The sequence below is a fragment of the Bradyrhizobium sp. CCBAU 25360 genome (genome assembly GCF_028128695.1).
Lineage (GTDB): Bacteria > Pseudomonadota > Alphaproteobacteria > Rhizobiales > Xanthobacteraceae > Bradyrhizobium > Bradyrhizobium ottawaense.
Map to the genome: position 1 here is coordinate 720282 of NZ_LBJA01000001.1, position 230686 is coordinate 950967.

A 230686-nucleotide genomic window follows, 5' to 3' on the forward strand; every position below is an offset into this window, starting at 1 on the left:
GAGCACTGGTTCATGATAGCATCTCTTTGTTTAGCCGCGTGATCTTAAGAAAAGGCGAGGCGCTTTACTGCGGCGCGGGCATCTACAGCGGGCTCTCACCTTCCCGACAATGTTTTCTGCTCCCAACCCGCGCTTGGCGTGGGGGACAGCCGATCCAGACTGAGGAGTGGCAGGACTTCATCATCTTTGGCCCAACTTGCGACAGCATGGACAGGCTTGGATTCTCGTATTCACTGCCACGCGATTTGAGCGAAGGCGATTGGATTGAATTCCAGAATGTGGGCGCCTATACGGATATGGCGCGATTCAACGGGTTTTCGGTTGATAAGATCGTGGCTGTAGGGAACGATGAACTTACCATGTTGCCCGCCGCCATTCAGTAGTTGTTCATAAACGTGCTCGGGTCTGTACCTGATCAGCATCACGTGATTCTTTGACCTGTGTGGTTGATCCGGGGCGAGAAAATGCGTGAGGGTCTGTTTTGGCTGAACAACAAGCAATGGGCGCGCATCGAACCTCATCTGCCGACGATGCTGTCGGGGCCGGAGCGGGACGACGATCGGCGCATCATCAGCGGCATCGTTCACATGCGGCAATCGGGTGCGCGACGGTGCGATTGTCCGCGTGAATATCGCCCTTACGCGAGCGTCTACAATCGCTTGGGGCTGAACCAGGAGGATAGCGCATCGGGGCGAAGCCCATCGAAAACGGTCGAAGGGCAAGTTAAGTTGCTGCGAAGCCAGCGGTCAGACCTTCAAAGCGGTGCCGGGTGCGCCAATTCCGTAGTTTGTACAATGCGACATCGCGCCCGTACCGAAACTTCAGCTTCGCCATGTTCGAGCGAGTAAGCAATTTGGAGAAACTCGCACTCATGTCGGCACTGCGCTTGCACAACTGTCTGCGCAGACTTAGATCATTTCTCTTAGACTGCGGCCGACAAAATGGACCGAAAAAGAATGAGGGCCGAGGGCCCTCGCAGTTTGGGAGAAACAGAAACATGCAGCTTCGAGACGCCGTCATGACATGGTTGGCATGACAAATTCAGCACCTGCTCGCATTCCAGTCGGCCAGCGGCTGGTCACGGTCTTCATTCGCGTGTTGAAGCGGACGCCTTCAGGGCCGTGCATGTGGTGGTCGCCGAAAATCGATGCTTTCCATCCACCGAAGGAGTGAAAGGCCATCGGCACCGGAATCGGAACGTTGATGCCGACCATTCCGACCTTGATCTGATGGGCGAATTCACGCGCGGCATCGCCATCACGCGTGAAGATGGCGGTACCATTGCCAAATTCGTGTTCATTGATCATGCGAGCGGCTGTCGCGTAGTCCGGCGCTCGAACGACTGACAGCACCGGTCCGAAGATCTCTTCCGTATAGATCTTCATGTTCGGCTTGACGTGGTCGAACAGGCTTCCGCCCACGAAGAAACCATTCTCGTAGCCCTGCATCCTGAACTTGCGTCCGTCGACCAGCAACTTTGCGCCCTCGGCGACACCGGCATCGATATAGCTCCGGACCTTCTCCAGGTGCTGCCTCGTGACGAGAGGCCCCATCTCCGCTTCGCGGTCGGTACCCGGCCCGACCTTCAGGCCTCGGACCTTGGGTTCGAGTGCGGAGATCAGCCTGTCTGCGGTCCCCTCGCCGACCGGCACGGCAACCGAGATTGCCATGCAGCGTTCGCCGGCGGAGCCGTAGGCCGCTCCCATCAACGCATCGACCGCCTGATCCATGTCGGCATCGGGCATCACGATCATGTGGTTCTTGGCGCCACCGAGTGCCTGGCAGCGCTTCCCGGTATTTGCGGCCGTCGAATAGATGTACTGCGCGATGGGTGTGGAGCCCACGAAGCTGATCGCCGAAATATCGGGGTGATGCAGCAGCGCATCGACGGCTTCCTTGTCGCCTTGCACGACGTTGAACACACCGTCCGGCAGACCGGCTTCCTTCAACCACTCAGCCATGACGAGCGACGCCGACGGGTCGCGCTCAGATGGCTTCAGAATGAACGCATTTCCGCAGGCGAGAGCGACCGGGAACATCCACATCGGAACCATGACCGGGAAATTGAAGGGCGTTATCCCGGCGACAACACCGAGCGGTTGGCGGGTAGAATAGCTGTCGACGCGGGTTCCGACATTCTCCGTGAGCTCGCCCTTGAGGAGCTGTGGAGCGGCCGTGGCAAACTCGACAACCTCCATTCCGCGCTGAACTTCCCCGAGAGCGTCGGAGTGAACCTTGCCATGCTCGGAGACGATCACGTCGGCGAGCTGACTTGCGCGATCCTCGAGAATCCGCAGAAATCGATTGAGGACGCGCGCACGACGTAGAGGGGTCGTGCCGGCCCAAGCCTGGGCCGCCCTGTTCGCGGCGGATACCGCGTCCGCCACCACAGCCGCGTTGGCGGCGACAACACGGCCCGTCTGCTCGCCCGTTGCCGGATTGAAGACCGGCGAGCTGCGTTCGCTGCCACCCGTGACTTGCTTGCCATCGATGAAATGATTGATCTGCGTGACCACGAACGTCTCCTTCTAGATTTTGATCAGACGCGCACCTAAAGTCAGGCCGCTTTCATTCCCGCCATGTATTTGCCGATCACGCGCTTGTCGGCGCCCTCGGCTGACACTTCATGGACGATGCGACCCGCGCTCATGACGAGGACCCTGTCGACCAAACCAAGCAACTCGTCGAGATCCTCCGAGATGAGCAGCACGGCGGTTCCGCGATTTCGTGCCTCGACGATCCGGCGGTACGTTTCTTCGCACGCAACGAAATCAAGCCCGAACGTTGGATTGGACGCGACCAGCAAGCGAACGTCCTGCGTGAGCTCCCGCGCCAGTACGGCCCGTTGCACGTTGCCACCGGACAGCGCGCTCATGCTTGCGTTCAGGCCAGGGGCCTTGACACGAAATTGTGCGACCAGCCTCTCGGCCTGCTGGGCGAGCGCGCCGTAGTTCATTGCGATACCACGGCAGAGCGGCACCCGATCGAAATTACGCAGGGCAAGGTTCTCGGCCAGCGACATGCGATCGATGCAGGCGTTCTTCAGGGGCTCTTGCGGCAGTCCATAGACGCCGAGGCGAGCAATTTCCTGTCGCGTACCGTTGAACGGCGAGCCGGACACGGTCATCGTACCGCTGCGATCCCGCTGCCCCATCAGGGCCTCGACCAACTCCAACTGTCCATTTCCGGATACCCCGGCAATCCCGACGATCTCGCCTGCTCGCACCTCGAGCGAGAGACCCTTCACGGCCGGAAGACCATTGTCCCCGTTCGCGCAGAGGTCCCTGATGGAGAGGACAACCTTGGGCTTTGGAGGTAATTTCAGCGCGTGCTGCACCATCTTGCTGACGGGCTCTCCGATCATAGCTTCTGCCAGAGCGTCATCAGTCAAATCGGCGACGGCCCCCGTTCGCACTGACGCGCCGCGCCGCAGCACTGTCACGTCGTCGGCGAACCGGCGGACCTCGTGAAACTTGTGGCTGATCAGGATTGCGCTGAGTTCGCCCGTCCGTGTCAGACTGCGAACGTGGCCAAGCACTTCATCGGCCTCGGCAGGCGTCAGCACCGACGTCGGCTCGTCGAGGACGAGTAGCTTTCGCCCCAGATAGAGCTGCTTGACGATCTCAGCCTTCTGCTTCTCGCCCGCAGAGAGCTGGGAGACGCGCACGTCGAGCGGCACGTGAAACGGAAGTTTCCTCGTGACTTCGCCCAGCCGCCTCAGCTCGCTTTGCCAGTTGATATAGGCCGGCAATCTCGTACCGCTGACGACCAGATTCTGCGCCACGGTCATCGACGGCACGAGAGTGAAATGCTGATACACCATGCCGATGCCGAGCGCATCGGCATCCTTCGGCGAGTTTAGCCGGTGCTCGCGCCCATCCACCTGGATGTGACCCTCGTCCGGATGATAAAAGCCCACGAGGCATTTGACCAACGTGCTCTTCCCAGCGCCATTCTCCCCGAGCAGCGCATGGACGGTGCCGGAGCGGATCAGTAGCGACACGTTGTTCAAAGCGAGATTCGCTCCGAAACGCTTCGTCATGTTCTTGAGCTCGACTTGCGGAGCTGTCATCGGACGTTCCTCCGAGGATGAATTCTCATCACGGCGCTTCTCACCGGTGCAGCTTGAGCTCGCCCGGCGCATCGGCGAACGGAGCGGCGCGCGAGGTCGACGCCACCATGATCGCCAGCGTCAGGATGTAGGGCGCCGCGTTGAACAGGTAATAATAGCCGGTCACGCCGATGCCCTGGAGCGCAGGACCGAGAGCGCCCGCCCCGCCGAACAGCAGCGATGCGCCCAACGCGTTGACCGAACGCCAGCGCGCAAAGATGACGAGCGCGACCGCCATGATGCCTTGGCCACTCGACAGGCCTTCGCTCCAGCTCCCCGGATACGAAAGCGATGGGAAGCTGCCGCCGATGCCCGCGAGAAAGCCGCCCGCCATGGTCGCTATGATGCGCACCCGCAATACGGGAAACCCAAGCGCGCGTGCCGCATCCTCGCTGTCTCCCACCGTGCGCAGCATCAGCCCCCAGCCGGTCCTGTTCAGGAAGACGTAGACCGCAAAAGCCAATGCAATTCCGACGAAGAACAGTGCGTTGACGTCCAGCGCAGCTCGCACCTGCGGTACGCTCGACCAGAATCCGAGTGCGATCGAGGGAAGCGGCGGCGCTTTGGGCTCGATCAAGGGTTTGCCCAGGAAGAACGCGAGGCCCGTTCCCAGCACGATCAGGCTGATGCCGATCGCGGTGTCATTGACGCGTTTCACACTGCACAAAAGGCCATGCAGCAGCCCGAATGCCATTCCGGCAAGTCCGGCCGAAAGCACGCCGAGCCAGGGCGAGCCGGAGAGGTAGGAGATCGCGTATCCCGCCATTGCACCGAGCATCAGAGTGCCTTCGAGGCCCAGATTGATACGGCCCGATTTCTCGGTGATCAGTTCACCGATGCTCACGAAAATGAAGGGTGTCGACACACGGATCGCACCACCCAGGATCGCGAGCGGCAGCGCAAGCCAGCCGATTGATGTACCGTCCATGCCTCTACCTCCGCGTCGTTTCTCGGAGTTGTTGCGCAATTGCGTCCGCGACGAGGACGCAGACGAAAATCAGGCCCTGAAACACCAGCATTGTCGCATCGGGAAGTCCGAGGCGCCGTTGCAGCAGACTGGCGCTCGCCTGCATGCCCCCGATCAGCAGCGCGACGGTGACAATCGCAAGCGGCTGGTGTCGCGCCAGGAACGCGACGAGGATTCCGCTATAGCCATAGCCGACGATGAGTGAGGAGTTGGCCGTCCCTTGCACGGCCGCCACTTCAATCGCGCCGGCAACTCCCGCCATACCGCCTGCCACGACCGAGGCACCGATGATCCAGCGATTGACGGCAAGGCCCATCATCTTCGCCACCCGGGCACTTCCGCCGACCACCCGCAGCGCAAAGCCCCACCGGGTGTAGCGGAGCACGACATGCGCGGCGATCGCCAGCGATAGGCTGATGGCAAGCCCCGCGTGAACGCCGACACCGGGCATCACCGGCAGCATGTGGGACGTATCGATCGGGTGGGTCGATGGCTTGTCGAGGCTTGCCGGATCGCGGAGCAGACCTTCCGTCAGATGATGAAAGATTGCGATCCCGATATAGGACAGCAGCAGACTCGAGATCGTTTCGTTGAGGCCGCGGTACTGGCGGAGCACGCCCGCCAGACCGAACCAGAGTCCTCCGATCAAGGCGCCGGCCAGCAACATGAGGAGTTGCATGGGAAGCGCGTGCGCCCCCGCGAACGGCAACGTCACAACGGCACCTGCGAGCCCGCCCAGCACCAAGGCCCCCTCGCCGCCGATAATCACCAGCCCCGCTTGCGCGGGGATCGCGACGGCGAGCCCCACGAGGACAAGAGGAGCGGCGCGCGACAAGGTATCCTGCCAGGCGAAGCTGCTGCCGAAGCCGCCCTGGACGATCAGACCGAACACGGTAATGGGGTTCTGTCCGTACAAGGCGACGAATGCCGCGAAGATGGCCGACGCAAGCAGCACCGCCAGCACAGGCAAGGCCAAACCGAGGTGGGCTGCGGTTACTGGCTGACTCGATGGCACGGGTTCGATTCCGGAGATCGAAGACAAGGGCACCTCCTAGACTTGGCCAATGATGCCTTCGACGAGATAATTGATGCCGTCCAGCACACGGTCGCTGCTGCTCTGCGTGGTTCCTGCAGGGATGACGACGTTGCCCTTGTTGTCCTTGAGCGGGCCGCTGTAGATCACGCGCGTGCCGCCGATGAGGTCTGCCCGCGCCGTCTCGGCCGCCGCGCGCGCCTCGGGCGTAACGAGTTTCCCGAACGGACTGTTCTTGACGAAATGATCGCCAAGCCCGGCACGGAGATAATGCTCCGGCTTCTTGCCGCCACGCACGCTGCCGGCATAGACGAGGTAAGGCGTGATCCAGTTCCACTCGGCCCCCGTGAGATAGCCGTTGGGAGCCACATCGGCCTGGCTCGAGTGGTAGCCGCACGACATGACGCCGCGCTTCTCCGCCGTCTCGATCACGACCTTGGGGCTATCGACCTGGGCGGCGATGACGTCGGCCCCCTGGTCGACCAACGTGTTCGTCGCTTCCGCCTCGCGCACAGGAAGCACCCAGTCGCCAGTGAAGATGACCTGCACCTGAATCGCCGGATCGACCGAGCGCGCGCCAATCGCGAACGCGTTGATGCTGCGCAGAAGATTGGGTGTCGGCTTCGCAGCAACGAGGCCGAGCTTCTTGCTCTTCGTCATGTGACCAGCGACGATTCCGGAAATGTACTGCGCCTCGAAGATGTAGGCGTAGAACGTGCCGATGTTCTCGGGCATGCCCGCTGTCCACACGCCGCCGGTGTGAGCGAAGGTGACGTCCGGGTACTTGGCCGCCATCTCCAGAACGTGCGGCTTGAAATAACCAAAGGACGTCGCCAGGATGAGTTGAGCGCCGTCCTGACGGATCATGCCTTCCATGCTGCGCTGGGCCGCGATCGTTTCCGGAACGCGCTCCTCCTCGATCACCTTGATGCCGGGCAGCTTCTTCAGCGCCGCGGCCGCCTGCGCGTGGGACTGGTTAAAGCCGTAATCCTGCTTGGAGCCGGAGTAGAGAACTCCAACGGTGAGCGGCGTCTCCGCATGGGCAACGGTACTCTTGAGGACGAATGGTGCGGAGCTGGCAGCGGCCAGCATCTGGAGCACCGAGCGACGGTCGACAGGCCTCAAAGTCATGTTCCTCTCCGTTGAAGATTGCAATCAGCACGTCACGACGAAATTCGTTCGCCGGCGGACAACAGGCCGGGCGCACCACATGCGATGAGATCGGCTTCCAGCTCCCGCTTTTCAGCAGCGGACAGCGGTGTGACCGGCGAGCGCACGGCGCCGCCGGCAAGGCCGATTAAATCGCACCAGTGCTTGACCGCCGCGTTCGGCATGTGACCGCGCTTCAGCGGGTCCATAATCCACTTGTTGAAGATGATCCGTTGTGGCGCGAGTGAAGCACAGATGCGTACTGCTTCTTCCGTCCGTCCAGCCGCCAACAGAGCCACGTATTCCGCGATCGGGCGAAACTCGCCGCGTTGATAGAGGTAGGGCTCGGGGTCGGCATAAAGGATCGACTGACCCTCGGCCTGCATGTTGGCGAAGAAGTTCTCTTCCAGCGGGTCTGACACCAGCACGCCGTTTCGCGCAGCCTGGCGAAGCGCCGCGTTCTCGGCTGCATTGCCTGTCGTCTTCAGGAGCTTGAGATTGGGCAGCGAACAGAGCTGGGTGAAAACTCCGGCATCCAATGGGCTGCCTGCGGCGGTTCGCGCGTTGAAGATGACGATCGGCATCTCCAAGCGGACGCAGACGTGGTGCAGATACGCGAACTGCTGCGCAGGCGATCGCGGCCCCGAGGTTGGGACCATCAGCACGGCGTGGCTGACGCCAAGCCGACGCGCGTGCTCGCCGAGATCGATGGTTTCCTCCACCGAGGGACCGGAGATCACCACGGAAATCCCAAGGCGCCCCCACGCCTCGTCCGCAATGACCTCGATGACACGCTTTCTCTCCTGCAGCGTGAGCGACCAGACTTCGCCGATCAGCCCATTGCAGAACACGCCCGCCAATCCGGTCGCGATGTAGTGGCGGAGGTTCCGGCGGACTCCGGCCTCGTCGATGGCACCGGAGGCATCGAAGGGCGTGTGAATGGCCGCCCAAATTTCCGGGATGTTCTGCCCGATTGCCATGCTCGCTCCCTTCTTATTTGACCGGTCTATTCTATTTATCATGATAAACCGGATTTGCATGAATATGCCTATCATGGGAGAAGTGTCAATCGACGAGTCGGTTCTTTCCCTGGGCCCGCGACTGGTTCGCCCGGACCTGACCCTGGAACCCGTTGGTAACTTTGGAGAATTCGGGGGAATGACGATCGAATTGGAAAAATTGCCGCGGCCGCGGGGCCGGCTGAAAATTCAAAAGCGAGCCGATCTCGTTACCGAAGAGATCAAGCAGCTGATCACCCAGAAGAACCTTCGTCCGGGCGACAAACTTCCCATGGAGAAGGAGCTTCAGCGGCTGTTTTCGGTCAGCAAGAGCACGATCCGCGAGGCGCTTAAGTCCCTCGAGGTGCAGGGACTGATCACGATCAGCACCGGCCCGACCGGCGGGGCGACGATCATGGAGGTCCCGCTCGAGCGCACCTTTCAGCTGTTGCAGAACTACCTGTTCTTCAAAGAAGTCAGCATGGAGGACATCTATGCGGCGCGACGCTTGCTGGAGCCCGAACTGGCTGCCGGCTCGGTGCCATTTCTGTCGAATGAGCAGCTCGACGCGCTAGAGCAGAACATTCAGACGTGTCAGCCGGCCTCGCAGGAGCCGTCTCTTCTGGTTCGTCAACGCCAGGCCGATCTCGACTTTCACGACATTTTGGCCGCTGCAAACCCCAATCCCTTCCTGCGCTTTGCATGCGAGCTGATCAACGAGATGCTCCGTCGGCTGGTTGTCTTCAGCACCCAGACGCCTCCCGAAGAGCACACGCGATTTGGATGCGCCAACGTCAAGATTCACACGGAGATCGCCAAGGCCGCCCGCGCGCGCGACAGCGAGCGCGTGCGCGCGCTCATGAAAGCGCATATGGAGGAAGCTTCAGAATACGTGAAGCGATTGGATGGTCGACTCGACGGTCGACTAATCCTCGACTCGGAAATGGCGCCGCTGCCGCGACCACTGTCCTGATGGACGTTCTATCTGCAGAAGATGGTCAATTCAGCTCCGCTCGGCGGATGAACGTCGTCGGCCGAGTTGGTATAGGCCAAGTTGAGCCGGGCCGATCGCCGAAGCAGCCCAACCGAGGTAAGTGTCTCGTCCGAGATCGTGCAGCAGGTACACATCACATGGTCCCCTTGATCTCGCGATATTGCGTTAGGGTGCGCTCGTTCGTCGACGGTCCCGACGAGCGCGTCGCCAGCTCGCCCGCTGAGGTCCGCTCCGGTGGCTACGCTTCCGAAGCACCGGCAGCTCATGGGTTGAGTAGGCCTAATGACCGAAAAGCAGGAAGCTGCGATCGGCGCTTCGGCGATCTTTCGTGTCGCTGGTCCATCCGACAGCCCGACGATAGGTGCCCATCCCGTTCGCCTGCTTCAGCGCGGCGACATCGACCGGCTGGGTACCATCCGCGAAAGGCGAGACGTAGAGCGCATCCTCAGGACAATAGAGCTCGCAGAGAAAGCACGTCTGGCAGTCGCTCTGTCGTGCAACAACGGGGATTCCGCTAGTCTTGTCGAACACGTTGGTCGGGCACACATTTACGCATATGTCGCAGGACGTGCAACGCTCGGCGTCGATGATTTCGATCATTCTGCTGCCTCCGCATAAGCAGTCTCCGCGTGTGGCCTGGTCGAGGTCCAGACCTCGTCAAGGCCGCCCGTCGTCACGTAGTGGCGCTGCCGGTGATCCTGATCGGGGAAATCGTCGCGGCGATGCATGCCGCGGCTTTCCTGACGCGCCAGCGCGCTGCGATACATCCACCTTGCGGTCGCCAGCATCGCCGCGCTTTCCCGTGCGCGCAATAGCTCGGACGTGTCGGCCGCATCTGCTTCGGAGGCGTTACGCCATCCGGCGTCAAGGCGCGCCAGCGCGCCATCCAGCCGGGACGCCTCGCGGAAATAGTTCAGCTCATACGGAAACACCCCGTCCTGGACAATCTTCTTCAGCGCAGCAGGTTCGAACGCGTGCTGCCCGCGGCGGCGAAAGCCGACCGTTCCCGCCGACGACAGCTTTTGCCGGCCGGTCGTACCGGCTTGTCTTGCGTAATCAGCGGCGCCCCTCCCCGCCAGCGTCCCCGACGACATCGCCCAGGCTGCGTTGTGGCTACCGCCGCCAGTGAAGCCGCCGCAGATCAGTTCACGAGTGGCGGCATCGCCCGCCGCATAGAGACCCGCCACACTGGTGGCGCAGGTGTCGTCAACGATGCGAAGACCGCCGGTGCCGCGGACGGTGCCTTCCAACCGCAGGGTCACCGGAAAGCGATCGGTGAACGGGTCGATGCCGGTGCGATCGAAGGGCAGGAAAAAGTTCGGCTGCGAGACGCGCATGTGCCGCTGCACGTCTGCGTCGGCCTTGTCGAGTCTGGCATATACCGGGCCCTCGAGAAGCGCGCGCGCGATCGCCGATCCTTGGATGCCGCACCCGGCACCACGCTGCCGTCATCATAGGTGAACGTCGCCCAGCCATAGAACAGCGTCTTGGTTACCGAGCCGAACGCCGGCGAGATCGCATAGGGGTTAGAAAATTCCATGCTGCTGAACTCGGCGCCTGCTTCCGCAGCCATCAGGTAGCCATCGCCGGTCAATACGTTCGAGCCCAGCGTCTTGCTCAGGAATGCGCAGCCCCCCGTTGCGATCACGACTGCCTTGGCGCGCACCGTCCAGCCGTCGCCTTTCTGGCGCCGCAAGCCGCTCGCGCCGGCAACCGCGCGGCCGTCCAGCAACAATTCGAGCGCCGGACTGTGATCGAGAATGGTGACGCCGGCCTGCTTAGTCCGCTTGCGCATCAGGCGCATATATTCCGGGCCCTGCAGCGAGTTGCGCTGCGACCTGCCGTGGTCATCGATCGGATAGGGATAGCCCCAGTCCGCCAGGCGATTGCTCTGCTGATAGGTGAGATCGAGTGTGCGGGCCATCCAGCGGCGGTCCTGCAGATAACCGCCGAGCTTTTCGCGGCCGGCCATCGCCGCCTCGCGCTGCGCCGGGTCCGGATCGACATACCAGACGCCGGTCCCGGCCGCCGCCGTCGAACCGGATGTGCCACAAAATCCCTTGTCGGCGAGTACGACGCGCGCACCGCGCCCAGCCGCGCTCACCGCCGCCCAGGTGCCCGCGGGGCCGCCTCCGAGCACCAGCACGTCGGCATCATATTCAACGGATCCGGGTGGCGCAGACCTGCGTTCGGCGCGCCGGAATGGGCTGGTCATGATTGGTTCCCCTTGTTCGAACGATTGCAGTCGGTCGCGGGCTTCACGCCGCGACCGGAGCCTTCCAGCGCATGAAGCGGCGCTCCAACGCCTCGAGCATGGCATTGAACGCCAGCCCGATCACCGTGATGCCGAGAATCCCGAAATACATCTGGGGAATCAGGAAGCTGTACTGGCTGTTGATGATGAGATAGCCGAGACCGGCTTTGGCGCCGACCATTTCAGAGGCGACCAGCACGAGCATTGCGGAGGCGCTGGCAAGACGAATGCCGACGAAAATGGTTGGAAGCGCCGCGGGAAGGATCACCTTCCGAAACAACTGTTGCGGCGTCGCACCCATCGTCCGCGCCGACTTGATCAGCAGCGGATCGACCTGCTTCACCGCGGCGATGGTATTGAGCAGCAGCGGCCAGGCGCAGCTATAGATCACCATGGTAATCTTCGACATCTCGCCGATGCCGAGCAGCAGGATGAATACCGGCAACAGCGCCAGCGGCGCGGTGTTGCGGCAAATCTCGATGAATTGGTTCAGAAGATTGCCGAGCCGAGCATACCAGCCGACGGCGAGCCCAAGCGGGACAATCAAGGCGACCGAGATCAGGAAACCGCTCAGGGCGCGCAGCAAGCTCGCCGAGACATCGTCATAAAGCTCGCCGGTTTGCGCCAGCTGCCAGCCGGCGGCGATCACCTCTGAAAACGGCGGTAGGAATACGGGATCGATCAGCTCGAGCCTTGGGGCCGCCTCCCACACCGACAGCAACAGAATGAGTAGCAGGGACCGGTGTCCTAATGCGGCAAGCCCGCGAATAGGGTTATGAAGCCCGTTGCGGATCCGGGACGGTCCATGTTGTACGCCCGCTACCGACGTCGAACGCCCATGCGCGAGCTCCAGCAATGTCAGCGTTTCCAGGCTAGACATGGGCAACCTCCTTTACCTCGGAATTGACACGAAGCGCACCAGCTCCGCCGCTCAATTGCCCCTGCTGTGCTTTCTGCACCTCGTCGCGGAGTTGACTCCAGATTTCATGCCGCACCTGGCCGAACTCCGGCAGCGAGCGCACGTCGTCTGCCTCGTTGCGCAGCGAGGCGGGAATCTCGATGAGCTGCTTGATGCGGCCCGGGCGCGACGTCATCACCGCCACGCGTTGGCCGAGCACGACCGCCTCGTCGATGCCATGGGTGATGAAGACGATGGTCTTGCCGGTGGCGCGCCAGATCCGCAGCAACTCGCCTTGCAGCGTCTCCCGGGTCTGGGCATCGAGCGCGGCGAACGGTTCGTCCATCAGCAGCACTTCCGGGTCATAGGCGAGGCTGCGCGCGATCGCGACGCGCTGCTTCATGCCGCCGGAGAGTTCGTGCGGATAACGATTGGCAAAGCCGGACAGGCCGACGAGATCAAGGAAATGGTGTGCGATCTCGCGCCGCCGACGAGCGTGGAGCCCGCCGATGTCGAGCCCGAACTCGACATTCTCCGCGGCCGTGCGCCAGGGAAATAGCGCGTATTGCTGGAACACGATGCCGCGGTCGCGACCAGGACCCGTGATCGGCCGCCCGTCCAGCAGGATGCGGCCACTGGTCGGGGTCGTGAGCCCCCCGAGCAAATCGAGCAGTGTCGATTTCCCACAGCCACTCGGGCCGACCAGAGCCAGGAACTCGCCTGCACGAACATCCAGGGTAATGTTCTCCAGCGCAGTGAATCGGTCCGGCGGGCGGCCTGCTTCACCTCGCGCGACGAAGTCCTTTCGGACCCGCTCGAAGCTGATCTTGACAAAACTCATTGCGCATCCGCCGTCTTGCCGGGACGGAAATAGTTGAACGCGTTGGTGTAGGTATTGGAGGCCTTGATCTGGCCGGGTTTGAACAGCCCGTCCTTCTCCAGCCAGTCGATCCACACCTGGATCTCCGCATCAGAGATCACGCCGCCCTTGCTCGCAACGCCGGTGCTCTTCCAGTATTTGATCGAGGAGCCATCCTCGTTGCGCTTGCGGTCGGCGATGATCCTGTCGAAGCGTGCACGCACCTCCTCCGGCGGCGCCGTCTGCGCCCATGCGATCGCCCGCGAGATGCCCTCGACCAATCTGCGGGAGGCCTCGGGATTGTCCTTGATGAACTTGTCCCGCAGCACATAGGAACCGCCGGTGAACTGACCGAACAGGTCGGTGTCATTAAATAGCGAGTGGATGCCGCCGCGATCGAGCGCCTTGTCGCGCAGCACGCCGCTGAGCGCGCTGACCTCGACCTGGCCCTGGCGCAGCGCTTGCTCGCCGCTCACGGGCGGGATGGCCACCAGGGTCACCTGCTTGGCCTCGCTCGCCGAGAGGCCGTTACGGGCGAGATACTCACGCAGCACGAACTCCAGATGCGCGCCGAGCGTGTTGACTGCGACCTTCTTGCCGATCAGGTCGCGCGCTGTCTTGATTGGACTGTCGTCCTTCACGTAGTAGCCGTAGTAGGTGTTGGCATCGGAGCCGTAATAGCCAACCACCGCCTTGATCGGTGCGCGCGCCGCGATAAGCTTGAGGATCGCGCCGTAGAAAGCGCCGCCGATGTCGATATCGCCGGTCACGACGGTCTGGATGTCCTGCGGGCCGCTGATGGTGTTGCCGACCCATTTCAGCTTCAACGGCGCGAGATAGCCAAGATCGTCGGCGAGCTCGATAAACGTCACCTGTCCGGCCCAGCCCTGGTAGCGGATCTCGGACTTCTCGAGCGGCGGCTCCGCGAAGGCCGGAGTTACGAGGCCGACTGCCAAGGCGCCCGCCAGCAGCACCCGCAAGGCGCGACGCCGCGCGCCAGGGAATCGAAACTGAGAGTTCATTGTGCAAATCCTATGCTAAGGCGGAAATCAGGCGGCCTTGACCGTCTGGGGTTTCGGTGTCTTGACACGCGTCACGCTGCGGCGGCCATCGACGCTGAGCGGAACATCGCCATCGATGGTGGCGCGGCGAACGATGCGGTGCTGATCGCCATAGTCGTTGACAGCGTAGTGCTGGGTGGCACGATTGTCCCAGATCGCGACGTCGCCGGCCTGCCAGCTCCAGCGCACGGTGTTTTCGGGCGCGGTGATATGGGACTGGAACAGCTCGAACAGCTTCTGACCGTCGTATTTCGGCAAGCCGACGAAGCGCTGAACGAAATTGCCGAGCACAAGCGAGCGCTCGCCGGTCTCGGGATGAACCCTTACTACCGGATGTTCGGTTTCGTAGATGGTGCCGGTGAACACCTCATCGAAGTGTTTTCTGTCCGCTTCCGTCGCGCGCGTCTTCACGGCGTAGTCGTAGGCGTTGCTGTGAACCGCCCAGAGCTCGTCGGCGAGCTTGCGCAGCGGCGCCGGGAGGTCGAGGTAGGCCGCGGCCGTGTTCGACCACACAGTGTCGCCGCCATAGGGTGGGATCACCACGCCGCGCAGCAGGGAGATCTTCGGGTAGGCGTCCACGAAGGTGACATCCGTGTGCCACTGGTCTGCTCTGCCGCCGCCGCGATCGGAGTCCAGTTCGAGGATCGACGATGTGCCCTTGATCGCTCCGACCGTGGGGTGCGGCACGAGCGTTCCGAGGCGGACGGCAAAGCACTCCTGCTCGGCATCGTCGAGATGGCCCTGGTCGCGCAAGAAGATCACTTTGTGCTCGAGCAGCACCTGGTTGATGGCGGAAATGACATCATCGGACAGATCGCCGGACAGCTTGACGTTCCGGATCTCGGCACCAAGTCTCGCCGCGCGTTTGACGATATCGGCGCGCGGAATGACGTTGTCGATGGTATTTCGATTGCTCATGATCATGGTTTCCTATGATTGTCTGGGCAAGGCTCCGCCGTGCGCCGATCGCGCCGGCGGCTGGAAGTGATGGATTTTCATGGGTTGGTCGTCGGGGACCCGTGTGCCCCTGCGGGTGCTAGGCTTTCAGCCGTGCACGGATCCCGGCGGTACAGCTTTCCGCCATAGCGGTGGCACCGCACGCGCTCCGAGCCGAGCTCAACCGGGCAGCGTCACAAAAGACGAGTAGATCGGATTGCCGCATAGTAAACGACCTCGCTTGTACCTCGCGGATCGTAAAAGCGATCGCGATCCAGTCAATGAAACGAAACCAGCTTTGTTTTCCGTAGCGCGCGACGATCGCTTCGTCGGTCAATCGGCCACGGAAATATTTGCAATGGTCACGGATTATCTGATGGCCTTGCGCGCCAGAAGGCAGGTCAAATCGAGTCAATCGGCGCTCGAAGCGGCCTGAAACACCGCGATCGTTGCTGACAACAAACGCACTCGTCTCTGTTAGATGATGCGCTCACGAGTTTCATGTTCGCATCCCCTGCAACAACGCAAATTCATTTCATCGACAGCTTCGCGATGCCCGACATACAGTCGAGCCACGTCTCGATCGCCAACCGACCCCCCCCACAATGACCAAACATTTGCGAGTCACGCAATGCGCCAGCGGCAACTTTCCCTGAACTTCTTCATCTACCCGGACGGCCATCACGAGGCGGCCTGGCGCCACAAGCTCTCGACAACGGACCGTATCCTCGACGTCACCTACTATCAGGAGCTGGCGCAACGCGCCGAAGCACACAAATTCGACGCCGTGTTCTTCGCCGATGGTCCCGTGCTAGCTGACAATGTCCGCTACGCACAGCGCTTCCGCCTTGAGCCGATCACGCTGCTCACCGCAATCGCGTCCGCGACAAAGTGCATCGGCCTGATCGCGACCGCGTCGACGACCTACACGGAACCATACAATCTCGCTCGGCTGTTCGCCTCGCTCGATCATATTAGCAGCGGCCGCGCAGGCTGGAACATCGTGACGACGAGTTCGCCCCAGGCGGCGCAGAATTTCGGGCTGCCCGAGCATCCTCCGCATCACGAGCGCTACGAGCGGGCGCGGGAATATCTCGATGTCATCACGAGGCTATGGGACAGTTGGGAAGACGACGCGCTGGTCAACGATCCCGTGTCGGGCATCTTCGCCGACACGAACAAGATCCACACCATCGACCACATTGGAAAGCACTTTCGTGTGCGCGGTCCGCTCAACGTGTCGCGGACACCGCAGGGCCGCCCGGTCTATGTCCAGGCCGGCTCGTCCGAGGATGGGCGTGCCTTTGCCGCCCGCTTTGCCGAAGCCATCTTCACCGCGCATCAGACCTTGGCAAGCGCGCAGGAGTTCTATGCCGACATCAAGCGCCAGGCGCTTGCTTTCGACCGTAGCTCCGACCAAATCAAGATTTTGCCCGGCATTTCCCCGTTCATCGCGAGCACGCAAGTTGAAGCGGACCGGCTCCAGGAGGAGTTCAACGCCCTGATCCAGCCGGAGTTCTCACTGACCCAGCTCCGCCAGATGACCGGGCTCGACCTCACCGGCTTCGATCTTGACGGTCCCTTCCCGCGCCATCTAATCGACACCGACGGCGCGCATGGCGTTGCCAGCCGGTTCAAGCTCGTGGTCGACATTGTCGATCGCGAGAAACCGACGATCCGTCAACTCGTACAGCGGCTCGCCGGCGCGCGCGGCCATTGCGTGATCGCCGGCCCACCGGAAAAGATCGCCGATCACATCCAGACCTGGTTTGAGAATGGTGCTGCCGACGGCTTCAACGTCATGCCGCCATGGCTGCCAGGTGGCTTCGACCTGTTCGCCGAGCAGGTCGTGCCGGTCCTGCGCAAGCGCGGCCTGTTCCGCCACGATTACGCCGGCACCACCCTGCGCGAACATTACGGTTTGGATCGTCCAGCAAGCTTGTTCTCCAGCCCGATCCGGGCAACTGCATAATCGACCGTTGTACTTCTTGGAGCCGCCAGCAGATAGGTGACTGCGGTTCACCGATGCTTGCAAAGTTCTCATTTGTCGGCCAGTTCCGCCTCGACGCAGACTAGCCCCAAAGTCAACGCTCTCGAGCGTTTTGGGGAGGATGCGTGCTTCTACAACGCCAACTGGCGTCCATTCAGGTTGCGGGCGACAAGCCCGGACCTGCGATGCGCCTGCGCTGCAAATCCTCGACATAGATGAATTTGTTTCTTTCGGCCAGGTCGCCGCCGACAGGGTCCGTTCACGCCTGCGGCTGGCTAACCAGGCGGGGATCACGTGAGAAGCGCTCCGAAGCCGGCTCTCCCGGACTCCGGACGCCCAGGAGGAGGAGGAGGAAGGGATGAAGTTCAGGACGTTTTTCGCCGCGGCCGCAGTGCTAGCGCTGGCTGCAGGTCCAGCGCCGGCTGCCGACAAGGATGCCGCCGACACAGCGGTGGAAGCAGCGAAGAAGTATGCTGGCACGACCATCAGTATCGTCTGGGAGGCCGGCCTGCAGTCGCTCGACCCGCTGAACTATTCGGGCCCGCAATGGGAGAAGCTCACCGGCATCAAGGTGAAGGTGGTCGAAGTGCCGACCGATCAGATGTTCACCAAGATCATGCAGGATTTCAAATCAGGCGCCGGAGCCTATGACGCGCTGAACGTCATTCCGTCCTGGATGCCCGACCTTGCGCGTGCAGGCGCGCTCGAGCCTCTCGACAAGTATGTCGACAAGTTTGGCTACCGCGACGAGTTGCAGGACATCGCGGCCGCCTATCGCGACAACCAGATGCAGTATGACGGGAAGATCTACGGCTTCCCGGACGATGGCGACGTGATGCTGCTCTACTACCGGAAGGACATCTTCGACGATCCGAAGATGAAGGACGCGTTCAAGGCCAAGTTCGGCTACGAGCTGGCCCCGCCAAAGGACTGGAAACAGTTCGACGAGATCGGCCAGTTCATCACCGACAAGATGGCGCCGAAGGTCTACGGCGCCGGATTCTTCCGCACCGCGCCCTATCCGCAATACATGTTCCAGGAACGCTTCCGCATGGAGGGCGGCAAGTTCTTCAATGCCGACACCATGAAGGCGACGGTGAATGGCGAGGTCGGTCTCAAGGTGTTCAAGCAGATGCTGGCGGAGAACAAGTTTATGCCGCCGGGCGTGGAGCAGTGGAATTTCGTGGACAACCTCGCCGCGTTCCTTCAGGGCACGACCGCGATGACGATCTCCTGGCCGCCCTACGGCCGCTGGGCCGCGGGCTATGGCTCGGGCGAGGAAGCACTGAAGTGGGTACCGAAATCGCAGGTCGCCGGCAAGGTCGGCTACGCGCTCACGCCTCTCGGCCGTCCCGAGCTCGGGGTCGGCTTCGACCTGTCGGTCTCGGCCACCAGCAAGAACAAGGAGGCCGCGTATCTCTTCATTCAGTGGCTGAACAGCAAGAAGACGAGCCTCGAGCGGGTCCAGCTCCCCTATACGCTGCGCGATCCGTTCCGCCTATCGCACTACGCCAGCGAGAAATACCGTGCGCTGTGGCCCGATGCTCCAGCCTATCTCGATACGATCAAGTCATCCGGTGAGAAGGGCCTCCTCGATCTCTCGCTACTGCAACAGGACAAGTACGACGAGGCGATGACCAAGGCGATCTCGAGCCTCTGGGCCGGCGAAGATCCCAAGGCCATTCTCGGTCGCATGGCGCAACAATTCGACGCGATCACCGAGAAGGTCGGCATCGAGAACCAGAAAGCCGTCTACAAGGTCTGGGCCGCAAAGCCCGGCGCCTACCCGCAATAATTGGCTGGATATCGCACGGGCGGCGTCGCCCTCCCGTGCGGTGCCGTTTTCCGGACTAATGATGACAGTTTCTGTGAGCCTCAATGGCGCCGAGCAGCGCCGCCCCAGCCGCTTCGGGCGCATGCTCGAGGACCGCCTGCCCTATCTCATCGTCGCCCCGGCCATTCTGATTCTCCTCCTGGTCGGCCTGTTCCCTCTGATCTACTCGCTGATCGTGAGCTTTCAGCGCATCACGATGACCGAGAACGACACCTCCTTTGTTGGCTTTTTGAACTATGCGGAGCTGTTCAGGGATGCCCGCCTCTGGGCTTCGCTCGGCCACACCGCCATCATCACCGCGATCGCCCTCCCCCTGGAGCTGCTGATCGGGTTCCTGATGGCGCAGCTCTTCATCGATCGCATGCCGGGTCGACAGATCTTCGTCGCACTGCTGGTGCTTCCGACGGTTATCTCTCCTATAGTCGCGGGCGCGACGTGGCGTCTGATGTTCGACGTACGCTTCGGCCCGATTGGCCAGATTCTGAGTTTCTTCGCCGGCGAGCCAGTGCGGATCCTATGGACCGTCAATCCCGCCTACGTCTATCCAGCGATCATCATCTGCGAAGTTTGGCAGTGGTCGCCATTCATGTTCCTGCTGCTGCTTGCTGCGCTGTCGAATGTTGACCAGTCGCAGCTCGAAGCCGCGGAGATCGATGGAGCGTCGTATCTGCGCGTGCTTGGCGCAATCGTTCTGCCGGCGATCGCGCCCGTGATCGCCGTGGCCTGCCTTATCCGCGGCCTCGATCTCGTTCGCATGTTCGACATCATTTGGGCCCTAACCGAAGGCGGGCCGGGCTCGATGACCGAGACCATCTCGCTCTACACCTATGTGCAGGGTTTCTCGCAATTCGAGACCAGTTACACAGCCGCGATCTCCTTCTTGGTGATTGCGCTACTGACGCTGATCACGACCCTGGTCCTCAAGCGCATGGAGCTTGCGCGATGAGGATCGGCAGGCTTCCGGCCAGAAAAGCCCGCATTCTCGCTGTCCGCTATCTCGGCGCCGGCATCGTGACCCTGCTGTTCCTGTTTCCGGTCTACTGGCTGTTCATGATTTCGTTCAAGACCCCGGACGAGATCTATCATGTTCCGCCCTTGTGGATTCCCGGGCAGATCCAGTTCTCGAACTATTACGTCCTGTTTAGAGATGGCGACGTCCTGGCGATCCTGAACAGCCTGATCGTCGCCGGCGTCAGCTCCGGCATCGCAATCGTTCTCGGGACGCTCTGCGCCTACAGCCTCGCCCGGTTCGGCACCGGCGGCGAGAACCTCGCGATGTGGATTATCTCCCAGCGCATGATCCCGCCGATCGCGGTCGTCTTCCCGATCTTCCTGATCTACGTGTATTTTGGCCTCGTCGACGGTTATTTCGGGCTGATCCTCCTCTACACCGCATTCAATCTCCCCTACGTGATCTGGATGATGCGCGGCTACATCGTCGACGTTCCGCTGGAGCTCGAGGAGAGCGCGCTGGTCGATGGACTCAATCGATGGGAGGTAATCTGGAAGGTCGTTTTCCCGATGGTTCGCCCCGGCCTCATGGCGACGTCGGTCTTCACCTTCGTCTTCGCCTGGAACGACTTTCTGTTCGCACTCGTGCTCACGCGCACCGAGGTCATCACCTTTCCGGTCATGCTGACGCACTATTTCGGCGGCCAATCGAATTTCTGGGCAAAGATCGCGGCGATGTCGGTCCTGGGGACGTTGCCGATCTTCGTCGCGGTCTCGGTGATGCAGCGCTATCTCGTGCGCGGCATCTCGCTGGGCGCAGTCAAGGGTTAGGGAGAGCGGAGTGGCTGACGTCAAGCTGTCCGGAGTACACAAATATTACGGCAACGTGCATGCGGTCCGGGGAGTTGATCTCACCATCGCCGATGGCGAATTCGCGGTTCTCGTGGGGCCGTCCGGCTGCGGCAAGAGCACTCTATTGCGGACCATCGCCGGTCTCGAGGATCCGGATGGGGGAACGATCACCATCGGGGGCGCGGTGGTCAACGATCTGCGCCCGCGCGAGCGCAATATCGCGATGGTGTTTCAGAACTATGCGCTCTACCCCTATCTGACCGTCAGCGAGAACATCGCCTTCGGTCTGCGCGCCCGCAAGACTCCCGAGATCGAGATCAGGAAGCGGGTCAGTGAAGCCGCCGAGTTGCTCGGCATCGGCAATTTCCTGCAGCGCTATCCGAGGCAGCTGTCCGGAGGACAGCGTCAGCGCGTCGCCATCGGCCGCGCCATCGTCCGCAAGGCCGACCTGTTCCTGTTCGACGAGCCGCTCTCGAATCTCGACGCTCAGTTGCGTGACGAGATGCGCACCGAGATCAAGCGCCTGCATCACGAGATCACGACGACCATGATCTACGTCACCCATGATCAGGTCGAGGCGATGACACTGGCCGACCGCATCGTGCTGCTGCGTGACGGAAACATCGAGCAACAGGGTGCTCCGCTGGAACTATTCGAGCGGCCCCGTACGGGGTTCGTCGCCGGCTTTCTCGGCTCCCCGTCGATCAACCTCATCCCGGCAACCCTTAGGACAAACGGTCCCGACGCAGCAGTGGTGTTTCAATCCGGCGGTGGACTGACGCTTCCGAGCGCGAAGACGAGGCCGCTGGCCAGTATGGATGGACGAGAGATTCTCGTCGGCATTCGGCCCCAGCACTTCAGTCGGGCCAGCGGGCCGTTGCGCGACGGCGTGGTCTCCTATTCGGCCACTGCCGATCTCATTCAGCCGACGGGGACACGCACCTTCACCACCATCAAGATCGGTGGCGTCGATGCCGTTGCCGAACTGCAGGCCCATGACGTCAGCAGCTATGGCGAGCTAATCGATCTCGCCATCGACCTCAATCGCGTGGTGCTGATTGATCCGGCCAGCGGCCTGGTCATCGCATAAGCGAGAGCAACATTCGAAAACGGGAGGGATGAATGGCGTCGAGACTGTTTTCAAGCGGAATTGGCGCGCCGGAGGGTCCGGTGTGCCTGCCCGACGGCTCGATGTATGTCACGGAGATGTCCGCGTCGACCCTTTGCGTGACGCGGCTCGATCCTCGCGGCAATCGCCGCGTGATCCGGACGACGGGTGGCCGTCCGAATGGACTGACGACCGATGGCCACGGCCGGATCTGGATCGCGGAAGCTGGTTTGCAGGCGCTGATCTGCATCGACGAGCGCGGAAACGAGATCCGGCGCATGCAGGGCGAAGGCGCGGAGCGCTTTCTGTTTCCGAACGACCTCTGCTTCGGTCCGAACGGATTGCTCTACATGACCGATTCCGGAATGGCCGCCGAGGATTTCATCAACGGCCAGGCTTTCGTCGACGGCTATATGGATCTCGACTGGGACGGCCGTGTGTATGAGATCGATCCGTCAGCCATGAAGGTGCTCCGCGTGCTCGATCGCAAGATTCGCTTCACCAACGGCATTGCCTTCGGTCCCGACAACCACCTCTACGCCAACGCGTCCTTCACTGGCGAGATCTATCGATATGACGTGCTTGGCCAGGCGTCGCCTAAACGTGTAATCTTTGGCAACGTGCTGCAGCCGGATGCCAATCCGGACTTCAAAGGACCGGACGGGATGGCCTTCGGAACAGACGGCCGGCTCTATTGCACGGTCTACAACCAGATGAACGTTACGGTGCTAGACCGGCGGGGTGAGGTCGCCGATCGTCTGGTCCTGGACGGACCCCAGCCGACGAACTGTGCCTTTGCGCTCGAAGGCAGGAAGCTACGGGTGACCGAGGTCGGCAAGGGCCAGGTCGAAGAGATCGATATGCCTTGTGAGGGCCTGCCGCTGCACCTGCCGAAATTCGCCTGAGGGGATGCCAGCGCGATGTTTCCCGCGAGGGCGCCTCGCCCTTTATCAAAGGAAGCCGATCGCGAGCCAGGGCACGGCGGCAACGATCAGCGTGCCGATCAGGAGCGCGATCATATAGCCCACGATCGGCTTCATGCCTTCGTCAGGATTGATGCGGCTGATGGCGCAGGCCGCGTAGTAGCCGACGCCGAACGGCGGCGCGAACAGGCCGATGCCCATGGCGAGAACGACGACCATCGCGTAGTGGACGTCGTGCACCCCGACCTGCCGCGCGATCGGGAACAGCAGCGGCCCGAACAGGACGATGGCCGGGATTCCCTCCAGCACGCTGCCGAGGATAACGAAAGTCACGATCGTCACGGCCAGGAAGACGGGGACCCCGCCCGGAAGGCCGGTCATGAATTTGGCCAGAGAGGCCGAAAATCCCGATTGGGTCAGCGCCCAGGCCATGCCTGTGGCCGCGCCGATAATGAGCAGAATTGCCCCCGATAACGAAGCTGTCTCGACGAGCATCGGATATATACGACGCCAGTCGAACTGCCGATAGATGAACAGACCCGCGCCGACCGAGTACAGGATGCCGATCGTCGAGACTTCCGTCGCCGTCGCAACCCCTTCGACCACGGCGGTTCGGATCACAAATGGTAGCGCGATGGCGGGTATCGCGATCACGAAGGCGCGGCCGATCTGCCGGCCGGTAGCCCGTTTGACGTGAGACAGGTCTTCGCGGCGGTACCGCCACCAGACGACGGCAGCGAGCATGACCGCGAGCACCAAGCCCGGAAGCAGCCCGCCGGTGAACAGCGCCGAGATTGACACGCCCGTCACCGAGCCGATGGTGATCAGGACCAGTGAAGGAGGAATGGTCTCGGTTTGCGCTCCGGTTGCCGCCAGGAGTGCAACGAGATCGCCGGGCTTGGCGCCACGCTGCCGCATCTCGGGAAATAGGACGGGTGCCACCGCAGCCATGTCCGCCGCTTTGGAGCCGGAAATGCCCGAGACCAGATACATCGCTCCGACCAGCACGTAGTGCAGACCGCCGCGCACGTGGCCCAGCAGGCTCGCCAGGAAGCTGACCATGGCGCGTGCCATGCCTGTCATCTCGATCAGGAGGCCGAGAAAGACGAAGAGCGGCACGGCGAGCAGGATCAGGTGGCTCATGCCCTCGTCCATCCGTCCTATCATCACCACGTCGGGCGTGCTGGTCGTCAAGGCGAGATAGCCGACCGTCGCTAGACCAAATGCGAACGCGATCGGCACAGCCGCAAAGACCATCGCCCCCACAACGAACACGAAGAAGATCAGGAGGTTCAAATTGCCGAGCGGCTTCAAGACGGGAGCGAGCAGAACGAAGGTCGCAATGATGCCTGCGACGAGCGCTAAGGAAGCCAACAAGCTGCGCGGGCTCGCGATGCGCATGAGGCGGAGCACCGCTGCGATCAGCATCAAGCTGATGCCGATCGGTAGCGCCGCCGCGCGCCAGCTGTTGACGATCTCGAGCGCCGGCGTCGTGACAAAGGCCTCGTCGGCCGCAAATTCATAGGCCGGCCAGACAACGAGCGCAAGAAATGCCAGCGATGCTGCGGCCGCTACGACATCCAGGAACGCGCGATGCTCCGCACTGAGAACGCCAACAATAGCCGTCATCCGCATGTGTTCGCCGCGCTGGAATGCGATCACGGAACCGAACATGGCCAGCCAGAGGAAGAGAATGCCGGCAAGCTCGTCGGACCAGATGATCGGCGAGTGGAACACGTATCGCCCCACGATGCCGGCAGACAGCACAGCGATCTCCGCCAGCACGAGCAGTGCTGCCGGGACCGCCACGACATGACCAAGCACCGTGTTCGCCGTTATCACCCAACTGCGCCGGCCTGCATGCGGGGCGCTGGCCGCCACACCGGCATTGACGTGGGGCGGATGGCTCACGCCGGTCATGATAGCTGGCCCGCGGCTTTTTCGAGCTGCGACCATGCCTCCTCGCCAAACTTGGCTTTCCAGTCGGCGTAGAAGCTGGTTTTGGACAAGGCCTGGCGGAAAGCGGCGCGATCGACGTCGATGAATTTGAGGCCCTTGGCCGAGAGATCGTTGCGCAGCGACTGGCTGAGCTTTGCGATGTCGGCACGCTGATCGACCGCGGAGCGGTCGAGCTCGCGCGTCACGATCTCCTGCACGTCCTTGGGCAGGCGCTCGAAGGCACGCTTGTTGCCGAGGATCCAGTAGCCGTCCCAGACGTGCCCCGTCAGGCTGCACGTGCTCTGCACCTCATAGAGGCGCGCGGTCGCGATGATGGGCAATGGATTCTCCTGGCCGTCGACAACTTTGGTCTGCAACGCGGAATAGACCTCGTTGAAGTTGATCGGCGTCGGCCCGGCGCCGAGCGCCTTGAACAGCGAGGTCAGCAGCGGCGCGGGCGGAACCCGGATCTGGAAATTCTTCAGATCATCCGGGGTGCGGATCTCGCGGCCGGACGAGGTCACCTGGCGGAAGCCGTTGTCCCAGGCCTTCGACACCGCCATGATCGGCGTCTTGGCGATCTGCGCCCGGATGTAGCTGCCGAGGTCGCCATCCATCGCCTTCCATACGCTGTCGTAGTCGGTGAATGCGAAACCCGTGTTCACGATGCCGGAGCTCGGCACCAGCGTGGCAAGGATCGAAGACGATTGGTTGAAGAACTCAACGCCGCCGCTGCGCACCTGGCTCAGGAGCTCGGTGTCGGAGCCGAGCTGATTGGCCGGGAACAGCCTGATCTCCAGCCGTCCGCTGGTCGCTTCGCGGATGCGGTCGATCGCCTCCTGCGCGCGGATGTTCACCGGATGGGTCGGGTCCTGTCCGGTTGCGAACTTGTAGACGAACTCGGCGGCAGACGCCGGACGGGTCAGAATCCCGCAGAGAGGTACCGCGCTCGCCGCGATTAATAGCGAACGGCGGCTGATGCGTCCGGGTTTCGAGACAGTCATGTTTTCCTCCTGGTCCTGTATTGACGTTGTGCCGGCTGCATGAGCCTGCGCTGTTTTCAGCTCTCCGGGCTCTTCGCCGGCCCCATTCGGGCAACAGCCATCGCTCGCCCGCCGCAATATGCAGCGGGCGGAACACTTCACTCGTATTTGGCCTGGCTGGCGCTTAGTGCCGGTGCGCTAAAGCCACTGCTTGATCTGCCTTGCGACCTCGGCGGTGGAAATGCCGTAGCGGTCGTGCAGCGTCGGAAGTGCGCCGGCGTCAAGAAATTCGTCAGGCAACGCAATCTGGCGGAACGGCGGATGAACGCCGGAACGCATCAGGAGTGCGGCAATCGCCTCGCCAAGCCCGCCGATCGTCGTGTGGTTTTCGGCAACGACGACCAGGCGGCCTGATTTGCCGGCTTCACGCAGGATCGTCTCGGCGTCGAGCGGCTTGATGGTCGGAACGTGGAGCACCGCGGCATCGACGCGGTCGTTCGTCAGAGTTTGCACCGCCTCGAGCGCACGCATGGTCATGATGCCCGATGAGATGATCAGGACGTCCTTTCCGTCACGGATCAGCTTGGCCTTGCCGAGCTCGAACTTGTAGTCGTATTCGTCCAGCACGACCGGCACCTGGCCCCGCAGCAGGCGCATGTAGACCGGTCCGTGATGCGCCGCAACGGCGGGCACCACCTGCTCGATTTCATGGGCATCGCAGGGGTCGATGACCGTCATGTTCGGCATGGCGCGAAACAGGGCGATATCCTCTGCGGCCTGATGGCTCGGGCCATAGCCCGAGGTCAGACCGGGCAATGCGCAGACGATCTTCACGTTGCGGTCTTCCTCCGCGATCGTCTGATGGATGAAGTCGTAGGCACGGCGCGAAGCGAACACAGCGTAGGTGGTTGCGAATGGCATGAAGCCTTCGGCGGCAAGGCCTGAGGCCGCGCCGAACAGAAGCTGCTCGGCCATGCCCATCTGGTAATAGCGGTCCGGGAATTCCTTCGCAAAGATGTGCAGGTCGGTGTATTTGCCGAGATCGGCCGTCATGCCGACCACATCGGGACGGCTGCGCGCGAGATCGACGAGCGCGTGTCCAAACGGCGCCGGTTTCGTCTTTTGCCCTTCAGCCGCGATCGAGGCGATCATGGCCGAGGTGGTCAGGCGCGGTTTGCCCGGCGGGGGTGCTGATCTGACGGTCTTCATGCCTGCCTCCCGGCTTCCAGCGCTGCCAGCGCAAGCTGCCATTCGTGCTGCTCGACGCGGATGAAATGGTTCTTCTCGCGCTGCTCCAGGAAGGGAACGCCCTTGCCCATCAGCGTATCGGCGACGATCATCCGGGGTTTTGGCTCGGGATGAGACTTGGCGACATCGAACGCGGCAACCACGACGTCGAGATCGTTGCCGTCGATGCGCTGCACAAACCAGCCAAAGGCCTGAAGCTTCTCGACCAGCGGTTCGAACGCCATGACCTGCGTCGAAGGACCGTCCGCCTGCTGATTGTTAACGTCGACGATGCCGATCAGATTGTCGAGCTTGTAATGGCCCGCCGACTGGATGGCCTCCCAGACCGAGCCCTCGTCGAGCTCGCCATCCGAGAACAACGTGTACACCCGCGCGTCGGATTTCTTGCGCTTGAGCCCGAGGCCCATGCCGACGGCGATGCTGAGCCCAAGCCCGAGCGAGCCGCCCGACATTTCCATTCCCGGCGTATAGGAGGCCATCCCCGACATCGGTAAGCGGCTCTCGTCGCTGCCATAGGTTTCGAGTTCTTCCTCGGGGACGATCCCGGCCTCGATCAAAGCCGCATAGAGCGCGATGGCGTAGTGCCCGTTCGAGAGAAGGAAGCGATCGCGCTCCTCCCAGGACGGATCGTCCGGCCGGTAGCGCATCGCGTGAAAGTAAGCCACGGCGAGAACGTCGGAGATATCAAGCGCCTGGGCGATATAGCCTTGGCCCTGGACCTCGCCCATGCGCAGCGCATTGCGGCGAATATTGTAGGCGCGGTCCGCCAGCTTGGGCGTGTTGGTCAGCGTTTCCATCGATCTTGACCTTGTCTTGCGCTCAGTGGATGAGCATGCCGCCGTTGACGTCGATCACGGCACCGGTCACGTAGGCGGAGAGATCCGAGGCCAGGAAAGTGTAAATGCCGGCGACGTCATCTGCCGTGCCGAGGCGATTGAGCGGAATGCCTTCCAGGATCTTCGTCGTCATCTCGTCGGTCAGCTTGCCGGCCGTGATATCGGTGCCGATCAGACCGGGCGTGACGCAATTGACGCGGATGCCGTCCGGGCCGAACTCACGGGCCATCGCCTTGGCGAGACCGAGCACGCCAGCCTTCGCGGCCGAATAGTGCGGACCGCCAAAAATTCCGCCGCCGCGCTGGGCCGAAACCGAGGACATGCAGGCGATCGATCCGGACTTGCGCGCGCGCATGTGCGGGATCACGGCCTGGGAGAGGAACAGAATGCCCTTCAGATTGACGTCCTGAATGCGATCCCAATCAGCCGGCGAGATATCGAGGAACCTGACCGGTTGGGTGATGCCGGCGTTGTTGATGAGAATGTCGATGCTTGCGAAGGATTCGATCACGCGAGCGACGGCCTGCTCGCAGGATGATTTGTTGGCGACGTCGCATTGCAGGCCAATGTGGGACTTGCCAAGCGATGCCGCGGCATCCGCCGCCGCGCTCGCGTCAATGTCGAGAATGGCGACCCGAGCGCCCTCGGCGGCGAACCGCCGTGCGGTGGCCAGCCCGATGCCGCGCGGCGAGGCCGCGCCCGAAATGATGGCCGTCTTAGCGCTGAGCAGCATCAGTTCCTCCCGCAGATTGTTTTTCCTTGGCAAGGCTAGGAATGGCCCGCGGACGCGCAATAGACAAACGCACAGTTGTCACGGATCGATGAATCTGGTTCACTTATGGAATGCTGTCGAATGTCCCGATATCGGCAATTCGCGCCTTTGAAGCCGCCGCTCGCACGGGATCATTCCGCGATGCGGCGAATGAGCTTCACCTGACGCCGAGTGCCGTCAGTCATGCCATCCGCAAGCTGGAGGACACGCTTCGGACCGTTCTCTTCGAGCGCAGTGCGCGATCGGTGCGGCTCACGCCGGCCGGCGAAAACCTGATGCGCCACACGGGAGCGGCCTTCGACCAGCTCCGCCGTGGTCTGGAGGAAGTCGCGGCGCGCGGACCACAATTGGTGCGCGTCCATTCGGCACCCAGTTTTGCCGCGCAGTGGCTTGCGCCACGGCTTGCACAGTTTCTCGCCGCTTATCCGAAGCTCGAGGTTCGACTGGCTGCAAACACGGAGTACGCGCGCTTCAGCAATGATGATTTTGATATCGACATTGTTTACGGTCCGCCGCGCGCGGAGGGGGTAGAGGTTCTTCCTCTCCCGGAGGAGACGGTCACCCCGCTCTGCTCGCCTGCCCTCGCAAAATCGATCAGGAAGCCTGCCGATCTCCTCGATCAGACGCTGATCCGCTCTGACGTGAAGCAGATTCAGTGGCACCAATGGTTCACCGCCAACGGATTGGAGGCCCCTGCGCTCCACGGCATGAGATTCGATCGCAGCTTTCTCGCGATCGCGACAGCCGCGGAGGGCCTGGGAGTAGCGCTAGAATCAACGCTTCTGGCCGAACGCGAACTGGCGAGCGGGCGATTGGTTGCGCCACTGGCAGGACGCGCCAACGATATCCGCTACGTCGGCCATCGCCTGATCTACCCGCGGGCCAGCCGACAGAGATCGGCGGTACGAGCCTTTGCAGATTGGCTCATGGCGCAACTCGATGGCGAAAATGCCATTTCCCCCCGCTGAAGTTCTTCGCACCACGTTCGATAGTACACACACGCGCGGCGAAAGAGCAGCCAGCGGGCGGCTAAGCATAAAGCTTGCTCCAATGGATGTGAATGGCGCCAACTTAGGTCATGGGAGCGGCGTGAACTTCAACTGGCTGAGCGGCGCGACCTTATCGGTGCGTGTTCTTAAACTCGGTGCTCGAACCGAGCCACTTGTCCCAGAGTTGGTTGATCTCGCCGGCCTGGTCCATCGCGAGCAGGGTCTCGTTGATCTTCGCGAGCAGCGCCGGCTCGTCCTTCTTCATGCCAACGCCGATCGGCTGCAGCACCATGGGCTCCTCGATCATCTTTCTGCCCGGCCTCCTTGGACTGGTTCACGAGCTTGGTAATGGTCATGCTATTCCGACGGCCTCGTTCTGTTGAACCGCCATGAAGGCCGAACCAGTATCGACGAAAGTCAGCGGGTCGGATTCGTTCATCTTGATCGCAAGTTCCGCATCGATTGCTCAAGATCACGAATTGCAGGGTTGGCTCGGGGAGAGGTGCGTACCGGCGCGCGAGTCGTGGCACGATTTCCGGCAGGAGGCAGGATATGGTCCGAACCGTTACCCAAGTGGAGCAACGAGTCTGAGGCTCGTTGAAATTCGCGCGCTATAAGGGATTGTGAAACGGTCTAGCGCGGAACGTCGGCCACCTTCTCCAGCTTCTGCAGGCAACGCGAAGTGCGGACCACGGCCGGCATCTTCTCGTCAGGGAAGTTCGTCTTCCAGTCGGTGACGCCGACCTCGCCAACGTACATGTCGCCTCTGGAGTCTAGCGCGATCCCATGCGGCGCGAGGAACTTGCCGCTCGCAAGACCGGGGCCATCCTCGCCGCCGAGCCGCGCGATGCGCTTGCCCTTGGCGTCCACGATCGACAGCCGCGGGCCGAGATTGGGCACTTTGCGGTTGACCGGCATGGCGGGACCGAGTTCGCCGATGACGAAGGTCGGGTTCTTAGCCCCGCCGCAGCGGCACAGCGCGCACGGCCGGTGGAGGTTATTCCACTGCGCCTCGTATTTGCCGTTGCCGTCGAACACCTGCACGCGATGGTTCTCGCGGTCGGCGACATAGACCCAGCCATCGGTATCAGCGACGATATTGTGCACGATGTTGAACTGGCCGGGATCGGTGCCGGGCGCGCCCCAGCTCTTGATCAGCTTGCCGTCAGGCGTGAATTTGTGGATGCGGGCGTTGCCGTAGCCGTCGGAGACGTAGATCTCGCCCTTCGGCGACAGCGCGGTGTGGGTGCAGCGATGGAAGGGCTCGCCACTCATGAACGGCGCCGGCTTTGCTGGGATGCCGATCGTCAGCAACACCTTGCCATCGGTGGTGCATTTGCGCACGGTGTGGTCGCCGTCGTCGGTGCAATAGAGGTTGTCGTCGGCATCGATATGCAGGCCGTGGGCGCGGGAGAAAAGCCCCTCGCCCCAGCCGCGCAGGAAATTGCCGTCGCGGTCGAACACCACCATCGGATGGGCACCACGGTTGAAGACGTAGATGCGATCCTTGCTGTCAACCGCGACAGAGGCGACATCGGTGAGCTGCCAGCCGTCTGGCAGCTTCGCCCAATTGTCGATGACGCGATAGCGATGCTCGCCCGAGCCGAGAATGGCTGACACCTGATTTCCCATAACTGCGTGCTGCGGCGCTTGCGCGCTCAGGCGAAGGTGCAGCCCTTGGATTCGAGCACCTTTCCGATGCCAGAGAGCTCGAGGATATCGCCACCGGCCTTGAGGGCCTTCATCACGCCGGCTTCCTTGTCCTCGCGCGCCGCCGACTTGACGCAGACATCGGCGATGTTCTCCTTCGGCACGATCACGACGCCATCGTCATCGGCGTTGACGATGTCGCCGGGACGGACGGCGATGCCGCCGATGACGATCGGCTGATTGATGGTGCCGAGGGTCTCCTTGACGGTGCCCTTCATGCAGAGGCCGTAGGAGAAGACGTTGAAGCCGGTGTCACGTACCGCAAGGCCGTCGCGAACGCCGGCATCCGTGACCAGGCCGACGATGCCCTTGGCGACGCAGGCCGTCGCCAGCACCTCGCCGAAGCCACCCTGCTCGGGATGATCGCCCGCGCTGACCACGAGCACGTCGCCTGGCTTGGCCAGCGAGATCGCTGTGATCAGCATCATGTTGTCGCCGGGGTGGCAGCTCACGGTCAGCGCCGGTCCGCAGGCGCGCATGCCGGAATAGATCGGCTTGATGCGGGAGGTCAGCGCGCCCGATCGCCCCTGAGCCTCGTGCAGGGTCGACGGAGGAAACTTCTTGATGCGCTCGACAAGCTCGGCGGCGGGCCGATTGAATGTCCTGATCACATGCACCATGAAAACCTCCTTACGAGCGCGATCTCCGTTACACCTCCATAACCAACGGCCTTGAGGCGGCAAATTCAGAATTTGGGATTGCCGCATCGTGTTTCGTTATGGCTCGTGCTTCGGCCCGTCCAGAGGCGACGTCGGGCCACCCGTGGCAATCGCAGCCGAGCCGGGCTGGGCATCGAACGGCCCCCAGGTCTTGACGATGATCTCGAGCAGGATCTTGTAGACGGCGAATGCGGCGTCGGAGAGCGGGGCGCTGTCGGAGATGCAGAGCGACATCTGCTGCGAAGCCGACGGCGTGTTGATCCGCCGGATGCAGAGTTCGTCGAGGTTCGGCAACTCCTGTGCGATCGACATGGGCAGCACAGCCGCCCCCACTCCAGCGGCAATCGCGGAAGAAAGGGTCGATTGGGAATGGATCTCGGCGACGATGCGCGGGCGGAGCCCGACCTCGGCGCAGACCCGTTCCACCGTCTGCCGCAGGAAGGATTCCCGATATGGCAGAAGCAGGTCGAATTGCGCGACCTCCGCCGCCGAAACGTCCTCCGAAGGCATCTTCTCCGGATACATGCTGCGGGGCGCGACGAAATAGAAGTACTCGCGCATCAGCGGCTTGTAATCGAGACCGGTCACCGGGCGTTCGCCGTAGAGGACGGCCATATCCATGCTCCCCTTTAGCATCATCTCGCTGAGCATGACCCCGGAGCTGTCGTAGATGTGCGGCACGATGCCGGGGTAGCGTTCGCGTATCTGCGTGAGCAGCGGGGTCGCCAGCAATGCCGCTGAGCTGAGCGGGGCCAGACCGATCGTGACGTTGCCGGTCAGCTCCGGCTTGTTGTCCAGAATGGTGCGCCTGGCTTCTTCGATTTGCCGCTGGATCGATTTGGCGTAGCGGTAGAGGATTCGTCCGGCCTCGGTGGGCTTGACCCCGCGGGCGCTGCGGTCGAGCAGCTTGCACTTGAAATCCGCCTCCAGGCTCGCAATGTGCTGACTCAGGGCCGGCTGTGCGACATTCAGCACCTTCGCCGCGCTCGTCATGCTGCCGAGATCCACAACCTTGATGAAGGCCTCCAAACGTTTCGTATCCAATACGGCGTCTCCGGATATCCACTCAGGGAGCAATGCAGCAGCAATAGGCTGAAGCTATGGGATCAGAAGGAATTGTTCTTACCACTGGGAACCTGACGGGCCTATAGCTAGTGCTGAACTCGTCCGCCGCTCGCGTTGCAGCCGACACCACCAGCGGGTCGGGACGGTAGCAGAGGAGCCCTCGCGGATGGGATTTTCGGACTATCGGACGGCCCTGGTGACGGGCGCATCCTCCGGAATAGGGGCTGCGACGGTTCGCCGCCTGAGTGCGGAAGGGCTCCAAGTCTACGCCGTGGCCCGAGACGCCACGCGCCTGAGCGCCCTGTCGGCAGAGACCGGATGCCGCCCCTGCGCCGTCGATATCAGCGACCTCGATGCACTTGCGGCCTTGGCGAAGTCGGCCGAGTTCGACGTCCTGGTCAACAATGCCGGCCAATCCCGGCGCGGAAATATCCTGGACACCACGCCAGAGGATGTCGACGCCCTGATCGACGTCAATCTGCGTGCGGTCCTGCATCTGACGCGGCTGATCGTGCCCGGCATGGTGCGCCGCGACCGCGGCCACGTCGTCAACATCTCCTCGATCGCCGGCCATTACGCATTCGGCGGCGGCAACACCGTGTATCACGCCACGAAGGCCGGCATTCACTCGCTGTCGCAGCAACTGCGTGTCGATCTTTATGGAACCCGGGTCCGCGTCACCGAGATATCGCCCGCGCGGGTCGAAACCGAGGTTTTCGGCCGGCTGCTGGGTGACCTCGCCGAAGCCAAGCGTCGCTTCTTCGACGACTATGATTCACTTCAGCCCGAGGACATCGCCAATTCGATCGCATTCGCGGTTGGATCGCCGGCCCGCATGAATGTCGCCTTCATGGAAGTCCTGCCGACCCAGCAGGTCGTCGGCGGCCTCAATTTTGCACAGAAGAGCCGCCCCCCTGCGGAGTGACGCATGAACGCCCCGAACTCGACAGGCCCTCAACGCGGAACGTGACTGTGGACCTCGCCAAAATCGAACAACTCGTCGATCTCGTTACGCGCTCCTCCATCGCGGAGCTGGACCTTACTGAGGACGGCACCCGCATCCGCATCCTCAAGCGAGCGTCTGCAGGAGCTCCTGCGGCCCCGGCGCAGCCTGCAAACGGGGTCGAGGTTGAGGCCCCTGCTCTCCATCACAGGGAAAGCCCAGCTCCCGAGGCCAACGCCGACATCGTCGTGCCAGCACCGATGCATGGCATCTTCTTCCGGGCTGCGGCGCCGGACGAGCCGCCGCTGGTCGAGGTCGGCGCGCGGATCGAGGCTGGGCAGAAGATCTGCATCATCGAAGCGATGAAGACCTTCATCGATATCGCCGCCGAGGCGCCCGGCGTCGTGCTTGCGGTCCTCGCGGAGAACGGTGAGGAGATCGCAGCGGGGCAAGCCCTGTTCCGGATCGGTCCTGCGGGTTCATCCTGATGTTCGACAAGGTCCTGATCGCCAATCGCGGCGAGATCGCGTTTCGCATCCAACGCGCCTGTCGGGCGATGGGTCTCAAGACGGTCGTCATTCACTCCGAAGGTGACCGCGACGCGCGCTATGTCGCGCTCGCCGATGAGGCACTTTGCATCGGGCCCGCACCGGCGAGCAACACCTATCTCAACGTTGCGGCGATCCTGCTCGCAGCCGAGGCCAGCGGCGCCGAGGCGATTCACCCCGGCTACGGATTCCTCTCGGAGAGTGCAGAGTTCGCCGATCGGGTCGCGCGCGCCGGCCTCACCTTCATCGGTCCGCCGGCCGATTGTATCCGGATCATGGGCGACAAGGTCGCGGCCAAGCGCGCGATGCGGCTGGCGGGCGTGCCTTGCGTGCCCGGGCCGGACAGCGCCCTACCGGATGATCCGGCCGAGGTGCGCGCGATCGCGCGCGACATCGGATACCCCGTCATCATCAAGGCCGCCGGCGGCGGCGGCGGACGCGGCATGCGGATCGTGCGCAGCGAGGCCGCGCTGGACGAGGCGTTGGCGCTGACCCGCGCGGAAGCCAGCAAGGCCTTCAAAAACGCTGCGGTCTATATCGAGAAATTCCTTGAAAAGCCGCGCCATATCGAGATCCAGGTGCTGTGCGATCAACACGACAACCATCTCTGGCTCGGCGACCGCGACTGCTCGCTCCAGCGGAGGAACCAAAAAGTAGTCGAGGAAGCTCCCGCGACAGGTATCGACCGCGCGCTGATCGAGCAGGTAGGCGCGAGCTGCGTCGAGGCCTGCCGGGGGATCGGCTATCGCGGTGCCGGCACCTTCGAATTCCTTTACGAGGACGGACAGTTCTTCTTCATCGAGATGAACACGCGCGTCCAGGTGGAGCATCCCGTCACCGAGATGACGACGGGCATCGACATCGTCAAGGCGCAGATCCAGATCGCGCAAGGCGAGCCGTTGGGCATCGTGCAAGGCGACATCGCACGTATCGGCCATGCCATTGAATTCCGCATCAATGCCGAAGACCCCATGACCTTCGCGCCCTCGCCGGGCACGATAACGCGCTGGGATGTTCCCGGCGGCATCGGCATCCGCGTCGATTCGCATATCACCGCCGGCGCCACCGTTCCCCGGCACTACGACTCACTGATCGGCAAGCTGATTGCCCACGGCGGCACCCGCGACGAAGCTATGGCGCGTGCGCGCGTCGCCTTGTCCGAGCTGCGCGCCGAAGGCATCCGAACCAATGTGCCGCTCCACCAGGCGATCCTCACCGATCCGACCTTCTGCCGGGGCGGCTACGACATCCACCATCTCGAGCACTGGATGAATGAGAAGGTGGCCGCGCAATGACGGCGTCCGACCGGCCGCGGATCAGCCTGCTCGGGACATCGGCGCTCCTATTCGAGGCACCCGGCGCGTTCGACCTGCCGCACCAGCGGCGCATCTGGGCGCTGGCGGCCACTGCATCGAAATGGCCCGGAATCCGCGAGGCCATTCCTGGCATCACCAACATGATGCTGACTTTCGAGACGCCTCCGCGCGAGCTCGACACCCTGGTCGCCGCGCTCAACGACGGCTGGGACGCGGCGGAAGGCCTCGCGATCGGCGGCCGCGAGATCAGGCTACCTGTCACCTATGGCGGCGAGATCGGATCGCAGCTTCAGTCCGTCGCCGATAATTGCGGCCTGTCTGTCGACGACGTGGTCTCGATCCATGCCGCCCCGCTCTACACGGTGTTCGCGCTCGGCAGCCATCCCGGCTATTGCTATCTCGGCGGCATGGACCCGCGCATCACCATGCCGCGGCGGCAGACGCCGCTGCAACGCTCCGCGGGCGGCTCGGTGTCGATCGGCGGATCGCAGACCGGTGTCTCCGCATCGCCCGGCCCCAGCGGCTGGCACGCCATCGGGCATACGAGCTGGACCTTCTTCGATCCGTCCTGGCCGACGCCGGCTGCGCTCGCGCCGGGTGATACGATCCGGTTCGAGATCGAACGGGTGATCCGGTGATCGAGATCCTGTCAGTCACAGGGCCAGCCAGCGTCCAGGATCTTGGCCGCTTCGACCAGTATCGCTTCGGGGTCGGCACGTCGGGTGCGATGGACGATGTCGCCCTGCGTGCCGGCAACATCCTTCTCGACAACGACGAGAACGCCGCCGGCATCGAAATTCCGATGCTGCCGTTCAAGCTTCGTTTCGGCCGGGACATGGCCTTTGCTCTCACGGGCGCCGGTGTCGAGGCCGAGATCGCAGGACGCGTGATCCCGCCATGGTGGCGGTCGCACGCCCGTGCCGGAGATATTCTGACAATCAAGGCGATGCCCCGCGGCGCACGGCTCTATCTGACCATCGGCGGCGGCATCGACGTGCCCATGGTGCTGGGCTCGCGCAGCACCCAGTTTCGCGGCGAGTTCGGCGGTTGGCACGGACGGCCGCTCCAGGTGGGCGACATCCTGCCCTCTGCGGCATCCACCGCTACCATCGACGAGCTCGGGGTCGAGCCGGCCGAGATCACGCTGGCGCGGCCGAACACCGCCGCGGACGAGACCATCGTCAGGGTCGTGATTGCCGGCGAGTATGACGGGTTCGACGCCGCCACGCAGGCGCTGTTCTGGTCCAGCAGCTGGAAGATCACGCCGCAGAGCAACCGTTACGGCTACCGCCTGCAAGGCCCCGCCGTGAAGCCGAAGGCACCGATCGAGAAGCGCTCGCACGGAATCGTCCCCGGCGTCATCCAGATTCCGCCGAACGGACAGCCGATCATCCAGATGCGCGACGCGCAGACGTCCGGCGGCTACCCGAAGATCGCAACCGTGATCGGCGCCGATCTGTGGCGCGTCGGGCAGGCCCGGCTCGGCAGCAGTATGCGGTTCGAGCAAGCTGCTTACGCCGATGCGCTGGCAGCCGAAGCCGAGATGTCGACCTATCTCGATCGGCTCAGGACCAATGTGCGCCTTGTCGAGGAGACCCGAACATGCGGATCGAGCTGACCGACATCGCGCGTCTGGCGCAGATCCTCGAAAGGTCCGGGGTCGACACGATCGAGATCGAGGAGCCCGGCCAGTCCCTGAAGCTCGTCGTCGACACGGGACCGCGAATGGCCGTATCGCCGACGCTTGCCGCCTCCGCCGCCGACCATTCCGTCATCGCCAAAGCCGACGTCGCAGGGCATTTCCTTGCGGCTCATCCCTGGCGGGACAAGCCGTTCGTCGCACAGGGCCAGCGCATCGAGGCCGGCGCGATCGTCGGCCTCGTCAAGATCGGGCTCTTGTATGCGCCTATCGTGGCGCCGGCCGCCGGCACCGTCGATGCCGTGATCGCGCAGACCGGTGCAACGGTCGGCTACGGCACACCGATTGTGCGCATCCGCCCGCTCAGTTGAGCAGGACGGTTGCCGGCGTGACTTCGCCGCCGCCCTGCTCGATCACGCGGCGCACCGTGCCGGCAAGGTTGACCGATCCGGGCGTGTCGCTGTGGATCAGGATCGAGCGCGCCTCGACCTTGATCGACTTGCCCTCTATGGTCCCCACGGTGCCGCTGTCGAGGAAGCGCTTGACCCGCTCGGCCACCGCCTCGGTCGAGGTGATGACCGAGTTCGGAAGCTTGCGGGACACCAGGTGGCCGTGCTCGTCATAGGCGCGATCAGCCAGGAACAGAGTGAGGATGCGCAGGCCCACCTTGCGCGCGGCGCGCACGATCTCGGCGTCAGGCTGCGAGAACACGATGAAATCGCGATTGATGGTCGCAATCGCACGGGCAACGACATCGGCCATGTCAGGGTCGGCATTGACCATGTTGCCCATCGCGGCGTGGAAGCTGACATGGGTCACGCGATGGCCCGCATTGGCCGCGATCGCCTGCAAGGCGCCGATCTGATAGACCATGTGCTTCTCGAGCTCGGCGGCATCCATCTGGATCACGCGGCGGCCAAATCCGAGCAAGTCAGGCAGGCCGGGATGGGCGCCGACCTCGACCCCCTTCTGCTTTGCCAGGCGAACCATGCGATCCATGATGATGGGATCGCCGGCGTGGAAACCGCACGCGACGTTGGCCGACGAGATGATACCCATCAGCGCCTCGTCGTCGCAGATGCGATAGTTGCCAAAACCTTCGCCCATGTCCGAATTGATGCCGATTTTCATGCTCGTACCCTGCTCTTGTTATTGTTGACGTCCACTCAAAGCGCTCGATAGAGATCCGCGGTCGCGCGTAGCTTCGCGAGATAGTCGTTGACGGGAGCCATGGCCGCGACCGCGTCCTGATAGCTCACCTCACTGAAGGCGATGACCGATCCCGGTGCCGCCTGGCCGAGGCGCCAGAGGTCGGCCTGGATCACGGCCGCCATCTTAGGATAGCCACCGGCCGTATTGGCATCGCTCATCTGGATGATCGGCTCGCCGGCCGGCGGCACCTGCACGACGCCGGCCACCACACCGTGTGAGCGCATCTCGACCGGCGCGTCCAATGTCAGCTTGCCGCCGGCGAGCCGGTAGCCGCCTCGATCGCTCTGAGCGCTGATCTTCCATCGCGTCGACCAGAACGTCGCCTGCATCGCCTCGGAAAACAGGTCGTACTCGCCTGCCCGCATCACGCGTATCCGCAGCACGCGATCATCCGCTGGAGCGGCGCCTTCGATCGCGACATCCGGCGGCGCGACGCCGAAGTCGAAGCGGCCCTCGCCGCTGTGCGACGAACTCCCGATCGGCACGACGTCGCCCGCCTGCAAGGTACGGCCCTCGAGCCCGCCGAAGCCGCCGCGTACATGCGTACTGCGCGAACCCAGCACGCGCGGAACATCGACACCGCCGCCGAACGTCGTGTAGACCCGCGCACCACGCCGCGGCGCGGTGATCGCGAGAACGTCGCCCGCCTTCGCGCGCGTGCACCACCACGGCCGAACGGGCAATCCCGCCAGTGTCGCGTCGTGATCCGCGCCGGTGAGCGCAAATGCCGTCTCGGCCGAAAAGCGCAGGCGGAACGGAAAGGTCTGGATCTCGATGCCGGCCGCATTGTCGTCGTTGCCGAGCAGCGCATTGCCGGCGGCGAGCGCGACGGGATCCATGGCGCCCGAGGTGCTCACGCCGAAACGGCGCGCGCCGTGACGGCCCAGGTCCTGGATCGTGTTGAAGGCGGGGCTGGCCAGGATCTCGATCACAGCTCGATCCGATCGATCCTGAATTTGACACGGTCGCCCGGAAGCATGAGCGAGGGCTGCTCGGAATTCGGATCGAACATCACGATCGAGGCCCAACCGATGGCATTCCATCCATTCGGACTTGTCAGCACCGCGACGCCCGTCTGCATCCCACCGATGGTCACCGAGCCTGCGCGCATGTTGAGCGACGGCACGGATTTGCGCGGCATGGTGATGCGCGGATCGAGGCCGTGAAGATAGCCGAACCCCGGCGAGCTCGCGACCGCACAGACGGTGTATTCGCCTTCGCTGTGAATCCTGATGACGTCGCGCTCCGGCAGTCCGGCGCGGCTTGCGACTGCCGGCAAATCGAAGCCGAGCTCGCCGCCATAGACCACGGGAATCTCGATGAGCTTCCCGTCGGCCTTGCGGCCGGGCACACGATGCCACAGCTCGACGATCGAAGCACTGAGCATGCCGATATCCGCCGGCGGCTGCTCGAATACGAGCATCACATTGGTGACGCCAATGACAGCCTCCTGGACGTTGGGCCAGGTGGAAACCGCATCCGCAAGGGCCCAGATGCGGCCCTGCTGCACCAGGTCGAAATCACCCGGTGCCTCGACCAGCATCGCAAGCGTGCCGATCAGGCTGATCTTCGGGCTTTTCTCGATCGTGCCGACAAAAGGAGCGTTGGGCTGATTAATCGACAAAAGGGCCTCGCTGGTCGAACGCCCGTGGCGCTGCCACCCCTAAAGCGCGATGAGATTTGGATGAATCGCCATCGCGCTCCAGGTTGTTGTTACGCATGATCTTTTCGGAAAACCGCTTCGCACTTTTCCGGATCATGCTTTAGATCTAGCCAAGCAGCGCAAGCCGATCCAAGACGATGTTCGTCTGCGGGTATAAGGGATGTCGATTGCCCGCAAGACGCTGCACTCGCCTCCGGTTTCAGTGACGCGCAATGACGTGATTGCTCGGCGACTCCCACCGCGCCACGACTTCCTCGCCCACCGCGTATCGGAGCCCGGCCTGCTGCGACTGGTTCTGCTCGAACACAATGATCTGGCCGCCACTCGGTGTCTTGAGATAGTAATGACTGACGAATCCCCGATAGATGGCCTGGTCGACGCGCGCCGTCACGCTGTTGGCACTCTGCGCTGCCGGGCTCTGGCCAACACGCTCGACCACGATCGCCTCGGGCCTGATCGAAACCATCACGTCGCTGGCCGACGACGGGATCTGATCAACCTGAAGGCTGAGTTCGGGCGAGACACGAATGACCGCTCCGCTTCCGTTGCGCTGCTCGACGGGCCCCTGAAACAGATTTGACGCGCCGATGAACTGCGCGACGAATTTCGAGGCCGGACGCTGGTAGATTTCCGTCGCCGAACCGACCTGCTCGAGCTTGCCGTCGCGCATGACCACGATCTTGTCGGCCATCGTCAGGGCCTCGTCCTGGTCGTGGGTCACCATGATTGTGGTCAGGCCGAGCCTGCGCTGAAGCGCGCGCAGCTCGACCTGCATGCTCTCGCGAAGCCCCTTGTCGAGCGCCCCGAGCGGCTCGTCGAGCAGCAGCATGGCCGGCTCGATCACGAGGGCCCGCCCCAATGCGACGCGCTGCTGCTGGCCGCCGGAGAGCTGCGCCGGATAGCGCTTGCCGAAGCTGGAGAGCTGCACGAGGCTGAGCGCCTCGCCCACCTTCCTTGCGGCATCGGCCTTGGATATGCCGCGCATCTCGAGGCCGAAGGCGATGTTCTCCTCGACGGTCAGATGAGGAAACAGCGCGTAGTTCTGGAACAGCATCCCGACGTTGCGTCGATGCACGGGAACATCCGTCATCCTCTTGTCATTCACGAAGACGTCGCCGGATGTCGGGCGGATCAGCCCCGCGATCATGCGGAGGCAGGTCGTCTTGCCGCACCCGCTCGGACCGAGCAGCGCGACCATATGGCCGGGCTCGATCATGAGCGAGACGTCGTCGACCGCAACGGTGCGGTTATATTCCTTGCTGAGGCGGTCAAGCCTGACTTCGGAAGACCTCATGGCACCTGTCCTAGCTCGTAAACACCTGATTATAGCGCTCCAGCCACGGGCCGCGGCGGGGAACGATGAACTTCCAATCCGGCGTGAACAGTCCGAGATCGGTCGCCTTGGTGTCGGGATAGGCCAGGAACTTGGCCGTCTCCGGCTTGAAGTCGATGCCGCCGACGGAAGGGGCGCTGAGCGTCTGCTCGGACAGCATCTTGGCGACCGAGGGCTCCAGAATGCGGTTGATCAGGGCACAGGCGAGCTCGGGCTCAGGCGCATTCTTGACCAGAGTCATGCTGTTGATGCCGGTGAAGGCGCCTTCCTTCGGGAAGGTCATGTCGATCGGCATGCCCTTCGCCGTGTGCGGATAGATCGCCTTCGAGTATTCGATGCCGCCGATCGTCGCCTGGCCCTGGGCCACCTGGAGCACCTGTGCCTCGCTGTCGTAGATCGTCAGGACATTGGGCTTGAGAGCGGCGAGCTTGTCCCAGCCGCTATCGACCAGATATTGCGCCTCCTGCAGCGGCTTGCCGGTCGTGAGCGCCGTGGCCACGATGAGCATCAAGACGCTCTGGGTGTTCTTGGGCGTGTTCAAGAGGATCTGCTTGCGGTATTTCGCGTCGAAGATCTGCTCATAGCTCTCGAGCGGCTTCGTCACCTGCGGATTGATGAACATGGCCGCGCTCGAGATCGAGAATCCGACGCCGTAGCCATCCTCGAACAGGTACCGCTTATAAACCTTCTCGAGGTTGGGAATTTTCCCGGCGTCGAGCTTGTCGATCAACCCTTCCTGCTTGGCCTGGGGGATGCCGACATCGTCCATCATCATCATGCTGAAGCGCGGCGTGTCGCGGGTCGCGCGCAGAGCGGCGATGTTGGAGAGCGTCGCGCCTTCGATCGTGAAGACGCGGCACTTGAACTCGGCCTCGAACTTGGGAATGACCTCCTTCTGGATAAGCTTGCCCAGCGCGGAGTTGTAGACGCCGACGTGCAGTTGCTTGGCGTCCTGCGCCCACGACCGGCTGATGATCGTCGGGAAAGCAACCGCGGATGCACCGGCCTTAATGAGAGTCCTACGTGTCAGCTTCATGGGTCCAATCTCCATCTAACCAATGCACATCAGGCAGCCAGCGCGCGGCGAAGGCCGACCAGTTTCTCCAGTAGCAGCACGCCGACGATCGCCATCAGGATGATGATCGTCGACATCGCCGGCACGGAAGGGTCAAAGACGTTGACCAGTTGCCGCATCAGGACGAGCGGCACGGGCGAGTATTCGGAGTTCGCCAGCCACATCGTGACCGGGTAATTGTCGAAGGACACCATGAAGGCGAACAGCCCGCCGGCGGCGACGCCCGAGGCGATCTGCGGCAGCGTCACGCGCCAGAAGGTGGTCAGCCGGTTCGCGCCGAGGGTGCGCGCGGCGTCCTCCAGGTTCTCATCCACGAGCTGGAGGCTGGTGACCACGGTACGGATGACATAGGGCGACGTCACGACCACATGGCCGATCAGGAGGTTGAGGCGCGCATCCTGCGAGCCGAGCCTGGTGAGGACCTGAAGCAGCGCCAGGCCGGTGACCAAGGCCGGGAAGATCAGCGGCGACAGCAAGAACCCCTTGATCGCGGCCAGACCAAAGAACTTGCCGCGCACCAGCGCGAAGGACGCCGGCACGCCCAGCAGCAGCGAGCCCGCGGTCGTGCCGAGCGCAAGGAGGATGCTCAGCCTCATCGCCTCGAGGAAGTCGCGGTCCTGGAGAACCTTGGCATACCATTTCAGCGTGAAGCCCTGCGGCGGGAACGTCACGAAATAGGAATCAGAGACTGACACCGCCATGACGAGGAGCAGCGGCGCCAGGATGAACAGCATCATGCCGGCGGTGATGGTGTAGAGAATAAAGGCGCCGAAGCCGGAAAACCGCTCGTCCATCACTCGGCCCTCCTGAGACGCCGGCCTTCCAGAAGCCACATCGAGACGCCGTTCACCGCGAGGACCAGGCCGACGAGAACGACGGCGATCGCAGCCCCGAACGGCCAGTCGTAAACGACGAAGATCTGCTGCTCGATCAGATTGCCGAGCATGACCGCCGAGGCGCCGCCCAGGATCGCCGGAATGACGAAGGAGCCGGCGGTGAGTGAAAAGACCAGGGTAAAGCCCGCGACGAAACCGGGCATGCTCAGCGGCAGCGTCACGCGGAGGAACACCTTCCACCATGGCGCGCCCAGCATCCGGGCAGCATCTTCGAGGTTGGGATCGATCTTGCCGAGCGCCGAGGCCAGCGGCAGAACCATCATCGGGAAGAACACGTGCAGGGATCCGATGACGACGGCGGCCTCGGTGTAGAGGACCGATATCGGTGCGTCGACGACGTGCAGCGTCATCAGGATCCAGTTCAACATGCCCTTCGGACCGTTCTGAAGCACCAATTGCCAGCCGTATCCGCGAACGACGACGCTGACGATCAGGGGCGCGATGACGATCAGGGTGATGATGCGGGTGACCATCGGACGGCTCTTGACCATCACGAGGGCGACGGGATAGGCGAGCACCGTCGCAAGCAACGAGGTGATGATGCTGATACGCAGCGTCGTCCAGAGGACGCGCGCGTAGAGCTCGACGTTGACCAGACGGGCGTAGTGCGCGAGCGTGAACGGACGGCCGATGATACCGCGGCTGTCCTGGGTCTGAATGCTTGAGAGCAGCAGCCCTAGCGCCGGATAGAAGAAGAAGTACGTGAGGAACGCCAGCATCGGGATGGCGAGAAGCCCGACCGGGAGAGCGAGACGCCACCGCGATGCCCGCCGGGTTGCCGGTGGAGCTTGAACACCTAAGACTGCCACCGCATCGTTGCTGGTGGTCATCGCTGGCCGTCCTCGACTGCGCGATACCAAGGCATACCCCTCTGCTGCACAAAGCTTATGCGTCGGCATCCTACAGGACCAAGAACATCTTCGTTTAGGGGCATCAGGATGGATTATGACAATTGGTTCGGCATACTGCTCCGATCTTGGCCGATGAATGCCGCGTGATGCATCTTTCGCACTGCACCAGGCGAGCCGCCATCCCGATGCGCGGTCAGCGCAGGCCTTCGCAAAAACTGGCGATGCGTCGGCAGCCCTCCTTGAGTGATTCGGTATCGGTCGCGTACGAAATCCGGAAGTACGGGCTCATGCCATAGGCGCTGCCCGGGACAGCCGCGACATGATGTTCTTCCAGCAGAGCCGCAATGAAGTCGGCATCGGTATCCAGCCGTCGGCCGGCCTTCGTGGTCTTGCCGATGCAGCCCGCGATGTTCGGAAACACGTAGAAGGCGCCTTGCGGCTTGTGGCAGGTGATACCCGAAATCTGATTGAGCAGCTTGACCACCAGATCGCGCCGGTCGCGATAGATGTCAGCGCGCTCCTTCAGGTAGTCCTGCGGTCCGTCCAGGACCGCGACGGCCGCCGCCTGGCTCACCGTGCAGATTCCACCGGTCGCCTGACCGTGGACGTTGTTCATCGCCTCAATCAGGTCCTTGGGACCGCCACAATAGCCGACCCGCCAGCCGGTCATGGCGTAGGCCTTGGACGCGCCGTTCACTGTCACGACGCGATTCTTCAGCTTCGGCTCGACCTCTGCGATGGTGCAGAACTCGAAACCATCATAGGTGAGATGCTCATAGATGTCGTCGGTGAGAATCCAGACATCGGGGTGCTTCAGCATGACGTCGGCGATCGCGCGCATCTCTTGGCGCGTGCAGGCAGCCCCGGTCGGGTTGTTGGGAAAATTCAGGATCAACCACTTCGTTTTAGGCGTGATGGCCGTCTCCAGATCCGCGGGGCGGAGCTTGAACTGGTTGTTCTCCGGGCAAGGCACCGCGATGGGCGTCCCCTCCGCAAGGAGAACGATGTCGGCATAGGTGATCCAGCCCGGTGCGGGAATGACGACCTCGTCGCCGGGATTGCAGGTCGCAAACAGCGCGTTGAAGATGATCTGCTTGCCGCCATTGGCGATCAGGATCTCGTCGAGGCCGTAGTCGAGATTGTTCTCGCGTTTGAACTTGCGCTGGACCGCGGTACGCAGCGCGACGGTTCCCGGCTGCGCCGGATACTTGGTATCGCCTGCGAGGGCGGCCCGATGTGCGGCCTCGATCGCGTGCGGCGGCGTCGGAAAATCGGGCTCGCCGGATGACAGACCAACGATCTTGACGCCGGCGTCCCGGAGCTCGCGCGCCTTGTCCGTCATCGCCGCCGAGGCCGACACCTTCACAGTCTTGAGGCGGGTTGCGAGTTCAGGCATTGTCTGCTCCACTTCTCATCTCTTTCAAACGTGCGGCCTCGGATCGGCTCGCAAATCGCAATTCGCCGACGACCTGGAACGTGGGTACGACCTCGATCGTCGCGACGTTCATCCGCGCCGGCGATCCGACCGCGAACGCAATGGCATCGGCGATGTCTTCGGATTGAAGTGTTTCGAACGCCCCGACGAAGCGGGCATCCGGATTGTCGGCAGCGTTCTGGTTCTGGAAGATGCTCGTCGCCACACGCCCGGGTGAGACTTCGGTGACACGAACGCTGGTGCCGTAGAGATCGACGCGCAATTGCTGCGACAGCGAATGAACGCCGGCCTTCGTCGCGTGATAGGCCACGGATGAGTTGAATGTCGTGGCGTTCTCGCCGAATGCATAGTGGCCGGCGATCGACGAGACATTGACAACGTGGCCGCGGTTGCGCCGCGCCATACTGGGTGCGATCAGCTGCGTCAGGTGCAGGACCGCCCGCAGATTGACGTCGACCAGCGTGTCGATATCGTCAGGCGCGGTATCCAGGATGGTGCCGCGCCGCGACTGGCCGGCATTGTTCACGAGAACATCGAATTCAGCCGAACTCGCAAGGCGCTTCAAAGCGTCGAGATGGTTCACGTCAACCGCGCATGCGTGACATCCGGTCTCAGCTGATAGGCTGGCCAGCCTGCGAACGTCGCGCGCCAGTGCGTGAACCTCAAGCCCCTCGGCGCGGAGGCGACGAACCGTTGCAGCCCCGATACCGGAGGACGCGCCCGTCACCAACGCCGTTCGGTAGTCCGAAAATCCCATTCGCAAGGCTCGCTTGCCGTCAGCCAGAGCGGCGGAAAGCTACGTGCAGGGATTGGCACCCGCATACAGCGGATTTGTTCTGCCCTCATAAGGACATCCAATATCCCCCAGCCGAAAGTCGTCCGGCGTGCGAGCCATAAGCACAACCGATGCAGGCAGAGTGAATTTCTCTTACTCGTCGCCGCGCGCATCCGCCTACATTTTGCGATGCGCTTCGCTCACCCATGGGAGACGGACTAGTGTTGGAAGTCGGCAATCGGATCGTCATGGTCTCCGGGGCTTCGCGCGGCATCGGACGCGCCGTCGTCGACCGGCTGCTAGAGTCGGGCTTTCGCGTATCGGCGGGGCTTCGCGATCCGAGCCGCCTCGTCGAGAGCGAGAGGCTCATGACGCACTACTATGACGCCGAAGACGTCAAGAGCCCGATCTCCTGGGTCAACGCAACGGTCGCGCGGTGGGGCGGCGTCGATGCTATGGTCAACGCGGCCGGCATCAATCCGAAGGTCCGTGTCTCTGATGAGGGCGAGAACGAGCTGGATGAGATGTGGCGCGTGAACGTCAAGGGTCCCTTGCGCCTCGTGAGAGCCACCCTCCCCCATCTGGCCGTGTGCGGTCATGGCCGGGTCGTCAATCTGGGATCGCTAGCTGGCAAGCGCGTCGGAAGCAACGTTGGTTACGCGATGACCAAGTTCGCCGTCGTTGCACTCACCCACGGCATTCGCCGCGAAGGACGCGCGGCGGGAATTCGGGCGACGGTCGTCTGCCCGGGTTACGTTGCGACGGACATGACGCTGAACGACGACGAGATCCCGCGCCACGAGATGAGCCAGCCGGGCGACATCGCACGGTTGGTGGAAACTGCGCTCATGATGCCGAACAATGCGTCGGTCTCCGAGATGCTCGTGCACTGCCAGTTCGAACCGATGCTATAGGCCCGGCCGGAACGGTTATCATATGGCAGAGGTTGACCCGAACGGCAACCCAAGAACTGCCGCGCTGCATTTCGTCTTCGTTTAACTTTCCGCCACCTCAACGCAGCGGATGCGCAGATCTATCTTGTGCCCGCACCGGCCGGTCCCACGTGCTTGAAGCTCGCTCGTACGTTCGCAGATCGGATGCGGCCCACTTCCGGGGCCTGCCCACCAAAAATCTGCCGGCATCATCATCACGGGCATGCAATGAGCAGCAGCATGCATGAGCATCATGGTGCTGCTGATGATGGGCGGGATATACCGGTACCATTGCTGCCGAACTGGCTGCTAGGCTCGCGCAAAATTATCTTTCTTGGCGAACAGAGGCGCCGCGCTGTCGAGCACCTCTTTCGGAAGCATCCTCAATTGCTCTGCGTCGAACGGGAGGTGAGTGAGATAGTTCGCCACCAGAGCGCCTACGGCTCCAGCCTGCGCTGCATCTCGTTGGCGTTTTAGCGCCTCCCTGTCCGGCCGACGGGACAGCCATAGTTTACGGGCGGCCCAAACCCGCGGGTCGGGAGCCACGATACGCACCGGTTCGCCTTTTTCGTCGATGGCCACCGCCTCGAACGCGGGGGCATTCTGCAGCCAATCGAGGCCTTCGATCTGCACAGCGGCTAGATCTTCCGGGTCTAGGCCGATCTTGTCTGGAGCCTTCTTCCAAGGTGGGCTCCGCATTGGCTTGATCACATCGACGAGATAGCCATCCCGGTTTACGGCACGGAACGTCTGCTTGGCACGTTCGAAGCTGGTATCCACTCGCTTGAGTATCTTCATGAGCGATGATTCAGAGACGTCGTCGTCCGCGACGAACGTAAGGCCGCCGCGTGCGTCGAACAGCAGATCGAGGTCTTCCGTCGTAGCCAAGCCTGGATCGAGTCTGACGCCGGAAGAGGCCTCGTAACCGTAGATCGCGTTCGTCCCAAGAATCCGAATGCCGGAACCCAGAATTCCGAAGCCGTCGAGCGCGCGCATGATCCGCGCTCCCAGCAACGGCACGCGGCCCAAGCCGAGCGCACGATTGACCGCGGCTTGCCGTTCCAGGGTATCGCGCAAATTCTTCACCCTGTCTTCTGCAGCAGCACGTTTCGCTTCGAAGTCCGCCTTCATCTTTTCAGTTTCGGGGGAACGCGCGCCCAGCGAGGCCTGCTTCCGGACGCCTGCGTTGTTGTAGTAGCTGCGGACGAGGTACTGGCGGCCTTTCGACTCCGCCCAAGTCAGGGAACCCCGATGAGCATTGTAGGCCTCCTTTGCGTCCCGTAGGGCCTGGAACCGTTGCTGACTATTGATCACCTCTCGGCGCTGGTCATTGTTAAGCTCTTGAAAATCCATGGTTTCGACGACCCTAACTGATTTTTGACCCCACTGTTGAAACTGTATTTATCCTTAAATATCAATAGTTTCAACAGTTCAATCGAAAGTTCAGGCCAGGTGTTGAAACAGCAACCCGTCGGCCCCCTTGGGAGACAGATATTTCTTTCGTTTATGCGCTTATTGCGTCTGGTTCGAATGGTGCTTTCATACCGCCCATCGAGAATCACACCGTGCCAGCCTATGCCCAGGAGCTAGGGGTTGACCGGCTGCCTCCGCCAGCGAGAAGGTGGCCGCCAACCAGCTTCGTCAGATGCTGGGGTCCCATGCTCATGGCGGCGTAAAGCTGCGTTTGCTCCAGGACGAGCACAAGAAGCCTACTGAGATCACCCTGCCCCCCGAGCCTATCGTGCCTGCTGATGGAATTGTTGCGGCAAATCGTGCGTGGCGATGCGGTGTCGCTTGTGCCCGTGCATGAGATGCTGACGACGCAGCAGGCAGCGGATAACCTGAATGTTTCGCGTCCGTTCCTGATCTCACTTCTGGAACGAGGTGACATGAATTACAGAATGGTGGGCCGTCATCGCAGGATCAGGGCAGAAGACCTGTTTGCCTATAAACGCGTGCGGGACAAGAAACGCAGCAAGGCTCTTTCCGACCTCGCCGAACTGGACGCCGAGAACATGTAGAGCTTGTTTGCAAATCGATTTACTGCACTTGGCCGCCTGCACTTGCGAGCACAGGAAGCCGCGGAGCTGCAGGAGACAGTTGACCTGCTGAGCCCGTACGTCGAAGCTCTCCAGGGCTAGTGCGAGTATCGGCACTACGGCCAGACCCGGTAGCAGCAGCGCATCATGCTGCCGGGCATCGGCATTTCCGAGTGGACGACCTGAAGGCAGATATGGTGCGAGCAAGCAAGAAAGTCGAACCATGTTGCTTCTCAATCAGCACAATGAACACGGCACCTCCCTGGCTTCATCGGATGCAGAAATATTGAGCGTCGAAGCCGCTCGCGAAGTGGAGCGGTTTCTACGCCATCGCGCTGGCCACAAAGAGACTCCACTCGTCTCTCTGCCGGGCCTTGCTCGTGAGATCGGCGTGGCCTCGATCCACATAAAAGACGAGGGCCATCGGCTCGGGCTTGGCAGTTTCAAAGCCTTGGGTGGATCCTATGCCGTGATCCGGCTGGTCTTGGAGGAAGCAACTCGGCGGCTCGGCCGAGCTGTTGACGTCTCTGAGCTTCAGACACCTGACGTGATGGCCGTGGCTCGGGAGATGACGGTATCCTGCGCCACCGATGGAAATCATGGCAGGTCCGTCGCGCAAGGCGCCCGACTCGTTGGCGCGAAATGTGCCATATTCGTTCACTCCGGGGTCAGCGATGAACGTATCGACGCAATCGCCCGTTTTGGTGCGCAGATGATCCGGGTCAACGGCAACTATGACGACTCGGTCGTAGAAGCATCCCGAGTTGGCGCAGAAAAGGGTTGGATCACGGTCTCTGATACGTCCTGGCAGGGCTATGAGCGTATCCCCGGATTTGTAATGCAGGGATATACCGCACTCTTGAGTGAAGCACTGCGACAGCTCGCCAAAATCCCGACCCATGTCTTGGTCCAGGCCGGGGTTGGCGGAATCGCCGCAGCGGTAGCGGGACATCTTTCGGTTCTATTCGGCAACAACCGTCCGTTCTTTACGGTTGTCGATCCCTCGCGTGCAGCGTGCCTCTTCGAGAGCGCTCGAGCTGGCCGTCTGGTCAAGGTGCCTCATGAGCGGCCGACGGTGATGGCGATGCTCGAGTGCTATGAACCTTCGCTCGTCGCTTGGCGCATCCTGTCGCGTGCAGCGGACGCCTTCATGACTGTCGACGAGGAGGACGCAATAAATGTTATGAAGCGCCTTGCAAACCCCAGAGATGGAGACCCCGCTATTGTTGCAGGAGAAAGTGGCGGTGTTGGTCTTGCAGGGTTGCTGAGGGTTGCTTCTGACCGCACATTGCGTGGCAGGATTGGCCTTGGACAAGATGCACGGGTATTCTTAGTTAATACCGAGGGCGCGACCGATCCCAGCCTCTACGAGGAGCTGGTTGGTGCGCCCCCAGCGCAAGTGGCGGCCGAAACTGACCGGACCAAATACAGGTCAACAGACCTTATGTCTTAAGCAATCTGACAAGCTCACCGCGCGCTTAGAGTTCGTCGCGAACGCCGTCCAGATATGCTTGCCGTCCGGCGCTCAGCCTCTCCCACCTCAGGCGCTGCAATTGCGCTAAAACCCGCTTTGTCTCTCAAGTCCCGGTCTTCGCCCAAGCGTTTTCGATCATGTTGGCGGCACGTTGCCGGCATTGTGAAATAGCTCAAGTAGCGCCTCCGACCTGAATCACCCTGAAGGCCTGAAACGCCCATCAGTTCCGCGAAAGGACATGCGGGTGCACAAGCTTATTTTGAGATCTTTGCTGGCGACCGACTGCGGCGGCGGCGTGAACTGCGCGGGACACCCAAGCCGAACTCGCGGACGCTCTTGGAATTTCGGCTGGCGATCTGAGCCAAATGGAAGGAGATCAAAGGCCGATCACGCGCAAGCTACTAATGCGACTCAGCCGTCTGCTCGGTATTGGATCGAATTATATCGCGGCTGACGATGACTTGCGTCTCGCGAGCGAATTGCGCGAAACCGCCAGCGACCCGCTGGTCGGATTTGCCATCTCGGCCGACGAGGCGAGCGCAGAAGTCCGAGTCGCTCCAGAGATTGCGCCGCGCTTGCGCTCGAGTAGAGCATCGTTCGCTGCAAACGCGCGTGGCACAGAATGATACGGGTGCCGCGAGCCGCTTCCCTATGATGAGGTCCGGAATTGGGTTGGATGGAAGCGAATTATTTCGATGCGCTTGATCATGCCGCCCAAAGACTCGCTGAGAGACGAAACTTCCATCCCGAGAACCATAGTGGAGACTTCATCAAGTTTCTGCGCGACGCGTATGGGATCCGCAAGGCGCAAGCTCCAGAGGATCTTGACAAGGGCATGATCTGGCGCCTTGATAACAACGCTAAGACTCTTTTTTCTATCCGGAGATGCCCGCGTAGAAACCGACTGTTCTGGATCGCTCACGTCATCGGCCTCCTGGAACGGCGAGAGAGCATCGGAGCGGCAGACCAGACAGGTACGATTAAGCAATGAGGAAGCCGCACCGCTAGTACGTTCGCTCTCGCCAACTGCTATGCCGGCGCACTGGTCATGCCGTACGAAGCCTTCCTCAGCACCGCGCGCCGGGCGCGGTACGACTCGAACGACTTCAACGACGCTTCGGAACGAGCCTCGAACAGCTCTTCCACCGCTTGAGCACACTTCAACGTCGGAACTCTCCGGGAATTCCGAGTATTTTTTTGAAGACCGACATCGCCGGAATGTGCTGAAGCGTAGCAGCGCCACGCGCTTTCGGTTCGCCGTTTTCGGAGGCCCCTGCCCCGTCTGGAACGTGCACCGATCGTTTTCGCATCATGGCCGCATCCTGGTCCAGTTGGCCGCCACGCCGGAGAGCCTGCGAACGCAAATATTTGTCATCACTCGGCGCTACCAGCGATCGGACACCCGCTTGACGTCAGTACAATCGAAAGAGGTCGTCCCGTATCAAATCAACACCAAATTCCGCGGACCAGCGGCAGCAGATGACGACGCAAGAGCAACAACGGCGGCTTCGGCAATCGGTTGCGCGTGGACGTGGACGAGTGTATCTGTAGTCAAGTTGAGGGCTAGCGTACGACAGGCTAACCGCATCCAAGAGCCCGCCGGCCTTGCAGGAGCAAGGAGGCCCAGGAATCTAGACGTGGGCCTTCTTTGTCCCACCCAGGCCTGAGCCGGGGTGCTCCGGACCGCAACAAGAGACAGCCATGTTCGGATACCAGACTTTCCTCCTATTCTTGGCAGCGGCGCTGCTTGTGGCGATCACGCCAGGACCGGGTATTTTCTATATCGTCGCGCGAACACTTGCCGGCGGCAGGGGCGAAGGTTTGGCGTCGAGCGTTGGTCTGGGTCTCGGTGGGCTTGTGCACGTACTGGCTGGCGCGGTCGGTCTCTCCGCTCTCGTCATGGCGAGCGCGGAGGCTTTCACTTTGCTGAAGATCACGGGAGGCCTGTATCTCGTCTGGCTGGGAATCAAAACATGGCGCGAAGCGCGTATCGTCGAACCGACCGACGTGCAGACAACCGGAGCGCGTCGAGCCTTCCGTGAGGGCATCGTCGTTGAGGCGCTCAACCCCAAGACAGCCGCTTTCTTTCTCGCATTCATCCCGCAGTTCGTCGATCCATCGGCGAACGTTGCCACTCAATTCATCACTTTGGGCCTCATCTCCGTCGCACTTAATACGGGCGTAGATCTAATTGTTACCTATTGGGCCGCGAAAGCGAGAGCTGGATTTGCAAAGCGACCGTCGTTCATTGTCAAAACGCGACAGGCGTCGGGTGCTGTCATGTGCGGCCTGGGAGCGACGTTGCTGTTGGCTCGTCGCACAAGTTAGCCTTCCAGGCTCGCAAATCGCCGCCGCGTTTCAGCATCGGGACGCTCCGTGCTCCGCTCACCAATAGGGAGACCGTGGGAAACGTGCCGGTGTTCGAATCATAACGGTCTTCTGGAGCAAGCTCCGAAAGCAGCCTTGTTGTGTCCGTGAGTTGGGACAATAGATCTTGTACCCCGCTCCAGTTAAGGCGGATCTCCTCTTTCACCAAATGGCCCAGCCTTGCGTACAGGGCGAGGGGCAAGCCATCAAGATCAAAACGAGTTGCCGGGCCTCGGCAGCGTGTGCGTTTAGGAACGTGGGCGCGACGTACTTCAGCAATTCGAGGCGACACTATCAGGCCTCGAAATCCCGGGAATTTGCGTTCTGTCGTATTGAGACTTGCACCCCGTTGCTGGTCCCCGCGCCATTCTCGTCCGGTCCGTCATCCGATCGCTTCGTGCCACGAGGTCGCTGGAGAGGCGGCACAGCGCCTAAAGAGCAGGAGAGGAGCCGGCGCGATATCGCCGGCCGAGATCCGTCACCGAAACCATGGTGCAATGTCCGGTTTCCCGTCGACAGCCGATATCGCGACGCCTCGTTTCTGCTCAGCTTGGGGCCAAAACTAGCCTCACGCGCTGGCGCGGCTTCCGCTTGAAGCAGAACGAGCTTTGGTATCTAGGGACCGCATCAATCCGGTGTGGTCGCGCGCAGGATGGCTAAATGACCTTTGCCCGCATCGGCTGCGGTACCCCATACATGCAAGAGCGCCAGAGCCACTCGATAGGACCGAACCGATAGCGGCCCAGCCACCACGCGCTGAACACCACCTGCGCGACATACACGAAAATGCCGATCGCCAGTGTCGCGGCCACGTCGAGCCGGCCAAATTGGCCTAGACCATAGCCGTAGAAGATCCAGCCGCAGATCACAGATTGCGCGAGATAGTTGGTGAGCGCCATGCGGCCAAGCGGCGCGGCCCAGCCCAGCATCCTCCACCCGCCCGAGAGGTTCACAGCGGCGATGACTGCGGCCGCATAACCCAGGGCCAACACGACCGCTCCCAGCTGTTCGACCGAAAAATGCGCGCGCCCGAGCGACGGCCAATCGAAGAGCTCCTGTCCTGCTGCCGCGAGACTCAATCCGGCGCCGAGAAGAATGCCAAAGGTTGCGACGACGAACAGCAGTCGCCGGCTCGCCGAAGCCCAACGCAAAACCCCGCTGCGCCACGCGAAGGCGCCGACCAGGAACAGCGCGACAGTGGGCGGCAAGGCCATGACCTGCAGCGGAAGAATCACCGTCACCTCGCGAATCCGGAACGCGAGCACATCGAAAAATCCGCCCGTGCCGTAGGCACGCGTCGCGTCCGCGGCAAGAGCGGCCATCCCGGCCGCATCCGGCAGCGGCACGATCGGCGGTAGCACCGGCATGGTCACGTAGAGCCCCAGGAGCAGCAGGGCTGCACCCGCCATGAGCCACCGCGCGCCGCCGAGGAAGGGCAGCACCACGAAGCCCGCCAGCGCATAATGGACGAGAATGTCGCCGCTCCAGATCAGATGGAGATGCACCAAGCCAATCCCCAGCAACACCACCAGCCTGCGCAAGAGCAAGATCATGCGCCGTGGATTGCCGGCAAGCCGCTCGAATTGGATGGCGAGGCCGACGCCGAACAGCAGCGACAACAGCGCAATCGCCTTGGAGTCGACGGCGACCGTCAGCACGGCCGCCACCGCCCGGTCCAGCGGCCCCGCCGGCTCCGCGTTCGGCAAGTACGACGCGAAGATGGAGACCCGAAATATGGTCACGATGTTCATGGCCAGCACGCCGAGCAGGGCCAAGCCCCGCAGGGCGTCAATCGCGTCGAGTCGCTCCGACGGGCTCACAGGCTTTGCAAGCGTGTCACTCGCCGGCGCGGTTCGCGAGGCGATGCTTCCGCCGGTCATTGCAGGACTCTCCCATTTCCGATGGAGAGATTTAGAATGACGCCTCGTGCCGCATCAAACTACCTGAATTGGGGGCTGACTCGAACCGCGACAAATTGATTACTGCCAATGCGCGACGCAAGATTTTCTCTCACAAAAACTCCAGTTGGCATACGAGCGCGAATGGCGGTTGTTGGGTCCGCGCGACCGTCTTGAAATAGCCGGCGAAAGACTTGTGTCCGAATTATATCTGGGTTCTCGCATTGCACGACCTCATAAGAGGAGGATTTGGCGGCACTTGCACCTATCGGTGTCCCCATATTCGAAATGAATATTACTGACTATTTGCATGAATGGGTCGAGGCACGCATCTAAAGGAGTAGCCTGGACTCCCAACGTAGAGAACGCGTGTCGTCTCAATGCAAGTCAGAAGCAAAGCAACGACCGCTTCGGGTCAAAGCGGCCCCTATCTGCACCATGAAATGCAGGCGCGACACCCATTGCAGAGCCCGCGCAGACACCACGGCGAGATGCGGGTCACAAGCAGCGGTCGAAGTGAGCACGGCTTCGCGTCCGGCTCCCGCCGATAGTACGATGGTCTCAGCCTTGTTCGGCTAATCGCCGGGTTTACTCGCCTTCACTCCTCTCAGGGCAGTGATCTGCTGTCGATCAGGACGATGGTCTCAAAGATCGACCCGCCGTTATCTCGGACCCTGACTGAAAGTCGACCTTTCCGGCGCCGAGCGAGGAACTCTCGCGCAGCCTCGCCGAGCGATAGGCAAGCTTCGTGTTCGGCTTGGGGATATCCCGGAGCTCGGTCCCTTCACCGTCTTCGTGAATGGAGCAGCTTTCGTGATGATCGAAGTAGAACTTTTCATGATCGGCATCAAAGACCGCAATCGACGTTCCTAACGCTCCTATTGAATACCGCGGCTTTAACCTGGATCGGATTTGTTCCGCGGCGTCCGTCCACTTCTCTTAAGGGTGCCAACGGATGTGCGCGGCATTGATCAGCATTGCGGCCGCGACCAAAAGAGCCGCCGAGCCCGCGAAGAAATGCAGAATAGCCACCTCGGCAGATTCTCCACAGGAGTTCCCGCGCTCCCGCGGAACCAGGAGCGTTGCCAACAGCAGCAGCACGGTGGGTAAAAGGAGGGTACCGGAACTGATTTCGATGGGTCTGCGGCTTATGATTCATCGTAGCCGATAAGTCCGACGGACGCATTCAACGATAACTTATCCGCTTTCCTCAGGGACTGCATCGACGAGATTGGCGGATGTCGGCAACGGGTGTTGGCCGTGTGAGAACGCGAAGACGCTTGAGCGCGATAGAAGAAGTTATTCGTCCGAGCCCGTTCTGGGCTCAAGCTCGCAGCGCCTTCAACTTTGACGACGAACTGAAGAATGTAATTTTAGTCGTGTTTCGATCCTTCGCGGATTCACACAGCCAGCGTCAAAAGGCGAAGAACTCAGGTTGAGCAAATCTGGTCCGCTCTGGCTCAACAAGACTTCCGACCCCGAGGCGCGACTTCGCAGATCGGCCAAGAGCTGCTCTCCGTCCTCCACCCGCGATCTACCAGTTTAGCGAACCGACGGAACTTTCCCGATCGACTGCGTCGCCGCTGACTTCCGGTCGCGCTGGATGCCGATCGCGTTCAGTAACCGCGCGACGCCGATCATCATCAGCACTCCGGCAACACTAACCACGATCTGCATCGCAAGCCCCTCCGAGAGGTCGAACAGTGCATGCTGGCTGGCGAGCGCCAGAAGGACACCGAGACAATAGATCGGCAGCGAATTCTCGCCACAGCACTTCGCGCAGCGCAGCACCGGCGTCGATAGCCCCTCCCAATCGCGCGAAATGAACCGTAACGCCACAATTGCAAAAGCCACAAAGTGCAGCAGCCGCATCGGACTGAGATTCGATTTATCCAGTGGAAATGACAGGTCCGTCAAACTTTGCGAGACCAGCGGCTCGATGCTCCAACTCCGCGCAAGCACCAGGCCGAACACTAGATAGAGAACGGCCAGAACAAGCGCCAAGCGCGACATCATCCAGGGCCGGAATTTCTCTCCCTCAATGACGCACCATGCGCCCAGCACGATCAGAAGCTGCCAAGCCAGCGGATTGAAGAACCAGACGCCGTTGGGCCAGGCGGACACTCTCCAACCAAAGATGTGCACGAGCGCGTAGAGCAACAAGGACATCCCAAGGGTGAGGTTCGGCGCTCGCAGCAGCAACCACAGCAGCGGCGCGAACAGCACGTGGAAAATCATGAAAACCGGTAGGACGTCAGTGTTGACAGGCCGGTATTGCAGGATTGCGGCGTGCGCAAGCGTCGCGCCCGGACGTTCGAGCAGAATTCGCGTATTGCTCCCGTCGGCGAGGTCATCGCTGCCCGCAAGGTAGACCAGGATGGCGCAGGCGAGTGTAAGCAGTAGAAACGCCGAATAGATGTCCCATCCCCGGCGCAGCGAGCGGCCGATCATGCCGCTCCAGCCCTCGCGCTCACGCGCCCTGCCGTAGGCCAGCGCACAGGTCACGCCCGAGAGGAACATGAAGATCTCGGCGGCATCGCAGAAACCGTAGTTGCGCGGTGTCAGCCAGCTTCCAATGTTATTAGGAACATGATCGAGAAAGATCCACCATAACGCGATCCCGCGGCAGACATCGATACGCAGATCACGGCCGTCCGCTCTGAACTCCGGCGGAGTTTCGCCGAACAATCGCGTCGAGGTTTGACTTCGATCGTCCATCTGTTGGCCCGCGCTCGCGCCTCATAGGGTCGATAACGCGCTCCAGCTATCCGATGAATGATGGAGGCTCCTTCGTCGCCCAGCTACTCCTCCGAGCGCCAGGGTCGGGAGGATCATCGTCCTCCCAAGGCGCTTCCAGGATTTTGTCGCCAATGCCCCGTATCAAAAGTTGTTTTCGCATTTCGGTGAGGCGGGCCCGGCAGTACTCGCGATAAAGCATGTTGAGTATGGTGGACATGATCGAACCTCTTCCTGATCACCACGATTGACGTCCCATGTGACAGATTTCGACCATTTCATCCGGCAGCTAAAAAGAAACAGTGCCGGGAAGTGATTTGGGTCCGACGAACCTTAAAGGTAATGCGGCGATCAAGGCTCGATAGGAGACCGGATCAGAGGACAGTGTTGTTCTGCAGAACTTCCGCTCGCGGGCCGATGAGGCCGATTAGTCGCGAGCAGTCCGATAAAGTTGAATCCGGTCTTGCAGCCAGGGATGTTCAAACTGGATCCGATGGCAGCAATTTGAAATAGAGTAGTTACAATCATCTCCTCTTAAAGGAGATATTTGCACGTGGCATTTGCAATCAATAATTGTCGTAATTTTCTGGCCGCCACGTGAGCCAGTTCACATCAGCATCAATCACAGGTGAATGAGACTAGCAGACAAATGAACTAGCTTCTTGGAATCCTGCGTACCTGAGGGGACGGTCGGTGCGCGAATTGCAAAATACGGATACCGGTAGCTGGCCTGCCGCAGCATTTTCGCCCAGTGACTTATCAAGGCTGGAGGTCCCCATGTCTACGGACGCAGCCAATTTCGTGTCGCATCGATTCTCGTCGCGTGAGCATCCGAAGCGAACGCGACTTCCACTATGGCGCGAGAGGTTTGTGCGGGGAATAGTTCACGTCGATATCGAACCTCTAACGAATGTTCCGTTTCAAGCCGACGCAACATTGCAAGCGCTCCGGGGTCTACGCACGCTCGCACTGAAAGGCTCTCCCATGTGCTTCAAGCGCTTGCGGGCGAGCGTTGCTGACGGCGACGACTCAATCGGCCTCATTGTCTGCTTACCCGGCAAAACTCGCTTGTCGCAGCGCGGCCGGGACATCGAGCTTTGCGCCGGCGACGCAACCTCGATTCTGCATTCGGAACCCGCTACCGTCACCTATATCGACGGAATGCTATTTGGTCTGGCGGTGCCCCGTGAGGCCCTTGCGCAGCGCGTGGCAGATATCGAGAGCCTCGCCATGCGGCCGATTCTGCAGAGAAATGAACCACTCCGCCTCCTCATGGCCTATCTGAAGTCAGCATTTAAGGAGGGGGCGCTGGCCGCCCCCAAGCTGCGTGATGCGATCGTAGCCCACACCTGTGATCTTGTTGCGCTCGCGGTCAGCAAGTGCGCTCCCTTGGGCGAGAGTGATGCGAGTGCGGTCGTGGCCGCGCGCCACAGCGCCGTACTCGACTACATCGCGGCACACTTTCAGAAGCCCGGGCTTAGCGTCGAGGAGGTCGCTCATCGCCAAGGCATTTCACCTCGCTATCTGCAGCGCCTGATGGCATTATCAGGATCATCGTTCACCGGGCACGTGAATGAGCTACGTCTCCAACTTGCGTTCAAACTGTTAACCGAGGCGCGCGCCAGCGCGCAGCTGATTTCCGACATCGCGCTGGAGGTAGGCTTTTCGGATGTTTCGCATTTCAATCGCCTGTTCCGAGCTCGCTTCGGCGATTCGCCGCGTGGGATTCGCAGGGATACCGGCTAGAGCCACGTGCCCCTGATCGGCGCGTCCGCGAGATCCTGTTAGCGAATGCCCGCATTGAGTCAAAGGCAGCGGTGGACGCCAAGTTAGATCGGCGTCCGGTTTGCCCCTGACAGCCGACATGACACGAATTCGCTTTAGGAACGACCAACCCGGCGGCCCATTGAAGATGAGGAACGTCAGTTCCGCGACGCGCTGGCGTGCCAGCACGTTAGTGCCGCAAGGGTACAGCCATGTACGACATGCAAACCCACCTAGAGAAACTCCTCGCGGAGGCGGAGGAGTGCGCGCTTATCAGCAGACGCCACGCAGCCGACCAATCGAAGAGGGAGTTGTTTGCTGATCTCTCCTCGCACCTATTGGGGCTCGCTACCAAGGTGGAACTCGCCACCGAAGAGCGCCAGGGGTCTAACAGGTAGTGTGCATGGGCGAACCTTGCCTGCGTCTTGCACTGACGCTCGGAGAGTATGTCTAATCGCGACAGGCGATCGGCAGTCAATGATCAGGTTCTTCGCTTAAATCCGGCCATGATCGCGCAAGCTTCCCTGCCACACCTTTCAACAGCGGTAACTACAGGGTCGCACCATCAAGATAGCCGATCCCGGCGAGTCGGCCCCTCTGCCCACGAACGCGCGGCGAGACAAGCAGTGCCGCGCTAGTTGCCGCAGTTCCTAACGGGCTACTCTGCTACGTCTCGGAGGGTGCGGACCTGCTCTGCGCGGCGGGCGAGCTCCTCATAGGTCTTAGCGACATTACGCAAGCTTTTCCTTGTCTCAGGATGCTCGCAGTTGTCTGCCTTCGCCCGAAACTCCTCCGCTCGCATCTCCCAGTAGTGAGGCGAGTGCATACGCTCGATACCCATGACGCCAAATTTCCTGAATTGGTCGTTCATGCTGATTAATGTACATTCAGTCCAAGTGTTCCGCGCTCCTACCCAGGGAACGGTTAGGTCGCTTCCTAAGCCTAGCGAGCAAAAGCGGTAGGAGCAGGATCGCGCCGGAGAGCCGGCCTGCGTCCGCTCCGGGTCTTGATTGTATCGCAACCTGTCGGAAGCAGATTGTTCCGAAAGGCAGGCGGCATGCCACCAGCGATGTTAGATCTTCGGGCAAGCCTCTCTCCGGGGCGCCACCTTTCATTGCCTGAACGTGAGGAAATCGCCCTTCTAAAGGTGCAAGGCCATTCTATACGGAAATCGGGCGCCGCTTGGGGCGGGATGCTTCGACGGTCTCCCGTGAACTGCGGCGGAACGTGGCAATCCGCGGCGGCGAGTTGGAGTATCGGGCAACAACTGCCCAATGGCGTGCAGACCGATCTGCCCGCCGGCCCAAGCCCGACCAAGCTTGCGATCAACGAGCCTTGCGCACTTATGTGGAGTGGAGACTTGCCGGCGGCGTTGTAGCTCCTGCCGTTCGGTGGAACGGCCGCCGGCATGGCCGGCGGAAGGATCGACGATGGGCCAAGGCATGGAGCCCTGAGCAGATTGCCCGACGCTTGCCGATCGACTTCCCGGACGACAAGACGATGCGCATCAGCCACGAAGCCATCTATCAGGCTCTCTTCGTTCAGGGCCGCGGCGCAATACGCGCCGAGCTGACGGCCTGCTTACGAAGCGGACGCGTGTCGAGCGTGCCCAGGGCGCGCGTACGCAGGCGGGGCAAGCGCTTTGTTTCACCGGAGATCCTGATCAGTGAACGCCCCGCTGAAGCGGCCGATCGAGCAGTGCCGGGACATCGGGAGGGGGACCTGATCCTCGGTCTCGGCAGCTCGGCGATCGTCACGTTGGTTGAGCGCATGACGCGCTTCACAATGCTATTGCAGCTTCCCCGGTTGGCGGGGCATGGCGAAGCTCCTCGCAAGAAGAACGGACCTGCGCTTGCGGGACACGGGCGGAAGCGGTGCGTGACGCAATCTCGCGCACAATCATCACCTTGCCCGAAGAACTACGTCGAACGCTGACTTGGGATCAAGGCGCCGAAATGGCTCAGCACGACCGCCTCAAGATCGACGCAGGCATCCAGGTCTACTTCTGCGACCCGCAAAGCCCTTGGCAGCGCGGCACTAACGAGAACACCAATGGGCTGCGCGCTTCCCGAAAGGCACAGACCTGAGCATCCACAGTGCCGACGAGATATTCGCTGTAGCAGCGGCCCTGAATGCCCGACCGACAAAGACGCTGGAGAACGCCGGCAGAAGCGCCTGACGAACTACTGTCATGAGTGCAAAACAATTGGTGTTGCGACGGCCGCTTGAATCCGCCTTGCACGCCGCGGTCGGAGTGATGAATCAGGCTGCCCGGTGCCGGTCCCCGACCCGCGATGGCTTTTTCCAGCGCGGCGATGGCAAGCGAAGCATCGAGTGTCTCTTCGAAGGCCCAGCCAACAGGCTTGCGCGAGAACGCGTCGAGAATGACGGCGAGATAGGCGAAGGTTTTGGCCAAATGCACATAGGTGATGTCCGCGACCCAGATCTGGTCGGGTGCGGACGGCACCAGGCCGCGGGACGACGAGAAAGCCCGATGGCCGCTCCGTGGGCGGCTTCAGGAACGGCGTCTTGCGCTGCGCCAGCAGGTTATCTTCGCGCATAAGTCGCTGAACTTTCTTGGCGTTTACGACCAGGCCTTGGCGTCTGAGGGTGGCTGTTACCCGTCACGAAAAAAATCGAGGTCCATCTGCTGGCGGCCCACCAGCCGCTCGAGTTCGGCGATGCGGGCATTGGCAAGCGCGAGGGCGGAGCGCTTGTCGTCGTATGTCGCTAGCGGCTTGAGCTTGCGGGGACCAGGTTTGGGTCCGGGCTTCCGGTTCAAACCGTCCGGCCCATCGGCGTTCCAGGCTTTGATCCAGTCATGAAGAATCTTGCGGGAGATCCCAAGCTCGCGGGCCACAGGAAAGGCGCCTTCGCCGCGCTCAAGCCGCTTGATCGCCTTCAATTTGTAAGCCGTCCGAAACTGACGCTTCTTTCCTCGTCCTGCCACAGGTCATCCTCGAAATGCCTGTCACTGTAATTATCGTGTCTCACTTCAGGGGTGCAGTCCAAAGTCTTGTCGAAGGCAGCTTCTCGTCGCCGGAGACGCTGCGGCTTGGTTGCCTAACTCTCGGTGAAGACCTTGGGCCCTTAAAGCGGGTGGCCGAGACGTCGAACCATGTATGATCTTAGCCTTGCCCTCTTGAAAGAGGTTGAGGACGTGTTCTTATCCGCGCGTGAGATTAATGGTGGAGATGCGGCGCGAGATCGCCATCATCGCTGCTGCTCCTTTCAGGGCGCAGGAGCGCGACTGGTCTCCCAGTGATCGATAGAAGCCGCGAGCCGGACATGATGTCAGTAGCTTCAGCCGTTAGACATCCAGTCAGCTAGGAGCGAGTGCCGTGGTGGCTTGAGAGCTTTACCGTGCTCCTGTGATCACGCGAAAGCGGGAAAGAGCCTGCTTGTCAGGCGGCACGGCAATCGGCTTAGCCTTGGTATCCCGCCGCGCAGTGCACTTGCAGTTTGGGCAGATGAAAAGGTGGGCGATCATCGGTTCGGGATTGTCTCGCACCAACTCAGATCGAAACCACCTCATGGAGAGGTGGCAATTCGGGCAACTTGGAACTTCGAAGTGCCCCAATGCGTCCTTCAGTCGATTCATGGTCGCCCCCCAGGTTGAAGGCAACCGTATCAGCAGCCATCCGATCACAAGCTATCAAATGATCGCCTAAACGGGACACCAAATTCAGCGGTCCCAGCGGGGCAGCTGGGCCATTAGCATGCTGCTATACCCCGGGGCTGGGAATGGGCATCAAAGTATAGCGACAACTGTTTGCCTGCCCCTTGTTCCCAAAAATGAGCCCGGGCAGAATGCCACGCCCAACGTACTCAGGCGAACAAGCCCTCAAGCGGCACGTGAGGTTGCAGAGCGGCCCATCAACTCGCCACGGGCGAAGGGCCACGCGGCATCTATGCCGCACGGCACTGCTTGCAAATGTCCAGCCTCACCGAATTCCGTCGCGAGCGGACGCTAGCAGATTCGCAATTTCGACCACAAAGTCAGCGGCCCGAGAGCCGGTAATTTTCCGGAGTCTCGACTTTCGTCTGCTTTGATAATCCTGGCAAACGATACCATCCATGATTCGAGAGCTTGACCATCAAGCAGAAGCTCTTGCCGCAATGAGAAAAGCGATCGCCGCGACTTGTCAAGCAGAGCGCGACCGATGGCTGCGGGTCGCACTGCATGGAAGGACTTGGCGCGCCTAGTCGATCGCAAGGCTGCGGCGCAATGAAGCTCACGGCAGCACGCCGCGCGAGATGGGAGCCGCGGATCAATCGGCAAAAACGAACGTCATATCCTGGAATTTCTGCAGCGGCAGATTCGTGATGCTTCGCTGCATCGTTTGGATATCCACGCTAGCGCTTGACGGGACCGCCCGTGCAAGATGAGGATCGAAGAAAGCAAGCTTTGCGGCGACACCGACCAGGAGAACTGCGACGAGGCTCAGAGTGGAATGTACACGCATGGTCGCTCCTCCTTTGCAACTGCAGTGGGGGCTCCATTCCCCTCCATTGCGGATCGTTGGAGTGTAGATAGCGTGCGTTTCAGGTTCTTTTCCTTCTGCCATGAAATGATTTCGTCGACCTGTACTTTCGGCTTCGCGGTCGCCGGGCTACGATCATGGGTTCCCGATTGGTTGAATGGCGCGTGCACGCCTAGTTCGTTCATGCGTCCGGCGTAAGCTCTGCTTGGCGACTGCGGGCAAGCAGGTCTCTTCCCAGGTTTGTCGAGGCCGCCCTTAAGAACCGTCGCGCGCGCCATCAAGGCGCGTTAGCGGCCTTCTAATGGGTTCGGCCATACCGCGACACCCACCTTGGAAATGGTGCCAGATCTCAGCTGTGGCCGCTAAACGTCGTCGCAGGTGTGAAGTACCGGGTGTGACTGTCCACATAGGATGGAAGAACTCGTTGCTCAGCTTGAGAAGATTCGCCAACATGAAGCTGAATGTGCTCGATTAGCGAGGGCGCCCAGGACAGGCAGTCCCGGGTTCTTTGCGAACGCCTTGCGGAACGGCTCGGCGAAATGCTGGAAGACATCGAGGCGACGATCACCGCGGGAACGAAATTGAGTGCCCGCTGGGAACGGTTGTTCGGATCCGATGCAATTCTGCACTGTCTGACAAAATTCGGCGACCTCGAACCCCGGTTCAATAAGACACCCCGGCGGGTTCAATGGGGGCGCCCCTAGGGAGCGCCACGACGCCGGGAGCCCCGACAATCAGCGTTCGGGTGCGCGCCAAACGCTTGCTACACGCTTCGCTACACGTTGTGCCGCTGAGTTGCTCTCTCTCCTCTGAATAGATCGGCGCACTTGCAAGCGGTCGCACAGACGGCATCGGCGCCTTTGCATGGTGTCCTTCCTTCTCTGGTGGTGATGGCAGGGAAGCCGGCCGGCGCAGATCTCTACCTGCAAAACCGCTTTGCGAGCATGATCGCCATGCCGCTGTGGCCGCGCTCGCGCGCCAGCTTCTCGGCCGCCGCGACGCTGCGGGACTCGCGCACCATGCTACCGGCCGCACAGAAGGCCGGCCGGTCGGCGACGCCGGTCTGCCTCTACCCGACACGTCCGAGCGGAATTCCCCCCTCGGGCGGACGAGTACCGGGTCGGCGCCAACGGATGGGCCCCGGGAAGCTATTGGCGATGCTCAAGACCCGTGCCTCATCCGTTTCAAGAGCTATTTTTTGGGCGAGCATGACATCGCCCAGGACCAAGCCCCCCACCGGAACGAAGCACCACCCTTTCCCGAGCCGCCCGTATTCGTCGATCTCGTTGACGTTGCCGGACGTTCCCAGCCGGATGCGGTACCGCTTTCCGGTATCGCACCCAACGACGTCGAAATATCCTTTCCTATCGAATTCGACCCTTTGCTGGGGCGAAAGCCAGGAATGCAGCAGTCGCAGCGCTCGAGCCTGGACCGTTTTCTCCTCCTTTGCTGCTTGATAAAGCCTACCAACAGCCAGGCTCCGAAGGGTCCACGGGCCGACGCGACCGAACCTCTTCTTCACTGGTGCTCACCCGCCGACGAGCCGCGGGAAAAATAATGTCTCTTCGGCAGTCGGATCGAACGTGGTGATCCTTGTTGCCTCACCTGGCCCCTTCCGTACCGCCGCGGTATAACCTTTGCTCGTAAATTGCAGAAAAAGCCTCTCCGCCTCTACCAAAGCTTCTGCATTGGAGTTGTCGAAGAAGTGCCGGCTATCGCCGCTGTGATCCATCACGATTTGCATTGCCATGCTGAGGTCTCCCGATTTGCACCTCACAAGCAATGTAGAATCCGAGCCCTCGTTCCTAATTGACCTAATCGCCAACGAGACACCTTCGGTCGCTCTGCATCATCAGCACGAAGACGGTCCAGTGGGTTTGTCTGACGTCCCTGACCGTCGCCTCAGCTTGGTCGAGGCTCGACCGAACATCGATTTACGGTCTCGGGCGGAGTAGTGCAGGGTTCTCAACCGATCGATTGCGTGCTGCCGTGCAGCTGTCATTGCCGCACCAATGTTAGCTTCGCCTGTCATTGGCCCGCTCTATCACCCGTCTACGACCCCTGCCGGAAGCTGATCGGCTGAGACTTTGTGTCGATTACAACAGGTTCGGTGGGATGGCGATCGACCGCCCTAGGTTCCTGTGATTTTCCCGGATTACGGTCAGCTAGTGAACACACAATCGAGCCCCACCGAAGAGCGGCCTTATGGCGCTCGGCGCGCGGCGCAAGCAAACGAGCAAACCGTCACGATTTAGGACGAATTGAGCGCGAGCCGTGGAGCCGGATGAGCAGAACAGCGAAATCGCTCGCCGAGATCGAGTATCGGGCAAACCCGGTGGAGCTGCGGCACCCGCCTTTCAAGGACTATCCCAGGACCTTTGATAGGGCGCGTGTGATAGCCTTGGCGGTAGAACTATCGGCGGGAACAGGCGTTTACCGATCATGTCAGACGCATTCGACTATTTCCGCGCCTACGCCGTCCGAGCTTTTTGCAAGGCCCGATCGATGCCGAAGGGCCGGATGAAGCACCTGCAGCTTGTGGTCGGCCGGATCTATAACCTTCTCAAGAAGGAGGCGGCTTATGGCCCGAACACGCAACACCTGGAAGACTTCCGGGCAGCGCAGAAGCTCGACAGATCTCTGGAGAGTCGGCCCAACGACGACATGGCCCCTCGAACTCGCTTTGCCGCAACGAGTCCTCATCGGGCCGGGCAGGAGGTTCGTTGAGTGACTTCCCTCGACGCTCGCACCGTAGCAGGACTCCTGCGAGAATATGCGCAGCGCACCGCGTTGCGTGGCGGCAACCCCTACCGTGCAAAAGCCTATTCTCGGGCCGCCGATAGCTTGGGCGCCCTTGTCGTCCCGCTGGACGCGGTCATCGCCGAAGATCGTCTCACGGAAATCCCGGGCGTCGGCGATGCTATCGCCGACATTATCACTAAACTTCACCAGACGGGCACTCATCCGAGCCTCGAAAAGCTGCGGAAGGAGATTCCTGAGGGGGTGCTCCAGATGCTTGCCGTTCCGGGTCTGCGTCCGGAGAAAGTGCTGCGCCTCTACAAGGATCTCGGCATCGGCTCGCTCGCCGAGCTGGAGGCTGCCGCCAAGGAGCACCGCATCAAGAAGGCTAAGGGGCTCGGAGCCGCGCTGCAGACCAAGATCCTGCAGAATCTGGCGATCGCCAAAAGTGGAGAAGGCCGCCTCCATCTGCACCGTGCCGCCGCTCTGCTTGCGCAGGCGAAGGATTCGATCCGAAAGGCCCATCCCGAGCTGAAGCGCGTGACGCTCGCAGGCGACTTCCGGCGCGGCTGCGAGCTCGTCCGCGAACTAACGATCGTTGCAGAAGCTCCCAAGGGCGGCAAGACATCGGAGCCTGCTCAGACCGATAGGCTGCGGATCCGTTTGTCCGACCGCAAACACTTCGGCGCCGCCCTTCTCTTCGCCACCGGCTCCGCCGCTCACATCGAGCAGCTCCAAGCGATAGCCGCTAAGAAGGGATTGCGGTTGGAGGCCGACGGTTTGCACAAGGGCCGCACGGTGGTTGCCGGCGACGAAGCCGACATCTACCACGCTCTCGGGCTGCCCTTCATCGATGCCGAGCTCCGGGAGGGGCGCAACGAGGTCGAGCTGGCTCTGAAGGGCAAGTTGCCGAAGCTCATCACCGACCAGGATCTGCGCGGAATCCTTCACTGCCACACCGATGCTTCTGACGGGACAGAGACCCTGGAGACGATGGCGAAGGCCACCCGCCAGCGCGGGTTCGAGTATTTCGGGGTCGCCGACCATTCGAAGTCCGCCCACTATGCCGGCGGTCTCTCCGTGGAGGAGATCGCGCAGCAGCACCGGGAAGCCGACCGGCTGAACAAGCGCTTCGGCAAGGATTTCCGGATCCTGAAAGGCATCGAGTCCGACATTCTGGCGGACGGGTCGCTCGACTATGACGACGAGGTGCTTGAACGCTTCGACTTCATCGTCGCCAGCATCCACGGCCGGTTCAAACTGGACCGCAAGGCACAGACGCAGCGCCTGCTTCGGGCGATCTCCCATCCCCACGCCACCATCATAGGCCACATGACCGGGCGACAACTGCAGCGCCGGCCTGGCTACGAAATCGATGTCGAGAAGGTGCTTCGGGCTTGCGCAAAGCATGACGTGGTCGTCGAGATCAACGCTCATCCGTGGCGGCTAGACCTGGATTGGCGCTGGCACCAGGCTGCGCTCGATTTCGGCTGCATGATGAGCATCAATCCGGACGCGCACTCGATTCCCGAGCTCGACCACATGCACTGGGGCGTCGAGATAGCCCGCAAGGGCGGTGTCCCTGCCGACCGGGTCCTGAACGCGATGACGCTTCCCGAGATCACGCGCTACCTCCGCCAGAAGCGCCGCTCGCTTGCTCGCGCCGCCTGATGTCGAATGGCGACGATCTCTCGATCGAGGGAAGGGTGGTGGCGGTCGCCGCCGATCGCGGGCACCACTTCAGCAAGCCGATCCAGGGCCGCATAGTCCTGGTGGAAGGCCACAGCGTCGAAGGCGACGCCCACCCCGGTGCGTTCGTCCGGCATCGCTATCTCGCCCGGCGCCGACGCCGGCTTCCCAACCTGCGGCAGCTCCACCTGATCCCATTCGAGCTCTTCGCATCTCTCTAGGAGGCTGGTTTCGAGGTGCGAGCCGGAGAGCTCGGCGAGAACATCACCACTGCGGGCCTGGACCTCGAACGGATGCCGCTCGGGACGCTGATCGAACTCGGGCCCACAGCCATCGTCGAGTTGACCGGCCTCCGCACGCCCTGTGTCCTGATCGACTGCTTCCGGGCGGGCATTAAGAGGCGCGTGCTCTCGTCGGCGGAAACGGGCCCTGCATTCAGATGTGAGGTGCTGGGCGTGGTGCGGGTGGGAGGGCGGTCGTGGCCGGCGATATCGTGCGGGGGCGCCTCCCGCCCACCTAGTTTCAGGCCCTACCGAGGCCTGTAAGAGCCCGGTGCACACTCGGCCGCCTGATGACCGAATCGAAAAGCGGTCGGTAGATCGGGCCTGCATGGCCTCAAACAAGGTAACGGCGGTGGGGAGGCAATCGACAGTCCGGGACTATTAAGCCGCCGAGCTCCGCTGGCGGCTTTTTTCTTTGACTAGGAGGCGTTCGCCCTGGCTCGTTCGCGGGCCTCGCGGCGGCGTTCACGGCGTTCGCGCCGCAGCTTCGCACGGTCGGCGAGCTGCGGCAGCGGAGGAACCGCCGCTATTTCGGCTACCGGCGGGGTCGTCTCGCTGGCCGCCGCCGCTTGGATTGGCTCCGGCATCGGTCGGGCTTCCATAAATTCAAGCACTTCCCGTCCTTTGGAAGTCAGCCTCCAACCACCCCTTGTGCGTTCGACGAGCCCTTGTGACCAGATGTTAAGATCCGGCACCCGCGCCGCGAGGCGTCTAGTCCGGTCCGCCCAATCGCGTCCGCTGGTCGCCAGGATGGCCATGTCCCTCTTGAGGTCCTCCATCACGGCAAACCCATCCGGATATGCCACCAGGATCTTGAGGACCGTGACTTGGAAGTTCACGTCCGCCCTCCCGATCAACGCCGCATCGTGGGCGCATGCGAAAGGGCATGTTGCCCAATCTGCCTAAGCCTCTCGCGAGAGACTTCGCCCCTGGTCGCAGTTTCCAGGATCTTCGAAGCAACGTGCGTACGTGCGCCGATCTGTCGGCCTAAGACGCTTTCGCACACTTCATCAAGGACCGCGCGCAAAAGCGCGATGGTTGCCGTATCGAACATGAGGTGCCCCCAGAAGGGAAAATCCAATCTTAGCCCGGTTTTGCCGGCGTGTGGATTCGGGCATGTTAGCCTTTGTGGAAAATACGATCGAACTAGAAACGGGTGCAAGATTACGGGTGCCGATGCCCCGCCCGCAAACCTATTGGGTTCGAAGCCGCGTTCGCGCAAAACAACGCGCGGTAACGATTCACGACAACCCACTCTCACTGTAATTATCGTGTCTCACTGCAGGGGTGCAGTCCAGTCGTGGGGACAGCTAGCGTTAGGCGCCACCGCTGAATGAACCACTTTTTTGTAGGCCCTCTTGATGACTCGCACAGGCATACTTTGTCGCCAATGGGACCGCACACCGTTTAGCTAAAGGTGCCGAAGGCACTCGTCCCGCCCCTTCCATCCACAGCCCACAGTATTTGTCGATCGCGCCGCGAACAAATTGACTCGCAGCTGGAAACCGGTCCGTTCGAAGCAACGGATCCGCATGGAGGAGACGGACGCTGAGCTCATCCGGCCTTAGAGCGACGCCTCTTCGAGGGCAGAACGCGGCTTCGCCCAATCTCTCCATCGCTAGCCTAAGTTTGACGAAAAGCGGCTCAGTCAGGCTTCTTGCTCCATTTCGCGCATTATACGCTCGTTTTCGGCAATCCGCTCTGTTTCGACGGCTTTAGCTTCATCGCTGGTCCACCAGCTGCCGGTCAGAATTTTCGGCAAAACGTCATCGAGCTGTGTCGGAAAACCGACAAAGGCGATGCGGCCGTCACGGTCGACCACGAACGAGGTGGGAATCCCGACAGACAAGCTGGCATCTAGCCAGAGCTTTTCCATTTCGCCTGTGTAGTCGAATCCGATCCGGTAATTGAGATTCGGTACCTTTTCAGTCAACCAAGCGTCCAACTTGTCTCGGGCCTCGTCCGCTGTTTGAGCGCGTTCAAGAGCCGCGAGTCCGAGGACCTCAATGCCGCTGTTTTTGTATTTCTCTTGCAACTGCACCAGTTCCGGGACCACCGCGACACACGGCCCGCACCAAGTTGCCCAAAATTCGACGATGTACACCTTCCCAGGCTGGAAGCTCGAGAGGGGCCCGCCACGCAGCCAGTTCTCCACTTGTATCGGAGGAGCTGGTGATTCTAATCCGAGCACCATGTTACTCTCCAAAACTTAGTGCCCGACCTTGGGCGACTTTTTGTCTAGCTGATCTCTGATCGCAGGCGCGACCGGCTTGCCTCATGGCGGGTTCCCAGTGAGATCCGCGGCGAATGTCGGTGCCGCCGCTAAGCGCGAGGACGATCCAAGTCACAAGCAGGAAGGTTTTCCCTCATGAGGGGTTACATCCGTTCAAGGAAGCAGAGCTTCGGGCGGTGCGCATCTGTTTGCACCAGCACTCGTTCGCTATTGCCGCACTCCAGTAGCAAGGTCTGTTAGCAAGGTCTGTGCCATGTCGTCTGCGTGCATTGTCCTGAACCTATTTACGGCGCACTTTCCTGAGGTTTGGACGATTTCCTGCATCGCACAGGAATTTCACGGCGGGATTCACCTCAGGCGGGAGCTGATCATGCGATATGATCGAGTAGACGCCACATCCTCGAGATTGTGCGAAAGAACAACCGCCTAACTTCCGAGGTGCTCGGCGAAATGGCCGGGCTTTCTGCTACCGCCCTGTCAACGACGACTGAAGAGGCTCCGCTCTGGGGGCACCATCGAAGCCGACGTCTCAATCGTCTCGCCGAAGGCGGTGGGAAGACCTATTCAAATGCTTGTGCTGGTCACTCTGGAGCGGCAGCGCGCCTCAATTGCGAAATCGATCCTATCGGCCATTGCTACATGATGCGTTAGGGCGGCGGCAGTCCTAGACACGAGATCTTGCCGGATCGGCTCGCATGACCAAGCGCTCACCCCGCTTGGATTCCGTGTCCAACGTCTGACACGGGACAAATCCGTCAGGTTCAAAACACCGGCTGCGTTTGGGGCGCCTTGGAGTTTTTAAAGCGTAGTCAGGCGCTTGATGGGCGCTGACCGAGATGGCACGCTTGTTGCTATTTGGATGCAGAAACACCGAGTGAGGGGCGAGCGCACATCAGATGCGCAAAACGAGTGATGCTCTCCTTCTCTTGAAGGTGTGCTCCGTTTCTGAGAGAGACAGTAGCGCACAAAGTCGCGCAACGAGTGGCAATAGTTTTGGAGAACAATTTTGGAGAACAACATGGTGCTGCGCATGGAGTCCCCAGCTCCTCCGATCAAGGTGGAGAATTGGCTGCGCGGCGAGCCCCTCACAAGCTTCCAGCCCGGGAAGGTGTACATCGTCGAATTTTGGGCAACTTGGTGCGGGCCATGTACGGCAGTGATGCCTCATCTAGTACAGCTGCAAGAGAAATACAAAGACAGCGGACTTGAGCTGCTCGGCGTCGCAGCTTACGAACAAGCTCCAACGGCGGACGAGGCCCGAACAAGCTTGGACGCGTGGTTGACCGACAAGTTCTCGAACCTGAACTTTCGGATCGGGTTCGACTCCACAGGCGAAATGAACAAGCTTTGGATGGATCCCAGCTTTTCTGTCGGGATTCCCACCTCTTTCGTTGTCGACCGTGACGGCCGCATCGCCTTTGTCGGTTTTCCGACACAGCTCGATGACGTCTTGCCGAAAATTCTTAACGGCAGCTGGCGCACCAGCGATGAAGCTAAAGCCGCCGATACAGAGCGGATCGACAGCGGACGACGCGAAATGCGCGAAATGAAGCGCAAGCGGGCGCTGACTGAGCCTATACTCGCCAAGCTTCAGCCGGCGATGGAGGCGGAGGATTGGGCAAAGGCGCTTTCGACGGTTGAAGAGGCCGTCGCGGTGATGCCGGACGATCTCCGCTTCCGCGCGCTCCATGCGGAACTGTTGCTTCACAAACTGCGCAACTTGCAGACCGGCTTGCCGGTTTTGAGGCAATTCGCTCGCGACGCGATCGACAAAAACGATGAGCAGTGGATGGAGTGGGCGCTGCGCCAACTCTTTGATCCGGCGAATGACAACTCCCACTTCCCGTCTGCCGAGCGCCTCGCGATGGGCAAAGAGTTGTCCGAACACATTCTTGCGCTGAATCCTCTGCAAGGGGACGGTGGCTTTAAGTACCTGTCCTATGGGACGGTCGCTCAGTATTATTATGAGAGCGGCAACAAGGATCGCGCGATCGAATTGGTCGAGGTGGCGTTGAACTCGCTGGGCGGTCCTGAGCCTATCCCCGACGAACTGAAACAGCACGTCATGTCGCCGTTGGTCGAAGCGCTGGCCAACTACAAGGGTGAGGAGGCTTGCTATGGGACTGTTTGTGCAACTCCGCAAGACGGGTTTCCGACAGCGTCAAAGCGCAGGCGACGGAGAAAACAACAAAAAGAAGGGTGATCGTCGGAATTGCTCGCTGGCGATCATCCATTTCTCTGTCGGCGAGTGGCAACTAAATCTGACGGTCTGACGGTGTACACGAACATGCCAAACGACTCCTCCGCAGTTATTGAGAGCGGCGCGGGCGGTGCAGTCTCATGGGCCGCGATCGCGCTCGTCATCCCGCAAACCCGCTTTCACACCGTACGTGCTCTTTGGAGAAAAAGAAGGAAGGGGACGCGGTCCTGAAGCTCGCAGGCCTGACATCGTTATCGGGTAACAGTCTGGGTAACTTTGCGGGACCGAACTGAGATTAGCACGACTGTTCAGGGCATTAGGGTGCTGGTTCGACGCTGGCCAGGGGCACCAACGAGGCTGTTAGAGCCCGTTCCAAAGCGCCCGCAACCGTCTGCGCAGTACTTCGGAACCCCTTGTAGGCTCGTTCTGGCGCTTGGCTATCGCGGCGGCTGAGGTCGGCTCGATTCCCGTTCGCTTGCGAGCGGTTCCGCACCCCGCGGCCGGCGCCGGTTCGGAAAATGTCCGAGCGTACCGAGGCGCGTGTCGCGGTATCTCATTTTGCTGCCCAGGCTCTTTGCAATTCAGTCGACGATAGACTTCATCGAAACCGGGGCACGCCGGAATACAGACGGTCAGGAGTTCGCGGAGCTTTTTTGAGATTGCGCGGCCACCTCGATTGAACCAGCTTGGTTTTGGCGCCGAACGGGCGCAGACTGGTCTAGCCAGTAGCGTTCTTTGGTTAGGTTCATATGGTCCAGATTAAGGTGCCGTCACACCGCGTCGGGCAGATGGGAGCGCGTCGGATCTATGAAGTGCTCAGGGATCAGATCCTGGGGCGCGTATACGGCTCGAATGGCTCGCTGCCCTCGTCCCGCGCTCTTGCCCAAGAGCTGGGAGTATCGCGCGGTACGGTGACGGTCGCATACGAACAATTGGCGGCTGAGGGATTCATCGAGACCCGCCATGGCGCCCGCCCACGGGTCGCAAAGGCTCTCGTCGAGACTGGGCGCACAGGCACGAAAGCACGGTCGTCTACACGCAAGGCACGAGTCTCGCGGTATGGTGAACGTTTGCGACAGGTCGTCGCACGCTCAAACGAGCAACCTCGCAATCTCGTTGCCGACTTTCGCTATGGTGATCTCTCACCTTTGGACTTTCCCGTACTAGCATGGAAGAGAGCCGTAACCGCTGCGATCACGCAGCGACCCCGAACATTGACTTACGATGATCCACGTGGCTCGCTGCGCCTGCGGACGGCACTACAAGGCTATCTCTGGCGTTCGCGGACTGTACGATGCGAGATTGATCAGATCATCGTCGTCAACGGTTCGCAGCAAGGGCTCGATTTGTGTGCTCGGCTGCTGCTTAACGCTGGCGATCGGTTCGTCATGGAAGATCCCGGCTACCCTATGGCGCGGCACATCCTCTCGGCGACCGGAGCTATTGCGGTGCCAATTCCGGTCGACGCTAACGGACTAGACACGGCGAGGCTTGCAATGGCCGAAGCTCGTCTCGCCTACGTAACGCCCTCCCACCAATTTCCACTTGGCGGTGTCATGCCGATCGGGCGGCGGCATCAGTTGCTCGCCTGGACCAAGAAGGTTGGAGCCTACGTGATCGAAGACGACTACGATAGCGAGTACCGGTACGACACGAAACCTGTGCTCCCGCTGCACGCTCTCGAAGAAAGCGAGCACGTCATCTATCTTGGGACCGTCTCCAAGACACTCTCGCCTACCTTGAGGATCGGCTATGTCGTGGTGCCTCCTGAACTGCAGTTCGCGTTCAGCGCCGGCAAGCAGATCATGGACCGGCACACATCTCTCATCGAGCAAGAGGCACTAGCGACGATGCTCGATGCGGGCACCTACGACAGCCATGTCAGGCGCATGCGGCGGCGCAACGACGACCGCCGGCGAGCCCTGATCGAGGCATTGCGGCGGAGATTTGGCGACCGAGTCCGAATCGAAGGTGACGCTGCCGGCTTGCATCTGGTCGTTTGGTTCGACGATCTGCCCAAGAAGTCCGAAGCAGCATTGATCGAAGCAGCCCGCTCAAAGGGGGTTGGCATCTACCCCATCTCGCCCCTGTACGATCAACGTCAGCCGGACCGCCGGCGCGGACCAAACCTCGTCGGGCTCATCTTAGGTTATGCCGCGCTGGAGGCTCATCAGATTGAGCGTGGCTGCCAGCTCCTGGCGCAAGCGAGGGACCAGTTTCGTTCACGGTGATAAACGCGAAACAACTGGACTAGCGAAATCGTGACGAAGTGGTCTTTCTAAACTACCAGGCCTGGGCTATTCCGGAGCGGAGAACGGAGAAGCGCTATGTACGTGCCCCCCGCCTTCCGGGATGATGACATCGAGAACATCCGAGCGACCATCAGCTCCGCACGCTTGGCGAACCTAATCACAGCCACGGCAGAAGGGCCGCTCGCAACACCACTGCCGCTATTCCTCGACGTGATGGAAGGCGAACGGGGAGTCCTGTACGGCCACCTCGCCAAGGCCAATCCGCAATGGCGCGCGGCTCCGATCGGCGAAGCGCTGGCCATTTTCATGGGTCCGGAAGCTTACGTGACCCCCTCATGGTACGCCACCAAGCAGGAAACCGAAAAGGTAGTGCCGACGTGGAACTACATCTCCGTCCATGCTTACGGTCCGGTCGAGTTCTTCGAAGATAACGAACGTCTGCTTGATGTAGTTACCCGATTGACGAACATCCATGAGGGCTCAAGGGTGACACCTTGGTCTGTCAGCGACGCGCCGGCAGACTTCATCGGCGCCCAGCTGCGTGGGATTGTCGGCATCCGCATTCCTGTCACCAAGTTCGAAGGCAAGCGCAAGATGAGCCAGAACCGTCCTCTTGCCGACCGTATCGGTGTCGTCACCGGCCTTGCTGCGAGCCAAGAACCGCGCGATCAGGAAGTCAGCATTCTGGTCCCAACGCTGGCCTGAGCCAGGACGCTTCAGACCGCAACGCCAGCCCAAGCCGCGTTCGGCTACCAGTTCTTCATTTTTCGGCAGCGGCGATGCTCGTGGCCGTCACGCCGGGACCGGGCATCTTCTATATCGTCGCGCGAACGCTTGCTGGCTGCAGGGGCGAAGGTTTGGCGTCGAGCGTCGGTCTAGGGTCTCGGTGGGCTTGTTCACGTACTGGCTGGTGCCGCCTGCCTCACCGCCCCCGTCATGGCGAGCGCGAACGAGTCAAACGGCCTGGTCTTATAATGCCAGCAATTACACCTACACCCCCAAGGCGCCATCGGTGGCACGTCATCCTATGGCAGCGTACCCAGCTTCACCAAGCTCGCCATCGGCGCGACCGTGACAGGTGGGATTCCTCTCAATCGTTGGGATCGCCGTATCTAGTAGATGCCAATGCGACGCTACACTGATGGACTCTACCCGTTGAAGATCTCCGCCAACTTAGGTGCGCGTTGACGAACGGACCGGCCTGCCTACAGGGAAAGAGTTCTCCAGCGACTTTGCGGTACCGCGGAGCCTTCCGATCGCCGCGTCAAGCTCTTCGATCAGATCTTGCCGGTTGTCTTCTTTTCCCGCGTTCATAGTCATCAATTGAGCGCTGAGCTCCTCGCAATGCCTGGACGGCGACCTGGGGCCTGCTTCTGAAGGTCCTGGGAGTTGTCTTAAGCTCGAGCCGCGTGCTGCGACGTCGTGTTGAGCCAAGTAGGCGACGGCCTGCACCAGCGGGATAAAGCCCCCAGCCGCAGGGGCTGCTTGTGGCTAGGACCAGTCTACTCGCATCCATCGCTGGCGGATGCTCCCTCTCTAAAATCGGCGGCACGCCTTCTTCGATTTAGCTTTCCGCTCGGATCGGCGGCCTTCCTCAATCGCGCACGTGGTGGTGCTCGCAGCCGGTGGATGGTACCGCCTCCGATCTCGCAACCGCAGTTGACTTCAACAACGTCGAAGCAGCAGTTAGCCGGCGGGGTTTTGACAGCAAACCTGCCACATGCTCCTCGTCGCCGACGGCGCTAACGACATTCAGTTAAAGAGCCGCCCAGCATCGGGATGATGCTTCGCGGGGAGCACCCGCGTTGAGGCGCTAACCCAAGACCAGAGACAGATCTGAACCAACGCCCCGGATTGAGCAACAAATATTTTGAACCTGTAATAAACTCCGCGTTTTGCAAGCTCACGTCGATATTTGGAGAGCGCTCGGCCCGAAGCTCTCAAATGAAAGCTGATACGCCACGATGCGGAACTTAGTTCGGGGCTGCTCAGCTGCCAGGCCGCCCGAGTGGAGTTGCTCATGAGTACTGAGCGAAATCCCGACCCTGTGATCCTGTTGTTCGCGATGGCCGTGATATTCGCCGCCTTCGCGGCATTCGTCACGACGTTTGAGCGGGTTGGGAGCACCACAGCTGGTGGCGAGGCTCCCTCCATGACCACGGGGCTGGGCAAGCCTCGGCCGCCTCTTGAGCGGGCGCCCGGCCAATCAGAAAGGAAGTAAGCACCCCACCTGAACCGACAAAAAGTGTCCATCCTTGTGCTGCGGCGTCAGGCCCGAAACCTGGCCCAAGTCGACCGACTTTCGAACGAAGCTGACCCGAAACCAAAGCGAAAGTGACCCGCAACGAAACCCCTCTGGTGTCAATGGGTCCTTCCAACTATACCCTGCTTTTTTTAGCTTGTATGATCCTACCTCCGGTTGCATACTCTTCCCGCTTTCGCCCGATATTGTTTCAATAGTCATTGTTCGAGGCAGTAATGAGTAATCGAGGTCAGGTTTACAACTATTCGGCTATTCTGCGTCAACGGGTCGAGGGGCTTATCGCACTATTTGGGGAACTGCAGGCGCTCCGGCGACGCCTGCGAGCCGCTAACGCGAGAAGGATTGGTCGGCGTATCCAGAACGCCGCGCGGAGAAGAAGAGTTGTTCGGCGGTAACAGCTCCCGTTCAATGCAACGATCGCCCGTCCCCGCTTCGAATTTGATACGAAGCCGGGTCACGTCCTTCACGAGCAGCTGCCGTCTGCAGCCATTAGCCGGAATACCGAAGCATTGTAGCAACAGCAACGGCTTCTGCGTCCGCCAATCCTCTTGCGGAATCTCAATCCTCTTGCGGGACCTCTTCAATTCTGCTGCACGCCAACCTGCACCGACCTCTCCGATGCAAGCGGAATAGGTGGGACCCGGGCAACTCGCCCCCGCTCCCGCGGCCAGCATTGGGCCTATCGGTGGAGAGGCACCGCAAGTGCCGGTTCCTAACCGAGGGTACCGCGAAGGTGATAAAGACCGTACGGCGGCGCATGGCCAAAGATAGCACCGCCATCTTAAACGAGAGCGGGACCGCGCGGCCCAGGAGAGCCGAATCCTTGATGCGGGCGCGGAGTTGCTGCGCTCCGCACCGGCCGCGCCTTCTCAGCCGCCTCACGGCGAGGATAAGGTAGCTGATGCTACGTCCGATCTTGTTCCGGACACCGCTGTCATGTCGGCGGCCCCTTCTCTGCGCAGGCCCATCGGCCCACGCCGAGCCAAGTCGATGTTGAGCAACTTCTCGCGGCCGCGCCGGCAAACGATGTGACGACTTCGTACGAACCTCCGAGCATGCCGATCGGATTACGCTCGCGGAGGCTGATAACGAGGCGGCGAGCCGGACGGTAACTTGGCTTGGCGTACTGCTAATGATGCTGGGGATGCTCTCCATCTTAAGCTTGAGCCGCTCGCTTCGCCACGCGGTGAGATTGCGATGCTGAAGCGCGCTACACTGGGCAGGATACCTGACGCGCCGTGTGACGGAAACAGTCCAGGCGACGGTATAGCCAAGTGGCCACACGTCAAGGTTCCGCGCGTCTGCGCTTACTTTAGGCGCTGCTTTACACCAACATTCGACTAGGATGACAGGCTCCTTTGGGATGGGACTGTCATCATGCGGTACAGAGTGCTCGTGGTGGACATCAGCAGGCGAGTGATATGCGCCGCGAAGCTCGACTGCGTCGACGAGGAGGCTGCGAGATGTCGGGCCGAGCAAATGTATGGCGAGCACGACGTTGAGCTTTGGGAAGGGGATCGGCTCGTTGCCGTTTTCCCAAGTACAACGCCGACTGAAGATCGAAGCGACCGCTTGTCCTGATTAGAGGGTCCGCCACGCCGCCGAGTTTAGGTGTGTACTCATTGCGCGGCCGAACGATGACGCCCGATTACCCAAAAAACCGTCCAATCAATCTCGTAATTGCGGTTAATGGACGTCTCGGTCCAACTCTCGCAACAATCGATGCAGGAAGTCGCTGGCGTGGTTGTATTGTGCGCCACCGTCCAGGATCTGATGAGCCAGTGGTGACATTATGTTGCCAACGGCCTCAGGGCCAATCAGTTCGGTCCGTGACGACCACAACTCCAGCAGCCCGTCCGGGATGTGGTCGCTCGATCCAAATAGCTGCAGGAGCCGGGCTTCCGCGACACCGTTGTGATCATGGTGGGCCTTGGCCGCATAAAAGGCGAACAAGCCACGAAAGGCGTCACGGGAAACGGAAGGCTTAGCCATCGCAATGTCCCCCACAGAATCCTTCAAATGAATTTGCTTAATTGGAGCTGAACGGAAGCTATTCCTTCGAAATCCTCACACGAAGAAGATTCTACAACGGATCGGGAAAAAGCGGCAAGCCCTTAGTCCATGTTAGATACGACGTATTGAAACCAGGCTTTGTTCGTCTTGTAGAAAAGTTACCGTTGTTAGCGTGCGGTTCACACTGAACAAAACGTCTGCTTTCATGGGACGGTGCTCTCGGCGGCTCCGCCGCGGTGTGCCGCTCAGCCGTCCGAAGCCCGTCGTCCCTAGCCCGTTCCCGCTTTCCGCCGGAATGGCGCCCCTAGACGACCATGACCATTCCACCGAGCGCATAAGACATCACGAAGGGAGGCCGACTCCAGCGCAGTCAGGTCCCGCAATGCGAGGCAATGGTCTGAGGAAGCCAGAGAAGAGCGTTCCAGAACTTTCGCAGACCAGGAAGAACAAGAATGCAGAAATCAGCAGCGCTTTGCTGCAAACGAGGCGAGACCATAGATTGGGCCTGCGCGACTGCTCTTCGCCAGCAGCTCGCCAAGATGCGCTTCGCTTCGGGTCGAGGGCTTCGGAGAATGCGTTGCCGTCGCCAGTCAGGTCCATCATCTCCAGGTCGGTGGTGGTAAGTACTGGAGACCAACCTTACGCCCCGCGCGAGACTCCAGCAATACTCAGGCTCATGGATCCTGGTCCCGGTCGGCCGATATACGCCGTGCAGCTTAACCGCTTACTTCACGCCGTCGACGATCCAGTTTCAGCCTTCCCGTTTTCTTTTTCCGCGGAATCGCGATAGCTTGCTCGCTCAGCCGTGGTGTCGGAATTGTCTCGCCCGTCGATCGTCTTTCCGGAGCGGGCTTGCTGTCGAGCTGGAGCACCAGGGCTTGTTCGTGCGGCTGTAGCGTGAGCTGGTGCGTTCCTTGATTGGGAGGCGCAGCACTTCCCATGCGGAGGTGATGACGCCAGAGCGCGATGTTCCGCGGCCCCCGCTTCAAGCCCGCAGCTTTCCGGGAGGCGTTCGAGCGGTCGATGAGGGCTACGCAGGTTATGGCCAACACCGACGAGCCGGGATCATCTGTGAGGCTCGCGTCGTAAGAACCTGGCCAGCGGAGAGCGAGTTGAGGCCCGTCCATGAGAAGCGCAAACACGAGATTGGGCCCGAAGGATCGGATCAGCGACCGCGCATGGGCGACCCGAGCCAAGTCTTCACAGATCAGCTGTCAAAGCGGACCGGTTGCGGAAAACGTCCATGGGATGATGCGATGGTCGATCTCCGGATATTCCCACCACACGCATTTCGTGGACAGCTCGTCTTGTAAGCCGTAGGATTCGATCTGCTGGCCTCGAGCTGCCAACGATGATGCTTTCACCTGGAATGAGTTGCCGCAACTCTCTCGCCGAAGCTGTTGGCATAGAGAGTCGAGACCGCAACGAGTTCCGAGAAGGCCGTTACAGTCCCTCGACGCACCGGAGATCACGAACTCAATCGAAAGATGGTGATCGCGGACGTGCCTGACCAGAGCATCATGCGTGCTCCAGTCGAGCGCGTATTCCGGCAGAACGATACCGTTCGCAGGCTTTCGCTTTCGACGCGCCTCTGCGAGCAGCCGATCGATGAAGAAGACGAAATCACGTCACCCTCATCAGTGCTCCATGCCTCATCGGTGGCGCTCGGTGTGCCTCCTCCAGGCGGAGCCACTTTTGTCGACGCGAAAACGTCACCAACGATTCTTATTTCCCTTCTTGTCGCGATTCACTCGGCCACGGAAGCAACCTGCAGGGATGGCGTAGGGAAAGGGCACCAGGAGCACATTTGAGCCTGGTCTGATCGCTGCCGTAGTTCGCTTCGGGTTGGTGCCAATACGCGTTCGTGTAGGCTCTCGGCGGTACGAGCGTCAGATTATGACCGAGCGTCCGGATCTAGCAGCCCAACTCCGTTGTCCTGCTTTTTAAGGCTGCCGGTTATAGCCTATTGTTTTCGAAATGAGTGAAATCGGATGGCAATTCGGGTACGGAGCAATGCCACAGGCGGGCCCTGTTCGGTTTCGATGGAGCACGCCTCGGCACACGGAACGGCAACTGATAGCCCCACAGGGAACATCGAGAGCGTCTACCGGATTTGACGCAAATTGACCCGGACAAGCCAGGTTGTGTCGGCGAGAACGAAAGGTGTTCCCAGGGCTGGCGCCCGGACCTGTGGCAGCTCCCGTGCGTGTCCGGAATGTGAGGGCCATATCAGGCGCGGCGAGTCCCAGGACGCGATCATGACGCATCGCATTCGTGGTTTCTGGACGCGGCCGCAAAGTTCGCTACGCTGGCACCCCCGCGTGCAGGCCACGATGAGAACTGCGAGATTGCAGGCGTGCGCGCTTCTTTTGGAGCCATCTACCGAAATCGGTCCGCACAAACGTTTGTATGTATTGGACAGGCGCTTCGAGGAGCTAAGTTGAAACGCCGAAAGAGGGCGCTGGCAGCGGACAGGCTTCCTGGGCTTGACGACTTGTTCGCCCTCGTTTGGGACAAGGCAATGGCTTCCTTCGACCCCTCGGGTCGGAGATGATCTCGATGGGCACTTCAATGAGTACTTTGATTCGCCTCCGCTACAACACAATGGCCGATGAAAGCCCGGGCGGCGAATGGAGATGGCGCGTGATCATGGAGAGAGATGGCGGTTATGAGGAAGTTCTCGTAAAAGAGCTCTCGATCAACGTGCCGTCATTCTCCCAGGCAGACGAGATGCCTGTTGTTGGGCGCAAGTACCATATTGCTTGCCACGGCACACTCACGGTGAAAGACGGTGTCGGTACCATCAGGTGAACCGAATGAGGCCGCCTCGATTGGGCTGACTCGTCCTCACGCTCTAGCCATCTGTCGTGGACTTAAACGGGCGACTGAAGCGATGATCCCGCGAGGCGCCTCGTCCGCAAGGCTGATTGAAGTTCTATTAGCCGCCCTCTCCGGTTGCCGCCTTCGGCCCCCGTTTTTGTAAGCCTCACACCCACCAGGATTGAGCGGGTTGAAATCATGCGCGTCCACTTTTTCGCATCGTCTGCTCACGGCTGCATCATATCAAGGGGCGTAATTCGCCAATCTTAATCGCAGTCATGAAACGCCACAATGATTCTTAGCTGAATCCTTTTGCGAAGGGATAACCAAGGAGTGATTCGTTCGCTGCCTTCATAGTCTCAAATTGATCATCAATGCGTCTTTGGTGTTGTTGATCAAGCATCAAGAGGCCCCTGCGAACATTTCAAGCGATCACGCTTTTGGTTGGCGTAACATGGGGAAGAACGGTGGAGAACCGCCGACCTGGACTTCCGTCAAAACACTCCAACCTTGTTGAGCATAAAGTCGCATCGCGTGCGGACTGGTCGCCTCCAAGTGCACAGGTCTCCGCGCGGCATCTGAGATCTTGGTTGCGTGCCGAAGAAGATGTCCTGCGAGCCCTGATCGCTGATGTATGGGATCAATGGCTACCATAGTGACATACCAATGCGGCTGATGCGGATGGTACTTACCGAACGTTTCAAAAACTCTTTCGGTTTCGGAACGCCGGTGCGCAGGAACGCTCCTTAGAAGGAATTCCATCATGCTGGTGTTGTCGCGCTTTTCGCCAGCTGTGTCCCATAAGATGGCTCCCTTGTCGCCGTGGTTAAGGTATGCGCCGCTCGAATATGGACTGCCGCAGTAATGCTTAATAATTCCGTTAAAATGCTGCAGGTACTCCCGCGGTTCAGGGTACAGCCACCTCAACAAGGACACATCGTAAATCCGGTTGTTAGGATCGCAAGGACTCTCGAGTAGTCCTGAAGATCGATAGCCTTGATCGATAGTGCGTCCCCATTGGCGGATTGCATAGTGCCTCCTTGCGCTGCCAGTGCCGAACTGTGGCCCTACCGTTCTAGCGCTTTGAATGCACCGACCGCGTCGCCAAAAAACTGCGCTAGCAAAAGCCAGGCCAAAGAATTGTGCGGCTCGTCTTGCTTCTTGGAGTGGAATGTCGTCTTCGAGGGACGGGGACGCGGTTGCCGTCGGGGAGCTAGCGCTTGCGAAAGCGCTAGCCTAGGCTGGCTGATGCGCAACAGCCACCCGAAGGTAAATATCCGCACAACGTTGAGTGAGATGATTCACTCTTCAGACGCCCGGCATTTACCCCACGAGGGTTTCAACGTTCCTTCGCTCTCCTGCCGCCGCGGAGCCCCGCGAACTGCCGGTGAGGTGCGGGAGCCGCTCCGCGGGGTGATCCTGTTGAGCTGGGCGGATCGCTGGCCGGGCAGAACAGCCGCCGAAGCCGGCGATCCCTACGAATCTCTCCGAGCCTTCGCGGCCCACAGGAACGCTCGGCCCATACCGTGTCAAAAATCTTACGGCAAGCGATTACCGAAGACGTGAAGCCACCTCGCGGGCGATTGCAGAGGGCGCTTAGCGATTTCACCCGACGTTGGTATGGAATTTGCTGTCTCCGCTCGCGCAGCCGCGCGCAATTGCGCCATCGCCACTGATGCCTACGCAACGCGCGCGATCGCAGTGCTCTGCATCAATCAAAGCGTAAGGTTTCTAACATGAAGCCGCTCGTCAAGGCTAAGTCTGAGCCCGGACTCTGTTTACGCGACGAACCCGTGCCCATGATCGGACCGACTGATCAATTGATCAGGCTCAAGAAGACCCGGGATTTGCGCTACGGATTCATATTTTCCGCTGGGATGAGTGGGCTCGCAAAACCGTGCCTGTGCCCATGGTGGTGGGCCATGAGTTCGCGGGCGAAAGAGTTGATCTCGGCTCGGCCTTTCAAGGCCTTGCATGCGGCCAGCGTGCGACGGGAGAAGGCCATGTGATCGCAATGCACGGTCTGGCCTAGGCCGCCCGGACCGCATTTTTGAAGGCACGTAAATTGCTGGATAACGAGCAGGAGCTGGCGCAAAGAACGCAGGCCGCAGCGACTATCTCGGAATTCTAATGAGGCTGATCCGATCCATCTTGTTCCACCTGACTTTGATGCTGCTTGCACCTGAACTTTCGGACGCAACGAGTGCTGCCGCTGGCGCAAGTCCTTCGAGCGTCAAAGCTGTGGCGACATTCAAGCAGAATAGTCGCCGAGAGGTGCTACTAAGCTTCAGCAGTCGCGGCCCCTACGACAGCCAAACGACGCTAGCCGCACTCGGTCAACCGGCGGACAACTTCCGGCCGGTCAAGCTGCCTGGCAGTTCCGCGGCGCTGGAACCCCAGCCTTATATGTATGATCCGCACGCCCCAACGCCTGACAGTCAATATCCTCGATGGCGCTGATAGGCTTAACATCCCCCTTGTGACGTACGGGATGTGCAATCCTGCCGCCCCGCCTTTTAATCTCCTAGCTGCAGAGACGCCGCGCTCAAGCAATACAGCTATCCTCCTCGGAGTTCTGATTGTCGCCTTTCTGACTGTTCTTGTCGTTATTGTTGTAGAAGTAAACGGCCCAGGTGCGGGCACGTGAGCGAGCAGAGCTGGGCTATATCGCAGTCGCCGTTCAGCTGATCTGCCGCAACTCTTCGCTGGTTGCAATTCAGCGTTCACGCCAAGGGACTCACGGGAATTTGTCCGTCCTCCAGGGTGCGGCAAGACCACACTCCTACACTGCATTACCCGGATGCAGCGTCTGACCAGCGGAGTCTGCTCGGTCGACGGCGAGATTTGGTAGGATGAGGCGATGTCTCAGCCGCACTCATCTACGTCCCATCGGGGGTGTACTTCAGCGGCCGATCTTTTCTTATTTGTCTATCAAAGCGTACTCTCCTGTAGAGCCGGTCAAAACCGAAGACGGCACTGATCGACTTTGACGGTGTAGTCGAACCACTAGTCTTGGGGCACTGCCTGACGATGGGACTGTCACACCTTTCTCGGCCGCAGCAATGTAGCGCGCTGTTGATCCCAACTCGGCTACTTTTAGTGGCGACCCGCTCATTTGGACTCAACTGCACCGCCAAGAGCAAGCTCTGCCATGCCTTTAAGGCTTGGCTAGCTTGGCACGATTTTCCTCACACCGAGAGATCGCGTCCTACGACGGTCCGGTTCTAGCGCGCGTGCGTCACTCACGCTGCTTGATCGCAAATCGGCTATCCAGCGAACGCGGCCTCACCGGGGGCCCTCACCGGGGGAGTACTTTGTTACGGCCTTCCCTAAAGTTCTTTGGCCTTTCGCGTGATGCGCTCACCCGTTCGAAGCCGATAAAGGCAAGATCATTGTTGCAGCCTTTGTACGCGCGCGTCCCAAGATTTGCTGGGGCGGTTCTGCGCGATACCCTCGTGCGGCACTTGAGGGACAATCCTTTACGCATCTTCGCGAAATAGACTGCGCACCATTTCTCGCTCTCATGAATCCAGGGCCAAAAGTGATTGGCTCTCTTCGCCGGCAGGGAACTCAGAGCGCCGCGCGGGGCGCGTCCTGGCCAGCACCGATCTACGCCAACCTCGTCTCGGGCGCGGGGCTCCGCGGTTCGGCTACAGCGTCGCGCGTCCTGTTCTTCGGCTTCGCCCCACTGGACGAATATTCCCCTTTTGCCTTCCTTCTTGAAAAAGTCGAGCACAGCTTATCTGCATTGCACCGAAGCAACCGCAATTGCGGCCACAGAGCAGTTGGCAGCAGACCTCATCAGCTCCCCACGGCTCTCCTTAACGAGAGACGCGCCCTTCACATGGCTGCGAGAGGAATGAGGCACAGAACTGTCAAGACAAGCTAGATGATCTCGAAGTATCTCCGACGTTCAAAGTCGGTCACTCGATTTTGAACGGCGTCCCATTCCCAACGGCGCGAGCAAGAAAACGCTTCAACAAACCTTTCTCCGAAAATCTCGTTCGCCGCTGCTGACTGTGCGAAACGAGAAGTTGCCTCTGATAGGCTTTGAGGTAGTCTCGCAGTCATTTCCACACTTGCATCACCGGCGATCGACGCGGGTAGTGCCACACCTGTCTCGACTCCCAATATTCCGGAACCAATGGCACATGCGAGCGCAAGATATGGGTTCACGTCTGCGCCAGCCAGCCGATATTCCAGACGATGGACGGATGGCTCCCCCAAGATAGCGCGAACCGCGCAGGAGCGGTTGTCAACTCCCCAGCTTGGACAGATTGGTGCCCAGTAGCCAGGCACCAACCTCTTGTAGCTATTGAAGTTCGGCGCAGCGAGCACACAAAACTCGTTCATGTAGTTCAATTGTCCGGCGATGAATTGCCTCATAAGTTTTGAGAGGTTGCCGACCGCATTGCTGTCGTGAAACGCATTCTGACCATCCGAGGACATCGAAATGTGAATATGGCCGGACTGGCCCGGCCAATCCTCGGAAACCTTGGCCATGAATGTAGCCATCATGCCTCGCCTTTGCGCCCATGCTTTTATCATCGACTTGAATATGGTTGCTCGATCGGCAGCTTCCAACGCATCACAATGACGAAGTGACGCTTCGACCACGCCCGGTCCCGTTTCGAAGTGCAGTCCGCTGAGAGGTATTCTAGCTTTCTCACAAAGCGCTAATATCTCATCGAACAGCTCATGTTGAGCAACGGAGCGCATAATCGAGTAGCCGAACGGGCCGCGTGTTAAAGGAGCCCATTCGCTGAACGGCTTATCCTCAATTGTATCGGCGCTCTCCTTGAACAACATAAATTCAAACTCGAACCCAACAGCGCATCTGTATCCGAGGTCAGCAGCCCTTCTCAGGACCTTACGCAGAACACCCCGCGGGCAGATGTTCTCATGTGCGCCCGTGAACTCGGCGAGGTAGAGATGTTGATTGCCGAGATCAGACACCGAACGGCCGGTGGCAGACAGAATACGCAGGTCAGCATCGCCAAATGCTGATAACGGCTGCTGCGTGAAACTGATTGGGATGACCCGATCCGAACAATCCCACGCCAGCACCGCTTCAGAGAACTTGATGACTTTATCTTGACCCGAGAGATCTTCACCTAAGACATGCTTGCCTCGCAGCACACCGTCGAAGTCGCTTACGCCAATCATCGCTACGCGGGCTGGAGTGGCTCCGGTCAAAGTTGCTTCAGTTGCCATCACTGGCTATCCCGCGCCACCAATTCGAACACCTGATCCATCCGCATTTCTCGCAACTTGTGATAGTCATCATTAAGCTGATTCATGTCGCTATTCACGAGATAGACGATGCCCGGTGTCGACGCCAAATCGATAGTCGGAACCAGCTCTTCACCAATTGGAACGAATGCAATGGCATCCGCAAAGCTCGGGAGTTTGCGGATTGCTTGGAGTCCCGGGTAGCCGGCAACGACACCGCCCCTGTCGGAGATCAGGGAGACACAGAGTGCGTGCGCGTTCCGCTTGTACGGCCCGCGCATCCTCATGTACTCACCAAAACCCTCGGGATCTGCGTAGCGCCAAGCGGTCAGCGTGACATGGTTATGCCCCAACGCCATCGTTCGTGCTTTTGCCGACATAGTCCCTTGAAGCCTCGCCCCGAAGTCCACCAGAACGGGCCCCCGATGATCGACAATGATCTCGGCATGAGCCGGTCCCTCGAGGATCTGAAGTGCCTGCAACGCACGTTTCAGGTAGTCGGAGAGCTCCTGAACGATTGGTTCGCTGCCGTCCAACAATCTTTCGAGTGAGCAGACGGATGATGCCCCCTCGATAGGAACGGTGTCATAGGTCCAGGCCTCCGTAACGAAGGCATCTCCGTGGATCGAGACGGCGTTTACTGTGTATTGTTGACCGTTTATTTTTTCCTGCCCGAGAGCAAAACGATTCAATGCTCCGACACGGTTCGTCTTCCCAACAATCGCGCTTAGAGCACGCTGAATATCGGAATCTGTCGAGCAAAAGAATACATCCTCGGTGCCCGTACTGTTCAGAGGTTTGATCACGATCTCATCGAACTTCGCTTCGCGCCTCCAGCTTGCGATCTCCACAGCATTGTCAGACACGACTTGTCTGATCGATCGCACACCGGCATAGGTCAGCGCGCAAGACAATCGTGCTTTGTCACGCCGAGCAGCCGATAGAGCGGTCCCGTTTGAAGGTAAGCCCAGCCGCTCGGACAACGAATCGGCGAGTTCGACTCCAGGCTCGCAACCCGCGATAACGAACTCAAATTCTCTGCCCTGGAGCGCCTGAAGATGATATTCAACGATGTCATCATACCCCATGCGCTCGCCGGGGCGAATGAGTTCATCGTACAGATCCGCATTGAAATGCGCTTGGAATATGGGTGGAATCTGTGCGGCCGACATCACATGTACCGTCCCAATTCCATAGCGCTTGAATTCTTCGGGTAGGTAGCGGCCGGTAGAGTATGCATCCACGACCACACATTTCCGTTCTTTCATGCGGATCTCCGATACTGCAAGTAGATGTTGCTGACAGCGATAGCCGTAATGAGGACATTTCCAACGAACGTATGTGGCGAAGGCACGATGCGAGAATCGAAGTACTGGAACAGGAAGGTGACGATGGGGGCGGTGGACAGGACCATGTTGACGGTGAAGGGCTCTACGCGGCGAATGCCCTGCTGAATCAAGAGCAAAGGCAAAACGATCGTCGACAGTCCAATTGCTGCGATCGCAAACCAATGCTGCGAGATCTCGGGCACGATAGATGAATGGTCGACCAGCCCCAGCAGCAAAAGAATGGTTCCATAAAAGCGATGCGCCAGGACCTGTCGGCCGGAAAACCCGCGGTCGAACAGCACCTTGACAAGGATATTTGTGAGGGCGAGCGATAGGCCGGCCACGATGGCCAAGACGATGCCAAAGGACGATCGAGCCCCCCACTCCACACCCGCATTGCCGCTGGCCGAGATCCAAATCATGTAAGTCGCGATCGTCGCAATCGCGGCGCTCACGACAATATCGGATGTTGGCGGGGCGCCGCTGCGCCTGATCAGGGCGTTTAACCACACTGTTGCGGCGGGCCCCAACGCCACCATGAAAGCGGCCACGATCGCAGGTTCAGCGTATTTCAGTCCTATAAATAGGCCGATCCAGCTGATCGCCGTCACCACGTTGAGTGCGACGAAGACCAGGAGCGACCATTTTCCGGCTCTTGCTTCGCCTCCCTCGTGGCGAGCCAAGAAGTTGAACGTTATACAAACCACTGCGAAAGACAGCAGCAGCGCCACGAACACATCCGCTTTCTGAAAATACGATGCCGCATAAACCTCCCCTGCCGCGCTCAGAACGACATAAAGCGCCACAAAAAGCACTCCTAGAGCGAAGCCACTCGTAGATCGTCCGCCCCTTTTGTGCCCGCGACACCGGGCGGAGCTCTCGGAAGCCCACGCGCGCGAGTCGTTTTCGCAGGACTGCCCTTTCGGCTCGCGCGAGCCACGTTTCGTTTGCAATATCACGACCTGCCTCTAGCCCTTCTTAGTCCGGCAGTACCCAACACACGCCTCTCCAAATGCCTTGAACAGTTGCTTGCTGAGGAGGTCGGTTGAGACGTGCCATTCGGGGTGCCATTGCACACCGATTTGCAGCGTCGGAGCGCCAATCACTGAAGCTGCCTCGACCAGACCGTCGGGCGCCCACGCCTCGCGCCTCAGCGCTGGGGCAAGCGCCTCGATGCCTTGATTGTGCAGCGAGTTGACTTGCGCTTCGATCATCCGCGCGATTGGAAACAGTGCGCCATCGGATGATATCCTGACGTGGTGCGCGGCATCATATTGACGGTCCCTGGGACGGTCTGGCTTCTCAGCATGCATGGCGCCGCTTTCTCGGCTCCACTCCGCAAGCGATGGGCGGAGTGTTCCGCCGAGATAGACGTTGAGTTCCTGAAGCCCACGGCAGATGCCCAGAATGGGCATTCCGAGGGCGATGGCGCTCTCTATGGCCACGGCAGAGAGCCTGTCCCGGGGACGGTCAAGGATCCCAGGCTCAACATCCTGCCGATCAGGATCCAAGGACGCGGGCGCTGACAGGACTGCGGGGTCCACGTTCGATTCATCGCCTGTCAAGACCAGACCGTCCAGCCGGCGCATGATGGCCGGGGCGACCTCCTCCATAGCATCTTCCGCGTCGACGGTCGGCAATATGACACAAGCCACTCCCGCATGACGATGGAGTGCCTGCACGTACTTGCGCCGTAACCAGTCGCGATGCACACCATCGACCAGAAGACGGTTCGAAGTGACGCCGACAACGGCTTGGGTGCGCTCGGGCTGTTGCAACCTCACGCCACCTTGCCTCGCGTGCGAACCCCGGCAACGGACTGCTCATACAGCCGTCGATTTCGCTCTTTCAGCTGAGTTATGACGCTAGGCTGACCTTGAGGTCCCTTGACAAAGAGCCCGCCCCAGGTGGCGGCGACCTTCGCGTAGTTCGGATCCTGCATTCGGATTTTCTGCGCCGTACGCAACAGCCAAAACGGGATACCGGGTGAAAGGTGATGCTCAAGGTGGTACTCATCCAGATTCTGTCCCAGAATGGCTCGTTCGAGGAAGCTTCCTTTCCGATTCCTCGTAAGATAGACGTTCTGCGTCTCTGTTTCGCACATGGGTGAATGCTCAGCGAGTTCGATAAACCAGCCGAGGACCTGAAACGTGGTGAGATAGGGCACGATCCAAAACAGGACGACGATATGGAGCAGACCAAGAGCATATGACCCGGCCAGGATGCTGAACCAGAACAGATAGAAGCCATACCTGTCGACAAGTATGCCTGAGCGGCTCTGATCATCGGTCTCTTCGATCGAAAAACGATTAGTCCAAAGATACTTCAGATACGCTACTGTCGCGCCGCCGAAGATCGGCTTCCAAATGATGTTGAAAGTATATCTCTCTGGAGGCTGCACATCGTAGACGCCGCTGGCCAGGAAAAACTTCAGGTCGGGATCCTTGTCCGGGTCGCCGAGATAGGGATGATGCAAGTAGACATGTGAGATCCGGTAGGCCCAGTGGCGTTGGAACAAGGGATAGGAAGCGAACAGAATGCCCAGGACATAATTCCAGGTCGTATTCTTCGCGAGCGTGCGGTGAGCCGCATCGTGAGCGATGGTTGTCAATCCGCGTTGATAGGCACCGATCAGGAGAACGGCCAGCGGGTAGAACCACCACGAGACAGACACGGTCGCAAGCGTGCACGCTGTAATGACAGCGTAATCTTTCGCAATGTAGGCGGCCCCCGTGATGTTGTCCGGCCTTAGCTCCGAAAGCTGCTTATTGATCTCCCGACTGAATTGAACGGCCTCATAGCGTGATGACCTCAGTTTCCAAGCGTCTGCCTGATTCATGAGAACCTCTTCCTGATCGCCTTGCAGGTTGTCAGATTGCGGAAAGCGCCTTGTCCAGATCGCGCAAGATGTCGTTGACATCTTCGATGCCGACACAAAGCCTGATTGAGCCACCAAATATGCCGGCGGCTTCGCGCTTTTCCCGCGGGACAGTGGTGTGGGTCGTCGAGACAGGATGAGTCACGAGCGTGCGGGCATCTCCCACATTGGAAACGTGATACATCAAGTCAACGTTTTGGATGAACTTGCGCCCGGCCAGTTCGTCTTCCACTTCGAACATGACCATCGCCCCATGTCCGTATGCGGTGTTGAGTGTCTGATCGACGATTTCCCGATCGGCGCCCTCAAAGAGGCCCGGGTAGAAGACGCGACGCACTTTAGGATGCTCCTTTAGGACGCCGGCGACGATCCTGGCATTCGCGCAGTGCTGCTTCATGCGAACCGGCAGCGTTTCAAGCCCTTGGATCAGTTGAAAGCTCGCAAAAGGGGCGATGGCTGCACCCGTATCGCGCAACCAGGTCATGCGAGCCTTGAGGAGAAACTCGCTCTTTCCTAGATCATCGACATCGCGCACAGCGTTCTGCCAGACAATTCCGCCATGCGCTTCGTCGGGACCGTTGAACAAGGGAAAGCGGGAGGCTCCCCGATAGCTAAATTTGCCGCTGTCAACGATTAGTCCGCCGAGGGTCGTGCCATGACCGGATATGTATTTTGTTGCAGAGTACGTCGTAATTGCAGCGCCCAGGTCTGACGGCCGACATACCAGCGGCGTCGTCGTATTGTCTACGACCAGAGGCACGCCGTACCTTCGGCCGATTTCCGCCAGCTGTTTGACGGGGAGCGGAATCAGACAGGGATTCGAAATGACCTCTCCGAACAGGCAAATCGTGCGATCATCAATGGCACGTTCGAACGTCTCGGGCCTTCGAGGATCTGCTGTCCTCACGCTGATTCCCAAACGCTTTAAGGTATTGTGGAGCAGGTTCCAGGTATTGCCATATAGATAAGGAGAGGCAACGATATTGTCCCCTACTTCGCCACTTGAAAGGTTGACGATAGCAAGGAACGTTGCCGCTTGACCTGACGCAACGGCGAGCGAGTCGCTGCCCATATCGACGGCGGCGTAGCGCTTCTCCAGCGCGCGAGTCGTCGGATTGATAATCCTCGTGTAGGTGAACCCATCCGCTTTGACGTTGTAGACGTCAGCGATGTGATTTAGATCGCCATCGAGTTCATAAGCTGTGTTCTGGTAAATCGGCACTGCGACGGCTTTTGTCACCGGGTCGCGTCGATAGCCCGCATGCAGAACAGCGGTCTCGGCGGAATGCCGCAGCTGCCGGTCCCCAGCTGCTTGAGCCGGCATCTTTACGCGCGCCCCATATGCCTCTTGGCCCGACGCCGGCCTTGCTGACCGAGCCTGACCGGAGCGGAAATATGTACGAAAGGCGCATCCCAACTGCTCAATCCAGCTAGATTGGATTTCCCCAATGCAACCGACCCGAAAGCTCCGCGTCGCAAGATGCAGCTTCGAGTAGACGTAAAGGTTATGGGCCGCCAAGTGGCGATACAGCCCATCGAATCCTGGCTGGTCCACTATTCCGGGCGGCGCACTGAACGCAACACAGACCGGGGACTGCAACTCGGGGGACAACAACGGAGCCACTATCCCTTCGAGTTCCTTGATGAGGTCGTTTCTGACCTTCTCGTACCTGAAGCGCCTGGCATCGATGCCTTCCTCGTGCAGAATCTTCAAAGCCATTGTCGTTGCCTGAACGACGTGGGTTGGAGGGGTCGACCGCCACTCACCCGTGCGCTCGAGCGAGCGCCATTGATCTCTCACATCGAGCACAAACGATCTCGGTTCTTGAGTCACATTCTCCAGTAGCTCGCGCGAGGCGATGACGAACGCTACTCCCGGCGGCCCTTCTATGCACTTGTTGCTCGACGTGACCAGTACGTCAGGTCCACGCTGGCTCAGATCGATATTGAGGGCGCCGAACGAACTCATCCCATCGATGATAGTCTTTACGCCACGTTGCCTCGCCACCTCCACGATCTCGTCCAGCGGATTGACGATTCCGGTTGTCGTCTCACAATGCACGAAACACAGGTGCGTAACGCCGGGATTTCGGCTCAGATACTCGCTGATCTCTTCCGGATCCAACGGATCCGTCGCGCGCTTAACAAGCTTCAGTGCTTCGATACCCCACAGCCGAAAAATTTGAAGAATGCGCTCGCCATAGATGCCGTTCACGCAAACGAGCGGCCTGTGGGCTCGGGACACAAATGAGGAGAGGGCCGCCTCCATTGCAAAGGAGCCGCCTCCTTGAATAGGCACCACCGAATATTCCTCACTGTTTCCCAGCAAGTTGAGCATCAGCCGCCTCATGCAGGCGGTCACCTCCTTGAACTCGTCATCGCGAGACGCGAGATCAAGCTGCATCTGGCTCCTGACCGCCGGCGATAACGATAATGGACCAGGCGTCAGCAACGACCGCTGTCTTGTCAAACCATTTCCTCCTAACATTGTATTGGTCGATGACCTTGAGTACGCACAGTAGGGAGCGCCGTGGCGCGTCCCATCCTCATCAACAGCTTCGAATGAAGCGACATGTACCGTGGGCGCGTTTCGCGTCGACGCCCAAAAAGGCTGTCGGATGACAACCTCCATATCTCGTCGCGGACGGAGAGCGATGCTTCACAAAGCTCCTCATTGATGCCCTTCAGACCTCCCAAAATACCCCTTGGCGCGAAGAACTCGGGCGCAACCGGCGCCAACGTACGCTCTCATCCACTGTCATGCATGGCAAGCTTGAGCGCGATCGCCCTCTTGCAGCTATGAAGCGCCAGTCTGCGAACAATTTACGTGTGAGCCTGTCCGGTCAGGCACGCTTTACGCTAGCAAGGAGCTGCAGCCAGGACTCGACGTGCCCGGATTATCAATGCCTGGCACACTCGATGATCGTGGTTCGCAGCGGGAGTCTAATGCGTTCCTTTGGACTTGATACATTTGCACTCCGTCGCTGGTTGGAGGATCTAGGACGCCGATGACTGTCCATTTCGGAGATCGTACAACTTGACGTTACGGGCGGTTCAACCCTCTCCGAAGATTTTCTCACGTAAATTTTCCCGACGTGCTCTCATTTGGCTGCGACAAGCTGACGTAAGCAGCAGAGGGCAGAGGATTCATAGCGCGGTTTTCGGCGAGCGGCCGTACGACAGAGCACGTTGTCCTGATTTGGTAGGAGTGCGCCGAGCCGAGTCCGGATGAGTGGCAGGTTCATCTTTTAAATTGATCGGTAGATCGGCAGCATCCATTGTTCGCTACACACGCCGCTCGTTGCGAGACATCTCACCGGGCGATCGTCCGGCGGTGAAGGTACGGTGATTTACGGCGGTTAAAACGCCTGAGCCGGCGAGCCACGCATCACCAGCAATCGGGGTGCGCAAGTACCTCGCCCATGAGGCACTCTGGTTCGACGATAGTCACTTCCGAGCCGTTCTGCTCGCTTTTGATTCCTCCGCAGGCCCGCTCGTTGATGTGAACTCGCGTTCTACGCGGTCTACAGTGCGGTCGAGCACGTCGATGGCTGACCAGAGCGGCTCATCGAGAGATCATTCTTTGTCGCTTGGCCAGCGATGAGCTCCCTTTCCCTTTCGGCCGCGTCAATGGCCGCCTTCATGGCAAGGAACGATGGAAGGCGGACTGGATCATGACGCGAACACGCAACGGAGCGCCGTAGCACAGGATGGCTAATGTTCGCGGCAGCGTTGCCTCGACATGCGAAGGTGCTGGGCGGAGGCCGACGGTGTTCGCCTACGAACGGCGGCCACAATGAAGCAAGCTTGCCGGACGTTACCATAGGCCACGACAGGATGGATCGCGACCGATTGCTCGCTTCAGATTGGTCCATACCTGGAGTAGGCCCAGGCTGGCCGGATAGCCACCCCGGAAAACCGCGGCCCGCGCTTCGTACTGTGTGGGGAAGTAAAGCCGGCCGAGTCCGCGGCCCCGGCGCGGCTTTAAAGGCAGATCGGCGTGTTCTTGGCCGCACGCGCAGCAAGAAGCGCCAAGCCCCCCTTCAACCTAGTGGAAGTAGGACTTCCTCTCTGGCCTTTCTCGCCCCATGGTAGATTCTGATCTGCAGCATGGGACGGCCTCTCTTGAGCTCCACGCTCCTGACCATGCTCCATCTTTGCTCGCGTACTCGGTTTTGAACTGACCATCCACTTCGAGCACATATCCGGAAGCTGGCAGTACACGAGTGGGTGCGACCAGTCTGTTCCTCTCGAGCGAAAAGTTTGACCGCAGGCCCCGCCTGAGCCAGATCGCCTGAGCCGCGCCGGCAGGATATTACGCGAATTGATGACGTGACGCGAGCACATCTAGCCATCAAGAATTGAGCGCGCTATCAAGACATCCACTACCGCTTTCGCTGACTGCTCTAGGTTCTGCTCCATGGTCCTGAGATGAATATCCGGTGTTTCTGGTGCTTCGTAGCACGCGTCGAGGCCGGTGAAGTTCTTGATGTTGCCTGATTTCGCCTTTGAGTACAGCCCTTTCGGGTCTCGCCGTGCGCATTCCTCGATCGGCGTATCGACAAATACTTCTATGAACTCTTCGTTGCCAACCAGGATGCGCACCCTGTCCCGTTCCGCTCTCGTGGGCGAGATCAACGAGCAGATCACGATCAAGCCGCTGTCCACCATCAACTTGGCAACTTCACCGACACGCCGAATGTTCTCCCCGCGGTCCGCCTCCGAGAAGCCCAGATCGGCGCTTAATCCGTGTCGGAGGTTGTCGCCATCCAGCAGCATTGTATGCCGCGACATCGCAAACAGCTTTTGATCAACCAGATTCGCAATCGCCGACTTTCCCGCGCCAGACAGGCCGGTGAACCAAATGACGCAAGGCTTCTGATTCTTGAGTGCGGCACGCTCCTTCCTATCTACGGATAGGGCTTGCCTAGAAATATTGGCGGTCTGCCGTAGCGGAACGGCAATCATGCCTGCCCCCGCCGTACGATTGGTGTAACGATCGATGAAGATGAATGATCCGGTCTTCCGATTGACGTCATAAGCATCGAATACTGCGGGCATTGTGGTCACAACATTACAGAAGGCGATCTCGTTCAACGAAACCATCCCGGCGGCCAGATGCTCACAAGTGTTGACGTCGATCCGATGCTGAATTTCAGTAATTCTGCCGGAAATCGTCTGCGATCCGATCCGCAGGATGTAATTGCGTCCGGGAGTGAGCGGCTCCTCGTCCATCCAAATCACATAAGCAGCGAATTGGTCGGCGACCTTTGGTTGATCGTCCGGTCGGGACAGAATGTCGCCACGGCCGATATCAATTTCGTCTTCCAGTGTAATGGTCACCGCATCCCCGGCTTTGGCGCCGACAAGGTCGCCACCGTGGGTCACGATCCGCTTGACGCGCGTGGTCCGTCCCGACCTGGCGACAATGATCTCATCCCCCGCCGAGATCGTCCCGGAAGCCACCGTCCCGGCATAGCCCCGAAACTCAGGATTTGGCCGGTTCACCCATTGTACCGGAAAGCGGAAAGCCTGGCTTGCGGTGCCGGACTGGATGTCAATGCTCTCCAAATATTCAAGCAGGCAGGGACCACGATACCAGTTGGCACGCGCGGAGCGGTCTACGACGTTATCGCCGTAGCGGGCCGAGATCGGGATGGGAACGATCGAGGTGAAGCCGAGACCGGCGGCAAAGGCCATATAGTCGCGCGCGATCCGATCGAAGCACTCCTTGTCGTATGCGACAAGATCGATCTTGTTCACTGCCAGCACGATATGACGAATACCGAGCAGCGCACAGATAAAGGAGTGGCGGCGCGTCTGAACCATCACGCCTTTGCGGGCATCGATCAGGATAATGGCGAGCTGAGCCTGCGAGGCGCCGGTAGCCATATTGCGGGTATACTGCTCATGGCCGGGAGTGTCGGCCACCATGAAGGAGCGCCGCGGCGTAGTGAAGAAACGGTAGGCAACATCGATCGTAATGCCCTGCTCCCGTTCGGCCTCGAGGCCGTCCACAAGCAGCGCGAAGTCGATGTTATCCCCGGTGCTACCGTACTTGATGCTGTCGCGTTCCAGCGCCGTGATCTGATCGTGGTAGATCATCTTGCTGTCGTGCAGTAATCGGCCGATCAGCGTCGATTTGCCATCGTCCACCGAGCCACATGTGATGAATCGCAGCTGATCCTTCGTCCGGACCGGAACCGGCTCCGTTGTCTGCTTTGTAAACATCAAAAGTAGCCTTCTCGCTTCTTCTTCTCCATTGAAGCGGCTTCATCGGTGTCAATTAGGCGCCCCTGGCGCTCAGACATGGTCGCGGTCTGCATTTCTGCGACGATACCTTCGATCGTGGTCGCATCGGATTCGATAGCCCCGCTCAAGGGATAACATCCAAGGGTGCGAAAGCGGATCATCCGCATTTCCGGCGTCTCATCGCAGTTAAGCTGCAATCGCTCGTCGTCAACCATGATCATCGCACCATTTCGATGCACTGTCGGTCTTCGTTTTGCGAAGTAGAGCGGAACGACCGGAATTTTCTCGATCATGATGTATTCCCACACATCGAGCTCGGTCCAGTTTGACATCGCAAACACGCGCATAGTTTCGCCCTGGCGAATCCGTGTGTTGAACAGGCTCCAGAGCTCCGGCCGTTGGTTACGGGGGTCCCATACATGTCCAGCCGAACGGAAGGAGAGTATCCGTTCTTTTGCGCGACTCCTTTCCTCATCGCGCCGGGCTCCGCCAAAGGCGGCATCGAATCCGTGGAGGTCGAGCGCCTGTTTCAGCGCGTCCGTTTTCATGACCTGGGTATGGAGGGCGGAGCCGGAATCGATCGGATTGATCCCACGCGCGCTGCCGTCCTTGTTGACATGGACAATCAGGTCGAGACCGAGCCGCCTGGCTGTCGCGTCTCGGAAGCTGATCATCTCGCGGAACTTCCAGGTCGTATCGACGTGAAGCAGTGGGAAAGGTAGTTTTGCCGGATAGAACGCCTTGATCGCAAGGTGTAGCAAAACGCTTGAATCTTTTCCGATCGAGTAAAGCATGACGGGCCTTTTGAACTCGGCGACCACATCACGCATGATTTCAATCGATTCAGCTTCGAGACGGTGCAGATGTTTTGGCAGCATATATCTTGTTTTCGGTGCAGGATCTCTGTTCTTCGCCGCTCTATGGCTCCAGCCCAGAGCGGGGAATATCCGTGGCAGAAATGGCCGGCCAAGGCGCATGGCTCGTCAATGAGGCCAAGCCCCGTTCGACAGCACACTTCGACGCGGCAGCATATCGCATTCTGCCGCTCGCACTGCCGGCGCGTGCGGCACACCTGATCGGGAGATCAGCGTGCCGGTTAAGGATCTTGGCTAAATCAACCAGCGTTGCTCGACCACAAGCATTCAGAATCCTTAGGAGCTCCCGACGATCCGCTCAAGCCGCGCGACCTCGCCTCGCAACATCTCGATAGCCACGTCCCGGTTCTCCGAAACGTTCCAATTAGTGTGGGCAGACTCTCCAGCATGAGATAAGCCGGACAGTCCTCCCGCCTTGGCACTTCGAAAATCCCACCATGTTCGGAATATCCGACGATAAAGTTCGGTTACTTCCCGTCCCCTGTCCAGAACTCCGGCTTTCTGGGCATGCAGCAGTTCCTGCTCATATCCAAGTTCTACGAAAAGCTCGGCACCGACCAGATCGGTCACGGTTTGCATCTCTTCGACGCTCAATTGAGATTGCCACGATTTGACAGAGCTTTCGTCGATGGTGTTTCGTTCCAGGATTTTTCGGTCTCCAAAGCTGCTGGACTGAAGATAATCTGCTCGTCCCATGCTCACCGATGCCACGCCTCCTGGATCACAGCCGAGCGCTGTCAGTAGACGCTGGATTTCCTCGTCCGGGTGCGCCACGAGCAGTTCGTATTGCACCAAATGAGTCTGCGGGCGAATACGTTGCGCGGCGAGCCTAGGAAGACCCAAAACCAAATCGGCCAGCGAAGATATTATGCCATCGGGCAGTCGAAGCATGAGGTCAGCGAGACTGGATACGCTGACCGGCTGCGCGCTTTCTGCCCGCAGTGGGATGCCCCACGTCGATTTCAGTGAAGCGGCGATCGCGTAAGGATTGCGCATCAGAAGGATGTGTAGCGCTTCCGGATAGACGGATTCAACAAATTCAAGTGTCGTCCAATAGCGTGGTGTCTTATCTATGATGATGCGCTTGCCCGCTTTTGCCAGATATTGATCGTATGCTGCATCTGCAAAAGCGCGGCTGACGATCGTGCGATCTATCCGTCCCAAGAATTCGGAGGTGGCGGCCTCAATTAGAGAGCTGCCGGCCGGATGACGCCGATCCACCTTGCCAATTGCTTCAAGCGCCAGCATTAACCAGGGTTCAGGCGGAGCCGCAATGTCTGGATGGAGCTGCAGCAAATGTGCAAGGAGTGTGGTCCCGGATCGTGGAAGACCAAGGAGAAAACACACCTCAGGTGAACGACCAACAAGTCCGCTCATCATTCAGACACTCGTGCTTGGCAAGCGCCATCTGTCAACGCTAGCTCGATTGGGCGAAACAAAGCCGGCCGCCGGATCACATGAGGGCAACCGCTTGCGTACAAGGAGTCGAAAGGACAAGAATTTTGTCTGCCACTCATGGCTTGAGACCCATTCAGTCCGATCAGGCGGGATCACAGAACGATAACTGAAATCGCTTCCCCGATTGCTCGATCGATAAAACGAAATCAAGCAACAGCTCAAGTGCACGAAGATTGACCGCGAATATGGCAAGGTTGAAAAGAACTATACGGACGTTTGCCAAGACCGCGCGCGGCACATGGAAGGTTGCTACGTATAGAAGATGGGTGCGCCGGGGCATTGAAGAGGTAACTGCGACATGCACCTTGCTGAGGCTCGGCAGACACAAACAATTTCGGCATATGAGCGGAGCGCTGCAAAGAAGCAGGCCATATCGCGGACATCACAGCAGAACTCTTCTCAGCGCGGGAGCGATCCAGACGCTACCTCCAGTGAGCGCCGCCGTTGGTCGGTCAACAGACTGGATCGCCCTTCATGTGAGAGATCCATGACGGCGCCATCAGCAAGGCAATGTCTTCACTGCCGATCGGTCACACCCGTTGAGACCACGTCTAAGATAGTCCGTCAATAATGAGAGATGCTGGAGCTCCCACCGCGACAGTGAAACACCATCCAAACACTCTCTCAGCGCGGATCCGTAAAGCTAAATTTCCGACAAAATTTCTATGGGTACTGAGGGCGGCCCAGCGAGCCGCCCTATCGCGCCAGTACCAGCGCTGCTCAAAACTACCGCTGATGTCCGAGTCCGATTCCAAGATGCAAGGCCTTCTGGCGGAGCGCACCGACGCTGCGTTTGGTCATCTTTGCTATTTTTATGACCGGGGTTCGGGCCTTCGAATGGACTTTGAGCTCCTTGATATCTGCCCTCGTCCATTCGCGCCGCGTAACGCGTTTCTTGGTTGCTTTCTTCACGATGAATGCTCCTTTTGAGAGGAGCGGCTTGTAGCATAGTTTTCACGGCACGACGACCGCAAAAAGCAGACGATATATAAGAGTGGCGTCAGGTATAACTTGGTCATGCGTTCCAAACGCGAGACGTCTGGGCTAGTACAGCTGTGGAACTGCAAACCTCATATACACCTCGCCTCGCCCTCAGAGAACGTTCCCATCGACGCCCTTCTATTTGCGGCGAAGCAACCGACACGCGCTAGAATGAGTAAGCCAACGCGAGATCAGTTTAGCCGACCGTCTCGACCACGCTGATGTGCATGAGGAGGCCAGAAGCCTCATCCCTCAGGTTTGAATCACAATATCCCTAGCCGCGTTGAACGACTTCCTAATACCAATTGCAACGCCACTGTTTCAAGATGTGACTTCGAGATCTAGTTGAGTACATCACGATCAGCAAGGGGTTGAGCGGCTGGCGGTCGCCCCGGTAGCGGTTTACGTGGGCTCAATCGCCTGCCGTGGGGCGCTTTCTGCCCGCGTTCCTTCCCAGCTGCGAAGTCAAAGGCGCAGTTGCTCAGCTTTCGGCTGTTGCGCGATCTCTCGCTCAACCTACGCCTGCATAGTTCACTGATCTAAGTGTTCGAGCCTCTCAAGATATTCCCTTCCCTCCTCGGCGAGGATCCCGCATCCGGCCTCCCGCATCAGCTTTGGCCGAAAATGCCGAGTTGGGGCGCGTGGCCTGCGATGCGCTTCATATGAGCCGGCCACTCCGGGCCGCTGCTATACAAGTAGCCAATGCTGCTTAACGACTTCGATACTCGACCGGCCCGTGCGGCTAGCCGGTAGGTATCTTCAGTATAGACGTGAAAACTCACGCGCACGCCATTGACCCAAGAAAAAGCCTCATAACACCTATTTTGAGGTAAGCTCCAGAGGCGCGCCCCGCTTTCAAAAGAAAAGCTTGCTCGCTAAGCCCAATACGCGATGCCCCCCTGGTCTGGTCGCTTTAAGCAACTTTTTCGACGCATCGGCCACATCCTGCCCGAAGCTTCCGAAGAACGGTTCAGCATAAGATAGCGGCGTCGACTAGGAGTGTGAGGAGATCTCAACCGCCTTGGACCAGTACGAGATCAAACGACGTCGGTGGTAACCACGCTGTTGTACATCTTGACGAATGACGTCGCTCACGGAACGAACCGCCCGCCTCTTTCTCTTCCAATTGCCGTCCAATCCCGGCGGGATCCCAAAGCCTGTCGGGACGACCAAAAGATCGTGTCTTCGGTTCAAATAGATATCGAACATGTGGTATCTCTTGTCGCGCGAGCGTAGATCGGCCGTTCATCGGTCTGGTGACATTGAAGCAACAGTCTCCCTTAAAGTCACTGGACGATCAAATGACATTCGAAAGCTCCATCCTGATACGTCAAGACCATCACGGGCACGATGGTGCAAGATCTGAGCGTGTTCACGTCCCAACTTTCCGCTGAGAGGCGCACTCGACGAGCGTCGACCTGAAACGTGCGAGAGTACATCTAATTTTACTTAGCTACTTTGCGGCTCTGCGGCTCTGCGGCGCTTACGCTACAGTTTTTGGTTCTGGCAACTAGTTGATGCAGCATAACTTTGACAAGTTCTAACGAGCACACCTTCGCCAGCTATCAGGCTCCCAAAGCAATGGCTTTACGAGCCGCCGCCTCCGGTACTAGTCGAAGTAATCCTTGGACCCGTCTTCGCGGACCGCATCGACAGTAAAGCAATCCCCCCGGCAAAGATCCACCTATGGCGCTGCCGAGCCGGGATGACCGGAAAGCGATTGTGTTCAAGGATCCTGGCCAGTTCGGGGCCGGCGTCTTTGACTAAAACGAACGTCAGGAGGGACCGAAAGGACGTTGATATCTATGTAGAGGCCGGACAACAGCAGGTCGTCATCGTCGCAAGCTGGGGAATTAGTTTTGAATGGTTCGGGCGCGACTATCACTTGCGCATTGCTTCTGGCAAATAGTCGGTCATCGCTCGAGACCGCACCAACAGAAGGCTCATCGGTCGATGCACGATCACGTTAAGCTCCCGCAACGTGTCCACAATTGCTTCGACGTGCTCATTCAGTTCGTCGACATAGCGGTCCTCGATCCCGTGGCGGACCGGTGCGCGAGCTCAGGCACCTGCTGCCGCCGACGAGAGAACGCGGATAATACCAGTCCGAGCGAAGCTCAAGATTGTTATAAAGGAATAAGTCGCAAGAGAGTTCGCGATCATGAGCCGCATGATTGGTGGCCGTACCCACCACAACTTCCTTCAATCTCGACCACTCGTCGTACGAATCTAAAGTCACGCTTACCCGTATCGGCCGTGCGTTCAGGTTTCATAGCCGAGTCCGATCAAGACGCGAGCGTAGGCACAGTCTCATAGGCACGCTCGCCGAATACGTTATCGCGGGCAAGCAAGCCGTCCATGCTAATGGCGATGCCATGACTGGCGAGCACGCCGGTGAACGTCGCGGCCGTGAATAGCCTTGGTCGGTGCTTAAGATGTCGCGCTTCCGTGGAAAACTCAGGAAGTGCGAAACCCTTGCTTACTCAGGCGTCCTTGCGGGATGCTCGAAAGGCTGATGTGGACGGATTAGCTAAGGCAGGTGGGGTTCGAAGCTCCAATACATCGGCGAATATTGTCCAATCGCGGACACTCTTTTGCTTGCAAAATTCAGTCTCCGCCTGCTGAGCAGCAGCACTCAGGGAGACGGCATCGACCTTGAATGCTGCCTGGCACGCACGATGCTCGCCGCCGGTATCGTCACAAACGGTCTTAATAAACCGAACATTAAATGAAGGCATGCCCCTCGCTTCCCGTGGTTCGCTTATCGACTATTCTGCCATTCGCATCGCGAGTATTTGATCTGCCTCAAGTAGCCCCCCAAGAGGTCTGTCCGCCCATCCAAAGATCGATCAGATGTAACGGCACGGCACGAGCCGCTTGCGCGCAGATTTCTTATATACGCCGGCGAGGGACTATGCGCGCAGGCGATCGTGCGGCAATCAGGCCAGGAACCCGTCTTCCATCCGACGGTCCACTAGCCGCCCCCACGGTAAGCCGATCATAAGGATTGTCGCAGCCCACGTTTCGATGAGCCCAGGTCCAGGACTCCAGTGCCGAGACCTAAAGGTGGGATCAGCCCCGACAAGGCTACCGACGATGAAGGCGAACAATCGTTTGACCATCCGTGTGCACGGAGCAATGAGGAACAATGCTGCCGTAGCCCATGGAGCGTGAGTTGCGCCTCAAATCAACACGCTGGCGTGCTGCAGAGAGTGCGATGGATTCGCGCATGCCCGAGTTCGGACATGTGCACTGCCACGCGGGGATTTGCGGCACGTGCGGCCGCTCGAGGTCAACCACTCCCGGACGAACGAGGCTTTTGACCCGCATCAATGCTACGACGGCTGTGTCCTGATAGAGGTGATCTTCTAGTAAGGTCAGACGCATGGCAGAAAGAACGACTTGAGCCCATGATGCTCTCATGTCCAAGCACCAGCCATCACTTTTTAGGACTCCTTTCGGGCGCAGCCGAGCCGCGGGTTGATGACCTACACATGATAAGTTGCGCCGCTTGCGATGACGTCTACTTTATCGACCTGCGGACAGGCCCGATTATGGGCTCCGAGCAACGCTACGTCCCTCCTATTGGTGTCAACCGAATCCAGCGTCTTCGCGCTCTCGCTGGAGCACGTGCTACGCGCGCGAGAGCGCGGCTGAAGTCGCCCGCACTCCACGGGATGACGCCGCAGAACACGGAGTATCTCACCAACAAGGGACGTGACATGATAGAAAACCGGGCCATTTACCCCGCCACAAGCCAGATTGCTGGAGCTGCAGACCAGTTTAGTTCGTGCAGAACAGTTACAAATAGCGACAGCCGAGGCCTTGAGCTGCCCCAGATCCATTCGGCGGAAGCTCAGGCCTTGTTTGCCGGCGAAAATCCAAATATTCGCGAGCGGACAGTGTTCCGGACCAACGATGCCACCGACTGCCCTCTGCCGCGGCTCACGCCATCAAGACCGCGCGCCGTCCGGTCGAATCGCGCAGAGCCTGCTCGCGCGAACGCCAAGCGATGTTCGTAATGTTCACAAGGTTGTCTGAATTTGTCAGCTCGCAGCGATGAACTTTGTTCAGGATCAAATGGCGATTTGATCTGGGAGCGGCTCGAAATCATGCCGCCCTTCGATCAGGATCTGGAGATTGCCGTGATCGAGGGGAATTCAATTCACCGGGTGGTCTTTCCCTGCCGCCGGGCGTTCGGCGGATGGATCAACGCGAATACCGGAGAGCACGTCGCCGTGCAGCCAACGCATTGGCGTATCTGGCTCGGATAGCGGCGGCGATCCTGCACAATAGATTGGTGTGAGTTGAAGCAGGAACTGGCTTCGGCGTCCTCTCGTCGGACACTATGTGGGGTTCATCGAATGAGAGCGCCTGACGGGGAAACATGTCCGAGCGGACCGATGAGAAGCCCCTTGCGGTTACGTCCGGCATCACCCCTCTCATTGTTGTCGCAACCGTTCCCACTCTTCTTATGAGAGACACCACGGTGTAGATTTCGTCTCTCAGACCAAACGATCGCTTAGCACGGCATAAGGAGCTACGATAAACGTATCGATATGAGTCCATATTCTCGGCCAATGTTCTCGCCTTGGTGAACCGTCGGCTATTATCTTTCGGCCAAGTACCGCGAGCCGTCAGCGTCGTTTCTCCGGATGCACATCCGTTCCAACCATCAACTGGGGCCAAGCACTTTTTGTTGGCCCCAAGTCTTGCCGCGAGATTAAGGAGGGCGGTATTGACCACAAGCGAGTAGCTTGGTCGAGAACAGACCGAGCGCCGGATCAATGATTTTGCGGAGACGATGCAGCGCGCAGTTCGCGGGCGGCAGCGACCATGTTGGTAATCGCAGGCCGCACCTCCTCCCATTTGCGCGTTTTTAAGCCGCAGTCCGGATTGACCCAGAGCTGTGATTCTTGCAAACGCGTCCGAGCCAGCACCATCAGCTCCTTCATTTCGCTCACCTCGGGAACGCGTGGAGAGTGGATGTCGTACACGCCAGGTCCGATTTGATTTGGGTATTCGTACTTCCTGAATGCGCCCAGTAGTTCCATTTTCGATCGCGACGTCTCGATCGAAATGACATCCGCATCCATTGCAGCGATCGCACCGATGATGTCGTTGAACTCGGAGTAGCACATATGTGTATGGATTTGCGTCTGATCGGTAACGCCTGATGAGCAGATGCGGAAGCACTCTCCGGCCCAATCGAGATAGGCCTTCCACTCCGATCGGCGCAAGGGCAATCCTTCGCGAAGTGCAGCTTCGTCGATCTGTATCATGCCCGCACCGGCATTCTCGAGGTCGCGCACTTCGTCGCGGATCGCAAGCGCAAGCTGACGGCAGACCTCGCTCCTAGGAATATCATCGCGAACAAACGACCAGTTCAGGATCGTCACCGGTCCGGTCAACATCGCCTTCATTGGCTTGCTAGTTAGTGATTGCGCGTAACGCCACCAGTCCACAGTGATCGGCTTCGACCGCACTACATCGCCAAACAGGATCGGGGGCCGGACGCAGCGCGAACCATAAGACTGTACCCATCCCTTCCTGGTAAATAGGAAGCCGGCGAGTTGCTCGCCAAAGTACTGCACCATGTCATTGCGCTCAAATTCGCCGTGCACGAGGACGTCAAGACCGATGTCCTCCTGCCAACGTACGGCGCGGGCTATCTCCTCCTTGATGAACCTATCGTATTGCTCGTCGCTCAGCGCGCCTCGCGCATGCGCCGCCCGAGCATTTCTGACTTCTGTGGTCTGAGGAAACGATCCGATCGTCGTGGTGGGAAAAGCTGGTAGTCCAAAGCGTGCCCTTTGGATCTCGGAACGACGTGCAAACGGACTTGCGCGCCGGCGCATCGTCTGGTCGATTGCGCTCATCCGGGCAGCGACATTGGCATCATGGATCTTCGGCGAAGTCCGCCGGGCAGTCGCAGCGCATTCCGAATCGGCAAGAGCGAGCCCGACATTTTGGTCGCCAGCGAGTGCTCGCGCCAGGATCGCAAGCTCACGCATCTTCTGAACAGAGAAAGCAAGCCAGCTCTTGACGTCGGACGTGAGCCCGGTCTCGAGTTCAACATCGACCGGCACATGAAGCAGCGAGCAGGATGGAGCGAGCTGTACACGGTGCTTGCCGAGCTTCGCAATCGCGGGCTCCAACCGCCGACGGAGCGACGACAGATTCGATCGCCACACATTCCGGCCGTCGATGACACCGAGCGACGTTACGAGATCTCTTCGACCGACAGCAATGATCTGATCCAACAACTCTGGCGCTCGAACCAGGTCAACGTGCAGACCCGAGACTGGGAGGCTCAAGGCGGTATCCAAATTGTCGCCTAGGTCGCCGAAATAGCTGGCAACCATGATCTTGATAGCCGGTCCCTCTTTTGCGAACCGCTTATAAGCATGTAGCAGTGATTTTCGTACCGCTTCGTCCAGATCAAGGACCAGGCAGGGCTCGTCAAACTGAACCCAACTTGCCCCTCGTTCGGCCAATTCATGCAGAACCTCAATATAGATCGGTATCAAATCATCTAGTAGGGATAGGGGCTGGAACGCGCCATCGGCACTCTTGCCGAGTTTTAGGAATGTGACGGGCCCGATCAGGACAGGGCGGGTCTGAAAGCCGAGAGCCTTTGCTTCCTCATACTCTTCGATGGGTTTGCGAGAGCAAAGTCTGAACGCCTGTCCCTTGTAAAACTCGGGAACCATGTAGTGGTAGTTGGTATCAAACCACTTAGTCATTTCCTGCGCGGGTGCGCCAGACCCCCGCTGGCGGAGACCGCAACTCGTATCCTGGTCGTCGCATTGTGATCCGCGAGCCATGGCGAAGTACGTCTTGAGGGAAACGTAGTCTCCTTTCGAGGCGTAGATCTCCGGGATAGCACCAACCATGACACTTGTATCGAGCACCTGATCATACAGCGAGAAGTCATTCGACGGAATGATCGTGACGCCGAGAGATTTCTGACGAGCCCAGTTAGCTGCGCGCAGCCCGGATGCGTCCTCGAGCAATTGCTGTTCGCTGATCTTTCCCGCCCAGTAGCTTTCGAGAGCGAGTTTGAGCTCACGCCTTGGACCGATGCGTGGCGTCCCGAGCGTAGCAACCGGAAGAGAGAGAAGAGACATAGTGTTAACCCCTGTTGGGGACAAAGGCCATGGCGGACGCAGGCAGAGGAAGTCGCGCATGCGACGGCTGCTTGGCGCACCACCGAGACACCCCGCCCGTGGACCAATACATCGTCGGGGCAGGTCTCCTGGCTTGCTGGTCATCGCTGCTGTCCGGCCTTCCCGAAGCCGTGCTGGCTTCAGTGACATCGTTGGACAGTAGCTCGCCGCTCACAGTTGCGGGGGCAGCGCCGGCATTTGCACCGGCTTCCCTCTTAGCTCCGGATCAAGTGGGATTCGGAGAACCTCGACGACTTGGATTATCGACAGGAGGACTCTTCCGTCAACCTCTCAGATCATGTGCCAAGCTAATCTGCGACATCTAGGCGAATAACCGTGCCTTTCTATGAGCAGCGCAATCTAGCAACATACGGGACGAGCAGGTTGACTTGCGTGCTAACCAGACTTCAAAGTTCATCGATTAAGTCGGCTTCGTGTCGCCAGCCATCATGTAGGCCGCACGCCGACGCCAACGATCGCGTACCAGACGGTTCAATGACGGCAAACGCACTTGAAAGGATCCACAAACTGCGGCCGATACACTGAATGGAAACATCGAAGCGTGCGCAGGTTGGAAAGTCGACAAGAGGGACATAAAACCCGTGCAACTCTCCGCCCTCTCCCTGGCACAAAGAATGCAAGCCGCTCGACATACCCAGTCTCTCTTGCTCGGTATGTCCAGCTCAGCCAATTGAAGCTGTCGCGGGCTAGGGAAGTTAGCGGCGCGTGACATAGAGGGGAGCGGCTGCCCGCGCGGGATAGCCACGGGTGCCCCGTCGCCTCTCCGTAAACTTCTTGCGCCCGCTCATAGCAGCTTCAAGGTTGCCAGCTTTGAAAGATGTACGGATGAAACGCGATAGGCCGAGGGTTATGAAGAGAATGTCGGGAAGACCCGCGCTATGGCTTGCCCTGGGCGGACTTCTAATGTGCCTAGCCTGGCCGGCTGCCATGAGCAACACCATTGGCGCCAGCGACAACCCACTTGTCGAAAGACTCAAGTCAACGTGGCGAGCGCAAGATGGTGAGACGATAGAACAAATCATCTCCAATGTCTCGAAGGTGGCACAGTTCGTCCCTCAGATGTGGGGGGTCGTTGAACTTGGCGAAAACGACTATGTTTTCGTTTCGTGGACCAGGCACCGAGACAACAAATCAGACGAACAGTACGCTATCACCTGGAAAGTCGCGCTCGACGGTACGATTGAGCTTGCGTCAACCTATGCGAAGCCGATGGAATTGGGCTGGCGTGCCCTAGCGCTCTCGTTGATCGCCAAAGAAGTCGCAGATGGTGAAAGGGACGCAAACTTTAGCTTTCTGCATGATCCAAGTAACTTCAACTTTGTGACTACGCCGCAAGGCCGGCTCGGCGATCTTCTGCGGCAGGGCCGATGCACTATCATTGAACCTGTTGGGGTAGACTACTTACCCAAGCAGAATGACAAGCCGAACGAGAAAGGCGATCTATGGCGCATTCTGCTCTTGGTGAATTGCGATATCCAAGGACCACGTTATTTTACACACAACGGGGTCATCACTTTCGAGAAGAGCGAAGGCCAAGATTGGGAGCCACAATCCTCTTTTGCCAAGCGCATCGCGAAATTTCCTCCGGGCTCCTGGTTTCAACGGACCGAGCCAAAGGAAGAGGAAGACTTAGGGGACCGAAGGCCTTAGTAGACGGCCGCGCAGAGCAACATCGCACCGCAGCTGCCGTACGGTCGAAAGCCTCGTACCAACTGCAAGACATACCCGCTCCGCAGTTGCGTTGCTTACGGCTCCGCAATAGTCCGGCTGCCCTTCTCGCAGCAGTTCGGCCTGCCCTACGAAAGGTCAAGCAGCATGATACTTTTCCGCCAGGTGTCGAGCTCAGCGGCGCGTACTAGGACGCGGACTCATTAAGGCGCATCCATAGCCTGATTGACGCGAGTTGAACGAATGCGAGGTAGTTGGCAGCGAGCCTGTCGTAGCGCGTCGCCACCCGACGACATTGTTTGATCCTATTGAAGAACCGCTCGACCTGCTTGCGAGCACGATAGAGATAGGGGCTGAAGCAGATCGGATCGCTGCGATTGCTTTTCGGCGGGATGTTCGCCCACGCACCCTTCTTCCTGGCAAGCTCCCTGATCCAGTCCGCGTCATAGCCACGATCGGCAAGCAGCATTGACCCGGATTTCAGACGAGACAGCAGTTTTCCGGCGAGTCGAACGTCATGGGCCTCACCGGGGCTCAGCGCCAACCGTACTGGCAGACCATTGCCATCGACCACCGCATGGATTTTGCTCGTCAAGCCGCCGCGGGACCTTCCCATTGATTGGCGCTGGTCCTTGTGATGCAGGCTCCATGCTGATGCACGCGGACAATGGAGGTGTCGATCATCTGGACAGCGGCATCATGGGCAGTGGAAAGCGCTTCTATGATGCAGCCCCAAACACCGGCCCGCCGCCACCTGACGAAGCAATTGTAGCAAGTGGTGTATGGGCCAAACGCCGTCGGCAGATCACGCCAGGGTGCTCCTGATCGGAGGATCCAGAAGATGCCATTCAGGACCCGTCTGTCGTTCACTCGAGGAACACCACGCGGCTTGTTCGGCAGCATCGGCTTGATGGTGGCCCATTCATGGTCGGCGAGTTCGTAGCGCATGATTCGAGCCCTCGGTGAGTTTGAATCACGGCAGTCCGGCCAAATGCAACGCTTTTGGCCCGCTCCTGGTGCGGCGCTTACGGACAGGAGCGGACATCAACCAGCCCTCCATCTCTGCCAAATGCGTCGAAAATGACCCTAAGCGGGCGTTGTAAGTCCCCTTACCTCGCATCAGGGACACGCGGCTGGCCGTCACAACCGTTTTTTAACCCCGCCCACGAAATGGTACGAACTTAGCTTATGATGGTGCTTTGACGCTGCTGGACTGTTAGGCGGATCGTATCACCGCACGACCCGTGGCATCTACCGGTGATGCGAGCCCGGTTGCTCCCGCCCTAAACTGGCGAGGGGCCATGTGCGACAAGTGCGACCAGATCGATGCCCGAATTCAAAAGCTCCGCATCCTCATCTCTCCGGGCCTGGAATCTTTTAGTCGCGTAATGATCGAAGCCGCCATCGAGGCGTTGCACGCAGAAAGGCAGGCATTCCAGTGCGAGGGCAGTTCGTCTTCATCCAACGGGTAACCTTTCGGCTGCGCGGGCCCTCGTTGAGAGCATTCGAGCGTTCGAAGGCTAACGGCGCTCGGGTCAAATCTCCAAGTGCCCCTCAGCGGATCCGCGGCGGTGTCCGCCGGTCTGTCCGCTTGCCCCCTGCGGAGGTTCCGGTTCGCTCGGCGAATGCGATGCCCCCGAGGGAGTGGAGGCGGCCTAACTCAAGTTATTGAAGTGCGATCGAACAGGCTGATGATCAGCACAATGGACGAACTCCTAAAACGCGCTGCTCTAGCTATCGCAGACAGCCAAGCGCTTCAGCACCATTGGCGCCTTCTGTTCGAAGAGCAGAGGTTTGAGCGAGTGCAACTCCGACGCTCAGTTCTCGAAAGTGCTCAGGCGAGGGTCGAGAGCAAGGCGATGCGCGAAAATGGGCAACCCTAATTGCTGTGAAATGAGATCAATCCATGGTAGTCGTCCTCTATCACCGGCTGAGGCCCTGCCCGTAGGCGCTGGTGGCTGAGAGACAAGCGAGCTCCCGCCTGCTGGATCAGGAGGAGCCGATGTCGAAATCATCGGACGACAAGCGCTTTGCCGACAGCCGCTTTCCGCATACGGGGATTGACGCGCGGATGGTCGCTTGGTCTCGTGAGTTGTTGGCTCACTCCGAAGCTCTGCTGCGAAGGCCAGCCCCAACGGTCTTTCTTGGAGGCGGCCCCTACAAACCATGGCCAAAAGCAGAAGACGAGTAGAAAATGAAGTAGGCCATTCGCTGCTCTGAAGGCTAGTGAATGTTGCCTATTGGCCCAACCCGGTCCTGCAGCACCGTTCGCCGACTCGTCAGCTCGTGACCATTGGCAGACGTGCTCACCTGACCTCAGGTTCTGGAGACGAGCGGACGCGAATGGGGCAGAGAGGTTCCTTCGCGGGAACGCCACAATCGCACGGCGTCTCCATGGTTGGGGTAAAGGTCCGTTTCAGCTAGGATTGAGCGTAAGGGGCATCTCAGAAAGAGGTTCGATAAATGACGACTGTGCAACCGAACTCCCGCACGCCAAGAGCTCTGATGGCCGGGGCACAGGATGCGTGGCATCGATCGTTCGAGCATTCGCCTGTACCCGCCCTTCTACTTACGCCGGATCTGAAGATTGTTGATGCCAACGACGCCTACCTCATCGGCGTCTCGCGCTCGCGGGATACGCTTGCCGGTTTAGATATGTTCGACGCCTTCCCTGACAATCCGCACCTGGCACTTGCCAACGGGGTTGCCAATCTGGCCGAGTCGTTTGGCAAGGTCCTTCAGGAAATGCGCGGTCAGGTGATGCCCTTGCAAAGATATGACATCCAGCCCGAAGGTCGACCTTGGCAGGTTCGCTATTGGCACCCTAAGAACTGGCCGGTTCTCGATGGTGATGGCGGGATCGTGGCGGTGGTCCATCATGTCACCGACGCAACGACCTCTGTTCTGGCCCGAAAGGCTGAGAGAGCGGGTCGGCCTCCTTCGGCGTCAGAGGCGCTCTTGCGCTCTGCTGACAAGGCCATTTATGGGGCGCGCGAGGTTGTCAAGGAAACCCAGGAGAAGATCTTGGCATCTCGCGCTTTGATCGAGGAGAGTGTGGAGGTCGTGCGACAAACCACCAAGGCACTCAAGCACAATTCCCCGCCAGATGCATTCCTAGGGCGAAAGACTTTTGAACCCTTTCCCGAGGAGCCTAGAGATTAGGTTGGCTGGTTAGTGGTCCGCCGTCATCTAAAACGCGTGCCTGCTGTTGGCCCACCGCGACATATTGCGCTGCCGCACGAAGTCGGTCGCTATAGGGGCAAAGCAGACATTCCTTTAATCGCATCACGCCGCCGGGTTTATGGGTACAGAGCCTAGTTTGCGACTGGTTTGCCCGCCTGCACTCCACCCAGTGAGAGCAACCAGGTTGCGGGGGACTAGCTCTCCTGCATTCTTCGCTAGAGCGCTTGGGGATGCGTCGACCCGAGCCGATGAGGCGTGCGCTTCGCACATCGCGTAGCTGCGTGACATACGCAGGAGCGTGAGCGTAGCGACGCCCGGCACTAGGGACCGACGCTGAAACGAAACGGGCTAGGAAGTTACACTGGTAGCAAGCCCGGCCCACCCGCTGAGCGCCTACTCACCGCAGGGCGGAAGCTCCGGAGATGTACGCTAGAATGTCGAGCGCCAAACTGACTCGGCCTAGATTTCCTCGCGCTCATTCGTCTGCACGTCATAGACCCGGATCGTAAGCTTGGGAAACCGCTTCTTTAATTCTGCTCCACCTGCCGTGGCACCGTCTTTGGTTGCGAATTCGGCTCTGAGTTGGCCATCTACTTCAAGCGCGTAAGATGAGACTGTTACTTCCCGAACGACTGCCACCATGTCATTCCCATTATGTAGTGAGGTACTTAAGAATGATGTGTAGCTTGAGTCGGCTAAACCGCACCAGAGCTATTCGCCACGAGTGCGCGATGGGCAATCGCGTATCGTGGACTGACCCCTCACACTGAATTGCATCAGGATGGCGCTCGCGATTGTCCGAACACGTGGGCAGCTTGCGCACGCCCGGAGCGCACACGGCAAAGCGCGGCTCCATATCGCAACCGTTCCAAGTCCTGGAGCAAACGGCCGCTGATGCCGGCGTTCCTGGGTAGGCCACTCGAGATCGCGGGGAACCGTCACGACCGAAGAGCGGCCGCCCGTAGCGCCGCCGAGTCATAAACAATTCAGTTCTTGTAAAAGCGTATGGGCGGTAGCAGCAACGACCTACGGTGCAGCGCGGAGGACCAAATGCCACAATGCGATTGATAGCAACGATCATCTGGCTCGGTGTAAGAAGGCGTCGGATTTCCGCGCTTTGCTCAAACAAGAAAGCTTGATTTACACAGCGAGCATCGAGGCTGAACTCCGCCACGTAATTGTCTACACGGACAGAGCGAGCCAGACCAGATCATTTTGCAGATCTTTGTCGTGACAATACATTGGGGCGAACTCATCGTGCTCGTCGGCACGGTCTAGTTTGCCGATAGGAGTCGTAAGTAACAATAGCAAGGTTGCTCGTCCACCCCCAACGCCGCCGCGAGCGCCGACGCTTCATTAGTCGCTCACTTTTTGCAAAGGGGGCGCACAGCGTTTCGAGGCTCCGGGTTTGTCCAGCGCCGCGAGTACGGCGCAAAGCCGACGAGACTCTCCTCCCAGGTTCAGAGGGTCACAGTACGCTCCCAGTGAGACGCCGATGCTCGAGTGATACCGCCGCACGCACCAGAAGAAATCTCTTGATCCTTACGCAGCGTCAGGTCGTAGGTTTGAACTCACGCCAAGCTCTCATAAAGCACACATCGAAATACGCCGGCTGGACGGACCTCTGCCATCGAGCAGTCGGATCGCACCGTATCGTGCGTGAACATGGATCAGGAGCGAAAGGTTATTGTCGGGATGACGCACCGCGGAATCATGTTCGCATTGTTCGTTCTCATCACATCTCCGGTCTACGCCGCGACACTCAGCGGTGTTCCGCGCATCCTCGACGCCAATACGATCGAGATCGAAAGAACGAACGTTCGGCTCCTAGGCATCGAAGCTCCTGAGACGGATCACATTTGTCTCGACGCACAAGGCCGGAAATGGGCCTGCGGCCTAGCTGCTCGCGACGAGCTTATCAAGCATTCGAATGGGCGCACGTGGGTTTGTCATACCCAAAGAGTCGATGAGTATCGGCGAGCCCTCGGTAGCTGCTTCATCGAAGGCGAGGATGTGAACGTCTGGATGGTACGTGCGGGCTGGGCACTCTCCGCCGGTGCATCTCACCATACCTACGCTGTCTACGAGTTGGTGGCGAGCACAGCTAACACGGGGCTGTGGTCGGGGGCGTTCATCGCCCCCTGGGACTGGCCTCACCGCAATAGGGGCACGATCGTCGTTGGCGCGACCTTGGTCCCGATCGACGCTCAGGAAGTCCTGCTTGGATCGCTCCTGCTGGCGGAACCACCGTCGTCCGAGTGCCTGATAAAAGGGACTCTCGAGCGCAACGGCGAGCGGACTTATCGCGTGCCAGGGCAGCGCGGTTACGAACAAATCGACATGACGAAGAAGGGCGGCGAACGCTGGCTCTGCAGCGAAGCGGAAGCCGAAGCGACTGGGTGGCGTAAAGCCGTGCCATGAGGCGACACATGCAAGCAGCCCATTCTCATCACATGTACCATTTAACCAAGAACGCGCGCTCGCGCCGGTCACTGTTGCTGTTCGCTGCTTCGACAGTTTTCCTGCGGTTCGGCGATAAGATCGTCGACGCGAAGGAAGCAAAGGGCCTGCCCAAACCAAACAACCTGCTCTCGCCAAATGCTGCCCTGGATCGGCTGCTGAAGGGGAACGATCGCTATATCCAGGGCGCATCGCGAATCGACGATTTCAGGCGCGAGCGGCCAGTCTTGGTTGAGGGACAAAATCCATATGCAGCGGTTCTGAGCTGCGCCGACTCTCGCGTGGTCCCCGAACTTATCTTCGACAGCGGACTAGGTGATCTGTTTGTCTGCCGCGTCGCCGGCAACTTCGCTAACGAGGATACGCTCGCCAGTATGGAATACGCGGTTGCCATACTCAACACGCCGCTGATCCTCGTCCTTGGCCACGATCATTGCGGTGCGATAAAGGCTACGATCAAGTCGCTCTATGAAGATAAGCGGCCGCCGGGGCACATTTCGTCCCTGGTCACTGCACTTTCTCCTGCAGTGAAAGCATCTGGCGACCAAGCCGGCGACGCGTTCGCCCAAGCAACCCGACAAAATGTGGTCGATAACGTCAACAAAATCAAATCTACGGGGCCAATTCTGAACGCTGCAGTCGAGCAGAACCGACTGAAGGTCATCGGGGGGCTGTATCGGATCGACACCGGCAAGGTCGATATTGTGAGCTGATGCTAGCGCCTTCACGCTCCCGGCAATCGTACGCCGCCTGATACATCGGTTCAGTTCCGCGCGATATTATTGGTCCAACGTCCACCACAAATACGCCCGGACACTATCCGCTCCACAATTGTCATCGCTTCAGGAATCATTAGATATGCGTGGCCTCATAATTCTTCTCGTGTTTTACGCACTCATGTTGGCAACGCGGGGCCAGCAACAAGATACGCACATAGCGCGTCCAACAGCATTCATGGTTCCTGATTGAGCCGACAACCCAGTGGAGGTGGTTCAGGCAGCAGATCGCCATGCGAAGCATTGCAGGGTCTGAACTCCAGAGCACGCGACGATCCCGGGAGCTTCTCAGCTTCGACCGGAGCAAGGCATTCAGGGTCCTGCCTCGATAACCGAGCTCAGCCTGGGCTGAGGATCACATAGAACAACCAGCAGGACTGCCCGGCCCGGGGCTTTTGCAGCAGCATGCTACCCGCATCAGTACCGGAGAGCCTCCTGCATCGGCCGTTTGTGAGACCGCGACCATCGGAAAACCAGCCGCTCATCAATCATTCGTTAGATCGTCTCGTTCGCCGTCCTCCATGAGGAGATCGAAGAACCTCGAAGTTTACAAAGTGCGTCACCTGTACCCGGACGCTCCTAGGTTCTAAGCCGCGGCGAGACTTAGCGAATGTTTCGAGTTCCATCTGCACAGGTGACTTCGGTGCGCCAGCACCCTCGTTTCAAGCGCGCGCACCGCGTCTACAGGCCGAACTAATCTGGCAACCGCCCTTCCGGAATCAGGATCTTCAACCGCGGAGTCGCTTAGCTGGAACAGAGCACTAGCTTCGAAACGTGTCGCGCCTGGTCTGTCGCAACGTTCGTGATGTACGCATAGTTGTCGCACGAATTTGGCAAGCTCGGCCAAGGCCGCAAGCATAGATAGGAGGCGCCACCGGCCGCAAGAGAGAGTCGGTCAGTCAAGAATGTGCACGAACTTGCGTTCGGTATGCCAGAACGTGGACAGACTCGTCTGTTGCTGGCAACCCAAAACCTGTTCGAAACGGCTCGTCTTCGCTTGCATGAGCGGGACACTCTTGCGGTCACCTCGAACCGGAGTTCGATCGTGCAATTACCGCGTCTGGAGCCGCCGTGAGTTTCATGAACACCTGCGTACTTGAGCCGCTTCTAAGCAAGCGCTTACCAGCAGTCGCACGATCAGCACATTTGGGCTGTTGGTAGCGTCAGGAGACCGAAGCCGGACTTAGGCTTAAGCAGGAAGGTTGAACCCCCTTGGTGGCGGTCGCGGTCCGCCTCTGGGGTTTTCTTCGCCGCTTGTTGAGTTAAGGACATCTTGTGCCTGAAAGCAAACACGGAGACACGAGCATTGCGCTGGCACGGCACGGCGGAGTGATCTCGCGCGATTCAGACAAAGCCCGTAGCCAAGCTTGATGGCACGTCAATTGCTGGGAAGACGGGCAAGAGGCCGCAGGCTTGGGCGCTCTCACAAGCACAACTCAGGAATTCCAAACGTGGTTCGATCCGGCCTGTCCCAAGTGTGACCACACGTTCATGTTGAAAGACATGCACCCATGCCCCCATCGACCGCCGGAGATTCAGTGCGGCAAACGCGGATCGATGCCGCCGCAGCCTATCGGCTGCTTTGCCGGCCACTCAAGTTTGGGAAGCTACCGTGTCCACTCCCATGGACTCGATATCAACTGAGACAGCTTTGAGAACGCCGTCCAGCGGGGGCCAAATCACCTGGCCTCGCCATGCGGGGCCCAAATGAATGACACGCGGCGATGACCGGCTCAAGACACGGAGGATGATCTATGAATGCTCGACCAGAAAAGGGGACTTCCAGAACCCACGCCGCGCCTGCGACCTGGGCTAATCTGTCGCCGCTACTCGTCGAGATCCGTGCGCGTCGCAACGAGTTTAGCCGCACGCAGAAGATTCCAAAAGAAATCATCGACGGATTCAGACGCGTCGGCGTCTATCGGGCTATGACTGCCAAGCGATTCGGCGGTGAGGAGCGAACGCCAGCCGATTTTTGTCGGCTGGTGGAGCGCATTTCCGAGGCCGACGGCTCCGCCGGTTGGGTCGCCAGCTTCGGGGATGGAGCTCGCTACCTCGCTGCTCTTCCGGACGACACGCTTCGCAAAGTGTACGCCAATGGACCTGACGTGGTGTTGGCGGGTGCGCTTTTCCCACTCCAACCCGCTAAGCGATGCGCCGAGGGACTTATCGTGAACGGCGTGTGGCCATTCGCTAGCGGCTCACCAGAGGCGGATTTGATAGGAGTTGGTATCACGTTGGAAGACGATCCGAGCGGTGACCTTCCGCGTGTAGCGGTGATGCCAGCCGAGAAGGTGACAATTCGGCCGAATTGGGACGTCATCGGACTGCAAGGCACCGGAAGCCACGATGTCGTCGTCAACGACGTCATTGTGCCAGAGGAATGGACCTTGATCCGCGGCGGTCCGCCGACACTTGATGGGCCGATCTATCGTTATCCAGCCGTCGCCTTCGCTGCGCAGGCGCATGCTATTGTTGGCATCGGGATTGCGCGTTCCGCAATAGACGAGGTGATCGCCATGGCCGAAACTCGTGCCTCGATCACTGGAGCGCCCGTGTTGGCTGAGCGCGGCTATGTCCAGCTTGAAATCGCCAAAGCCGAAGCGTTGCTACGTTCCGCTCGTTCTTTTTTTTACGACGCCACCGAGGAGCTGTGGAAGGAAGCGCTCAAGGGTGAGGTAACTCTTGGCACCACGACGCTAATGCGGCTCGCGGCAACGAACGCCGCGCGGCAGGGCGCTGAGGTCTGCAGGGTTGCCAGCGGTCTGGCTGGAACGGAGGCGCTCTATAGCACCAGCAATCTGGCACGGGCCATGTGCGATAGCTTCGTGGTTGCCCAGCACGCAGCTTTAAACGAGGGAACGCTCCAGAGCGCTGGCCGTGCCCTTCTGGGAAGTGTAATACAGCCGGGCTTTCCATAAAGTGGGGCACGCAAGGGCTGGCCACACGCCACGCCAACGGATTACCGCAGTTGCGTGGTGAGTGGGTCCGCCGATAAGGACGTGGCCCCTTGTTTCGATGTGAACAAAGACACCGCTGTGCAAAGGGTCCCGCTACACATCCTGCACTACCATCGTTGTCCGAATATACGAGCCCTCGTAAGCCTCTTAGCCCCTGCCCCCATCATTGACGTTGCCGAGCAGGATACACCTGAACTTCTGCGAAACGGCTCGCGGTTCAACTCACGAACTCTCCAAATCACGCGCTAGCGGGATTCTCGCACCGGTTGCCTACGCGCTTTGCCCGGCCGGCTATCTTGCGGATCCATGGCGGCAGCAATACAGCCAGCCCTATACGGTCAGGATGGAGTGATATCGGCAAGCCGGACGTGGTTCTGGCTGCGTCGTTGAAGCCGCGTGATCAGATTCGGCGTGATCGGCATTAGATCCTGGCGAGTGTCGGTGGAGCGGATCCGACGCTGCGGCGCCAAGAGCGCGGAAGCGCAGCGCTGCTACGGTTCGATCGTAACGGTAGCCCCACGCCCCTGCCTTCCTCAGGGCCGCGTGGAGCCCACGACCGCCGTGGCGCTGGCCGCTCCCAATGGATCGGCCGACATGCACGCTAGCCCGGGGATCCGCTAGGCGCGCGAATTTTTGAGCAATACATCACCTTCCACTGCGCGCGGATAGTGAGCCGCCACTTCAAAAGATGGCAATAAGTCAAGAATGGCTTGCAAGGGCAACTGCCCTTCGTAGAGCTCGCGGTCACTATACTCGGTGTAGATGAAACGTGTGTTGCTCAAGGTCCGCATACCGCCGGCGATAACGTCGGCTTCGGCTCCCTGAACGTCCATCCAGATAAAATCGACTCCGTCCAGCTTGGCTTCGCTGCACCAGTCGTCCAGTCGCCGTGTTTCAACCGAGACAGGATGATCAAACCGAACCCAATCGTACTCGGTAAGATGGTTCTTTGGACGGCGTATTGAACCGGATAGGTCCCACTCCTTCGCATCGCCATCTGCATTGCTGGGGTGGAAGTCGATCCTTCCGTTTCGATCACTGATGGCTATTTCAAACAGCTTCACCCTATTGAGGGATGAGCCGAGCTTCTTCTTGAAGCGCGCGATCGCTCGGGGGTCCGGCTCAAAGCAGTAGAGCTGGGGCTGCGGGCACAGTTCGAGGAATTTTTGCGTATCAGTCCCGTCATTGCAGCCGATATCCAGGATGACTGGATTCGGCTTCTGAAGAAGTGAGATGATGTGCTGATGTACTTCTACGGACGACACAGCGGCTTTTCCATGGTGCGCGGAGATGTTTCCACATCACACGCCAGAAGCCGCGGCACAACGTATATCAAGGTATAAGATTCATTTGTCAGTCAGTCCTCTTGATCCACGACAACTGTTTGGATTTCATCGACATGAAATGGAGAGGCTATCCCTGGCGATGCAAGTCTCGAACCTATCGTCGGAAAGCGCGGCCTCATTGCGCCAGATGGTCTTATTGGCTCTTTCGAGTTGCCGAAAGATCGCCTTCGTTTGAGCGTCACCTGTCGGATATGGAAGACAATTGCACCGAATGTGCTCTGCCAAGTGATGGCCGCCATCTCAGATTCGCTGCCAGTAGCTCGCGAGGGTCTTTCCCTCGGCAGCGGGCGCGAGGAACGAGGTCGGCGAAAGCCCCGATGCACGCGTTGCTCGGCGCAATCAAGCTTTGCGGGCTCGCAACTTTCTTCCAATGCTGCCGGCTTACGAATGACCAGAGTCAATTCGGTAGGCCATAAGTGCCGTGCTACGGCTGGACACCGGCAATCGGTTACAATTCGGTGGTGACCTGCTAGCAGGCCGCCTCTTACAAGCAGAACCTGCTTTTTCGATATCGTCGCATACTATTCGCATGCACGACTCCGGCAGATTTGACGATCCGCTCTTCGATAACGCTCGTGGCCCGCACGCTTCGGCTGCCACGGCTGCTAGATTGTACCGCCAGGTAATCATGCGTAATCCCCACGTCGTCGAAACACTCTCCGATCAGTGCAACCGCCGTCCGAGCAAGGTTGAAGCGTCCTGGGGCTCAATGCCGTGCTTCGAAGAAGCGCAATGTCATTTTCACAACAGCCGGGGGGCTGTGCACCTCAGCGCGTATGCTTCCGGACAAGCGCACCCGCTGCCAGGCAATGCTTTTGCAGAACTGTACGGATAGATCGCTCAGCGCATTTCTGGCCTGACTCTTGCTATAGTTTACTAGCCACATTGTGCCCAATCTCAACTTGTTCAAACGCTCAGGAGACCTCTATGAATTTCCGTCCGCTTCACGACCGCGTCGTGGTCAAGCGCATCGACGCAGAAGAGAAGACCGCTGGTGGCATCATCATTCCGGACACAGCGAAGGAAAAACCATCGCAGGGCGAAGTCATTGCAGTTGGACCGGGCGGCCGCGATGAGAGCGGCAAGCTAATTCCGATCGACATCGAAGTCGGTGAGCGGGTGCTGTTTGGCAAATGGTCCGGCACCGAGGTCAAGATCGATGGGCAAGACCTGTTGATCATGAAGGAGAGCGACATTATGGGCGTTCTCACCGATGTGTTCTCAAAGAAGAAGGTCGCCTAATCCTCGGCTCGCACAGCTCACCCTCCTGAGGAGAGCCTACCGGGCGCGCTGAAGGATCATTTAATTGGATAACTGAGGGAATTCTCTATGTCAGCTAAAGAAGTCAAGTTCGGAGTAGATGCGAGGGATCGTATGCTGCGCGGCGTCGACATTCTCGCCAATGCCGTGCAGGTCACTCTTGGTCCAAAGGGCCGCAACGTCGTGCTCGACAAGTCGTTCGGCGCGCCACGTATTACCAAGGACGGCGTTGCCGTTGCCAAGGACATCGAACTCGACGACAAGTTCGAGAACATGGGTGCCCAAATGGTGCGCGAAGTGGCTTCGAAAGCTGCGGATGCTGCCGGCGACGGCACCACCACCGCGACCGTCCTGGCCGCCGCAATCGTGCGTGAAGGCGCCAAGTCGGTCGCCGCCGGCATGAACCCGATGGACCTCAAGCGCGGTATCGACCTTGCGGTCGAAGCCGTCGTGGCCGACCTCGAGAAGAACTCGAAGAAGGTCACCTCGAACGACGAGATCGCCCAGGTCGGCACCATCTCGGCCAACGGCGATGCCGAGATCGGCAAGTTCCTCGCCGACGCCATGAAGAAGGTCGGCAACGAGGGTGTCATCACCGTCGAGGAAGCCAAGTCGCTCGAGACCGAGCTCGACGTGGTCGAGGGCATGCAGTTCGACCGTGGCTACATCTCGCCCTACTTCGTCACCAACGCCGACAAGATGCGCGTTGAGATGGACGACGCCTACATCCTCATCAACGAGAAGAAGCTCTCCTCGCTGAACGAGCTGCTGCCGCTGCTCGAGGCCGTGGTGCAGACCGGCAAGCCGCTGGTCATCGTCGCCGAGGACGTCGAGGGCGAAGCGCTCGCAACGCTCGTCGTGAACCGCCTGCGCGGCGGCCTGAAGGTCGCGGCCGTCAAGGCTCCGGGCTTCGGCGATCGCCGCAAGGCCATGCTGCAGGACATCGCGATCCTGACCGGCGGCCAGGCGATCTCGGAAGATCTCGGCATCAAGCTCGAGAACGTCACGCTCAACATGCTCGGTCGCGCCAAGAAGGTGATGATCGACAAGGAGAACACCACGATCGTCAACGGCGCCGGCAAGAAGGCCGACATCGAGGCGCGCGTGGCCCAGATCAAGGCGCAGATCGAGGAGACCACCTCGGACTACGACCGTGAGAAGCTCCAGGAGCGTCTCGCCAAGCTCGCAGGCGGCGTCGCGGTGATCCGCGTCGGCGGCGCGACCGAGGTCGAGGTGAAGGAGCGCAAGGATCGCGTTGATGACGCGATGCATGCGACCCGCGCGGCTGTGGAAGAAGGCATCGTTCCGGGCGGCGGCGTCGCCCTGCTCCGTGCCTCCGAGCAGCTCAAGGGCCTGCGCACCAAGAACGACGACCAGAAGACCGGCGTCGAGATCGTACGCAGAGCACTGTCTTGGCCAGCCCGCCAGATCGCGATCAATGCCGGCGAAGACGGTTCGATCGTGGTCGGCAAGGTGCTCGATAACGAGCAGTACTCTTTTGGCTTCGATGCGCAGACAGGCGAGTACAGCAACCTCCTCGCCAAGGGCATCATTGATCCGGCCAAGGTCGTGCGCATCGCGGTCCAGAACGCCTCCTCGGTGGCCGGGCTGCTGATCACGACGGAAGCGATGGTTGCCGAGCTGCCGAAGAAGGCTACGGCTGGTCCAGCAATGCCTGGCGGCCCCGGCATGGGCGGTATGGACTTCTGATCCACTTCTTAAATTCTCGATGACATGCGAAACCCTGGCAATAATGTCAGGGTTTTTGCATCGAGCGGCCGGTAGCCCGTTGCCAGCCCGCCGAAGGTCCGGCCCATCGGTCTATCCGCGGCGGCAGCACCCCAACTCAATTTTCTTGACCGTTCCTTCCGCGACGACAGGACCGCGTCCGGTACGACGATGAGTCGGTCTATGGCGATTTGACTCACGAAGCTGCCTCTTCTCATCCAAATGTTCGACCCCTTGGCGTGCGGTAGACTCGGCGCCGCCTGTCCGCTTTCCACCTCCTTGTCCGCTTTCTTTTGCTGTAGCGTAGCTGGAGGCTTGTGACCTAAGGGCTTGTTTGAACCCGGAGTACATTCTCAAAAACCACAGTCTTTGCGGAAAGTGCGATGATTATTCTGCGCCTCGTTTGGTCCTCGCGGACGGGGCTCCCCTCAACTCCCCTGCTGCGGACGTCGGGGCAGGACATGCTTAAGAGTGATCACACACTACAATCGCAAGGCTTGCTTTGCGTCCAATATATACGGTATCCGAGCAACGGCGGTGCTTTGCAAAAGAGCTCGCCGGCGGGGCGGCTGCACGACAGTCCGGCCCCGGCACGGCCCCACATTGCGCCTGCATCCACACTATACCAATATCTGGCCAACGTAGCCTCTCGGATGAATTGGCACGAAACGCGTTCAGGATCATTGTGATCTTATGGTCATGTACACCCAAGTTTACGCTCACCGGGAGGCACAGGAACGCTTAGCTGAAGGGCACGCAATTGCACGATACTCCAGTTTCATCCCTGGGCTCAGTCAGCTGACTTTCGCAGACGCGGATGACCGCCGAGCCTTCCCTCCGACCGTACACGGGGTTTTGGCAAGGCATGGACTGTTCCGGCTCACCGCACCAGGAGAGCACGGCGGATTAGCTCTCTCTTTGCAAGAGGCTATCGACCTCATCTCCGCCACGGCATCGTTGGCTGCATCGATCTCATTATCCGTAACTTCCTAGCCTTACCCTGCATGGAAGCAACCTTGTAGGCACGGTGTGCTTTAAGCGTCCTGCTGCCGCCTTCTCGCTGGCACATGGTATATGCGAATTTTCACGACCTCTTTAAGGAAGAGCTTGTGTCTGTACTCAACGATACTTTTAAGCGACTCTTCCGTTAGGCGGGTGGCGGGGTTCACGACAGGAGGGCCTCCCCCGCACGGTCCGTTTTCGCCTGACGCATCGCGTCGGTTTCGTCAGCTTTCGGAAAGCTCCCCCGTCTACATTGATGTTGAAGTTAGCAGCACGTGGTAGGGACAGCGCTTGCCCCGAGTATGCGTGGGGATTTTGGCGCCGAGTCACGTTTCTGCTAACTTCAACCAGTAGTGCGAGCGTGGCAGAGAGAACATCTCATACATCCAGTCCGACCAAGGTCGTGTCGCGCGCGGGTTGCTTCCGGGCGTGAGACTGGGATCAGATCCGCACTACCGAGTGGCCGTCTTCCAGATCGCGCTCAATGCCCGCATGCGCTCGCTCCGTCGAGAACGAACAATGTCACCTCGCATTATTCGGCAAGTCACTTCTCAAACGGCTTTGTAGTCCAGCTCGGCGGCAAACTTCGACCGTGAGGCTTGGGACGACACAGTGCATAGTGTTGCCACTGAGCTAGATCGTGGATGAGGCCTTCACCGACAGCCGACGTTACGAGAAGTGCAGCGACGAGGAAACGGCGTAGATTGTTGCGGAGCTCGTGGCGAGTGAGGACTCGGCTTGTCCGGTACGACTGCATGCAATTGTCGTCGGCTGCAGTTATTCGGTTCGCGACTCAGTATCAAAAGGGCCGGCCAGGAATCCGAAGCAGTCGAACTACAGCTTGTGCCGGCTCTGTGAATGCCTAGTCAGACCTTAGCCCTGAGCGCGATTAGGGGGCGGGCATCGGAACCCACACGAGAAAGTCAGCCCAACGGGCCATCGATCCCTGCCCGAGTGCAAGCGCTCGCCATTTAGGCCCTGAGGACGGCGAGGGCGCGGGCTCAAATCTGAGCGATCTGGCGACCTATACCGCCTGAACATTCTCCCCCTCCTCCAGAGAGCATCCGCCCAGAGCACGGGTCCAACATCCGAACACCGTGGCGAATGCACCATGGTAGGCGCCGCGGCTGTCGCGCATCGACCGATGAAGTTCCGCGCGGTGGCATCCGGCGAGGTCCGTTGCCACCTAGAAAGTCCTCACATCATCCTTTGTGTGGCGACAGTCGATATCCTTTGTGTGGCGACAGTTGATAGTTCAAGGTTGTTCGGGGGGCTCCTGTAGCGCTCCGCAAGACTCTTGAACAACCCTCCGAGCTGACCCGACGGAACATCAAATTCGCCATAGTTTGGATCAAAGAGGGTCGTCGCTCCATTCGACGTCACTGTCGCAATAATGTGGGCGCCACCTCCGGCGAAACCCATCCTGACCAAATATATGGACTCATCCTTGGTGATCTCCTTCACGATCTCAATGCACGAAGATGTATCAAACCTATATCGCGTGTCTTCAGCGAACGGCTCTAGGCCAGCCTTGCGTAACGTTGTGCTTCTTGCTTGGAGGTTGCCCCCGTCCGCCCCATCGTTTATCAATTGAGCCTTGAGCTTTTCGTACTGTTCCTGCCGGCTTGCTGCTGAGCGGTGCTTTTCAGTGTCCGGGAGCAGAGCCCTCATTCGGGATGACGGGCTACTTGGGAGGTCAAGGAGCCATTCCGCTACCAATCCAACACAGATTCCGTTGACATTGGCTTCGGACAATTCAGCAGTCCTGTAATTGAATAGAGAGCGAACGGAGCTAGGAGTCGAGGATAACTCCGAGCTGGAGGGCAGAGAGGATATGCTGTAGCGCGAGGCGCTTGGACTATCAACGATTACATCTGAGGTATGCGGCTTGCTGAAGCAGAGCCCCATCCTGTCGAACAATTCGCCGGACGGCCGGCTCTCCCGTCGCGCGAGTTCGCTGAGTGTTTGCGCAAATTCGCTACTGTCTGCGGGCCTGTTCGATCCGTCAGCTTGAACAGCGCGTGTGTACTGGCCATCGACTCGATTATACATGCTGGTTCACCTGCTTCTTCGGCGCACGCCTCCTCAGAGGGAGCGAGCTAGAGGGAGCGCGCTGCTTACATCTTGCGGCGCATGATATTGCAACAAACTGACGAAGAGCTGACCACCAAACAGCTCAGGGACGCTACGGCCAATTGGTTGCGCGATAGTGCCTGCTCACGAGCGCGGCTGCAGGTGTGAGGCGATGGCCGAACAGCTAGTGACTCTTGCACCCTGACAGAGGGCGAGCTTGGAATTGCAGATGCAGTCAGGATGATGGTTGCGCTGGACAGCGTGACCAATCGGTTTGGTGGTCGATCTTACTTTTATCGTGTTGCGCCGGTCGGCCGGCCTCACTTCGCCTCCAAACAGTGCGCAATCGCGTCCCCGTGATCGGCCATCGGCCAGTGAGATGCTGTTGTTGCGGCTGACGTACCTTCAGCGCTGATCTGAAAACCCGGGTTTAAACACCATTTACGATCTTGTTCACTCTACAACACCTCGCGCAGACATTTCTCCCGAATCAATATGCCGTTAGCCGTTCCTGTTTGACGGCTGCATTTCCGGCTTATCTCGCCTGCACACTGCAACAGTCGAGCGAGCCCGACATACACCCGCATGTGACACGTCATTTCGGGAAGCCGAGCCGGTGCTTGTGCACCTGCTCGACCTCACCTTCTGCTCGACTTCTGTCAGCTCAGGCTGTCATGCTGTCGCGCTCATTCGCGCGAACAACGTTGCCGCATCTGAGGGACTTAATCCGACGACACCTACGAAGCTTGGGGACGGCATCGGAATGTCTCGATAGGTGGGCCTCCACAAGTGGAGGCAATATCGGCTGTTATTCACGTACCTCGAATGCGGCGGATGCAGTTGCATGACGCACTCTTCTTCATCCCAGAACAGGTCTTTCACAAAGCACATCTCGTCCCAGTTCGGACAGCGCCGCGGGGTCGAAACAGCGACGTGCTCCCAGCCAGGACGGACAAATGCACTTATCTTGAGTTCACACCCACAAGGCCCCTGCACAAGGAACAGACCGCGAGGGCCTGACCCTGGAGCGGTAGCGAACCGGCCGTGTTGCACGCGGCCGGCCTCCAGCTTGTCTATCATCTGCGCTCGCACGCCCGCTCCTTTGCCTCTCGGATAGCCCTGACGTCTACGTAGATGACGTTGTCTCGTGACAACTTAACCTGCTCGGTCCTCGACCCAGCGCTCCTAAACCACTCTACAGCGCGCCATCCGCGAAAGCCGTAGATGTGTATCATCACTCACTCTCCTCTGATTATTGCTCTAAGACGTATTGCGCCCCAGGACCGCCGGTTGCCTGAGCATGAGCGGTACCACTATCTGCGCGTCGGGCGACTCGAGCCGCCGATTGCACCTGCTGCTACTTATTTAAGTCCGTCATTCAGTCTCTCCGAGGCGAAACAGTTTGTCATCGATGCCAGGCAGTATTCACCGCTCATCGCCGGCGGAGCGCACATCCCGCATGAGCAGTCGAAATCGGCGAATCTTGACGCGTCACCTCGTCTTCAATGAATTGGTCCTCATCATGGCATGCTCCCCTGCTGGCGACGACATCGAGATCTCATCATGCTCGCAACACCAGTAGTGGCACCAGATAGATCGGGGTGACATTGCTGCCTGATGACGGAGTACTTCATCACTCGACGGCCTCCTCGCCAAGGCTGAACAGTCCTAATGCGCCATTTATGTGAAGATTGTTAGTTCTATGGCGTCCAAATCGGCACACACATAGCCGCGGACGCAGGTCGCCCTTTCTTTGCACTGAACCCTTCGGCGGATCGCCCGCTATCTTGGTCGTAAGCTGACGGTCAGGAACAATGGTTAGTCGATCTCATCGCTCCAACTGCGAATGTCGCCGCTTTTCCTGCACCACTAAGATGCAGCCCCTAACGCGTTGTCCACGGCATGGCGCTCGAGAACCGCTCACCTTTTACCGCTAATGCGGGTGTTGTTTGCGACATGAATGTCGCGACTCCGACGTCGCGCAATGGCTCCGTGTCACCAATCCACCGCATCAAAAGCGCTGCAGACAGTTCTACCTAGTGGCATGTCGCTTGCTGTGCTGACAGAACGCGACCTCGCTGTAGCGAAAATGCACGAGCAATGAATCGGCCGGACGGCCGCCGCACGAACATCGGTTCTGATGCCCAATGAAAAGAGGATTGCTAACTTATGAGTGATGGGAGGCATGCAAAGCTTGGCATTTTTCTGTTGACCGGCGCTCAGCATAACGAAACGACACATTGGCGCGCAACAAAGCACCGAACGATCATGCATATCGGGGCCGATCGTCCCTCCCGGCGACCCAAGAAAAGGTGGAACTTGTGGCTTCTGGCCGCACTCCTCATAAATGCGCTGCTTTGGGCCGGGATCTACTTAGTCATCGCGGCGTTCTTCTGAAACACTCTCGCGCATGGCACACGCCCCGATGGACTTATGGCGCCCCTCGCGACCCCGGGCTGCCACCGCTGCGAACAAACTGGTGCCAGGGCGCTTCGCGCTGCTACCTGGACATTGAGTGCGCTGCTCTGGCGATCGCAAGGGCATTTCGACTTACCCAAATGTCTGGAATTTGGCACACTGATGTGCCGCTGCAGCGTGAGGAAACGCGAAATTGACCTTTAACAGCTCAACGCGTCCGCGGCGAGTGGCATCCGGTCTTCCAAGTGAGGCGCGACGGATCGACTGCAAGGGAGGACTAGTGCCCGTATCCGCCTTATGTGACGGTTAGCTTTCGAGAAGCTGACGAAACCAGGCGACCTGGAGGAAGGTTGGCCAAGCGGCCGGCTGGGCACTCACGGGTGTGGCATAGGACGGTCAGGCGCCTTGCCTTCTGGCTCACTCAATGCTCCGTACAGGCGGCAGTCAACTTTCTTGCTGATCGGTATCTAGCCATTGGGTCGGCTAGAGAGGACGGTAGCGACGTTACAGCTCTTGCTCAGGCCACGTATCGTCCTCATTCTTGCGCATCTGCCAGAAGTGGGCACGCCGCGCTAACTTGTCGTACTCCAATGCGATTTTAAGCAGCCTGTCTTTGGCTTTTCCGTCGATGAGCGCTTCCGCTTTCTTTCGCGTTGCTTCCGCGCGGCCTCGCCAGTGATCGGGCTGGTACAGTTTACTTTTCGGATTCATGCCGAGAGCATGCAATCCGTAGATCAACGAATTGCGACAGCGACCCTCCGTATCATCACGTAGGAGCGACGCTCGTGGCACCGGCTGCCGAAGCAGTCAGCCCCCAGTCCAAAGCAACCATTTCAGAAACGGCCGAATTCGCATTGCAGTCGATGCTCATACGAAGAATGCACAGCAACCGACGGCTTCAGACCATTGCTCCCACCGAAAGACTTGAATCGCACCCAGCGTTAGATTGTAGGGTTCTGGACAAGTGGGGATCACCTCTGACAATCAGTCGCGTGACAGTTCACGATCATTGGAATGCCTCAAGTATTTACAATCGCCCGGAACGACCGAACAGAGAGCCTCACGTCATACAGGCGCGAGCCTGCCTCCGATTTCGAATTCTATTCCAGCTTCTGCTGAACGAATCGCGGGTTACGAGGTCTGCGCGGCCATGGTCCGAGCACCGCAGCCTCCCCTGACCCGACGCAAGACGCAGCCTAACTCACAGATAACCCCGCCCAACCTCTTCAACCAAAGTGGAACAGAAGCGCGATGACACCAAACATTGTGTCAGCCGGTCATCATGGTCGCTCTTGCAAGGCCGAGCGCATCATCAACAACGACAAAGCACATCCGCTCTTTCTGATCTCTATGCTTCGGCAGAGCTGGCCAGGGGGCGGTTCGAGCGGCATCGTGGCGAGTCCCCTACGTGAGAACGGCAAAAGTAGAGCAACGAGCTTGCAGACAGCTAAGCAGATCCGCCTGTTTCCCGTTTTGCACGTGATGCGTTCCGGGCAGAAAGAACAATAACTAGCTCCGCCGAACAGAAGGAATGTCATGATGCAAAAACAACGAATTCAGTTGGCTCCGCACCTCAGACTCTACTACCGCGATATCGCTCTAGGCCTAGCAATGGCAACTGCAATGCTTGCGCCGGTCAAGGCGAGTGATCGAACACCGACCGCAGACGAGAAAGAGGCCTGCATGGGAGACGTATTCCGACTTTGTAGCAGTCACATACCAGATCGTACCGCTATTACTGCCTGCCTCAGATCCAAGCAAGACCGTCTCAGTCAGCAATGTCGCTACGTGATCTCCGGGCGGGATATCGGCAATAAGAGCGGCGGGTCGAAGTGAAGATGCTGCGACCTGTTCCTCCGACTCCTCTCCAGAAGTCGTCCCAGCTTGACGTACAACACGTACACGTGGGTTCGCCGAACGGCTCGCCACTTGATGCGGCGCCGGTTAACGGACGCGTCGATCGCTTCCTGGAGGCAGTCATGCGCAGGTTCATTATAGTGGCGTGGAGTCATTTCGCAGAGCCAGCTAAGCTCAGTCTGGAATTGGCATCAATATATTCATAGCACGTGCGGAAGCCGCTCTGCGGTTCCGCCACGGCGGCACCGGAAATCGGCGCCTTGTGATCCGGCCGGAACATCGACAGAAAGCGGGCGCGAGACAGAGCTATTATCCTCGCATCAAGCAACTCAGTGGTCTGACTAGCCGCCGATGTCCTCTCGAGAGCCGCATCGAAGTGGAGAGAGCTTGACCCTCACGTAGCGTCAGGTTGTAGCGTGGCCACAGACCCCACGTTCATCCGACGTCTCGCCTCAAGGAATCGTGCGGCAGAGCGAGTGCGGATAGACCGGCAGCCGCAGCAGCGCACGCGTTGTGAAGAGGGCTGGCTGAACGGACGGACCCTAGTTTGGAAGGAACGTGTAAAGTTCGATGGAACCGCTTAAATCGATCATCGGTAAAGTTGCCACCGGCGCCACTCTGACCCGCGAGGAGGCCGCGTCAGCCTTCGACAGCATGATGTCCGGCGACGCAACTCCCTCGCAGATCGGGGGCTTGTTGATTGGGATGAGGGTCCGCGGCGAGACGGTCGAGGAAATCACCGGCGCCGCATCCGCAATGCGAAATAGAGTGCCAAAGGTCGAGACGCGATGTGATCCCATCGATATCGCTGGTACGAGCGATACCGTTATGTGTTCGCTGAACGTATCGACGTGCGTTTCGTTCATCGTCGCCGGCGTCGGCGTTCCCGTCGCCAAGAATGTTAACCGCGCTGCATCTTTGCGCTCCAGCACGGCAGCCGTGTTGGCGCACCTCGGCGTAAAGGTCGATCTCAAGCCAGAGTCAATTGCACGTTGTGTGCACGAAGCCGACATTGGCTTCGTGTTTGCGTCACCCGACTTCCCGCCGATGCAGCGCATCAGGCAGATCCGGGGCGTACTTGGAACCCACACGATGTTCAATCTAATCGAGGCTCTGTCGAATCCAGCCGGGGTCAAGCGGCATATCCTTGGAGTGTCCACTCCCGAATGGGTCCAGCCTCTGGCGCAAGTCTTGAAGAACCTTGGCGCCGATGCGGTATGGGTGGTTCATGGCTCGGACGGGCTCGATGAATTATCCCTCACCGACACAAGCTCTGTTGCTGCGGTTGAGGCGGGTACAGTCCGCACGTTCGAAGTCACGCCGGAAGAAGCCGGGCTCCCCCGCTACCGCGCCGATGCGCTGGAGTGCAGTGATGTCGAGGCTCATGCGTTTGCGATACAAAAAGTGCTCGATGGCGTGCCAGGTCGTTTTCGTGATGCCGCCCTTCTGAATGCGGCGGCCGCACTGGTGGTGGCCGGGCGGGCCTCGAACCTAGAGGAAGGCGTGGCGCTCGGACAAGAATCACTTGATCGGGGCGCTGCAGCCGCTCGACTGAATCGGTTGATCACGGTTTCGAACGCCTGACAGCCGAGCTCGTTGGTGCCGCATCCTTGCGATCAATAGTGCAGCTTACGCGCTGGAAAACTGTTGCAGCCGGGAATGCGCGTTACTTCTGCCGATTTCTCAGGGAGCGCCGCTTGCGCAAGTTCTGGTCAAAAGAGCTCGCGCTGAACACTCAGCCCGACAGCCAACCTTTGGTGCACCAGAGGCTGTTCGAGGCCCAGTTGTGAGGTGAGGACCCTCGACGAAGCGTGCGCAACGCGCCAAAGGAGACAATCGAAAATGCCGTGGCAAAGGATTGAAACACTTGGAACCATCGCAACGATAGAACACATCATTCGGAAGTTTCGAGAATTGATCGATACCGATAGCTCGATCCCGCCCGAGCTGCGGCGTGCGCTGCACGAGACGCTGGATGGGCATCTTTTGGAAGCAAAGCGGCGTGTTCTCCTGAGAGAAAATTAGGTCCGGATGCGGAGAGACACTAGCAGGCCGGCGTTGCGCTCTACGCCACGCTTCAAAATGCTTGCGGCCAAGCCTGGATTCGAGCTGCTCGCTCGTTCAGCGGTGGCTCGGATGGCGATTTCTCCGGGCCACTTCATCTCGCCTTGTCGGACTGGCCATCGATGTGATGGCTCGCATACGCACCCTGACCAATTCTAGATTTTGTCGAAACTCGGCGACTGGGGTCATTCGTTGGACACGCCTCCGGCGCATTCGCGGGATCGCTCCTCAAAGGCCTCAGCCAAAGGCTTGCCCCTCAGGGCACCGCTGATGCTTGCAACACCAGCTCTTCCGGGGCCCTCTTCGGGCATGAGCCGCCCGCAAAAAGGGGCTTGAACCTGACGTAACGTTAAATCGTAGGCTCGTGGGGTGTTACCTACATGGGTGTGAAGGACTTCGGGTGACTCAGCCGGTCAGATCGGCGGACCGATCGCTGGTCATGCTCCCTATCTCCGATGACCATCGCCGCAATCGGGACCACCGCAAAGCCCTTCGACCGTGGTTGCCATGGCCATTCATCCTGATCAAGTCCAGATGCCCGGAGGTTCGCGAATGCCGCGGATTCTAATTATGAATGCCGGTACGCCTCAGATGTCGGGCGCCCATCTAACAAAGGCTCAACTTTCGCTGGCCGCCAGCTCGGCATTCCGTTCAGCGTGGTTTGCTCAGGAGGGTGACCTGATCGTCTCCCCGGTAGTGATCCCGGCAGATCTGCTATCCTTCATTGGCGCGACGCTGGATTTCGATGCATCGAGTCTTCGCCTGCTTGTACCAACGAGCCGCCAACCGACCATCCTGGATGATTACGCGTTGCTGTCCGACACTGTTGTCGCACGAATTAAAAGACATATTCGTCAACAATCCACCTGGCGATTGTACCCCTGCTACTTTACTGAAGGCGTCGCACACCTGGCGGCCAAACTAAGCATACCGAACATTGGCGACGACTTCGCCCTGCAGCGCGGGCCTGATTTACTGAATCGCAAGAGTCACTTCCGTCAGTTGGCAACAAGCGTAGCACTTCCGCTGCCTCACGGATGTGTCGCGACAGATCCAAATGGACTGTTAAAAGCAGTCACTTCCCTCAAATCCGAGACCGGCAGGGTCATCGTGAAGTTGGATAATGGAGCTGGAGGGGTCGGAAATGTCATCTTAACGAGCAGCAAAAGCGATCCCCTACCTGGCGCCAGAGATACTCGGTGGATTTCCTGGCGTTCGCTTGATCCTGACGCGCTTTACTCCGAGATCACAACAGCATCGTGTAAGACGCTGGTCGTCGAATCATACCACTTGGCCCGGTCTTTGTTTTATCTCGAGTATGCAATCCAGGATGATGCATCAATCGCTTTCATCAATAGTGGAAACATACGCCTGCATAAAAGCACAGATCGGGCCGAAAGGGCTCTCATCTGGACAGGGCTTGAGCTTCCCAGCGATCTAGAGAACGAGCAGTGGTTGACTGCCCAGGAGCATGCCTACCGATTTGTGGCGCTAGCGAGAGACCTTGGCTATCGCGGAATGATCAACATCGACGCGATTTTCGCCAAAGACGGACGGTTGCTGTTCAATGAAGCAAACGGCCGCTGGGGTGGCGGCTCGGTGTTACACAACATTGCGATTCGGCTACTAGGCCCCGACTATTCCAGTCGCAACGTTATTTTAACTGTAAGAAATGTACGATCACCATCGTTTCGTGCGGCGCATGATCGCTTCTTCAAAGAGGGATTGCTATTCGACCGCACACGTAAGACAGGCGTGATCCCACTTGCCGCCGACGAAAAGGCTGGTACCGTGGAGTGCGTTGTGATTGCGGCCGACAGGGCCGCGGCCCACGATCAGCAATACCGACTGTTGAGGTCCTAGCGAACACATCTTCACACGCTCAATTCACCGCCCCGCGCAAAAACAGCGTTTTCCCCAGCCCCAAACATAAAAGAGGGCACAGTTTGAGCAAATAGGTTCGGCGCTGCGGCTGACTGCAGTAACTGCAGCGCCGGACAGGGCGAGAAGCTAGGTTTATCCCTAATGCTAAACGTCGGATCATGATCGTGACCTTGCGCGAGGAATATTCTTACCCAGCTGATCGATCGCTGCAACAGCTAGTCCTGCGCAACGGCATCGCTAAGCGAGCATTGCGTCCATCAACCCGACATTCTCTCGGCGGAGATTTGAGTCATGCCCAAGCGGCTGCGGTTGCAACCGGCGACTTGCGCAACTGCACGAGTGCGGCACCAATCTTCGGCGAGGACGAGGGCTGAGCTTATAGTGAAAAGATCTTCGTCGAGCGACCGATCGGAACGTTGAGCAGCAATCCCTGGCTAGGGTTGTTACGCAGAAGCTCATCCAAGCTACCAACAGCAAGAGCATACTTGTAGGCAGCTGAGCTCTCCCGCTCGTTCTCCTTGATGATAGTCGACCTGTACACTCTCAAGACCTCAGCTTCAGCGGCGGACGGAATTGGCCTGGCTTTGCGAACGATGCTGACTCCGCCCGTAGCGCGCGGTGCGCGCAGACGATCGAGTCCGGCAAGGACGCCACGCTCGCCGGCCATTCTAACTCGTTTCGTAAAGAAGCTCGGCTATGCCCAGCTTCTCGTTGTAGTCGAGCCATCATCCCAATCTCAGAAGAGCGTCCACATGATCCTTAGCACGACGCTCCTTGGACCTAGCCTGATGCGTGCCCGACCTTACCACCTTAACAAGCGGCCCATCTTGGGAATCGAGAGGCTCGCCACTACAGTCTGCGAAACCCCGCGCTACCCGGAATACAGCATCGCGCAGCGCCGACGCGCCTCCCTGGTTTCACCCAGCGACAAAGATGCAACTTTCGCTCGGATAGCACGTGGTGGCCTGTACATGGACCAATGTTAACCATGGCTTCCTACCAGAACTGTCGCACCTTACGAGAAACACTGACCACAAGATGTGAAAGCGTCTAAATTTCCCGGAGAGCTCACCCGCCACTCGGTTCTCAGCGAATCATACCAGGCGCGCCACCTCATAGCCGAGCGCTAGAACTTTCGACGATCCGGCGGTTGGCGCCGCCCCTTTTTGAACAGAAGTAGACGAGAGATCGGCGTTCCCCGCTCGACACCGGCTTTACTTCATGCCGTACCTTACATGTTGTGACAAGCACTGCACCAAATGGTGGTCGGAATACGTGCTGTTCGTACCCGGTAGGATATACCACGAACTCACCCCCCTCGAAGTCTCGCGCTAGCTGCACAATCACCGCGTACTCAAAATCCGGATCACTCTTCGCATCCAAATGGATGCCCACAAAGGACCCAGGCGGCATACGATGCATTTGGCACCGGCGAACCACGTAATCTGAGGATGCTCCGAAGATCTGTCTTAGCGCGAAGCTGCGGTCTTTACTTTCAAGTAGCTCCATAATCTGCCCTGAAGCTGCACCATCCACGTTGCTAGGCGCGCGACCTGGTGGATCTACCCTTATGCGCTTGACAAAGACGCTGTGCAAGTCGCCGGCATCTCCCTCCCGCACTTCTTCTTCGGGAATCTCAGCCTGCAGCTGATCGATCTTGGTCAAGTCGGCTTGAGTGAACAGTATCTGGGGGGCGATAACGGCCGTCCCCTTTACTAGCAGCTCTATGCGGTACTTTGTCAGCATTTCCTGTGAAAGCTGGCGGGATTTATCACTCATTGTGCGCGCCATTCGAGCTCACTCCTTTGATCTTCGAAGCAGGACTCCGGGTCCTTGTGCATTGAGACGAATGCTTTCTCCCAATGCTCGCCATCGAACTCGGTTATTCTTGCGAGTGCGACCGTCCTTCTATCCAGGCATCGAATATTTACGCTGAACCCGGAGGGGTTCGACCTCGGCCTATAGAATGGCTTTACCCCACAAACCCGGCAAAACGTGTGCCGAGCAATGTTCTTGTTGAACTGATATGTCGTGAGGACTTCTTCACCGCGCTCGATGCGTAACTTATCGCCAGTTACTAGCAAGTGAAGAAACCCAGACATTTGACAAATCGAGCAATTGCAACGAACTCCAGAGAGCTCTCGCGGCGCGCTGACGTAGAACTTGACAGAGCCACAATGGCAACTGCCATGATGTTCGATCTCAGAGTGATCATCCACCGCGCGTGCCGCAGTTGAAGTGAGATCGCGGCACCATTGGACGCTGAGCCCATAGGCCCGGAGGAATTCATTCAAAAACCGATCATTACGTTCAGGCTGCACAAGTTCGCCAATCAACCGACCTGTCATTTCTCCGTGGTACTTCTCAGCGGGATCTTCTCCGCCCACATGGCTGCGAAAATACTCCAGATCTTCCGACTTCGCCTTAAACGTTTTGACCAGGGCGGTCCACAGCGACTGGATCATGTCCGCAGCATGTAGCTCAAAAGCTACCATGTAAGCGCAACGGACGAGGGAGTCTTTCGATGACAATCCGGCGTAGAGAGAATGCAGATACTGCTTAGTCCTAGAGCTATAGTTGGGCAGTATTGTTCGGCCGAGTAGTCGGGAGGCATCTTTCTTCAACAGGTTGGAGTGAAAGTTTTCTGTCAACAGAATATCCGGTAGCGCGGCATTGCCTCCCTGGAGAATTCGGCCATGGCCACCGGTCTCATCCCAACAGATAAAGTTCGCGACCACGCTGGTCACCTCAATGTCTCTCGCAATATCCCGATTGTGATACATTGCATCGAATATGAGGTCCCTTTGTGAGCCCGCCTGCAGATACGGGAACGCCTGTGACATCGCCAGGTATTCGGGCAGCAGGCTGGCGGCCTGATCTTCGGACAACTGCGAGGCGAACGGATGCGTGCCGAACAAGGCTCGCGCTTGCTCGGTCAAGTACTCGTAGCAAAGCTTCGGAGGTTGATCCGCGGCAAATCGAGACGTTTGAGATGTCATTTGACCCCTGCAGATGAGAAGCGGACGGTCCTTGACGAAGCAACTTCGTGCCCCGGCCAACTTTTAACCGTCCCAGGTTCATTGGCTTTGAAGGGCCAATGATCGCGTTCGCCTTCTAGGCGACTATTTGTCGTTTGCTCCGCGAACGCAGACAGCGGCATGCTCAGTGCAGCTCATGAGCATCGAAGGAATGCGATCATTATTGGAGCGCCGGGAATCCGGTTGGATTCCTGTCCACCAGCAGTCCGGCGCCGCAATGCCCGCCACGACTAGCATTCGCGCGGAGACTCAAACGGATACTGCGCCCCCAGGCCATTTTGAAGCTAATGTCGCGTGCGCGAGTGGCGTGCCTTGCCGCTCGGCACGCGTGCAGCTTTCACGATCTTGAGCGAACGGATCAAGCCCTCGCGGTTGCCGCTCGCGCCATTTCGCCGAACCACCGTCAGCCTGGGACAGCATTGTAGACTCCAGTTTGTACGTATGATGCTCTTAAGGCCTTTGGTCCCTGATGTCATACCTCTCCGGGCGGCACAAAGCCTCTGAAAGCGACCCTCGCCTGTTCTTACCACCTCTAAATTCTTGGTGACTCACAGCAATCATCATGCCAACTCTTGAATTCGCTCCGTAAGATCTGACCAAGATGATACAACGGCCGTGACGCTTCCTCATCGCGAGTGTCAGAGGCTACGCGCCGCTGTCAGAAAGCAAACAGCGGAGAATCGGCGGCCGCTCACATGCGTACAGGTCTGCTCAACCGCTGAGATTGGCTTCAACAGTGACGTATACCTTGACTTTGCGCCCCGCAGCCTGCGACAGCGCTTTGGGCGTGCAGACGGCACCGCCAGTACGGTGACCCGGGTCCCTGGCTATTCCGTGTTCACTCGTGACCGTTACGGGAAGATGCAATGGCCTTCCAAGTCGTCGAATACGACCGAACGGCACCCCTGGAACATGCGCAGGCGCCTTTGCCTCTGCCCCGACAATCCCGCGCGACTCCGAGAGTCGATCGTGTGATCTACCGCGCATGCGGCCCCAGCTGCTCGCGAGTTCGACGGGTAAGATAGGCAGACCCCCACGGGTGCGCCGATGATACATTCCTGGAGTGTATCTACTATGATGGCCTAGCCTCTCCCGATCGAGCGTCACGAGCAAGTGCCGCAAGATCGGTTTCGAGCTTCGGTTGAAGTGAGAAAATTGCGTCTATCAACGCCTGCGCCGGTTGCTCGGCGGCCTCAACCAGCGCCGCTCTCTCGGCCCGTGCAGAGGGAGCGAACACACGCTTAACGACCGTCGGCGAGCCCTTGAGCCCGCAGTTGGAGGTGTCTTCGACACCGGCTTCTTGCGCGCTCCATTTCACGATTTGGGCACGCGCGGCACGCAGGGCATCCGCCATCGCGCCGCGCCGGATTTGATTCGTCGCCTCAAGCATGGTGATGAGGCATGGTAATTTGGTTTGCAACACCTGCACACCACCTTCGCAGCGTCGTTCCACTTCAATCGTTTGAGCGGCGAGGTCCAAGGATCTGATCTTCGCAACGTAAGTTAGCTGCACTACGCCCATTCGCTTTGCGACGCCGGGCCCAACCTGCGCAGTATCGCCATCGATGGTCTGTTTTCCCGTGAAAATGAGATTTGTCGAGCCATAGTCCTTCCCGATTTTCCGGATGGCAGTTGCAAGTGCATACGTTGTGGCCAGCGTGTCGGAGCCAGCAAAGCAGCGATCCGTGAGTAGGACGGCGCGATCGGCACCGTAAGCCAACGCCTTTCGCAAGGACTCTTCTGCCGACGGCGGTCCCATGGTAAGCACGGTAATTTCGCCGCCGAACCGATCACGCAGTTCAAGCGCGGCCTCGAGCGCGAAGAGGTCATATGGGTTGATGATGGTCGGCACTCCCTGACGCATGATTGTATTGGTCACGGGATGAACACGAATTTGCGCCGAGTCCGGAACCTGTTTGATGCAGACGACATTGTGCACGATGATGCTCCTAAAGTTGCGATAGCTACGAAGAGAACAGCAAGTGTTGTACCACCGCCGCCGTTCTGGAATCGGCTCGCTGTCACAAAGGCTTAAACGGGGCGATAACGCGCTCCAGCCCGCTTTCGTGACGAACGAATGCCGACACAGGTCAGGGCACCGACAACGCCGTTCCGCTCGGCACGCCAGCCGAGAGACCAAGGAATGCTCGCACGATGAATGCCGCGCAAACACTGCCGGCATCGGGCTGATCGACGGTTAAGCATCGTCACTCACTCGTCCGCAGAATAGGGATGATAGGTTGTTACCTGTTCGAGCCACGGACGGTTCGCGATTGTATGGCCAGCAGGTGAGGCTCTTTTAACTCATGGCGCTCAAATCGAGGTTGCGCGCCACGTCGTTGCCTCAGGCCGGCCGTTTCCCTTGCGGTTGCGTAGATTGCTTCTTCGGGATCATTCTTCACGTATCTGTTTGGCACTAGCGGCTCCGGCGGATGTGGTCGTTCAGAACCGCTTTATCTCAATTCCGTATTTCCGGAGCGCATAGCCAATTTGGCGCGGGGTTAGTCCAAGTAGGCGCGCTGCCTTGGCCTGCACCCAGCCAGATTTCTCCATGGCCGCAATGACCCGCTCCCGATCGGTCATGCTCGCACCACCAACGAGAGCTGTGCCGGCAGGTCGCAGTGGGGCCGGTTCGTAGACAGACGGCGGCGGCAACGCCGTTTGAGCTAGCGGAGTGATGGACTTTGCAGGCGCAGGTTGCATAGGTACCGCCAGGTCAGTCTTGTCGTTCGATGTGGTTTTCCAGAGCATCATGGAAAGGCACTGGCCTTGGCAGCATGCAAAGTCACTTCTCACAATCGACGGCCCGGTACACAGCGTCGCTGTTCGCTCGATGCAGTTTTCGAGTTCGCGAATATTTCCCGGAAACCCGCAGTTCATCAGTACCTCGATCGCACTGGCCTCCAGGGTGAGCGTACGGCCGTTCTCGCTACTGAACTTTCTGAGGAACTCTCGGGCTAGCAGCGGAATATCACTGCGTCTTTCGCGCAGCGGCGGCAATAACAAGGGAACTACGCTGATACGATAGTAGAGGTCCGCGCGGAACTCGCTCCTTGCGACGGCCTCTTCAAGGTTCTTGTTGGTCGCAGCTATGACTCGAACATCGACTTTAAGCGTGTGATTGCTGCCGACGCGCTCAAACTCCTGCTCTTGCAGAACTCGCAGCAACTTCGCTTGGAACGGAGCTGAGATCTCTCCGATCTCATCCAGAAATAGCGTCCCTTTGTCAGCAAGCTCGAAGCGCCCCTTGCGCGAACTTACCGCACCGGTGAAGGCACCTTTCTCATGGCCAAATAATTCCGATTCCAGGACCGTCTCAGGCAGAGCCGCGCAATTCAGTTTAACGAACGGTCGTTTAGCACGGGACGAGGACTCGTGAATGGCCTTGGCTACGAGCTCCTTGCCGGTGCCGGATTCGCCGCGCAGCAGAACCGTGCTGCTCGATTTGGCTACAACCGCAATCTTCTCGAGCAGCCCGCTCAGCGCGGGGCTGTCGCCGATGATCCCGTGGGCGTGAAGCTTCTTGCGCTCGCGAGCGGCCACCCCAAGCTCAACGATCTTCTGTGGCTGGTCTTTGTCCACTAGCAATCGTTCGCGATCGCAGGCCAACAAGCGATGTAGCTTCACTGTTTGCCCCACCAAGTTGGCGACCATAACGAGCAGCCGCGCATCGTGCTCGAGCCGCAGACTGGAACTATCGTCCTTGATACGGTCTACCGTCAGCGTACCGACCACCCTCGGATCAATACGAATAGGAATCCCAATGAACGATACGGGCATGCTGTCGGAGGCGCCGAGAAGCTCCCGGTCCGCAGCGCTGAAGGCCGGCTCGTCGGCTACGCTCTCGACAACAAAAGGCCTGTCTGTTGCCACGATCTGGGCGATTGCACTCTGCGGCAGGCACGTGCGGTAACGTTCGTCGCTGCCTTCACTCCAACCGGAGCCAACTGTAATTTCCGGGATGCCGTCATCGTCCAGTAGTGAGACGATGCCGTGTCGCATCTGCACAAACGATTGCAGCAGGCCAAGGACCTTGGCCAACGTGACTTCGAGCCGGCCAGGAGCGCTGACTATTTTCGATATTTCGCAGATGCCGGCCAGCGCACTCTCATACGACGGCTGCCCCGAGGGATTACACTCCGGCTCCGGTTGCGAGGCAGGTCGTTCCGAGGGTGGGATATGCAGCATGAGCCTATCTCCGTTGTCTTGATTATCCTCCCTTGAGCCATGTTGGGATTGGCGAGCTTCGTTCTGCATGTCACTCTCGATCTAGCCTCAAGTGTTGACGAGATGACATAGAACCGTGACACCTGATTATGGCACGACACCGCACTTGCAATGTGCCCTCATTTCACTTTTTGCGGATCGTGTGCGCGTCGTCAGCGGAGAACATACGCGCCGCTGCAAGGCAAGTCAGCTGGATCGCCAGAGCGGCGACTTTACAAATGCTGCCCACCATTGATCGGCACCTCGGCTCCCGTGACGTAACTCGCCGCATCCGAGCATAGGAAGAAGATGACCTTGGCCACTTCATCCGGGGTCCCCACTCGGCGCAGCGGGATACTAGGCACGAGACGGGCTTCCGTGTCTGGCGACAGCATGTCGGTCTTGATTTCGCCCGGCGCGATCGCATTCACACGAATGCCATGCGGCGCATAATCATAGGCCAGTTCGCGTGTGAGGCTCGCAAGCGCCGCCTTCGAGGTCGCATACGCGCTACCGGCGAACGGATGCACCCGTGAGCCTGCGATTGAAGTCACATTTACGATTGATCCTGACGCGGCTCTTAGCTCGTCAAACAAACCCTGCGCCAGCAGGATCGGCGCCACCAGATTAAGATGAAATACCCCCATCCAGGTCTCGGTTGACGTGGTCAATGACGTCATCCGATTCCCAGTGGGCGTTTTCGGTGACACACCGGCGTTATTCACCAGCGCGTGCAAGGGCGCACCAGCCAAGCGCTTCTTGACCTCGGTGATCGCACGCGGCAGCATTCGATGATTGCTGAGGTCGATCTGGAAATGATCGTCATTCCCTGGCTCCCAGGGGCATCGCTCGCTGTCGAAAGGTTGGCGTGCGCAAGAAATGACGCGCCAGCCCGCCTCCGAGAAGAGCTTGGCAGTGGCATGACCAATTCCGCGTGATGCCCCGGTGAGCAACATCGTCTTCCGTTCTCTACGATCATCACGCGCTTTATCAGCGTGAACGAGGCAATCAAAATGTGTTTCGGCCCGCGGCTCTCTAATCAGATCGTCATTCGGCAGATCGAGACCCAAGGCCGCCTCCTTACTGTTGCGCCGGCGCACGCGTAGCAGGATTTGCGCCACTGCGGTGCAGGTAAATCACTTCCGTTTTGCGTCCTAACGTCGCGCAGGCCGAGCATTTGGCGGATTTCGGACAGTCGTGGGTGTGCATTGTGACAACGATGGCACATCAGCTACGTAAGCTCTCTAGCACACTCGCCTGCTTCATCACAGGGGTACGGGCCGCGCTCGCTTTCTTGATCGCGCAACGAAATGAGCCTGAGACTTGTCGGCGCCTGGCCAAAGCAAAAGATCGCTCGGGAGCGACCACGGTCATTTTGCCGCGCTAACTCCAAAACTGACGTACCAGCCCCGCACGTCAGATTCGTCAATCGTCGATTTTGTTTGTGGCACCCCGTTCTGAGCAGAACTGGGATATCGCCGGACGGGCTGGCTCCAGGCACGAGCTGGCGAACTCATATGTTCATCCACGCTCGAGCACTGATCAGCTCCGATTTGTGGCTGACCGAAGGATGACGACGACGTGTTACGTCGGCTTAACGCTGCGCAGCACTTAGGGCGGTTGTTATCGACGTCACGGCTCAAGCGAAGGCACTTGGCCGTCGCTTCGTTCTGTTCTTCGCTGTAAGTTCTTGCCAACAGCATCGCGTTCGGCAGACGATTGTCGGCCGTACAAGAACTGGCAGTACTCTTGGATGCAAAGAGCGGCAATCAGGTCGATCAAGCGGGTTACAACTTTCATGAAGCGACGAGCTCTTGCGAGTTGTCTTCGATCAAGATCAACCTGCTCGGATCGTTCAACTCGAATTCTATAACGCGTGGAGCAAAGAGACGCGCATAGCGCGTGAAGGCGCTCGTTGGGGGGAAACGGATCACCGTGTCGCAGCGCGCAAGGAGATACATCTCGGTGAGGGCAGAAAAGCCACCCTCTGCTCCGAAGGCGGCGTCGTGCAACGGGCCGGCGTGAGGCGCCTGGAACTGTTTTGGAATCGCAAAAACATCGGGAATTATTGCCGAAACCTGCTCAAGGATGAGCGCGCTGTCCGTGCACAGGAACGCCCTCACAGGCTTTGCATGTGGTAACGCCCTCGCCTTGTCAATGGCATTACAGATCTGTCGAAAGGCGCGCTCCGCGTCCGCCCAGTAGGGAGCATGCCCCATAATGTCCTCACCGTTTCCATGCCGGACATGAATGCCGATCACGCTGTACGGCTCAAAGTGCTCGCGGTAGATGGCATCAATCCGAGCCTGAATTGCAGCTCGCGGCTTGATCCTCCGAAAGATCTCTCGCTCCGCCTCCTGATCGCAGCGCCACATCAGGCAGGCATCACATACAACTGTGCTAGCGTCACTATCTCTCTGACTTTGGAACAGTTGATCGAGTTGGTCGCGTTCCCGGAAGATCTGCTCGTCCGGCCGATAGACGCAATCGATAGACGGCTTGTTCCACCATGCCGGAAAGAATGGTCCCGGAAACGAACGTTTGTTGATGTCGTCGCCGCAAATCACCGGCACGCCGGCAATGTCTTCAACCGGTTCGAAGAAGACCGGGAAGGCATTGGTGAATGGTTCATCAAGATAGCAAGACCCCCGCCAATCGATGGCTAGCGTTCGCCCTGTCTGCTTTGCGAAACGCCAAGCCGCCGCCAGCGACCACAGACAGTCACCAAAACCCGTACGTCGCCGGGAAACTACGAACCTATCATTCATCGCACCACTAACCATCTCGATTGCCTTTTCGCGCGCTCCTGGTTGGACAAAAGACATCGATACAGACATCTCGGGTTTCTTCTCGCCCGGCGTCACGGTCTGAAATCGCGGTGCCGGCGAGCTGCGTCGGTAGAACTTCATAGCATGCCTATCCGTGATGGCCGCGTTCTCTCAACACTTTCTGTCCTTTCTTCAGCGGTCTTGCATCGACCTGCCCGAAGTCCGATGCCCAATGCGCCCTGTGCGTCGCATGGACTGGCCCCCTCACATGCAGGCATAGGAGGCGTGGCCATGCTCATGACTTACGGCTATCAAGTTGCGCAGTTCCGGTGTCAGATCCTACCGCCAATAGGCCTGAGAGAACCTCGCCGCCGCCGTTAATCGCAAGGACGAGACTTTGCTCGAACCCGGACATGGCAAACGCGCTCACGGCATGCGCTTCGTGGTGATTCGCGAAGGAAAGTCGGAACGGACCGATCTCTGCCCCGCACTCCCGTGCCAGCAGCTGCCGCAGCAACAGTTTGGCGTCCAACGTAACGGGCTGAGAAACAACAGGACGCTCGAGCATGGTTTTGCAATAGGCTTCAGTCGCGTAGAACGCGATGCGGTCGATCTCCCCGAGCTCGACTCCTGCGGTAGACCGGCAGTATCGGATCGGGTTGCAAGGAAACTTGTTGGAGTGCTTGACACAGTTGAGACGCTCCTCTTCGACAGCAGCAATTACGCGGCCATCCTGCACAAGAACCGAAGCGCCATCGTGAACAAATGCATTCGGCAGCTCCGGAGAGCTTTCATGGATTCTGTCAAGGTCACCGCTCAGTGCCGGGCACAACATCCCGTTCTCCATCGTCATGACGGAAAGGCCCCTTGCCGTCCCACCGAACTAACCTGGACAGTTACGCTCCGCCGGTGCGCGGGCCAGACAGCACAACACGACTTGCAAGGTCTGTCTCGGCCCCTAGCAACAGGCGCTCAGAGTTAGGGTGCTGGCGTCCGATGCAGATGGACCGAACAGGCGGCCATAGAGCTGGCTCGATCGCGGCCTCAAGGACATTGCAGAAGCCGCTGTAACAGACCAGGTCACTCGCGAGCTACCGCGGAAGGACTGATGACACTGCATCGATTGACTTTCTCCCTTTCGCTCAACTCACGTCAACGCAGCAGGCGCCGCCGAAATAGTGCTGTCGACGCGAAAAAGGGCAAGACCGCATAAACACAGAGTGCACCTACGTGCAGGGCGGCACTGTCCGCGCCGCGCTCAAGCATCGTCGGACGAATAAGGTCGACCGAATGTGCGAGCGGCAACAAGCTCGCAAAGTGCTGAAATGAGCCGGGCAGTTGGCTTGTCGGAAAGATCGCGCCACACAGAAACACCATGGGCGTAAGGACGAGCGACTGGTAAAACACGAAGTAGTCGTAAGTTGGCGCAAGAGATATGACGACCATTGCTAGGCTGGCGAAGACAAGACCCGTAAGGGCGACTGTTGGTATCGCACAAAGAATGGACGTCCAGGATGCATAACCGAGCGCTGCAGCGACAATCCCGATTGCTGTCCCCGCTAGAACGGACTTACTGGCCGCCCACACCAACTCACCTAGAACAATATCGCCGAGCGTGAGCTGTGTGAACAGAATTCCCTCCCAGGTGCGCTTGACACCCATTCTAGCAAAGGCCGCATATAGGGTTTCAAAGGTCGCGGAGGTCATCGCACTGATTGCGACCATACCGGCCGCCAAAAAGGCAATGTACGAAGTCCCCTCAACCCGTCCCACGATGAGTCCGAGGCCAAAGCCAAGGCCCAACAGATTGGTTATGGGATCTGCGAGATTGCCGAGAAGCGATGCAAGCGCGACTTTCCTCCATGCCAGGAAGTTTCGTCGCCATACCGCGACCCAGTTGTACGCGTTGGCCGGCATCACCGACGCATAACCATCATTCATCGCTCATTTCTCCATCTCGCGCCCGGTCAACCGCAAAAACACGTCTTCGAGATTCGGGGGCCGCTGCAGTACGCGAAGGTTCGCTTGCCCGCGCAGGTGCACGCGAACTTGCTCCGGATATCGCGCGTAACAAAAAACCGTCTCTCCACTCACTTCAATATGCCGCGCATAAGGTCTGATCAGCTCTCGGATATGATTGGGATCACCACCATAGATCTCGATCACGTTGCAGCCGATATGCTCGTCGATCAAGGCGTCTGGCTTGCCTTCGGCGATTTTGCATCCACTCTCAAGCACGCATAGTCGATCGCACAGGCGTTCGGCCTCTTCCATGAAGTGAGTGGTCAAGAGGATCGTCTTGCCACGCGCAAGCAGGGCGCGCAGGCGCTCCCAAATCAGGTGGCGTGCGTGCGGATCCAAACCAGTGGTCGGCTCGTCCATCACGAGTAGATGTGGATCATTAATCAGGGCACGCGCCAGCGTCAGCCGCCGCTTCATGCCACCGGACAACTCAGACACACGCACGTCCGCCTTGCTTTCAAGCCGCGCAAACTCAAGCAGCGAGGGTGCAACCGCCGCGATCCTGCGAGCGCTCATGCCGAAATAACGGCCAAAAACAAGCAGATTCTCTCGCACTGTGAACTCGAGCTCAAGGTTGTCGAACTGTGGCACCACCCCGACGCGTACACGCGCCGCACGAGCGCGGGAAGGCACAGGCTCATCGAGGACTGTAATCTTGCCGCCGTCGGGCGAGATCATGCCGAGGAGCATGCGCGCAATCGTACTCTTGCCAGCTCCATTCGGCCCAAGCAGTCCGAAGCACTCTCCGCGTCCGACCGAGAACGACAGATCGTTGACGATAAGCTTGTCGCCAAATGACTTTTTTACACCGGCAAGGTCGATCGCCACAGTGGACATGTTCATCTTAGGCTGACAGAAGTCGTTCCGTGGACGATGGCTTCTCGACGACGGTTTTGCTCCAGAGCTTGCCCTCGCACCAAACGTGCTCGACACGCCCCCATTGGCAAGCTGCCGCAGCGTCCGGAAAGAATCCCCGTCCGTGGAGGTTGGCGCTCGTGTTGCAGAGCAGCGGAATACCCGTGAGTTGCTCAAATTCGACGAGAAGCGCGGCAATTTTATGGGGAGAGTTGCGGGAAATTGTCTGCAGCCGCGCCGAGCCGTCAAGATGGACCACCGCGGGAACCTTGTCGCGCCAATCCGCCCGGGTTTGGTGATCGAACAGCATGTAAGGATCTGGCGTGCCCGGGCTGAAGATCTCCGGTGCCCGATCCTCCAGACAAATCGGCGCCACCGGTCGGAAGTGCTCGCGACGTTTGATGTCGTTGAGATGATCCTTCATTGCCCGGCTAGTTGGGGCTGCAAGAATGCTTCTACCGCCCAACGCCCGGGGCCCAAGCTCGGCACACCCGGAAAGAAAGATGACGGGCTTGTTGTCGGCAAGAATCGCCGCAAGTTCACTCAAACTGCAAGGAGCGGCCTCCCAGTCCGGCGGAACCTCGCTCTCCTGCAGGGCAGGACCACTGTAAACTGACCACTCCAAAGGCCCGAAGCCATTCTGCGCTGCCATAGCACCGCACGCCGCGCCGATTGCCGAGCCGCTGTCATTCGGAAACGGCGGCACCCAGACATCATCGAACAATCCCGTCGCGCGAAGCGCGCTGTTCCATTTGATATTGAGACCGCAACCTCCGGCGACACATAGATTTCGCGCTCCCGGAAGTGACGAATATCTTAGCAGAAGCAGCGCGATTTCCTTAACAAGAAGACGTTCCAGAAACACATGGAAGGAGGCGAGGACGTCCTCCGCTCGCTTGGCAGCCAGGCGCAACGCGCTTGCCTCGAAGAACGCGTGCATAGCTGCAAGAGACGATTCCGCATTGTTAATGTCTTCACGGTAGCGGCGAGCCTGCTCCGTGTCGGCCGCCAACCGTGTTTCATAAAGCTCCTGAAACGCTTCCACGATGCTTTCATCAACGGAGCCAAGCGCGATGTAAGCCATCAGCTTGCCGGCGATGCCCAGATCCCAACTGGAGCGGTTCGGCTGACGGTACGGCCCGAAGTGAAGGCCCGCGGCAGCATAGGCGTGGCCAATCATAGGAAACAGCGATCCAATGAACCGACCCCCGCGCGGTTCGACATAGTAAAGACGTGGAAAGATGCAGCCATCCCACACCAGACAGAACGAAGCCTTTCCCGCGGCTGCAAAGGGACTGGTGCCATATGCTGACGCGACATGGCCCGTGACATGCGGGTAGCTCTTATATGGAAACTCCTTGCCGCCGAGGAGGAGGCCGACGCCGTCGACGGGATCAAGGAGGCCCTCAGCATGACGCTCGACATATGGCGCGCCTTTTAGCGCAACCTGCACCGCTCCGCTTAGGAGCTGGAACTGCGATTCATTCTCCCCGTCCCATCCGTCAACGACGAACTGATCGATATCCCGCGGCTCCAGGCCATGCTCCGCCAAGGCGCGCACGACTGCATCGAGATTGTCAACGGACTGATAGCGTGGACTATTGCCGCGCTTCTCTTGCTCCACGCAAAAAAGAAGCCGACCGTCCTCGACGACAGCAATTGCTCCGTCATGTGTCAACTTTATTCCGCAGATGCGCATACGTACTCCTGGTCTAATGACCGACGTTTGATTGTTCTGACGTGGCGTCCGGTCTTCGAAACTGGACGATCAAGCAGTCTTCGTTTGCCGATCCGCTGGAGCAGTGCCGACGCTCGACCTCCGATAGGCTCTCCTTAAAGAGAGCGATCACCGTTTCGGCACCAGCAGCATGCCCCCAGCGTTGACATATTTCATCACGCGCGGACCCGAAAATCAGAGTGCCACTTGGCGCAAGCATACTCACCAGGTTGCGGATAGCCGCATGCATCTCGCCCACGTCTTTGAGGTAATAAAGAACCTCGGCCACGACAATTAAATCGAACTGCTCAGTGGTCGAGAACCGCTGAATGTCGCAGGTCACAAAAGTAATATGTGACCACTTACTGGTCCGCAGTCGCGCTCGCTCGATTGCCTGCGGCATGACATCCACCACGGTAAGCCGCTCGCATAACGGCGCAAGCAACTCCGTGAATGCACCGGCTGCACATCCTACCTCGAGGGCAGACGCAGCATCTCCGTTGCAACGCGACATCAGGAGCATTTGCGCGTATCGCTCCTGCTCGAACGAACTATTATCAAGGTGCCATGGATCGTCGGCAGCCAACTCTCGCTCTAATAGCTGATGGTTCAGGTCCAAAGTCATGAAACGACCACTTATTTGTAGACAGTCGAGCGATCGCGACCGGAAACACTCTCCGTGGTCGCCAGGCTCGACGGACGGTGCGATAACCCCGTCTTATGAATGGGAGTCGTTCCCACCCCTACGCTAGACGCACCTCGTCCGGCATTGGGACGCAGGATGACACGCTGTTTCTCCTCTTCCGCCGGCACATTGGTGACTTTTCGCGATAGCCAATCGCTATTGCTCAATGTACAAAGCGCATAGGCCTTCAATGGTAGCAAGAGAAGGATATTGATCGGTGTGTGGAGCGAGAAGCCGATAAACCGCAAGTCGCGAGCGCGAACCGCTGCCACACTGCACCGGACCATAGTCATTGCTGCAATCGTCAATCCCGTCCACCAGGGTATAGAGCCACCGAACACGAGCTCTGCAAGCGCAGCAAGTGTTGAAATCGCGAGGAGAAATGGGCCGAGATTTTGCCCGATAACATCTAGCGTCAAATAACCATCGAGCTCTGGGAGCAGGCGCAATGCAAGAAACGTATCTCGAAAGGTACTGCGCGCCCAACGAAGCTGCTGACGCAGATATGGCCCAAGACGGTGCGGAACGACTGTGGCTGCTATCGCGTCCGGGACGTATTCGGTTCGAAACCCAGCCTTGAGCATGAGTATCGTTAGATGGCGGTCCTCGCCGAAATCACTCGGCCTCCCACGGAAGAACTGCGCCTCGTATTGATCGAGAAGCAAGGTCAGCGCGGAACGTCGATACATGGCACAAGGGCCGCAACAACACATGACGGCACCGAAGCGCGCCTGTGCCGCGCGCTCTTCGTTGCACGCGAGCCAATATTCCATATCGATCAGCCTGGTCAACCAGGTCTGGTTACGATTACTTGCTATCAGTTGACCCATCGCCGCACCGACTTCCCGGTCACGCATCTTCAATACAAGCTTCGTGACGACGTCGGCAGCAAGAACCGTGTCGGAATCGACATTGAGCACCAGATCACCGGATGAGCTGCGTATTGCAGCGATCTGCGCTTTGCGCTTTCCGACGTTGTTTGCCAGCAAGATGATGCTGACTCTAGGATCGTTGGCATATATCTGGTGTACAGGCGCGACCACGTCGCGGTTTGCAGATCCGTCATCGACCACATAGACCTGTATCTTTCCGGCGTAGTCTTGACTGCAAATCGACTCCAGACATTCGGCGAGCGTGTTTGGATCCTCATTGAAGCACGGCACGATGACGTCCACAGTGGGAAGGACCACCTCCGCTTTTTCCAGGCTGTCCTGTAATGATGAGTTGATCGCCGGTCGGGCATAAAGCGCTTGCACGCTCTTATAGATAGTCGAGAGTACCGCATAACTTGAAACAGCGGCAGCACTGGTTGTCGCGAGCAGGTCCATTGGGTGTCAGTTCTTGTTCAGTGAAGTTGAGGAAGTGGACGGATTGCAAACCCGCGCCGTTGCAGTGCCGGAATCAGATATGCGAGCGCCGTGGTGGTCTGATCGCGCAGCGTTGCATCGGTGCCCAGTCTCTCCTCATCGGGAGGATACCCGTCGTGCAGCAGCACAATTGCACCCGGGCGAACGTTCGCCATCACCGAATTCACAATTGTATCAACTCCAGGGCGGGACCAATCTCTCGGGTCGACCGACCAGTGCAGAGCCGTGAGACCAGCGCTCGCCGTCATTGCAAGCACCTGTTGCGTCCATATGCCGTAAGGCGCTCGCATATGCCTGGGCGAGGCCTTCGGGCACGCCAGACGGATCGCCTCGCTCGCGGTCAGCACTTCATCCTGTAGCTCTGCAGGTCCGCATCTGGATAGATCAGGATGGGTCATCGTATGGTTCGCAACCTCATGACCTTCCGCAATCACTCGTCGGATGAGGTCCGGATGCTCGATCGCGTACGTACCGATGACGAAGAATGTAGCGGGAACTCGATGTTGCGCCAGCACATCGAGCACCTCTGGCGTACAAAATGGGTTCGGCCCGTCATCAAAGGTCAAATAGACAGCTGGACTTCCGCTCACGTCAGCGTAGTCGCAGCGGACAGTGAATGGTGTGGAGCGCTCTGTCACAACTCAGGCCCGTTCCGATCGATGACAGTCCCGGCCGGCCATTCGCTTATCGAGCGTCCCAGCGGAAACACCACCACTATCGCGTCCTCGAGGCGGGTCGGCGATAAATTGGGATAGACATCCGGCTGCGTGGAGCGGACGCGAATGCCATGCATCAGGGTGGCGAGTCCCTGCCTTTCGACCAGTCGCTTCATATGTTTCTCAAGCGCCGACCGAACCGTGCCAAAGCCGAATGGAACACCAAGCTCCTGCAGTACGGGATACATCACGCGCATCGCGTGGCTTATTCCGAGCCCTTCGAGATCCGGGCGCACCGCATACAACCCCAGTTCCGCCACAAGGAGATCGACTTCGCAAACTTTGATGAAGCGACGTAGCAGCCCAATGTGAGCCGCTACCCCGCGCGCGTCGGAACCAATTGCACGAAGCTCCGGTCTTGCGCCGGCCCAACTTCGGCTCCCCTCAAAAGGCTGCGCATTGAACGCACCCGTGGGCCCATAACTCTTGCGGAAGAACTCCGCGAGCTCGGCATGATCGGCGAGCCGCAGCTCGCTCTCCCAACGAAGGCTCCACTGCACTTGAGCGCGCGCAGAAGCACGTTCCGCAGTCGGGGATACGGCAATGTTCATGGCGAGCGTCCTTGCGCCTGTTGAATTGAACGGGAAGCGGTCACGTGATCTCTACCTGCAGGGCTGCCGATCAAGACTGAAATGCGCGGCTGTGCTTTGTCGGAGCTCCGCACCGCTGGCCTGCACCCGCGCCCCTCGCCTCTGCTCGCGCTAACGCTTGGTTCGCGCTCGTCATCCTGCTGATGTGCCATGCCCATGCGGAAGACCCCGGCGAGGCAATTGGATTAGCTAGAGCCGATCTGAACCAGGGAGCGCGCGCGCCCTCCGTTGCATCGCCGTCAGGAGGATTGACGGCTGCGGGCAAGCCACCGACACGCGATTCGTCGTCGACGACGCATCTGAGCGGCATCAGATCACACTGGCTCCTATACATCTTCAACAGACCCCAAAATACGCTGGACAGGCGAGCCGTTCGGAATGGCGCCTGAAATGTTTGGCAACCGCAATCTGCGCCTGCCGCCATTCCCTGACACTAGATTGATGCTGAAAGTGCTCTCAAGTGTACGCGGGTAAACCTCGAGTATTGAAACGGATGACAGCCCCATACGAAGGTTTATCGAGCCCCGCTCGGCGCTCAAGCGAGCGCACATCGCACGAAGACGCAACACGGCTCGCACGCCACGCCTGTAGACGCCCAGGACACGGACGCGGCGGTGCGCTCGCACGCCCAGGAGCTTTTCTTTGAGCTCACTTGAACGACCATAAACCATTGTGGTCTGCCTGGTCCGTTTTTCAAACTTCAGTTTGCTATCCAACATCCCGCAATTTGGTAAAATCGATTGTTTCGATAGAACACATCCACACGATGGATAGACTCACAACATGCGGTTCAAGGGACTTGATCTAAATCTTCTCGTTGCGCTCGATGCCGTGATGACGGAACGCAACCTCACAGCGGCGGCTCGCAAAATTAACTTGAGCCAGCCCGCTATGAGCGCTGCGGTCGCACGGCTACGCGCCTATTTTCGCGATGAACTATTTACTATGAGAGGTCGCGAGCTCGTCCCTACACCTGGCGCGGAGGCGCTTGCAGGTCCAGTTCGCGAGGCCCTGCTGCACATCCAACTCTCAATCATATCGCGCGACGCGTTCGACCCGACTCAGTCGAGTCGACGCTTCAGGGTCATTCTTTCAGATTTCATGACGATCGTTTACTTCCGCAGAATTGTGGACCGCATGGCACAAGAAGCTCCCGCCGTGCGGTTCGAATTGCTGCCATTTTCCGATGAACCCGATGAGCTGCTTCGTCGGGGCGAGGTCGACTTTCTCATTCTGCCGGAACTGTTCATGTCGAGTGCGCACCCTAAAGCGACGCTGTTCGACGAGACCCTCGTGTGCGTGGGATGCCGCACGAACAAGCAGCTATCCCGACAGCTTACGTTCGAGAAATACATCTCGATGGGGCACGTTACTGCCAAGTTCGGACGGGCACTGAGACCGAACCTCGAAGAATGGTTTTTGCTTGAGCACGGTCTGAGGAGACGAATTGAGGTCGTCGTGCAAGGCTTTAGCCTGATTCCGCCCATATTGTTAGACACGAGTCGTATCGGCACGATGCCCTTGCGGCTGGCCAGACACTTCGAAAAGCGGATGCCACTGCGGATCATCGAACCGCCTCTCCCCCTGCCCATATTCACAGAGGCCGTGCAGTGGCCCTCGTTTCACAATACCGACCCCGCGAGCATCTGGATGCGGAGGATATTGCTTGAGGAGGCATCCAACATGGCATCTGATGAGCAAAAGCCTCCAACTCGCAGGCGCTGTTAGGCTCACCGCAAGCTGCCGCTCCGAATAATCCAAGCACGCTACAGGCCCTTCGACGTGCTCGGTCCCCTTCCTCGCTTCCGCGTCTCCTGGGGAGGCACTGCCACGACCTCACAATGCAGCGATCCGTTGCGAAGACTTTTCCTGTTGTAAGCGAGGTGACTTCCCAGGTGTGGTTTGATGGGCTTGCGCTGCGTTCAGGGCTACCCTGGCACTATCGCGGATAAAACACGCCTCCATTACAAATGTTTAGCTTGGCGGATAAAATCGCTTGAATCGCACATTGCGTCAGGTTGTAGGTTGACCCTCGCGACTAGCGCTGCACGACGCAGCCGTCGAGGGGGCGCTCTGGTGTGCTCAGGGCGCTCACGGACGCTGGGGTGATTGCGATCGGCGAGCTGAACGGACCAGCTACGTGGTCGGCCGAAACCGGCGAGACGAATCAGCTTGGAGGGTCCTGACGCTTTCCCCCCGCCGCCGATCGGCTTACCGCTTGCTGTCCATTCTTGTTGTCGTTTCGCGAGCTTCTTGTCTTGATGGCAGGGTTGAGCCGATGTCCATTCGGGCGAGCCAGGACGATTGCTCCAGACGCAGCCGCCACCGCACGCTTTTTCGCAGCAAGGACGTTTGCGCCGGATAAGAAGAGATGCGTTTCAAAGGTCTGGATCTAAATCTTCTCGTCGCGCTGGATGCTCTGATAACTGAGCGCAATCTCACCTCAGCGGCACGCAGGATCAATCTCAGTCAGCCGGCCATGAGCGCAGCCGTTGCCCGGTTGCGCTCATATTTTGGCGATGAACTGTTTGGGATGAGGGGGCGCGAGCTTGTCTTGACCTCGCGCGCAGAAGCGCTCGCAGCTCCGGTACGCCAGGCTCTGGTGCACATTGAACTCTCAATTATGGCGCGTGACGTGTTCGATCCAGCTCGATCGAGCCGGCGATTCAGGATCGCCCTTTCTGATTTCATAACAGTTGTATTCTTAAGAAATGTCGTGGAGCGCGTCACGCGAGAGGCCCCCACCGTCAGCTTCGAACTGGCGGCGCCGACCGTTGAGCACGACGAGCTCCTCCGCCGCGGCGAAGTCGATTTTGTTATCCTGCCAGATTCTCTCCTGTCCAGCGCGCACCCCAGGGCGGCCCTATTCGAGGAGAGACTGGTCTGCGTAGGTTGCTGCACGAACAGGGAATTACATCGCGGACTTACATTCGATCGATATATGTCGATGGGGCACGTTGCAGTTAAGCACGGAGGTGCGCCCCACACGCCAATTGAGCAATCATTTTTAATCGATCTCGGTCCTACTCGGCGCATCGACATTCTCGTGCAGAGCTTCAGCATGGTCCCGCCCCTCCTTGTTGGGACGAACCGCATAGGCACGATGCCATTAGGGCTGGTGAGGCATTTCCAGAAGACCATGCCTCTTCAGATTGTCGAGCTTCCGGATCCATTCCCCGTCTTCACCGAAGCGGTCCAATGGCCCGCAATTCACAACAATGACCCGGAAAGCCTGTGGATGCGGGAAATATTGTTCGAGGAGGCCACGCGCATGGCAACTGCATAAGAGCACCCCGTAACCAACACTCCGGAAGGAACGGGCAGTGCCTGAAACTTCGCACCCGTCTCGCCGTTGCCGTAACGACGTTCGTGAAGTCTACGAACTTCACATTCCAACACTTGTCTCAACACACACAATTCCACCTGCCTGGCTTGCTCTCCTTGTCGCGGGATAAAGACCCTCCGGGCGCGCGGTTCGTGAGACGCTCTTGATTTCTTTCGCGCGTCGGCGTTAGGCGCGATATCACAACCGCAGTGTGTCTGGCTTTAGAGACGGGGACGGAGCAGCACGTTCGCGCTTAGGCCAGGCGTTTACGTTGCAACCGCGGCCGCCAAGCGCGTCTTTCGAGAAGGCCGGCACGGGGCTCCTGTCGTCAACTCTCCAAGTTAGTAGTTGCTCCCCATGAATGGAGGCGATCGGCCTTTTTGGAGCCGCAACAAAATGCATCGTGAGCATAGAGGGCGTCGATCATACATATCGCCCGGTTCTGCCGCGCTGTCGAAGCAAGCATCCGCGCTCGCGTGTGGCCCTATGGCATCACTCTACAGTACACCGCATCTCCGTCGCTCTGCGCCGCAGGTATGACTTCTTTTGGCCCTACCGCAGCCAAACGTCTTGACGACGTGCGCTGCCCTGGACGCAATTCAAACAAGGAGCTGAAGGTTGAAGCTATGCAGCAGCGTGTTCGATCCAGAAGAGCTTTCTGCCCTCGGACGACTTTATGACAGCGCCGTCGACGCGCTACCCCCATCGATGCGGAGTCCAGAAAATCGCACGGCAATCGCCAAGCTCATCCTGGAGCGTACAGCGGCTGGCGAGGCTCAACTGGCATGCCTGGCGAAGTTGTTGATCACCCTTACCCCTCAGGGTTGATCCGCCGCCATTCTAAGGATAGTCACCACTCTCGCGCTGGAGAATGGAAGACGATTCAGGCTGACGCTTAGAAAGCAGCTTGAATCATACGTGACGTCAGGTTGTAGGCTTCAAAATTGAACAACATGAACAAACCTACACCAAGAAGGCGTCGATGGCGCATTGGCGAACTTGCAGAGGCGACCGGAGTAACGGTACGCACGCTGCACCATTATGAGCACACAGGACTCCTAGCAGCCACAGAGCGTACTGACGGCGGCCACCGGATGTATGACCGCGAAAGCCTGCAGCGGGTTCAGCAGATTCGCGCGCTGCGTGAGCTTGGCTTCTCACTTGTCGAGATCCGTAAAGCCATGGAGGGCACGACTTCTCTCACGGACCTGCTGCACAAACATTTAGAGCGCATAGAACTTCAAGTAGCTCGAGCAACTCTGTTGCGCGACCGTTTGCGCAACATGACAATCGACGGCGAGGCGAAAGTAAGTGTGGATGAGCTGCCTGCCACTCTGAATGCCATGTCGCGAGTCGAGACGCGTAGTCAAACGACCGCATGCATCTGCAATTCAGCTTCAGAGCGCGAGGACCGGTGGCGGCGAATCCGTGACGACCTTCGCGATTGCATGGATCGGAGCGAGCCCCCTTGCGGTGAGCGCGCAAAGGCTGTCGCAGTTGCAGCACGCTTGCTGATCAGCGAAATCGCCGGCGCCGATTCACGCGCTTCGATGATCCTGAAGGTACTTGCACGACTGAGCGCCCCCCGCGCTCTGGCTGGTTGGGATCCCTGCCTGATGCAATATCTCGATCTCGCCCTTGGCGGGTTGGAGGATTAGCCGTACTGACCCGTTCATGGCCCTTTCCACACGTCGGTTGGAAGGCACCTGACAATGCTAGGTTGATCTGCCGCGCTCTGATGCGGGCTGAAAGCTTTATGAGCTCAAGCGGACAGACGGTCATGGCCCGCCGATGCGCGCCCCTGACGCACCCACGCCCCTCAAAAGCGCTTGATCCGAACGTAACGTCAAATTGTAGACTCTACGGAAATTGAAAGCTGGTCGAGCCAACGCACGTTTGGCTTGGAGCAGCCTTGACCTGCAGGGGTGTCTGATCACAACCACTTGGGATCACTTCAGTGAGCATTGAAGGCTATACAATTGCAAATACGCAGCGCGCTTCTGTTGCAAGTGCGGCGATTCTCTTCTGCGCTCTCGCCGCCCCGCTTGCGCGCGGTTCTGAAGTAAAGATCGCCGTGGCTGGTCCAATGACTGGAAGCAGCGCCGCGTTCGGCGCGCAAATGCGCGATGGTGCAGCTGCGGCGGTTGAGGAATTGAACGCTTCGGGCCTACTTCCGGATAATGCCAAAGTTATATTGAGGGTTGCTGACGACGCCTGCGACCCAAGGCAAGCTGTCGCAGTTGCGAATAAGCTCGCGACAGAGCGCGTCCTGTTGGTAGTTGGCCATTTCTGTTCCTCTTCGTCGATCCCGGCCTCCGACATCTACGCTGAAGCAGGCATCGTTCAGGTGTCACCAGGCTCGTCAACTCCTCAGCTAACAGAGCGCGGCCTTAAGACTGTCTTTCGGATCTGCGGCCGCGACGACCAGCAGGGAACCGTTGCCGCCGAGTACATTCACGTGAACCATCCCAACGAGAACATCGCGGTGATCGACGACAAGAGCACTGCTGGAAAGGGCATTGCAGATGTGGTCGAAGCCGAGCTTCATCGATTCGGACGACAAGTCAGTCGGCAAAGCTATGTTGCAGGTGAACGGGACTTCAGAGCGCTGGTCTCAAGAATGAAAAAGGATCAAGTGCGCGTCGCCTATATCGGCGGCTATCATACCGAAATCGGATTGTTTGTGCGCCAGGCATCAGATGCAAAAGCAGACTTCATAGTCATGGCAAACGATCCGCTGATGACCTCTGAATTCTGGGCGATTACCGGCAGCGCTGGGAATGGCACATTGTTTACCTTCATGCCCAATCCCGCCGGGAATGCCAAGGCGGCCGGCGCTGTCGCCGGACTCAAAGCTTCCGGCCTGTCCGCTGAAGGCTACACGCTATACGCCTATGCGGCTGTGCAAGCCTGGGCAGAGGCGGTGAACCGGAGCGGCTCCTTCCATGCTACGCGGGTCGCCAGCGCACTTCGTTCATGGCCGGTGGATACCGTGATTGGCCCGGTCCGGTTCGACAAAAAGGGAGACAACTCGGCTTCTGGATTTTTGGTTTACCGCTGGCGCGACGGCCGTGTTGAACGTGTCAAGAAGTACTGATTTGCACGCACCGCCGGCTCCCGCAAACGCAATGCATCACGAATGATGAGACCTCCCCAGAACGTTGTCGCAGCGATACTCGCCAGCTCTTTTATACTTGCTGCTTTCGGAGCGTTTTTCGCGTTGGCTGCGGCGCTCGCAGAGCTAGCCAGCGTCGATCTGACGGAGGCGCTACGTCCGATGATAGACAAATAGCAGCCCCGTTGTCCTGATCCGTCCGGCAGCACAGGCTGAGCGGTCGACTACAGTTCTGGCGGGTCTGAAGGCATGACTTTCTGCCGCCAAGTGATTGAAGGTTCAGGACGAGCAACGCGAAGCCAACGGACAGTCGCGCAATGGCTCCAGATGGGGGCCGCGTTCGCTACTTCGATCAAACTGATAGCCGGATCGCCATTGACGCATTCTCCTACCGATCGTATCGCGCAAGCTCGGGTCCACGCATTGAAGAGAGAGCGCGGACGGCATGAAGCAATCAGGACCTATTACATAGGCTATAGCCGGGTATTGCGGGTAACCGCAGCTGGTGGATCGTCGGCGCCGAGATTTCATCTGTCTCTTCGGCTCGGGACTACTGCAGAGCTTCTTCGGCGCCATTTCAGAGCTATTCGCAAACGTGCAGCCCTGCGACTTTTTCTTTGTCAATCATGATCGGTGATCAACGGATCAGCGACCCTGCCCGACATCCCTTAGACGTGGCTCTGAGCCCAGACCGCGGGAAACAGCAATTAGCCGGCTCCGATGAAGGCGGTTAGATTGCTCGCGGGCGCTATCAACGAACTGGATGCATCCCATCAACACTTTCGATTTTACTAATTCAAGCCAAACACCGCATAAATCGACGCCGGATTACGGAAAGAACAGTCCACGAATGTCTCGTGACAACGATACCTTGCAGCTTGGTCGCAGCCGCGTCTCTCGTGGCTGCATCACGCAATGTTTGACAACGAAACACGTGGGGCACCAATGCAGTGCGATGAGCAATCGCAGGCCGGCGCGCAGCCTATCACGTTGTCGTCTCTCGCCTTTGCGATGATACTTGGCGGCTCTAAGAAGACAGCTTTCACGCGCACTGTTCGGCGAAGGTAAATGCGTCCGCAGCATAGAACTCGGGCAGGTGAACTGTCCTTTGCACCGGTGCGGGCCGGACTTTTCGCTCTGACCAGGCCGATAGCACCAACAATCCAGCCGTGTCGCCGCGGCTCCAAGCAAGGCAGTACAACCACCTGTGTGACCCCAACTGGAGTCACTGCAGTTATCCGACGCGCGGGACGGCTCGATCACGGTATCAATAGACTTCCGGACCCTCTACAACGCTTGTCGGCTTTTCCATATACACTCATTTCCCCTTTGCGATGCTTTCGCGGGACATGTGTGCCGCCCTGTTTGGGAACCGTGCGCACCTCCTGTGCAGCAGCGATTCGTCCGGCCACGCATCCGCCGTCTGGCGAACGGGAAATGACTAGGCTTATTCCGCCTATCTTGCATTTCACCACTTTGGAGAAATACCGTGGAACTTGACCCTTCCAATTCTCGCATACAGAACCTCGAGGATCGCATCGACCTGCAACTCGACATCGTGGCCGCGCTCATGCGCGAAGAAGGCAACGAGCTCGAAGCGATCCGACTGCTCAATGCACTCATAGGCCAAATGATTACGGCGGAGCTGGAGCTCGGCCAGCGTGGTGATACGAGCACCGGCGACGGACGAATGCGACTGTCGCGAGACCGTGGCGTTTACCAGCCCGAGGACCTTCAGTTTTTGGGACGCCTCTTCGATCAGACTGTGGCGGCATTACCGGCAGCGCTACGAACTTCCGTCAATCGACTTACGATCGCCAAGCTGATTTTTTCACGTGCGGCGGCGGACTGAACTTTCATTTTGCTTTTTTCTGGACGTCGACGGCGCTGACCGAACGTTTATCGCTGGACCGACAATCGTGCCAAAAGTCGTCCGCACCAGATCGAGGGTATGCGGCTTATGGGCTCCCCGTCCATAAGCGGGTCGCGTCCGCTGGCTTTCTATATCGCAACTGCTCGCGACGACGTTCGAGAGCAGGCTCGCTTTATCTCGCGCCGCGGACGACACAGTTACGTTCGATCTGGCAAGACCTTGCTGTCCCTCGTCGCCCGTGGCCACAAAGAGCTGATAGCGCGGAAGCGCAGCCTCACACATACGCTCGAGACACCGGACCGCTATCGCCGCTTCCGACCGCTGCCTGCGCCGACCTTCGAACACGATCTACCAAATAAGGCAGCTACGACATGTTGGAGTGTGGCACCCTTCAAAGCTAATGCTCGGAACAGGGCGATCAGCCACTCCGCACGTTAGCAATTCTTTCCGCGAGGCACCCCGAATTGTCCGCCGCGCACTGGTGGCGCTGAGACGCGGCGCGCACCACCTGTCCGTATCCGAGAACCTCACATAGCTTTCCGATATCCCAATATTGGGGCTGGGCCGCTCACGTCCGGTTAGTCGTGACCGGTCTGGCGCGGATCTTCCGATTGCAGGAAGAATATCCACGATTTATTGTCGATGCCAATCAACTGCCCACTACGGTAGAGAAGAGCGCTAGAATCCCTGCTCTTTCACTCCTTTCGGAATTATTCGACCGCGCCTGGCAATACGACATTCGGTCATCCGACCTTCAACAACGATCTATAAACTTCCCTGAAGCACCGAGAGCAGCTCGCTCGGGGGTCTGCACGCTGATGTGTGCTTGCTACACGTCACGAAATCTCGGTTAGCTTTTGGGAGGGTACTCCCTTGTGTCAGGATGTCGAGGAGTGTTTTAGATGGATCAGTTTTCTTCCGACCAAGTGCAGGTGCCAGATGCTGTCGTGAGCGTCGCATTTGACAAGGCTTGGGGCTTCATCGAGAAGGATCCCTTGCTGGCACATAATCTCAAGGCCGTCCTTCATAGACGATTGCGCACTTACCTTGAGTGCTCGATAAGAAAAGGCGAACGGAATACTCTGACTCTGGCAAACGAGGCGATACGCAACTTGCGTGCTGAACTCGCGCCGTCGACCGAGCAATGAGCGCTTGCAGCCGTACCGCTGGGAGCGTCTGGCTGGGTAAACGCAATTAACGGGTCTACGCGATAGACAAATCGGGTCAGAGCGTGGTCGAGCAGACTTTCCTCTACTCATGCTCTGCCCGGCGCGCCCGTAATCAAGGCCTTCATTACCGATCCGTCTGAGCCGTCAGCATGCATGAAGTGTGTAAGCGCGGCCTCGTTCTGCCGTTTGCAACAGAAGGAGCCAAGCACCTCCCAACTTTGCGGTCGCATCGCACGCCATGATGAACGGCTCGTGTCCAAAGAAGGCGCCCGCGAGGCGCCACTGCCGGGCCGCAGCGTCTCGATGACTGTGGAGCAGCGGCATTTTGCGCGCTCAGCAATCTGACGCCGCGTACGATTGGACACCTTTCTTTCCAAGACATGTTGTGCGGCAGTTACAGCAATTCGCGTTCATATTGATAAACGCACGGCGCCGGGGGGCACCGAAAGGAAACGACACTCGAATGAAAAACATTCTGATTCTGACTGCAAGCATCGGCGCACTCGTTGCGGCCACTCCCTCCTTCGGCACGGACTTGGCCGGGCAGCCTGTCAAGGTCAAAGCGGCACCGCTGCCGGCCGCGGCCCCGATTACCGATTGGTCCGGCTACTATATCGGTGCAAATGGCGGCTGGGGAACGAGCCACAATTGCTGGGATTTTAATGGCGCCACTTCCGAGGGCTGCCATAATTCGACCGGCGGGACCATTGGCGGCCAGATTGGCTATCGTTGGCACATCTTCAACATGGTTTACGGCATCGAAGGTCAGGGCAACTGGGCCGACTTCAACGGCTCCAATATCAGCACCGCCTTTCCGGCAAACACCGTTGGCACCACAACGGATGCCTTCGGTCTACTCACGGGCCATATCGGCTACGCCTTCAATGCCGTGCTCCTGTACGGCAAGGGTGGTGCTGCGGTGACCAGCAACACCTATCAGATCAACTCGGTGACTACTGGCACCGAGATTGGCAAAACCAGCGATGTGCGTTGGGGTGGCGTGCTGGGCGCCGGTGCCGAAGTCAGCCTCACGCCAAACTGGTCAGCTGGCGTCGAGTATAACCACTTCTTCATGCAGCGCAGCAACATCAGCTTCCCAGCGGCTCTTGGTACGGATCGCGTCCACCAGGATGTCGATCTCATCACGGCACGGCTCAATTACAAGTTTGGCTCGCCCTTTGCGAGATAGAGACCTCCACGCGGTTGCGTGAATCGGAACCCCGGCCTGCGGTCGGGGTTCTTTCGCGAGTTGATCCCACAAAAACGGCGATCATGACATTGGTAGGGAAGGCAACAGCACCATTTGCGAAGCCGGGACACGAGGTGACTTACAGCAAGAGATGCAGTTTACCTCGGCGGTCCGGCCCTCTCAGGGCGAAAAGCGCACCTCTATTCCAGCCCAGTCAAGTACCAAGTTCGGCGGTTGATGGGACGGTATACACACGACACTCGCTAAGGACCTTAACCTGACTGCAGCTCCGGCCGCGCCATCCCCACTTAGGCTCCCTTGCGGAAACACAACTAGGCCGCACCTGATGCACAACTTATGAAGGGCTCGGTGGAAAACGGCGAAGATCTTCGCCAAGATCGTTGAGGCATGACTTCTCCGCTCTTCGCGATCATCTCGCTGCTCTACGCGTGGGGAGGGGTACTGCATTTCTGTTGCTAATAACTTTCATTGGTATGCCACCGCATTATAGAACAGAGGCCGGGTGGGGCACCCGCTTTCGGCTGATCAAGCGGTTGCGGCAATCTCCTCGACGCCTGGGTAGGCTCAGCTCGCATTCGCGCAAGAGCATCTGCAGGCTCGAATGTCTACTGAGCCACAAACTTCCTCGATCCTTGGTGAATGGACTGGAAAGCCAGGATGGGAACGCATTCATGCAATGAAAAGGCGCAAGATCTCCCACCCCGATCCTGCATAGACGGCTCGAGCTCGCAGCATCGAGAACATAGTGACTGGATGGTGACGCCTGACCAGGCGGGCTATGTGACACTGAGAGCTGCAGGTGCATCACATCGACGCGACCTGAATGAAGGCTAACGGAGTAGATATACGCGATCAGGCACCGATCGATAACTGCAAAGGCTATGTTCGAAAGAAAACAACCAAGCTGGTCAGGCAGAATAGACCATCCAGATAGCGTTACGTCTGATGTATCTGGCCAGACTTCGCCTTGCTATCGGTAGAACGTCCATAAGCGTTGTGAGTTGGTGAGAGACGCCGCCGAACCAAGGCGCCCCGACGCACTCGGCCGGGGGGCTGAAAGTGCGCCGGGTTCGCCCCAACATCATCAGTACATCCGTGATGATGCTTCTGGCAATGAGACAAGCAGCGTGGCGGAATTGAGGCTTATGCATTCGATTACTAGAGATCAAAGCGAGTTTTCGTCGGCTGCGCCGACGGACTTGAATCGCACGTCGCGTCACGTTGTACTATTGCGCTCCTCTCGCTCTCATCCAGGAAGCAACTTGTCTTCCGTGGCACGCCGGCTTCTGACGGGAGGCATCCGTTGAACCCTGTGAGCAACCAAATCGGCTTTTGCCTGGAAAAACCGGTTTGGAACTCTGCGGCAAGCTCAGCTGCTTCTGGTGAGACCTGCAATCCCTGTTTTCGTCGCAAAACTCACTAGCCCTCAGCGAATGCGGAAACGACGTGTGCTCGCATGAGCGATTGAACGTTGCGCAGGCTCGTCGGGCACGTCTAGTCGCTTCGACCGTGCTCGCATGAGAAATTCATATCCTAAACGTTCAGGATAGCCGTCAACGAGCGACTCTCACTCCCTCGCTCTGTCCCTGAGTCGCGTTCGCAGTAACATCGAAAACGGGACCAGATCTCAGAAACCACTACGCGGGTTTGACATATCGCAAAGACATTAGAGAGGGTATCCGTCAGCTTTATGCTGGCCTGAGCATTGGAAAGTTAGGACTTGCAGACCTCCCTTCTGAACAAGTATTGCGATGCTCGCCTGCCTTGGTACACCATCTATCCAACCGTACGGGATTTCTCCGCGATGGTCGGTGCCAAGACGTGTGAGACATGGCTGAGGCGACTGCCGCCCGACGAGCCCGTATCGCTCTACATCCACGTTCCGTTCTGTCGCTCTATCTGTTGGTATTGCGGCTTCCCTACAAGCCTCACTCGCAGCGAGCGACCGGTCCGCAATTACTTGGCAGCATTGCGAGAGGAGATAGGCTTGGTCGCAAAGCAAGCGCCGAGCGCTCTGCCGGTGAGCGACGTGCATTTCGGCGGCGGGACGCCGACGACCATTGCACCGCGCGATTTTCTCGCCTTGATGGAACTCCTGCGCCACTGCTTTGCGTTCAAAAAATCAGCTACCATCGCCATAGAAATCGATCCGCGTGGGGTCACGCCCGAGATGGTCGAAACGTTACAAGCGGCCGGGGTCAGCCGCGCGAGCATCGGCGTGCAAAGCTTCGATCCGGTGGTTCAAAGGTCGGTCAACCGCGTGCAGAGCGAGGTGCTGACGGCTTCTGTCGTCGAAACTCTACGCCAGCATGGGATAAACCGCATCAATTTCGACCTTCTCTTCGGACTACCGCATCAAACGGTGCGGTCCTGCGTGGACACGGCTCGGACAGCTCTGGCCATGCGGCCAGACCGGCTTGCAGTTTTCGGCTATGCTCACGTCCCCTCCTATATGAAACGTCAACGCCAGCTCGATGAGACGGCACTGCCGGACAATATTGCCCGCGCTGAGCAAGCCGCGGCCATTGCAAATACCCTGGTCTCGGCCGGCTACCGCCAGGTCGGGCTCGACCATTTCGCCCTGCCCAACGACGAGCTCGCCCTGGCGCAGAGAGCTGGTCGACTGCGGCGCAACTCCCTCGGTTATTCGGCTGATACCACCAAAACCGTAATCGGCTTAGGTCCGTACGCCATCGGCCGTTTGCGTGAGGGTTATGTGCAGAACGAGATCGCGACCACTTCCTATTACGAACACGTTCGAGCCGGCCGCCTGGCAACCTCAAAAGGCTATTGTCTGTCGGCCGAAGATCGCCTCCGCGCCGCAATCATCGAGCGTCTAATGTGCGATTTGCACGCCGACATACCAGCGATCTGCGCTGCTCACGGATTTGATTCGATTCCACTTCTCAAGTCTGCAGGCCGGCTGGGAATGCTTGCCAAAGACGGGATAGTGGACATTGAAAAGGGCTTAATTCGGGTCAAGCAGGAGCATCGGTTCGTCGTTCGTGCGGTTGCTGCCGCATTCGACACTTATCTCGACCGTACCCCCATTAGCTAAGCCACGCCTCGAGCGGAGTTGGAGACTCGAGTACACCTGCAACAGTCTCAACCTCAAGGCTCCGCTTTCTTCGGTCCTGCGATCACTGGTGCGCCTCCGAGAGAAACAGGCCCTTCTCGTTTGGACCGGCCGAAGGGTTTCCTGGCGCTGCTTGAACAGCCCGGGCTGCCGACAAAGCGTCGCGGGAGCAGCAGATGGGAGAGGAGTTAAACTCTGCAGCGAGTCGATTCGCGAGGTCAGGATCGTGATCTGATCCAGGATCCCTTTCAGGTCATCACGCTGGGCAACGGCCCGGCGCTTGAGTTCCGCGATCTCATCGTCAGCTTTCTGTTGCGCCTCCCTTATCCCGGACTGAACCTGTCTCCCGTGGTGACGGTTTGAAGCGACGTCCTGCACTTCTGGCGACTCGACAAATTGTTCAAAATGGCCCAAAGCCACGCGCCAGAAGCGAGCCGACGAGGACAAGCGGCAGCACCAAAACCGCGAGAATCCGTCTTGACGGCCTGTGCAGGAGCGGCCGCACGTCTGAACCGGCCGCTTGAGCAATCGACTCCATTGCTCCTCCCTCAACATCCTTCCAGCAGGCTTCTTTGTCGACGCGAGAGCCTACGATGCTAACGCGCTTCTAAGGGCTACCAGCTTCCACAATAAGCAATCGGCCACGTTCCCGATCGGCTGCTCCTGCTTCGATGCTATCCCCTTCGGCAACTCGACAATTTGCGCTCGGTCTCCATGGTAGAGTCCCGCAGCGAGCAATGGTTGTCGTCGTTTGGCCATGGCGATGGCGCAGCATTTTTTTCCTCATTCAGAAGAATCTTGCAGATTTTCTCGAGCGTCGCACGAATGCAAATCGTCCGCGGCTTCCTGCATTGTGTTGGATAGAGCAGCCTCGCCTCAGGCCTTGACGACTCACAAACTTCATCCGGGACACGCCACATAGGCACAACGGCTGAAAGGCCCTGCCGCGATGGCCGATCGGACTAGCTATCATTGCAAGCTGTTCAACTCCCAATTCCGGCGGGTTGCTTGAGATGACGGATAGATGGCAAGCGTGACCAACGAACGCCGCGCACGTCATGGACTCCGATGCAACACAGATTTTGCACTGACAACCGCGGTAGCAGCGCCAGCGACTTGCTCGCAGATAGGCACCAAAGCCGCTGTATGGCTGTTTCCTCTGGCCTCCTGTGCCATCAGGTTAGACCTTGTGGTGTGATTGCCGGACGCGCAAGTTCAAGGGCGCCTCGGCGAGCTTGGCGATTGTCTCGTGTTTCCGTGACAACGATGCCAATGAAGCGCTTCATGAAGCCTGACCTCACCGCCAAATCGGCTGACTCACGGTGAGCAAAGTGGACATTCGCAACGCTTTCGTGGCCATTGCAGCGAGGCGCTGCGCGCTCGTGACTAGCATCTTGATGAACCAACGCTCGGGGCTGGCTCTCGGCGCACCGCCCTCGTTCATAGCCGTGGTTGCGAAGCGGATCATCGCGTCGCGAGCTAACTGCTTTACAAGGCGTGGGTGGTTCTTGTCGGAACAATCGAGATCCAGCTCGCCGCCCTCGCCCTCGCCCTCAAACGCGGAAACCCTGAGAGCTTACTCTTGGTCAATCAGGCCGCACCGCATTCTATTCATGGCCGGCAGAGATGGAAGCAAGGTGCGCCGTGCGTGATTGCTTTCTTGAGACGAGTTTTCCGTGGGGATCCCCGGCGGACAAAGCACTTTCCTTCCATTTAAAGCCGAGGGGAAAGCAACGTTGGCTTGTTATCGCAGTTTCGCTAGCAGCTTATCTGGTCGACAATTCCGTACTGGCACAAAGCGCCAGCGGGCTTGATCCTAGTAGCCACCCTGTGGATCAGGCCAGCAAAAGACGAAAGGCTTCTGATCCGGCCGAAAAGCTCCGGATGGGCCTGGCAACCAGCCCGCGTTCCCCGGCGGCAGCACCAAATCCCGGAGCGCCTTTCGAAAAGCGCGCTCGTGCGGACAGAGTTACTCAGACTAGAACGCAAAAGACGGTCGATCCCTTCGCACGGTACGACAATCTGCGTGAAAAAGGAGTGTGGTTCAACATACCTGGCGCTGTGGACACGATCGATCAGGACAAGGGCGGCGTTAGAGCGGCGCTTGCAGATGTCGGCATCGGCTACATCGGCTGGACACACAACAGCTTTGCAAACAATCTGCTGCCGAATGCCGCCAGAAGTACTATCGCAAACCAGCTCTATATGGGCCAGAATCCGACCTTCGCGTCGGCAAACTTCATGATCGTCACCTACGATCTCAGCCGGCTTGGCATTTCCGACGGACAAATTGTCCTAGGGGCCGAGCAGCAACACTGGACGTGGGATCGCCCGGGACCAGATCGAGTGGGGCTCAATACGCTCGCCTACTACCAGACTTTCTTCGACAAGACACTAGAGCTTAAACTCGGCTATCTCAGAAACCAAAATGAATTCACCGGCACATTGTTCGGAGGGATTACAGGATCGAACATGTCTGCCTTGTTCCAGGGGGGCATGAGCACCAATGCCGCACCGACGCCTGCGGTCAACCTGAAGTACAATTTTGACCGTGGCTTGTACAACAAGGTCTCCGTCCAGCGCTCAATTAGTCCAGATGGTCCCTATGTCCAGATAACGGAGAATCCCACGGGCTTGAACTGGAGCACGCCCCACGCAGGCATTCTTCTCATTGATGAAGCCGGCTACAGGAGCAAGGCAGCTCCCGGCGTACCCGATACGTGGCTGCGGGCGGGCGTTGGTTTCAACACCAGCCGGTACACGAGTTTGACGGATCCCAAGCGAGGGAGGGAAAGCGGGAATAACTTTCACTACATCGCTGCGGACAGGCAGTTCTGGCAGAACGACCCAGATGGGATCCCATCTCGCGGCATCTATGGCGGCTTCTCCATTATGGAAGCTCCGCCGGACCTGAACAGGATCAGCCGGTATTCTGAGCTTCGTCTTTACGCGAGGGGAGCATTTGACAGTCGGCCCAGTGATCTGATTGCACTCGTTGCTAGCAACACGAGCTGGAGCAAATTTGCGGTGGATGCTGCCCTCGCCAAAGGGCAGCTTGCGCATCGCGACACAACAGCAATCACCGCAACATATACCGCCCATCTCGCTCCGGGAATATATGCAGGGGTGGGACTGTCATACATTCACAACCCGACAAGCATCACGCACACACCTCAGACTAAAAACGCGCTCAATCTGTTGCTATCTACGTTGATATTCTTCTGATCATCGCAACCGCCATTCTGCTACCAACTCCTCGTGACCCGAGGGACTTGAGCTCGGCGATCTCTTTGAAAAGGATCCGCCGCATCTGCGCTAGCCAAGCATTGTTGCTCGGCCTTGACGGAAAGTCGCTGACCCGGCGGTGACGTGCGCGAGTTCAGCGGGGACGCGAATAGCAACAGACTCGTTGAAGCATTAAAGTATCTACGGACCTTTCGCTCGACTGGGGGGCGTCGTGCCCATCGTGCGTCCAAGGCGCACTAGCGCTAATCTCAATCCTTCCCCAACAGAACCGGACTCTCATCAATCCCGAAGACGCCATACCCACGGACGCATCGATGGCGCTCCTGTGCAGGACCGCGCGCCGCACGAGGCTAATCGGCAAGAGGAGCATCAGGGTGGGCAGGATAATACGCCCGTACCGTCGGCTCTCCACGAAGGACAGGTCCTTGTCGGTCCAGAGCAGCTTCTTAAGAGCAGCTTCGCTGCCTAATGGATCATCTGGGCGACCAATCCATACCCTTGCCATGTTCCGTCCCTTCAAAGGAGCTTCAGCAGCTCGAAAGGACTTACGTGACGAGGTTCAGCGGCAATGGAGGATCCCCTGGCCTCTCGTTCTTCGTTGATCCTGAAGGGTTTACTGTTGACGAGGAGCAGTTCTCGAGGGGAGCTCGATCGGGGTGCACACGGCGTCGTCGAGAGACAGTCGTCTTCGAAACCAACCTCGGTGTCTGAGTACGAGCACTGGAGTTGTAGCACGATAAACCGACCGCCAGCACCATCGCCAACGTCACGCCTCACCTCTGCAATCTACATCGACTGGATGCATGGCCCATCAAGCGCGACCTCAGCGAAGACCGCGCGCGAACTGCCCGCCGAGCATTTGGAAGCAGTCAAGTTTGGTTCTTCAGCCACGTTCGGGATAGACGCGAACGCGCCGGCGTCCCTCGCTTTCCACCAACTCGCCCCTATAAGGCACTCCACGGATTTCGAAATAGGTCGGGCGCCCGACTTCGGGCATGATGCGCTGGCCTTCAAGGACGCGGACAAGGTAATCGGGCAGGAATCGCTCCCGGTGCTCCCATCCGCCCCGAATCAAGTACCCAAGATCGACTGTACCTTCGTCGGGTCGCGCGGCCCTGATGATCTGCGGGGGACGATAGAGGGGCTGCGATGGGCCAGCCTCGTTTATCCCGCCAGCGCGCGGGTGTTGGATCAGGCGAACATCCATTGGGCCTTCCGGCCCGACAGTCGCGGAATAGTGCTCCCCATTGATCGCAAACTGACTTGGCCCGAACTGGTTTGGCAGCAGATTGATGTTGCTCAATACATCGATCAACACGTCTGAAGCCGCCTGGGAGCCGTGGCGCCAGTCGGCGCCAACGATCGCTCCGATATCCCGCAGCTCCGGAGCCGGCCCCGGCGGTCCTGCGAACCACGAGGTGGCTGCAAATTCAGGTGCTGGCGCAGAGCGCGCATCGTCACGCAAGTCGTGCGGCGTGGGTGGATCCAGATCAACGAAGGAGTCGAGACCGCCATAGATGTTTGACGATCGGGGCCTCACCGATGACGGCGATGCGGGTTCTTGCATTTGCTGCCCAAGCCAGGCCCAGGCTCCCTGGCTGGGGGTGGCCGGAGTAGCAGGAAGCTCGAGCGGCGAATGAGCTTGCGCGGCCCAGTGCGGCGCTGGCACTGGTGAGGCGGGTTCGTGGATTTGCTCGCCAAGCCAATCCCGGGCTGCCGCGCTCGGCGTTGCCGGGGTTTCGGGAAGCTGTTGCGACGAACCGGCCTGCCAATCGCTGGGCGCTCGCATCGATGTTGTGGGCCCGTGGATCTGCTCGCCAAGCCAATCCCAGGCTCCCGCGCTCGGGGTAGCTGGCATTGCAGGAGGCGCCTGCAGTGAGTGCCTCTGTCGAGCGGCTTCCCAAGAACGCTGGCCCGGATCCTCAGGAGGCAGCAATGCAAGCGCCCTGTTCGCCTCCCGGATTTGCTGGTATTGGCCAAGCTTGACTAGATCAGCCTTGATCTTGCCGTCCTTGGTTTCCCGCCTGTACTTCTCGACATCCTGCTCAAGGGCTGGGGTGGAAAGTCTGCCAGCCATTGGCGGCCGATCATGCGTTTGCAGCCACTCACTGAGCCTATACATGCGGCGAGCTTGCCTGTCGATCGTCTCCGGCTCGATCCTGTGCACTGCCTTTTCCGCCGCCGACCACATGTCGATGAGGGTTGCGTCCGCGCGGTGGGGGGCCAGTCGGCGGAGATCAGCCGCCAGAGCGTTTCCGGCACTGACCTCACGGAGCTTCTTCAACGCCGCCTTGATGCGTCTGCTTCTGTCCTGTGCGTAGGTATCGACATCCTCATCCAGCTCAGCTTCCAGCTGATGGTTTTCCACCTCCGGGTTGTCCTGCTGCGCGTTTTCTGATTCCCGTTGAATTCGATCGGCAATTGAGGGCCTGCCAGCGGTGCTCAGGCGCGCGCTCAAATGGCGCAAATCGGCTGCGGCATTCTTGATCGTGCCGTCGGTGAGGTTACCCGCCGCCTTGTTTCTGAAATCTCTTATTAGCGCCTCGTCCTCCTCTGGGACAGCGCGCGTCCGGCCCGGCTGCCGAGCATAGTCAATGCGAAGATTCGTGGAAAAGGCATCCCCCTGCCCCGCGTTGCGCGAGTACTTTTCGCTGCTGCTCCCGCCAAAAGCCTTGCCGATTCCCGACTTGAAGCGTGACCATAATCCGCCGCTTTTTCCGCTCTTGGCCGACGCGGCAGACTCTGCCTCCGGAAAGCTGTAGCGCGCGCTGCTGAACAGATCATCTCGCAAGCTGGACTGCGGCACTTGCGCCGAAGCGGGAAGCTGGAAGTTGGGAATGTCTACGCTTCGCCGCGTGCCGCCCAGCGCACTCTCCCTAAAAGTGGAGTCCGGCGGCACCCGCATCGAACCGCCGAAATCCTCCCGCCGGACTGCTCGACGTCCTGCGGGAGCCGGATTGGACGAATTTGAGTTGCTTTCATCTGACGGATCGAGACTCAAATCCTCCAGCTGCCGTTCGAAACCGCCGTGCTCCCTTTGGTTGTCTCCTCGCTGCGCGGTCCGCTCTTGCAGGGCAGCGTACTCCCGCATCCAGGCTCCTGAATCGAAGAATGGGTCAACCGGATCCACCCTGCTCTCCTCATGTTTGTATAGGCCCGACAGCAATCGGTACGTCTAGCAAGAAACAGATTGTGGATTGTTGTAGCCGCAACCTTTCGAAAAGCTGACGAGATTAGGACATTGCTGCGCGATTGACGGCCTCGCATCGGCCGCCGCCTGGCGACAGGCGCTCCAATTTTTCGCACCTCTTCGCCTAGCCTGTTCCAGTCGAGGAATTCGTAAACCGATGATACCAATGGATGGTCCTGACGATCGTGCGAGGAATTCAAGCATCAGGCCGGATTTCTCGGCCGCTAACAATGTCTAAGGTCATGCGTGACGAGCATCTTCTACGCAACTTTGGCGCTCAGCTTATCCTGCTTCAATGACGGACAGCGACCGCTCCTTGACGCAGACCGGGAGGCGTTCTGGTGACCTGGGCTTCCATTTGTTGGTTTCGACTACGCTTATGAAGGACCGAATTGGCCTACTGCGGTTTACCAGGTCCGGCGCATTCGCTCGGATGCAGAACGTCCCTTTTGAGGGCTTACCGCGCATCCGCCGTTTCCGGGAAAACGTGGATCACATAGGGCTGCCCATGAGGGAGCGTAGTCGCCTAGACGAGAGGAACAGCGCGTTCAGACATGAAATCGCCCAGACAGCTTTTTCAAAAAGATGTGCAGGTTGTCCTGAGTTCTCGGTAGTCATCCCGAGCGCCTCTCGGCGCTCGGGATCGGACAGGCAGCGCGCAGTTCGAGGATGAGCTTGGCAAGCGAGCTCGGCAAATGAAGATCCGGCAGACTTCATTCGTTCGCTTCAGTCTGCCTCAGCCCTTGACTGCGGAACCGCAAGGCTTGTCGTGCAGCCTCGAACGCCTCGATCAAGTGCGTGCACGACTCCCGCATGACGGATTGGCCATCGCTACGGTACTCCAACACTTGCTTGCCGAGATGATCTCGCTGGAAGGACTCGAACTCAACTAGATCTGACGAACAGTTAACTCAAAGTCAAACCAGCTGGTTAGCCGCGGCAGCGCCCTGTCTGGTCTGCTCAACAACTTTCGACCAGTGGAGCTCTGATCCCGAGGAGCTGTTGAGCTGACGAAGATATGCCTCGCCTTGCGCGCCTTCATCGATCGGAAGACCGAAAGGCCCCCATTTTCCCGAAGTGCAAAAGCACCTTCGCGGCAATTGGCGAGGCTTTGACAATCGATTTTTGGCCCCGCTATAGAGCATTGATAGATATATCTCCGGCGTGATGAAACCTCAGCGTTCGAGGCCGCCACGCTCGGCCAGCACACGGTGCATGACTTCGCGTTTGATCTCACCGGCGAGCTCGTTTCGGACTTGGGCTCCGAGCACCCGCTCGGCATCCGGATCGCCTAGAAGACCGTGCTCGGCCAGTCGCTGATCCAAGCGGGTTTGAAACTCCTCGCCCATGGCTTCGACGAGCCGGTCTTGCATCGCTTCATATTCATCAGGAGCGATTCGCCTCAGCACCGTCTCCCACGGTTGCCAGCGGGTTGCCATGTAGTCAGTAAACTGGTTCGCTTCTTGCTCGCGAACCGACTGCAGCGCGCGCGCCGCATCATCGGATGTCACGTGAGAAACCGTCAGAAAGCGCATGTCAGGGGCGACGTGAATCAGCTCCAGCGGCTCGCGAAGAAGATTTTGATAGGCCAAGTAGACTTCGACGTCGTCTGAGTTCGGGTGGAGAGTGAGGAGCGAGTTGACCCTGTCGCGCGCGATCCCTTCCAGCGCGTCCAGGCGGAACGCAACGCGGCCGCGCTGGATCAGTTGGCCGAGCCTATTATCATACACCCCCTCCTCGACGTCAGAATTAAGGCGCGCGGTCCGCATACCGTTCCAGTGCAGAGTGACACGATCCTCGCAACTCGCGTTGGCTTCAGAAGCCTGTGTGAAAAACTGTTCGCGCAATCTCGGATTGGTCGCCGCCTGCCGCAGATCATCCGCCATGGCCTGCCGAAACTCGTGATTGCCATAATTGACGGTCCCACGTAGCCTTTCTAGGAACCGGGCGTAGTCTTGGGCGCCAGGCTCATCCGCAAAGTGCTGCCACTCGGCTAGCGCCGTCGGATCGTCCCCGAGCCAGTGCGCGGCAGCCTCGTCCAGAGGCAGCTGCTCAAGATGGGGTGCCGCGAGGTGAGCGCGGACTTCGTCCGGGAATGGGTTATCACCGAACTCGACGTTCTGCAGCGGACGGCCCAAACTCCCCGGTAGCAGATCCTCAGGCAGGCTGGTCAGCCGGTTACCGCTGACATCGATCGATTCAAGCCAGCTCGGAAGGGTTTCGGGGAGATTGGCCAATTGATTGCTGCTAACGTCGAGTTCAACGAGACCCCATGGGAGGGACTCGGGGAGTTCGGTCAGCTGATTGCCACTGACCGCGAGCGAGGTGAGGCTGCTCGGAAGAGCGTCGGGCAACCTGCTCAGTCGATTGTTGTTTGCGTTCAGGATCCCCAGCTCCGCCGGAAGGCTATCTGGGAGACTCGTCAACCTGTTATCGCTGACCTCTAAGCGATAGAGGCTCGCCGGAAGAGCGTCCGGCAAACTGGTCAACCGGTTGTCGCTAATAAAAAGTTCGTGGAGACCAGGTGGGAGGCTAGCGGGCAGGCTGCCTAGCTCGTTGTGCATGGCGCGGAGGTTCAGCAGTCTCGGCGGCAGGGCGTCGGGCAAAGCGGTTAAGGACAGGGATGACAAATCGACCAAGTGCGAGCGCATGTTGTCCGCAGCCCTGATTCGCGAGCGCCCCTGTCCGCGGTTTTCCGCTGAGCCCTGCCCCTCTTCGCCAACCCACTCGTCCAGGATCCGCGCGCGCGCGGAGCTGGGGGTCCGATACCCTGTCAAGCTTTCGACCAAATTGGCCAAGGCACGGTTGAAGCCGCCGAGGTAGCTTTCCCGCTCCCCTTCTTCAAAAGTATCCGGGGCAGAACCTGCGCTCCGCTGTGCCTGTCCTGTGTCCATTATCTTATCTCCCTCGTCATAAACTAAGAAATCCGCGTGCCGCTGCGCAAAGCCGCGGAGCAGCAGTTTGCGCGCTGGCGCAATAATCATTCGAGCGAGCGCACGTGCGCCCGCGCGGCCCGCCCTGGTCGAAGGCGGTTCAGCTTCACACGATTTGGAGGCGGCGAATGGATCGCTGCTGCTGCAACGTTTGCTGCCATTCCGTTGGCCGACAGACCCGGAGGACGCTAACGTGAAAGCGTTCTGCCGCTAGCACGGCCACCTGTCGATCAGCTGACGAGTCTCGCTGCAAAACGCCCAATCACTCGCAAAGACCAGCGTTGCACCGATTGCCTTGGCAAGTGAAAGGACGGCCGCGGAGGTGAGCGTTCGAGCGCCTGCCGGTCTTCGTTTTTCACGGACTCGGCCGAAAAGGAATCCCTGCCTGGCATTGAGGTAACGCACCGTGCCGCGCCCCCGGGCTCGATCTTTAAGCCGCTGCCGCGTCGATGCGGAAACGTGTAGGCGGAGATAACGGGCGGCCAGGGATTCACAGTTCCAAATCGTTGCACCGAAATTATGCCTGCTTCGATGCCATCGCTGCGGTAACTGCGATAAGGCCGTCAGCTTGCCGAAAGCGAAGTGTCCTAGGTCCTAGATGGCGCCGTCACGGGCTGAGTTGGCCCGGTTTGGTAAGGGAGTTGAAATGGATCCTTTTGAGACAGGACAGATTCCGCCCGGCGGAGGCATTCCTTCTTCATCTTCCCAACAAGAAGGGGCGGAAGACGGGCGGGGGGCGGCACAATGGGATGCATTCGTGACGGGTTTCGCAGCAAACTCCGGGCATTCAACCCATGCGGCGACCGAAGCACACGAGACGCTTGAGAATTGGGCTTCTGAACAGCACGTGGGTCCCCTCGAGGACCGGGACGAAGCGGCAAGGCGGGTCAATGCTCTCGGTGAAGACGCCATGCTGGATCTCCAGTCGCTGTCCCTTACCAGCCTGCCCAGACTTCCAAGCGAAATCATCGTGCTCGATGTGCCCTTCAACCGGCTTACCAATCTGCCTGACGAACTTCCGGCTTCGCTCCAGCGTCTTGATGTTAGTGGCAATCAGCTGAGCAGCCTGCCCCCGCTCCCAGCCGGGCTGAGAGGCCTCGACGTGAACTCGAACCGGCTGGAGAGCCTACCTGCCGTCCTACCTGCCGGGCTCCAATTTCTTTCCGCCAACTACAATCGGCTGCTGAACCTACCCGACGCCTTCCCTGCTTCGCTCCAATTTCTCCACATCAGCCACAATCAGCTGACGAGTCTACCGGTGGAGCTTCCTGCTATGCTCGAGTTTCTCGACGTAAGCCAAAATCAACTGACGGATCTGCCGCCGGCTCTCCCAGCTTCGCTCCGGTTTCTCGACGTAAGCCAAAACCATTTGACCAGTCTGCCCGAGAACCTGCTGACGGCCTTGGGCGACGATGGCACCCTAGTTCTCACTGAAAATCCACTATCTGAGCAGGTGCTGGCGAACCTGAGTACAATCCTCGGCGCGGAGGGTCATGTCGGCCCGACTGTCCACCTTTCGCACGACGACGAAAGTGAATCGTCCGGGACAGACGATGAGCAGGCGGACGCTCTCGCTGAAACAGTTGCAGAATGGCTGAAGGGCAATCCACAGGAGGGCGATCGGGAGGTGCTTGCCGCTTGGCAGAACTTTGCAGAAGAGCCGGGCGCTCGGGAATACGGACTTTTCCTCGGCAAGCTGTTCGAGTCCGTCAACTCCGGCAATGAAGGGTTTCGGCAATCGGTGGCCAATGATCTGCGTCAGGCGGCAAAAAACCCCCAATTGCGTGCCCAGTACTTTCAACTGGCATGGGATGCCAACCAGAGCTGCGAGGATCGCAGAACATTAACCTGGAACGGCATGCAGACCGCGCGCCTCATCGCGGAAGTCGAGAACGGCCTCTATGACAACAAGGCACGGCTTGCCGATCTCGTCGAATTGGGGCGCGTCATGTTCCGCATGGACGCGCTCGAGGCGATCGCGCGCGATAAGGCTCACTCGCTCGCCTCGGTTGACAACGTAGAAGACATCGACGCCGTTGAAGTCTTTCTTGCCTATCAGAACAAACTGCGCGAGCGGCTGGGACTACAACACGTCGCGCCGGACATGCGCTTCTTTGAGGTCTCCGACGTTACCGACTCTGAGGTTGACAGGGCAGAGACATCCGTGCGGGAGAGGGAGGCGGCCGAATTTGGCGACTATTTGGCAATGGATTGGCAGCCTTGGGACGATGTGATTCGCCGCATCGCACCTGAAGAGCATGCCAAGACGCAGGACCAGCTCATTGGTGCAATGGGAAAGGAGTTCGACAGCCGAATGGAGCAACAGCTCGCCGATCAAGGGCTGACCGGAGCTGAAGCTGGCCTCGTCGAAGATGCCAAGCGAGTGTTGGGTCCCGCAGTTCGCAAAGAGATCGCCCGTGAGATCAAGGGCGCTCTAAGAGATAAGGTGCTCAATGAGCACGGCCTCGCGCTCTGAAGCCGCGTTTGCCGTAGGATGCTGCTAATTTTGCTGCCGTTCCTCTGGTGCGCCGGTTGGTGGCCCAGAGGCGCGTAATGCACAGCGAGTGCAGCGGAGTGCCGATCGAGAAACCGGCGTTGCTGCTGTCTATCATGCTGCCGCTTGATGTAGGTCAGGTCGATGCTTGGAGTAGACTGGCTGCTAGCTCTCTACTGAAACCAGACGCATAGAAGCGCATGTCGTCGATCAATGTTCGGAGCTGTCGCGCACTTTTGCATTCTCCCATTTAGTTTTGACTTCGGGAACGATGAAAAACGACCATCATCCCGATCCAAGTGCTGTCTTTCCTCGCAAAGTGGCGCTTTGGACGCCATGGAGTACCTGTTGTCGGCAGCCGTTACCCGCGGCTCGCCCCGGCGGCGCCATGCAGGTCTGCTACCCTAACGCATGCTCTTGCATCAGGGCTCTCCTTGATCGGCACACTTGGAAATGTTGCGCGGCACTTGACATGAGAAGGAGTCCATTGACGGTGGTATCTTGAATGCCGACCGCCGGCGCCTGACAGGTAATTTAAGCCGACTTTGCCTGCATCTGAGCCTGAAGAATGACCTTCTGCGCTCGCTTGTGCATTCGATTTCGCCAATCTTCGACGGGTAGTTGGACAGGCTGCCAATAAGCGTGGGATAAGCGGATGATCGCATCCCGCCGCGAGCGATGGAGCGTCTTAACGAGCTCCTCTAAGCGTGGAGTGACAGCCGAAGCGCTGCCCCTCTCACGCCCCCGGCAGTTTGGTTGCTGGACACCACTCTCCATCATGTCCGCTCTCTCCGTCATTCATCCGAGGATCGCCGTTGTTCCCTCACCGTCAGCGTTGTTTTGTCTTCCATCGATATGGTTCCGCAGGCAGCCAATCTGTGGCACCCGCGAAGAACGCGGTCAGCGACCATTTCGCGGCTTCCCCATCTGTCAGTTGATGGGAGTAAGATTCCCGGCCTAAGGGGTTAGCCCCGACCCCGAAGGATCTATATTCGGCAAAATAGCTCGTGCTCAAGTTGTTGGTCTTGCCCCTATCCCATTCGCGCCAGCCCTCCGGAATGACCTGTGTATCTATCTTTGTCGACAGAAAGACCACTGTGGCATACGGCCGCCAGGGGCGGCCAAGCGCGATATCGCGCGCGGCAGGGTCGGCGCTTAGAGTGCAATGATCAAAAACATAGCCGCTGTCCTCGTCCGGTGCTGCCTTGCTCTGAGCGGTAAAGACGACCGCTTGATTGGCGATGCCGTGCAACTCACATTTCCGGAACCAGGCCTTGGCGTTGCCAAATACGAAATCGACATGCCCTTCGATGTAGCAGTTCGAGAAGTATTGACGTGACATTCTGCCGTTTGGACCCTTGCCGGCAAGCAGCGTGTCCTGGGCGCCGAGCAGGCGGACGCGCGTAACGACGTCCCTGTCTCCGGTAAGGGATAGTGCAACCGCCTGGGAGGGTGGATTGGCCGGGTTGAGAGCGTAGTCGTTCTGGATGGTCAAATTCTCGAGCCGGAAGTCATCGCCATTGGCATCCAGCGTCGCCGACCGGGCGGTTCCTCCTACATTGATCGCGCCATCGCCATACACAATGACGGTATTCTCCGGCTTGCTACCAGTGCCTGAGAGATGAACACCGGATTTGGAGATTTTGACCTTCTCACGATAGATACCGGGCGCGATCCGAACATCTCCGCCTTCCGCCGGCAATGCGTCGATAGCTTGCTGCACGGAGTGATAGGCTGCATTCTCGGCATGCGACACCAACAGTGGCTGAGCGTATGCTGACGACATGCAGAAACATCCCGTCAGAAGTGCAGCAGGGTGAACAAAAATACGCATGATCCTACACTTCGTTGAGTCAGCGGCACCTCGACGCAGTCGACAGAGCCTATCTCTGCGGGATAGCCGCAGCGCATGGGCAACACATTTTTCGCGCCAAATCAGAACCTCCACGTCACCTTCGCATTCCCGGCCCTGCAAACCGTCAGACAATTGCAAACAAGTCCGGACATGAGGCCGACCTTCGTCAGCACCAGTAATCTTGGCCCAGATGCTGAACTCACCACCCGAGTTCGGCGCCGGATGTAGTGCTTACCGATTGCTGTTGCGGAATGCCCTGGAACATACCTCCGAGCCGCGCAGCAGCGGTTTTGCAGCTTGTCCGGGCAGCGGCGGTGATACGTCAGAGTGTTTTGCGGTGACGTTCGCATGTTCAACTTGCCAAGTGGCGGAGTCGGCAAATCGGACATCTTCGAGTGTCACGTCAAGTGCATGCTCCTCGTCTACGCCGCGGATCAGCAACACACCGGTGTCGCCATGCACATGACGGAGAACGATTCGCCGATAGACCGGAATTCTCGTGCCTTGTGCGCGCGGATCATATTTTGCATCGAAAGCTAGCGGCCACCGGTTGCCCCTCAGGCACACGTACTCATAAGTCACGCTCTCGACCAGACCGCCTCGGCTAACATCGCTCTTGATGCGCAGGCCGGACGTCGTACCATCCAGCGTCAGATTATGCACCAATATGTCTCTGGCCCCGGAATTCACCTCACTGCCGATCGACATGCCATGCCCCCAGCCGAAATAGTTATCAATGATCGAGATATGGCTGCTTGAGCCATTGTCGCCGGCCTTGATTGCGACGTTGTCGTCACCCGTACGGATCAAGCTGCGGGTAATGGTCACATCCTGACTCGCGGCAACATCGATGCCATCGGTGTTGCGCGCATCCGCCGTTGAATCGATTATGAGGCCCCAAAACGTGGCACCTTGGACCCGGTTCATCGCGACATGAAAGTTGGGAGCGTTGCGCAAGGTGACACCAGAGAAAGTGATGTCCTGCGCATGATCGATCTGGATCAAGCGCGGGGCGTTCTGGTTGCCGCCCTGGGCTTGAGCGCGGCGCGCTAGCTGCCACCAGGTTTCCGCGCCGCCGCCAATTATTGCGCCCCCCTGACCATCGATGATGCCTTCTCCGTAGATGCCACCGCCGCTCGTTTTGGAAAAGCTGATGAATGGCCGGCATCCGCCGCCCTTTTCCGCAATACGACCACATTGTCCGAGGCCCTTGTCGTAAGCAGCAGGTTCGGGGATGGCGATCAGCGTCGCCCCGCGTCCGACCCATAACGTCACACCCGATTTCATCTCGAGTGGGCCCGACCGGAACTCGCCACGCCCTAAGTACACAGCGGCCCCGGAAGGACATTGGTCGATGGCATTTTGCAACGTGGTCGTATCTTGCTTGCCAGACGGCACGAGGCGTTCGCACACCGTATGAGGTGCAACAGGCTCGGTGATAGTCCGGCGGTCTTGCGCTTTCGCGCCGGGGACGACAACGATGCAGGTCAGTATGAACAATAGGGCCAAGTTGCGAAAAAGCTTTGTCATCGACCTCCTCGTGCTTTGTCAGGCATCCACGCCCCATCGGTATGGAGCCGCTGGCTAGATCTTGCCGCCGCGCGCGTCACTGGCGCGCGCAAGATGATACTTATAAGACGCAGCAGAGGCCCGGACCGTGTACCTGCGCAGCAGCACTTTGCAGATGCGCAAAAAACACGAAGCGTCATGCGATGGTTCAAAATCCGACAGCTTCGTCAATGGTCGGCCTTCTCGCGCCAATCAAGCGGGTCGCCGGATTCGGCTTTTTTTCATCTACAAAGTCGTCGGCGCCCAGTGCTTGCTCTTGATAACGATTTCGATAAGCGGCGCATCAGCCTCGCTGGGAGCAATTCGTGTACGCCCAGTACCCGCCGAAGCCGCGGCACTCACCCGCGCCTGACCTCGACTGCTGCTGCTGAAGCTCCGCGCTGTTCTTGAAGCGTCTGGAAAGCCACACCTGCGTGCTTGTTCTCCTTGAACACCGTGTTGACGAGCTGGTTTAGTGTACTCTCATCACTGGCCTGGAGCGACTGGCTGCCCTCACCGGGGAAATCCGCCCTCTTAAAGCATCTGAAGATACTTCTCAGCCGTAGATGGTGAGAGTTTCCGACGAGTAATTGGACCGCTCACCATCTCGTGAATGTAATCATGATTCGCGCGCGAGACATTCGACGGCGGATTGCGACCGCAGCATCGAGGCAAGGCCTGCCACGCGCGCTGTATTCAGTTGCAGCTCAAAGGCATCTTCTTTCGCCAGTCTCGGCTGCTGATCGTTTAGTCAGGCGTGCTGTACCGATGGTGGAGGGGCAGCACTAGATAGGTCGAAATTGTGCGAGTGCACGCCCGCCTCCCGTCCAGGATCGATGGGTTTATCCGTATTCGGAGAAGCTTTCGAAAAGCTGACGAGGTTACGGCCGGGAAGACGGATAAAACGACCGAACTGGCCCTGAGTAAGGGGGACAGCTCTTGACGTTCAATCCTGACATGTGCGTGAGCAGCCCTCCAGACAGGAGGCTTTAGTCAACACCGCGGGGAGACGTCCCGCATGTGGTGTTACTCCGCGCCCCATCCGCCGGCCCAACGCACCGCGACCACCAAACCGCTCGGCATAACGGCAGGCCTCCAGTTCGCCCGCCCGGTCCGTAAAAATGACGCCTCGCAAGCCGGTCGGTACTCTCGCCGTTAACTTGGGTTACGGCAGCTTTCAATGGTCTCATGATCGCCTGGAAAACGCCACGGCAGCTTCCTGGTGAGCAGGATCATCGATGCTTCGCGGTTCGCGCGGTAGCGTCACGTATTGAATTGTTTGGCGCAGAATTGTGGTGGCGTTCATCGATCCGCAATGAGATTGCTCGACGCTCAAGCCTCAGCTCCAAATCCGCCAATCCTGCCTTACATTCGGCGACGACCGATTGGGCACGAAGCAGCTTGACCTTGAGCTCGTCCATCTGCCTGACTATTTTCTCAGGATCCCAATCGTCCTGCAACAGCTCATTGACCATGTGTGGCCACCGATGCAAGGCCGGCGCTTAGCTCCAAGAACCCAGGCTTGGCATCTCGCCGATACGGGCGCTTGAGCCACGGGTTAAAGGTGGCACAAACGATCGTCCAGAAGCGTAACGTCTTAACCCCGGTGTGCACCATCTTGTTGAGGACCGCCATTATCGCGAGCCCGTTGTAGGACCGTCGGATTCTGGCTGGCAAAGCAAACGGCAATCCGAAGGTAGCAGAGTTCGCGATGCTGGCACGCGTTTTGAAAAGTGCATCAAGAGACCTCTGCCATGGATGAAGTGGGCACGTTTCATTTGAATACCTGGATCGGGTGCTGAAGGAATATCATGACCAAATTGGTGCCGTCACACATTCAAGCAACCGACATGCCAATGCCCTCGAGCATTTTCATAGACAGAATCATGTAGTTTTTCTCGCGCCATCTGGCTGCCGGCAGCTCTATTTGTCGCGACTGAAACAACCGTTGTTTTGAGCAAGACGGTGAAAGCCGCAACCACGAGTCTGTAGCAGCGCTCGCTACGGGAACCGATGTTGGCCAGAATGCTCCCACCATTTTCGCGAGGACGTTGTGGCGTGAGCCGCAGTGGCGGGCGTTAACGCCAGACTGACGGTGCTGTGCGGCTGATCGGCAATCTATCCGCAATGCAGAAGGGCGTTGGAGGCTTATCGCAATCTGATGCCACGGCTGTTCACGATACTGATCTCACGCTTAAATTCTGAAACCGCGTTTGGCCCCAGCCTGGTCGAAGATCAGTTCGTGGCCCGCTTGCATCCTACGTCGCGATGCTACGCACCTGCGCCGCTCGGAACGAACTGTCTCACCTTCAATCGGCATGGGCATCTTGGCGGGCGTGGGAGATTGAACCGTCGAGCCTAGAGTGAGTCAAGCACCCGCGTGCGAATACGCCAAGCTCAGGCCGATCGGGAGCCCGGACAATGTTCGAATGTCAGCGGGGTTTTCGGTTTCGCTCTTCTCGCTTGCTTGCCCGATGAGAGACTCAAGGCCTCCGAAATCTCCCGCAATTGATACTCGCGAGCACGGTGGAGCTGCTCATGCGGGAGCGAGACCGCCACCCGAAGATCCACGTCTCGCGAACAAGTCGAGTAGGCCAACCGTCCGTCAAAGAACAGATGGCGATTTTTGGTCCCCGAGCCTGAGCGCGGTGTGAGCGTCCCCTCGCGCTGGCTCAATCTGGCCCCGCCGGGCGATGATCAGGCAGAACCGCAGTATAAGATCACAAAAGGGTAATGGGGTTCACGCCTGCCGAGCAGCAGATCAACATGAAGCGTCGGACTGCGAAGAAAACGCACGCTAAGAAGCGCGCGGCGAAATGAAGGCCACCACTTTCGGAACGTAGCTGAAGCTTCCGTGCGGCTATTGGAGTAGGATCAGCGCATACCAGTCCAACCACACATACTATCAGCGTGATGTCGAAGATGAGATCGCATACCTGCGTTGGCAGATGCAGCAATTCGATAAGCTAAGCCGCTATGAGCCCAGGGTGCCGCCCATCTTGACTGACCGCGTCAACGCGGGACATCGGTTCTTCACTGACGACGAGCTGAGGGAGGCAATTGTAACCGACAGCGAACCCCGTAGCGGGATCCATAATCCTTTATCCGCGGCTTAGCTCGGATGGATACAAACGAGCGGGAGAGTTGGTCGGATCAGCGGCCGAGGAAAACCGAAGAGAGAGCAACCGCACGATGACCACTGGGGCGAGACCGATCGTGGCTGCCCGCCGTTCTTCCATGGGACGATCAGCAAGCGAGAATAACGCATGCGTTCGCGGTCCATTGGGAAATGGCCTACTTAAGCCGGGAGTGTCGCGGCTTTCTGACGAGCTGTATGATTTTAGAAGTTAACCGGAGTCAGCCAGATGGCACCTGGCCAGATCACGCGCATCACAAAGCGTCGCGAAGACAGCTATCGGAGCATTCAAGTCAGCGGCGCGCCGCTTCCACTGAATAGACGCTATCTAGCGCACGTATTGAGCTATGGTGACTGCCTTGTTTTCCACAAAGGAAGCGCCGGTGAGATCATGGCCTTCAAGATGGGCGTTTTGGTGCTGTCACACCAACCGCTGACCTGCCCTACTCTCCCAATTAACTGAACCTTAAGCTTGCAGAGTGATCCGCTCAAAACGCGCGACCCTGCGAGCGGGCCGCGAGTTAGGCCACGCACCCGTATAGCTTTCGAGCAGTCAGCACCCGTTCCGGCGGCTCTTGCACACAATCAACACCCACAACAGCACGACCGCTTGGGGGGCCTTCAGGCCAATCCGGACCACACAGAAATTCAACGAGAAGGAGCGGCATGGTAACAACGCTTTCTCCATCGGCTCATTCACCAAGATACTCAGCCACGCCGGGCTCCAAGCGCCCACAGGCAAGCGACCGTGATTGCGGTGAAAACGAGTAGAGCGCCAATTGCTAGCACAAATTCCATTGTCGGCTTCCTTCTATTGCGCGGACCACCCACCAGACGTTGTATGTGAAGGAATTCCTCCGCCAATCGACTATCTGGACACCATTGTCTGTCACTCTCACGGAGAAGGAGGTTGAGGTGCAATAATCAAGACCGCTATAGACTCCTGGGCACTTGGGCCTCAGTAGCCAATGCGACTCCGCACCGAAGTGATATATACTCGGTAGCGAACCGGCGATGTGGCATTCACTTTCGAAGTCGTAGCCGTTTGTTATGCTCCCAGTTACGCGGACTCTGATTCTGTTGTACTTGCGGCCTTCATGTTCGTATACGCTGAGGACGTCGCGCCCGAGCGCATGAGCGAACGCGATAGCCGCTGAAGCCGCTCGAATACGTTGCTCCATGTTGCCTCGCGAGCAGTAACGGGGCGGACCCGAAATGGTCTTGAAACATGTCAGGCCCGCCCCAGCATCACAGCCCCTGCAAGACCGGTGACGCTCACTGCACCCAAGCAAGCACCGTGCCTTTCTTCCAAAAGGCTGCTGTACCTCGCTTGGCTGTGTATACTTGTGCAGTGTGTCCTTTTGGTCTGTCTCCATGCCCATCAGGACGCAAAATGTTTGCAACCCGACATTCGCATATCAACGTTGAAGTCAAGCGCAGGTAAGTTCGCAATCGCACAGGAAGGCGATCGCATCGCTCCGGAAGTAGCGCTGATGCTTGCAGTCTACAACCCTGCCGATCCCAAGCAGCGATGGGAATTGCTATTCTGAGTATCGCCGACACTAAGCTGTGCATCGAGAACAAAAGCCGCGTCATGAAAGATGGCAATCCTACTTGGCTCTACCAGTTCAAAGGGTCAGTTGCTCAGCAGTGGAATTTTGTACCCCTAATGGACCCTAGGGTTGCAGAGTGACTGCCTCAAGAGGGGCGACGATTCGCGGCGCGCATAAACCGAATTCCGCTGATTACCTGCAAGGTAGCGTATGGTACGATCATGCTGCAGGCGCAGATCCGTGTCGTAACGCAAAGCACCAGAATGAGTTCATGGGCGCCTTAGCCCCCATCATTCTCGATGTCTCTCCGCCCTCCTTGGCGCTTGCGTTATCGATTGGCTTCTCCAAATCAAGCAGCATGTTCTTGACCCAGGTCATTGACGTTTCATTTTCCGCAACGGGAGTACCAAGAGCGGCAAAGCCGCGGCGGCGTACTTCAGCAACTTTCAAGTCAGGATAGTGACCCAGCCGAATTTTGGTGCGGTTGTTTGACAACCACCCAGGTCTTTCGGCTCTTGCGGACACGCAAGGCAAAGGCCAGCTTCTTCCGGTCCATATACAGACCGGGCTTCAGTGACTGAACGGTGAGATCTGTCGAGTCCAAGAATTGGCACGATCTGGCACGCCTCTCACGTGGATTGAGGCTGACAACTATGCCGAAGTATATCTGGGTCGAATTCGCGTAAACCACGGCATGAAATGGTGTTTACGGGCACTCTGTGGAATGGTGGAGTGGCTTCACAAAAGATTGGTAAGCTGGCGGGCAGTTGTCCTGAACAATTGCGTTTAGGATTACGGCAGCCCGTGACCGGCAAGACCGAATGCGGCAACTGGCGCATCGTCTTTTTTTGTAGCCAGCGGCAAAGCCCGTCAGCTTCTCGCAAAGTCTCCGGTGTAGCGGTACTGTCCTTGACAGAAGGAGCAGAGCGTGGACAATCCTCCGCGTCGAGCCCGACGGCTTTGATGGAGGTCCAGGACGAGTTCGTGCCTCAGGCGGCGCATGCCAGGCAATAAGTTCCGGACCATCTTCAGCAGGCAGTTCAGGCAAAGCAGAACGCGCCAGACCCTGCGCCAGAGCACGGTGCGGCGCTATGCTGACGCGCCTTTCTAGGGCTCGGCTCTCGTGATGAAACAATCACCGCACTCGAACCACAATCACTACCAGCCCGCACCGAGAAGTGTTTGTCACGGGACTGACGGCTCTGCGCCGACAGCGCTTCACCGGTGTCGCAATCCAAAATGCCTGGACGGCGCACGCCTCGGCTATGTCGCTTCAGCTGAGAAGGGGAGTGGTCACGTCAGCAAGACCTCACCATTAGCTGACAACTATCCTCATCAACCCGAGACAGAGACCCCGCTCTCGTCCAAGACGTCATTCGGCTTTCGGATCAGCCAACCCGGAGATCTTCAGCTGAGATCTTGCCCGTACGCCCGGCCTTGGGCTGATAACTTACGCGGGCCCCCTCTTCGAGAGTGGTGTAACCGGCCTTTTCCACGGCACTGACGTGCACGAAGACATCGGGGCCTCCATCCTCGGGCCTGATGAATCCATAACCCTTGGTCGGATTGAACCACTTCACAATACCCATTGCCACGTCGGCACCTCCATAGTGAACCGTTGTGATCTAGCGAAGAGTCTTCCGGCCATCAAGAGCAGCGGCAAAAAACAGCGCGGTATGGATGCGAAGGTCTCGTCTCATTTTTCTGTCGGATCGCCTAGCTGTCGTCCAATATGCAAACGATAGAGAAAGCCCCTGACGCGACCGCACTTCGCTTCCATTCCTGTGGATCCGGATGACGATTTGACCTTTCGCTTCGGTTGCCGCGGCGAACGGTTCACAAGACGAGTTGCACGCATCGAACACGCCCCAATAATCAAAAAACACGACGTCTGCATTGATGGTCCGCGAAGTATCGGTCACTAAGCCAGCAACGTTTCGTGAGAATCACCCGAACTTGGTTAAGCGCGCAGAGTCATAGTTCGTGCAACGTCTACCAGCAACGTGTTTTGGAATGCGTCTGCCGACCATCATTGCCGACTTAAGGTCCGGCCCGGCCGTCCGAGCTGCGTTTGGGTCATCACAGTTTCAGCACGCCAGCCGCTATGATCCACCACACTTTAGCTTGCGACACGTTTACGCCGCTAGGCTGGCAAACGGAGGACCGACATTGGGCCCCCCTGACCGTCCAGTTTCAAGAGTGTGATGCGCGTGCGCCGTTAGCTTGATTACCTTGTCCGCGTTGCGCCTCACTGTAACAATCAGCGATGACATGGAAGCACGCACTGTTCATAGTATCAGCACCTCTATCATCGCTGTCTGCTTGTATTTCGCCACAGCGCCACCGAAACCGCGGCTTAAAGAAGACCCAAACGCCGCGCCTTGACGACGCACTGCGTCCGGCTGGTGGTTTCCAACTTTCGCATCGCATTCTTGACATGAAAGTTGACGGTGTTCTCGCTCACGTTCAGGATGACTCCGATCTCCCAGGATGACTTCCCCTGCTCGATCCATCGCAAGCACTGTTTTTCTCGTTCCGACAGCACAACCTCTTGCACATCCGCCAATGATTTTCTCCTGGGTTCGAGAGAACAGGAATGGCATCAGCAAATGCCATACCACTCGGTGGCGCCGGCAAAGTATCGGCGAATCAGGACAAGTTCTTCGGCGATTGCCGTTCCATTCGCACGAGGCTGCCATCCTGCTGTAGCCCTATCAACGGGCTTTTGACATTGTCGTCAATCCGACGGCGGCATTACGACAACCGTGACTGTCGATATTTGCGTGTAATTCTATGTGAGCTCTAAATCTATGTGAGCCGGATATCACCCTTTCCCTAAGCACTCCTCCCCCGAAGGAGTGTGGGAATTCTCTCTCGGGACGTAGCACGGGCTCGCGAACCCGGGTCATTCATTTTGCATCCGAAGCCCTTCTTTCCGGCCTTAGGCGCTAGGCCAATCAACCCATAGCGAAAGCTCTGCGTTCGGCGCCAACCCTATGGCGATCATGGAAGCCTTTGCGGTCCCAATAAACTACCAATACTGGTCATTGAGCGGCATCACGCCGAAAAAATATGAGTAGCGACGTTGTTGGCAATCTAGGTCGGCTTACAGGATTTAGACATGCAGCATCAAGCACGAGCCGTTCGGTCCACCGCAGGTCAATAACCCGCGCGGCTCTCGCCTGTCGTAATGCTTAGTGTCCAGGTCTGCTCGAATGATGAGCTCTCGTTTTGATCGAAGCCCATGATGGCCTTTCTGCCACAATTGCGCAGCGCTCAGGATTTAAGGGGCTCTGGGCGTCTGGTCTGTCGATTACCAGCTCGCGGAGCTATCGTGATGCCAATGAAGCTTCTTGGAGCCAGTGCAGTCGCCGAGACTCTTGTTCTCGTGGCCAGGATCGCGGCGCTGATTGCCGGGCACGGATTGAAGCTATGCTCCATTCGATTGTGGCCTTGTGGTGCCTGCCATCCCGCGGTAGGGCATCCAGGCGTCGCACCAGGTCGCCGGCCCTGCCGACGAGTCCCTGCCCGCCTCGCTCGGCGTACTTAATGGTGTTGCGGACCCGGGTTTCGAGCTGACTGCGGAAGGCCTCGATCCTGTCGAACATCTCCCCGATCTGATCGAAGATGCTTTCGATGGCCAGCAGGTCGTCGGCAGCGGCCATTCGACCGTCCTCGATGTCGGCTGCCATGCTGGAAGCTGTGTACTCCTCGGCGAAGACCTGCATGGTTTCCAGGGTGTAGGAGATCCTCCGCGCGAGATCGACGATGGCGTCGCGGAAGCGGTACGGATGATTAACGGTGAGAACGGATTCGAAGTCCTTCAGCAGGAGTTATTCCACGAACTCCTCGAAAAAGGCTTCCAGCCGGGTAGCGACTGTTTTCGGCTCCATGACGGTCCGTCGGACGCGCTTCAGGTCGGCCAGAATGGCCCGCAGGCTCTTAGACTAGTGAACTGGGCGGCCTGATTGCGCGCCTCGCGGACAGCGAGCGCGGCTTCGCGCTGCTTGCGGTCGGTGATCTCAGGCCTCAGTTTTTCGACGGCCTCCGTTGAGGCGGATTTGCACGATCAAGCCGCCGAGTCGCTGCGAGAGATCCTTATTGAGGCTCGCGAGCCGCTCCGGAAAACGGGACCTTTCTCAAAACAGAAGCGAGCCAACCGCGAATACTATTACTACAAGATCTACACGCCCTCGGTGGCGAGGGATCGAAGAAGACACCCTCAAATATGTCGGTCCGACCGACGATCCCGAGATTGCCAAACGCGCGGAAGCTTTCCAGCGCGCCAAGATTGGCTATCGCGCGCGACGCGAGCTGGCAGCAAAGTTGAGGCGGGCCGGTTACCCTGCCTTCCCCACATGGAAAGTCTCGTCGTCAACGAACTCGCGCGCGCGGGACTTTTCCCGCTTCGCGCCACGCTCGTCGGTACGATGGCCTATCAGACATACAGCGGCGTAGAGCGCGCCGTGCATCGGCGGCCTGGTGAGCTCGCCGCCAGAGCGACCATGCGAGAACACGGTCGATTGAGATGCGCCGTTGAGCGAGCTTGATAGCGATGCGACGGGTTTCCTGGATCGAGCAGCGACGCCGCGCACGATCGAAGATGCCCGGATCGAGGCAGTAATCGTCCGCACCCTTGAGACGAAACTGCCCAAGGCCACTCACTGGAGCTCGCGCAGCATGGCGAGGGCCAGTGGACTGTCGGTCTCGACAGTACAGCGGATATGGCGCACCTTCGGCCTGCAGCCACATCGGTTGGAGACCTACAAGCTTTCAAACGATCCTAACTTCGTCGCCAAGGTTCGCGACGTCGTCGGCCTCTACGTGGTCCCGCCCGAGCGAGCCATCTGCTGTGTGTCGACGAAAAGCCACAGATCTTGGCGCCAGATCGGAGCCAACCCTCGTTCCGCATGCGTCCTGGTCAGGTGGAACGCCGCAGTCACGACTACAAGCGCCATGGCACGACATCGCTATTTGCGGCTCTAGCAACCGGCCGGGTCATCGGCAAGTGTTACGGGCACCACGGGCCACGGAATTCCGCAAGTTTCTGATGAGATCGAAGTCCCGTGCCGGATGATCTGGACGCCATCTCGTCAAGGACAATTAGGCAACCCATAAGACGCCGCTGATCCGTAACTGGCTGGCCAAAAGACCGCGCTGGCACGTCCATCTGACGCCAACCAGCTCATCCTGGCTCAATCAGGTCGAACGTTTCGTTGCCCTCATCACCGAGCGCAAAATCAGGCGCGGCATCTACCGCAGCGTGGCGGAGGTACGTACTGAGATCACGTCCTTCATCGAACAGCACAACGCCGACCCGAGCCCATTCCGATGGACCAAATCAGCTGACGACATTCTCAGCTCCATCGAACGCTTCTGCGCTCACAATCAGCCAAGACGCCATGAACTTCTGGTTTAGGACACTAGATTATGCGCCGATGTCCCGCGTACGGATTTTCGCCCGAAACGTCCGCGCGCCCATTGCTGCGCCGATCGCGTGCAATTTCCAGAGGAAAAATGAACCCCCAATGCAAGGCTGTCGAGTGACGGTGTGCTGCGTCCAGCGCGCTCGCGAAAATTTCGCGCTTCAGGCTGCGGTCATGTACTGCACGTGATGATCCCGCAGCTGAGGCGGTTATACCGGCATCGCTGTCTTCAGCAGCACAGCAGCTGCGATGGAAGTGGACCCGAGGCGACATGGGCTTGTGCATCGGGAAAAACGCTCTTGGTCAGCTACTCGTCAGCGAAGCGGTTTAGCCAGGAAGGCTGCGCATTCTCGACTCTTCTATCGGAGATAAATATGACGGGCATCGGCCGAGCTGGCAAATCGTACGTTGGAGCTGCAGGAGCCGACAGCACTGGGGTATCGAGCAGTTCGAGTCTGGAGTTCGGCCTCGTCCCTGGGGAACGCAGTCAATCTTTCGAGGCCGTCGTGGAGCGGATGCGCTCCGGGCCTCAAGATAGAACCGCGCCGCTCGTGAACCGGCAACCAACTTCGGATGTGGCGGCTCCAACAAGAGATGAGGTTAAGGCAGCAAAGCGAACGTTGGGCAGCCTGCTTGAGGACTTTAACACTTGTCGTAGGGCAGCCACGGGCGGCCGGACCTTGTCCGAGAGGCAAGAGCTGATCGATCAAGTCGTCAAGGCAGGCTCAGCAGTTCTGGACTACTACGCTGCTCTGCCCCCAGGTTTGGCGGGGCGCATTCTGCCCGACGATCGGGCTCGCCAGCTCCGCGATGAGACGCTGGGCGCGGCCGACGAAGGTAACGCCGTGGCTGCTACGATTTTCGATGACCTGGAGAAGAGCAGACACAAAGCGGCAGCCCTGCTCGGCAGGATCATCCGCACCGCTTCGCCTGACCAGCTGAACCGCGTGCTTTCAGGCGTGGAGCCCTACTATGAGCACTGCATGGAGTGGTGGAGAAAGAGGGCATTGCGCTCGGAGCGGATGCAGTCCGTCTGCGCGGCTACTGCCGACCTACCAAGCAGCACGCCCGAGTTGCGGAAGTCCGAAGAGGCGGCGCTACGACTGCATACCGGCTATGCACTCAATACGAAGTACAAGTATCTGGAATCGCAGATCACTCTCGCGCAGCTCTCCCTAGCGAGCAGGTTGGGACCAGCCGTCAGAGACGCCCTTATCGATGGAGACGGGCGGGTGCGTCTGCTCGGGACCTTCATCGAGGATGTTGTTCCGGCATTCGCCTCGACGGCCGAGGCGGTGATGAACCGCAACGGAGCGCCGCTTGACGCTGAGCACCGTGACGTTCTGGAAGGAGTCATGGAGCGGCTTTCGGAATTTGCGTCAGGAGTGAGCGGCATGGTTGCCAGCCTGACGGACGCCGGAGCGGGAGCCGATCTTCCGCTAGAATTGCTGGATCAGATAGTGGAAGGCGCGTGGCTTACAGCGGACGAAGTCATGCGGCTGCTGGCACTTCAGCCAAAGACACCAGCCACGATTGAACCGTCGGCTTGGGCTGTGCTGCCGGAACATACTGCCGGGGTGGGCGAAGGCACTGCAGCGCGCAGGAAGGGCAACGGCAGGCGCGCAGCAGCCGCAGGCGAGGGGAGTTCGACAGCTGGAGGCGCTGAGCCGCAGCTCGCCGGGTCCGACGCTGGCACGGGCTCAACACGCAAGGTTATCGTACTCTCGGATCTGGGTACAAAGAAACTCACGAGCGCGGAGGAGGCCCGCGCGCGGGCGTCATCGTCGGCGAGCGGAAACCTGCTGATGTGGCAGGCTCCGCCCTCCAGAGAAGCGCTGACGGGAATGCTCAAGCGATTGGACGAACTTTTGAAGTTCGATCTGCCCGCTCAGCAAAGCGCCGTCTCGCAAGCGCGTCAGATGAAACCCGAGGACGCCGACCACGTCCTAAATATCGTCGTCGAGCGCCTCCACAGACAGGCCGCCGAGATCGAAGCCTGTGTAGCCGCGGTGGAGGAGCCTCGTCGAAGTGGCTTGCTCACGCCCGCGCAAGTGCCCGAAGTACACGACAAGATAGTCCGGCTCAAGACGATGTATTCCGAGGTGCAGGGACAGGCAAACTCATTGAAGAGGCAAAGAGCCGCGATCATGATCGATTGCATGAAGAGCTATGGCTTTCCCTCGCAGAAATACCTTGAAGGGTTGCGGGCGGCCGGGGAGTTGGAGCCTCCGGATCCTCCGCGCGCGTTGAGCGGTGATCCGGGGACGCTGTTCGAGATTAAGCTGCGGCCCAAGGCACTGCGCAACGGTGCGGCGGCGAATCCGATGTGGGTGCACATCCATACGAAGCGGCCGGTACATGCGTGGCAGTTGGCGACGGCGGCTGACGCCGAATTCGCCGCTTGCCACGTGAAATCCAATGAACAGCGCGGCTACAATCGGCACTGGCAGAGCGCGCGAGCCGCGATGGGGCACGAAAACGTCGTGATCCACCGCGGCAAGCTCACGCCTGCATTCTGTAGGTCCTTGTTGAACAACGCAGTTGGCATCCTGTCCGACGTCAGATAATTCGAGACTGATCAGGCTTTTCGCGAAGAGAGGCTCTGGGCTCATCTAAGTTAGCATTACAGTTGCATTCTTCGTCTGAGGTGAGCGCGGCGAGCGTCGGCCTGGTGAGCTCGCCGCCAGAGCGACCATGCGAGAACACGGTCGATCGAGATGCGCCGTTGAGCGAGCTTGATAGCGATGCGACGGATATCCTGGATCGACCAGCGGATCAGGAACGATGTTTGGTGCGCCGGCGTCGCGTTTTTTTGTGCGCTGGCTCAGCATTGGCCCGATGACGGATGACGGCTATCATGGCGAAGGCCAGCATGACGAGTGAGACATGGCGATGCCAGCCAGGCCAGGAGCGGCTTTCGTTGTGATCAAGGCCGAGCTCGTTCTTGGCGGTTTCGAAGCTGTCCTCGATGGGCGAGCGATGGCCTTCTACCGACACCAGCTTCTGCATGGAGGTGCCCTCGGGGCACCAACTGGAGAAGAAGGCCAAGCCGCGGATCAGAAGACCCCGCGTCCATTCCCCGGCAAGGTCGTCGTTGTATTCACTGACGTCGAGATCGGCCCAACTCGAGATAGGCCCAGTCGTGCCAGCGCGGACCTTTGGTCCCTCCGCCTGACGGCGGCGCCAGGCGTTCTTGGGAAGGTTCTGCGCGATCGCGGAGGCGGTGCCGGCGACAGGCTGCGGCTTGCCCCAGGAACGGAACACGTGATTGGAAGCAACACTCAGAACATAGCCTTTGCCCGCCTCGCGCAGCAGGGTTTCGATCTCGCCCGTGCCATACACGCTGTCCGCCGCCACGAACGAGAACGGCGCCTTTGCGGCGCACGAGCGATCATTCGACGCGCGATCTTGGGCTTGGTCGCAAAGTCCACATCGCTCGGTACATGCGGTGCCATCAGGCGAGCGGGGGCGTCCGTCCATTCCTCCGGCAGGTAGAGTGTGCGATCGATAAAGGCATGGCCATGCCGCGACACATTGGAGGCGAACACTCCGATCTGGCAATTGGTGATCTTGCCCGCCGAGCCAGTGTACTGGCGTGCGACACCGCACGATGCCTTGTCCTGTTTTAAAAACCCGGTCTTATCGATAACCAGAACCGCGTCCTCATCGGCGAGCGTTTCCAGCGCGTACTCACGCACAATGTCGCGCAGCGCGTCGGCATCCCACTGCCCCCGACCCAGGATCGCCTGCTGGCGCCACGGGCCTGGATCGCCGGCCGCTTCAGCCCGCATCCAACCCGTCTTGCGCGGCTCGTTACTCAACAGTCCGTCGAGAAACCGCCCCGCCGAGACCGCCACCCGCTCCTGCGTAAACAGCGGACGGATGCGTTGCTTGGCATCTCGCAACGAGGAAGCCCACAGCGTCAGCGCATCTTCAACCGACGCGCCGCCAATCATCAGATTCCGAACATGGTCCCACCCAGAACTCACCGAAAATAGCAACTGTAATGCTAGGGCGATAGGGCTGCCGCGCCTTTCGGCGCTGGCTCCGTTTGCTTCAGGCGCTCTAGGTAGCCGCGCGCGCGCGAAATCACCGCCTCCACGACAGTGTCCAGGACGGGATCGCCGCGGGCAGGCATGGCTTCGACCTCGGCCTTCGCCACCATTGCATGGTGTGTCACGGCCTGAGCAATCTCGGAGACGCGGCGGAACGTCTGTGTTGGAGAGAGCTTGCAGTCGATGGCGAAGCGCTCCCAGTGGTTGCGTCCAAGCTGATCAGCCTGCTTCTGCCCGCCGATCTTCGGCGCCATGTTGCGTGTGATCTTCGGATATGGCGCCGCACAGACGATGTCGTAGCCTGGCGCCATGGCGGCGCCGCGCGCCGATAGCATCAGCGAGTAATTTTTGGCGTGGGAATCCGTGTTCCACACCATTGGATTGAAGATGGCAAGGTCGACGAAGCGGGCGGTCTCCTGTGCTGTCATGTGGCGCTGGGTCACGCCGACCATGTCGGCCAATGATGGTCCTTTTAGGCCTCTATCGTTGCTCTGGTACTTGGCAGCTGGCGGTCGGCCCAGGGCTTGGCAGAAGTCCTCCTGATGCAGCCGCCGCCACCTCTTGCCGTCATGACGGCGGTCATAGCGCTCAACCAGCAGGTAGCTACGTTCGCCTGCCGTTCCGGTCGTCACCTTCGGCGTCGGGATTCCGATCATGCGCGCGAGCGTCAGGCAGAATGCCTCGTTCTGGACGGCGCCAGGTAAGTGCTCGCCATCGGGCTTGATGATGTGGGTCGATGGCGCGCCGTCGATCGGTATGTACAGGGTGTCGCCATCCAGAGCGACGGCGAGCTTCGTCTGCACACCGGCAAGCGACATCGACACGCCATTTTCGCCGACGAGGAAGGGCTTGTGGGGTAGCTCATTGAGGATGCGCTCGAGCGCGGCCTTGTCGGGGATCTCTCGCCATTTTCCGGCGATGAGCCCGGTGCCAGGCTGTCCGACGGAGAGCGCGCCGGCGGTGTCGCGGCCCATCTCGGCAAGAAGACCGATGACATCGGCCGGCGACTTGCCGAGCATATGACCTACGATCCCGAGAGTTGCGTTCTCCGGCAGCAGATTTGCCGCCCATGGCAGAATTGCCGAGGCATCGTGGGACGCCCGCGAGAGCGGCATGGTGAGCGACACAGGGAAGGCGCCGGTCAGCCCGCGCCAGGATTCGGCATAGGTGAAGCCTGACGCTTCGTCAGCGCTCGTGATCCAGCCGACCTCTCGCGTCTCAAAGTAAACCGGAAGACGGTCCATCAGGCTCCTCCTCCTCGCTCTCGGGAATGTCCGGTGTCTCGGAAGTGTTCGCGCGGCGGGCTTGGGCGTCCTTGAGAACATCCTCGATGCGCAGCCCGAGCACGTTTGCCACGTGCAGGCTGCGCCCGAGCTGACAGGTGCTTTTTCCGGCCTCGAGGTCGACGATGAAGCGCTTTCCTGTCCCACTCACCATGGCCAGCTCGTCCTGCCGGAGGCCCTGGCGTTTGCGTTCTTCCTGGATGAGGCGACCGAATGCTGCAGCGAACTCGGCGGCTTGGCGCGCGACACCGGTCTCGCCAGGAGCGTCCTTTCCCCATGAGGGGGAAGTACCCTTTGGAGGCGTGTTCATAGCTCCTCTCGTCATAAGTTACCGATCGGGAACTTTATGAGCTGAAACGGGGAATGTCCAGCGAAAAGTTACCGAGCGGGATTTTTTACGCAGTTCCGATATGAAGAGGCAAAAAGGTTACCGAGCGGGAACTTTTAAGACAAAGGCCGGTTGGGCGACCCGGAAAGTTACCGATGGGGAATTCTGCTGCCAATACCAACTCGGTTCTTTGGAAATCGATGACGACGGGAGGGAATCCCCCCTCATCCGTCGAGCGAAACATGGTCCTTGGCGTCCACTCGATGTGGCGACCTCCTCACGTTTGGCGAATGAGTAGCGTCCTAATAGAAGTTTTGACGATCGCGAAATGTGTCGGGGTCATACCGCCCGCTCGTGCAGTTGGCAGACAATATTGTGCAACCCTGCGCAAACGCTTTCTCACCGCGGAAAGACAATCATTCCAGGCCATCAACAATCGCTGTCGATTTGGATCTATGCTGCGTGAGAACGATAGCACTTTACCTGAGTTAAGTGCCGCGCGCTTCGCAGCCGGGGTGGCAGCCGAGGCGACTGCTGCGTCACGCTGTGCGTCGATTGGATCTGCCGTTCCTGCGTCGCCGCGGCCTCTGACGGCGACTGCGCGGAGGAATAAGCAATTGGTCGCATCCGTGACCGCTTGCGTAGCGACTTCACCGTACGAGAAATAATTGGTTGATCAGGGCATGTCACGTAGCTCAATGCAGGCATGGCGCGGATTGACAATCCTCAATCAAGGAAGCCCATCTGGCAACTTACTTCCAGCTCGTCATGTTGTGCTTGGGACGCCAGGAATTTGCGCATCTGACGAGCTTCATCGAGTCCGACCACCCTCATCAGCTCTCTCGCCTTGCGTTCCATGAATTCAGATGAGCAATGTGAGGAGTTGAGATAATCAATGGTCTCTAGATATCGACTTCGATCAGCCCGTCCGCCGAACTTACTCAGAACAAAGCCGCCTCGATGCATAGGTGTATTCAAGGGCGAGTTGACGCGCATCTTCCACGAGATTGGCCGCGGCGCTATGTCCGCCGTCGATGTTCTCGTAATAGAAGTAAGGCTGGCCCAGCGCGGCGAGCTTCGCGGCAGCTTTGCGGCCGTGCGCTGGATGCGTGCGGTCGTCCTTGGTGGAGGTAAGAATTAAGGGAGCGGGATAGGTCTTGCCCGCCACCAGCTTCTGGTATGGCGAGTAGCCTTCGATCCACGCACGCTGCTCGGCAATGGCGGGGTCACCGTACTCGCCGATCCAGGAGGCGCCCGCGCCCAGCTTGGTGTATCGAAGCATGTCGAATAGCGGCACCTCGATGATCGCCGCGTTGAAGAGCTCGGGACGCTGGGTGATCGCGGCGCCAACGAGCAAGCCGCCCTGGCTGCCGCCAATCGCGCCCAGCTTGCGCGGACTAGTGATCTTCCGACGGATCAGGTCATCGGCAACGGCAATGAAATCATCCCATGTCGTCTGCTTCGTTGCCGCCTGGGCCGCTTGATGCCATTGTGGACCAAACTCACCGCCCCCGCGCAGGTTCGCAACGACATAGGCATTGCCCTGTTCGAGCCATAGCCGCCCCATCGGTCCCAGATCAGACGGCAGTTGCGACTCCTGGAAACCGCCATAGCCATGGAGAAGTGTCGGGATCGTGCTTGCGTTTTTGGGCCGCACCAGAAAATAGGGAATTGACGTGCCATCACGCGAAATGGCCTCGAGCTGCTCCACGACATGGTTCGACGCATCGAAGGCAGAGGGTGCCTTCTTCAATTCCTCCAAGCTTTTGCGTTCGGCATCAAAAGACCAAACTGAGGTTGGTCTGAGATAGCTCGAGACGGTGAATATGACCCGGTCGGCTTCATCGTAGGTGGCTGACAGGCTGACATTTGTATCTTCCGGCAGCGGGATCGGTGTCGCGGACCAAGCTCCCTGATCGTACTTGTAGAGGAACGCTTTACTCTGAACGTTCTCAAGGATCGTTAGAATCAAAAAGTTCCTTGTGTGAGTGAACTCGCTCAGTGCCTGCCGGGGCCCCGGCTGAAAGACGAGCGATGGTCTGGCGCGCAACGGATCCTGTTTCCATTCATCGAGGTCATACGAGATCATCGAGCCGGCCGTGAAGCAGATGCCCGCGGACGGTGACCAGTCCTCATCAAGTTTCACAAGCAGGCGGCCGCACGCGAGCGTGGCGATCTCGGCCTTCTTCGGCAGATTGAGCTTGACGGGCCCATCGGGGCGGAAGACCACATACTCGGACTCGACAGAGCTGATTGCGCGGGCGGCGCCGGTCGCATGAATATGACCCTCGCTGTCACGAAGCACGAAGGGGGACGCCCCAACGTCGGTGGGCTCGCCCCGAAAGATCTCACGAGCCTCACTGAGCGGCTGAGCACGTTTGAGCTCCTTCACCACAAAAGCATAGCCCGCTTGCGTCAAAGTCCCCTCGCCCCAGTTCCGTGCAACAAGGAGGGTGTCACCATCGACCCAGCTGACGTCCTGCTTGCCCTCGGGCAGATGAAAGCCGTCCGCGACGAAGGTCTTGGCGGCGCGATCGAACTCTCGTATGGACACGGCATCCTTTCCGCCATCGGAAAGACTAATCAGGCAACGGCGCTCTTCAGGCGGAAGGCAGCTGTGACCTTGAAAGACCCAATTTCTGTTTTCGGTGGCAGCTAAGGCGTCCACGTCGAGAATGGTTTCCCACTTTGGGTGTTGGCTACGATCGCTCTCACGCGTGGTGCGCCGCCAGACGCCGCGCACCTGGTTCTCGTCTCGCCAGAACTGCTCCAAACCGCCCCCTTCGAATGGAACATCTGCGATCCGATCTTTGGCCTGCAGGATGGAGAGCGCCTGTTCGTAGAAGCGCCGATAGCGAGGATCTGACTGAAGCACCCCGAGCGTCTTCTCGTTCTCGCCGCGAGCCCAAGCCAACGCGCCTCGCCCTTCCATCTCCTCGAGCCAAAGGAATGGGTCGTCAGTTACGGCGGCATCCGTTCGCTCCTGTGAAAGCGCCGTGGACGTGGCGCAAGCAATCGAAGGCAACACCGCGGAGAAGAGTGGTGGCGTGTTCATGGACTTTTCTCGATAAGATCGGCGGGCCACGCTGGCCGGCCCTGGCGCGTCAAGCAGACGCGGCGGAAACCATGGGAGCGCATGACATAGCGCGGCCTGCGCTATGTCATGCGCCGCTTACTGCAAGCTGCGTGCCGGCTAAGGAGTCGCAAGTTTCAGCCGTTCGGGGGCTGCACGACCGTGTTCCGTTGCGGCCATTGGTTCCCAAGCGGACATCACAGCGTGTCGGCGGACAGCCTGTGAGACAACGCCAGCATTTTTCGATCTTCAGTGGCAAGACTGGGACGCAGCGATGCTGCTTACCTCCGCATCCGAGGTTCTCCTGTTGGCGTCACCGGGCAGACTTGTCGACGGGCATCATCAGCACAACGATCAGCGCATTGATCAGCAGCCAGATCGACATCATGCTAAGGGTGGTATGCATGGCGATCTCCGACCCGTCGGCTGCAAGCATTGCCGACTTGGAGGAGCTTTTTCCTTGCGCAACACACGAAGTCACGCCGACAACTCGATTCGTTAACAGACTGCCGGGAGAATTGCGCACGCGACGTGAGAGTAAAATGCCCAAGAAACGACCTACGCTGCAACACGTCTTGGGATTGAGCCAACAAACAACATACAAGCACCAGATCAGGTTCTTCTGCGCAACAAAATGGCGAAATCATCAGCAGCAATTCTGCGCACCTGTCGTATCCACCTCGCGGAGAATGCATATGAGCTCTACATTGCGCAACGATTGTAGTCGCGTTGCACACCTCGCCTCCCCGTGGATACTGCAACTTTGCACATCATTGATGGCGCCCTCTGGTCGTGGTCTAACTCAGTCAGCTTGACTTCGGAGTCGCCTGCCTTTCCAGAGATACCCGGATCGCGGCTTCCGCCGCAAACATGTTTAGCTTATCTCGAATCCGCTACATCATCGGAAGAACCGTACATTCGCATTGGAGGTCAGCGAAGAGGTCGCTCATAGAGCCAACTACCCTTCGTGAGGATTGCCCGCACTTGGTAGCGCGCAGAGCGCTAGAGTATGGGGCAACGTCTAACAGCAGCACGCTTTCGAAAATCGGTTCACGGACTATCATTGCAGTCTTGTGCCCGGCCTAGGCTGTCTACACAGCCTTTCCGATGACAACGACTTTAGTACCTAAACCGCTACGACCGCCTCCCAATTGGGACACGCATCCGACCGCCGCGTCCGCAGCACGGGGACGGATCGATCAGAACATTAACACAGGGATCCGACAGACCATCGAGCTTTCAAGAGCGTTTTGCGCCGCGATCTCACCTCCCCAGGTGGTCCACGGCGCCCCGTGACGATCGGCGACGAAATAGAAGCACACCCTTCATAAACAGCTGCGGGCGCGTAATTTGCTTCACATTCCGCCGGAGCAACCCAAAGTCGCGCCTAACACTTCGCCATATTTGCATTAGGGGCAACCGAACCGATGCCGTTATCTTAGATAATACCCTGACGTCGCGCTTTGACGACGCACTAAGTCCGGCTGGACGTTTCCAGCTTTCGCATCGCATTCTTGACATGAAAGTTGACGGTGTTCTCGCTCACTTTCAGGATGACTGCGATCTCCCAGGATGACTTCCCCTGCTCGATCCATCGCAAGCACTGTTTTTCTCGTTCCGACAGCACACCCTTTTTCACATTCGCCATGATTTTCTCCTGGAGTCGAGAGAACAGGAATGCCATCAGCAAATGCCATACCACTCAGTGGCGCCGGCAAAGTATCGGCGAATCCGGACAAGTTCGTCGGCGATCGCCGTTGCATTCGCATGAGGCTGCCATCCTGCTGTAGCCCTATCGACGGGCTTTCGACATTGTCGTCAATCCGACGGCGGCATTACGACAAGGTGGCTGTCGATATTTGCGTCTAAATCTATGTGAGCCGGATATCACGCTTTCCCTAAGCACTCCTCCCCCGAAGGAGTGTGGGAATTCTCTCTCGGGGAGTAGCACGGGCTCGCGAACCCAGGTCATTCATTTTGCATCCAAGCCCTTCTTTCCAGCCTTAGGCGCGAGGCCAATCAACCCATAGCGAAAGCTTTGCGTTCGGCGCGCCTCCTATGGCGATCATGCAAGCCTTTGCCGTCCCAATAAACTACCAATGCTAGTCATTGAGCGGCATCACGCCGAAACGATATGAGCAGTGACGTTGGTGGCAATCTAGGTCGGCTTACAGGATTTAGGCATGCAGTATCAACCACAAGCCGTTCGGCCCACCGCAGGTCATCAATGCGCGCGGCCGTCGCCTGCCGAAATGCTTCATGTCCAGGTCTGCTCGAATGATGAGCTCTCGTTTCTGATGGAAGCGCATGATGGCCTATCCGCCACAATCGCACAGCGGTCAGGGTTCAAGGGGCTCTGGGCGTCTGGTCTATCGATTGCCAGCTCGCTGGGCTATCGTGATGCCAATGAAGCTTCATGGAGCCAGCTCGTCCAGAGCGTCGAGCGCATAGTGGACTCGACAGAGCTACCTGTGCTCGTTGATGGGGATGGCGGCTTCGGCAATTTCAACAATGCTCGCCTGCTCGCACGGAAACTTCGTCAGGCTGGCGCGGCAGGCGTCTCGCTTGAGGACAGCTGCTTCCCGAAGCTGAACTCGCTCATTGGTGAGCGGCATCCGCTCGCCGATATCGATGAATTCTCTGGTCGTCTGCGGGCTGCAAAGGATGCAGTCGCCGAAAATCTTGTTCTCGTGGCCAGGATCGAGGCGCTGATTGCCGGGCACGGATTGAACGAAGCTATCTTGCGGGCTCACGCTTATGCCGACGCGGGAGCCGATGCTATCTTGATTCATTCACGAAAGAGTACCGCGGACGAGATGCTTTCGTTCGTCACCGAGTGGCGGAACCGGCTACCGGTCGTGATCGTTCCGACCACATACTATCGAACGCCAGTCTCAGCCTATCGGGATGCGCGCATCTCCACGGTCGTCTGGGCCAATCACTCCATGAGAGCTGCGGCAGCTGCGATGCGGCGCGTCTGCGATAGTATCGCAGCTCAAGAGAGCGTTGCGAGCATTGAGCCTCAGATCGCACCGCTCAGCGAGATATTCGAGCTCCTGAGGTATGACGAACTCGCCGTGGCCGAAAAGCAATATCTGCAGCTCCGCTAGCCTATGGCAGCAGGATTTGTCACCTGAAGCTTCCTTTGGTCAAAATCTGCGATGAGTCCCTCACCTCTTCGTCGGCCCCGCACCAGTGTCACGCAATTGGCAGTGACATAAACTCCTGGAGAGGCTCTCGATATGGCGAAACAGCTTTCGCTACAGCTCGAGGAAGCACACACAGCGGCTGATGCAAGTGTATGCGCCGGCGACAATTCATGCTTGCCTCCTTCAATCGCGGAGTGGTCTGACAAGTCTGCGGCACCTGAGACTTAACAGAGGCCTTCCACGATGCTCGCAGAGCGATAGGCGGGATGAAGAAAGCGAATTGAAATGCCTGTGAATGTTCCCAAGCATGCTCTCATTCTTGCCGCTGGAATGGGCTCTCGTCTACGGCCGCTCACGGAGCTAAGCCCAAAACCTCTAGTTCAAATCCATGGCACCCCCATACTGTACAACGCGCTACATAACCTTGGGTGTCTTGGCGTGGAACACGTAACGATCGTTGTGGGGTATCGTAAAGAGGCGATCCACGAGGCCTGCGGCAGCCGCTTTGGCAGTGTTACGATTAACTACATCGAATCCTCCGTTTACGACCGTACTGGCAGCGCCTATTCGCTCTGGCTGGCGCGTGACGCACTCCTTTCCGGAGATTACTTCATTCTTGAGGGCGACGTCTTCTTCGAGGAAAATGTATTGCGGCAGCTGATCATCACTGAAGCGCCCAACGCTGCTGCTGTCGCTCCCTTCCATGAGCTGATGCAGGGATCGGCCGTCCTGTTGTCCGATCTTGGCTTCATTTCAGAATTTCGCTTGAAGCAAACAGCGCGAGATCTTATCGCGGGTGGCCCCCCTCTCTACAAGACGATGAATCTGTTACGGCTGTCCGCGTCTACTCTGCGGACAGAGGTCATTCCGGCCCTAGACGATATGATCAGGGCCGGAGCTACCCAGGCCTACACCGAGGAGCTTCTTTCCTATCTCGTGGAAACACGAGGCCTGCTGCTTGCTGCGGTGAGATGCGATGGTCTCAGGTGGTACGAAATCGATGACGCGGAAGATCTGCGTACCGCCGAGCGCATCTTCGCAGAAGCCGACTACGTTTGATCCTATCGCCCAGGGTGACGTTCGAGACGGTCACGGAAGGTTTGTCGCTGCGCGTCTTCGACATTCGCGGCTGCCTTCGACGCCGGGCGGGTAAGAACGGCCAAGAAACCGTAAGCTTGACGGAGGCCGCAATCAAAGCGGCCGCCCATTGTCTTAGCAGAACACGAGCGCTTGTCCCGGCATAGAATGTGAAAACACATCCCAAGCGATGTTGTAGCGAAACAGTCATTTTGGGCCAGCCGCTTTGACCGCAGGAATGGGACGAGACCTAGACCTTGGAGGAGATAGATGACTTCGATTTGCTCGCTTGCGCTTTCCCGGATCGAGACTTTCCTGCAAGCGACTGCTCCGCGGAACTAATCTCTTTGAAGTCGAATCTGAAGCTGATTCTTGGTGCGCAAAGTACATTCTCGCCAAATTTGATCGGAATACGGCCGGAGCAATCAAGGCTCTCTTTGACGAAGACCGGCGCCGAAGTGGACATTTCAAGCAGGCGCGCCTCCTGGGCGGAGGGCAGACGCGCATTTATCGTAACCCATTGCTGCGAGTAGTCGTCAATTCCGATGCGCCTGAGAGCTGTCGAGATCGAGTTGGTGCCAGAGAATTTGTCCAGCAGTCCGGGAGTGCGTTTCGCCGGAAAGTAGCTATGCGCGATGACGATCGGAATCTCGTCCTGGTAACTGAGCGTGTCGATGCGCAGCACATCGTCACCGGCCTGCAAGTTGAGGTAGCCGGCCAGTCGCTCGTCTGCCGGTACCGTTGCAGCAGACAGGATCTTACGACGTGCCAAGCGGCCTTGCGAGATGAGATTGTCGGTCAGCCGGGTTTGAGGGGAGAGAAGATAGGGTGTTGGATGTTCGACAACGAAGGTGCCTCTCCCCTGCTCGACACGAAGCAGTCCTTCCTGCTCAAGTCTCCGAATGGCGTATCTTACGGTGTGCCGGTTGACACCATATTTGAGAGCAAGCTCGACGTCGTTCGGAAGTTTTTCGCCTGGCCGAACACGGCTCGACGCAATAGCTTCTTCGATGTTCGATCGAACAAATTCCCAACGTTTTCCTTGATACATAGGCCAAATAGTCCGTGGTTCAGGTGCTCAACTGCGTCGGATTAGCGTCACGTCTATCGTTCTTCGGTTGCGCCAGCCGCGTTACGGCCGCTCCCCTCAGATAAAAACGCCGCCCGTAATGCTCCCGGAAGACAGTTGCGCGGCGCGCTGAAGAGGCAATTGAGACGCTCGCATCTTCGACATCATACTGACCTCCGTCCCCGCGATCTTGCAAAGCTTCATGGATGATACGGCCCTGCACAGTCGACGGTAGCGGCAATCTCAAGCTGGACAGGATCGTCGGTACCAGATCAACGATGCTGGTCGGGGCAGCAGCAACTCCGCTTTTAAAGCCATTGCCAGCAAGGATGCATAACGAAGACAGCTCGTGCGGCGAAAGCCCGCCGTGCATGCCAACGCCGATCGGATAGGCTCCATCGTAGTACACGGCGTCGGGCGGAGCGTTCCAATTGGCCGCGCTGCAATCGGCGAGAACAAACGACAGATCCGCGCTTCGCTGGTGTTCGGCCATGACAGCCGAAAGCGGGAGGGTGTTGGCGACAAGTGGAGAGCCATCGGCGGCCTTACGTGAGAAAGCCACGCCAAACCATGGCTGCTCGGAAAGGCTGTGATACATCTCTGTCAGAAGATGGCCTTCTCTGTCCCGGACCCAAATGTTGACAACCCTTTGAGCGGTTATTGCGGCGTCTACGTCGGGCGTGAGCTCGTATCCGACCTTGAATCCCGACCGCTGCAGGTGATTCAATACGGAGACCTTTTCTCCAATGATGGCGTGCCCGTGATCGGATGCAGCAATAAGCTGTACCCCCTCTCGCTCTCCTTTCTCGCTCCACCAAGCCAAAATGCGCCCAAATTGCCGATCGACCTCGTGGAGCACCTCACGGGCCGTAGGATGCTGAAGTCCGAACATGTGATATGTAATGTCCGGCTCCGAAAGCCACAGCAGGCTGACCTCCGGAAGCGCTGCTTTCGTGAGAAATGAAAAGAATAGATCGACGACACGCTCAATGGTAGCACGCGCCGGCCGCTCGTCGGCAGGGAGCACCGGAAAGCATGACGCAATCCGGCGAACGGCCGCGTTGTTACTGAACTTCGATGGGTCATGAACCCAGAACGCCGGCGCGCCAGCCTGCCAACTGCCCCAGCTCGAAAGTCCAAAAGAGCCCTGCGACTGAGATCCGATCGTCAGCATCGCACGACCATGAGCCGCCAAGACTTCGCCGATCGTAGTGGCGGTGAGGACGCCACCGCGTTCGCTGCCGAGCGTCAGGAGCGCCGACAGCGAAGATCCGTCGATGGACCGACCGCTTGCCAAAAAACGGTTGCCGATGATTCCATGAGCCGAGCTATGTCCGCCCGTGGCCAGCGCGGCCGATGAAACCCGCGTCTCACTGGGAAAAGATGAGGTATGGCGGTCAAGTCGAAGGCCGATTTTGGACAGCTCGGCGAGATTCGGCGTGACTGCGTCGTCTAGCTGGTCAGGACGAAGGCCATCGAGCATCACAATTACAAATTTCATTTGGCCACCTTCCAGCTCCGATTCCGCAGCCCCAACCTACGGGAGTGGCAGCCTTCTTGTCCAGAGCTACCTAGGCACCTAGGTTTGTCATGATGGTGTCACATGGTGTGAATTATATCTCGCGGCACTCGAACGGCCCCGCAGAAAAACATTGTGTGAGTCCCGCCCTGACCAAACGTGAGCACGTGGTCCAGAAGCTCTGCAATCGATAGCTGATGCTACTAAAGGATGTTCAATGACTGTTCGCAACCGACGCGAGGTTCTCAGATTTGTCGGCGGGCTGAGCTTGCTCCCATCGACCTCTGTCTTTGCCCAAGACGCTGGCCGAACGGCACTGCGCATTGCAATGCAGGATCTGCGCGTCGAGCTCGATCCGCTCCATCCCCGTGCTACGGCGCTCGTGAGCTTCCGGGTACTGGAGAGTATTTACGACAAGCTCTTTGCAATCGACTATCAGCGCAACGGGCAGATTCGGCCGATGTTGGCTGAAAGCATCGAAGCCCTCGACAGCACCACATATCGCGTGTCTCTGCGGAAAGACGTTCGCTTCCACGATGGCGAAGAGCTAACGGCAGAGGACGTCGCATTTACTTTTGGTGCAGAGCGTATGCTCGCAAAGGACAGTCCGGGTTTTGGCGTTGGCCAAATCAGCTTTCCATCGATGAGCGCGGTGCGGGCAACCGGCCGACATACTGTCGAGTTTAGCACCAAGGCGCCCGATCCTGTTTTTGTCAAACGCCTGACCTCTTATGGAGCCGGCATCGTCTCGAGATCGGCCTATCTGAAGGCGGCGACGTTTGATCAATGGGCCAGAGCTCCCATAGCGGCGGGGCCCTACCGGGTCGTTGAGGCCGTCGAAAACCGCTACATACGCCTTGAGGCGCACGACGGGTACTGGGGTGGAAGGCCGCCGCTGAAGGGAATCGAGTTTCGGATGGTGCGCGAGCCGGCGGCACGCGTCGCCGGCCTTCGCGCCGGCGACTTCGATATTGTCACGACCGTAGCGCCGGATCAGTTCGATATCCTCGCGGCTGACAACCGTTTGGACGTGGTTGGAGGCGACACGATGTCCTTCCGCACGCTGGTCTATGATTCGACCACGAACGAGGTGCTGCGGGATCCGCGCATAAGGCGCGCCATGAACCTTGCGATCGATAGGCAGACCATTGTCGATAGCATTTGGCGCAAGCGCATAAGTGTGCCGCCCTCCCATCAACATCCTGCTTACGGCGTTCTCTACAATCCTGACCGGTCAATCCCCCGGTACAATCCGGCAGAGGCGAAGCGACTTCTTGCCGAAGCCGGTTATAACGGGGCGGCAATTCCTTTCAAAACGGTCGGCAATTATTACACGGCAGAGCTTATTGAAACTCAAGCCATCGCAGCGATGTGGAGGGCTGCCGGCCTCAACGTCGATATCCAAATGAAAGAGAACTGGTCCCAGGTGGAAGACCGTCTAGGCCGCGGCGTGAACAACTCGTCCGATGGAACATACTACCCCGACCCAACCGCCTCGTTCGTCTCGCGCTGGGGGTCTCAAAGCAATTTTCAGAGGGGCGGGTATTGGCGTAACGATAGATTCAACGTGCTGGAGACGATCTTGCTAAGGGCGCAGGATGCGGTAGAAAGACGAGCCGCCTATCAAGAGATGCTCGACATATTCGACGAGATTGATCCACCAGGAACGGTGCTCCATTCGCTTGGCGAGTTCTTCGGAAAGCGCGCCAACATCAAGTGGACACCGACGCCGACGGGTTTGATGGATTTTCGGCCAGGCGCAATCAACATCTAGCCGAGAACGCCTTGGGCCACACGCAGAAGAATATTGTCTGCTCGGAAGGTGGAATCATGGACCAAACCACTTCGCATGCACTTGAAGCGTCTTATGTCCAAACCTTTGAGCACGGGAATGCCGGGCGCCCAGCGATTGCGGCTGGGAGCCCGCCGCTCCTGAGCATTGATGGATTGACTGTTGTTCTTGCAGACCGGCCCGAGACGCGCCTCCTGGAGGACGTTCGGTTCGAGGTGCGGAAAGGTGAGTTTTTGGCGCTTGTCGGCGAAAGCGGCAGCGGAAAAAGCGTCCTGTGTTCGACCATCATGGGAGTAGCAAGTTCCGAGCTGACATGTCTCGGCGACATTCACATCGAAGGCAGGCCTCTTACCGATGTCGATAGGCGCCTGCGCGCGATGATCTACCAACAGCCAAGTCTATATCTTAACCCCGTCCGGAGCATTGGATTCCAGCTTCGCGAGACCGTCCAGATGATTGGCGGCTTGAGCAAGCGAGAGGCGAGCGAAAGAGCTGCAGATCTGCTCTGCGATGTGGGGATCGCTGACCCCAGAGAGACGATGAGAAAATATCCGCACGAAATGTCTGGCGGAATGAATCAGCGCGTGATGATTGCAATGGCCCTCGCGATGAAGCCGAAGCTTCTCATCGCAGACGAGCCGACCTCAGCTCTCGACGTAACCACGCAAAAGCAGATCCTTGACTTGCTTGAACGGCTCCGCTCAGACATGGCAATCCTCTTTGTGACCCATGACCTCGGCGTTGCCCTGCAGCGGTCGGATCGCATCGGCGTTCTCTACGCCGGCCAGTTGGTCGAAATCGGGGGCACCGATCTTGTCGGTCGCACTCCCCTGCACCCCTATACGCGCGCGCTATTCTCCGCCGTGCCCCCGCTTTCAGGGCATCTTCGGCGTCTGCACAGCCCTGCAGGCAGCCTCCCTGAACCTACTCAGCGCCAGGCCGGCTGCAATTTCGCATCTCGGTGCTCCGGAACGATGGAGATTTGCCGACACACAAGGCCCCCCTTGCAGGGCATTCCACAACAAGTGGTGGCATGCCACAACTTGGAGGCATGAATGACGTTGCCAATCGGGCCTCCTCGCGTTCGCACACCGCGCCCGTCCACCGAGCCCATTCTCGAGCTGCGCAATATCGATTTTTGTTACCCGGCTGCTCGCCGCTCCACTGCGGAGGTCCTTGGCGGCGCCAGGCTGACCAAGATCAACATGAGCATCCGTCGTGGGGAAGCCCATGGGCTGATTGGGGAGTCCGGCAGTGGCAAAAGCACAATTGCGAAGCTTCTGCTTGGGCTGACAGCGCCACAAGCGGGCCAGATCTTTTTCGATGGCGAGCTGCTAACGCCGGCTCGATTGGCTGCGTTCCGCCTCCGTGTCCAACCTGTCTTTCAGAACCCTATCGACGCACTAAACCCAGCCACCCCGATCGGGAAACAAATTATCGCGCCCCTGCTTGTGAACTTCAAAATGAAGTCTTCCGGTTGTCAGGCTCGGCTCGCTGCCGCAATTTCCGCCGTTGGCCTATCGGGTGAGATCCTCGGCAAATTGCCACATCAGATAAGCGGCGGACAGGCGCAGCGGGTCAATATAGCGCGGGCGCTTATTCTCGATCCCGAGGTTCTGATCTGTGATGAGCCCGTCTCCGCACTCGACATGACCGTTCAAGCTCAGATTCTGAACCTTCTGTCGGATCTGCGTGAGAGCCGGGGTCTTTCCCTCTTATTCATCAGCCATGATATCAGATCCGTCGCCTATCTCTGTTCAGAGATCACCGTCCTAAAGCGCGGAACCATCGTTGAGAGCGGTTCACGCGAACAGGTACTGCTCGATCCGAAGACAGATTACATGAAGTCCCTGCTGAGGGCGGTGCCCAATTCTGAACTCGGCCTGGAAATGGAATCATTAACTTCAAAGCCTTGTTCGCAGCCAATAGGGCGTCGGCACTTGCCGGCGCAGAGGTGATAGCTGCATGAGGCGAAAAGCCCAGAAGGTATTTGCGAGCAAAATTGCCCGCGCACTTGTCACGCTTGTTCTGATGGTAACAAGCGTATTCATTCTTATGCGCTGCGCGGGCGATCCCGTAACCGTCTTACTCGGGCCGGATGCGACCGCGGACATGCGCGCCGCATACTCGGGCGAATTGGGGCTCGACCGCCCGATCCTGGTACAATACCTGGCCTATCTCCATAACGTCGTCCGAGGCAGCTTAGGCGTTTCTTACGTTTACCGACAGGATGCACTCGGCGTCGTCCTCAGCCACCTTACGTTGACGCTGATGCTCACCTGCTCTGCGCTTACGTTGGCAGCGGTCACGGGCATTGCGGGAGGAATCGCTGCCGCGGTGTTTCCATCGAGCTTCATAGGCCGTGCGTGCACGATCGCGAGCCTCGTGGGATTGTGCGTTCCCAGCTTCTTCCTGGCAATCGTCCTGATGCTGGTGTTCTCAATTCAGCTCAATTGGTTGCCCACCGGCGGGGCTGAAAGCTGGCGCAGCTTGGCTCTGCCGGCAGTCACCATGGGGGCCGCAAGCTCAGCCGTGCTTGCTCGCTACACGCGCGTGGCCGTTCGTGAATCGCTGGATAGCCAGTATGTGTTGGCTGCGTTTGTGCGCGGCATTCCGTTCTCGCGGATATTGATCCAACACGTACTGCCCAATGCGGCGGTGCCAATCCTGACCATACTTGGCCTCCTCATCGGCGGAGCGGTAACTGGTTCGACGGTCGTCGAGACGGTCTTCTCATGGCCCGGTATCGGAAATCTCTTCGTCACATCCGTCGGAAGCAGAGATATTCCAGTGGTCCAGGCAATTGTCCTGCTTGCTGGCACTGCGATGATCATGACCAACCTGGCCGTCGATCTCGGTTACACCTGGCTCGATCCGCGGTCGAACTCCTCGGAGACATAGATGAGTACCGTCTGGGCGCGTGATTGGACTTGGAGCGTCTTTCGTTCGTCGAAAGACGGGCGCGTTCCGCGAAGGCTACCCAAAATAGGATTCTATGGTGCCTCCATATGGATTGTCGGATGTCTGTTGATTGCCGCACTGGCCCAGGTGATCTCCCCCTATCATCCAGCACAGATCTCCTTGGATGCACGGCTTTCGCCACCACTGCTCTTCGGCGGCGCGCTGGAACATTTGTTAGGCACCGACGAGCTCGGCCGGGACGTGCTGGCTCGCTTGATATATTCGATCCAGATCAGCATGCTCGTTGCGGCTGGCGGGACCTTCATCAGTACGCTGCTCGGCGTTTCATTGGGCTTTCTCGCTGCCGAGCTTGGCGGACTGATCGACGAAGGAGTCATGGCGCTTGTCGATATGCAGGCTGCTGTGCCGTTCATGATCACCGCACTCCTTGTCATAACAATATTTGGCAATTCCCTGGCACTCTTTGTGTGCCTTGTGGGCTTGCACGGTTGGGAGCGCCACGCCCGCATCGCGAGAGGACTGGCTTTGACGGTCCGCAACCGGCTCCATGTGACGGCGGCGCGGACCTACAATGCTTCGCGGGTCCATATCTACGCAAGGCATATTCTGCCTGCCTGTGCACCTACCATCGTGGTCGGCATGACCCTTGGGCTCACCGAGACGGTTCTCCTGGAAAGCACCCTGAGCTTTCTGGGACTGGGGATACAACCGCCGATGTCCAGCTTGGGTAATATGGTGGGATTCGGCAGAGACTATTTGATGACCGCATGGTGGATCGCGCTCGCGCCGGGCCTCGTCATCGCAGCGACAGCGATCGCACTCATGACAATCAGCGAATCGCTGCGCCAGATGAGACCTCGCTAAGCTTCTTTCACATCCATCTAAGGTGCCGTCATGTCTCGTCCGGACTTCGAAAGCTCAACCAATCAACTGGTCAGGAACGTTCCTCTGTATCGGCAAAAGAGGAAGTTCACTTGTGGACCATCTTCCCTGATGATGGTCATGTCCGCGCTGGACCAGCGATATCAGCCGAATGAAACAGCTGAGCTCGAGATCTGGCGCGAGGCAACGACCATTCACGGCGGCTGCGGGCCGGTTGGTCTGGCATTAGCTCTCAAACGCCGCGGCTTCGCAACCCTCGTAGTCGTGAGCCATGATGGGCTCTTTCTTCAGTCTCGCGCTTCACAAGGTGGCGAGGTAGAGGTGATGCAGATTCTCCAGGAGCGAGATCTCGCCGAAGCATACCAGCGCGGCATCCCTGTTCATATTGGCACTTACAGCCCCGATGACCTCTCGAAATGGATGGCGGTGGGGTGGTATCCCATCGTGATGGTCAGCATCGAGTTCGAAGGTAAAACCATCACTCATTGGGTGGTGGTGACCGGGGCCGACCCCAATTGCGTGTTCTTCAATGATCCTCTCAAAGATCCCGCCGAGGCAGATGCTGCCACGCGCGTCGACCACGAGAGCTTTGCCAGCATGACGGAGTTCGGTCCCGACCGGGAAAGGGCGGTCATTCTTGCTGGACTTCCAAAAATGGCGAATGTTGCGCTTCCGCTGCCCAGGATTCGTGCTAGCGCTCAACTTCGGCCTGACTCGCCGAGCGTTTCTGGTCCCGAACGCTGATGTATTTTGGTAGCCGGTAAAAGCCCAACATAGCCACCATCAGCTGATTCAATCGGTGCCATCGGTCGGGCAGCGCCGGTATACGCCGCGTCCGACAGTAGCATAACCAGCGATCAGGATGGCCGGCCCTGCATTCCTACAGCGCGTTAGTCTCACATGGGTTTTCCGGAGGCACGAACGGTTAGGCCGCAATCATGGTCGACTACCTTCCACTCGTGTCTAAATGCATTAGGTCTAGTTCACCAGCAGTCCCAGCTGCCCTCAGAACGCATCATGCGCACTGGATCGCACGATCGCGCCGTCCATACATTCTCCATTTCGCCCTCTGGCATCCTCCCGCTCCGTACCGATCTGCTCGACGCCTACTGCTGATGAGTGCGGAATTCCGGATTGCCTTCGCCCCACGCATCCAATCCTACAAAGATCTATGAAGATAGTTCACGAAGGAAGACTTCTAGATTGCAGATCAACCAAAGTTGTTTTCCGAATCTATCGTTGGGCGCTTGAGAGTGGCGTGCATACCATCGTCGGAGAGCGCCAACATCGAGATAATCCGCGATCGCGGGACAGTCTTTGAAGATTAAATCTCGAAACGGCGCCGAGCTCTGGTCTGTCGCCCACTTACCTAACGGCAACGGAAACCCGAGCTTCTTTCTCGTGATCACGCTTGCGGGTATTCGATCTCTGTAAAGAGTGCGCAGAGCGGCCTTGGAAACGTCAAGCGTCTCGCTAAATTTCTCAATCGAAGTGAAGGCCGCCTGAAACGGGGCGAAGGCATGCTTCCAGCGCAGATGTTCGGAGAACGGCATGCGCAGAGCCAACGCAATGATACGATGGTCTGTGAAGGGCACTCGAGACTCCACCCCGGCTGCCATTGTGGTGTTGTCGACCATTTCCAGCAGCGCCGGCAAATGATGCCGTACAAAGAATTGCCTTATACGCTCGACCGGAGTGGCGCCGCCTGAATGGTAGGCGCTATTCATCCAATCGATCAAATCCGCATCGTGAACAATCTCCTTTCTCCATGTCGGTGTCCCCAGCTGCAGCTTCTCGGCTTGGGGAAAGTAAGTGTACCGCGCAAGAAAGAGGTCGAATTCGCTCGCCTTGAACTTGGGAAGGCCGATATGACGTCGCGCCGGGCGGCCAATGACGTCAGGCAAAGCGGCTAGCACTGCCTGTCGGCGAAGGTCGAAGGACAATCTGAAGATCCGGCTATATCCAAGGAATATCTCGTCGGCACCCTCGCCGGTCAGGAGAACCTTGTGAGAGTGGCCGACCGCCAGCGCGAGCAAATACATCGCCGCTTCGTTATGCATGCCGACTGGATGACCACGTAATGCGGTAAGGCGCTTAACGACATCCAGGCTAGTTGCCCCGGGCAGCCGAACCAAGACGTGGGCGAGCTTGAGGGATTTAGCGACCTCTACAGCATAGGGGCTTTCATCGTACTCATCATCGCATACGACGCCAGTGAAACATGTCGGCTTTTGCGAAGATTGCCTTGAAAGCTCGAAGGCCAAGACACTGGAATCGAGCCCTCCGGAAAGCAGCGCGGCGACTGGGGTGTTGGCCGCCAGATGTTCCTTCACGGCGCTGCCGATCAACGTTTCGAGAGAACTGCAATCACCACTATCATCGAGGCGCGCAGGATCCCACCAACGCGTGTGCTCGTGCGATTGCGCTGTGATCTTCAGCCAAGTGCCAGGTTGCAGCTTTTGAACATCTGCAAACAGCGACCTCTCGCCGAAGACGGCACGGTACGAGAGGAAGCTTGATAATCCAACCGGATCGAGCTTTGAGCGGACTCTTGGCCAATGCAGAATGGCTGACGGCTGTGAGGCAAAGACAATTCCATTATCTGCGGAAGCGTAGTACAACGGCTTAATTCCGAGCCGATCTCTGACGAGGAACGCTGTGCCGGTCTTTTGGTCGTGGATTGCGAAAGCAAACATTCCCCGCAGACGTTTGACGCTATCAATCCCCCAACAAGCAAATGCCTTGCAAAGTACCTCTGTATCCGACTCCGTGCGAAAGCGGTATCCGAGCCGGAGCAAATCCCGCCTTAGGTCTCGGTAATTGTAGATCTCCCCATTGTAAGTGACCGCCAAGCCGAGCTCATCATCGAGGAACGGTTGATTCGACCGAGCGTCCGGATCGACGATAGAGAGCCTCCGATGCGCGAAGGCAAACGAGGACGTCACGCAACTGCCACTCGCGTCGGGCCCGCGGTGGGCGAGCCTCTGAACGCAACGCGCGAGGTTCCGTTCGGTCACTGATTTATCGGTAATCCGCCCGATGAATCCGCAAATTCCACACACAGCTAGCCCTCCTCATGCGTCCTAAGCCGACGCCCAGGCGGCCGGGTCGCCGGCTCGCCGGCACCTCTCGATAGGCTGGATGCTCCAAAAAAACGCCCTCCAGAGCTAAGATCACGGTCAGGTTTCGGAGCCGCGGTGTGCTGGCAACAAACTGGCCTTCATTGACCTCCTCGAAAAGCGCGATCTCAAGTATTCCGAATTACCTGCCGCGCTGCGCGCCAAGTCAAACCTTACCCTTTGAGGCTAAACACGACGGATGAGCGTCCGAACCTCATTGGTCAGGACTCGTTCCACGAGCCACTTCGGAGGCTCAATCCGTGGTGGAAGATATAGCGCGCGGTAGAGCCGATCGAGTTCTTCGGCGCTGCGTGGAACGTCCGACGAATCCAAGAGTGCAGTCATCATGCGCATGGGATAGAAGCAAGGCTTGCGCTTATCTTGAGCGATCAACAAATTTTGGGAGCGGCGGGTAGCCGATCCGTCCAACAAACGCAGCCACACCTGGCAGAACAGCGCGTAGCCATAACGTTGGGCTCTGGTATCTAAAGAAAGAGCTGTCTCTGAAGGCAGGACGGGGAATTGCAACTCGCCGATAATATCCCCCCTGTCCACTCGCTCCGACAGATGGTGGACAGTCACCCCGAAGCTCTTCTCGCCATTGAGTATGGCATGCGTCCGCGCAAAACTGCCGCGATATTCAGGGAGCGGGCCTGGATGAAGATTGATGCCTCCTCGATCAAAGCCTGCGAGGATTCGGGCGGGGAAGATCTTGTTCCACATGACACTGACGAGAAATTTTCCGAGAGGAGGAACATCGTCTATCGACTCGAAGAACGGTATCCCGAAGCGATCTGCGACTTGCCAAAGCTCCTCACTGGTTTCATGCCGCCACCATGTTTTCTCGTACCGGGAAGCGCCGAGAATGCCCGCGATGTGGTCCTTGCCGCAGGTCTCGATGACAAACAGAAGACAGCGGGTCGCAAGTCCCCTGGTTCCGGCAAATACCACGCCATCAATTAAGCTCGACATTTCTCAGCCTTATCCGGGTCCTAGGCCACACCGATTATGCGCCCGTTCGACTCGCAATCAGCAGTCCGGCGGACCCGGTGACCGCTACGCAGATGGTGATGACATGCACAAGAGTGCCTGAGGCTTTGATCTTGAACGGGGCGATGTGGAGCAGCGATAGCGGTACAAAGACAGCAGGAAGAACGATGCCCAACTCAAGCGGCGCGATCGTGTGGTCAATTAGCAAGATCGCCGCGAGCACTGGCAGAGCGTAAGAGAGAGGTAGACCGGTCGAATAGCCGCGATCGTCCAATCCGAAATAGTCGAAATATGCCAGGCGAAGAGCCCCGATCAATATCATGAAGGCTGTGAATACCGCAGATGCTGGCAAATCGATGAAAGATCCGATGACAGTTGCCGGGATGACTGATCCAAAGATGAGGTCCGAGAACGCATCGAGAGATTTACCAATGGCTTTGGTGGCCGCTGTACGATTCTTGGTGCGCCGGGCAATTTCGCCGTCCACATCATCTGCGATAATGGCCCAGAGTCCGAGCGCTATTCCTGCCTCCTGGTGCCCTCTCACTACTAACCCCATCGCTGCTCCAGAACAAAGGATCCCCAGGGCAGTAACGGCGTTTGCGCGGTCAGATAGGAAGGCGATCATCGGACCTCAATATTGTTGTTTCTGCCGAAGGCGATCGCAATCACGCCCCTGCCGCCGCTTGCGTACCGCAACTACGCTTAATTGGGCGAGGTCCGCCAGGTTCGCAAACTGCCAGTCCTAGTAGGCGCGCTTAATGGTTCCTCGAGCTAGGACAGCCGCCGCGCGAAGTTGAGACAAGACGACTGCGAGCATCGGCTAGCTTGGCCCTTCTCCCATACAGGCGGAAATTCAAAGGCTCCAAAGCACCGTCACCGCGCGGAGCACTCCCTGCCTCGTCCTAGGCAAAGCCGCAACACGCTGCGGAACGCCCCACCTATGGTGGCGTCAATCGCGATGGCCAAATCAACGTGCCCCTGCTCAGCCTGCGCTGTGGTCATTCGAGTGCGGCTTGCGGGCCTGGGTCTGCGCACGTTGGTCGCAGTCGGCTCGCGCAGTTGATTGCGACTCCCGGATCTTGCACAGCACAGCTCTGCCGGATCGCGCCGACCTTGGCCTGGCGACCTAAACTTGTTAGGGCGATTTCTCCATCGAAGATGCCGCGACAATTGTTTACTATCCGGTCAAGTCTAGGTCGCGCTCACTCTGAGGTGGAAACACACTTCTTCAACGGCTCGGCTCTCGTTTTGATCGAGCGCTCACAAATGCGAATGAAAGCGTGCTTCCTATTGCGCAGAGAGCTAGAGATGCCAATGCGAGCACGATACCATAGTTGCTTTGGATTAAACTGAAGAAGAACGGCGCAAACGACGCCGTAGACAATCGGAACGTCGTGATCAATCCGACACGTGTTCCGTACCCGTCCGGCCCGAAGAGTGAGAGAGGCAAGCTTCCACGACAGATGCTGTTTAGACCAGAGCTAAACCCAAAGAAGGCAATGAAGATTAGAATTCCGACGAGCGTGTGAGACGCCAACATAATGACGAATGTGGCAGCCGAGAGCATAACACATGAGAGCATGGTGAGCTGAATTGGGGATATTCTCTCGGTAAACGAAGCTGCAAATAGCCGTATCGCCACCTGGGACGGGCCGAAGAGCGTCGAAACCAACGCTGTCCGCTCGATATCTAAACCGGTCGACGAAAGGATTGGGATCATCTGGCCGAGAAGTGCTGAGAAAACAAAGGTCGTTAGCGAAAAGCCGACCGATACCAAGACAAGATCGATCAGCTTGGAAAAGGAGCGGGCTTGCGGCCCATGGACTTTATGCTGATGTCCAAGTGTCACGGGGGGCCCGACGAGAGCGAAGTGGATTAAAGGGAGGGCGAGAAGAACATTGCAGCCTCCATAGATCCAACAGACCTGCCTCCAGGATATCGAAGCGAGCAACAGCGAGGTCAGCGGCCAAAACAGCGTTGACGAGAAAGCCACGATCAATGTCAATTGAGCAATTTGCCCTTTGGCATGAACCGCATCTCGCTGAACCAAAAACACGAATGCGGCCTCGTAAAAGAGAAAGGCCGACGCAAGTTGCATGCCGAATAGGGCGATCGCGAAAACGACCGCATTCCAAGATATTGCTGCGATTCCCAGACTAGCACCTCCAGCGAATGAGGCGAATCTCATGGTTTTGCCTGCGCCGTATCGGTCCATGAGCCGGCCGGCAATCAGCGACATCAGCGCACTGGCAAACAACGCCAAGGAGAAGCAAGCGAGTATCCACTCCTCTGTGACGGCGAGGTCACGGGAAGCGTCTTTTGCGATGGCCCCTACGCAATAATAAAGTGTGCCGTAGCTGATAATTCCTGCAGCACCCAGTGCCACAACGATCAGCCTATCATCCTCCCAGAGGCGTCGTGATCTTCTCGGTTCCTGTCGCATATGCCGAGTGTCTCACCTAATGCGGCTCACCTGAGCAAAGAAGACTCTGTTTGCAGCCACTTTCGTCCGAGTCCAGCCATGGTCATGATACGAAGTATGTGGCAAGCTGATTTTCAAAGCGTTTGATCGGGTAACCGTGACGCCTCAGCCGGTCTTGATGTAACCGTCCACACTAAGCACCTATCAAGCGGCCGGCATGCACTTGGATTTGCAGGGGGCCACGCCTCAATCAGCTTGGCCAGGCCGTCAAGACTAAGCGAGCATGGACATGGCTGATTTACTGTCCACCATGATTCTCCGCAGTTTGCTCGGACCTACCTAAAAAGGCCGCTGCCTAGCCACACCTTGTACATCTTACACTATCGGCGTGATTTGTTCGGGTACGCTCAGCGCGCCAAGTCGCTTGTCCGAACTGCCGCCTAAAGGTAATGCCGCTGTACTTGGGTGCGGATGCACCCAAGTGAACAATGCCCGTCAGGCTGCCATCGCGAAGCGTTCCTTCGAACTCATAGTCTAAGGCCAAGGGGTCTCCCGGCAATTGTGAAAACAGCTTCAATTTCGATCCAATTATGTCGCCTCGGCAGCTACCCGAAACCTCGGCGCCAATGTGCGTGCCCGCAACATCTTGGTGATCCTGTAGTAGCGTGAACGCATGGACAGCGCTGCCGTGAAGAAAGTCGATAAAGACTTGCCATGCTCCCGCTAGCTCCTCGAAAGCACCCTCTGGTGGTGCCGCTGGCTCTAACGGCGGTTCTGCAATGGCATGAACGATTGAACGGCCAACGATCTCGGCTTCAACTTTGGTCAGATTGGTCGGATCAACTACGATCCGTTGGGAGCCTTGCCAACAGTCGTGCAACACAATGCGTGGCCGGGCGCTGGCCAGCTTTTTGGTGATCAGGTTGGCGTTCACTGAGAACGTCCTAACGTCCCAAGCAACCGCTATTCGTGGATTGCAGAACGCAGAGTCCGGTTCCAGCTCTTGGACATAAAGGCCAGGTACGCTCAAAAATTCCCGCTTCATTATCGAAATACACTCGCGCCATCTTTCCATCGCACGACCGGCCCCTCCCTTTACCCATTGCTCCAACGCGACGTAAGCGCCAATGATCTCGTCTTTACCAACCTTCATTGACCGACCAAACGACTGGCCAGGAGGCCCATTTAGATACGCCGCTCTGCACAATCTTTCCGAGCCGAGTAGGAAACCGGTAGATTGCGGTCCGCTGATATACTTCCCGCCTGAATGAATCAGCAGATCGGCACCGTTTTGAAGCCAAACGTTTGGAAATTTGGGCCCCTGTCCGGCCGCGTCTACGATCAGCGGAATTCCCAGTTGTTTGGAGCGCAGCGCGATTTGTTCGAACGATAACGCCGACTTCGGAATATCTGAGGCAACAAGGCATATTGCTGCGATCTTCTCAATTTGAAGCTGATCCAGGTCTGAGGCACGGCCGATCGGAAGCACCATACAACCGACTGCTCGAATTGCATGTTCGTAAGCCATTCGCTGATCAGCAGCGACGACCACCATTTTCTCGCCTCGTAACGGGAGCTTCAGCATCTTTTCTGGATTGTTACCAGCTACGCAAGCAGCGACCGCCTGGCTTACTGCTGCGGCACTACCAGCGGTCACGAGCCCCCATTCGGCACCGGCGAGCGCCGCCAATTTCCGTCCGATCGCTTCCGCTAGTTCATCCAGAACGACAAAGCCCTGACCCGACGCTTCCATCGCGGCGACTACAGGTCGGGTTGGATTGCATCCACCGTAGGATGTACGCACGCCGGTGCAGTTAATGATCGGCTCAATGCCAAGGTCGCGGAACACTTGACCTGTGACGGGGCTGACATGCGCAACATCGCATTCAATATCCAAGCTCATGCATGCACCTCCTGTGAGGCTTTAGGGAAGAGCCGATGCGGATTGCATTCCTGACGTCAGGGAACCAACACAAGCCCGAGCGCGCACAAACTCTCGAGCCTGCTAGATCAGTACTCGCCGCACATAAAAAGCGGTTGAACCAACCTTAATATTCTTCACGAAGTCGGCTCGCCCATAGGGTCGAGGTCGCGAGCTCTGCCATCCGCGGCATCCAATAGCATGCGATTTGAAGCATGCGATTTGACGGAGGCCGGTCATGCCGCTGTGCCTCGTTCGTGCCCCCCATGAGGGTAAGCGAAACATGATTCCAAGCAGGCAACTCCTGCCGCACTGCAAGGAAAGCATCAAAACTCGTGCCACTTCGCTGATTGCGCCAGGCCCTCGTTTATTGCGTTTCCGTCGGTTCGGCTCTGCGAACCCGTTCCAACACCAGGGTCACGAACCCAACAAACCCGACAAAGGATGGTATCGTTCTTTTTACCGTTACCCGCTTTTGCCATTCTGATGATTTGAGCGTGAGTGCGTCATGTTGAGGCGTATCCGGCGTTGACGAGGTAGTTGGCGCATCCCGGGGGGCGTGAAACAGTCCAGCAAGACACCCGTGCGCGTCTACGCCGCGTTTACGGTTCGACGGCCTTTCGGAGCCGGGTCTTGAGCTTGGTGGAGATTTGCTCGATTGGAATGAGCTCGGGCTGTGGGGCGACAGGAAGAACAGCTTTGCGCCTTCCGGTCGGATGTCGCGCCGCGCTATCTTTCCTTTGTGGCTGCCGAGATTCTTGATGACGGCAGTGTCGCCGAGCAGGAGGGATGGCATCCACACCTATTCGACATAGGCCAGGACGCTTCGCCCTTGATCGGCCCTTCGATCACACCGGGAGCCCTGATGCGACCCCACTTTCGCGCGCTCTCTCTGGAGTGCTCATAGGCAACGGTTTCGTAATCAATTAGGGAGAACGACAGCCACAGGTCGCGCCAGCGTGCCTCCGGAAATCGCGATCACGTTTCCGCCAAAGGTATCCACTTCGGCGGCCGGAACGCTTGCCCGCAGAATTCTCGCGATCGCGGATCATTTCCTGGTCAGAGCGGGGCTCCCTGACAGAAGTCCATATTGATGCAGGTCGCTCTCGGTCGATATGAGCCGCAAGGAATGCTCCAACGAGGCCGTGGAGACACGCAGTCGCTTAGATGCGTCCAACACGCGCATTGAGCTCGGTTGAGCAGGGTCACAGAGTCCGCTGTCGGTGCTTCAGACGCGTTGAAGAAAACATGATCCAGCCGGTACCGACGGCAACGCCATTCGTCGGACTGGTTGAAGCAGCCCTCGACCTTTTGATCTCTCGAACTCAAGAGACGCAGAAAAATCGACTGAGGCTCGGCCGACGGGCCGGGAGGCTGAAGCGGCCGCGACAAAACCATCGAGTGTATCAACGCTGATCGGAGCCGGGATCAGCAATTAGCGGCGCACCCCCGATCGAGATTGGGCCTTCTGGCTTAGAGGGCTGGACCATTCTCTTCACCGGCCTCGATACAGGACGGGCTGCTGGTGGAGACGGAGCCTCGGGCACAGTTGTAGGGACGGGTGAATTCTGCAAAGACTCGATCTTGGCCGTCAATGCCTCGATCTGGTCCGCCATCCGCTTCAAATCGGCTTGCTGCGCACCCATGTTACGATTGAGCTTTGCAATTCCATCACTTGCCTTCTCAATTTCGTCACTTGCCTTCTGTTGTCCCAATCGGATCTCCCAGAGAGCTTCCTTTTCTTCGTGTGACAAGCCTGTCATCTGAGCAGCTTCACGCGCCGATGACGTCCCGGAAAGCGTCTCGTCGCTAGTCCAATAATAGGCACCCCCAGCGCACAGGCCAATGGAGACGGCCAAAAGCACGAGGATCCAAGAAAAGCGCCTTGAAGGCCTATGCAAGTCGGGCGGCAACTCCGAGGCGTTCGCTTGATCAATCACATCCATGTCCAGTTCCTATTGGCTTTTCTCGTTGACGCCATACCGGCCAACGGTCAAGCGGTACTGTCGGCGACAGCACCTCTTTGCGCAATATTGCCAGTGCTCAAGCTCAGTTCACGACGTGCTCCGAGAGCCAGCGCTACCTTGCTGCTGTTACGGCCACTTCCTTTCCGCTGAAACTCCAAGAGTTGGCGGGGGTGAGCACTGGCACACCAAGATGACGGATGACTTTCCTCGGGACTCCCACGATCTCTCCCCGAGGAGTGCTCCATTGTAAACGCAGACCTTCTTATGGCTTTGCCGATCCAGCGGCGACCGGATGAATACGGGGGCTTAACGCACCCAGCGAGGACTGATGCGACGTCGTCGAAGTCAGCCGGTTGCTTGCGAGACGCCGGGAGGCCTTCAAACTTGCTTTCCAACAAATCGATGCGCAATTGGCGAAGATCGCGAGAACCGATGTCGCTCTCGTCCTCTGGTTCTCGCACCGCGCCGACCATTTCGGCGACCGGGAGCGCTCGCCTCACATCAAAGTAGCCGAGCATCGGCCGCGCGGACGCCGCGACCACTCTTCGGGACATTCAGGCCGTAGGGCGCCGGGATCCGGCGCGACTTCGGGTATATGCGCCGCATTCCACTGCCGAATGCAAGATAAGGCAGCGAACGTCACCTCAAGTTGTACCAAATTACACGATCTATGTTGCTACCCTTACGCGACTTACTTCTTTCGAGGTTTGAATATGAAGAGACTTCTAGGACTTTTGCTGCTTGCCCAATGCTTCATGCTGTCGAGCGAGGCCACCGCGCAGGGTCTTCCTGCTCCTTCATTCTGGAAGAATGAACGGGGTTCAGAACTGTTCGTTTTGTCCGCCAACAGCGGGGCAATTCAAGGAACTTTCACAAACCACGCTCACGGTTTTGCGTGCCAAGGCATCCCCTATCCCGCATCCGGAGCCGTTAGCCCCAGGGGGTTGTATTTTGTTGTCACTTTTGCCCAGTGCAATTCCTTTACCCGCTGGGTTGGCAAGCTTAATGGCTCCAAAATGCCAACCTCATGGACGCTGTTCTACGTTGACCAGAACGGCAAGCCCAGCAAGTTGAAGGGCTCGGATACATTCACGCGCGTATGGTAGCCTCACTCTCCTTGCAACGTCTCGGCCTTCGATTGACGCTCTCGCGAATTTGGCTGGTCGCTGTGAGACGTTGAGGCTTGCCTTCGGAGAGCTCTGGGCTGTCCAGCGTCACTCAGCTTGGATGCTTGGCAGCCCAATATTCCGGCGTAGCCGATGAATACCATCAAAAGGCCCCTTCCCGCATTCGAAACGGCAGTTTAAGCTTGCGCCCACACTGTGCGACGTTCCGCGCGTTAGCATTACTCTTCATGTTCTTGTCTTGAAACGGAGCGCGGGGCTCAGCAGGGGTGCCGCTGATATATACGGCGTTCGTGTTGCGGCGTTTGGTTGACCGATGTGAGTTTTCAGCTCTCGATACTCAAAATTCTCGCCGGCCAACCGGAGGGCCGCGCCAGTCTCGCCGTCCTGAAGAATTACCTGACAGTGTTCTACACCAGCGGCCCGGAGTGGACGGCTCGCATGAAGCGGTTGGCCGGGCGGGCACCAGGTCTCAATATTTTCGGGCAGAAATTGGTTGAGCGAGATTCCGGGCACTGGATCATAACAGACGGGGGACGCGCCTTTCTTGCTTCGCTCGAACGAACGGCCCTGACGATCACTGAGGAGCGAGCGCTCAACGACACGATTGAGAAGCCGCTCGCAAGTAAACTTCCCGCGCCTCCTCTGACGTCGCGACGCCACAATGCCAGTCGAAGACATCGCCGCCGCAATCGCCCGTCCGGGCGCGAATGCCAGTCGCCATAGCCTGCAAAGCGGATTGCGATTGTCACGTGCACCCACCAGGTAAGGGACGGATGGTTGCGCGAACAACGGCCACATCGCGGTCATCTAACTTCAGATACTGACGTGGCAGCTGGCATGGTAGCGGGGTTTAACGCGGCGAATGGCTACGGTATCATCAAGCCTGATCATGGTGGAGTCGACTTATTCGTGCAAATCAGGGCGGTTGAGAAGGCCGGCTACGCCGCTCTTGCGGAGGGGACCCGGATCGCCTTCGAGCTCAGAACAACAGCTCAGGCAAAGTGCCCGTAGAAGAGTCTCCGCATTGGATGATTTTAGCCCTTCAGCTGCGGCGGGAAAATCTTGTTGGATCCGCTGCGCTTGGCCCGCGTGAAGTCCATCTCAGGCATCTGCCACGTTCCGCCCGCTTTTCAGACCATTCCTTGGGCGAAAACACCAGATCGCATATTTCCGCTGAGTTTTCAGGTTTCGCCGATTGCATCTTGTTCGAAGAGACGATGAGAGACGCCGCTCCCGTGCGAGGCTGGCTAGTACTCGGGCTCGAAGCGCGCAATTCTGTGCGGTCCATCCCAGAGTTCTACAGGATCGTCCTCGAGCAGGTCCTCAGCACGTGCCTTAGCCTCGTCCTCGGTGGCACAAACTAAACCAATCGTCAGAATGATTTCGCCCTCGACTGTGAGGACTACGCCCGAAATGTTTTCATCGACCGGAGTTACACCTGTTCCCCGTCTCTTCCTATCCTTTCGTTTTCAGAGCCTGTGATTTTGCAAACAAGCGCGATGGGGCTGCGAACAGCGCCCTCGATTCGGCGCGGCTACCGCAGGCGTATGTTAGCGAGGTATCGCACGCAAATCATCAGACTGCCGCCATCGCTGATTACCTTTGGCCTGACTATTGAAGCAGTTTCACGCGCAGTGTCGCAGTTGCGTAGTGCCGGCGTGCTCGATTTCATCGGCAATACTCAACGCGAGATCATGATTGTAGATCGGCAGCAGCTCGCGAGTTTTGGCCTGCAAAACTAGATCGTGGCGCGGGCGTACAAGCCTAGCGAGCGGCGATCAAGGCCGGCACAGCGACCACGGTGTTTTGGTCAGGTTCGATACCGGACGGATGGGATATCGGATTGGCATGGCATGGTGAGGCGGTGTCGGCGCTTGTGCCCGAGGACGACGAGAAGCTCACCTGGTCAGGCAGCCTGTTCGCGTGCCTCGATCAGCCCTTTCTTTGGCGTTGCCAGAATGCCTACCACCCTATAAAGGAGCCCGCACGCCGTTCGGGCCGTCTTTCAGCGGCCGCCCGCGGCGGGCCCGTAGCTCAATGGTAAGAGCCGGCCGCTCATAACGGTCTGGTTGCAGGTTCGAGTCCTGCCGGGCCCACCAAGAATATCAATATCTTGGTTAGGCTTCGCTGCCCTCAGCGCGACTACCGCACCAGAAACCGCACCAGATACGTCCACTTTTCGTTCGAGCGACGGTTCGCGCCTGGCAATCATCGTTTGGTCGCTCTGTCGACCGACGATTGAGATGAGGTGATCCGCGATCGGTCTGAGCCAAATCCTCAATCACCTGCGCATTGCTGGCCTCGCGCCAGCCAAAACAACGCCCGGCTGTTCCCGTCGAACTACCTGCACGACAGTTGGCTGGACCATCTCTACCGGTATACGGAGCTGGATCTCCGGCGCGAGCGGCTTCTTTTGTCGTGGGACTCATAAGAGTGTCAAAGGACACAAAAGAGTGTCACGTTTTTCGCCCTGTTTCTCGGCTAAAAGCACAACCTGTGAGCGACAAAAATCGTGAAACCCGCCTGATTTCGGACATTTCCGAAGTCCGCATTGCAGGATGAGGCCCTAGCCTTCTCCGCGCGGGCGATCTGGTCGGTCACGGGATTGGCTTCAGGGCGAGACAACGCCGCCCTCGACCGTAGAGCAGGATGTCGTTTTTGCGGGGCAGTCCAGTCCTTGCCCGTCATCGTCAAAACAAAGGACGCCGAGGTCATCCGGAAGCCTGCTTCTTGAATGCCTCGATCGAGCTCAAGGTGGAGATCCCCGGAGCAGCAATCGACGGAGCTCGATCTACAGGGCCGCATGTCGGCTCGACGAAATCCTGCACATGAAGTCCTGACACCATTGACCGCCTTCTTATGGAGAGCGAGTTTCTCCGTTGGACTCCGGCTCCCGTTGCACGCTGGCTACAAGGATGAGCCTGCACCGAGGCGGGATCTCGTGAAAAAGATCTTCAAAGCAGAGAATTGGTCAGCAGGGCATCCACATCATGGGAGCGCGCCCGCTCTCGGTCGACCTGGAGCTTTCATTTATCGGCCCGTTGGGCGCGGGAATTGATGGTTTTATCGAATTGAGAAATCGCCAATAGCCTTTCATCACCGTACGCGGACCGCGAACTAGTCTTCGATGGTGCCTGTGTTGCTTTTCAGCCTGGACGACATAAGGACGTGCAAGGCCTCCCCGTATCGAGGCGAATAGTTGAAATACTCCGCAGCATCGATCTAAGATCGAACTGGATTAAAATCCTCGAGCGCGAGGGCAAAAGATGCCACTTGTATTCGTTCATGGGGTAAATACCCGGCGCGGCGAAACTCTGGCCGAACAGAGAGTATTTGACGATCGCATCGAGTTGATGAAGCATCAGTTCGGCGGGACGGCGTTCGCCGATCGGGTGACTGCCGCTGACGGGCTTCGCACGTTCACCCCTTATTGGGGTGATCTTGGGATCAAATTCGCACGCAATCTCGCAAGCCTACCCAAATCTGGCGTTCAAACGCTGGCCCTCGCTCAACCCGCGTTTGCAGATCTGGCCGCCGCAACATCGGCCCGACTCGACCCTGAGGTCGCTCGCGATCCAGTGGCTGCTGCTGATCCACTTCTTGCAGTCGCAAAGTCTCGGTCGCTTCAGGCTGCCGTTGACTTACTGTTCGCCGGGGCGACGAATGCGCCGAAGCCACCCATGCTCGCGAAGGCGCTGACCGCTGCGCTGCCGGACGCCGCCCGATTTGCGCAAGCTGCAGAACGGTACGCTGCGGCAAACCCGGCGCCGCCCTGGCTCGCGACCGCTCCGAACGATGCCGCATTCGTCCAAGAACTGTATCGGGCGGCGAAGGACGCCGCAGCCATCCCTACCGCCCCGACGGCAGATCAAGCGACCGACACACAGACATTGGCGATTGGTGATGATGTTCTCACCTGGCTTAAGAATGGCGCCAGCGCGATCAAAGGCACCGTCAAGGACGCTGCAGCGGGCGTCAAAAATGCACTTACGGGCGCGGCGACCGACGTCGCCCGCACCGGCTTTCTTGAACTCTCGGGATATGTCCGCCCCAACGCTTCGGCCTTCGCCGGACGCTTCGTGGGAGACGCATTCACATATATGCAAAATCGCATCCCGATCATCGCGCGGGTGCTCGACTGCGTCCGTGAAGCGGACAAGGCCCGACGGCCGGGAGACCAAGAGCTTTATCTCATAGGCCACAGCTTTGGCGGTATCATTCTGTACGATATTCTGACCCATTTTGCGTCGGACATACACTGCGACCTCTACGTCACGGTGGGTTCGCAAGTCGCGTTCTTCGCCGAAATCGGACGCCTTGCCGCGGACAAGGATCTTGCGGCAGCCTTCGAACAAAACCGGCCTGCATCCCGGCCGGGCTCTGCCGCTCGCTGGATCAATATTTACGATCTCACCGACATTTTTGGATTTGGAACGATCGATGTATTCACGGGCGCGAAAGACTACAAATTCGAAACCGACGCTCTGCCGCTGGTCTCTCACGCTGCCTATTTTGACACGCCGCGCTTCTTCGCAAGGCTCCGGGAACGTGTTTTCGACGCGTTCGCGAAAGGTACTGACGAATAAAACCATCGGAGCGGTTCGATGGCGCTAATCTGGGCGCGCGGATTTTCCGACGGTAGGGCGCTCGCTCCGGCTTGGCTCGCATTAAGTCAGGCCGCGGCACGGTACGAGTCCACCCCTCCCGAACAAGTGCAACAATACGCTGAGGCAGCAATCGCTGAACGCGACGCGCGTCGGCGCTATAACGGCCTTGTCGCCGAGGCGACAAAAGCCTTGGCCGCCGAAGCGCAACCGCTGACCCACATCATGATCGTCGGCGTCGGCAGATACGACGCTGATCCGAATATTCCGGCGGTTACGACGTCGGTCAACGGCGCTCGAAAATTCGCGGAATGGGCCCTGACCAAGTTTATCAAAGAGGACCGGCCGCTTGGGTCGATTGAGTTCGTTTGCTCGACGGCTACCGGCCAAGCCGAATGGGCGCCTTCTGA

163 protein-coding genes, 1 tRNA gene, 12 pseudogenes and 1 riboswitch (2 of these 177 only partly in view) are annotated in these 230686 nt (G+C 58.8%); of the genes and pseudogenes, 77 read left to right on the top strand and 99 right to left on the bottom strand.

What is annotated here, in order from left to right:
• Positions 1-383: the final stretch of an alanine racemase gene (locus XH81_RS03220; RefSeq protein WP_271595730.1), read on the top strand. It extends 760 nt beyond the left edge of the window; 383 of the gene's 1143 nt are visible here — the last part of the coding sequence; its start codon lies off the left edge, out of view; it ends in the stop codon at positions 381-383.
• Between the two features lie 81 nt (positions 384-464).
• Positions 465-659, top strand: a pseudogene (locus XH81_RS03225) (transposase); the annotation flags it as partial.
• 357 nt (positions 660-1016) lie between these two features.
• On the opposite strand, the gene XH81_RS03230 reads toward XH81_RS03225, so the two are convergent.
• Genes XH81_RS03230 through XH81_RS03255 form a run of 6 tightly spaced genes read right to left on the bottom strand, consistent with a single transcriptional unit; the run spans position 1017 to position 8240 of the window.
• Complete coding sequence (locus XH81_RS03230) at positions 1017-2516, bottom strand: CoA-acylating methylmalonate-semialdehyde dehydrogenase (protein WP_271595731.1); 1500 nt, start codon at positions 2514-2516, stop codon at positions 1017-1019.
• 41 nt (positions 2517-2557) lie between these two features.
• Positions 2558-4072: an ABC transporter ATP-binding protein gene (locus XH81_RS03235; protein ID WP_271595732.1), complete on the bottom strand. Its 1515-nt coding sequence runs from the start codon at positions 4070-4072 to the stop codon at positions 2558-2560.
• A gap of 40 nt (positions 4073-4112) precedes the next feature.
• On the bottom strand, positions 4113-5039 hold the full coding sequence (locus XH81_RS03240) for an ABC transporter permease (protein WP_271595733.1): 927 nt from the start codon (positions 5037-5039) through the stop codon (positions 4113-4115).
• Between the two features lie 4 nt (positions 5040-5043).
• The gene (locus tag XH81_RS03245; protein ID WP_271595734.1) at positions 5044-6120 is read right to left on the bottom strand and encodes an ABC transporter permease; all 1077 of its coding nucleotides are present in this window, start codon (positions 6118-6120) and stop codon (positions 5044-5046) included.
• 9 nt (positions 6121-6129) lie between these two features.
• Positions 6130-7242, bottom strand: coding sequence for a BMP family ABC transporter substrate-binding protein (locus XH81_RS03250; RefSeq protein WP_271595735.1), 1113 nt, complete (start codon positions 7240-7242; stop codon positions 6130-6132).
• Positions 7243-7274: 32 nt separating this feature from the next.
• Complete coding sequence (locus XH81_RS03255) at positions 7275-8240, bottom strand: dihydrodipicolinate synthase family protein (protein WP_271595736.1); 966 nt, start codon at positions 8238-8240, stop codon at positions 7275-7277.
• Between the two features lie 178 nt (positions 8241-8418).
• On the opposite strand from XH81_RS03255, the gene XH81_RS03260 reads away from it, so the two are divergent.
• Positions 8419-9231, top strand: coding sequence for a FadR/GntR family transcriptional regulator (locus tag XH81_RS03260; RefSeq protein WP_271595737.1), 813 nt, complete (start codon positions 8419-8421; stop codon positions 9229-9231).
• Between the two features lie 300 nt (positions 9232-9531).
• Here XH81_RS03260 and XH81_RS03265 read toward each other — a convergent pair whose 3' ends face one another.
• The 6 genes and pseudogenes from XH81_RS03265 to XH81_RS03290 form a co-directional block, all read right to left on the bottom strand.
• Positions 9532-9852, bottom strand: coding sequence for a 4Fe-4S dicluster domain-containing protein (locus tag XH81_RS03265; protein ID WP_271595738.1), 321 nt, complete (start codon positions 9850-9852; stop codon positions 9532-9534).
• Positions 9849-11467: pseudogene (locus tag XH81_RS38655) on the bottom strand (FAD-dependent oxidoreductase). The gene XH81_RS03265 and the pseudogene XH81_RS38655 overlap by 4 nt, the downstream one beginning before the upstream one ends.
• A 43-nt stretch (positions 11468-11510) precedes the next feature.
• Positions 11511-12386 (bottom strand): ABC transporter permease, encoded by an 876-nt coding sequence (locus XH81_RS03275; protein ID WP_271595739.1) that lies wholly within the window; start codon positions 12384-12386, stop codon positions 11511-11513.
• Positions 12379-13245, bottom strand: a complete 867-nt coding sequence (locus XH81_RS03280; protein ID WP_271595740.1) for an ABC transporter ATP-binding protein — start codon at positions 13243-13245, stop codon at positions 12379-12381. Before XH81_RS03280 ends, XH81_RS03275 begins: the two co-directional genes overlap by 8 nt.
• Positions 13242-14285 carry an ABC transporter substrate-binding protein gene (locus XH81_RS03285; RefSeq protein ID WP_271595741.1) on the bottom strand — a complete coding sequence of 348 codons (1044 nt, stop codon included), beginning with the start codon at positions 14283-14285 and terminating at the stop codon, positions 13242-13244. The genes XH81_RS03280 and XH81_RS03285 overlap by 4 nt, the downstream gene beginning before the upstream one ends.
• Positions 14286-14312: 27 nt before the next feature.
• Positions 14313-15242, bottom strand: coding sequence for a TauD/TfdA dioxygenase family protein (locus XH81_RS03290; RefSeq protein WP_271595742.1), 930 nt, complete (start codon positions 15240-15242; stop codon positions 14313-14315).
• Between the two features lie 259 nt (positions 15243-15501).
• Between XH81_RS03290 and XH81_RS03295 the strand changes: the two genes are divergently transcribed.
• From XH81_RS03295 to XH81_RS03325, 7 genes are all read left to right on the top strand, one after another.
• Positions 15502-15696, top strand: a complete 195-nt coding sequence (locus XH81_RS03295) for a hypothetical protein (protein ID WP_271595743.1) — start codon at positions 15502-15504, stop codon at positions 15694-15696.
• A gap of 195 nt (positions 15697-15891) precedes the next feature.
• Positions 15892-17232 carry an LLM class flavin-dependent oxidoreductase gene (locus XH81_RS03300; RefSeq protein ID WP_271595986.1) on the top strand — a complete coding sequence of 447 codons (1341 nt, stop codon included), beginning with the start codon at positions 15892-15894 and terminating at the stop codon, positions 17230-17232.
• 376 nt (positions 17233-17608) lie between these two features.
• Entirely contained in the window at positions 17609-19045 is a 1437-nt protein-coding gene (locus XH81_RS03305; RefSeq protein ID WP_271595744.1) for an ABC transporter substrate-binding protein, read from the top strand.
• Positions 19046-19085: 40 nt separating this feature from the next.
• Positions 19086-20030, top strand: coding sequence for a carbohydrate ABC transporter permease (locus XH81_RS03310; RefSeq protein ID WP_271595745.1), 945 nt, complete (start codon positions 19086-19088; stop codon positions 20028-20030).
• Positions 20027-20866: a carbohydrate ABC transporter permease gene (locus tag XH81_RS03315; RefSeq protein WP_271595746.1), complete on the top strand. Its 840-nt coding sequence runs from the start codon at positions 20027-20029 to the stop codon at positions 20864-20866. The genes XH81_RS03310 and XH81_RS03315 overlap by 4 nt, the downstream gene beginning before the upstream one ends.
• 10 nt (positions 20867-20876) lie before the next feature.
• Entirely contained in the window at positions 20877-21977 is a 1101-nt protein-coding gene (locus tag XH81_RS03320) for an ABC transporter ATP-binding protein (RefSeq protein WP_271595747.1), read from the top strand.
• Between the two features lie 32 nt (positions 21978-22009).
• Positions 22010-22900 (top strand): SMP-30/gluconolactonase/LRE family protein, encoded by an 891-nt coding sequence (locus XH81_RS03325; protein ID WP_271595748.1) that lies wholly within the window; start codon positions 22010-22012, stop codon positions 22898-22900.
• A gap of 45 nt (positions 22901-22945) precedes the next feature.
• Here the strand turns inward: XH81_RS03325 and XH81_RS03330 are convergent, their stop codons facing one another.
• The 5 genes from XH81_RS03330 to XH81_RS03350 form a co-directional block, all read right to left on the bottom strand.
• On the bottom strand, positions 22946-24838 hold the full coding sequence (locus XH81_RS03330; RefSeq protein WP_271595749.1) for a TRAP transporter large permease: 1893 nt from the start codon (positions 24836-24838) through the stop codon (positions 22946-22948).
• Positions 24835-25860: a TRAP transporter substrate-binding protein gene (locus XH81_RS03335; protein ID WP_271595750.1), complete on the bottom strand. Its 1026-nt coding sequence runs from the start codon at positions 25858-25860 to the stop codon at positions 24835-24837. Before XH81_RS03335 ends, XH81_RS03330 begins: the two co-directional genes overlap by 4 nt.
• A gap of 177 nt (positions 25861-26037) precedes the next feature.
• The gene (locus XH81_RS03340) at positions 26038-27048 is read right to left on the bottom strand and encodes a transketolase family protein (RefSeq protein WP_271595751.1); all 1011 of its coding nucleotides are present in this window, start codon (positions 27046-27048) and stop codon (positions 26038-26040) included.
• Complete coding sequence (locus XH81_RS03345) at positions 27045-27884, bottom strand: transketolase (RefSeq protein ID WP_271595752.1); 840 nt, start codon at positions 27882-27884, stop codon at positions 27045-27047. Before XH81_RS03345 ends, XH81_RS03340 begins: the two co-directional genes overlap by 4 nt.
• A 22-nt stretch (positions 27885-27906) precedes the next feature.
• The gene (locus tag XH81_RS03350; protein ID WP_271595753.1) at positions 27907-28656 is read right to left on the bottom strand and encodes an SDR family NAD(P)-dependent oxidoreductase; all 750 of its coding nucleotides are present in this window, start codon (positions 28654-28656) and stop codon (positions 27907-27909) included.
• 110 nt (positions 28657-28766) lie between these two features.
• Between XH81_RS03350 and XH81_RS03355 the strand changes: the two genes are divergently transcribed.
• Positions 28767-29663 carry a LysR substrate-binding domain-containing protein gene (locus tag XH81_RS03355; RefSeq protein ID WP_271595754.1) on the top strand — a complete coding sequence of 299 codons (897 nt, stop codon included), beginning with the start codon at positions 28767-28769 and terminating at the stop codon, positions 29661-29663.
• Between the two features lie 108 nt (positions 29664-29771).
• Here XH81_RS03355 and XH81_RS03360 read toward each other — a convergent pair.
• The 4 genes and pseudogenes from XH81_RS03360 to XH81_RS03375 form a co-directional block, all read right to left on the bottom strand.
• Positions 29772-30141: pseudogene (locus XH81_RS03360) on the bottom strand (transporter substrate-binding domain-containing protein); the annotation flags it as partial.
• A gap of 176 nt (positions 30142-30317) precedes the next feature.
• Complete coding sequence (locus tag XH81_RS03365) at positions 30318-31304, bottom strand: peptidyl-alpha-hydroxyglycine alpha-amidating lyase family protein (protein ID WP_271595755.1); 987 nt, start codon at positions 31302-31304, stop codon at positions 30318-30320.
• Between the two features lie 38 nt (positions 31305-31342).
• Entirely contained in the window at positions 31343-32014 is a 672-nt protein-coding gene (locus tag XH81_RS03370; protein WP_271595756.1) for a 4-carboxy-4-hydroxy-2-oxoadipate aldolase/oxaloacetate decarboxylase, read from the bottom strand.
• Positions 32015-32110: 96 nt separating this feature from the next.
• On the bottom strand, positions 32111-33082 hold the full coding sequence (locus XH81_RS03375) for a LysR substrate-binding domain-containing protein (protein WP_271595757.1): 972 nt from the start codon (positions 33080-33082) through the stop codon (positions 32111-32113).
• A 202-nt stretch (positions 33083-33284) separates the two neighbouring features.
• On the opposite strand from XH81_RS03375, the gene XH81_RS03380 reads away from it, so the two are divergent.
• Genes XH81_RS03380 through XH81_RS03405 form a run of 6 tightly spaced genes read left to right on the top strand, consistent with a single transcriptional unit; the run spans position 33285 to position 37935 of the window.
• Positions 33285-34043, top strand: coding sequence for an SDR family oxidoreductase (locus XH81_RS03380; protein WP_271595758.1), 759 nt, complete (start codon positions 33285-33287; stop codon positions 34041-34043).
• On the top strand, positions 34040-34549 hold the full coding sequence (locus tag XH81_RS03385; protein WP_271595759.1) for an acetyl-CoA carboxylase biotin carboxyl carrier protein: 510 nt from the start codon (positions 34040-34042) through the stop codon (positions 34547-34549). The genes XH81_RS03380 and XH81_RS03385 overlap by 4 nt, the downstream gene beginning before the upstream one ends.
• Positions 34549-35904 (top strand): acetyl-CoA carboxylase biotin carboxylase subunit, encoded by a 1356-nt coding sequence (accC, locus tag XH81_RS03390; RefSeq protein ID WP_271595760.1) that lies wholly within the window; start codon positions 34549-34551, stop codon positions 35902-35904. Before XH81_RS03385 ends, accC begins: the two co-directional genes overlap by 1 nt.
• Complete coding sequence (gene pxpB, locus XH81_RS03395) at positions 35901-36563, top strand: 5-oxoprolinase subunit PxpB (RefSeq protein ID WP_271595761.1); 663 nt, start codon at positions 35901-35903, stop codon at positions 36561-36563. The genes accC and pxpB (XH81_RS03395) overlap by 4 nt, the downstream gene beginning before the upstream one ends.
• The gene (locus tag XH81_RS03400; RefSeq protein ID WP_271595762.1) at positions 36560-37543 is read left to right on the top strand and encodes a biotin-dependent carboxyltransferase family protein; all 984 of its coding nucleotides are present in this window, start codon (positions 36560-36562) and stop codon (positions 37541-37543) included. Before pxpB (XH81_RS03395) ends, XH81_RS03400 begins: the two co-directional genes overlap by 4 nt.
• Positions 37528-37935 (top strand): acetyl-CoA carboxylase biotin carboxyl carrier protein, encoded by a 408-nt coding sequence (locus XH81_RS03405; RefSeq protein WP_271595763.1) that lies wholly within the window; start codon positions 37528-37530, stop codon positions 37933-37935. The genes XH81_RS03400 and XH81_RS03405 overlap by 16 nt, the downstream gene beginning before the upstream one ends.
• Here the strand turns inward: XH81_RS03405 and XH81_RS03410 are convergent.
• From XH81_RS03410 to XH81_RS03450, 9 genes are all read right to left on the bottom strand, one after another.
• Positions 37928-38695: a LamB/YcsF family protein gene (locus XH81_RS03410; RefSeq protein WP_271595764.1), complete on the bottom strand. Its 768-nt coding sequence runs from the start codon at positions 38693-38695 to the stop codon at positions 37928-37930. The genes XH81_RS03405 and XH81_RS03410 overlap by 8 nt on opposite strands.
• A 35-nt stretch (positions 38696-38730) precedes the next feature.
• The gene (locus XH81_RS03415) at positions 38731-39708 is read right to left on the bottom strand and encodes a biotin-dependent carboxyltransferase family protein (protein WP_271595765.1); all 978 of its coding nucleotides are present in this window, start codon (positions 39706-39708) and stop codon (positions 38731-38733) included.
• Positions 39705-40400, bottom strand: coding sequence for a 5-oxoprolinase subunit PxpB (gene pxpB / locus XH81_RS03420; protein WP_271595766.1), 696 nt, complete (start codon positions 40398-40400; stop codon positions 39705-39707). The genes XH81_RS03415 and pxpB (XH81_RS03420) overlap by 4 nt, the downstream gene beginning before the upstream one ends.
• 238 nt (positions 40401-40638) lie before the next feature.
• On the bottom strand, positions 40639-41733 hold the full coding sequence (locus tag XH81_RS03425) for an ABC transporter ATP-binding protein (RefSeq protein WP_271595767.1): 1095 nt from the start codon (positions 41731-41733) through the stop codon (positions 40639-40641).
• 10 nt (positions 41734-41743) lie between these two features.
• A complete protein-coding gene (locus XH81_RS03430; protein WP_245003409.1) occupies positions 41744-42808 on the bottom strand; it encodes an extracellular solute-binding protein in 1065 nt (354 codons plus the stop codon).
• A 29-nt stretch (positions 42809-42837) separates the two neighbouring features.
• A complete protein-coding gene (locus tag XH81_RS03435) occupies positions 42838-43641 on the bottom strand; it encodes an ABC transporter permease (protein WP_192893110.1) in 804 nt (267 codons plus the stop codon).
• Positions 43641-44573, bottom strand: coding sequence for an ABC transporter permease (locus tag XH81_RS03440; RefSeq protein ID WP_271595768.1), 933 nt, complete (start codon positions 44571-44573; stop codon positions 43641-43643). Before XH81_RS03440 ends, XH81_RS03435 begins: the two co-directional genes overlap by 1 nt.
• Positions 44574-44787: 214 nt before the next feature.
• Positions 44788-45990, bottom strand: a complete 1203-nt coding sequence (locus XH81_RS03445) for a pyridoxal phosphate-dependent aminotransferase (protein ID WP_271595769.1) — start codon at positions 45988-45990, stop codon at positions 44788-44790.
• Positions 45983-46786, bottom strand: coding sequence for an SDR family oxidoreductase (locus tag XH81_RS03450; protein WP_271595770.1), 804 nt, complete (start codon positions 46784-46786; stop codon positions 45983-45985). The genes XH81_RS03445 and XH81_RS03450 overlap by 8 nt, the downstream gene beginning before the upstream one ends.
• Positions 46787-47025: 239 nt before the next feature.
• On the opposite strand from XH81_RS03450, the gene XH81_RS03455 reads away from it, so the two are divergent.
• The gene (locus XH81_RS03455) at positions 47026-47718 is read left to right on the top strand and encodes an SDR family NAD(P)-dependent oxidoreductase (protein WP_271595771.1); all 693 of its coding nucleotides are present in this window, start codon (positions 47026-47028) and stop codon (positions 47716-47718) included.
• A 327-nt stretch (positions 47719-48045) separates the two neighbouring features.
• Here the strand turns inward: XH81_RS03455 and XH81_RS03460 are convergent, their stop codons facing one another.
• Positions 48046-49089 carry a nucleotidyltransferase domain-containing protein gene (locus XH81_RS03460; protein WP_271595772.1) on the bottom strand — a complete coding sequence of 348 codons (1044 nt, stop codon included), beginning with the start codon at positions 49087-49089 and terminating at the stop codon, positions 48046-48048.
• Between the two features lie 398 nt (positions 49090-49487).
• Here XH81_RS03460 and XH81_RS03465 point away from each other — a divergent pair, with 398 nt between their 5' ends.
• From XH81_RS03465 to XH81_RS03480, 6 genes and pseudogenes are all read left to right on the top strand, one after another.
• Positions 49488-49757, top strand: coding sequence for an excisionase family DNA-binding protein (locus XH81_RS03465; protein WP_271595773.1), 270 nt, complete (start codon positions 49488-49490; stop codon positions 49755-49757).
• 241 nt (positions 49758-49998) lie between these two features.
• Positions 49999-51228 carry a diaminopropionate ammonia-lyase gene (locus XH81_RS03470; protein ID WP_271595774.1) on the top strand — a complete coding sequence of 410 codons (1230 nt, stop codon included), beginning with the start codon at positions 49999-50001 and terminating at the stop codon, positions 51226-51228.
• Positions 51229-51572: 344 nt separating this feature from the next.
• Positions 51573-51875 (top strand): annotated as a pseudogene (locus XH81_RS38660) (hypothetical protein); the annotation flags it as partial.
• Positions 51876-51925: 50 nt separating this feature from the next.
• On the top strand, positions 51926-52240 hold the full coding sequence (locus XH81_RS03475) for a hypothetical protein (protein ID WP_271595775.1): 315 nt from the start codon (positions 51926-51928) through the stop codon (positions 52238-52240).
• 40 nt (positions 52241-52280) lie between these two features.
• Complete coding sequence (locus tag XH81_RS38665; protein ID WP_442868182.1) at positions 52281-52916, top strand: short-chain fatty acyl-CoA regulator family protein; 636 nt, start codon at positions 52281-52283, stop codon at positions 52914-52916.
• 34 nt (positions 52917-52950) lie between these two features.
• Positions 52951-53577, top strand: coding sequence for a LysE family translocator (locus tag XH81_RS03480; protein ID WP_271595776.1), 627 nt, complete (start codon positions 52951-52953; stop codon positions 53575-53577).
• Between the two features lie 695 nt (positions 53578-54272).
• On the opposite strand, the gene XH81_RS03485 is transcribed toward XH81_RS03480, so the two are convergent.
• A complete protein-coding gene (locus XH81_RS03485; RefSeq protein WP_271595777.1) occupies positions 54273-55496 on the bottom strand; it encodes a DUF418 domain-containing protein in 1224 nt (407 codons plus the stop codon).
• A gap of 1560 nt (positions 55497-57056) precedes the next feature.
• Positions 57057-58232, bottom strand: coding sequence for an OpgC family protein (locus tag XH81_RS03490; protein WP_271595778.1), 1176 nt, complete (start codon positions 58230-58232; stop codon positions 57057-57059).
• Between the two features lie 795 nt (positions 58233-59027).
• Here XH81_RS03490 and XH81_RS03495 point away from each other — a divergent pair.
• Positions 59028-59996, top strand: coding sequence for an AraC family transcriptional regulator (locus XH81_RS03495; protein ID WP_271595779.1), 969 nt, complete (start codon positions 59028-59030; stop codon positions 59994-59996).
• Between the two features lie 1030 nt (positions 59997-61026).
• Positions 61027-62209 (top strand): annotated as a pseudogene (locus XH81_RS03500) (IS30 family transposase); the annotation flags it as partial.
• A gap of 14 nt (positions 62210-62223) precedes the next feature.
• Here XH81_RS03500 and XH81_RS03505 read toward each other — a convergent pair.
• The 5 genes and pseudogenes from XH81_RS03505 to XH81_RS03525 all read right to left on the bottom strand — a co-directional run.
• Positions 62224-62481, bottom strand: a pseudogene (locus tag XH81_RS03505) (transposase); the annotation flags it as partial.
• A 150-nt stretch (positions 62482-62631) separates the two neighbouring features.
• Positions 62632-62964: a helix-turn-helix domain-containing protein gene (locus tag XH81_RS03510; RefSeq protein WP_271595780.1), complete on the bottom strand. Its 333-nt coding sequence runs from the start codon at positions 62962-62964 to the stop codon at positions 62632-62634.
• Between the two features lie 1321 nt (positions 62965-64285).
• The gene (locus XH81_RS03515) at positions 64286-64480 is read right to left on the bottom strand and encodes a hypothetical protein (protein ID WP_271595781.1); all 195 of its coding nucleotides are present in this window, start codon (positions 64478-64480) and stop codon (positions 64286-64288) included.
• Between the two features lie 1087 nt (positions 64481-65567).
• Positions 65568-66020: a hypothetical protein gene (locus tag XH81_RS03520; protein WP_442868183.1), complete on the bottom strand. Its 453-nt coding sequence runs from the start codon at positions 66018-66020 to the stop codon at positions 65568-65570.
• A gap of 6 nt (positions 66021-66026) precedes the next feature.
• Entirely contained in the window at positions 66027-66248 is a 222-nt protein-coding gene (locus XH81_RS03525; protein ID WP_271595782.1) for a hypothetical protein, read from the bottom strand.
• Between the two features lie 692 nt (positions 66249-66940).
• On the opposite strand from XH81_RS03525, the gene XH81_RS03530 reads away from it, so the two are divergent.
• From XH81_RS03530 to XH81_RS03545, 4 genes are all read left to right on the top strand, one after another.
• Positions 66941-67225: a hypothetical protein gene (locus XH81_RS03530; RefSeq protein WP_271595783.1), complete on the top strand. Its 285-nt coding sequence runs from the start codon at positions 66941-66943 to the stop codon at positions 67223-67225.
• The gene (locus XH81_RS03535) at positions 67226-68908 is read left to right on the top strand and encodes a DNA polymerase/3'-5' exonuclease PolX (RefSeq protein WP_271595784.1); all 1683 of its coding nucleotides are present in this window, start codon (positions 67226-67228) and stop codon (positions 68906-68908) included.
• Positions 68908-69147 carry a hypothetical protein gene (locus XH81_RS03540; protein WP_271595785.1) on the top strand — a complete coding sequence of 80 codons (240 nt, stop codon included), beginning with the start codon at positions 68908-68910 and terminating at the stop codon, positions 69145-69147. The genes XH81_RS03535 and XH81_RS03540 overlap by 1 nt, the downstream gene beginning before the upstream one ends.
• A gap of 72 nt (positions 69148-69219) precedes the next feature.
• A complete protein-coding gene (locus tag XH81_RS03545; RefSeq protein WP_271595988.1) occupies positions 69220-69471 on the top strand; it encodes a hypothetical protein in 252 nt (83 codons plus the stop codon).
• 155 nt (positions 69472-69626) lie between these two features.
• On the opposite strand, the gene XH81_RS03550 is transcribed toward XH81_RS03545, so the two are convergent.
• From XH81_RS03550 to XH81_RS03560, 3 genes are all read right to left on the bottom strand, one after another.
• A complete protein-coding gene (locus tag XH81_RS03550; RefSeq protein ID WP_271595786.1) occupies positions 69627-70046 on the bottom strand; it encodes a hypothetical protein in 420 nt (139 codons plus the stop codon).
• A 14-nt stretch (positions 70047-70060) separates the two neighbouring features.
• Positions 70061-70261, bottom strand: coding sequence for a hypothetical protein (locus tag XH81_RS03555; protein WP_271595787.1), 201 nt, complete (start codon positions 70259-70261; stop codon positions 70061-70063).
• A gap of 594 nt (positions 70262-70855) precedes the next feature.
• On the bottom strand, positions 70856-71401 hold the full coding sequence (locus tag XH81_RS03560) for a TlpA disulfide reductase family protein (RefSeq protein ID WP_271595788.1): 546 nt from the start codon (positions 71399-71401) through the stop codon (positions 70856-70858).
• A gap of 409 nt (positions 71402-71810) precedes the next feature.
• Here XH81_RS03560 and XH81_RS03565 point away from each other — a divergent pair.
• From XH81_RS03565 to XH81_RS03580, 4 genes and pseudogenes are all read left to right on the top strand, one after another.
• A pseudogene (locus XH81_RS03565) lies at positions 71811-72074 on the top strand (AsnC family transcriptional regulator); the annotation flags it as partial.
• 384 nt (positions 72075-72458) lie between these two features.
• Positions 72459-73643 (top strand): TlpA disulfide reductase family protein, encoded by a 1185-nt coding sequence (locus XH81_RS03570; RefSeq protein WP_271595989.1) that lies wholly within the window; start codon positions 72459-72461, stop codon positions 73641-73643.
• A gap of 746 nt (positions 73644-74389) precedes the next feature.
• A complete protein-coding gene (pdxR, locus tag XH81_RS03575) occupies positions 74390-75871 on the top strand; it encodes a MocR-like pyridoxine biosynthesis transcription factor PdxR (RefSeq protein ID WP_271595789.1) in 1482 nt (493 codons plus the stop codon).
• A gap of 96 nt (positions 75872-75967) precedes the next feature.
• Positions 75968-76597, top strand: coding sequence for an FMN-binding negative transcriptional regulator (locus tag XH81_RS03580; protein WP_271595790.1), 630 nt, complete (start codon positions 75968-75970; stop codon positions 76595-76597).
• A 1842-nt stretch (positions 76598-78439) separates the two neighbouring features.
• On the opposite strand, the gene XH81_RS03585 is transcribed toward XH81_RS03580, so the two are convergent.
• Together XH81_RS03585 and XH81_RS03590 are read right to left on the bottom strand one after the other, a co-directional pair.
• Positions 78440-78622, bottom strand: coding sequence for a hypothetical protein (locus XH81_RS03585; protein WP_271595791.1), 183 nt, complete (start codon positions 78620-78622; stop codon positions 78440-78442).
• A 1219-nt stretch (positions 78623-79841) separates the two neighbouring features.
• Positions 79842-80147 carry a hypothetical protein gene (locus tag XH81_RS03590; protein WP_271595792.1) on the bottom strand — a complete coding sequence of 102 codons (306 nt, stop codon included), beginning with the start codon at positions 80145-80147 and terminating at the stop codon, positions 79842-79844.
• Positions 80148-81655: 1508 nt separating this feature from the next.
• On the opposite strand from XH81_RS03590, the gene XH81_RS03595 reads away from it, so the two are divergent.
• Both XH81_RS03595 and XH81_RS03600 read left to right on the top strand, forming a co-directional pair.
• Positions 81656-81979, top strand: coding sequence for a hypothetical protein (locus tag XH81_RS03595; protein WP_271595793.1), 324 nt, complete (start codon positions 81656-81658; stop codon positions 81977-81979).
• A gap of 748 nt (positions 81980-82727) precedes the next feature.
• Entirely contained in the window at positions 82728-82979 is a 252-nt protein-coding gene (locus XH81_RS03600) for a hypothetical protein (protein ID WP_172789611.1), read from the top strand.
• Positions 82980-83420: 441 nt separating this feature from the next.
• Here XH81_RS03600 and XH81_RS38670 read toward each other — a convergent pair whose 3' ends face one another.
• Positions 83421-83753: a GNAT family N-acetyltransferase gene (locus tag XH81_RS38670; protein ID WP_442868194.1), complete on the bottom strand. Its 333-nt coding sequence runs from the start codon at positions 83751-83753 to the stop codon at positions 83421-83423.
• A 971-nt stretch (positions 83754-84724) separates the two neighbouring features.
• Between XH81_RS38670 and XH81_RS38675 the strand changes: the two are divergent.
• Positions 84725-85008 (top strand): annotated as a pseudogene (locus XH81_RS38675) (alcohol dehydrogenase catalytic domain-containing protein); the annotation flags it as partial.
• Positions 85009-86873: 1865 nt separating this feature from the next.
• On the opposite strand, the gene XH81_RS03610 reads toward XH81_RS38675, so the two are convergent.
• The 12 genes and pseudogenes from XH81_RS03610 to XH81_RS03665 form a co-directional block, all read right to left on the bottom strand.
• Positions 86874-88202, bottom strand: a complete 1329-nt coding sequence (locus tag XH81_RS03610; protein ID WP_271595795.1) for a glutamine synthetase family protein — start codon at positions 88200-88202, stop codon at positions 86874-86876.
• Complete coding sequence (locus XH81_RS03615; RefSeq protein WP_271595796.1) at positions 88202-89488, bottom strand: ATP-grasp domain-containing protein; 1287 nt, start codon at positions 89486-89488, stop codon at positions 88202-88204. The genes XH81_RS03610 and XH81_RS03615 overlap by 1 nt, the downstream gene beginning before the upstream one ends.
• Positions 89485-90354 (bottom strand): DMT family transporter, encoded by an 870-nt coding sequence (locus tag XH81_RS03620; protein WP_271595797.1) that lies wholly within the window; start codon positions 90352-90354, stop codon positions 89485-89487. The genes XH81_RS03615 and XH81_RS03620 overlap by 4 nt, the downstream gene beginning before the upstream one ends.
• 162 nt (positions 90355-90516) lie before the next feature.
• Positions 90517-91332, bottom strand: coding sequence for a gamma-glutamyl-gamma-aminobutyrate hydrolase family protein (locus XH81_RS03625; RefSeq protein WP_271595798.1), 816 nt, complete (start codon positions 91330-91332; stop codon positions 90517-90519).
• Positions 91329-92387: a dhydrorhizobitoxine desaturase gene (gene rtxC / locus XH81_RS03630; RefSeq protein ID WP_271595799.1), complete on the bottom strand. Its 1059-nt coding sequence runs from the start codon at positions 92385-92387 to the stop codon at positions 91329-91331. The genes XH81_RS03625 and rtxC overlap by 4 nt, the downstream gene beginning before the upstream one ends.
• 31 nt (positions 92388-92418) lie before the next feature.
• The gene (locus tag XH81_RS03635) at positions 92419-94830 is read right to left on the bottom strand and encodes a 2-aminoethylphosphonate--pyruvate transaminase (RefSeq protein ID WP_442868184.1); all 2412 of its coding nucleotides are present in this window, start codon (positions 94828-94830) and stop codon (positions 92419-92421) included.
• A gap of 1943 nt (positions 94831-96773) precedes the next feature.
• A complete protein-coding gene (gene cysN, locus XH81_RS03640; RefSeq protein WP_271595801.1) occupies positions 96774-98657 on the bottom strand; it encodes a sulfate adenylyltransferase subunit CysN in 1884 nt (627 codons plus the stop codon).
• On the bottom strand, positions 98657-99655 hold the full coding sequence (cysD, locus tag XH81_RS03645; protein ID WP_442868185.1) for a sulfate adenylyltransferase subunit CysD: 999 nt from the start codon (positions 99653-99655) through the stop codon (positions 98657-98659). Before cysD ends, cysN begins: the two co-directional genes overlap by 1 nt.
• A 174-nt stretch (positions 99656-99829) precedes the next feature.
• Positions 99830-100933, bottom strand: a complete 1104-nt coding sequence (locus XH81_RS03650) for a sulfotransferase family protein (protein ID WP_271595802.1) — start codon at positions 100931-100933, stop codon at positions 99830-99832.
• Between the two features lie 804 nt (positions 100934-101737).
• A complete protein-coding gene (locus tag XH81_RS03655) occupies positions 101738-101923 on the bottom strand; it encodes a hypothetical protein (RefSeq protein WP_172789405.1) in 186 nt (61 codons plus the stop codon).
• A gap of 2372 nt (positions 101924-104295) precedes the next feature.
• Positions 104296-104438, bottom strand: a pseudogene (locus XH81_RS03660) (IS3 family transposase); the annotation flags it as partial.
• 37 nt (positions 104439-104475) lie between these two features.
• Entirely contained in the window at positions 104476-104730 is a 255-nt protein-coding gene (locus XH81_RS03665; protein ID WP_271595803.1) for a hypothetical protein, read from the bottom strand.
• 1374 nt (positions 104731-106104) lie between these two features.
• On the opposite strand from XH81_RS03665, the gene XH81_RS03670 reads away from it, so the two are divergent.
• Positions 106105-106266, top strand: coding sequence for a hypothetical protein (locus XH81_RS03670; protein WP_246709090.1), 162 nt, complete (start codon positions 106105-106107; stop codon positions 106264-106266).
• A 510-nt stretch (positions 106267-106776) separates the two neighbouring features.
• On the opposite strand, the gene metE is transcribed toward XH81_RS03670, so the two are convergent.
• Complete coding sequence (gene metE / locus XH81_RS03675; RefSeq protein WP_271595991.1) at positions 106777-109122, bottom strand: 5-methyltetrahydropteroyltriglutamate--homocysteine S-methyltransferase; 2346 nt, start codon at positions 109120-109122, stop codon at positions 106777-106779.
• 101 nt (positions 109123-109223) lie between these two features.
• A riboswitch (cobalamin riboswitch) is annotated at positions 109224-109426 on the bottom strand.
• A gap of 683 nt (positions 109427-110109) precedes the next feature.
• On the opposite strand from metE, the gene XH81_RS03680 reads away from it, so the two are divergent.
• Positions 110110-110832: a nodulate formation efficiency C protein gene (locus XH81_RS03680; protein WP_271595804.1), complete on the top strand. Its 723-nt coding sequence runs from the start codon at positions 110110-110112 to the stop codon at positions 110830-110832.
• 205 nt (positions 110833-111037) lie between these two features.
• Here the strand turns inward: XH81_RS03680 and XH81_RS03685 are convergent.
• Positions 111038-111798, bottom strand: a protein-coding gene (locus tag XH81_RS03685) for an IS5 family transposase (RefSeq protein ID WP_271595805.1) whose coding sequence is annotated in 2 segments (ribosomal slippage) — positions 111038-111489 and positions 111489-111798 — 762 coding nt in all. Because the reading frame shifts where the segments join, the coding sequence is not laid out codon by codon here.
• 1557 nt (positions 111799-113355) lie between these two features.
• On the opposite strand from XH81_RS03685, the gene XH81_RS03690 reads away from it, so the two are divergent.
• From XH81_RS03690 to XH81_RS03705, 4 genes are all read left to right on the top strand, one after another.
• Positions 113356-114012: a PAS domain-containing protein gene (locus XH81_RS03690; protein ID WP_271595806.1), complete on the top strand. Its 657-nt coding sequence runs from the start codon at positions 113356-113358 to the stop codon at positions 114010-114012.
• Positions 114013-115767: 1755 nt separating this feature from the next.
• Positions 115768-116454: a thermonuclease family protein gene (locus XH81_RS03695; protein WP_442868195.1), complete on the top strand. Its 687-nt coding sequence runs from the start codon at positions 115768-115770 to the stop codon at positions 116452-116454.
• A gap of 8 nt (positions 116455-116462) precedes the next feature.
• Entirely contained in the window at positions 116463-117206 is a 744-nt protein-coding gene (locus XH81_RS03700) for a carbonic anhydrase (protein ID WP_271595808.1), read from the top strand.
• 1817 nt (positions 117207-119023) lie between these two features.
• Positions 119024-120190 carry an acyl-CoA dehydrogenase family protein gene (locus tag XH81_RS03705; RefSeq protein WP_271595809.1) on the top strand — a complete coding sequence of 389 codons (1167 nt, stop codon included), beginning with the start codon at positions 119024-119026 and terminating at the stop codon, positions 120188-120190.
• A 656-nt stretch (positions 120191-120846) separates the two neighbouring features.
• Here the strand turns inward: XH81_RS03705 and XH81_RS03710 are convergent.
• Positions 120847-121494 (bottom strand): FkbM family methyltransferase, encoded by a 648-nt coding sequence (locus XH81_RS03710; RefSeq protein ID WP_271595810.1) that lies wholly within the window; start codon positions 121492-121494, stop codon positions 120847-120849.
• Between the two features lie 1008 nt (positions 121495-122502).
• Here XH81_RS03710 and XH81_RS03715 point away from each other — a divergent pair.
• Entirely contained in the window at positions 122503-122817 is a 315-nt protein-coding gene (locus tag XH81_RS03715) for a co-chaperone GroES (protein ID WP_271595811.1), read from the top strand.
• 87 nt (positions 122818-122904) lie between these two features.
• On the top strand, positions 122905-124545 hold the full coding sequence (gene groL, locus XH81_RS03720) for a chaperonin GroEL (RefSeq protein WP_271595812.1): 1641 nt from the start codon (positions 122905-122907) through the stop codon (positions 124543-124545).
• A 2217-nt stretch (positions 124546-126762) separates the two neighbouring features.
• On the opposite strand, the gene XH81_RS03725 is transcribed toward groL, so the two are convergent.
• The 3 genes from XH81_RS03725 to XH81_RS03730 form a co-directional block, all read right to left on the bottom strand.
• Positions 126763-127617 (bottom strand): YopT-type cysteine protease domain-containing protein, encoded by an 855-nt coding sequence (locus XH81_RS03725; RefSeq protein ID WP_333913105.1) that lies wholly within the window; start codon positions 127615-127617, stop codon positions 126763-126765.
• A 693-nt stretch (positions 127618-128310) separates the two neighbouring features.
• Complete coding sequence (locus XH81_RS38680; RefSeq protein ID WP_442868186.1) at positions 128311-128718, bottom strand: DUF7694 domain-containing protein; 408 nt, start codon at positions 128716-128718, stop codon at positions 128311-128313.
• Between the two features lie 1842 nt (positions 128719-130560).
• Positions 130561-130767, bottom strand: a complete 207-nt coding sequence (locus XH81_RS03730; protein ID WP_172789412.1) for a hypothetical protein — start codon at positions 130765-130767, stop codon at positions 130561-130563.
• Positions 130768-132483: 1716 nt separating this feature from the next.
• Here XH81_RS03730 and trpD point away from each other — a divergent pair.
• Both trpD and XH81_RS03740 read left to right on the top strand, forming a co-directional pair.
• The gene (trpD, locus tag XH81_RS03735; RefSeq protein WP_271595813.1) at positions 132484-133497 is read left to right on the top strand and encodes an anthranilate phosphoribosyltransferase; all 1014 of its coding nucleotides are present in this window, start codon (positions 132484-132486) and stop codon (positions 133495-133497) included.
• 1050 nt (positions 133498-134547) lie between these two features.
• Positions 134548-135840, top strand: a complete 1293-nt coding sequence (locus tag XH81_RS03740; protein WP_271595814.1) for a peptide ligase PGM1-related protein — start codon at positions 134548-134550, stop codon at positions 135838-135840.
• Between the two features lie 1134 nt (positions 135841-136974).
• Here the strand turns inward: XH81_RS03740 and XH81_RS03745 are convergent.
• The 14 genes and pseudogenes from XH81_RS03745 to XH81_RS03810 all read right to left on the bottom strand — a co-directional run bounded on the left by XH81_RS03745 (position 136975) and on the right by XH81_RS03810 (position 153786).
• A complete protein-coding gene (locus XH81_RS03745; RefSeq protein ID WP_271595815.1) occupies positions 136975-137652 on the bottom strand; it encodes a 2OG-Fe(II) oxygenase in 678 nt (225 codons plus the stop codon).
• Positions 137637-138860, bottom strand: a complete 1224-nt coding sequence (locus tag XH81_RS03750) for a GFA family protein (RefSeq protein ID WP_271595816.1) — start codon at positions 138858-138860, stop codon at positions 137637-137639. The genes XH81_RS03745 and XH81_RS03750 overlap by 16 nt, the downstream gene beginning before the upstream one ends.
• Before the next feature lie 1111 nt (positions 138861-139971).
• Positions 139972-140838, bottom strand: a complete 867-nt coding sequence (locus XH81_RS03755) for an electron transfer flavoprotein subunit beta/FixA family protein (RefSeq protein ID WP_271595817.1) — start codon at positions 140836-140838, stop codon at positions 139972-139974.
• 503 nt (positions 140839-141341) lie between these two features.
• A complete protein-coding gene (nifA, locus tag XH81_RS03760) occupies positions 141342-143156 on the bottom strand; it encodes a nif-specific transcriptional activator NifA (RefSeq protein WP_271595818.1) in 1815 nt (604 codons plus the stop codon).
• Between the two features lie 182 nt (positions 143157-143338).
• Positions 143339-144175, bottom strand: coding sequence for an SDR family NAD(P)-dependent oxidoreductase (locus tag XH81_RS03765; RefSeq protein WP_271595819.1), 837 nt, complete (start codon positions 144173-144175; stop codon positions 143339-143341).
• A 726-nt stretch (positions 144176-144901) separates the two neighbouring features.
• Positions 144902-146014 carry a nodulation protein NodZ gene (locus tag XH81_RS03770; protein ID WP_271595820.1) on the bottom strand — a complete coding sequence of 371 codons (1113 nt, stop codon included), beginning with the start codon at positions 146012-146014 and terminating at the stop codon, positions 144902-144904.
• Positions 146015-146186: 172 nt separating this feature from the next.
• Positions 146187-146708, bottom strand: a pseudogene (locus XH81_RS03775) (carbamoyltransferase N-terminal domain-containing protein); the annotation flags it as partial.
• Between the two features lie 317 nt (positions 146709-147025).
• Complete coding sequence (locus XH81_RS03780; RefSeq protein ID WP_271595821.1) at positions 147026-147814, bottom strand: ABC transporter permease; 789 nt, start codon at positions 147812-147814, stop codon at positions 147026-147028.
• Between the two features lie 3 nt (positions 147815-147817).
• Positions 147818-148738 (bottom strand): nodulation factor ABC transporter ATP-binding protein NodI, encoded by a 921-nt coding sequence (gene nodI, locus XH81_RS03785; protein ID WP_271595822.1) that lies wholly within the window; start codon positions 148736-148738, stop codon positions 147818-147820.
• 1 nt (position 148739) lies between these two features.
• On the bottom strand, positions 148740-150449 hold the full coding sequence (nodU, locus tag XH81_RS03790) for a nodulation protein NodU (RefSeq protein WP_271595823.1): 1710 nt from the start codon (positions 150447-150449) through the stop codon (positions 148740-148742).
• 13 nt (positions 150450-150462) lie between these two features.
• Positions 150463-151092, bottom strand: a complete 630-nt coding sequence (gene nodS, locus XH81_RS03795; protein WP_271595824.1) for a nodulation methyltransferase NodS — start codon at positions 151090-151092, stop codon at positions 150463-150465.
• An 11-nt stretch (positions 151093-151103) separates the two neighbouring features.
• The gene (gene nodC / locus XH81_RS03800; protein WP_271595825.1) at positions 151104-152480 is read right to left on the bottom strand and encodes a chitooligosaccharide synthase NodC; all 1377 of its coding nucleotides are present in this window, start codon (positions 152478-152480) and stop codon (positions 151104-151106) included.
• A 17-nt stretch (positions 152481-152497) separates the two neighbouring features.
• Positions 152498-153157, bottom strand: a complete 660-nt coding sequence (gene nodB, locus XH81_RS03805; RefSeq protein ID WP_271595826.1) for a chitooligosaccharide deacetylase NodB — start codon at positions 153155-153157, stop codon at positions 152498-152500.
• A complete protein-coding gene (locus tag XH81_RS03810) occupies positions 153154-153786 on the bottom strand; it encodes a NodA family N-acyltransferase (RefSeq protein ID WP_172789344.1) in 633 nt (210 codons plus the stop codon). Before XH81_RS03810 ends, nodB begins: the two co-directional genes overlap by 4 nt.
• A gap of 822 nt (positions 153787-154608) precedes the next feature.
• Between XH81_RS03810 and nodD1 the strand changes: the two genes are divergently transcribed.
• The 9 genes from nodD1 (at position 154609) to XH81_RS03855 (ending at position 170818) form a co-directional block, all read left to right on the top strand.
• Positions 154609-155553 (top strand): transcriptional regulator NodD1, encoded by a 945-nt coding sequence (gene nodD1 / locus XH81_RS03815; RefSeq protein WP_271595827.1) that lies wholly within the window; start codon positions 154609-154611, stop codon positions 155551-155553.
• Between the two features lie 643 nt (positions 155554-156196).
• Positions 156197-157111 (top strand): transcriptional regulator NodD2, encoded by a 915-nt coding sequence (gene nodD2, locus XH81_RS03820; RefSeq protein ID WP_271595828.1) that lies wholly within the window; start codon positions 156197-156199, stop codon positions 157109-157111.
• Positions 157112-158103: 992 nt separating this feature from the next.
• Positions 158104-158808, top strand: coding sequence for a MerR family transcriptional regulator (locus XH81_RS03825; RefSeq protein WP_271595993.1), 705 nt, complete (start codon positions 158104-158106; stop codon positions 158806-158808).
• Positions 158809-159107: 299 nt separating this feature from the next.
• Entirely contained in the window at positions 159108-160247 is a 1140-nt protein-coding gene (locus XH81_RS03830) for a branched-chain amino acid ABC transporter substrate-binding protein (protein WP_271595829.1), read from the top strand.
• Between the two features lie 1507 nt (positions 160248-161754).
• Positions 161755-162117, top strand: coding sequence for a NolY (locus tag XH81_RS03835; protein WP_271595830.1), 363 nt, complete (start codon positions 161755-161757; stop codon positions 162115-162117).
• Between the two features lie 923 nt (positions 162118-163040).
• A complete protein-coding gene (locus tag XH81_RS03840; protein ID WP_271595831.1) occupies positions 163041-163286 on the top strand; it encodes a hypothetical protein in 246 nt (81 codons plus the stop codon).
• A 484-nt stretch (positions 163287-163770) separates the two neighbouring features.
• Positions 163771-164496: an outer membrane protein gene (locus tag XH81_RS03845; protein ID WP_271595832.1), complete on the top strand. Its 726-nt coding sequence runs from the start codon at positions 163771-163773 to the stop codon at positions 164494-164496.
• Between the two features lie 1741 nt (positions 164497-166237).
• Positions 166238-167575: an oxygen-independent coproporphyrinogen III oxidase gene (gene hemN, locus XH81_RS03850; RefSeq protein ID WP_271595833.1), complete on the top strand. Its 1338-nt coding sequence runs from the start codon at positions 166238-166240 to the stop codon at positions 167573-167575.
• A gap of 1662 nt (positions 167576-169237) precedes the next feature.
• A complete protein-coding gene (locus XH81_RS03855; RefSeq protein WP_271595834.1) occupies positions 169238-170818 on the top strand; it encodes a carbohydrate porin in 1581 nt (526 codons plus the stop codon).
• Positions 170819-171722: 904 nt separating this feature from the next.
• Here the strand turns inward: XH81_RS03855 and XH81_RS03860 are convergent.
• Positions 171723-173969, bottom strand: a complete 2247-nt coding sequence (locus XH81_RS03860) for a hypothetical protein (protein WP_271595835.1) — start codon at positions 173967-173969, stop codon at positions 171723-171725.
• Positions 173970-175204: 1235 nt separating this feature from the next.
• Positions 175205-176923, bottom strand: a complete 1719-nt coding sequence (locus tag XH81_RS03865) for an NEL-type E3 ubiquitin ligase domain-containing protein (RefSeq protein WP_271595836.1) — start codon at positions 176921-176923, stop codon at positions 175205-175207.
• A gap of 685 nt (positions 176924-177608) precedes the next feature.
• On the opposite strand from XH81_RS03865, the gene XH81_RS03870 reads away from it, so the two are divergent.
• Positions 177609-179438 (top strand): NEL-type E3 ubiquitin ligase domain-containing protein, encoded by a 1830-nt coding sequence (locus XH81_RS03870; protein WP_271595837.1) that lies wholly within the window; start codon positions 177609-177611, stop codon positions 179436-179438.
• An 847-nt stretch (positions 179439-180285) separates the two neighbouring features.
• Here the strand turns inward: XH81_RS03870 and XH81_RS03875 are convergent.
• Entirely contained in the window at positions 180286-181242 is a 957-nt protein-coding gene (locus XH81_RS03875) for a pectinesterase family protein (RefSeq protein WP_271595838.1), read from the bottom strand.
• A 300-nt stretch (positions 181243-181542) separates the two neighbouring features.
• Positions 181543-182841, bottom strand: a complete 1299-nt coding sequence (locus XH81_RS03880; protein ID WP_271595839.1) for a glycoside hydrolase family 28 protein — start codon at positions 182839-182841, stop codon at positions 181543-181545.
• A gap of 127 nt (positions 182842-182968) precedes the next feature.
• Between XH81_RS03880 and XH81_RS03885 the strand changes: the two genes are divergently transcribed.
• A complete protein-coding gene (locus XH81_RS03885; RefSeq protein ID WP_271595840.1) occupies positions 182969-183232 on the top strand; it encodes a hypothetical protein in 264 nt (87 codons plus the stop codon).
• An 859-nt stretch (positions 183233-184091) separates the two neighbouring features.
• On the opposite strand, the gene XH81_RS03890 is transcribed toward XH81_RS03885, so the two are convergent.
• Both XH81_RS03890 and XH81_RS03895 read right to left on the bottom strand, forming a co-directional pair.
• Positions 184092-184334, bottom strand: a complete 243-nt coding sequence (locus XH81_RS03890; RefSeq protein ID WP_271595841.1) for a hypothetical protein — start codon at positions 184332-184334, stop codon at positions 184092-184094.
• A gap of 3433 nt (positions 184335-187767) precedes the next feature.
• Positions 187768-188043, bottom strand: coding sequence for a hypothetical protein (locus XH81_RS03895; RefSeq protein WP_271595842.1), 276 nt, complete (start codon positions 188041-188043; stop codon positions 187768-187770).
• 237 nt (positions 188044-188280) lie between these two features.
• Between XH81_RS03895 and XH81_RS03900 the strand changes: the two genes are divergently transcribed.
• Positions 188281-188562 (top strand): hypothetical protein, encoded by a 282-nt coding sequence (locus XH81_RS03900; RefSeq protein WP_271595843.1) that lies wholly within the window; start codon positions 188281-188283, stop codon positions 188560-188562.
• Between the two features lie 374 nt (positions 188563-188936).
• Here the strand turns inward: XH81_RS03900 and XH81_RS03905 are convergent, their stop codons facing one another.
• Both XH81_RS03905 and XH81_RS03910 read right to left on the bottom strand, forming a co-directional pair.
• Positions 188937-189143, bottom strand: a complete 207-nt coding sequence (locus XH81_RS03905; protein ID WP_036030656.1) for a cold-shock protein — start codon at positions 189141-189143, stop codon at positions 188937-188939.
• 761 nt (positions 189144-189904) lie between these two features.
• On the bottom strand, positions 189905-190105 hold the full coding sequence (locus XH81_RS03910; protein WP_271595994.1) for a response regulator transcription factor: 201 nt from the start codon (positions 190103-190105) through the stop codon (positions 189905-189907).
• Positions 190106-190779: 674 nt separating this feature from the next.
• Between XH81_RS03910 and XH81_RS38565 the strand changes: the two are divergent.
• A pseudogene (locus XH81_RS38565) lies at positions 190780-190854 on the top strand (hypothetical protein); the annotation flags it as partial.
• 23 nt (positions 190855-190877) lie between these two features.
• On the opposite strand, the gene XH81_RS03920 reads toward XH81_RS38565, so the two are convergent.
• On the bottom strand, positions 190878-191378 hold the full coding sequence (locus tag XH81_RS03920) for a Wadjet anti-phage system protein JetA family protein (protein ID WP_333913143.1): 501 nt from the start codon (positions 191376-191378) through the stop codon (positions 190878-190880).
• Positions 191379-192084: 706 nt separating this feature from the next.
• On the opposite strand from XH81_RS03920, the gene XH81_RS03925 reads away from it, so the two are divergent.
• The gene (locus XH81_RS03925; protein ID WP_271595844.1) at positions 192085-192534 is read left to right on the top strand and encodes a hypothetical protein; all 450 of its coding nucleotides are present in this window, start codon (positions 192085-192087) and stop codon (positions 192532-192534) included.
• An 814-nt stretch (positions 192535-193348) separates the two neighbouring features.
• Positions 193349-195541: a hypothetical protein gene (locus XH81_RS03930; protein ID WP_271595845.1), complete on the top strand. Its 2193-nt coding sequence runs from the start codon at positions 193349-193351 to the stop codon at positions 195539-195541.
• A gap of 208 nt (positions 195542-195749) precedes the next feature.
• Here XH81_RS03930 and XH81_RS03935 read toward each other — a convergent pair whose 3' ends face one another.
• From XH81_RS03935 to XH81_RS03960, 6 genes and pseudogenes are all read right to left on the bottom strand, one after another.
• The gene (locus XH81_RS03935) at positions 195750-196316 is read right to left on the bottom strand and encodes a transposase (protein ID WP_271595846.1); all 567 of its coding nucleotides are present in this window, start codon (positions 196314-196316) and stop codon (positions 195750-195752) included.
• Positions 196256-196930, bottom strand: coding sequence for an IS701 family transposase (locus XH81_RS03940; protein WP_271595847.1), 675 nt, complete (start codon positions 196928-196930; stop codon positions 196256-196258). The genes XH81_RS03935 and XH81_RS03940 overlap by 61 nt, the downstream gene beginning before the upstream one ends.
• A 53-nt stretch (positions 196931-196983) precedes the next feature.
• Positions 196984-198273: a type II toxin-antitoxin system HipA family toxin gene (locus XH81_RS03945; RefSeq protein WP_271595848.1), complete on the bottom strand. Its 1290-nt coding sequence runs from the start codon at positions 198271-198273 to the stop codon at positions 196984-196986.
• The gene (locus tag XH81_RS03950) at positions 198248-198622 is read right to left on the bottom strand and encodes a helix-turn-helix domain-containing protein (protein ID WP_442868187.1); all 375 of its coding nucleotides are present in this window, start codon (positions 198620-198622) and stop codon (positions 198248-198250) included. The genes XH81_RS03945 and XH81_RS03950 overlap by 26 nt, the downstream gene beginning before the upstream one ends.
• Positions 198623-199577: 955 nt before the next feature.
• On the bottom strand, positions 199578-201695 hold the full coding sequence (locus XH81_RS03955) for a prolyl oligopeptidase family serine peptidase (RefSeq protein ID WP_271595849.1): 2118 nt from the start codon (positions 201693-201695) through the stop codon (positions 199578-199580).
• Positions 201696-203187: 1492 nt separating this feature from the next.
• Positions 203188-203337, bottom strand: a pseudogene (locus XH81_RS03960) (helix-turn-helix domain-containing protein); the annotation flags it as partial.
• Between the two features lie 628 nt (positions 203338-203965).
• On the opposite strand from XH81_RS03960, the gene aepX reads away from it, so the two are divergent.
• A complete protein-coding gene (gene aepX, locus XH81_RS03965; protein WP_271595997.1) occupies positions 203966-204823 on the top strand; it encodes a phosphoenolpyruvate mutase in 858 nt (285 codons plus the stop codon).
• 324 nt (positions 204824-205147) lie between these two features.
• Entirely contained in the window at positions 205148-205921 is a 774-nt protein-coding gene (locus XH81_RS03970; RefSeq protein ID WP_271595850.1) for a phosphocholine cytidylyltransferase family protein, read from the top strand.
• 268 nt (positions 205922-206189) lie between these two features.
• On the opposite strand, the gene phnF is transcribed toward XH81_RS03970, so the two are convergent.
• Both phnF and XH81_RS03980 read right to left on the bottom strand, forming a co-directional pair.
• A complete protein-coding gene (phnF, locus tag XH81_RS03975; protein WP_271595851.1) occupies positions 206190-206990 on the bottom strand; it encodes a phosphonate metabolism transcriptional regulator PhnF in 801 nt (266 codons plus the stop codon).
• Positions 206991-207009: 19 nt separating this feature from the next.
• Positions 207010-208509: an alkaline phosphatase family protein gene (locus tag XH81_RS03980; protein ID WP_271595852.1), complete on the bottom strand. Its 1500-nt coding sequence runs from the start codon at positions 208507-208509 to the stop codon at positions 207010-207012.
• Positions 208510-208744: 235 nt separating this feature from the next.
• Between XH81_RS03980 and XH81_RS03985 the strand changes: the two genes are divergently transcribed.
• The 6 genes from XH81_RS03985 to XH81_RS04010 are packed head-to-tail and all read left to right on the top strand — an operon-like array spanning position 208745 to position 214867.
• Positions 208745-210301, top strand: coding sequence for an ABC transporter substrate-binding protein (locus XH81_RS03985; protein ID WP_271595853.1), 1557 nt, complete (start codon positions 208745-208747; stop codon positions 210299-210301).
• Positions 210302-210312: 11 nt separating this feature from the next.
• A complete protein-coding gene (locus tag XH81_RS03990; protein WP_271595854.1) occupies positions 210313-211374 on the top strand; it encodes an ABC transporter ATP-binding protein in 1062 nt (353 codons plus the stop codon).
• Positions 211375-212277, top strand: coding sequence for an ABC transporter ATP-binding protein (locus XH81_RS03995; protein ID WP_271595855.1), 903 nt, complete (start codon positions 211375-211377; stop codon positions 212275-212277).
• Positions 212278-212284: 7 nt separating this feature from the next.
• The gene (locus XH81_RS04000) at positions 212285-213220 is read left to right on the top strand and encodes an ABC transporter permease (protein WP_271595856.1); all 936 of its coding nucleotides are present in this window, start codon (positions 212285-212287) and stop codon (positions 213218-213220) included.
• Positions 213221-214105 (top strand): ABC transporter permease, encoded by an 885-nt coding sequence (locus XH81_RS04005; RefSeq protein ID WP_271595857.1) that lies wholly within the window; start codon positions 213221-213223, stop codon positions 214103-214105.
• A 30-nt stretch (positions 214106-214135) separates the two neighbouring features.
• The gene (locus XH81_RS04010) at positions 214136-214867 is read left to right on the top strand and encodes a peptidase C39 family protein (protein WP_271595858.1); all 732 of its coding nucleotides are present in this window, start codon (positions 214136-214138) and stop codon (positions 214865-214867) included.
• A gap of 425 nt (positions 214868-215292) precedes the next feature.
• Here the strand turns inward: XH81_RS04010 and asnB are convergent, their stop codons facing one another.
• From asnB to XH81_RS04040, 6 genes are all read right to left on the bottom strand, one after another.
• Positions 215293-217185, bottom strand: a complete 1893-nt coding sequence (gene asnB, locus XH81_RS04015) for an asparagine synthase (glutamine-hydrolyzing) (protein WP_271595859.1) — start codon at positions 217183-217185, stop codon at positions 215293-215295.
• A 243-nt stretch (positions 217186-217428) separates the two neighbouring features.
• Positions 217429-218214: a formyltransferase family protein gene (locus XH81_RS04020; RefSeq protein WP_271595860.1), complete on the bottom strand. Its 786-nt coding sequence runs from the start codon at positions 218212-218214 to the stop codon at positions 217429-217431.
• 34 nt (positions 218215-218248) lie between these two features.
• A complete protein-coding gene (locus XH81_RS04025) occupies positions 218249-218860 on the bottom strand; it encodes a CDP-alcohol phosphatidyltransferase family protein (protein ID WP_271595861.1) in 612 nt (203 codons plus the stop codon).
• Positions 218861-219463: 603 nt separating this feature from the next.
• Positions 219464-220621, bottom strand: a complete 1158-nt coding sequence (locus XH81_RS04030) for an MFS transporter (protein ID WP_271595862.1) — start codon at positions 220619-220621, stop codon at positions 219464-219466.
• Between the two features lie 391 nt (positions 220622-221012).
• On the bottom strand, positions 221013-222560 hold the full coding sequence (locus tag XH81_RS04035) for a hypothetical protein (RefSeq protein WP_271595863.1): 1548 nt from the start codon (positions 222558-222560) through the stop codon (positions 221013-221015).
• Positions 222561-223984: 1424 nt separating this feature from the next.
• The gene (locus XH81_RS04040) at positions 223985-224524 is read right to left on the bottom strand and encodes a hypothetical protein (protein ID WP_271595864.1); all 540 of its coding nucleotides are present in this window, start codon (positions 224522-224524) and stop codon (positions 223985-223987) included.
• A 734-nt stretch (positions 224525-225258) separates the two neighbouring features.
• On the opposite strand from XH81_RS04040, the gene XH81_RS04045 reads away from it, so the two are divergent.
• From XH81_RS04045 to XH81_RS04075, 7 genes are all read left to right on the top strand, one after another.
• Entirely contained in the window at positions 225259-225651 is a 393-nt protein-coding gene (locus XH81_RS04045) for an avidin/streptavidin family protein (RefSeq protein ID WP_271595865.1), read from the top strand.
• Positions 225652-225987: 336 nt separating this feature from the next.
• A complete protein-coding gene (locus XH81_RS04050) occupies positions 225988-226395 on the top strand; it encodes a hypothetical protein (protein ID WP_271595998.1) in 408 nt (135 codons plus the stop codon).
• Between the two features lie 114 nt (positions 226396-226509).
• Positions 226510-226683: a cold-shock protein gene (locus tag XH81_RS04055; protein ID WP_333913145.1), complete on the top strand. Its 174-nt coding sequence runs from the start codon at positions 226510-226512 to the stop codon at positions 226681-226683.
• A 488-nt stretch (positions 226684-227171) separates the two neighbouring features.
• Complete coding sequence (locus XH81_RS38570) at positions 227172-227414, top strand: helix-turn-helix domain-containing protein (protein ID WP_333913117.1); 243 nt, start codon at positions 227172-227174, stop codon at positions 227412-227414.
• Between the two features lie 281 nt (positions 227415-227695).
• Positions 227696-227771 (top strand) — tRNA-Ile (locus XH81_RS04065).
• Positions 227772-228938: 1167 nt separating this feature from the next.
• Complete coding sequence (locus XH81_RS04070; RefSeq protein ID WP_271595867.1) at positions 228939-230258, top strand: hypothetical protein; 1320 nt, start codon at positions 228939-228941, stop codon at positions 230256-230258.
• Between the two features lie 18 nt (positions 230259-230276).
• Positions 230277-230686, top strand: the start of a protein-coding gene (locus tag XH81_RS04075) for a caspase family protein (RefSeq protein WP_271595868.1). Its footprint extends 967 nt past the window's final position; the window shows 410 of its 1377 coding nt (coding positions 1-410); it begins with the start codon at positions 230277-230279; its stop codon lies off the right edge, out of view.

Bases quoted from the DNA above. Each gene is read 5' to 3' on its own strand.
- XH81_RS04055 (WP_333913145.1), top strand. From the start codon at position 226,510: ATGGTAGCGGGGTTTAACGCGGCGAATGGCTACGGTATCATCAAGCCT.
- XH81_RS03940 (WP_271595847.1), bottom strand. From the start codon at position 196,930: ATGATTGGCGGCGCGTCGGTTGAAGATGCGCTGACGCTGTGGGCTTCC.
- XH81_RS03435 (WP_192893110.1), bottom strand. From the start codon at position 43,641: ATGGACGAGCGGTTTTCCGGCTTCGGCGCCTTTATTCTCTACACCATC.
- XH81_RS03490 (WP_271595778.1), bottom strand. From the start codon at position 58,232: ATGGACGATCGAAGTCAAACCTCGACGCGATTGTTCGGCGAAACTCCG.
- pdxR (WP_271595789.1), top strand. From the start codon at position 74,390: ATGGTCCAGATTAAGGTGCCGTCACACCGCGTCGGGCAGATGGGAGCG.
- XH81_RS03825 (WP_271595993.1), top strand. From the start codon at position 158,104: ATGAACAAACCTACACCAAGAAGGCGTCGATGGCGCATTGGCGAACTT.
- XH81_RS03810 (WP_172789344.1), bottom strand. From the start codon at position 153,786: ATGAACATTGCCGTATCCCCGACTGCGGAACGTGCTTCTGCGCGCGCT.
- nodI (WP_271595822.1), bottom strand. From the start codon at position 148,738: ATGAACATGTCCACTGTGGCGATCGACCTTGCCGGTGTAAAAAAGTCA.
- XH81_RS03635 (WP_442868184.1), bottom strand. From the start codon at position 94,830: ATGCAGCTTGATCTCGCGTCTCGCGATGACGAGTTCAAGGAGGTGACC.
- XH81_RS03335 (WP_271595750.1), bottom strand. From the start codon at position 25,860: ATGACTGTCTCGAAACCCGGACGCATCAGCCGCCGTTCGCTATTAATC.
- XH81_RS03890 (WP_271595841.1), bottom strand. From the start codon at position 184,334: ATGGTCAATGAGCTGTTGCAGGACGATTGGGATCCTGAGAAAATAGTC.
- XH81_RS03670 (WP_246709090.1), top strand. From the start codon at position 106,105: ATGCCGCCCTTCGATCAGGATCTGGAGATTGCCGTGATCGAGGGGAAT.
- XH81_RS03870 (WP_271595837.1), top strand. From the start codon at position 177,609: ATGGATCCTTTTGAGACAGGACAGATTCCGCCCGGCGGAGGCATTCCT.
- XH81_RS03980 (WP_271595852.1), bottom strand. From the start codon at position 208,509: ATGAAATTTGTAATTGTGATGCTCGATGGCCTTCGTCCTGACCAGCTA.
- XH81_RS03300 (WP_271595986.1), top strand. From the start codon at position 15,892: ATGCGCCAGCGGCAACTTTCCCTGAACTTCTTCATCTACCCGGACGGC.
- XH81_RS03460 (WP_271595772.1), bottom strand. From the start codon at position 49,089: ATGGATTTTCAAGAGCTTAACAATGACCAGCGCCGAGAGGTGATCAAT.
- XH81_RS03580 (WP_271595790.1), top strand. From the start codon at position 75,968: ATGTACGTGCCCCCCGCCTTCCGGGATGATGACATCGAGAACATCCGA.
- groL (WP_271595812.1), top strand. From the start codon at position 122,905: ATGTCAGCTAAAGAAGTCAAGTTCGGAGTAGATGCGAGGGATCGTATG.
- XH81_RS03330 (WP_271595749.1), bottom strand. From the start codon at position 24,838: ATGACCGGCGTGAGCCATCCGCCCCACGTCAATGCCGGTGTGGCGGCC.
- accC (WP_271595760.1), top strand. From the start codon at position 34,549: ATGTTCGACAAGGTCCTGATCGCCAATCGCGGCGAGATCGCGTTTCGC.
- cysN (WP_271595801.1), bottom strand. From the start codon at position 98,657: ATGTTTACAAAGCAGACAACGGAGCCGGTTCCGGTCCGGACGAAGGAT.
- rtxC (WP_271595799.1), bottom strand. From the start codon at position 92,387: ATGAATCAGGCAGACGCTTGGAAACTGAGGTCATCACGCTATGAGGCC.
- XH81_RS03440 (WP_271595768.1), bottom strand. From the start codon at position 44,573: ATGACCACCAGCAACGATGCGGTGGCAGTCTTAGGTGTTCAAGCTCCA.
- XH81_RS03970 (WP_271595850.1), top strand. From the start codon at position 205,148: ATGCCTGTGAATGTTCCCAAGCATGCTCTCATTCTTGCCGCTGGAATG.
- nodS (WP_271595824.1), bottom strand. From the start codon at position 151,092: ATGACTTTGGACCTGAACCATCAGCTATTAGAGCGAGAGTTGGCTGCC.
- nodU (WP_271595823.1), bottom strand. From the start codon at position 150,449: ATGCGCATCTGCGGAATAAAGTTGACACATGACGGAGCAATTGCTGTC.
- XH81_RS03325 (WP_271595748.1), top strand. From the start codon at position 22,010: ATGGCGTCGAGACTGTTTTCAAGCGGAATTGGCGCGCCGGAGGGTCCG.
- XH81_RS03480 (WP_271595776.1), top strand. From the start codon at position 52,951: ATGTTCGGATACCAGACTTTCCTCCTATTCTTGGCAGCGGCGCTGCTT.
- XH81_RS03725 (WP_333913105.1), bottom strand. From the start codon at position 127,617: ATGTATAATCGAGTCGATGGCCAGTACACACGCGCTGTTCAAGCTGAC.
- XH81_RS03995 (WP_271595855.1), top strand. From the start codon at position 211,375: ATGACGTTGCCAATCGGGCCTCCTCGCGTTCGCACACCGCGCCCGTCC.
- XH81_RS03280 (WP_271595740.1), bottom strand. From the start codon at position 13,245: ATGAGTTTTGTCAAGATCAGCTTCGAGCGGGTCCGAAAGGACTTCGTC.
- XH81_RS03615 (WP_271595796.1), bottom strand. From the start codon at position 89,488: ATGAAAGAACGGAAATGTGTGGTCGTGGATGCATACTCTACCGGCCGC.
- XH81_RS03380 (WP_271595758.1), top strand. From the start codon at position 33,285: ATGGGATTTTCGGACTATCGGACGGCCCTGGTGACGGGCGCATCCTCC.
- XH81_RS04035 (WP_271595863.1), bottom strand. From the start codon at position 222,560: ATGAGCTTGGATATTGAATGCGATGTTGCGCATGTCAGCCCCGTCACA.
- XH81_RS03750 (WP_271595816.1), bottom strand. From the start codon at position 138,860: ATGACATCTCAAACGTCTCGATTTGCCGCGGATCAACCTCCGAAGCTT.
- XH81_RS03845 (WP_271595832.1), top strand. From the start codon at position 163,771: ATGAAAAACATTCTGATTCTGACTGCAAGCATCGGCGCACTCGTTGCG.
- nodC (WP_271595825.1), bottom strand. From the start codon at position 152,480: ATGGACCTGCTCGCGACAACCAGTGCTGCCGCTGTTTCAAGTTATGCG.
- XH81_RS03285 (WP_271595741.1), bottom strand. From the start codon at position 14,285: ATGAACTCTCAGTTTCGATTCCCTGGCGCGCGGCGTCGCGCCTTGCGG.
- XH81_RS03475 (WP_271595775.1), top strand. From the start codon at position 51,926: ATGGAAGCGAATTATTTCGATGCGCTTGATCATGCCGCCCAAAGACTC.
- XH81_RS04010 (WP_271595858.1), top strand. From the start codon at position 214,136: ATGTCTCGTCCGGACTTCGAAAGCTCAACCAATCAACTGGTCAGGAAC.
- XH81_RS03240 (WP_271595733.1), bottom strand. From the start codon at position 5,039: ATGGACGGTACATCAATCGGCTGGCTTGCGCTGCCGCTCGCGATCCTG.
- XH81_RS03705 (WP_271595809.1), top strand. From the start codon at position 119,024: ATGAATGCTCGACCAGAAAAGGGGACTTCCAGAACCCACGCCGCGCCT.
- XH81_RS04070 (WP_271595867.1), top strand. From the start codon at position 228,939: ATGCCACTTGTATTCGTTCATGGGGTAAATACCCGGCGCGGCGAAACT.
- XH81_RS38570 (WP_333913117.1), top strand. From the start codon at position 227,172: ATGGGGCTGCGAACAGCGCCCTCGATTCGGCGCGGCTACCGCAGGCGT.
- XH81_RS03740 (WP_271595814.1), top strand. From the start codon at position 134,548: ATGAATGCCGGTACGCCTCAGATGTCGGGCGCCCATCTAACAAAGGCT.
- trpD (WP_271595813.1), top strand. From the start codon at position 132,484: ATGGAACCGCTTAAATCGATCATCGGTAAAGTTGCCACCGGCGCCACT.
- XH81_RS03425 (WP_271595767.1), bottom strand. From the start codon at position 41,733: ATGAGGTCTTCCGAAGTCAGGCTTGACCGCCTCAGCAAGGAATATAAC.
- XH81_RS03770 (WP_271595820.1), bottom strand. From the start codon at position 146,014: ATGAAGTTCTACCGACGCAGCTCGCCGGCACCGCGATTTCAGACCGTG.
- XH81_RS03410 (WP_271595764.1), bottom strand. From the start codon at position 38,695: ATGAAAATCGGCATCAATTCGGACATGGGCGAAGGTTTTGGCAACTAT.
- XH81_RS03680 (WP_271595804.1), top strand. From the start codon at position 110,110: ATGAGCAACACCATTGGCGCCAGCGACAACCCACTTGTCGAAAGACTC.
- XH81_RS03260 (WP_271595737.1), top strand. From the start codon at position 8,419: ATGACGATCGAATTGGAAAAATTGCCGCGGCCGCGGGGCCGGCTGAAA.
- XH81_RS03715 (WP_271595811.1), top strand. From the start codon at position 122,503: ATGAATTTCCGTCCGCTTCACGACCGCGTCGTGGTCAAGCGCATCGAC.
- XH81_RS03530 (WP_271595783.1), top strand. From the start codon at position 66,941: ATGTCAGACGCATTCGACTATTTCCGCGCCTACGCCGTCCGAGCTTTT.
- XH81_RS03515 (WP_271595781.1), bottom strand. From the start codon at position 64,480: ATGCGTGTACATTCCACTCTGAGCCTCGTCGCAGTTCTCCTGGTCGGT.
- aepX (WP_271595997.1), top strand. From the start codon at position 203,966: ATGCTTCATGTCCAGGTCTGCTCGAATGATGAGCTCTCGTTTCTGATG.
- XH81_RS04020 (WP_271595860.1), bottom strand. From the start codon at position 218,214: ATGTCGAGCTTAATTGATGGCGTGGTATTTGCCGGAACCAGGGGACTT.
- XH81_RS03950 (WP_442868187.1), bottom strand. From the start codon at position 198,622: ATGAACACGCCTCCAAAGGGTACTTCCCCCTCATGGGGAAAGGACGCT.
- nodD2 (WP_271595828.1), top strand. From the start codon at position 156,197: ATGCGTTTCAAAGGTCTGGATCTAAATCTTCTCGTCGCGCTGGATGCT.
- XH81_RS38670 (WP_442868194.1), bottom strand. From the start codon at position 83,753: ATGATGGAATTCCTTCTAAGGAGCGTTCCTGCGCACCGGCGTTCCGAA.
- XH81_RS03600 (WP_172789611.1), top strand. From the start codon at position 82,728: ATGGGCACTTCAATGAGTACTTTGATTCGCCTCCGCTACAACACAATG.
- XH81_RS03745 (WP_271595815.1), bottom strand. From the start codon at position 137,652: ATGGCGCGCACAATGAGTGATAAATCCCGCCAGCTTTCACAGGAAATG.
- XH81_RS03610 (WP_271595795.1), bottom strand. From the start codon at position 88,202: ATGGCAACTGAAGCAACTTTGACCGGAGCCACTCCAGCCCGCGTAGCG.
- XH81_RS03370 (WP_271595756.1), bottom strand. From the start codon at position 32,014: ATGGTGCATGTGATCAGGACATTCAATCGGCCCGCCGCCGAGCTTGTC.
- XH81_RS03470 (WP_271595774.1), top strand. From the start codon at position 49,999: ATGTTGCTTCTCAATCAGCACAATGAACACGGCACCTCCCTGGCTTCA.
- XH81_RS04000 (WP_271595856.1), top strand. From the start codon at position 212,285: ATGAGGCGAAAAGCCCAGAAGGTATTTGCGAGCAAAATTGCCCGCGCA.
- XH81_RS03590 (WP_271595792.1), bottom strand. From the start codon at position 80,147: ATGGCTAAGCCTTCCGTTTCCCGTGACGCCTTTCGTGGCTTGTTCGCC.
- XH81_RS03595 (WP_271595793.1), top strand. From the start codon at position 81,656: ATGGTGATCGCGGACGTGCCTGACCAGAGCATCATGCGTGCTCCAGTC.
- XH81_RS03880 (WP_271595839.1), bottom strand. From the start codon at position 182,841: ATGACAAAGCTTTTTCGCAACTTGGCCCTATTGTTCATACTGACCTGC.
- XH81_RS03405 (WP_271595763.1), top strand. From the start codon at position 37,528: ATGCGGATCGAGCTGACCGACATCGCGCGTCTGGCGCAGATCCTCGAA.
- cysD (WP_442868185.1), bottom strand. From the start codon at position 99,655: ATGCGCCTTGGCCGGCCATTTCTGCCACGGATATTCCCCGCTCTGGGC.
- phnF (WP_271595851.1), bottom strand. From the start codon at position 206,990: ATGTATCAAGGAAAACGTTGGGAATTTGTTCGATCGAACATCGAAGAA.
- XH81_RS03560 (WP_271595788.1), bottom strand. From the start codon at position 71,401: ATGGTGCTCGGATTAGAATCACCAGCTCCTCCGATACAAGTGGAGAAC.
- XH81_RS03465 (WP_271595773.1), top strand. From the start codon at position 49,488: ATGGAATTGTTGCGGCAAATCGTGCGTGGCGATGCGGTGTCGCTTGTG.
- XH81_RS03450 (WP_271595770.1), bottom strand. From the start codon at position 46,786: ATGGGATTTTCGGACTACCGAACGGCGTTGGTGACGGGCGCGTCCTCC.
- XH81_RS03730 (WP_172789412.1), bottom strand. From the start codon at position 130,767: ATGAATCCGAAAAGTAAACTGTACCAGCCCGATCACTGGCGAGGCCGC.
- XH81_RS04025 (WP_271595861.1), bottom strand. From the start codon at position 218,860: ATGATCGCCTTCCTATCTGACCGCGCAAACGCCGTTACTGCCCTGGGG.
- XH81_RS03265 (WP_271595738.1), bottom strand. From the start codon at position 9,852: ATGATCGAAATCATCGACGCCGAGCGTTGCACGTCCTGCGACATATGC.
- XH81_RS03340 (WP_271595751.1), bottom strand. From the start codon at position 27,048: ATGAAGACCGTCAGATCAGCACCCCCGCCGGGCAAACCGCGCCTGACC.
- XH81_RS04040 (WP_271595864.1), bottom strand. From the start codon at position 224,524: ATGGATGTGATTGATCAAGCGAACGCCTCGGAGTTGCCGCCCGACTTG.
- XH81_RS03945 (WP_271595848.1), bottom strand. From the start codon at position 198,273: ATGGACCGTCTTCCGGTTTACTTTGAGACGCGAGAGGTCGGCTGGATC.
- XH81_RS03690 (WP_271595806.1), top strand. From the start codon at position 113,356: ATGGCCGGGGCACAGGATGCGTGGCATCGATCGTTCGAGCATTCGCCT.
- XH81_RS03430 (WP_245003409.1), bottom strand. From the start codon at position 42,808: ATGAAGCTGACACGTAGGACTCTCATTAAGGCCGGTGCATCCGCGGTT.
- XH81_RS03865 (WP_271595836.1), bottom strand. From the start codon at position 176,923: ATGGACACAGGACAGGCACAGCGGAGCGCAGGTTCTGCCCCGGATACT.
- XH81_RS03955 (WP_271595849.1), bottom strand. From the start codon at position 201,695: ATGAACACGCCACCACTCTTCTCCGCGGTGTTGCCTTCGATTGCTTGC.
- XH81_RS03650 (WP_271595802.1), bottom strand. From the start codon at position 100,933: ATGATGAGCGGACTTGTTGGTCGTTCACCTGAGGTGTGTTTTCTCCTT.
- XH81_RS03445 (WP_271595769.1), bottom strand. From the start codon at position 45,990: ATGCCTGAACTCGCAACCCGCCTCAAGACTGTGAAGGTGTCGGCCTCG.
- XH81_RS03355 (WP_271595754.1), top strand. From the start codon at position 28,767: ATGCTGTCGAATGTCCCGATATCGGCAATTCGCGCCTTTGAAGCCGCC.
- XH81_RS03305 (WP_271595744.1), top strand. From the start codon at position 17,609: ATGAAGTTCAGGACGTTTTTCGCCGCGGCCGCAGTGCTAGCGCTGGCT.
- XH81_RS03275 (WP_271595739.1), bottom strand. From the start codon at position 12,386: ATGTCTAGCCTGGAAACGCTGACATTGCTGGAGCTCGCGCATGGGCGT.
- XH81_RS03255 (WP_271595736.1), bottom strand. From the start codon at position 8,240: ATGGCAATCGGGCAGAACATCCCGGAAATTTGGGCGGCCATTCACACG.
- pxpB (WP_271595761.1), top strand. From the start codon at position 35,901: ATGACGGCGTCCGACCGGCCGCGGATCAGCCTGCTCGGGACATCGGCG.
- XH81_RS03700 (WP_271595808.1), top strand. From the start codon at position 116,463: ATGCAAGCAGCCCATTCTCATCACATGTACCATTTAACCAAGAACGCG.
- XH81_RS03780 (WP_271595821.1), bottom strand. From the start codon at position 147,814: ATGAATGATGGTTATGCGTCGGTGATGCCGGCCAACGCGTACAACTGG.
- nodD1 (WP_271595827.1), top strand. From the start codon at position 154,609: ATGCGGTTCAAGGGACTTGATCTAAATCTTCTCGTTGCGCTCGATGCC.
- XH81_RS03840 (WP_271595831.1), top strand. From the start codon at position 163,041: ATGGATCAGTTTTCTTCCGACCAAGTGCAGGTGCCAGATGCTGTCGTG.
- XH81_RS03555 (WP_271595787.1), bottom strand. From the start codon at position 70,261: ATGTTCGATACGGCAACCATCGCGCTTTTGCGCGCGGTCCTTGATGAA.
- XH81_RS03570 (WP_271595989.1), top strand. From the start codon at position 72,459: ATGGTGCTGCGCATGGAGTCCCCAGCTCCTCCGATCAAGGTGGAGAAT.
- XH81_RS03350 (WP_271595753.1), bottom strand. From the start codon at position 28,656: ATGCTGCTCAGCGCTAAGACGGCCATCATTTCGGGCGCGGCCTCGCCG.
- XH81_RS03930 (WP_271595845.1), top strand. From the start codon at position 193,349: ATGACGGGCATCGGCCGAGCTGGCAAATCGTACGTTGGAGCTGCAGGA.
- XH81_RS03290 (WP_271595742.1), bottom strand. From the start codon at position 15,242: ATGAGCAATCGAAATACCATCGACAACGTCATTCCGCGCGCCGATATC.
- XH81_RS03235 (WP_271595732.1), bottom strand. From the start codon at position 4,072: ATGACAGCTCCGCAAGTCGAGCTCAAGAACATGACGAAGCGTTTCGGA.
- XH81_RS03985 (WP_271595853.1), top strand. From the start codon at position 208,745: ATGACTGTTCGCAACCGACGCGAGGTTCTCAGATTTGTCGGCGGGCTG.
- XH81_RS38665 (WP_442868182.1), top strand. From the start codon at position 52,281: ATGCCGGCGCACTGGTCATGCCGTACGAAGCCTTCCTCAGCACCGCGC.
- XH81_RS38680 (WP_442868186.1), bottom strand. From the start codon at position 128,718: ATGATAGACAAGCTGGAGGCCGGCCGCGTGCAACACGGCCGGTTCGCT.
- metE (WP_271595991.1), bottom strand. From the start codon at position 109,122: ATGTCTCTTCTCTCTCTTCCGGTTGCTACGCTCGGGACGCCACGCATC.
- XH81_RS03545 (WP_271595988.1), top strand. From the start codon at position 69,220: ATGCCGCTCGGGACGCTGATCGAACTCGGGCCCACAGCCATCGTCGAG.
- XH81_RS03250 (WP_271595735.1), bottom strand. From the start codon at position 7,242: ATGACTTTGAGGCCTGTCGACCGTCGCTCGGTGCTCCAGATGCTGGCC.
- XH81_RS03875 (WP_271595838.1), bottom strand. From the start codon at position 181,242: ATGTCGTCAGCATACGCTCAGCCACTGTTGGTGTCGCATGCCGAGAAT.
- XH81_RS03540 (WP_271595785.1), top strand. From the start codon at position 68,908: ATGTCGAATGGCGACGATCTCTCGATCGAGGGAAGGGTGGTGGCGGTC.
- XH81_RS03495 (WP_271595779.1), top strand. From the start codon at position 59,028: ATGTCTACGGACGCAGCCAATTTCGTGTCGCATCGATTCTCGTCGCGT.
- XH81_RS03525 (WP_271595782.1), bottom strand. From the start codon at position 66,248: ATGGCAATGCAAATCGTGATGGATCACAGCGGCGATAGCCGGCACTTC.
- XH81_RS04045 (WP_271595865.1), top strand. From the start codon at position 225,259: ATGAAGAGACTTCTAGGACTTTTGCTGCTTGCCCAATGCTTCATGCTG.
- XH81_RS03485 (WP_271595777.1), bottom strand. From the start codon at position 55,496: ATGACCGGCGGAAGCATCGCCTCGCGAACCGCGCCGGCGAGTGACACG.
- XH81_RS03315 (WP_271595746.1), top strand. From the start codon at position 20,027: ATGAGGATCGGCAGGCTTCCGGCCAGAAAAGCCCGCATTCTCGCTGTC.
- nifA (WP_271595818.1), bottom strand. From the start codon at position 143,156: ATGCAGAACGAAGCTCGCCAATCCCAACATGGCTCAAGGGAGGATAAT.
- XH81_RS04005 (WP_271595857.1), top strand. From the start codon at position 213,221: ATGAGTACCGTCTGGGCGCGTGATTGGACTTGGAGCGTCTTTCGTTCG.
- XH81_RS03665 (WP_271595803.1), bottom strand. From the start codon at position 104,730: ATGCCTTCATTTAATGTTCGGTTTATTAAGACCGTTTGTGACGATACC.
- XH81_RS03345 (WP_271595752.1), bottom strand. From the start codon at position 27,884: ATGGAAACGCTGACCAACACGCCCAAGCTGGCGGACCGCGCCTACAAT.